The sequence below is a fragment of the Nocardia sp. NBC_01329 genome (assembly GCF_035956715.1).
Lineage (GTDB): Bacteria > Actinomycetota > Actinomycetes > Mycobacteriales > Mycobacteriaceae > Nocardia.
The window spans coordinates 2,067,148-2,297,833 of sequence record NZ_CP108381.1 but is presented as its reverse complement, the minus strand read 5'-3'; the positions used below and the strand labels follow the sequence as shown (position 1 = coordinate 2,297,833).

The 230,686-nt window shown below is 67.4% G+C and carries 212 protein-coding genes, 6 pseudogenes and 2 riboswitches (1 of these 220 cut by a window edge); of the genes and pseudogenes, 118 read left to right on the top strand and 100 right to left on the bottom strand.

What is annotated here, in order from left to right; all coding sequences use genetic code 11:
• A protein-coding gene (locus OG405_RS10785; RefSeq protein WP_327151480.1) for an AMP-dependent synthetase/ligase crosses the window boundary here: on the top strand, positions 1-1,150 show its 3' portion. Its footprint begins 683 nt before the window's first position; 1,150 of the gene's 1,833 nt are visible here — the last part of the coding sequence; the start codon falls outside the window, past its left edge; it ends in the stop codon at positions 1,148-1,150.
• Between the two features lie 47 nt (positions 1,151-1,197).
• On the opposite strand, the gene OG405_RS10780 is transcribed toward OG405_RS10785, so the two are convergent.
• The 3 genes from OG405_RS10780 to OG405_RS10770 all read right to left on the bottom strand — a co-directional run bounded on the left by OG405_RS10780 (position 1,198) and on the right by OG405_RS10770 (position 4,294).
• Entirely contained in the window at positions 1,198-1,725 is a 528-nt protein-coding gene (locus OG405_RS10780) for a YbhB/YbcL family Raf kinase inhibitor-like protein (protein WP_327151479.1), read from the bottom strand.
• A 21-nt stretch (positions 1,726-1,746) separates the two neighbouring features.
• A complete protein-coding gene (locus OG405_RS10775; protein ID WP_442790691.1) occupies positions 1,747-3,105 on the bottom strand; it encodes a M20/M25/M40 family metallo-hydrolase in 1,359 nt (452 codons plus the stop codon).
• A 295-nt stretch (positions 3,106-3,400) separates the two neighbouring features.
• On the bottom strand, positions 3,401-4,294 hold the full coding sequence (locus tag OG405_RS10770) for a helix-turn-helix domain-containing protein (RefSeq protein ID WP_327151478.1): 894 nt from the start codon (positions 4,292-4,294) through the stop codon (positions 3,401-3,403).
• Between the two features lie 767 nt (positions 4,295-5,061).
• Between OG405_RS10770 and OG405_RS10765 the strand changes: the two genes are divergently transcribed.
• The 3 genes from OG405_RS10765 to OG405_RS10755 all read left to right on the top strand — a co-directional run bounded on the left by OG405_RS10765 (position 5,062) and on the right by OG405_RS10755 (position 7,642).
• Complete coding sequence (locus OG405_RS10765) at positions 5,062-5,517, top strand: hypothetical protein (protein ID WP_327151477.1); 456 nt, start codon at positions 5,062-5,064, stop codon at positions 5,515-5,517.
• Between the two features lie 78 nt (positions 5,518-5,595).
• Complete coding sequence (locus OG405_RS10760) at positions 5,596-6,480, top strand: SAM-dependent methyltransferase (protein WP_327151476.1); 885 nt, start codon at positions 5,596-5,598, stop codon at positions 6,478-6,480.
• A gap of 292 nt (positions 6,481-6,772) precedes the next feature.
• Positions 6,773-7,642, top strand: a complete 870-nt coding sequence (locus OG405_RS10755; RefSeq protein WP_327151475.1) for an SAM-dependent methyltransferase — start codon at positions 6,773-6,775, stop codon at positions 7,640-7,642.
• Positions 7,643-7,669: 27 nt separating this feature from the next.
• Here the strand turns inward: OG405_RS10755 and OG405_RS10750 are convergent, their stop codons facing one another.
• On the bottom strand, positions 7,670-7,996 hold the full coding sequence (locus tag OG405_RS10750) for a histone-like nucleoid-structuring protein Lsr2 (RefSeq protein ID WP_327151474.1): 327 nt from the start codon (positions 7,994-7,996) through the stop codon (positions 7,670-7,672).
• A 203-nt stretch (positions 7,997-8,199) separates the two neighbouring features.
• On the opposite strand from OG405_RS10750, the gene OG405_RS10745 reads away from it, so the two are divergent.
• From OG405_RS10745 to OG405_RS10735, 3 genes are all read left to right on the top strand, one after another.
• The gene (locus OG405_RS10745) at positions 8,200-9,120 is read left to right on the top strand and encodes an alpha/beta fold hydrolase (RefSeq protein WP_327151473.1); all 921 of its coding nucleotides are present in this window, start codon (positions 8,200-8,202) and stop codon (positions 9,118-9,120) included.
• Positions 9,121-9,281: 161 nt separating this feature from the next.
• Positions 9,282-9,764, top strand: coding sequence for a MarR family winged helix-turn-helix transcriptional regulator (locus OG405_RS10740; protein ID WP_327151472.1), 483 nt, complete (start codon positions 9,282-9,284; stop codon positions 9,762-9,764).
• The gene (locus OG405_RS10735) at positions 9,761-11,335 is read left to right on the top strand and encodes a DHA2 family efflux MFS transporter permease subunit (RefSeq protein ID WP_327151471.1); all 1,575 of its coding nucleotides are present in this window, start codon (positions 9,761-9,763) and stop codon (positions 11,333-11,335) included. The genes OG405_RS10740 and OG405_RS10735 overlap by 4 nt, the downstream gene beginning before the upstream one ends.
• Positions 11,336-11,382: 47 nt before the next feature.
• Here the strand turns inward: OG405_RS10735 and OG405_RS10730 are convergent, their stop codons facing one another.
• Positions 11,383-12,558: a hypothetical protein gene (locus tag OG405_RS10730; protein WP_327151470.1), complete on the bottom strand. Its 1,176-nt coding sequence runs from the start codon at positions 12,556-12,558 to the stop codon at positions 11,383-11,385.
• A gap of 146 nt (positions 12,559-12,704) precedes the next feature.
• On the opposite strand from OG405_RS10730, the gene OG405_RS10725 reads away from it, so the two are divergent.
• Both OG405_RS10725 and OG405_RS10720 read left to right on the top strand, forming a co-directional pair.
• A complete protein-coding gene (locus OG405_RS10725) occupies positions 12,705-12,935 on the top strand; it encodes a hypothetical protein (protein ID WP_327151469.1) in 231 nt (76 codons plus the stop codon).
• 75 nt (positions 12,936-13,010) lie between these two features.
• Entirely contained in the window at positions 13,011-14,012 is a 1,002-nt protein-coding gene (locus OG405_RS10720; protein WP_327151468.1) for a hypothetical protein, read from the top strand.
• 19 nt (positions 14,013-14,031) lie between these two features.
• Here OG405_RS10720 and OG405_RS10715 read toward each other — a convergent pair whose 3' ends face one another.
• Entirely contained in the window at positions 14,032-14,454 is a 423-nt protein-coding gene (locus tag OG405_RS10715) for an organic hydroperoxide resistance protein (RefSeq protein WP_327151467.1), read from the bottom strand.
• A gap of 170 nt (positions 14,455-14,624) precedes the next feature.
• Here OG405_RS10715 and OG405_RS10710 point away from each other — a divergent pair, with 170 nt between their 5' ends.
• Positions 14,625-15,017: a hypothetical protein gene (locus OG405_RS10710; RefSeq protein ID WP_327151466.1), complete on the top strand. Its 393-nt coding sequence runs from the start codon at positions 14,625-14,627 to the stop codon at positions 15,015-15,017.
• Between the two features lie 54 nt (positions 15,018-15,071).
• Here the strand turns inward: OG405_RS10710 and OG405_RS10705 are convergent, their stop codons facing one another.
• Both OG405_RS10705 and OG405_RS10700 read right to left on the bottom strand, forming a co-directional pair.
• Positions 15,072-15,572: an SRPBCC family protein gene (locus OG405_RS10705; RefSeq protein ID WP_327152298.1), complete on the bottom strand. Its 501-nt coding sequence runs from the start codon at positions 15,570-15,572 to the stop codon at positions 15,072-15,074.
• A gap of 230 nt (positions 15,573-15,802) precedes the next feature.
• Positions 15,803-16,720, bottom strand: coding sequence for an alpha/beta hydrolase (locus tag OG405_RS10700; protein ID WP_442790745.1), 918 nt, complete (start codon positions 16,718-16,720; stop codon positions 15,803-15,805).
• 383 nt (positions 16,721-17,103) lie between these two features.
• On the opposite strand from OG405_RS10700, the gene gndA reads away from it, so the two are divergent.
• Both gndA and OG405_RS10690 read left to right on the top strand, forming a co-directional pair.
• On the top strand, positions 17,104-18,549 hold the full coding sequence (gene gndA / locus OG405_RS10695) for an NADP-dependent phosphogluconate dehydrogenase (protein ID WP_327151464.1): 1,446 nt from the start codon (positions 17,104-17,106) through the stop codon (positions 18,547-18,549).
• A gap of 84 nt (positions 18,550-18,633) precedes the next feature.
• Positions 18,634-20,377, top strand: a pseudogene (locus OG405_RS10690) (N-acyl-D-amino-acid deacylase family protein).
• A gap of 89 nt (positions 20,378-20,466) precedes the next feature.
• On the opposite strand, the gene OG405_RS10685 reads toward OG405_RS10690, so the two are convergent.
• Positions 20,467-22,671, bottom strand: a complete 2,205-nt coding sequence (locus OG405_RS10685) for a molybdopterin oxidoreductase family protein (RefSeq protein WP_327151463.1) — start codon at positions 22,669-22,671, stop codon at positions 20,467-20,469.
• A gap of 299 nt (positions 22,672-22,970) precedes the next feature.
• On the opposite strand from OG405_RS10685, the gene OG405_RS10680 reads away from it, so the two are divergent.
• A complete protein-coding gene (locus OG405_RS10680; protein ID WP_327151462.1) occupies positions 22,971-23,792 on the top strand; it encodes a thioesterase family protein in 822 nt (273 codons plus the stop codon).
• 85 nt (positions 23,793-23,877) lie between these two features.
• Here the strand turns inward: OG405_RS10680 and OG405_RS10675 are convergent, their stop codons facing one another.
• The 4 genes from OG405_RS10675 to OG405_RS10660 all read right to left on the bottom strand — a co-directional run bounded on the left by OG405_RS10675 (position 23,878) and on the right by OG405_RS10660 (position 26,610).
• Positions 23,878-24,954, bottom strand: coding sequence for a Gfo/Idh/MocA family protein (locus OG405_RS10675; protein ID WP_327151461.1), 1,077 nt, complete (start codon positions 24,952-24,954; stop codon positions 23,878-23,880).
• Between the two features lie 28 nt (positions 24,955-24,982).
• Positions 24,983-25,396, bottom strand: a complete 414-nt coding sequence (locus OG405_RS10670) for a YjbQ family protein (protein ID WP_327151460.1) — start codon at positions 25,394-25,396, stop codon at positions 24,983-24,985.
• An 11-nt stretch (positions 25,397-25,407) separates the two neighbouring features.
• Positions 25,408-26,220, bottom strand: a complete 813-nt coding sequence (locus tag OG405_RS10665; protein WP_327152297.1) for a Sir2 family NAD-dependent protein deacetylase — start codon at positions 26,218-26,220, stop codon at positions 25,408-25,410.
• A 156-nt stretch (positions 26,221-26,376) separates the two neighbouring features.
• Positions 26,377-26,610 (bottom strand): hypothetical protein, encoded by a 234-nt coding sequence (locus OG405_RS10660; RefSeq protein ID WP_327151459.1) that lies wholly within the window; start codon positions 26,608-26,610, stop codon positions 26,377-26,379.
• Between the two features lie 438 nt (positions 26,611-27,048).
• Between OG405_RS10660 and OG405_RS10655 the strand changes: the two genes are divergently transcribed.
• The 3 genes from OG405_RS10655 to OG405_RS10645 all read left to right on the top strand — a co-directional run bounded on the left by OG405_RS10655 (position 27,049) and on the right by OG405_RS10645 (position 29,930).
• Complete coding sequence (locus OG405_RS10655) at positions 27,049-27,816, top strand: MHYT domain-containing protein (RefSeq protein ID WP_327151458.1); 768 nt, start codon at positions 27,049-27,051, stop codon at positions 27,814-27,816.
• Between the two features lie 106 nt (positions 27,817-27,922).
• Positions 27,923-28,969, top strand: a complete 1,047-nt coding sequence (locus OG405_RS10650) for a nucleoside hydrolase (RefSeq protein WP_327151457.1) — start codon at positions 27,923-27,925, stop codon at positions 28,967-28,969.
• 58 nt (positions 28,970-29,027) lie between these two features.
• Positions 29,028-29,930, top strand: coding sequence for an amidohydrolase family protein (locus tag OG405_RS10645; protein WP_327151456.1), 903 nt, complete (start codon positions 29,028-29,030; stop codon positions 29,928-29,930).
• A gap of 55 nt (positions 29,931-29,985) precedes the next feature.
• On the opposite strand, the pseudogene OG405_RS10640 reads toward OG405_RS10645, so the two are convergent.
• The 4 genes and pseudogenes from OG405_RS10640 to OG405_RS10625 all read right to left on the bottom strand — a co-directional run.
• Positions 29,986-30,048 (bottom strand): annotated as a pseudogene (locus OG405_RS10640) (hypothetical protein); the annotation flags it as partial.
• A 183-nt stretch (positions 30,049-30,231) separates the two neighbouring features.
• The gene (gene meaB, locus OG405_RS10635; protein ID WP_327151455.1) at positions 30,232-31,224 is read right to left on the bottom strand and encodes a methylmalonyl Co-A mutase-associated GTPase MeaB; all 993 of its coding nucleotides are present in this window, start codon (positions 31,222-31,224) and stop codon (positions 30,232-30,234) included.
• Positions 31,221-33,506, bottom strand: a complete 2,286-nt coding sequence (scpA, locus tag OG405_RS10630; RefSeq protein ID WP_327151454.1) for a methylmalonyl-CoA mutase — start codon at positions 33,504-33,506, stop codon at positions 31,221-31,223. Before scpA ends, meaB begins: the two co-directional genes overlap by 4 nt.
• Positions 33,506-35,380, bottom strand: coding sequence for a methylmalonyl-CoA mutase family protein (locus OG405_RS10625; RefSeq protein WP_327151453.1), 1,875 nt, complete (start codon positions 35,378-35,380; stop codon positions 33,506-33,508). The genes scpA and OG405_RS10625 overlap by 1 nt, the downstream gene beginning before the upstream one ends.
• A gap of 276 nt (positions 35,381-35,656) precedes the next feature.
• On the opposite strand from OG405_RS10625, the gene OG405_RS10620 reads away from it, so the two are divergent.
• Entirely contained in the window at positions 35,657-36,358 is a 702-nt protein-coding gene (locus OG405_RS10620; protein ID WP_442790690.1) for a TVP38/TMEM64 family protein, read from the top strand.
• 122 nt (positions 36,359-36,480) lie between these two features.
• On the opposite strand, the gene OG405_RS10615 is transcribed toward OG405_RS10620, so the two are convergent.
• From OG405_RS10615 to OG405_RS10595, 5 genes are all read right to left on the bottom strand, one after another.
• Entirely contained in the window at positions 36,481-38,154 is a 1,674-nt protein-coding gene (locus OG405_RS10615) for a hypothetical protein (protein WP_327151452.1), read from the bottom strand.
• Entirely contained in the window at positions 38,151-39,956 is a 1,806-nt protein-coding gene (locus tag OG405_RS10610; protein ID WP_327151451.1) for a hypothetical protein, read from the bottom strand. The genes OG405_RS10615 and OG405_RS10610 overlap by 4 nt, the downstream gene beginning before the upstream one ends.
• Positions 39,953-41,236, bottom strand: a complete 1,284-nt coding sequence (locus tag OG405_RS10605) for an ABC transporter substrate-binding protein (RefSeq protein WP_327151450.1) — start codon at positions 41,234-41,236, stop codon at positions 39,953-39,955. Before OG405_RS10605 ends, OG405_RS10610 begins: the two co-directional genes overlap by 4 nt.
• Before the next feature lie 124 nt (positions 41,237-41,360).
• Positions 41,361-42,545: an SPFH domain-containing protein gene (locus OG405_RS10600; RefSeq protein WP_327151449.1), complete on the bottom strand. Its 1,185-nt coding sequence runs from the start codon at positions 42,543-42,545 to the stop codon at positions 41,361-41,363.
• Entirely contained in the window at positions 42,545-42,976 is a 432-nt protein-coding gene (locus tag OG405_RS10595; RefSeq protein WP_327151448.1) for an NfeD family protein, read from the bottom strand. Before OG405_RS10595 ends, OG405_RS10600 begins: the two co-directional genes overlap by 1 nt.
• Before the next feature lie 101 nt (positions 42,977-43,077).
• Between OG405_RS10595 and OG405_RS10590 the strand changes: the two genes are divergently transcribed.
• The gene (locus OG405_RS10590; RefSeq protein ID WP_327151447.1) at positions 43,078-43,905 is read left to right on the top strand and encodes a DUF3097 domain-containing protein; all 828 of its coding nucleotides are present in this window, start codon (positions 43,078-43,080) and stop codon (positions 43,903-43,905) included.
• A 64-nt stretch (positions 43,906-43,969) separates the two neighbouring features.
• On the top strand, positions 43,970-44,785 hold the full coding sequence (locus OG405_RS10585; RefSeq protein ID WP_327151446.1) for a hypothetical protein: 816 nt from the start codon (positions 43,970-43,972) through the stop codon (positions 44,783-44,785).
• Between the two features lie 157 nt (positions 44,786-44,942).
• Here the strand turns inward: OG405_RS10585 and OG405_RS10580 are convergent, their stop codons facing one another.
• Together OG405_RS10580 and OG405_RS10575 are read right to left on the bottom strand one after the other, a co-directional pair.
• Complete coding sequence (locus OG405_RS10580; RefSeq protein ID WP_327151445.1) at positions 44,943-46,145, bottom strand: lipid-transfer protein; 1,203 nt, start codon at positions 46,143-46,145, stop codon at positions 44,943-44,945.
• Positions 46,129-46,584: a Zn-ribbon domain-containing OB-fold protein gene (locus tag OG405_RS10575; RefSeq protein ID WP_327151444.1), complete on the bottom strand. Its 456-nt coding sequence runs from the start codon at positions 46,582-46,584 to the stop codon at positions 46,129-46,131. The genes OG405_RS10580 and OG405_RS10575 overlap by 17 nt, the downstream gene beginning before the upstream one ends.
• A 105-nt stretch (positions 46,585-46,689) precedes the next feature.
• Here OG405_RS10575 and OG405_RS10570 point away from each other — a divergent pair, with 105 nt between their 5' ends.
• Positions 46,690-47,472 (top strand): GTP-binding protein, encoded by a 783-nt coding sequence (locus tag OG405_RS10570; RefSeq protein WP_327151443.1) that lies wholly within the window; start codon positions 46,690-46,692, stop codon positions 47,470-47,472.
• 32 nt (positions 47,473-47,504) lie between these two features.
• On the opposite strand, the gene OG405_RS10565 is transcribed toward OG405_RS10570, so the two are convergent.
• The 7 genes from OG405_RS10565 to OG405_RS10535 all read right to left on the bottom strand — a co-directional run bounded on the left by OG405_RS10565 (position 47,505) and on the right by OG405_RS10535 (position 54,432).
• Positions 47,505-48,563, bottom strand: a complete 1,059-nt coding sequence (locus OG405_RS10565) for a ferrochelatase (RefSeq protein ID WP_327151442.1) — start codon at positions 48,561-48,563, stop codon at positions 47,505-47,507.
• 25 nt (positions 48,564-48,588) lie between these two features.
• The gene (gene inhA / locus OG405_RS10560) at positions 48,589-49,422 is read right to left on the bottom strand and encodes an NADH-dependent enoyl-ACP reductase InhA (protein WP_327151441.1); all 834 of its coding nucleotides are present in this window, start codon (positions 49,420-49,422) and stop codon (positions 48,589-48,591) included.
• Between the two features lie 113 nt (positions 49,423-49,535).
• The gene (gene fabG1, locus OG405_RS10555; RefSeq protein WP_327151440.1) at positions 49,536-50,252 is read right to left on the bottom strand and encodes a 3-oxoacyl-ACP reductase FabG1; all 717 of its coding nucleotides are present in this window, start codon (positions 50,250-50,252) and stop codon (positions 49,536-49,538) included.
• 217 nt (positions 50,253-50,469) lie between these two features.
• Positions 50,470-51,471 (bottom strand): VWA domain-containing protein, encoded by a 1,002-nt coding sequence (locus OG405_RS10550; protein WP_327151439.1) that lies wholly within the window; start codon positions 51,469-51,471, stop codon positions 50,470-50,472.
• The gene (locus OG405_RS10545) at positions 51,468-52,457 is read right to left on the bottom strand and encodes a DUF58 domain-containing protein (protein ID WP_327151438.1); all 990 of its coding nucleotides are present in this window, start codon (positions 52,455-52,457) and stop codon (positions 51,468-51,470) included. Before OG405_RS10545 ends, OG405_RS10550 begins: the two co-directional genes overlap by 4 nt.
• Entirely contained in the window at positions 52,454-53,614 is a 1,161-nt protein-coding gene (moxR1, locus tag OG405_RS10540) for a chaperone MoxR1 (RefSeq protein WP_327151437.1), read from the bottom strand. Before moxR1 ends, OG405_RS10545 begins: the two co-directional genes overlap by 4 nt.
• A 242-nt stretch (positions 53,615-53,856) precedes the next feature.
• Positions 53,857-54,432 (bottom strand): Rv1476 family membrane protein, encoded by a 576-nt coding sequence (locus tag OG405_RS10535; RefSeq protein WP_327151436.1) that lies wholly within the window; start codon positions 54,430-54,432, stop codon positions 53,857-53,859.
• A gap of 347 nt (positions 54,433-54,779) precedes the next feature.
• On the opposite strand from OG405_RS10535, the gene acnA reads away from it, so the two are divergent.
• From acnA to OG405_RS10510, 5 genes are all read left to right on the top strand, one after another.
• On the top strand, positions 54,780-57,584 hold the full coding sequence (gene acnA / locus OG405_RS10530) for an aconitate hydratase AcnA (RefSeq protein ID WP_327151435.1): 2,805 nt from the start codon (positions 54,780-54,782) through the stop codon (positions 57,582-57,584).
• Positions 57,585-57,730: 146 nt separating this feature from the next.
• Complete coding sequence (locus OG405_RS10525) at positions 57,731-58,297, top strand: TetR/AcrR family transcriptional regulator (RefSeq protein WP_327151434.1); 567 nt, start codon at positions 57,731-57,733, stop codon at positions 58,295-58,297.
• 236 nt (positions 58,298-58,533) lie between these two features.
• Positions 58,534-58,950, top strand: coding sequence for an acyl-CoA thioesterase (locus OG405_RS10520; RefSeq protein WP_327151433.1), 417 nt, complete (start codon positions 58,534-58,536; stop codon positions 58,948-58,950).
• A 211-nt stretch (positions 58,951-59,161) separates the two neighbouring features.
• On the top strand, positions 59,162-59,602 hold the full coding sequence (locus OG405_RS10515; protein ID WP_327151432.1) for a hypothetical protein: 441 nt from the start codon (positions 59,162-59,164) through the stop codon (positions 59,600-59,602).
• A 12-nt stretch (positions 59,603-59,614) separates the two neighbouring features.
• Positions 59,615-60,577: a hypothetical protein gene (locus OG405_RS10510; RefSeq protein WP_327151431.1), complete on the top strand. Its 963-nt coding sequence runs from the start codon at positions 59,615-59,617 to the stop codon at positions 60,575-60,577.
• A gap of 74 nt (positions 60,578-60,651) precedes the next feature.
• Here the strand turns inward: OG405_RS10510 and OG405_RS10505 are convergent, their stop codons facing one another.
• Both OG405_RS10505 and OG405_RS10500 read right to left on the bottom strand, forming a co-directional pair.
• Positions 60,652-60,885 (bottom strand): helix-turn-helix domain-containing protein, encoded by a 234-nt coding sequence (locus OG405_RS10505; protein WP_058856329.1) that lies wholly within the window; start codon positions 60,883-60,885, stop codon positions 60,652-60,654.
• Between the two features lie 82 nt (positions 60,886-60,967).
• Entirely contained in the window at positions 60,968-62,599 is a 1,632-nt protein-coding gene (locus OG405_RS10500) for an ABC-F family ATP-binding cassette domain-containing protein (RefSeq protein ID WP_327151430.1), read from the bottom strand.
• 195 nt (positions 62,600-62,794) lie between these two features.
• Between OG405_RS10500 and OG405_RS10495 the strand changes: the two genes are divergently transcribed.
• Complete coding sequence (locus OG405_RS10495; RefSeq protein WP_327151429.1) at positions 62,795-63,559, top strand: SDR family oxidoreductase; 765 nt, start codon at positions 62,795-62,797, stop codon at positions 63,557-63,559.
• 69 nt (positions 63,560-63,628) lie between these two features.
• Here OG405_RS10495 and OG405_RS10490 read toward each other — a convergent pair whose 3' ends face one another.
• Both OG405_RS10490 and OG405_RS10485 read right to left on the bottom strand, forming a co-directional pair.
• A complete protein-coding gene (locus OG405_RS10490) occupies positions 63,629-64,072 on the bottom strand; it encodes a PaaI family thioesterase (protein ID WP_327151428.1) in 444 nt (147 codons plus the stop codon).
• Between the two features lie 187 nt (positions 64,073-64,259).
• Entirely contained in the window at positions 64,260-64,970 is a 711-nt protein-coding gene (locus OG405_RS10485) for a hypothetical protein (protein ID WP_327151427.1), read from the bottom strand.
• A gap of 276 nt (positions 64,971-65,246) precedes the next feature.
• On the opposite strand from OG405_RS10485, the gene OG405_RS10480 reads away from it, so the two are divergent.
• From OG405_RS10480 to OG405_RS10430, 11 genes are all read left to right on the top strand, one after another.
• Entirely contained in the window at positions 65,247-65,624 is a 378-nt protein-coding gene (locus OG405_RS10480) for a BlaI/MecI/CopY family transcriptional regulator (RefSeq protein ID WP_327151426.1), read from the top strand.
• A 54-nt stretch (positions 65,625-65,678) separates the two neighbouring features.
• On the top strand, positions 65,679-66,617 hold the full coding sequence (locus OG405_RS10475; RefSeq protein WP_327151425.1) for a M56 family metallopeptidase: 939 nt from the start codon (positions 65,679-65,681) through the stop codon (positions 66,615-66,617).
• Positions 66,610-67,971 carry a DEAD/DEAH box helicase gene (locus OG405_RS10470; RefSeq protein ID WP_327151424.1) on the top strand — a complete coding sequence of 454 codons (1,362 nt, stop codon included), beginning with the start codon at positions 66,610-66,612 and terminating at the stop codon, positions 67,969-67,971. Before OG405_RS10475 ends, OG405_RS10470 begins: the two co-directional genes overlap by 8 nt.
• Before the next feature lie 49 nt (positions 67,972-68,020).
• On the top strand, positions 68,021-69,460 hold the full coding sequence (locus tag OG405_RS10465; protein WP_327151423.1) for a GuaB1 family IMP dehydrogenase-related protein: 1,440 nt from the start codon (positions 68,021-68,023) through the stop codon (positions 69,458-69,460).
• Positions 69,461-69,723: 263 nt separating this feature from the next.
• Positions 69,724-71,121, top strand: a complete 1,398-nt coding sequence (locus OG405_RS10460; RefSeq protein ID WP_327151422.1) for a hemolysin family protein — start codon at positions 69,724-69,726, stop codon at positions 71,119-71,121.
• Positions 71,114-72,178, top strand: a complete 1,065-nt coding sequence (locus OG405_RS10455; protein ID WP_327151421.1) for a hemolysin family protein — start codon at positions 71,114-71,116, stop codon at positions 72,176-72,178. Before OG405_RS10460 ends, OG405_RS10455 begins: the two co-directional genes overlap by 8 nt.
• Positions 72,175-73,074: a 3-methyladenine DNA glycosylase gene (locus tag OG405_RS10450; RefSeq protein ID WP_327151420.1), complete on the top strand. Its 900-nt coding sequence runs from the start codon at positions 72,175-72,177 to the stop codon at positions 73,072-73,074. Before OG405_RS10455 ends, OG405_RS10450 begins: the two co-directional genes overlap by 4 nt.
• 491 nt (positions 73,075-73,565) lie before the next feature.
• Positions 73,566-74,843: a dicarboxylate/amino acid:cation symporter gene (locus OG405_RS10445; RefSeq protein WP_327151419.1), complete on the top strand. Its 1,278-nt coding sequence runs from the start codon at positions 73,566-73,568 to the stop codon at positions 74,841-74,843.
• Between the two features lie 55 nt (positions 74,844-74,898).
• A complete protein-coding gene (locus OG405_RS10440) occupies positions 74,899-76,062 on the top strand; it encodes a threonine synthase (protein ID WP_327151418.1) in 1,164 nt (387 codons plus the stop codon).
• Positions 76,063-76,077: 15 nt separating this feature from the next.
• A complete protein-coding gene (locus OG405_RS10435) occupies positions 76,078-76,755 on the top strand; it encodes a helix-turn-helix transcriptional regulator (RefSeq protein ID WP_327151417.1) in 678 nt (225 codons plus the stop codon).
• A 43-nt stretch (positions 76,756-76,798) separates the two neighbouring features.
• A complete protein-coding gene (locus OG405_RS10430; protein WP_327151416.1) occupies positions 76,799-77,197 on the top strand; it encodes a RidA family protein in 399 nt (132 codons plus the stop codon).
• Positions 77,198-77,316: 119 nt separating this feature from the next.
• Here the strand turns inward: OG405_RS10430 and OG405_RS10425 are convergent, their stop codons facing one another.
• The gene (locus OG405_RS10425; RefSeq protein ID WP_327151415.1) at positions 77,317-77,940 is read right to left on the bottom strand and encodes a GNAT family N-acetyltransferase; all 624 of its coding nucleotides are present in this window, start codon (positions 77,938-77,940) and stop codon (positions 77,317-77,319) included.
• 447 nt (positions 77,941-78,387) lie between these two features.
• Here OG405_RS10425 and OG405_RS10420 point away from each other — a divergent pair, with 447 nt between their 5' ends.
• Both OG405_RS10420 and OG405_RS10415 read left to right on the top strand, forming a co-directional pair.
• The gene (locus tag OG405_RS10420; RefSeq protein ID WP_327151414.1) at positions 78,388-79,272 is read left to right on the top strand and encodes a helix-turn-helix domain-containing protein; all 885 of its coding nucleotides are present in this window, start codon (positions 78,388-78,390) and stop codon (positions 79,270-79,272) included.
• Positions 79,269-79,466, top strand: coding sequence for a DUF397 domain-containing protein (locus OG405_RS10415; protein WP_327151413.1), 198 nt, complete (start codon positions 79,269-79,271; stop codon positions 79,464-79,466). Before OG405_RS10420 ends, OG405_RS10415 begins: the two co-directional genes overlap by 4 nt.
• 190 nt (positions 79,467-79,656) lie before the next feature.
• Here the strand turns inward: OG405_RS10415 and OG405_RS10410 are convergent, their stop codons facing one another.
• The 5 genes from OG405_RS10410 to OG405_RS10390 all read right to left on the bottom strand — a co-directional run bounded on the left by OG405_RS10410 (position 79,657) and on the right by OG405_RS10390 (position 86,474).
• Entirely contained in the window at positions 79,657-80,223 is a 567-nt protein-coding gene (locus OG405_RS10410) for a hypothetical protein (RefSeq protein ID WP_327151412.1), read from the bottom strand.
• Between the two features lie 320 nt (positions 80,224-80,543).
• Positions 80,544-81,377, bottom strand: coding sequence for an MHYT domain-containing protein (locus tag OG405_RS10405; RefSeq protein ID WP_327151411.1), 834 nt, complete (start codon positions 81,375-81,377; stop codon positions 80,544-80,546).
• 156 nt (positions 81,378-81,533) lie between these two features.
• Entirely contained in the window at positions 81,534-83,228 is a 1,695-nt protein-coding gene (locus OG405_RS10400; RefSeq protein WP_327151410.1) for a hydrogenase maturation protein, read from the bottom strand.
• 162 nt (positions 83,229-83,390) lie between these two features.
• Entirely contained in the window at positions 83,391-84,149 is a 759-nt protein-coding gene (locus tag OG405_RS10395; protein ID WP_327151409.1) for an NAD(P)H-dependent oxidoreductase, read from the bottom strand.
• Positions 84,150-84,284: 135 nt separating this feature from the next.
• Complete coding sequence (locus OG405_RS10390; protein ID WP_327151408.1) at positions 84,285-86,474, bottom strand: malate synthase G; 2,190 nt, start codon at positions 86,472-86,474, stop codon at positions 84,285-84,287.
• A 336-nt stretch (positions 86,475-86,810) separates the two neighbouring features.
• Here OG405_RS10390 and OG405_RS10385 point away from each other — a divergent pair, with 336 nt between their 5' ends.
• From OG405_RS10385 to OG405_RS10365, 5 genes are all read left to right on the top strand, one after another.
• Entirely contained in the window at positions 86,811-86,975 is a 165-nt protein-coding gene (locus OG405_RS10385; protein ID WP_327151407.1) for a hypothetical protein, read from the top strand.
• A gap of 67 nt (positions 86,976-87,042) precedes the next feature.
• Complete coding sequence (locus OG405_RS10380; protein WP_327151406.1) at positions 87,043-87,633, top strand: HNH endonuclease; 591 nt, start codon at positions 87,043-87,045, stop codon at positions 87,631-87,633.
• A complete protein-coding gene (locus tag OG405_RS10375; RefSeq protein WP_327151405.1) occupies positions 87,630-87,878 on the top strand; it encodes a WhiB family transcriptional regulator in 249 nt (82 codons plus the stop codon). The genes OG405_RS10380 and OG405_RS10375 overlap by 4 nt, the downstream gene beginning before the upstream one ends.
• A gap of 159 nt (positions 87,879-88,037) precedes the next feature.
• Entirely contained in the window at positions 88,038-89,657 is a 1,620-nt protein-coding gene (locus OG405_RS10370) for a VWA domain-containing protein (RefSeq protein ID WP_327151404.1), read from the top strand.
• Between the two features lie 398 nt (positions 89,658-90,055).
• Positions 90,056-91,411: a cation:dicarboxylate symporter family transporter gene (locus OG405_RS10365; protein WP_327151403.1), complete on the top strand. Its 1,356-nt coding sequence runs from the start codon at positions 90,056-90,058 to the stop codon at positions 91,409-91,411.
• 89 nt (positions 91,412-91,500) lie between these two features.
• Here OG405_RS10365 and OG405_RS10360 read toward each other — a convergent pair whose 3' ends face one another.
• The 3 genes from OG405_RS10360 to OG405_RS10350 are packed head-to-tail and all read right to left on the bottom strand — an operon-like array spanning position 91,501 to position 94,117.
• A complete protein-coding gene (locus OG405_RS10360) occupies positions 91,501-92,184 on the bottom strand; it encodes an alpha/beta fold hydrolase (protein ID WP_327151402.1) in 684 nt (227 codons plus the stop codon).
• Positions 92,181-93,140 carry an LLM class flavin-dependent oxidoreductase gene (locus OG405_RS10355; RefSeq protein WP_327151401.1) on the bottom strand — a complete coding sequence of 320 codons (960 nt, stop codon included), beginning with the start codon at positions 93,138-93,140 and terminating at the stop codon, positions 92,181-92,183. Before OG405_RS10355 ends, OG405_RS10360 begins: the two co-directional genes overlap by 4 nt.
• Entirely contained in the window at positions 93,137-94,117 is a 981-nt protein-coding gene (locus OG405_RS10350; RefSeq protein WP_327151400.1) for an NADP-dependent oxidoreductase, read from the bottom strand. Before OG405_RS10350 ends, OG405_RS10355 begins: the two co-directional genes overlap by 4 nt.
• Positions 94,118-94,269: 152 nt before the next feature.
• Here OG405_RS10350 and OG405_RS10345 point away from each other — a divergent pair, with 152 nt between their 5' ends.
• Both OG405_RS10345 and OG405_RS10340 read left to right on the top strand, forming a co-directional pair.
• Entirely contained in the window at positions 94,270-94,737 is a 468-nt protein-coding gene (locus tag OG405_RS10345; protein WP_327151399.1) for an ester cyclase, read from the top strand.
• Between the two features lie 31 nt (positions 94,738-94,768).
• A complete protein-coding gene (locus OG405_RS10340) occupies positions 94,769-95,401 on the top strand; it encodes a TetR/AcrR family transcriptional regulator (RefSeq protein WP_327151398.1) in 633 nt (210 codons plus the stop codon).
• 156 nt (positions 95,402-95,557) lie between these two features.
• Here the strand turns inward: OG405_RS10340 and gcvP are convergent, their stop codons facing one another.
• From gcvP to OG405_RS10305, 7 genes are all read right to left on the bottom strand, one after another.
• Positions 95,558-98,353 (bottom strand): aminomethyl-transferring glycine dehydrogenase, encoded by a 2,796-nt coding sequence (gene gcvP / locus OG405_RS10335; RefSeq protein WP_327151397.1) that lies wholly within the window; start codon positions 98,351-98,353, stop codon positions 95,558-95,560.
• Positions 98,354-98,398: 45 nt separating this feature from the next.
• Positions 98,399-98,505: riboswitch (glycine riboswitch) on the bottom strand.
• Positions 98,506-98,603: riboswitch (glycine riboswitch) on the bottom strand. It lies immediately after the preceding riboswitch.
• A 111-nt stretch (positions 98,604-98,714) separates the two neighbouring features.
• Entirely contained in the window at positions 98,715-99,293 is a 579-nt protein-coding gene (locus tag OG405_RS10330) for a MerR family transcriptional regulator (protein WP_327152295.1), read from the bottom strand.
• Positions 99,294-99,468: 175 nt separating this feature from the next.
• Positions 99,469-99,942 carry a bifunctional nuclease family protein gene (locus tag OG405_RS10325; RefSeq protein ID WP_195054004.1) on the bottom strand — a complete coding sequence of 158 codons (474 nt, stop codon included), beginning with the start codon at positions 99,940-99,942 and terminating at the stop codon, positions 99,469-99,471.
• A 200-nt stretch (positions 99,943-100,142) separates the two neighbouring features.
• Positions 100,143-100,952: a transcriptional regulator FtsR gene (gene ftsR, locus OG405_RS10320; protein WP_327151396.1), complete on the bottom strand. Its 810-nt coding sequence runs from the start codon at positions 100,950-100,952 to the stop codon at positions 100,143-100,145.
• Positions 100,953-101,014: 62 nt separating this feature from the next.
• On the bottom strand, positions 101,015-101,500 hold the full coding sequence (odhI, locus tag OG405_RS10315; RefSeq protein WP_030520553.1) for an oxoglutarate dehydrogenase inhibitor Odhl: 486 nt from the start codon (positions 101,498-101,500) through the stop codon (positions 101,015-101,017).
• Between the two features lie 150 nt (positions 101,501-101,650).
• Entirely contained in the window at positions 101,651-102,049 is a 399-nt protein-coding gene (gene gcvH, locus OG405_RS10310) for a glycine cleavage system protein GcvH (RefSeq protein WP_327151395.1), read from the bottom strand.
• A gap of 43 nt (positions 102,050-102,092) precedes the next feature.
• Positions 102,093-102,734 (bottom strand): CDP-alcohol phosphatidyltransferase family protein, encoded by a 642-nt coding sequence (locus OG405_RS10305; protein ID WP_327152294.1) that lies wholly within the window; start codon positions 102,732-102,734, stop codon positions 102,093-102,095.
• Between the two features lie 243 nt (positions 102,735-102,977).
• Between OG405_RS10305 and OG405_RS10300 the strand changes: the two genes are divergently transcribed.
• The 3 genes from OG405_RS10300 to OG405_RS10290 all read left to right on the top strand — a co-directional run bounded on the left by OG405_RS10300 (position 102,978) and on the right by OG405_RS10290 (position 106,149).
• Positions 102,978-104,381 (top strand): DUF2252 domain-containing protein, encoded by a 1,404-nt coding sequence (locus OG405_RS10300; protein WP_327151394.1) that lies wholly within the window; start codon positions 102,978-102,980, stop codon positions 104,379-104,381.
• An 87-nt stretch (positions 104,382-104,468) separates the two neighbouring features.
• Positions 104,469-105,359: an NERD domain-containing protein gene (locus OG405_RS10295; protein ID WP_327151393.1), complete on the top strand. Its 891-nt coding sequence runs from the start codon at positions 104,469-104,471 to the stop codon at positions 105,357-105,359.
• A 7-nt stretch (positions 105,360-105,366) separates the two neighbouring features.
• Positions 105,367-106,149: a phosphatase PAP2 family protein gene (locus tag OG405_RS10290; RefSeq protein ID WP_327151392.1), complete on the top strand. Its 783-nt coding sequence runs from the start codon at positions 105,367-105,369 to the stop codon at positions 106,147-106,149.
• Positions 106,150-106,169: 20 nt separating this feature from the next.
• Here the strand turns inward: OG405_RS10290 and OG405_RS10285 are convergent, their stop codons facing one another.
• Complete coding sequence (locus OG405_RS10285; RefSeq protein ID WP_327151391.1) at positions 106,170-108,101, bottom strand: acyl-CoA dehydrogenase family protein; 1,932 nt, start codon at positions 108,099-108,101, stop codon at positions 106,170-106,172.
• Between the two features lie 345 nt (positions 108,102-108,446).
• On the opposite strand from OG405_RS10285, the pseudogene OG405_RS10280 reads away from it, so the two are divergent.
• The 3 genes and pseudogenes from OG405_RS10280 to OG405_RS10270 form a co-directional block, all read left to right on the top strand.
• Positions 108,447-109,850, top strand: a pseudogene (locus OG405_RS10280) (threonine/serine ThrE exporter family protein); the annotation flags it as partial.
• Positions 109,851-110,566: 716 nt separating this feature from the next.
• Positions 110,567-111,253, top strand: coding sequence for a biliverdin-producing heme oxygenase (locus tag OG405_RS10275; protein ID WP_327151389.1), 687 nt, complete (start codon positions 110,567-110,569; stop codon positions 111,251-111,253).
• A 68-nt stretch (positions 111,254-111,321) separates the two neighbouring features.
• The gene (locus tag OG405_RS10270; RefSeq protein WP_327151388.1) at positions 111,322-113,022 is read left to right on the top strand and encodes an FAD-binding dehydrogenase; all 1,701 of its coding nucleotides are present in this window, start codon (positions 111,322-111,324) and stop codon (positions 113,020-113,022) included.
• 43 nt (positions 113,023-113,065) lie between these two features.
• On the opposite strand, the gene OG405_RS10265 is transcribed toward OG405_RS10270, so the two are convergent.
• Positions 113,066-113,887 (bottom strand): IclR family transcriptional regulator, encoded by an 822-nt coding sequence (locus OG405_RS10265; RefSeq protein ID WP_327151387.1) that lies wholly within the window; start codon positions 113,885-113,887, stop codon positions 113,066-113,068.
• 109 nt (positions 113,888-113,996) lie between these two features.
• Between OG405_RS10265 and OG405_RS29160 the strand changes: the two genes are divergently transcribed.
• Positions 113,997-114,212, top strand: a complete 216-nt coding sequence (locus OG405_RS29160) for a hypothetical protein (protein ID WP_442790689.1) — start codon at positions 113,997-113,999, stop codon at positions 114,210-114,212.
• Here OG405_RS29160 and OG405_RS10255 read toward each other — a convergent pair.
• Positions 114,182-114,646: a thioredoxin family protein gene (locus OG405_RS10255; protein WP_327151386.1), complete on the bottom strand. Its 465-nt coding sequence runs from the start codon at positions 114,644-114,646 to the stop codon at positions 114,182-114,184. The genes OG405_RS29160 and OG405_RS10255 overlap by 31 nt on opposite strands.
• Before the next feature lie 220 nt (positions 114,647-114,866).
• On the opposite strand from OG405_RS10255, the gene OG405_RS10250 reads away from it, so the two are divergent.
• Positions 114,867-115,535 (top strand): PaaI family thioesterase, encoded by a 669-nt coding sequence (locus OG405_RS10250; RefSeq protein WP_327151385.1) that lies wholly within the window; start codon positions 114,867-114,869, stop codon positions 115,533-115,535.
• A gap of 106 nt (positions 115,536-115,641) precedes the next feature.
• Here OG405_RS10250 and OG405_RS10245 read toward each other — a convergent pair whose 3' ends face one another.
• Genes OG405_RS10245 through OG405_RS10235 form a run of 3 tightly spaced genes read right to left on the bottom strand, consistent with a single transcriptional unit; the run spans position 115,642 to position 118,767 of the window.
• Entirely contained in the window at positions 115,642-116,814 is a 1,173-nt protein-coding gene (locus OG405_RS10245) for a sulfotransferase family protein (protein WP_327151384.1), read from the bottom strand.
• Positions 116,815-116,827: 13 nt separating this feature from the next.
• Entirely contained in the window at positions 116,828-117,604 is a 777-nt protein-coding gene (locus tag OG405_RS10240) for an SDR family oxidoreductase (protein ID WP_327151383.1), read from the bottom strand.
• Entirely contained in the window at positions 117,604-118,767 is a 1,164-nt protein-coding gene (locus OG405_RS10235) for a hypothetical protein (protein WP_327151382.1), read from the bottom strand. Before OG405_RS10235 ends, OG405_RS10240 begins: the two co-directional genes overlap by 1 nt.
• An 81-nt stretch (positions 118,768-118,848) precedes the next feature.
• Here OG405_RS10235 and OG405_RS10230 point away from each other — a divergent pair, with 81 nt between their 5' ends.
• The 3 genes from OG405_RS10230 to cysC are packed head-to-tail and all read left to right on the top strand — an operon-like array spanning position 118,849 to position 122,562.
• Positions 118,849-119,769 carry a helix-turn-helix domain-containing protein gene (locus tag OG405_RS10230; RefSeq protein WP_327151381.1) on the top strand — a complete coding sequence of 307 codons (921 nt, stop codon included), beginning with the start codon at positions 118,849-118,851 and terminating at the stop codon, positions 119,767-119,769.
• Between the two features lie 22 nt (positions 119,770-119,791).
• On the top strand, positions 119,792-120,724 hold the full coding sequence (cysD, locus tag OG405_RS10225; RefSeq protein WP_327151380.1) for a sulfate adenylyltransferase subunit CysD: 933 nt from the start codon (positions 119,792-119,794) through the stop codon (positions 120,722-120,724).
• A complete protein-coding gene (gene cysC, locus OG405_RS10220) occupies positions 120,724-122,562 on the top strand; it encodes an adenylyl-sulfate kinase (protein WP_327151379.1) in 1,839 nt (612 codons plus the stop codon). Before cysD ends, cysC begins: the two co-directional genes overlap by 1 nt.
• 79 nt (positions 122,563-122,641) lie before the next feature.
• On the opposite strand, the gene OG405_RS10215 is transcribed toward cysC, so the two are convergent.
• Positions 122,642-123,346 (bottom strand): TetR family transcriptional regulator, encoded by a 705-nt coding sequence (locus OG405_RS10215; RefSeq protein WP_327151378.1) that lies wholly within the window; start codon positions 123,344-123,346, stop codon positions 122,642-122,644.
• Positions 123,347-123,423: 77 nt separating this feature from the next.
• Here OG405_RS10215 and OG405_RS10210 point away from each other — a divergent pair, with 77 nt between their 5' ends.
• The 3 genes and pseudogenes from OG405_RS10210 to OG405_RS10200 form a co-directional block, all read left to right on the top strand.
• Entirely contained in the window at positions 123,424-124,314 is an 891-nt protein-coding gene (locus OG405_RS10210) for an alpha/beta hydrolase (protein ID WP_327151377.1), read from the top strand.
• A gap of 179 nt (positions 124,315-124,493) precedes the next feature.
• Positions 124,494-126,290 carry an acyl-CoA dehydrogenase gene (locus OG405_RS10205; RefSeq protein ID WP_327151376.1) on the top strand — a complete coding sequence of 599 codons (1,797 nt, stop codon included), beginning with the start codon at positions 124,494-124,496 and terminating at the stop codon, positions 126,288-126,290.
• A 68-nt stretch (positions 126,291-126,358) separates the two neighbouring features.
• A pseudogene (locus OG405_RS10200) lies at positions 126,359-126,457 on the top strand (mycothiol transferase); the annotation flags it as partial.
• 12 nt (positions 126,458-126,469) lie between these two features.
• Here OG405_RS10200 and OG405_RS10195 read toward each other — a convergent pair.
• Complete coding sequence (locus OG405_RS10195) at positions 126,470-128,233, bottom strand: 2-isopropylmalate synthase (protein WP_327151375.1); 1,764 nt, start codon at positions 128,231-128,233, stop codon at positions 126,470-126,472.
• A gap of 176 nt (positions 128,234-128,409) precedes the next feature.
• Between OG405_RS10195 and OG405_RS10190 the strand changes: the two genes are divergently transcribed.
• From OG405_RS10190 to OG405_RS10165, 6 genes are all read left to right on the top strand, one after another.
• Positions 128,410-129,081, top strand: a complete 672-nt coding sequence (locus OG405_RS10190; protein WP_327151374.1) for a FadR/GntR family transcriptional regulator — start codon at positions 128,410-128,412, stop codon at positions 129,079-129,081.
• Positions 129,078-129,875: an ABC transporter ATP-binding protein gene (locus OG405_RS10185; RefSeq protein WP_327151373.1), complete on the top strand. Its 798-nt coding sequence runs from the start codon at positions 129,078-129,080 to the stop codon at positions 129,873-129,875. The genes OG405_RS10190 and OG405_RS10185 overlap by 4 nt, the downstream gene beginning before the upstream one ends.
• 78 nt (positions 129,876-129,953) lie before the next feature.
• Positions 129,954-130,559, top strand: coding sequence for a QsdR family transcriptional regulator (locus tag OG405_RS10180; protein ID WP_327151372.1), 606 nt, complete (start codon positions 129,954-129,956; stop codon positions 130,557-130,559).
• A 20-nt stretch (positions 130,560-130,579) separates the two neighbouring features.
• Complete coding sequence (locus OG405_RS10175; protein ID WP_327151371.1) at positions 130,580-131,140, top strand: nucleotidyltransferase family protein; 561 nt, start codon at positions 130,580-130,582, stop codon at positions 131,138-131,140.
• 287 nt (positions 131,141-131,427) lie between these two features.
• The gene (locus tag OG405_RS10170; protein WP_327152293.1) at positions 131,428-131,751 is read left to right on the top strand and encodes a DMT family transporter; all 324 of its coding nucleotides are present in this window, start codon (positions 131,428-131,430) and stop codon (positions 131,749-131,751) included.
• On the top strand, positions 131,748-132,299 hold the full coding sequence (locus OG405_RS10165) for a TetR/AcrR family transcriptional regulator (RefSeq protein ID WP_327151370.1): 552 nt from the start codon (positions 131,748-131,750) through the stop codon (positions 132,297-132,299). Before OG405_RS10170 ends, OG405_RS10165 begins: the two co-directional genes overlap by 4 nt.
• Here the strand turns inward: OG405_RS10165 and OG405_RS10160 are convergent.
• From OG405_RS10160 to OG405_RS10145, 4 genes are all read right to left on the bottom strand, one after another.
• Positions 132,277-134,445: a copper-translocating P-type ATPase gene (locus tag OG405_RS10160; RefSeq protein WP_442790688.1), complete on the bottom strand. Its 2,169-nt coding sequence runs from the start codon at positions 134,443-134,445 to the stop codon at positions 132,277-132,279. The genes OG405_RS10165 and OG405_RS10160 overlap by 23 nt on opposite strands.
• 128 nt (positions 134,446-134,573) lie before the next feature.
• On the bottom strand, positions 134,574-135,191 hold the full coding sequence (locus OG405_RS10155) for a DUF305 domain-containing protein (protein ID WP_327151369.1): 618 nt from the start codon (positions 135,189-135,191) through the stop codon (positions 134,574-134,576).
• Between the two features lie 80 nt (positions 135,192-135,271).
• The gene (locus OG405_RS10150) at positions 135,272-135,733 is read right to left on the bottom strand and encodes a hypothetical protein (protein WP_327151368.1); all 462 of its coding nucleotides are present in this window, start codon (positions 135,731-135,733) and stop codon (positions 135,272-135,274) included.
• A 123-nt stretch (positions 135,734-135,856) separates the two neighbouring features.
• Positions 135,857-136,168, bottom strand: coding sequence for a hypothetical protein (locus OG405_RS10145; protein WP_327151367.1), 312 nt, complete (start codon positions 136,166-136,168; stop codon positions 135,857-135,859).
• Between the two features lie 371 nt (positions 136,169-136,539).
• Between OG405_RS10145 and OG405_RS10140 the strand changes: the two genes are divergently transcribed.
• The gene (locus tag OG405_RS10140; RefSeq protein ID WP_327151366.1) at positions 136,540-136,929 is read left to right on the top strand and encodes a hypothetical protein; all 390 of its coding nucleotides are present in this window, start codon (positions 136,540-136,542) and stop codon (positions 136,927-136,929) included.
• Between the two features lie 79 nt (positions 136,930-137,008).
• On the opposite strand, the gene OG405_RS10135 is transcribed toward OG405_RS10140, so the two are convergent.
• Together OG405_RS10135 and OG405_RS10130 are read right to left on the bottom strand one after the other, a co-directional pair.
• On the bottom strand, positions 137,009-138,097 hold the full coding sequence (locus OG405_RS10135; protein ID WP_327151365.1) for an NAD(P)-dependent alcohol dehydrogenase: 1,089 nt from the start codon (positions 138,095-138,097) through the stop codon (positions 137,009-137,011).
• A gap of 2 nt (positions 138,098-138,099) precedes the next feature.
• Positions 138,100-138,567, bottom strand: coding sequence for a DUF4334 domain-containing protein (locus OG405_RS10130; protein WP_327151364.1), 468 nt, complete (start codon positions 138,565-138,567; stop codon positions 138,100-138,102).
• Positions 138,568-138,658: 91 nt separating this feature from the next.
• Between OG405_RS10130 and OG405_RS10125 the strand changes: the two genes are divergently transcribed.
• The gene (locus OG405_RS10125; RefSeq protein WP_327151363.1) at positions 138,659-139,288 is read left to right on the top strand and encodes a TetR/AcrR family transcriptional regulator; all 630 of its coding nucleotides are present in this window, start codon (positions 138,659-138,661) and stop codon (positions 139,286-139,288) included.
• Here the strand turns inward: OG405_RS10125 and OG405_RS10120 are convergent.
• Positions 139,243-139,908, bottom strand: a complete 666-nt coding sequence (locus tag OG405_RS10120) for a TetR/AcrR family transcriptional regulator (RefSeq protein ID WP_327151362.1) — start codon at positions 139,906-139,908, stop codon at positions 139,243-139,245. The two genes, OG405_RS10125 and OG405_RS10120, sit on opposite strands and share 46 nt — an antisense overlap.
• Positions 139,909-140,174: 266 nt before the next feature.
• On the opposite strand from OG405_RS10120, the gene OG405_RS10115 reads away from it, so the two are divergent.
• The 4 genes from OG405_RS10115 (at position 140,175) to OG405_RS10100 (ending at position 145,293) form a co-directional block, all read left to right on the top strand.
• Positions 140,175-141,560 (top strand): NAD(P)/FAD-dependent oxidoreductase, encoded by a 1,386-nt coding sequence (locus OG405_RS10115; protein WP_327151361.1) that lies wholly within the window; start codon positions 140,175-140,177, stop codon positions 141,558-141,560.
• Positions 141,561-141,573: 13 nt separating this feature from the next.
• A complete protein-coding gene (locus OG405_RS10110; RefSeq protein ID WP_327151360.1) occupies positions 141,574-143,376 on the top strand; it encodes a hydroxysqualene dehydroxylase in 1,803 nt (600 codons plus the stop codon).
• Between the two features lie 121 nt (positions 143,377-143,497).
• Positions 143,498-144,049, top strand: coding sequence for a hypothetical protein (locus OG405_RS10105; RefSeq protein WP_327151359.1), 552 nt, complete (start codon positions 143,498-143,500; stop codon positions 144,047-144,049).
• Between the two features lie 260 nt (positions 144,050-144,309).
• Positions 144,310-145,293, top strand: coding sequence for a hypothetical protein (locus tag OG405_RS10100; RefSeq protein WP_327151358.1), 984 nt, complete (start codon positions 144,310-144,312; stop codon positions 145,291-145,293).
• Between the two features lie 174 nt (positions 145,294-145,467).
• On the opposite strand, the gene OG405_RS10095 is transcribed toward OG405_RS10100, so the two are convergent.
• Positions 145,468-146,124, bottom strand: coding sequence for a MerR family transcriptional regulator (locus tag OG405_RS10095; RefSeq protein WP_327151357.1), 657 nt, complete (start codon positions 146,122-146,124; stop codon positions 145,468-145,470).
• A 183-nt stretch (positions 146,125-146,307) separates the two neighbouring features.
• On the opposite strand from OG405_RS10095, the gene OG405_RS10090 reads away from it, so the two are divergent.
• Together OG405_RS10090 and OG405_RS10085 are read left to right on the top strand one after the other, a co-directional pair.
• Entirely contained in the window at positions 146,308-147,267 is a 960-nt protein-coding gene (locus OG405_RS10090; protein WP_327151356.1) for a hypothetical protein, read from the top strand.
• Entirely contained in the window at positions 147,264-147,716 is a 453-nt protein-coding gene (locus OG405_RS10085; protein WP_327151355.1) for an ABA4-like family protein, read from the top strand. Before OG405_RS10090 ends, OG405_RS10085 begins: the two co-directional genes overlap by 4 nt.
• A gap of 54 nt (positions 147,717-147,770) precedes the next feature.
• On the opposite strand, the gene OG405_RS10080 is transcribed toward OG405_RS10085, so the two are convergent.
• A complete protein-coding gene (locus OG405_RS10080) occupies positions 147,771-149,174 on the bottom strand; it encodes an MFS transporter (RefSeq protein ID WP_327151354.1) in 1,404 nt (467 codons plus the stop codon).
• Positions 149,175-149,399: 225 nt separating this feature from the next.
• On the opposite strand from OG405_RS10080, the gene OG405_RS10075 reads away from it, so the two are divergent.
• Positions 149,400-149,798, top strand: a complete 399-nt coding sequence (locus OG405_RS10075; protein WP_327151353.1) for a GNAT family N-acetyltransferase — start codon at positions 149,400-149,402, stop codon at positions 149,796-149,798.
• Between the two features lie 459 nt (positions 149,799-150,257).
• Complete coding sequence (locus tag OG405_RS10070) at positions 150,258-151,475, top strand: PucR family transcriptional regulator (RefSeq protein WP_327151352.1); 1,218 nt, start codon at positions 150,258-150,260, stop codon at positions 151,473-151,475.
• A 3-nt stretch (positions 151,476-151,478) separates the two neighbouring features.
• On the opposite strand, the gene OG405_RS10065 is transcribed toward OG405_RS10070, so the two are convergent.
• Positions 151,479-151,943, bottom strand: a complete 465-nt coding sequence (locus OG405_RS10065; protein ID WP_327151351.1) for a hypothetical protein — start codon at positions 151,941-151,943, stop codon at positions 151,479-151,481.
• Between the two features lie 237 nt (positions 151,944-152,180).
• On the opposite strand from OG405_RS10065, the gene OG405_RS10060 reads away from it, so the two are divergent.
• On the top strand, positions 152,181-152,957 hold the full coding sequence (locus OG405_RS10060; protein ID WP_442790687.1) for a M50 family metallopeptidase: 777 nt from the start codon (positions 152,181-152,183) through the stop codon (positions 152,955-152,957).
• A 14-nt stretch (positions 152,958-152,971) separates the two neighbouring features.
• On the opposite strand, the gene OG405_RS10055 is transcribed toward OG405_RS10060, so the two are convergent.
• A complete protein-coding gene (locus OG405_RS10055; RefSeq protein WP_327151350.1) occupies positions 152,972-153,748 on the bottom strand; it encodes a siderophore-interacting protein in 777 nt (258 codons plus the stop codon).
• 148 nt (positions 153,749-153,896) lie between these two features.
• On the opposite strand from OG405_RS10055, the gene OG405_RS10050 reads away from it, so the two are divergent.
• Positions 153,897-155,150: a phthiocerol/phthiodiolone dimycocerosyl transferase family protein gene (locus OG405_RS10050; protein WP_327151349.1), complete on the top strand. Its 1,254-nt coding sequence runs from the start codon at positions 153,897-153,899 to the stop codon at positions 155,148-155,150.
• A gap of 4 nt (positions 155,151-155,154) precedes the next feature.
• Here the strand turns inward: OG405_RS10050 and OG405_RS10045 are convergent, their stop codons facing one another.
• Both OG405_RS10045 and OG405_RS10040 read right to left on the bottom strand, forming a co-directional pair.
• The gene (locus tag OG405_RS10045; protein WP_327151348.1) at positions 155,155-156,531 is read right to left on the bottom strand and encodes a metallophosphoesterase; all 1,377 of its coding nucleotides are present in this window, start codon (positions 156,529-156,531) and stop codon (positions 155,155-155,157) included.
• Between the two features lie 229 nt (positions 156,532-156,760).
• On the bottom strand, positions 156,761-158,866 hold the full coding sequence (locus tag OG405_RS10040) for an AMP-binding protein (protein ID WP_442790744.1): 2,106 nt from the start codon (positions 158,864-158,866) through the stop codon (positions 156,761-156,763).
• Positions 158,867-159,165: 299 nt separating this feature from the next.
• On the opposite strand from OG405_RS10040, the gene OG405_RS10035 reads away from it, so the two are divergent.
• Both OG405_RS10035 and OG405_RS10030 read left to right on the top strand, forming a co-directional pair.
• Positions 159,166-159,384, top strand: a complete 219-nt coding sequence (locus tag OG405_RS10035; RefSeq protein WP_327151346.1) for a hypothetical protein — start codon at positions 159,166-159,168, stop codon at positions 159,382-159,384.
• A gap of 56 nt (positions 159,385-159,440) precedes the next feature.
• Complete coding sequence (locus OG405_RS10030) at positions 159,441-160,361, top strand: LLM class F420-dependent oxidoreductase (protein WP_327151345.1); 921 nt, start codon at positions 159,441-159,443, stop codon at positions 160,359-160,361.
• Between the two features lie 49 nt (positions 160,362-160,410).
• Here the strand turns inward: OG405_RS10030 and OG405_RS10025 are convergent, their stop codons facing one another.
• The 3 genes from OG405_RS10025 to OG405_RS10015 form a co-directional block, all read right to left on the bottom strand.
• Positions 160,411-161,856: a three-helix bundle dimerization domain-containing protein gene (locus OG405_RS10025; protein ID WP_327151344.1), complete on the bottom strand. Its 1,446-nt coding sequence runs from the start codon at positions 161,854-161,856 to the stop codon at positions 160,411-160,413.
• Positions 161,857-161,986: 130 nt separating this feature from the next.
• On the bottom strand, positions 161,987-163,564 hold the full coding sequence (locus OG405_RS10020; RefSeq protein WP_327151343.1) for a phytoene desaturase family protein: 1,578 nt from the start codon (positions 163,562-163,564) through the stop codon (positions 161,987-161,989).
• A gap of 64 nt (positions 163,565-163,628) precedes the next feature.
• Positions 163,629-165,188 (bottom strand): AIM24 family protein, encoded by a 1,560-nt coding sequence (locus OG405_RS10015; RefSeq protein WP_327151342.1) that lies wholly within the window; start codon positions 165,186-165,188, stop codon positions 163,629-163,631.
• Positions 165,189-165,509: 321 nt separating this feature from the next.
• Here OG405_RS10015 and OG405_RS10010 point away from each other — a divergent pair, with 321 nt between their 5' ends.
• Positions 165,510-165,860: a hypothetical protein gene (locus OG405_RS10010; protein WP_327151341.1), complete on the top strand. Its 351-nt coding sequence runs from the start codon at positions 165,510-165,512 to the stop codon at positions 165,858-165,860.
• Between the two features lie 226 nt (positions 165,861-166,086).
• A protein-coding gene (locus tag OG405_RS10005) for an IS5 family transposase (protein WP_327147135.1) occupies positions 166,087-166,895 on the top strand; the annotation gives its coding sequence in 2 pieces (ribosomal slippage) (positions 166,087-166,434 and positions 166,437-166,895; 807 coding nt in all).
• Between the two features lie 9 nt (positions 166,896-166,904).
• On the opposite strand, the gene OG405_RS10000 is transcribed toward OG405_RS10005, so the two are convergent.
• The 3 genes from OG405_RS10000 to OG405_RS09990 form a co-directional block, all read right to left on the bottom strand.
• On the bottom strand, positions 166,905-168,095 hold the full coding sequence (locus tag OG405_RS10000; RefSeq protein WP_327151340.1) for a cation:proton antiporter: 1,191 nt from the start codon (positions 168,093-168,095) through the stop codon (positions 166,905-166,907).
• Between the two features lie 10 nt (positions 168,096-168,105).
• Positions 168,106-168,588: a cation:proton antiporter regulatory subunit gene (locus OG405_RS09995; RefSeq protein ID WP_327151339.1), complete on the bottom strand. Its 483-nt coding sequence runs from the start codon at positions 168,586-168,588 to the stop codon at positions 168,106-168,108.
• A gap of 129 nt (positions 168,589-168,717) precedes the next feature.
• Positions 168,718-169,569 carry a bifunctional 5,10-methylenetetrahydrofolate dehydrogenase/5,10-methenyltetrahydrofolate cyclohydrolase gene (locus OG405_RS09990; protein ID WP_327151338.1) on the bottom strand — a complete coding sequence of 284 codons (852 nt, stop codon included), beginning with the start codon at positions 169,567-169,569 and terminating at the stop codon, positions 168,718-168,720.
• Between the two features lie 254 nt (positions 169,570-169,823).
• On the opposite strand from OG405_RS09990, the gene OG405_RS09985 reads away from it, so the two are divergent.
• The gene (locus OG405_RS09985; RefSeq protein ID WP_327151337.1) at positions 169,824-170,702 is read left to right on the top strand and encodes a YdcF family protein; all 879 of its coding nucleotides are present in this window, start codon (positions 169,824-169,826) and stop codon (positions 170,700-170,702) included.
• 79 nt (positions 170,703-170,781) lie between these two features.
• Here OG405_RS09985 and galT read toward each other — a convergent pair whose 3' ends face one another.
• Positions 170,782-171,909 (bottom strand): galactose-1-phosphate uridylyltransferase, encoded by a 1,128-nt coding sequence (gene galT, locus OG405_RS09980; RefSeq protein WP_327151336.1) that lies wholly within the window; start codon positions 171,907-171,909, stop codon positions 170,782-170,784.
• Positions 171,910-172,520: 611 nt separating this feature from the next.
• Between galT and OG405_RS09975 the strand changes: the two genes are divergently transcribed.
• Both OG405_RS09975 and OG405_RS09970 read left to right on the top strand, forming a co-directional pair.
• On the top strand, positions 172,521-173,228 hold the full coding sequence (locus OG405_RS09975; RefSeq protein WP_327151335.1) for a hypothetical protein: 708 nt from the start codon (positions 172,521-172,523) through the stop codon (positions 173,226-173,228).
• Positions 173,225-173,638 carry a hypothetical protein gene (locus OG405_RS09970; protein WP_327151334.1) on the top strand — a complete coding sequence of 138 codons (414 nt, stop codon included), beginning with the start codon at positions 173,225-173,227 and terminating at the stop codon, positions 173,636-173,638. The genes OG405_RS09975 and OG405_RS09970 overlap by 4 nt, the downstream gene beginning before the upstream one ends.
• Positions 173,639-173,768: 130 nt before the next feature.
• Here the strand turns inward: OG405_RS09970 and OG405_RS09965 are convergent, their stop codons facing one another.
• Entirely contained in the window at positions 173,769-174,407 is a 639-nt protein-coding gene (locus OG405_RS09965; protein ID WP_327151333.1) for a response regulator transcription factor, read from the bottom strand.
• Positions 174,404-175,624, bottom strand: a complete 1,221-nt coding sequence (locus OG405_RS09960; RefSeq protein ID WP_327151332.1) for a sensor histidine kinase — start codon at positions 175,622-175,624, stop codon at positions 174,404-174,406. Before OG405_RS09960 ends, OG405_RS09965 begins: the two co-directional genes overlap by 4 nt.
• A gap of 201 nt (positions 175,625-175,825) precedes the next feature.
• Here OG405_RS09960 and OG405_RS09955 point away from each other — a divergent pair, with 201 nt between their 5' ends.
• From OG405_RS09955 to OG405_RS09945, 3 genes are all read left to right on the top strand, one after another.
• Positions 175,826-176,893 (top strand): ABC transporter permease, encoded by a 1,068-nt coding sequence (locus OG405_RS09955; protein WP_327151331.1) that lies wholly within the window; start codon positions 175,826-175,828, stop codon positions 176,891-176,893.
• On the top strand, positions 176,890-177,654 hold the full coding sequence (locus OG405_RS09950) for an ABC transporter ATP-binding protein (protein ID WP_327151330.1): 765 nt from the start codon (positions 176,890-176,892) through the stop codon (positions 177,652-177,654). Before OG405_RS09955 ends, OG405_RS09950 begins: the two co-directional genes overlap by 4 nt.
• A gap of 264 nt (positions 177,655-177,918) precedes the next feature.
• Positions 177,919-178,110 carry an ATP dependent DNA ligase gene (locus OG405_RS09945; protein ID WP_327151329.1) on the top strand — a complete coding sequence of 64 codons (192 nt, stop codon included), beginning with the start codon at positions 177,919-177,921 and terminating at the stop codon, positions 178,108-178,110.
• A gap of 523 nt (positions 178,111-178,633) precedes the next feature.
• On the opposite strand, the gene OG405_RS09940 is transcribed toward OG405_RS09945, so the two are convergent.
• The 3 genes from OG405_RS09940 to OG405_RS09930 form a co-directional block, all read right to left on the bottom strand.
• Complete coding sequence (locus tag OG405_RS09940; protein ID WP_327151328.1) at positions 178,634-179,011, bottom strand: hypothetical protein; 378 nt, start codon at positions 179,009-179,011, stop codon at positions 178,634-178,636.
• A gap of 289 nt (positions 179,012-179,300) precedes the next feature.
• Positions 179,301-179,564, bottom strand: coding sequence for a hypothetical protein (locus OG405_RS09935; RefSeq protein WP_327151327.1), 264 nt, complete (start codon positions 179,562-179,564; stop codon positions 179,301-179,303).
• A gap of 10 nt (positions 179,565-179,574) precedes the next feature.
• On the bottom strand, positions 179,575-180,069 hold the full coding sequence (locus OG405_RS09930; protein WP_327151326.1) for a hypothetical protein: 495 nt from the start codon (positions 180,067-180,069) through the stop codon (positions 179,575-179,577).
• A gap of 491 nt (positions 180,070-180,560) precedes the next feature.
• Between OG405_RS09930 and OG405_RS09925 the strand changes: the two genes are divergently transcribed.
• Genes OG405_RS09925 through OG405_RS09910 form a run of 4 tightly spaced genes read left to right on the top strand, consistent with a single transcriptional unit; the run spans position 180,561 to position 183,098 of the window.
• On the top strand, positions 180,561-180,884 hold the full coding sequence (locus OG405_RS09925; RefSeq protein WP_327151325.1) for a WXG100 family type VII secretion target: 324 nt from the start codon (positions 180,561-180,563) through the stop codon (positions 180,882-180,884).
• A 19-nt stretch (positions 180,885-180,903) separates the two neighbouring features.
• Complete coding sequence (locus tag OG405_RS09920) at positions 180,904-181,239, top strand: WXG100 family type VII secretion target (RefSeq protein WP_327151324.1); 336 nt, start codon at positions 180,904-180,906, stop codon at positions 181,237-181,239.
• Entirely contained in the window at positions 181,236-182,726 is a 1,491-nt protein-coding gene (locus tag OG405_RS09915; RefSeq protein ID WP_327151323.1) for a hypothetical protein, read from the top strand. Before OG405_RS09920 ends, OG405_RS09915 begins: the two co-directional genes overlap by 4 nt.
• Before the next feature lie 18 nt (positions 182,727-182,744).
• Positions 182,745-183,098, top strand: coding sequence for a hypothetical protein (locus OG405_RS09910; RefSeq protein ID WP_327151322.1), 354 nt, complete (start codon positions 182,745-182,747; stop codon positions 183,096-183,098).
• A 131-nt stretch (positions 183,099-183,229) separates the two neighbouring features.
• Here the strand turns inward: OG405_RS09910 and OG405_RS09905 are convergent.
• Positions 183,230-183,865: pseudogene (locus OG405_RS09905) on the bottom strand (recombinase family protein).
• 201 nt (positions 183,866-184,066) lie between these two features.
• Between OG405_RS09905 and OG405_RS09900 the strand changes: the two are divergent.
• From OG405_RS09900 to OG405_RS09885, 4 genes are all read left to right on the top strand, one after another.
• Complete coding sequence (locus OG405_RS09900; RefSeq protein ID WP_442790743.1) at positions 184,067-185,230, top strand: IS30 family transposase; 1,164 nt, start codon at positions 184,067-184,069, stop codon at positions 185,228-185,230.
• Positions 185,231-185,363: 133 nt separating this feature from the next.
• Complete coding sequence (locus tag OG405_RS09895) at positions 185,364-186,032, top strand: VOC family protein (protein WP_327151320.1); 669 nt, start codon at positions 185,364-185,366, stop codon at positions 186,030-186,032.
• Positions 186,033-186,283: 251 nt separating this feature from the next.
• A complete protein-coding gene (locus OG405_RS09890) occupies positions 186,284-186,739 on the top strand; it encodes a hypothetical protein (RefSeq protein ID WP_327151319.1) in 456 nt (151 codons plus the stop codon).
• Positions 186,736-187,038, top strand: coding sequence for a transcriptional regulator (locus OG405_RS09885; protein WP_327151318.1), 303 nt, complete (start codon positions 186,736-186,738; stop codon positions 187,036-187,038). Before OG405_RS09890 ends, OG405_RS09885 begins: the two co-directional genes overlap by 4 nt.
• 5 nt (positions 187,039-187,043) lie before the next feature.
• Here the strand turns inward: OG405_RS09885 and OG405_RS29155 are convergent, their stop codons facing one another.
• The gene (locus OG405_RS29155; protein ID WP_442790742.1) at positions 187,044-187,445 is read right to left on the bottom strand and encodes an SUKH-3 domain-containing protein; all 402 of its coding nucleotides are present in this window, start codon (positions 187,443-187,445) and stop codon (positions 187,044-187,046) included.
• On the opposite strand from OG405_RS29155, the pseudogene OG405_RS09875 reads away from it, so the two are divergent.
• Positions 187,404-188,545: pseudogene (locus tag OG405_RS09875) on the top strand (transposase); the annotation flags it as partial. The gene OG405_RS29155 and the pseudogene OG405_RS09875 sit on opposite strands and share 42 nt — an antisense overlap.
• 213 nt (positions 188,546-188,758) lie before the next feature.
• The gene (locus tag OG405_RS09870; protein WP_327151316.1) at positions 188,759-189,634 is read left to right on the top strand and encodes a hypothetical protein; all 876 of its coding nucleotides are present in this window, start codon (positions 188,759-188,761) and stop codon (positions 189,632-189,634) included.
• 212 nt (positions 189,635-189,846) lie between these two features.
• On the opposite strand, the gene OG405_RS09865 is transcribed toward OG405_RS09870, so the two are convergent.
• Complete coding sequence (locus OG405_RS09865; RefSeq protein ID WP_327151315.1) at positions 189,847-190,026, bottom strand: hypothetical protein; 180 nt, start codon at positions 190,024-190,026, stop codon at positions 189,847-189,849.
• A gap of 460 nt (positions 190,027-190,486) precedes the next feature.
• Between OG405_RS09865 and OG405_RS09860 the strand changes: the two genes are divergently transcribed.
• From OG405_RS09860 to OG405_RS09850, 3 genes are all read left to right on the top strand, one after another.
• Positions 190,487-190,750 (top strand): hypothetical protein, encoded by a 264-nt coding sequence (locus OG405_RS09860; protein ID WP_327151314.1) that lies wholly within the window; start codon positions 190,487-190,489, stop codon positions 190,748-190,750.
• A 315-nt stretch (positions 190,751-191,065) separates the two neighbouring features.
• Positions 191,066-191,692, top strand: coding sequence for an NUDIX domain-containing protein (locus tag OG405_RS09855; protein ID WP_327152289.1), 627 nt, complete (start codon positions 191,066-191,068; stop codon positions 191,690-191,692).
• Between the two features lie 71 nt (positions 191,693-191,763).
• On the top strand, positions 191,764-192,570 hold the full coding sequence (locus OG405_RS09850; protein ID WP_327151313.1) for a putative protein N(5)-glutamine methyltransferase: 807 nt from the start codon (positions 191,764-191,766) through the stop codon (positions 192,568-192,570).
• Here the strand turns inward: OG405_RS09850 and OG405_RS09845 are convergent.
• Positions 192,554-193,381, bottom strand: coding sequence for an SDR family NAD(P)-dependent oxidoreductase (locus OG405_RS09845; protein ID WP_327151312.1), 828 nt, complete (start codon positions 193,379-193,381; stop codon positions 192,554-192,556). The two genes, OG405_RS09850 and OG405_RS09845, sit on opposite strands and share 17 nt — an antisense overlap.
• Positions 193,382-193,422: 41 nt before the next feature.
• Positions 193,423-194,994, bottom strand: a complete 1,572-nt coding sequence (locus OG405_RS09840; protein ID WP_327151311.1) for a succinic semialdehyde dehydrogenase — start codon at positions 194,992-194,994, stop codon at positions 193,423-193,425.
• Between the two features lie 180 nt (positions 194,995-195,174).
• On the opposite strand from OG405_RS09840, the gene OG405_RS09835 reads away from it, so the two are divergent.
• Positions 195,175-195,876, top strand: coding sequence for a TetR/AcrR family transcriptional regulator (locus tag OG405_RS09835; protein WP_327151310.1), 702 nt, complete (start codon positions 195,175-195,177; stop codon positions 195,874-195,876).
• A 72-nt stretch (positions 195,877-195,948) separates the two neighbouring features.
• Here OG405_RS09835 and recD read toward each other — a convergent pair whose 3' ends face one another.
• The 3 genes from recD to recC are packed head-to-tail and all read right to left on the bottom strand — an operon-like array spanning position 195,949 to position 204,738.
• Complete coding sequence (recD, locus tag OG405_RS09830; RefSeq protein WP_327151309.1) at positions 195,949-197,895, bottom strand: exodeoxyribonuclease V subunit alpha; 1,947 nt, start codon at positions 197,893-197,895, stop codon at positions 195,949-195,951.
• A complete protein-coding gene (locus tag OG405_RS09825; RefSeq protein WP_327151308.1) occupies positions 197,892-201,254 on the bottom strand; it encodes a UvrD-helicase domain-containing protein in 3,363 nt (1,120 codons plus the stop codon). Before OG405_RS09825 ends, recD begins: the two co-directional genes overlap by 4 nt.
• A 37-nt stretch (positions 201,255-201,291) precedes the next feature.
• On the bottom strand, positions 201,292-204,738 hold the full coding sequence (recC, locus tag OG405_RS09820; RefSeq protein ID WP_327151307.1) for an exodeoxyribonuclease V subunit gamma: 3,447 nt from the start codon (positions 204,736-204,738) through the stop codon (positions 201,292-201,294).
• A gap of 325 nt (positions 204,739-205,063) precedes the next feature.
• On the opposite strand from recC, the gene OG405_RS09815 reads away from it, so the two are divergent.
• Both OG405_RS09815 and OG405_RS09810 read left to right on the top strand, forming a co-directional pair.
• A complete protein-coding gene (locus OG405_RS09815) occupies positions 205,064-205,276 on the top strand; it encodes a hypothetical protein (protein ID WP_327151306.1) in 213 nt (70 codons plus the stop codon).
• 51 nt (positions 205,277-205,327) lie between these two features.
• The gene (locus OG405_RS09810) at positions 205,328-206,206 is read left to right on the top strand and encodes a serine hydrolase (protein ID WP_327151305.1); all 879 of its coding nucleotides are present in this window, start codon (positions 205,328-205,330) and stop codon (positions 206,204-206,206) included.
• An 89-nt stretch (positions 206,207-206,295) separates the two neighbouring features.
• Here the strand turns inward: OG405_RS09810 and OG405_RS09805 are convergent, their stop codons facing one another.
• Positions 206,296-207,780, bottom strand: a complete 1,485-nt coding sequence (locus tag OG405_RS09805; protein ID WP_327151303.1) for a cytochrome P450 — start codon at positions 207,778-207,780, stop codon at positions 206,296-206,298.
• 248 nt (positions 207,781-208,028) lie between these two features.
• Here OG405_RS09805 and OG405_RS09800 point away from each other — a divergent pair, with 248 nt between their 5' ends.
• From OG405_RS09800 to OG405_RS09790, 3 genes are all read left to right on the top strand, one after another.
• Entirely contained in the window at positions 208,029-209,507 is a 1,479-nt protein-coding gene (locus OG405_RS09800) for an NAD(P)/FAD-dependent oxidoreductase (RefSeq protein WP_327151302.1), read from the top strand.
• Between the two features lie 77 nt (positions 209,508-209,584).
• Positions 209,585-210,475: a hypothetical protein gene (locus OG405_RS09795; RefSeq protein WP_327151301.1), complete on the top strand. Its 891-nt coding sequence runs from the start codon at positions 209,585-209,587 to the stop codon at positions 210,473-210,475.
• A 184-nt stretch (positions 210,476-210,659) separates the two neighbouring features.
• Positions 210,660-211,538 (top strand): hypothetical protein, encoded by an 879-nt coding sequence (locus OG405_RS09790; protein ID WP_327151300.1) that lies wholly within the window; start codon positions 210,660-210,662, stop codon positions 211,536-211,538.
• A 40-nt stretch (positions 211,539-211,578) separates the two neighbouring features.
• On the opposite strand, the gene OG405_RS09785 is transcribed toward OG405_RS09790, so the two are convergent.
• Positions 211,579-213,078: an MFS transporter gene (locus OG405_RS09785; protein ID WP_327151299.1), complete on the bottom strand. Its 1,500-nt coding sequence runs from the start codon at positions 213,076-213,078 to the stop codon at positions 211,579-211,581.
• 113 nt (positions 213,079-213,191) lie between these two features.
• Between OG405_RS09785 and OG405_RS09780 the strand changes: the two genes are divergently transcribed.
• Together OG405_RS09780 and ku are read left to right on the top strand one after the other, a co-directional pair.
• Entirely contained in the window at positions 213,192-214,322 is a 1,131-nt protein-coding gene (locus OG405_RS09780) for a lycopene cyclase family protein (protein ID WP_327151298.1), read from the top strand.
• Positions 214,322-215,227 (top strand): non-homologous end joining protein Ku, encoded by a 906-nt coding sequence (ku, locus tag OG405_RS09775; RefSeq protein WP_327151297.1) that lies wholly within the window; start codon positions 214,322-214,324, stop codon positions 215,225-215,227. Before OG405_RS09780 ends, ku begins: the two co-directional genes overlap by 1 nt.
• 3 nt (positions 215,228-215,230) lie before the next feature.
• On the opposite strand, the gene OG405_RS09770 is transcribed toward ku, so the two are convergent.
• Positions 215,231-215,722 carry a GNAT family N-acetyltransferase gene (locus tag OG405_RS09770; RefSeq protein WP_327151296.1) on the bottom strand — a complete coding sequence of 164 codons (492 nt, stop codon included), beginning with the start codon at positions 215,720-215,722 and terminating at the stop codon, positions 215,231-215,233.
• Positions 215,723-215,893: 171 nt separating this feature from the next.
• Between OG405_RS09770 and OG405_RS09765 the strand changes: the two genes are divergently transcribed.
• Positions 215,894-216,799 carry a universal stress protein gene (locus OG405_RS09765; protein WP_327151295.1) on the top strand — a complete coding sequence of 302 codons (906 nt, stop codon included), beginning with the start codon at positions 215,894-215,896 and terminating at the stop codon, positions 216,797-216,799.
• A 15-nt stretch (positions 216,800-216,814) separates the two neighbouring features.
• Here OG405_RS09765 and OG405_RS09760 read toward each other — a convergent pair whose 3' ends face one another.
• Positions 216,815-217,726, bottom strand: a complete 912-nt coding sequence (locus OG405_RS09760; RefSeq protein ID WP_327151294.1) for an LLM class F420-dependent oxidoreductase — start codon at positions 217,724-217,726, stop codon at positions 216,815-216,817.
• Between the two features lie 156 nt (positions 217,727-217,882).
• Here OG405_RS09760 and OG405_RS09755 point away from each other — a divergent pair, with 156 nt between their 5' ends.
• Positions 217,883-218,773 carry an alpha/beta fold hydrolase gene (locus OG405_RS09755; RefSeq protein ID WP_327151293.1) on the top strand — a complete coding sequence of 297 codons (891 nt, stop codon included), beginning with the start codon at positions 217,883-217,885 and terminating at the stop codon, positions 218,771-218,773.
• Positions 218,774-218,806: 33 nt separating this feature from the next.
• Here the strand turns inward: OG405_RS09755 and OG405_RS09750 are convergent, their stop codons facing one another.
• Positions 218,807-219,781 carry an LLM class flavin-dependent oxidoreductase gene (locus OG405_RS09750; RefSeq protein WP_327151292.1) on the bottom strand — a complete coding sequence of 325 codons (975 nt, stop codon included), beginning with the start codon at positions 219,779-219,781 and terminating at the stop codon, positions 218,807-218,809.
• Between the two features lie 131 nt (positions 219,782-219,912).
• Between OG405_RS09750 and OG405_RS09745 the strand changes: the two genes are divergently transcribed.
• From OG405_RS09745 to OG405_RS09730, 4 genes are all read left to right on the top strand, one after another.
• On the top strand, positions 219,913-220,245 hold the full coding sequence (locus tag OG405_RS09745) for a histone-like nucleoid-structuring protein Lsr2 (RefSeq protein ID WP_327151291.1): 333 nt from the start codon (positions 219,913-219,915) through the stop codon (positions 220,243-220,245).
• Positions 220,246-221,071: 826 nt separating this feature from the next.
• The gene (locus tag OG405_RS09740; protein WP_327151290.1) at positions 221,072-222,145 is read left to right on the top strand and encodes an alpha/beta hydrolase; all 1,074 of its coding nucleotides are present in this window, start codon (positions 221,072-221,074) and stop codon (positions 222,143-222,145) included.
• Positions 222,146-222,271: 126 nt separating this feature from the next.
• Complete coding sequence (locus OG405_RS09735; RefSeq protein WP_327151289.1) at positions 222,272-223,336, top strand: fused (3R)-hydroxyacyl-ACP dehydratase subunits HadA/HadB; 1,065 nt, start codon at positions 222,272-222,274, stop codon at positions 223,334-223,336.
• Positions 223,337-223,418: 82 nt separating this feature from the next.
• Positions 223,419-223,862 (top strand): SgcJ/EcaC family oxidoreductase, encoded by a 444-nt coding sequence (locus tag OG405_RS09730; protein ID WP_327151288.1) that lies wholly within the window; start codon positions 223,419-223,421, stop codon positions 223,860-223,862.
• 99 nt (positions 223,863-223,961) lie between these two features.
• Here OG405_RS09730 and OG405_RS09725 read toward each other — a convergent pair whose 3' ends face one another.
• On the bottom strand, positions 223,962-224,870 hold the full coding sequence (locus tag OG405_RS09725) for a hypothetical protein (protein ID WP_327151287.1): 909 nt from the start codon (positions 224,868-224,870) through the stop codon (positions 223,962-223,964).
• Between the two features lie 125 nt (positions 224,871-224,995).
• Positions 224,996-226,192: a PucR family transcriptional regulator gene (locus OG405_RS09720; RefSeq protein WP_327151286.1), complete on the bottom strand. Its 1,197-nt coding sequence runs from the start codon at positions 226,190-226,192 to the stop codon at positions 224,996-224,998.
• A gap of 168 nt (positions 226,193-226,360) precedes the next feature.
• Between OG405_RS09720 and OG405_RS09715 the strand changes: the two genes are divergently transcribed.
• The gene (locus tag OG405_RS09715; RefSeq protein ID WP_327151285.1) at positions 226,361-228,076 is read left to right on the top strand and encodes an aldehyde dehydrogenase family protein; all 1,716 of its coding nucleotides are present in this window, start codon (positions 226,361-226,363) and stop codon (positions 228,074-228,076) included.
• 94 nt (positions 228,077-228,170) lie between these two features.
• Here the strand turns inward: OG405_RS09715 and OG405_RS09710 are convergent, their stop codons facing one another.
• Positions 228,171-229,013, bottom strand: coding sequence for a helix-turn-helix domain-containing protein (locus tag OG405_RS09710; protein ID WP_327151284.1), 843 nt, complete (start codon positions 229,011-229,013; stop codon positions 228,171-228,173).
• A gap of 84 nt (positions 229,014-229,097) precedes the next feature.
• Between OG405_RS09710 and OG405_RS09705 the strand changes: the two genes are divergently transcribed.
• Positions 229,098-229,979, top strand: a complete 882-nt coding sequence (locus tag OG405_RS09705) for an NAD(P)H-binding protein (protein ID WP_327151283.1) — start codon at positions 229,098-229,100, stop codon at positions 229,977-229,979.
• 61 nt (positions 229,980-230,040) lie between these two features.
• A complete protein-coding gene (locus OG405_RS09700; protein ID WP_327151281.1) occupies positions 230,041-230,652 on the top strand; it encodes a hypothetical protein in 612 nt (203 codons plus the stop codon).
• Positions 230,653-230,686: the final 34 nt, after the last annotated feature.

Genomic DNA, 230,686 nt, shown 5'->3' with positions numbered 1-230,686 from the left:
CGTCGCCGACCGGATATCCGGGCACGCCATCAACCTCGTCACCGGTATCCAGATCACCACCGTCCCTGATCCCCGGGAGATCGCGTCCGCACTACCGGATGCGCGGCCGACCGTATTCTTCGGCGTCCCTCGTGTCTGGCAGAAAATCAAGGGCGGAGTCGAGGCGAAACTGGCCGCCGAAACCGGCGCCGAGAAAGCAATCGCCGACTGGGCGCTGGCCACCGGAATCGCCGCCGCCAGAGCCGACCTCGCCGGCACCGGGCGCGGACCGCTGCTGAACCTGCAACACCGCGTCGCCGAGAAGCTACTGCTCGGCAAGATACGCACCGCTCTCGGCCTCGGCGATCTGCGGGTCGCGTCCTCCGGCGCTGCCCCCATTCCACCGGAAACACTCGAATTCTTCCTCGGACTCGGATTCCGCGTCTCCGAGGTCTGGGGCATGTCGGAAACCAGCGGCGTCGCCACCTACACCGAACTCGACAAGCCGCGGCCCGGCTCGGTAGGCCGCCCGGTCGACGGGATCGAACTCCGGCTCGCCGAGGACGGTGAGGTGCTGGTACGCGGCGAGATCGTCACCCACGGCTACCGCGGCATGCCGGAGAAGACCACAGAGTCCCTGGACGCCGACGGATGGCTACACACGGGCGATATCGGCGTGCTGGCAGATGACGGCTACCTCCGGATCATCGATCGCAAGAAGGAGATGATCATCAACGCGAGCGGCAAGAACATCGCCCCGAGCAATATCGAAAACGCGGTGAAGGCAGCCTCATCGCTCATCGGGCAGGCCGTCGCCCTCGGCGACGCCCAGCCGTACATCACCGCGCTCATCGTGCTCGACGCCGATATGGCAGCGCTACGCGCCAAGGAGATCGACGCCGACGCGGCCGATATAGCGGGCCTCGCCCGCCGGCCCGAAATCATCGAAGACGTACGGGCAGCGGTCGCCGCCGGGAACGCGAAACTGTCCCGGGTCGAACAGATCAAGAAGTTCGTCATCATCGACACGATCTGGGAACCCGGAGGCGCTGAGCTCACTCCGAAGATGTCGCTAAAACGGGTGCCGATCGCCACCGAATACGCGGCGCAGATCACCAGCCTCTACACGGACCCACCACCCGAAGACGTGATCGAAGTGCCGGCCCAATGACGCCCGTGGCCCCGGCGGATACCGCCGGGGCCACGGAACGTCTCGATTCATTTCTGTTCGTAGGTACCCACCAGAACGGCACGCGCCAGGGTATGCGAGAAGAGGTTGAAGCCGAGGAACGCCGGGGAAGCCTCCGGCGGGACGCCCAGCGAATCCACATCCACCGCGTGCACGACGATGAAATACCGGTGCGGACCGTGCCCGGCCGGCGGAGCCGCGCCCACGAATCCCGCGAACCCGCCGTCGTTACGGAGAGTCACCGCGCCCGACGGCACCTCGCCGCCCTCGCTGCCGGCACCCGCGGGCAGATCCGTCACCGAGACCGGGATATCCGCCACGGCCCAATGCCAGAACCCGGACGCGGTAGGCGCGTCGGGATCGTAGACCGTCACCGCGAAGCTCTTCGTCTCCGCCGGAAATCCCGACCAGCTCAGCTGCGGCGACACATCCTTACCACCGGCACCGAAGACACCGCTCACCTGATCGTTGCCGAGGGGCGCACCATCGGACACATCGGCGGAGGTCAAAGCGAAGGACGGTACCGAAGGTAGTGCGTCGTAAGGGTTGTCGGCCATTTTCTCCTCTTTCGAATCGGATCAGCTGTGCAGCAGGAAGTGTTCCAGCACCTGGGTGCCGAATTCGAGTGCATCGACAGGAACACGCTCGTCGACACCGTGGAACAGGGCCGCGAAATCCAGCTCCGGCGGTAACCGCAGTGGCGCGAACCCGAAACACCGGATACCCAGCTGCGCGAACGCTTTCGCATCCGTACCGCCGGAGAGCATGTAGGGAACCGTCCGTCCTTGCGGGTCGTGCGCGAGGATCGCATCACTCATCGCATCCACGAGATGACCGTCGAAGGTCGTTTCGTAGGAGTCGAGTTCAGTGATCCACTCCCGCTCCACATCAGGTCCGATGAGTTCGTCGACCTCGCGTTCGAACGCCGCCTGGCGGCCCGGGATCACCCGGCAGTCCACCACCGCCTCCGCTGTCTGCGGAATGACATTCGCCTTGTATCCCGCGTTCAGCATGGTCGGGTTGGCGGTATCGCGCAGCGTGGCGCCGATGATCCGGGAGATGGACCCCAGCTTGGCCAGTGTGCCCTCGATATCGGGGCTCTCCGGATCGAAGACCAGCCCGGACTCCTCCGATACCGCGGCCAGGAACTCCGTGACCGATTCCGTGAGCACCAGCGGGAAGGTATGGGTGCCCAGACGTGCCACCGCGGCGGCCAGAATAGTGACCGCGTTGTCCTCGTGCAGGAATGACCCGTGGCCGGCACGCGCCTTCGCGCGCAACCGCATCCACCCCAGCCCTTTCTCGGCCGTCTCCACCAGGTAAAGGCGGCGTTCGCCGCCGTCCGGGCGCGGAACCGTGAGCGAGAACCCGCCGACCTCACCAACTGCCTCGGTAACCCCTTCGAACAGGTCGGGCCGGTTCTCCACCAGCCACTGCGAACCCCACTTTCCGCCGTTCTCCTCGTCGGCCAGGAACGCGAAGACCAGATCTCGCGGCGGCACCGTCCCCTCGATCTTGAACTGGCGCGCCACCGCCAGCATCATCCCCACCATGTCCTTCATATCGATCGCGCCTCGGCCCCAGACATAACCGTCTTGCACGGCACCGGAGAACGGGTGCACGCTCCAGTCCGCCGCCTGTGCCGGTACCACATCGAGATGCCCGTGCATCAGCAGCGCGCCGCGGCTCGGATCGGCGCCGGGCAGCCGCGCGAATACGTTTCCGCGCCCGGGCGCGCCGGACTCCACGTACTCGGTGATGTAGCCGGCATCTTCCAGCCGGCTCGCCACCCATTCGGCACACTCCTGTTCGCCCTTGGTGGTCGCGAGATCACCGGTGTTGGAGGTGTCGAACCGGATCAGCGTGCTGACCAGCTCCACCACCTCCGCCACGGCACCAGAACGAGAGGAACCCGAATTATCACCTGTAGCGGCCACGCCCCCTTCCTACCATCTTGGGCGTCTTTGTTTCCTTTTGGTTCGCTTTCCTTTTGGTTCGATCGAGATAGGTCGATACATAGTTAGATGCGCATATCTACGTATGGGCATCTTTTAATTCGGGCTCGATGTGGGCGGCTCTTCGATCCGGTGGGATGGTGCGGGAGAAAACGCCGGGCTCTCGATAGGTACCGCCGGTCGGTTTTTCCAGCGACTCGGCCCCCGCGCCGCTCCCCTGCCGATACCGCAACAAGCACCGGAATCAGACCCACTCCCCTGGTCCCGCACCGAAGGGCTATTCGACCGGCAACTCCGAGAGCACTTTACGAAGGTAGTCCCGGCTCTCCCCCGGGGTGAGCGCGATAACGCTCAGCTTGTTCATCACCGTCATGTAGACCTCGACATCCTGCTTCTTCTCCAGGTAATGCGAGGTGGTGAGTTGCTCCGTGTAGACCATATCGGGGAGTTCGGGCTCCGGGAAACGGAGGATGCTGAAAGAACCGCCGGCCGCAGGATGCCCGCCTACCGAGTACGGCAGCACCTGGATCTTCACATTGGGGCGATCGGAGACGGCGATGAGATGTTCGATCTGATCACGCAGCTCCGGGTAACCGTCGATCGGGCGGCGTAACGCGTTCTCGTCCACCACCGCCCAGAGGGTCGGTGCGGCGGCCCGACTCAAGATGTCCTGGCGGCGCATCCGCATACCCACCCGGCGTTCGGTCTCGTCGTCGTTGCCGAGCGTGATCACCGAACGGGCGTAGGACTCGGTCTGCAGCAGACCCGGCACGAACTGCGCTTCGTAGGTGCGGATGGTCGTGGCGGCCTGTTCGAGGCCGATATAGGTTTCGAACCAGTTCGGCAGCACATCGTTGAACGGCTGCCACCACCCCGGGTCGTTGGCCTTCTTCATCAGGTCCAGATAGACGGCCAGCTTCTCCGGATCGTCGACACCGTACAGCTTCAGCAGATCGAGCAGGTCGCGCTCACGGAAGCGGGTCCGGCCCAACTCCAGCCGGCTGATCTTGGCGTGCGAGCCACGGATATGGTCACCGGCGTCCTCCCGGCTGATTCCGCACGCCTCCCGCAACCGGCGCAATCTGCTACCGAGCGAAATACGCAGCACTGTCGGCCCACGATCGGCTTCCGCCTGATCCGGGATATCGGAATCGTCGTGCTCGTTTGTCATGGTCGCCTCTGGCCAGTTTGTGCTGTGCTGCATCGTACGGCGCCCGCCACCGCCCAACCGCACCGGTCGGCAGGCGATCCTACTCTCTGGTAGGTACATATTTCGGTAACGCGCCCGCCCCGGAGGGGCCGGCAGTCGTGCGGCAACCGGCCGCCGCGGATCTGTGGTTCGAATCCTACAGTGCCGCATACCCTTAGCATCTGTCTGTATGCACGCGGTATCAGGATTACTTCCGTAACTCCCCCACGACACGACGTCCGGTTTCACCTTCAGCGCGAAGACCTGGGGAGACGACACCCGATGACGGCATCGGCAGCAGGAGCGCATACCACTGGGGTAGCGCGTACCTCTCCACTCGACGAAGGTGAACCGGTCGGCTCACTCGGTCCCGGCAACATCTACGCGAATCCGATTCCGAGCGGCACCGAATTCCCTGCCTCTTGTAATGCGTTGGCCGCCAACAATTCACCTGCGCGAGGACGGCGACCCTCGAACGGCCGGATAGGCCGCGGCCCGATAGGATAGTCGCCAGTCACCCGGAACCGGCTGTTACTGCCGAGGCAGCCTGATTCCGCAGTACGTCCGAACGAACAGGATCCGGCCGCGAGTATGTTCCACCGTCCACCGCACGAAACGGTACCGCGCGAATCACACCGCGGTCTCACCGGAGCGGTCGGAATCCAGCCCCTTTCACGTATCCGAAATACCCGAGTGCCTACCGACGGGTACCCGGGGCCGCCCGATCCGCACACCGATGGAGGCCAGAAATGCCCGGCGAAGTCGCGCCCACCGAGGTCCGCACGAAACTCATCGAGGTACTCGGTCATCCGAGCATAGATCTGGCCACCTCCAAGAACGGCGTCAATTGGGCCACCAGCGCCTATTTCGCCACTCTCGACGAAGATCCGTTCCGGCTCACTCTCATCCTGGAGAACAGCGGCCGGACCCTGGATCAGCTCGAGGCCAACCCCAATGTAGGAGTGAAGGTCGTACCCGGCGGGATCGCGGAGCCCTTCGCCCAGGGACTGGGCACGATCACCGTGCGAGCGGAGGCCGACCGGGACGAGACCTTCCAGGCCCTCCTGCGCAAGGAGCCCCGGATCGAACCGTTCCTCGCCACCCCGGTCACCGCGATCGTCGTCGATATCGACTGGTGGCGGGTCACCCATCTGGGCGGCGGCTGGCTTCCGGGCAAGGTCCTCGAGCGCGGCACGGACACCTGAGCGGAAGTCCGAGGGGACCCCGCCGGACAGACGGCCTAACATCGTCCTGTTCGATTCGCAACGTAGAGAGAGGTATTCATGGCCGAACCGGCTCCTCGGACAGGGGTTCGCGTACCGGTCGGAGTGGACACCACCCGGCCGAGCATCGCCCGTGTCTACGACTACAGCCTCGGCGGCAAGGACAACTACGATGTCGACCGCGCCGCTTTCGAGCAGATCCAGCGGATAGCACCGCGACAGGGCGATGTCTCCCGGATGAACCGCCGCTGGCTGCACCGGGTGGTTCGCTACCTGGCCGGACCGGCCGGCATCGATCAGTTCCTCGATATCGGGGCCGGTCTGCCGACAGTGGGCAACACCCATCAAATCGCGCAGCAGGAGAATCCCGAGGCCAAGGTCGTCTATGTCGACAACGACCCGGTCTGCAACGCGCACGGGCGGGTGCTCCTCGAACAGAACGAGAACACCCATTTCGTCTCCGGCGATCTCCTCGAGGAGAACACATTGCTGGAGAACAAGAACGTACTGCAGTACCTGGATCCCGACCGGCCGATCGCGGTGATCCTGTGCGGGCTGCTGCACCACCTGGACGACGAACTGGAACCACCGCGGGTCATGCGGGAATACATCGAGCGGCTACCCGAAGGCTCCTATGTCGCGATCACCAATTTCTGGGATCCCGCCGACGAGAACCCCGAGCTGCACGAGCTGGCAAAACGGCTGGAGCAGGCATTCACCGAGATGGGGCTGGGTTCGGGCTGGTATCGCACCCGCGCACAGCAGCTCGACTACTTCGACGGGCTGGAACTCACCCCGCCCGGTCTGGTGGAACTCGAGGACTGGTGGCCGGCCGGACCGGCTACCCGGCCCCGGCTTCCCGAGGAGAAGGTGATCATCGGCGGAGTCGGTTACAAACGTCCCGTTGAAAAAGTCAGGTTGCACAGCGTGAACGGAAATGATTAGCGAAGAAATTGTTGTCCGCTGGTGCACGGCGCCGGGTTTCCACCCGGCGACCGCCACGACCGGACGACTCCTAATCCTTTTTCGTGCAATTGAATTCACAAACGGGACAGTTGGGCCCGATCGCCGTGCCGACTACACGCATCCGGGATAGGCTCGACCCACTCCGATGACGCGAACCATCTTCTCGCGCAGTTCGATCGGCGCCGATTGCTCACCCCGGCGCCGCGTTCTACGCTTTGGTGACCTGAATCACATTTTCCAGCCAGATTTCTTCGCGATAGAGAGGGTCGACATGGCCGAACCGGCGCACCGGACCGGCGTTCGAAAACCGGTCGGCGTGGACACCACCCGGGCCAGCATCGCCCGTGTCTACGACTACAGCCTCGGCGGCAAGGACAACTACGACATCGATCGCGCCGCCTACTCCTCGATCCTCGAGGTCGCGCCACGGCAGGGCGATGTATCCATCATGAACCGGCGCTGGCTGCACCGGGTCACCCGGCACCTGGCCGGGGCGGCGGGTATCGATCAGTTCCTCGATATCGGGGCCGGTCTGCCCACCGTCGCCAACACTCACGAGGTCGCCCAGCAGCAGAACTCGGACGCGCGGGTCGTCTATGTCGACAACGACCCGGTCTGCAACGCGCACGGGCGAGTACTCCTCGAACAGAACGAGAACACCCACTTCGTGCCCGCCGACCTCCTCGAAGACAAGACCCTGCTGCGCAATTCCGACGTGACCAGGTATCTGGACATGGACCGGCCGATCGGTCTGATCCTGTGCGGGCTACTGCATCATGTCGACGACGAACTCGACCCCGTCGGGATCATGCACAGATATGTGGAACTGCTACCGCCCGGGTCCTATCTGGCGATCAGCCATTTCTACGATCCAGGGCCGGACGATCCGCAGCATCACACACTCGCCAAGGAACTCGAACGTCGCTTCACCGAAAAGGGCCTGGGCTCGGGCTGGTATCGCACTGCCGAGCAGATCCTCGAATACTTCTGCGGCCTCGAACTCCTCGAACCGGGTTTGGTCCAGCTGGATGAGTGGTGGCCCGCCGGACCGCCGCTGCGGCCGCGCTATCCGGAAGAGAATGTCATGGTCGGTGGTGTTGCCTACAAACCGATAGCCGGCACCACAAACCACGCGAATTGACCCGCGTGTATCGGGCCGGGCCCGCCGCTATCCGTTGACGCGACGGAAAGCGGCGAGGATCCCGGCCGGTATCCGGCCGCGCGCCGATACCTCGTGCCCGTTGCGTAGCGCCCACTCCCGGATCAGCTTCGCCGATGCCGACCGGGTCGGCCGCTCTCGCTTCGTCCGCGCGGCCCGTCCGGCCTTACGCGCGAAGGGGGTCCATTTGCCGAAGACTGCGCGCAATTCCCCCGCATTGGCTTCGGTCAGGTCGATCTCGTACGTAACGCCCTCGAACGCGAACACCACAGTTTCGGCCGCGGGTGATTCGTCGTCGAGGTCATCGATCAAACTGATGACGACCTTGCGCGCCATGGGCTTGCTCCTCCGATCCCCAATTATCTTGCCGGATATGACATCAACTACCCCGTGGCCGTGTGAAAGATCCGGGCCTGCCCGCAGCGCCGGCACAGCGACCTCATCCGGGGGATGTGAGCATACCGCTCCCGATGACAGAGAAGTCGCCGGGGCACGATCGACCCGGGTTACCGTGGCGGGGCCGAACGAAAGGAACATCCATGGGCGAGTGCGAGTCCGAGCGGCCCGAGACGATCGAGTACCGGCTACCGCACCTGACGATGACGGCACTCGCCTGGGGAGATCCCGGCGGGCGGCTCGCCCTCTGCTTGCACGGATTCCCCGACAGCGCCTGGACCTGGCGTCATCTCGGTCCCGCACTCGCCGAGCACGGATACCGGGTGATCGCCCCGTTCACGCGGGGATACGCGCCGACCGCCGTACCCGATGACGGCGACTATCACCTGGGCGCCCTCGCCTACGACACGCTCGCGCTGTACCGCGCACTCGGCGCCCCGCCGGGCGCGGTGCTGATCGGCCACGATTGGGGTGCGCTGACCACCAATACGGTTGCCGCGCAGCCGGATTGCCCGTTTCGACGGGTCGCGTCACTCGCAATACCGCCGGTCCCGGCCCTGCGCCCGCGCCGCGGTGCGGGAATGGCGGCGTATCTGCGGCAGTTGCGGTTCAGTTGGTACATCCTGTTCAACCAACTGCCGGGAATATCCGAACGGTCGCTCGATCGACTGATCCCCCGGCTGTGGCACGACTGGTCCCCCGGGTATCGGGCCGACGCCGATATCGCACACACTCTGGCGGCTCTTCCCACCACCGCCCACCGAACCGCGGCGCTGTCCTACTACCGGACGTTCGTCCGGTTCGCCGGGAAGCCGGCCGCGCCCTATACGGAACTCCACCGGCACTGGGACGGCGCTCCCCAGGTCCCCATGCTGTACCTGCACGGCGATGCCGACACAACCCTGCATCCGGCGTTCGTCACCGGGGTGGGCGAGGTTTTGGCGCCCGCAGGCGGAACGAGCGAAACCCTGTCCGGATCCGGGCACTTCCTGCATCTGGAGCAGCCCGACCGCGTGGCGGAACTCCTGGTGGACTTCTTCGGCGACGCGCCGCCCGCGGACTGACACGGCCGCCCCGCACCGGCCCCGGAACCGAGGTTTCTTCGCCCGAGGCGAGCCCTTGCGCCATATCTCGATGCGATACGGCTACTCACCCGCTATGTTTCCGGTCACATCCGTAATAATCCCGCTTCCGCGATTATTACGAACACCCATATGATCGCGCGGTGGCAAGTGAGTCGGAGACGAGCACCCTGATCGAGCAATTCGTGCTCGCTGTCTGCGATCCCGGAAAGTGGCAGGGCGTCGACCGGATGGCCGAACTCGACCTGACCCTGTCACAGGCCCGGGTTCTGTTCAGCGTGGTCCGGCACACCGAGCCGCAACCGATCCACACCATCGCGGACGAACTCGGGCTGTCGATGACCGCGGCCGGCCGCAATGTCGATCGGCTGGTCCGCCTCGGTCTGCTCACCCGGCAGGAGAGCCCCACGGATCGGCGGGTCAAACTCGTCGGCCCCACCGAACACGGGCATCACCTCGCCTGGGATCAGATCGCGATCCACCTCGCGACGATCGACAAGGTCGTCGACCGCTTGCCCGACGCGTTACGCGAGGACCTCGGACGGGTCCTCGCCGCTGTGCTCGAGTCCGGGGCCGTGCACAACGTCGTGGCGTGCCCCCCAGCATCGTCAGGAGACAATTCGTGAACGCAAGCCCAGCCCCCGCGCCCGACGCGGGGGCTTCGGACAGAATCGACGCATCGGTACTGAAACTGGCCGGTGTGGTGGTTCTCGGCGCCATCATGTCCATTCTGGACATCACGGTGGTGAACGTCGCAATGCCGACGTTCCAGACCGAATTCGATGTCGCCAACTACTCCACGGTGGCCTGGACGGTCACCGCCTATACGCTGGCGCTGGCCACCGTCATCCCGCTGACCGGCTGGGCCGCGGACCGTTTCGGCACCAAACGGCTCTATATGATGGCCCTGGTGCTGTTCACCTTCGGTTCGGTGCTGTGCGCGCTGTCCTGGAACATCGGCGCACTCATCGGGTTCCGGGTGATCCAGGGCCTGGGTGGCGGCATGCTCATGCCGCTGGGTATGACGATCATGACCAAGGCCGCGGGACCGGAGCGGATGGGCCGGCTGATGGCCATCCTGGGTGTTCCCATGCTGCTGGGTCCGATCCTCGGCCCGATCCTCGGTGGCTGGCTCATCGAGGACGCGTCCTGGCATTGGATCTTCCTGATCAACCTGCCGCTCGGCATCATCGCGCTCGGCTACGCCTGGGTCGTGCTGCCCAAGGACACGCCGCGGGCCGGTGATTCGTTCGATTTCGTCGGCATGCTCATGCTGTCGCCGGGTCTGGCGCTGTTCCTGTACGGCATCTCCTCCATCCCGGAGGAGGGCACCGTCGCCACTCCGAAGGTGTGGGCGACCATGCTGGTCGGCGGCGCGTTGGTGGTCGCGTTCGTGTTCTACTCGTTCAAGCCCAAGAATCCGCTGCTGGACCTGCGGCTGTTCAAGAACCGCGATCTGACGGTCGCCACCGTCACGATGTTCCTGTTCTCCGCTTCGTTCTTCGGCGGGCTGCTGTTGATCCCCACCTATTTCCAGCAGGTGCGGGGTGAGAGCGCGCTGCTGGCCGGGCTGCTGGTGGCGCCGCAGGGTATCGGTTCGCTGCTCACCATGCCGATCGCCGGCATGCTGGTGGACAAGGTGCCGATCGGTCGGGTGGTACCGGTCGGTCTGGCGATTCTCACCGTGACCATGTTCGGACTCACCCAGATCGAAGCAGACAGCTCGTACTTCTATGTGCTGAGTGTCCTGTTCGTGATGGGTCTCGGTATGGGTCTCACGATGATGCCGCTGATGACGGCCGCGTTGCGGACCCTCAACGAGGCACAGGTCGCCCGCGGTTCCACCCTGCTGAACATCATTCAACAGATCGCCAGTTCGGTGGGCGTCGCCGTGATCTCGGTGGTGCTGACCAACCGGATGAAGAACTCCGAAGCCGTATCGGCCGGGCAGGCGATGATGGAGGCCCAGCGGACCGGCGAACAGCCCGACCCGTCGGTACTGCAGTACGTCGCGAGCCTGGGTGAGAAGTTCGAATCCGTGATGCTCGGGGAGATGTCGGACGCCTATGCCGGTACCTTCTGGGTGGCGTTCGCACTCTGCCTGGTCACCCTCGGCTTCTCCGTCCTGCTCCCGCGTAAGGCGAGTGAGGTCGCGAAGCCCGATTCCGAGACGCCTGCCCCGGTGCTCATGCACTGATCTCCCGGCGATCCGGACCGCGACCGCCCGCCCGAACCCGACCCGGTTCAGGCGGGCGGTTGCGTTTTCCGGAACCAGTCGAGGATTTGCGGAAGAGCGACACGGACGGTATCGCCGTGGTCGATATCGCCGAGATCGACCAGCTCGGCGGACGCACCGAGCTCGGCCTTCATACAGCGTTGCGAATTCTCGAATGGCACACTGCGATCACCTCGCGCCGCGAAGAGCCGGACCGATACCTCCGGAGTCCAGTCACAGACGGTATCGCTGTCGGACATGGCCCGCAGCGCGGCACCCGTGGGATTGCGGGCCAATTCCAGATATTGCGGGGTGAGCAACTCCTCCGGAGTACGGGGCAATCCCGAGGACACCGCCAGCAGATCGTGATGTCCGTCGAACAGCGCTTCGATCCGTTGTGCGTAGGGCTGCCGGAAGGCTTGGGCCGGATCGTCGTAGAGGTGATATATGCGGTTCATCGCGGTCATCCAATAACCCAGATACAGCACAGCAGACCGGCTCTCGACCCGCCCGTCCAGCGCGGCCGGCGCCTGCACCTCTTGCACGGCGTATGCCCCGCTCACCGCCGCGGTGGCGGCCAGGCCGAACCCCTCGACAGCGCCACTGCGCAGTTCACGGGCGAGTGCGAGGGCGGCCTGGGCGCCCTGGGAGAATCCGGTCACCAGCACACCGGGATCCAGTTCGCGGCGCTGATCGGCGAGCAGTGAACGGGCCGCCACCAGCAGATCCGCCGATGCGGACCCTTCCGTCGGGGCGTGCGCGTACGGATGGAATCCCGGCCCTTCACCGAGACCGAGATAATCGGGGGCGACCGCGGCGTAGCCGGCGGCGGCGAACTGGACGGTGCGGGCACGTTCGGCCTCACCGTCCGCCGAAGGCGCCTCCTCCCGGCGCACCGTGGTGCCGTGCGCATAGGAGACCGTACGCAACCGCACGGTGCCGGTGTCCGGGAACACGACCAGGCCGCTGGCGGTGATAGGCGAACCGTCGGCCGCGACGGTGTTGTAGACGACCCGCTGGGCACGAATACCGTTCGCCCCGGCGACCGGATACCTCCATTCGGCGAGGTAATCGGCGGTCTCCGCACCGGTCATCTCGAAAACCGGCGTCACCGCGACGACAGTGCCGCGATCGGGCCGGTCCGTATCGCCGTTCCGCTCGCCGCCGCATCCGGCGACGAGCGCGCACAACAACACACTCGCCATCGACAACACCCGGCGCATGGCCACCCTCGTCTCCCGGCTGTGGTTCCTACTGGATCGGGCTCACCGTAACCGATGGCCGCGGGCCGTAGACGACACCGCACAGGCGCCGGCGAAACAACAACGAGGCCATCGACGATGACAGAAAGGTGAACCCCGAGGTACTTCCGCCGGCCGAGCGGCGGGACATGGTGCGACGTCTTCTCGCGCTCTGTCATATCATCAACGATCTCGTCGAGATCGCCGAGACCGGTGTTGCTGACGGCGGCCCGATCCCGGAAACGCTGTGTGCGCAGGCCCTGCAGATCCAGACCGTGGTCCGTGATGTCGTCGTGGATCTGGTGGCCAATGGCCACGCGGAACGCTCGGACGCTGCTTGAGGAGGGCGGGATACCGCGCCCTTCCGGCGAATTCGCCGATGTTCCCAGTGGTGGGCGCAGAATTAAACTGAGGCGATGGTCAAACCGAGCCCGTGGGGAGCGAGCGAAGGTGACGACGCCGTATCGTCGAGCACGGTTCGCGCCGCGCGGCCGACGACGGCGGCGGCCACGCCCGCATCCCCGCCCCTGCCCGCCGGTGCACGAGCCGAGGCTTGGGAGCGCCACCGCACTCGCGCCCGGGCAGGCCTGCGCCTGGCGCAGGAACGCGCCGAGGACATCCGAACCGCGCCACAGATGAGCGGGAAATGGGGCTATGTCGTCGCCGCCCTCGGCGGAGTCATCGTCTTCATCCTGATGTTCAAACACTGGCTGGTCGCACACGGCCCCGACGGTATGGCCGCTGCCACCCCGTTCGGGCAGATCGACTCGACCACCCGCTACCTGAGCGTCTGGTCGTCGAAGGGCCCGCCGCCCGCCGCCGATCTGACCGGTTCGTGGGCGATCGCCGCGAGCAGCATGATCGCCCTCACGATCGCGGCGGTCGCGATCCATATCGCCACCAACTCCGAACGTTTCGCGCGTATCGCCACCGGCGGCGCGGTGATCAGCGCGCTGCTGGTGGTCGTGAACATGTTGTACCTGACCGCCCGGCAAAAAGAACTCAAGAGTATGACGAACCGACGCTGGGATCTGGGTGGTCAGCTCGGTTCTTGGATCAACTGGGCGGTGAACGACGGGTCGAAACCGGTCGCGGGTCTGAACCAGGTGGATTACGTCGCCAGCAGTACGATCACCAATTCAGCGATAGCTGCGGTGATCATCTCGGTGGGTGCCGCGGTGATCGCGGTGGCGACACTGCCCCGTAGCGCCACGGGGGGCCGAATGCCCTGGCGGGTGAGCATATCCCGGGAGGCCTCGGCGAACTACTCGGCCGCGGGCAGCGACCGGGCGAACGACGGGGGAACCGCCTTTGCGGTGGAGACCCCTGTGGTCACCCAGGCGGCGCCTCCCGCTGCTGATCCGGACAGCGGGACCGCCCCTACCTCCGCTGGTGACCCCGGGCCGCCGAAGAGCTAGCGCGGGGGCCGCACCGCGATCAGTCCTGCGCGACCCGGACTTCGACGTCGATATTGCCGCGTGTCGCATTGCTGTACGGGCACACCTGATGCGCTTTATCGGCCAAGTCCTGCGCATCCTCGGCGGACAGATGCGGGAGGGTGACCTCGAGGACCACGGTCAGCCCGAAACCACCACTGTCCGTACTGCCGATACCCACCTTGGCGCCCACCGCCGAATCGTTCACATTCGCCTTCGTCCGGGAACCGACCAGGCGCAGCGCGGAATGGAAGCAGGCCGCGTACCCGGCGGCGAAGAGCTGTTCGGGGTTGGCTCCGGCGCCACTACCGCCCATTTCCTTCGGGACGGCCAGTTCGAGGTCGATCCGGCCGTCGGTGGTACGGGTATGGCCGTTGCGGCCGTCTCCGGTGGCCAGCGCCTCAGCTGTGTACAGCACACGCATCGCCGTCTCCTCTGCTCGTCTCACGCACGGTTGTCGCTACTCCCCGCAGCGAATGCCGCGGGACTGTGCGCAGTGTAGTGTCGCGCGCGGTGCCGGATCAGTTGCGGCACAGGGGAAAGTTCTGAGTATCATCCGGCGGCCCCTAATCGGCTCGAGCGATCGCGAGGCATATGTTCCCTGACCAGACCTCCACCCATTATCCGGTCTCCCCCATCCCCGACAACGCCTACGGCCGCGGGGCGCCTGTCCCCGCGCCCCGCGAATCCGACCTGGTGATCACCGGGCTGCTGTGGTTCCTGCTCGCGGCACTGGCGATCGTCTCGGTCGCGATCTCCCCGTGGTTTCTGCTGGCAACCGGAGTGTGTGAAGGGCGCGCGGATTGCAGCGCCGATCCGAGTACAGGCAATTGGCTTATTGTCCTCGGCGGCTGTTTCGGATTCCTGGTGGGTGCCGCCACCACCGTCAATGCCGCGCGCAGCGGGCGCGCACTCTACCCCGGCGCGCTGCTCGGGCTGGTACTGGTGCTGGGCGCCTGGCTCGCGGGTTCCTTCCTGATGGGCTGATTCCAGACTGCTGAACACTCGAGCTGCGGCCCGCGCGGGCCGCAGCTCGAGTGTTCAGGACCCCGTGGTCGCGAAGCGGCGATCGGTGTAGCGGCGCAGGTTCGCCAGGAAACGCCGGAACGCCAGGTTCATCAGCGGAGCCGCTGCGAACGAAGTGAACCGGGCAGGACCCGCGAGTCGCTGCGCCAGCGTCCAGGTCAGCCGGCACCCTTCCGCGGTCTCGGCAACCCGGTAGTCCTCGGCGAAAGCCGCCAGCGCACTGGTGGAGCTGCTGTTGAACCGGAACGCCATCCGAGTGTTCGGCTCCCAGGCCAGGAACTCCTCGTCGCCGACGATACCGCCGCGCATATCGACGACCCGGGTGGTACCGACCCCGCGGGGTTCGGGGCTGGTCCAGGTGACCTTCGTGATCACGCTCGCCCAGTGCGGCCAGGATTCGGCGTCGGCCAGTACCTCGAAGAGCTGCGCGGGGGTGATCGCGAGATCGACGCTGTCACTGAACTTCAGCGGAGCGTTGTCGATGAACTCGAGGCCGACGCGCTCACACGGATGCAGCGTGCTCATCGCCGGTCACCGCCGTATCCGCCCACCTGTTTCCGGTCGTTCATACGCAGCGTCCTCTCGTCGGTCGATGCAGCCGCGCCCGCACAGCCGCCCACCGATGGTTACACCTGTCCAGTCATCTGTCCAGAGCCCCCGACCGGCGTCGAACGTTGGGATCCGGGGTAGGAAAAGGGGCACCGCGCCGACCGGTCGCACAGAATCCAGGGGTTCGGCAGTGGCGTTCAGGCGCCGATGGCCCGGGCGAGATGCGGCCAGGAATCGTGCAGGTCGTACTCGAACTGACCCCAGGTATGCGCACCCGCGGGCCGGTCGATATGCACCACTCCGATCCCGAGCTGCCCCAGGCGGCCGGCGAAAGCCGAGGTGCAGACACTGGCGATCGCCTCGACCGGCGGGAAACCCCAGCCGCGGTCGATATCGCCCGGCATCCCGGAGGCGGCGGAGAGGTACACGATCTTTCCGGCCAGCCTGGATGCGTTCGCGAACGCGTCGTGGGCCTGCCAGCCCGCGCCTCCCGGCGGACCCCACATATTGCCGGGGTTGGCGCCCCCGCGCACCACCTGTGCGCTGACCATCGCGATCCCCGCTGTATCAGCGGACCACGGACATCCGCTGAAGGAAGCGACCGCCTGATACCGGCCCGGTGCCTGGATCGCGAGATCCACGGCCGACCCACCGCTCATGGAGACCCCGGCGACCGCGTTGCGGCCGGTGGTGGCGAAACGAGCGTCCACGACCGACGGCAACTCCTGGGTGAGATAGGTCTGCCAGCGAGCTCGTCCCACCACCGGATCGTCTGTGTGCCAATCGGTGTACATCGAGTAGGCACCACCTATCGGCATCACCACGTTCACGTCCTTGTCCCCGAAGAACTGCCGGACATCGGTATCGTCCCACCAGGAGATGCCGTCGGCACCACCACCGATACCGGTCAGCAGATACACCGTGGGCGCCGGTCCCCCGCCCGCCGCCGGAATGACACGATTGGTCACCACCGTGTCCATAGCGGGTGAATACACATCGAGCACGATCGAGCGACCGTCGATCGGTTTCTCCGCGTCTACCCGCGGCCCCGGGGTGGCCGCGGCGGGTTGAACGTTGAACAAGGATGCCGCGACCACCACTGCCGCGGTCGACATCGTGAGCAAGAATTTGTTCCGCACCCCTCCGGTGTACCCAATTCGCGCGTCGGCTCGCCGCCGCGTCTCGTGCCGAATTACCGTTGTGCGCCAGCGTGGCTCGCTGCCGATCATGAAATACGCAGCTGAGACCACGGATCTCCGGGCGCGCGGCACGGGTGTGCGGGGCCGGGCGGCACAGGCTCTCCGGCGTGGCGCACCCCCGCCGCGCGTGTCGTTACGGGTACGCGGAAGCGGTTGTCGGCGGGTCTGCGCATGCCCGTACCGGGCCACCCGGTAGAAAGAAGACAGGGCAGTCACCGGCTCGCGGGCGGTCTCCACGATCATCGCGACCCGGCGGAACCCGCCGAAATGTAGAAACAGTCGAACGAAAGAGCTGGTTCATGGCGTCCTCCACAGCGCGTGCACAGATCGGGGTCACCGGCCTGGCGGTGATGGGCAGCAATATCGCCCGCAACTTCGCCAAACACGGCTACACCGTCGCACTGCACAATCGCAGCGTCGCCAAGACCGACGCGCTGCTCGCCGCGCACAGTGACGATGGTGATTTCGTCCGCACCGAAACCATCTCCGAGTTCGTCGGCGCGCTGGAGAAACCGCGCCGGGTACTCATCATGGTTAAGGCCGGCGACGCCACCGACGCGGTCATCTCCGAGCTCGCCGACGCGATGGAGACCGGCGATATCATCATCGACGGCGGTAACGCGCTCTACACCGACACCATCCGCCGCGAGGCCGCGCTGCGCGGCCGCGGCCTGAACTTCGTCGGTGCCGGTATCTCCGGTGGCGAAGAGGGCGCGCTCAACGGGCCCTCGATCATGCCGGGCGGCCCGGCGGAATCCTACGAATCGCTGGGACCGCTGCTGGAATCCATCGCCGCCCAGGTGGACGGTACCCCGTGCTGCACCCATATCGGCCCGGACGGATCCGGTCATTTCGTGAAGATGGTGCACAACGGTATCGAGTACGCCGATATGCAACTGATCGGCGAGGCCTACCACCTCTTCCGGGCGGCGCTGGACCTGGACCCGAAGCAGATCGCCGATATCTTCACCCAGTGGAATTCCGGTGACCTGGAGAGCTACCTGGTGGAGATCACCGCCGAGGTGCTGAACCAGGTCGATGCGAAAACCGGTAGGCCCTTGGTGGATGTGATCGTGGATGCGGCCGAGCAGAAGGGAACCGGGCGCTGGACCGTGAAATCCGCACTCGACCTGGGTGTTCCGGTCACCGGTATCGCCGAGGCAGTTTTCGCCCGGGCACTGTCGGGTTCGCGCGGGCAGCGCGCGGCGGCCGAGGGCCTCGCCGCCGGCCGACTGGCCGCCAAACCCACCGACATCGCGCAGTTCACCGAGGATATCCGGCAGGCCCTGTACGCGTCCAAGGTCGTCGCCTACGCCCAAGGTTTCGACCAGATCGCCGCCGGTAGTGCCGAATACGACTGGAATCTGCACCCGGGTGATCTGGCCACTATCTGGCGCGGCGGCTGCATCATCCGCGCTCGCTTCCTGAATCGGATCAAAGAAGCCTACGAGAACGATCCGGCGCTGCCGAGCCTGATCCTCGCGCCCTATTTCCGGGAGGCGATCGAAACGGCGATCGACAGTTGGCGGCGGGTGGTCGCGACCGCCACGCTGCTGGGCATTCCGGTACCGGCGTTCGCTTCCTCGCTGTCCTATTACGATGCACTGCGGGCCGAACGCCTCCCGGCCGCGCTCACTCAGGCGCAGCGCGACTTCTTCGGTGCGCACACCTACGAGCGGGTGGACGCCGAGGGCAAATTCCACACTCTGTGGAGCGAGGACCGGACCGAGGTCCGGACCAGCTGACATACGGCCGCCGGGCGGGATGCCGGGCCCGGCGGCGCCCATCCCCTCTTGACTCCGGGTCATCCGACCAGTTGCAATGACGATGTGAGCTACGACACGATCATCAAAGGCGGACGCTGGTTCGACGGTACCGGCGCAGCCTCGGCGATTCGCCATCTCGGATTGCGCGGCGATCGGGTCGTGGCCGTCTCCGAAACACCGCTGGACGAAACGCACTGCCCGGATGTCGTGGACGCGGCGGGTAAATGGGTGTTGCCGGGGATGATCGATATCCACACCCATTACGACATCGAGGTGCTGAAATCCCCGGCGGCCGGAATCGGTCCGGCACGGTATCACCACCGTCCTGCTGGGCTCGTGTTCCCTGTCGACGGTTCATATCGACCCGACCGGTGCGGGCGATATCTTCGGCCGCGTCGAGGCCATCCCGCGCCGTCACGTGATCGAGACACTCCACGACACCAAGACCTGGAATTCGGCGAGCGAATACGTAACCGCGCTCGAACAACTGTCACTGGGGCCGAATATCGCTGCCATGCTGGGTCACTCGGATATCCGCACCGCACGGCTCGGGCTCGACCGCGCCACCCGCAAGGAGGTTCGCCCCCATCGCGCGGAACTGGCGGATATGGAATCGGCGCTGAACGAGGCGCTCGACGCCGGGTTCGTCGGTCTGTCGGCCCAGCAGTTGCTCTTCGACAAGGTCGACGGCGAAACCTGCCGCTCCCGCACACTGCCGTCCACCTATGCGCGGGCGAAGGAGCGGCGGCGTCTCAACGCGATCCTGCGGCGGCGCGGCCGGATCCTGCAGGGCGGTCCGGATATCACCTCTCCGCGCAGTCTGGGTGCGATGATCTTCGGCAGCCTCGGTATCGGGCGTCGCAGGCTCAAGACCAGCCTGCTGTCTGCCGCCGATATCAAGGCCAACCCGTTCGCTGTCATCCTGATCGGCTCACTCGCCCGGCTGGTGAACGCGCTCGGCGCCGATTTCCGCTGGCAGCATCTGCCGGTGCCGTTCGAGGTGTACGCCGACGGGATCGACCTGGTGATCTTCGAGGAATTCGGTTCCGGCGCCGCGGCCCTGCACTTGGCCGACCGGGTGAAACGCGATGCGCTGCTCGCCGACGAGAAGTATCGCCGCCGCTTTCGCAAGGACTACGACGCGAAATTCGGGATGCGGGTCTGGCACCGCGATTTCTTCGACGCCGAGATCGTCAGCTGCCCGGACGATGCCGTCGTCGGTAAGACTTTCGGGCAGGTCGGTGTGGATCGGGGCGGTCTGCACCCGGTGGACGCCTTCCTCGACCTCGTGCTCAAGCATGGCACCGAACTACGCTGGCGCACCACCATTTCCAACCATCGGCCCGAAATCCTGGACCGGTTCGCCGCTCATCCGGGTATCCAGCTCGGCTTCTCCGACGCGGGCGCGCATCTGCGGAATATGGCCTTCTACAATTTCGGGCTCCGATTCCTGCGCCGGATGTACCGAGCCGAACAGGCCGGTACCCCGGTGATCCCGCTCGAGCGCGCAGTGCACCGGCTCACCGGTGAACTCGCCGACTGGTACGACATCGACGCGGGCCGCCTCCGGGAAGGTGACCGCGCCGATCTGGTAGTCATCGACCCGGCGGGACTCGACGACTCGCTCGACGCGTACGCCGAGAGCCCGGTGGCTCAGTACGGCGGCCTCGAACGCATGGTGAACCGCAACGACGCCGCAGTCACAGCGGTCTACATCGGCGGGCGCTACGTTTTCGGCGACGGCACGGCCGATCCGGCACTGGGCACTACCCGGACCGGGCGCTTCCTACGGCCCGGACAGCGCTGAACCTCACCAGGGGAAGATCGCGTACCGCCCCTCAGCGCCGGTCGACGGGTACCGCGAACGACTCGAGGCCGTAGCTGCGGCGAGACGAGTCAGGCGGGGGTCACCGAGACCGGGACGCCGTTGAACACGGCATTGCCGGACGGCACGTCCAGGATCGAATCATCGGTCAGCACATTGGCGTTGACACCTGCGTTCTGCCGAGCCACCTGCTGCGAGCCGGTGGTATGCCCCCAGCCGTGCGGCAGGCTCACCACCCCGGGCATGATCGAATCGGTGGGCTCGATCGGGACCGTGAGCGAACCGACGGCAGATTTCACCAGCGCCTGCTGGGACAGTCCGAGGCGGGCGATATCGTCGGGATGGATCTGCAGCGTACAGCGATTCGTCCCACCCACCAGCCGGGGCGCATTGTGCATCCAGCTGTTGTTGGAACGTAGATGACGGCGCCCGATCAGGACCATTTCCGCCGGTGCGGCCGCCGATCCGGCGCGCAATCGGTCGAGATCGGCCAATAGCCGCGCCGGTGCCAGATCCACCTTTCCGGACGCTGTACGCAGCACCTCGGACAGCCGTGGCCGCAGTGCGCCCAGATCGATACCGTGTGGATTGCCGAGGAGGGTATCCAGACTCAGGTCCCCGCCGTTCCACTCGCCGTAGGGCCCCAGCCGCAGCATCAGATCCAGACGCTGTTCGGTACTGGTACCGCTGGACAGTTCGGGCCGCCGTTGCTCGAGGCCGGCCGACCGCAACGTGGTGCCGATGACGAGTTCGTCGAAGGCAGTGAGTGGATCGTATTCCGCGGTCGGATTGTGCGGCTGCCCAGCTACCGCCGCCGCCAGCCGCACGTACACCGCGGCCTCCGACGGCCTGCCCCCCAACGGCACCAGCGGCGGCGAGTACCGGGCGTAATTGCGGACCGCGAACTGCAGCAGCGCGAAATCATAGTGCGGGGATTGCACCGGACGCGGCGGCGGCAGGATCACATCGGCGTGCCGGGTGGTCTCGTTCAGATAGCAGTCCACACTGACCATGAAATCCAGCCCGGCGAATGCGGCATCCAGCCGGGCGCCGCTGGGCGCCGACAGCACCGGATTACCGGCAGCCGTGATCAACGCCCGCACCTGACCTTCACCGGGGGTGGTGATCTCGTCGAACAGCGTCGCCACCGGCAGTTCGCCCATCGCCTCGGGCAGGTCACGGACCCGGCTGCGCCAGCGGTCCGGCCGGAAGGGCTTGGTGCGCACGATCCCGCGGACGGCGGCGGTCGCGAACATCGCGCCACCGGGGGTGTCGAGGTTTCCGGTGAGCGCGTTGATCACGTCCACCAGCCATTGAGTGACGGTGCCGAACTCGGCGGTACAGGTCCCGATCCGGGCATACACCACCGCGGTCGGGGCCGCGGCGAGTTCGCGGGCGAGCCGACGAACGGTATCGGCGGGCACTCCGGTGCGCGCGGCGACGGTTTCCGGATCGAATTCCGCGGCTGCCGACCGCAACTCGTCCAGGCCGGTGACCTCCACACCGATCTCGGCGAGATCCTCCGCGAACAGGGCGTGCACGATGCCGAACAGCAGATAAGCGTCGGTACCCGGCCGAACGAAGAGATGCTCATCGGCCCGGGCGGCCGTACGGGTACGTCGCGGGTCGACTACCACCAGGTGGCCGCCGCGCGCCTTCAGCGCCTGCAATCGGCCCGGGAAGTCCGGCGCGGTGCACAGCGAACCGTTCGATTCGAGCGGATTGGCGCCCAGCATCAGCACGTAGTCGGTGCGGTCGAGATCGGGGACCGGGACGGCGAGCGGATCGCCGAACATCAACCCGCAGGCGAGCTGTTTGGGCATTTGATCGGCGGTACTGGCGGAGAAGATATTCCTCGAACCGAGCGCGCGGATCAAAGCTGGTGCGTACAGGGTCCCTGCGACGGTGTGCGCATTGGGGTTGCCCAGGTACAACGCCACCGACTGATTACCGTGTTCGGCCTTGATCGCCGAAATCCGAGCGGCGATCAGGTCGAATGCCTCAGCCCACTCGACCGCCCGCCACGAACCGGTGGCGCGATCCCTGATCATGGGTTCGGTGATCCGGTCGGGGTCGCCGTCGAGCTGCCCGAAACTGGCACCCTTCGGGCACAGGAAACCCTTGCTGAACGGATCCAGCTTGTCGCCACGCGCGCCGGTCACTCGATCGAGCGAGTCTACGGTCAGCTCCAAGCCGCAGGCCGCCTCGCACAGCGGGCAGGTGCGCAGCAGGTTCCGAACGGCGGTATCGGGTGCGGCAGGATTCGGTGCGGCCATGCCACCATCATCACCCTTTGAGACACCAGCCGGAAGGTGTATCGGGAGATTCGCGGCGCAACATCACCGCATCGCGAGCCCTCGAGCGAAAGCCGAACCGGCGACCAACCCCGCGAGCACAGCCACCGGCACTGCGGCGACCTTCCAGGACCACCGGCGCTCTCCGCCGAACAGGTAGCACCGAGTCTCCCGCGCCGAGGCCGGAGCGGCGGATCCGCTCGGCCACCGCAATCGAGCGCGGGAGCGATGTGCGGACCCCTGGCCACGCCTGTAACGTGTTCCGCTCCGAGTGTCGAGCAGTGGGCCCGAAGGGGGACCAGCCGCAAATGGTGAGCTTCTTCCGTAGACAAGGCGATCGGTTCGTTGCCGAGAAACTCGCAATCAGCCCGTGGACGCCGAAGAATCTCAGTGGAACGGGAGTGTGCGGTCTGCTCGCCCGGGAGCTGGAGAACCACGGCCCCGACAGCTTCGTCCCGGCCCGCCTCACCGTGGATCTCTACCGGCCGGTGGCCGACGGACCGTTCGACATGCGCACCACGGTGATCCGCCGTGGCTCACGGATCGCCGTGATCGACGCCGCCCTCGTACAGGATGGTCAGGACCGGGCTCGGGCCTCGGCCCTCTTCCTGACTCCCGGTGCCGAGCCGCCGGGACGGGTATGGAGTCCGACCGAGGAATTACCGACACCTCCGGAGGGTCGGATGTCGCCGACGGGATCGCCGCCACTGTTCAAAAGCGGTGACCGCGACTGGACCCCCGATTTCGGGGCGAACCAGAACGCCGACCGCAAGATCTGCTGGCAGAGCCTGCCGCCCCTGGTCGCCGGTGAGCAGATCACCCCTTTCCAGCGCGCCGCGATCATGGGCGATGCCACCAACCACACATGCCATTGGGGATCCGAGGGCGCCGGGTACATCAATGCCGATGTGACCGTGACACTGGCCCGGCTCCCGATCGGCCACGAACTCGGCTTGCGTGCCGAGAACACCATCGCCTCGGCCGGGATCTCCATCGGCAGCGCCACCCTGTACGACCGGACCGGCCCCGTCGGCACCTGCGTGGTGACCACGCTGTCCAACGCCCGTCGACAGATCGACTTCTCGATCGGCCCACTCGCCTGACCCGAACCCCCGCGCATGGCGGATCAGAGGCGCTACAGCGCCCCGGCACCGGAGGTGCCGACAAGTACCACAGCACCGGAGGCGCCTACAGTCCCACAGCACCGGAGGCGCGACACTGCACCACAGCCCGGGACGCGGCGGATTCGCGGGCCGCTTCGAGTATTCGGAGCCCGGCGAGCGCGTCGGCGGGATCGACCGGTACAGGCCCGCCGTCCAGCACTGCGGCTGCGGTGGCCGCGTAGAAAGCGGGATAGTCTCCGGGCAGAGTGGGATACGGCGTCACCTCGGACCCCGCGCCGAGTACGCCGTAGTCCGCCTCGGCCGCGACACCCCAGCGGCTTGCGTCCCCCGGCCTGCGACCATCGCGCAGTGCTGCCTCCTGGGGATCAAGACCGTGCACTTCGTACCCGGCCCGGTCGCCGAGCACCCGGAACCGGGGGCCGAGCAGTGGGGCCACGGCACTCGCCCACAGATGGGAGAGCGCGCCGCCGGTGTGAGTGAGGGCGAGGAACATATCGTCGTCGGTGCTGACGCCGGGGCGGCGATCGGCCAGTTCGCAGTAGACGCTCTCGACCGGGCCGAACAGTGTCAGGGCCTGGTCGACGAGGTGACTGCCCAGGTCGTACAGGATCCCGGCGGCGTCGTCCGGTCCGCCGACCTCGCGCCAGCCGCCCTTGGGTACCGGCCGCCAGCGCTCGAATCGGGATTCGAAGCGGCGCACCGGGCCCAGCGCACCGTCGGCCATGAGCTTGTGGACCGTCCGGAAATCACCGTCCCACCGCCGATTCTGGAAAACGGTGAGCAGCCGCCCGGTACTCTGTGCGGAGCGCAGTAGATCCTCGGCTTCTGCGGCGGTCACCGCGAAGGGTTTGTCCACCACCACCGCGGCTCCGGCTCGGAGCGCCCGGCGCGCCAGTTCGGCGTGCACACGGTTGGGTGCGGCCACGACCACCAGATCGATACCGGACATATCGGCGAAGAGGCTGTCGGCGTCGGGCAGCACCCGGGCCCCGGGATGTTCACGGCGCGCCTGCGCCGCCCGTTCGGCCGAACCGGTCACCACGGCGGCGACCCGCATCCGGGGCTCGGCGGCGACGAGTGGTGCGTGGAACACCGATCCAGCCAGCCCGTATCCGATGACGGCGACTCCGAGGCTGCTCATACCCGCCGACGTTACCCGGCGGCCGCGCTCACCCGGCGGAGGTCAGGAATGACAACCGGACCTCGCGGTCCGGATTATCGACATTGAGGTCGACCAGCGCGATCGACTGCCAGGTTCCCAGCGCCGGTTCGCCGGCGAGCACCGGAACAGTCGCGTAAGGGGCGATGAGCGCGGGCATCACATGGGAGCGCCCGTGCCCGCGCGATCCATGCGCGTGCCGCCACCGATCGTCGGCCGGCAGCAGGTCGCGCAGAGCGGCCAGTAGATCCTCGTCACTGTGTGCGCCCAGCTCCAGAACCGCGACTCCGGCGGTGGCGTGCGGTACGAAGATGTGCAGGAGACCGTCGCCGCCCGCCTCGTTCACGAACGCCCGGCATTCCGGGGTGATATCACGGACCATTTCGTTGCGGCCGGTGTGCACCGCGATGACTGTGCTGCGCATATCCGGGCAGCCTACGCGGATCCGGTATCGGTGGCTGCCGGGTACGCACCGCGGGCCCGGCATCGTTGCGCCAATCCGGAGAGCACCGGCGAGCATCCGGCATCGAGGCGGCGGGTGGCGAGGTCGTCACTGCGCGTGGCACCACGGTTCACGATCACCACCGTGCCACCGTTGCGGGCGATCCGGTGTACGAAGCGGCGGCCCGACAGAACGGCCAGACTGGATCCGGCCACCAGGATCACCTCGGCCGAATCCACCAACTCGTAGGCGGCCGCAGCTCGTTCGGGTGGCACGCTCTCCCCGAAGTAGACGATATCGGGCTTCCACAGTCCGCCGCAGCGCGGACAATCCACCATGCGGAAATCGCTGGTGTCCTCGACCACGGCGTCGGCGTCGGGCGCCACTTCGAGCCCGGTCACCGAGGCGGCGGCGAAACCCGGATTGGCAAGCTCCAGTTGTTCGGCCAGCGCCATCCGGGAGATCCGTGCCTCGCACCCCAGACAGCGCACCTGGGCGTAGCTGCCGTGCAGATCGATCACCCGGCGGCTGCCCGCCTTGGTGTGCAGCAGATCGACGTTCTGGGTGATCACCCCGGTGACCGCGCCCCGCCGTTCCAGTTCGGCCAGGGCACGGTGGCCGGCGTTCGGGCAAGCGGCGTCCATATGCCGCCAACCCACGTGGTTACGCGCCCAGTAACGCTGACGGAATACCGGATCGCCCACGAACTGCTGGTAGGTCATCGGATTACGCGGCGGCGAATCCGGTCCGCGGTAATCGGGTATGCCACTGTCGGTGGATATTCCGGCGCCGGTGAGCACGACCATCGACCGGTCGCCGATCACCTCGACGAGATCGTCCAGAGCGTCGGTCCAGGAATCGGCGTGGTCGCGGCCGAGCAGTGCCGTGGCGGGCATACCCCGAGCCTACGTGCCGGGCGGCGGCCACTGTCCGGCCACCACCCGGGACCGGGAACTACTCGGTCACGTCTGGATCCCGGCGAGCTTGCCCGCTTCCGCGTCGAGACCCAGCATGGCCAGCAGGTTGCGGCAATCGGCGGCGTCGGTGGAATGGCCGGCGACGATCCGGGCGGCGACAGCACTGCGGCGCGCGGCCTCCGCGCGTTCGGCACTGCGGATCTCCGCGAACTCGGCCAGATCGGACTCGGGAACGGCGTGGTCGATAGGGGTGGTGCTGCGGCTGGATGTGCCAGGCATGGGTCTCCTTCGAGTTGTTCGAAGCCTACGCCGAGGACCGGTGACGCACAGCGCAACCGGAAACTCGAGTCCACCTCCGCACCCCTGTTCCGGCCCCAGGTTGCGCGGGCCACCGACCCAGCTACCAGCGTGTTCGCCGAATCCGCATAGCACGCCCCGGAACTCGGACGGATCCTCGCGTGGAGTTGCGAGTTCGACATGCCGATCGATTGCCGGGGTCGATAGCAAGACATCGGGTACTGTGGCCCGTGTCATAATCCGACCACCGGACCGGCGTCGCCCAATTTCCGTGTCGCAGGTGCGCCGATGTCCTTTTTGCGGCGCTTGTTTTTTATGACACAACTCCTCTAAATTCACCTCCTGCACGTTCACCAATTTGGAATGCTCGTGTTCCGCTGTTGCGGGGGCGGTATTCCACCCCAGCGAGGAGGTACACCGGTGGAGATCGACCACTTCAGCCATGGCTGGCTCACCCCCGTGGTCGCGTACGTGATGTCGTTCACCGGATCGTTGCTCGGGCTACGGTGCATGAGCCGTGTCCGCACCGGATCGCCGTTCGACGGCTGGCTCATCGCCGCATCGGTCGCCATCGGCGGCACCGGAATCTGGGTCATGCACTTCATCGCCATGCTGGGATTCCGGATCAACGGCGCGGCCATCAAGTACGACGTGCCGGTGACCCTTGTCAGCGCGATCATCGCCATGGTGGTGGTCTGGCTCGGACTGTGCCTGGCCCAGCAGCGCCGGATGGGCGCCCAGGGCCTGCTGGTCGGCGGCGTGGTCACCGGAATCGGTGTGGGCGCCATGCACTATGCCGGTATGTACGCCATGAAAACCGATGTCGAGATCGGCTACGAATGGTCGACTGTGGCGTTGTCCATGGTGATCGCGGTGATCGCCGCGACCGCCGCGCTCTGGTTCACCCTCAATGTCCGCGGCACCCTGGCCACGGTCGGCGCCGCACTGGTGATGGGCGTGGCCGTGGCCGGTATGCACTACACCGGCATGTACGCCATGCACGTGGGTGCGCAGCACCAGATGACGCCGTCGGGAGCGGGAGCAGCGCAGTTGCTGACGCCGCTGATCGTCGGTGTCAGCCTGCTGACCGTGGGCATGCTGTTCCACTTGGGCCTGACCGAGGTGAGCGGCGCGGCGTCGCTGGCGCGACGGACCGCGACCGACACCTACTGGCCCACCCGCGACTGACCCCAGGGCGTCCGCTTCGGGACATTTCGGGTCGCCTGGCCGAAATGCGTCACGTGCCATGACATGCGCCGATCAGGCCGGCGCGGCGCCCCGATAGGGTCGCGGGGTGCGGCAGCGGATCATCCTGGATGTGGACACCGGCGTGGACGATTCCCTCGCGCTGCTCTATCTGCTCGCCAGCCCCGACGCCGAGATAGCCGGTATCGCTTCCACCGCCGGAAATGTGCCTGCGGCACAGGTCGCGATCAACAATCTGGCGTGGCTCGAGCTGGCCCGGGCCCCGGAGATCGAGGTGACGGTCGGTGCGGCAGGCCCGCTCGAGATCCCGCTGCGCACCACCGAGGACACCCACGGGCCGCACGGGGTCGGCTATGCCGAACTCCCGGCTCCCACCCGGCGCGTCTCCACTCGCAGTGCCGCGCGGATGTGGGTGGATCTGGCCCGGCGGAACCCGGGCGAGCTGATGGGGTTGTGCACCGGGCCGCTCACCAATCTGGCTCTCGCCCTGCGCGAAGAACCCGAACTTCCCCGGCTCCTGCGGCGGCTGGTGATCATGGGCGGTGCTTTCAACCACCCCGGGAACACCACCCCGACCAGCGAGTGGAACATCCACGTCGACCCCGAAGCCGCGAAGATCGTCTTCGACGCGTTCTCCGCCGCCCCGCCCGACCGCCGGCCGATCGTATGCGGTCTCGACATCACCGAATCCATCGAGATGCGACCCGCGCACCTGATCCGGCTGGCCGAGCGCGCCGGCAGCCACCCGCTGGAGACGGTATCCCCCACCGACCCGCCCGAGGCTCGCTCGGTGGCCGGCAATCCGATCATCCGATACCTGACCGATGCGGTCCGCTTCTACTTCGATTTCCACCACGGCTACGACCTCGGCTACCTGGCCCATATGCACGATCCGTTCGCCGCAGCGGTAGCGCTGGATCCGGCGCTGGCGCGCACCCGGCCCGCGACCGTGGACGTCGAACTCGCCGGCACCCTCACCCGGGCCACCACTGTCGCCGACTGGGCCGGGATGTGGGGGCGCCCACCCAACGCCGATATCGTCGTCGGCACCGACCCTGTGCAATTCTTCGACCGGATGATCGCCCGGATCGGCGACCATGCCCGCGCCCGGTATCCGGGGGGAGCATGCCGATGAACCCCTCGCCCGGTGACCGGCCGCCGAACTCCGTCCGACCCGATCGAGAGGTACGAACGTGAACTCCTCCGGAGTAGCAGAGGTGCCGGCCGACGAGGCGTATCTGGCCGAGTTCCGGCAGCGACTGGAATTGCCCGGGATAATCGATGTGCACACCCATTTCATGCCGCACCGGGTGCTGCGTAAAGTCTGGGCCTACTTCGACGAGGCCGGGCCGCTCACCGGACGTCCCTGGCCGATCACCTATCGCGCCGATGAATCGGTGCGGTTGGACACCCTGCGCCGCTTCGGCATCCGCGCCTTCACGGCGCTGGTGTACCCGCACCGGCCGGATATGGCGGCCTGGCTGAACGAATGGACTGCCGAGTTCGCCGCCGAGGTCCCGGAATGCCTGCACACCGCCACCTACTATCCGGAGGCGAGCGCCGCCGGGTACGTGGCGGCCGCGGTGGATCAGGGCGCCCGAGTTTTCAAAGCGCATATCCAGGTCGGCGCCTACGACCCCCGCGACCCGCTGCTGGACCCGGTCTGGGGCCTGCTCGAGGACGCCGGCGTACCCACCGTGATCCACTGCGGTTCCGGTCCCGCGCCCGGCGCCTTCACCGGCCCCGGGCCGATCGCCGAGGTGCTGCGGCGGTTTCCGCGGCTGCCGCTGATCGTGGCGCATATGGGTATGCCCGAGTACCGGGACTTCCTGGATCTGGCAGATCGGTATTCGGAGGTGCGTTTGGACACCACGATGGCGTTCACCGATTTCGCCGAGGCCGATGTCCCGTTCCCGGTGGCGGACCGGCAGCGTTTGATCGACCACGGCGACCGGATCATGTTCGGTAGCGATTTCCCGAACATTCCTTACCCGTACCGGCATGCCGTTCAGGCCCTCGAGCGGCTGGAACTGGGCGACGAGTGGCTGCGCCGAGTCTGCTACCGCAATGCCGCGGACCAGTTCGGTAGGGTCTGACCGATACCGGCCCGGCGTTCCGTTCGACCACGAGCGGCCGGATACCGGCCCGGCCGAGTTCACAGGCCAGCAGCAGACCCACCGGGCCCGCCCCGGCGATGATCACGTCGTAGCGCATCTCGAGTCCTGCCGTTCGGTACGGGCAGCCCGGCGGCCAACTGGTTGAGGGCATCACGCAGTACGGCCGCGAGCGGTTCGGGTGGCCGGGTGCTGCGCGCGACGGTGACCGCGTCCCAGCTCTTTTCGATGGAGAGTCGAATGGTGGCGAGGCTCAGCGCGAAGCGGGTCTCGCGTTTCTTTTTCAGCTGTCGAAAGCGTCCAGCAGCTTCTCGGCGGCCAGGGCAGCGGTCAGTGTGCCGTCCCGGACCGCACGCTCCACCTCACCGCGCAGCGCCTTCACCTTCGGATTCTCGGCGAGACGGCGCAGCAGCTGATCGTGCACCATGGTCCAGGTCCAGTCGACCTGTTGCCGGCGCCGTTTCTCGGCGAACTCCCCGGCGTCGGTGAGAACCCGGCGGTGGTCCAGTACGGTCTGCCAGAACTGCTCGAGACCGATACCCTCCAATCCGCTCATGGTCAGCACCGGCGGACGCCACAGCGCATCGTGCGGATGGATCAAGCGCAGCGCCCCCGCCAATTCCCGCGCCGCCGACTTCGCCTCGATCTCGTGTCTACCGTCGGCCTTGTTCACCGCGACCAGATCGGCCAGTTCCAGGACACCCTTCTTGATGCCCTGCAACTGGTCACCGGTACGGGCCAGGGTGAGGAAGCAGAAGACGTCGACCATATTCGCGACCGTCACCTCCGACTGCCCCACACCGACGGTCTCCACCAGGATCACGTCATATCCGGCCGCCTCGAGCAGCACAATGGTCTCGCGGGTCGCCTTCGCCACCCCGCCGAGCGTGCCCGCCGTCGGCGACGGGCGGATGAAGGCGTTCGCCTCCACCGACAGCCGGGCCATCCGGGTCTTGTCCCCGAGGATCGACCCGCCCGTACGGGTGGACGACGGATCGACCGCCAAGACGGCGACCCGGTGCCCCCGGCCGATCAGCTGCATACCCAGGGCATCGATGAAGGTCGACTTCCCCACCCCGGGTACCCCGGTGATCCCCACCCGGTTCGACAGTGCCGCACCAGTTTCCGGGGCCAGCCGCAGCAGCAGCTGCTGAGCCTGGTCCCGGTGGTCGGAGCGGGTGGACTCCACCAGCGTGATCGCCCGCGCGAGGGCGGACCGCTCACCGGAGCGAACCGCCTGCGCGAGGGCCTCCACGTCGACTACACGTGTGCTCATCCCTGGGCTTCGACCCCGGATTCGGAATCACCGGAACCGAGTTCGTGCCCAAGCGCGGCACCGAGCTTGCGCAGCAGATCGATCGCCGCGTCCGCGATCACGGTGCCCGGCGGGAAGATCGCCGCCGCCCCCGCCTCGTACAGCTCGTCGAAGTCGCCGGGCGGAATGACCCCGCCGACGATGACCATGATGTCGGGCCGGCCGACATCGGCCAGAGCCTGCCGCAGCGCGGGCACCAGCGTGAGATGACCGGCGGCCAGCGAGGACACACCGACGACGTGCACGTCGTTGTCCGCCGCCTGGCGGGCCACCTCCTCGGGGGTCTGGAACAGCGGGCCCACATCCACATCGAATCCGAGATCGGCGAAGGCCGTCGCGATCACCTTCTGGCCGCGGTCGTGACCGTCCTGACCCATTTTCGCGACCAGGATACGGGGGCGCCGTCCTTCGGCCTCGGCGAACTCCTCCACCAGAGCCCCGGCGGTGGTGATGTTGGTGACCTTCCCGGCCTCGTCGCGATACACACCGGACAGGGTACGGATCTCGGCCTGGTGGCGGCCGTAGATCTTCTCCAGCGCGTCCGAGATCTCGCCGACGGTCGCCTTCGCCCGCGCCGCGTCGATCGCCAGGGCCAGCAGGTTGTTCTCCATCCCGCCCTCGGCCGAGGCGGCGGCACGGCTGAGCTCACCCAGCGCCCGGTCCACCGCGTCCTGGTCACGGTCGGCCCGCAGCCGCCGCAGCTTCTCGAGCTGCTCGGCCCGCACCCGGGAGTTCTCGACCTTGAGGACCTCGACCTCGTGATCCTCGGCGACCTGGTACTTGTTGACGCCGATCACCGGCTGCTGGCCGGTATCGATCCGCGCCTGGGTCCGGGCGGCGGCCTCCTCGATGCGCAGCTTCGGAATACCCTCACCGATCGCCTGCGCCATCCCGCCGTGCGCCTCGACCTCCGCGATATGCGCCCGGGCCCGTTCGGCGAGCTGATGGGTCAGCCATTCGACGTAATACGAACCGCCCCACGGGTCGATCGGCCGCGTGGTGTTGGATTCCTGCTGGATGAGCAGCTGGGTGTTGCGCGCGATGCGGGCCGAGAAATCGGTCGGTAGCGCGAGCGCCTCGTCCAGGGCGTTGGTATGCAGTGACTGGGTGTGCCCTTGGGTCGCCGCCATCGCCTCGATACAGGTGCGGGCCACATTGTTGTAGGCGTCCTGCGCGGTCAGCGACCAGCCCGAGGTCTGCGAATGGGTCCGCAGCGACAGTGATTTCGGATTCTTCGGATCGAACTTCGCGACCAGTTCGCTCCACAACAGCCGGCCCGCACGGAGTTTGGCGACCTCCATGAAGAAATTCATCCCGATGGCCCAGAAGAACGACAGCCGCGGCGCGAACTTGTCGATCTCCATGCCGGCGTCGATCCCGGCCCGCAGATACTCCACGCCGTCGGCGAGGGTGTAGGCGAGTTCGAGATCGGCGGTCGCCCCGGCTTCCTGGATGTGGTAGCCGGAGATGGAAATGGAGTTGAACTTCGGCATCTTCGCGCTGGTGTAGGCGAAGATATCGGAGATGATCCGCATCGAGGGCTTCGGCGGATAGATGTAGGTGTTGCGGACCATGAACTCTTTCAGAATATCGTTCTGAATGGTTCCGGCCAGCTGTTCGGGCGTGACGCCCTGCTCTTCGGCGGCCACCACGTACAGCGCCAGGATCGGCAGCACCGCGCCGTTCATGGTCATCGACACGCTGACCTGATCCAGCGGTATCTGATCGAAGAGCTGGCGCATATCCAGAATGGAATCGATGGCGACACCGGCCATACCGACATCGCCCTGCACCCGCGGATGGTCGGAGTCGTAGCCGCGGTGGGTCGCGAGGTCGAACGCCACCGACAACCCCTTCTGCCCGGCCTGCAGATTGCGCCGGTAGAAGGCATTGGAATCCGCCGCCGTGGAGAAACCCGCGTACTGGCGGACGGTCCACGGCTGGTTCACATACATCGTCGGGTACGGACCGCGCACGAACGGCGCGACACCGGGGACGCTGTCGAGCGGGAAACCCGCTTCGGCGACGCCGTCACGATCGGCCTTGGTGAACACCGGCACGACATCGATACCCTCCGGCGTCGACCACACCAACTGTTCGGGCGCGTAGCCGTTCGCGGCAGCCGCCTGCCGCACGAACGCGTCGCGGGCGCTCTCGTCGGCGTTGTCCGGTGTGAAACCCGGTTCAGTGAGGGGAATCTCGGCGAAACTGCCGATCTCCTGCGCTATTCGCTGTGTCGTCATCAGGCTCCCACCTTCTCCAGCAGGGCGGTCAGGGCGGCGACCGCGTCGATCCGAGCCGCCAGGAACCCGTCCGGACGCCGAGCCTCCTCGATACCGGCCAGCACCTTCTCCGGTCCGGCCAGCAGTACGGTTCCGACTCCGGCACCCCGCAGTTGTTCCACTGCCGCGGCCGCATCGGTGCCGTAGCGAGCGTCGGTACCGCAGAGCACCGCGATCGATGCTCCGCTTTCCTTTGCCGCCGCGGCGATATCGCCCTCGGCGAGCGGTCCCGGATTGATGGATTCGATCCCACCGGAGGCCAGCAGGTTGGCGATGAAGGTGACCCGCACATTGTGCTCGGCGACCGTGCCCAGCGGCACCAGCAGGGCCTGCGGACGAGTGCCGTGTGCCGCCAGGTAGGCATCCGAGCGGTCGCGCAGCGCTTCGAACGGGGCGCCGTACCGCTGCCCGGGCCCGGCCGTGCGGGCGGCCTCCGACAGCGGCGTCTCGGCGAGGTTCGGAAATTCGTTCACCCCGGTGACCGCGGTCCGGCGATGGGCGATATCGCCCTCCCGCCGGGTGTTCGTCTCACCGATCCGGGTGGCCAGCAGACCGGAGTCCAGCGCCGACCGGTAGCCACCGGCGGCTTCGATCTCCTGCATGAATTCCCATGCGGCGGTGGCCAGGTCGTCGGTGTACCGCTCGACATACCAGGAGCCCGCGCCCGGATCGTGCACATGCCCGAGATGGGATTCCTCGAGCAGCAGCAGCTGAGTGTTGCGGGCCATCCGCTCCGAGAACGACGCCGAGACACCGAGTTCACCGGCGGGCAGCGCGGAATCGAAGGGCAGTACGGTGACGGTATCGGCACCGCCCACCCCGGCGCCGAAAGCCGCCAGGGTGGTGCGCAGCAGGTTCACCCAGGGGTCCCGGCGGCTCATCATGGCCGCCGAGGTCACCGCATGCTGCGGGGCCGCGCCCTCCGACGGCGCGCCCAGCGCATGGGCGACCCGCGCCCACAGACGCCGGCCGGCCCGGAACTTGGCGAGGGTGGCGAACTGGTCGTCGGTGGCGGCGAACCGGAACTCCAGCTGGCGCAGCGCCTCGGGGACCGGCATCTCCCCGGACAGCACGCGCAGGTATTCCAGCCCGGCGGCGACGGCCGCACCCAGTTCCTGGGCGTCGGAGGCACCGGCGTCGTGGTGGACAGTGCCGTCCACGGTGATGGCTCGCACGGTCTCCGGACGCCGACCCGCCGCGACGGCCAAGGCCGCTGTCTCGGCGAGACCCAGATCGTCGGCGCCGGCGAATGCACTGGTGAGGGGGGCCGCGCCGAGGGAGACACGGATCGCGGCACGGTCGGGCGCCGAATACCGGTCGAGCATCTCGTACACGGCCGCGGCCGCGGCGGCGGTCCGTGTCCCGGCCCGCAGGGTCAGCGGCGCCAGTTCGAACAGCAGACCATCGAGCGCGGCGCCGATCTCACCCACCGGTACGCCGTGCGCGCCGATTCCGAGTTCTACGGCGCTCAGCCCGTTCTCCAGGCCGACGGTGATCTCCCGGTTGGCGGTGGCCGCGTCGCCGGCGGCGATCCGGGCGCTGACGAACCAGCCGCGATGGACATCGCGGGTGGCGTCGCCGCCCCGGACGAACGGGTAGGCACCGGGCAGCGGCTGCTCGGGCAGTTCATCCCGACGTGTGTACAGCGGTGCGATACTCAGTCCGTCGTAGGTGGACTGGTTCAGAAGCTTTTCGGGTTCCGCACCGAGTTCGGCCGCATCGGCCTTGCGGGTCTTGGCCAGCACTCCCGCCACACCCTTGCGCCAGGCGGGATATTCGGGCACCGCGGACGAGGACGGATCAGCTCCGGCCGCGGGCTCTGCAGCAATCGGCATACCCTGTTCCCTCATTGTCGTTCCAGTACAAGCGCACCACTGGTGTGCGCGGGTACCTTGGCATCCGCCCAGCTCAGCGAATACTTTGGTTAACGAGCATTCAGCCCGCCCCTCCGATGCTAGCGGGATGCCCGTACGGCATTGTCCGTGGCCACCACTACCAGCGAGTAACCTCGCATTCCCGATCGGCTCGCCCCCTGCCCGACCACCGGGTCCGGTCCCGCCGACCCGGGACCGTTCGGACAGCGCCCGGCGGCCGACCGGTAGCCTCGGCCGGTGCCCCGAATGCTCCGCGATCGGCGGGTGATCCTCTTTCTGTGCGGTGCCGCGCTCGTCTGCGCGGCCGCATTGCTGACCCCGCTGCCCAGCCCGGCACAGATCCAGGAGTGGGCCGGGGAGGCCGGGCCCTATTTTCCGATACTGTTCTTCGTCGCGCACACCGTCATCACCATCGCCCCTGTCCCACGCACCGTGTTCACGGTGGCCTCGGGCCTGCTGTTCGGCCCCGCGCTGGGGCTGGCGGTGGCACTCGGCGCTTCCGTACTCAGCGCTGCCGCCGCGTTTCTCCTGGTCCGTGCCTACGGACGGGACCGTGTCGGCGTGTACCTGGACCATCCCGCCGTGCAAATGGTGGACGAGCGCCTGCACCGGCGGGGCTGGCTCGCCGTCGGCGCGCTCCGGTTGATCGCCTTCGCACCGTTCTCGGTGGTGAACTACTCCTGTGCACTGTCCTCGATCCGGTTCTGGCCTTATGTGGCCGCTACGGCGATCGGCATCCTGCCCGGTACCGCCGCCACCGTGATCCTGGCCGATGCACTGACCGGAGGTACTCATCCGGCAATGGTGGCGGTCTCGATCGCCTGTATCGCCGCGGGCCTGCTGGGACTGCTGATCGATCAGCGGTGGAAGCCCGCGGTCGAAGCGCCGATCCCCGTCCTCGACGGATCCCGTATTCCGGAGCACAACGCCACGCCATGATCGTTGCTGACCGATAGCGCAGGCCGGCGCGGAGATCGCCGCACCGGAACCGGAGATCCCGACGACGGCGACGTACAGCCGACCTGCCGGGTGTACCGGGTGCTTTCCACACCGGCAGCAGCTCAGGGCTGATCGGTCTCGTCGCGCGCCTCCGCCGGCCAGCGATCGAAATCGGGTGATTCGGCCACCCCGCGGATCGTCGCGGCCTGCCCGGCGTAGAAACCTGCGTGGGCCGCCTGCCGGTTGCGCCGGCCGGCTTCGGCCAGCCAGCTGTGCGCACGGCGCAGTACTTCGCTGACATCGGATGCGGAATCGCCGTCCAGAACCAGGTCACCGTGCTCGGGTGCCACCAGCACAGCGGCCCCGACGTGTTGCAGGCAGCGCCCGATTCCCTTGGCATCGGCGAGGTCTCGGTAGGTGGTCAGTGCGCGCTGCCAGCAGCGCAGGGCGCCGCGCGGTTCGCCGCGGGCCCAGGCGACCGCGCCGGCGATCTCGTACACCCGCGCCCACCCGTCGGCGTCCTCGTCGGCGGCGGCACGCAGTGCCGCCAGTTCCAGCCGGTCCTGGGCAGCGTCCAGTCGGCCCTGATAAATATGTGCCACGGCGAGGTCGGTGAGCACTCGCACCTGGTTCGCCCGATCGTCGCGCGGTAGCCGCCACCAGGCCGACCGCAGCCGATCGACCGCGGCGGACAGGGTATCGGCGGTGGCGCCCGATTCGAGCAGGGCCAGGCCGGCGGCGTGTTCGGCGCGGGCGCCCACCCCGGTGGCCTGCCGCCACCACAGGCGCCGCCGCGGTGGCGGTGGCGGCCCCAGCCCACCCGAACGCAGCAGGACCGCCCGGTGGTGGCCACCGAGTACCGCCGGGCCGAGTGCCGCCAGGTCCGCTGCCACCGCACGAGTTTCGCTGCCACCGGCCGGATCGACGGCGTACCAGATATCGAGAGCATCACCGATTCGGACCAGTTGGGCGGCGGTGGCCGGGGGAACGGCAGCCGCGAAATCGCCGCGGCAGCACTCGTGCACCAGCATCCGCAGCCCGGGCTCCTCCACCGTGAACCAGCGCCGGGCCCGTGGCCCGAACGGCACGGTGTTCACCCCGACAGCCCAGCTCGTGGCACGGTCCGCACGGTGGCTCAACAGCGCGAACAGGGCCGCCTGCCACACCGCGCCGGCGATCACCGCGTCCCGATCCCGTGATTCGGGACGCAGCGCGAGCCGGTAACGCTGAGGCTCGTGGCAGACCAGCACTCCGGCCGAGATCAGTCGGGTCAGCAGGCCGCTCGCGGTCCACTGCTCCCCCGGCCCGATCGGCGGGCCGCCGCTCGGCGAGGAGCCCGATCGCGGTCCCAGCGCCGATTCCATACCCACGGCGGTGAGGATCGCATGCACGGTAGCGGCGTCGTACTCGGCGACCGGCAGTTCGGACAGCGCGGCGGCCACCGGATTTCCGTCGATCCGGGGATCGTCCTCGGGCGGTGGCGGCGATGGTCGTGCCAGGGGCGTCCCGGCGAGAGGCGGCCCGTCCAGGTCGGCGAGCAGGGTGCGACGTCGCAGCAGTCGGCGCCGATCGCGCTGTTCGGCGGTCAGCCGGTAGCCGGTGTAGAGCACAGCCGATGCGACGATGAGCACCGCCAGCCAGCGCAGGCCGGAGGCGAGCAATTGCACCTCGGCGCTGTCGCCGAACGAGTTCATCACCAGGTTCCGGCCCAGCTCCAACAGCAGAGCCGAGGCCAGTACCGACAGACCACTGAGCACCCCGGAGACCACCGAGGCGCGCGGCAGAGTTTCTCTCATCGCAGCACCCCACCGGTGAGACCCGGCACGATCCAGCGCCGCCAGGTCGCCAGTACCAGAGCGACCGGTAGCAGCGCCGCGATCAACGAACCGGCCGCCAGCTGAGCGGCGTTCTCGCCGAACTGCCGCGCCTCGCCCCACAGCAGCAGCGACCACGGTGAGGCACCCGCCCCACTGATCAGCAATCCGACGATGAAATCGTTCCACACCTGAACGAATTGGATTACCGCCACCGCGACCAGGGACGGACCCGCCGAATCGAGCAACCGGCGGCTGATCGTGCCCGGGGCCGCCAGCCCGCGTAACGCGTCGGCCGCCGGGCTACCCGGCGGTACGGCCACCGCGCCGCGCAGAATCAGCACCGCGATCGGTAGCCCCGCCGCCGCGTGCACCAGAACGAGCGGCACCCGGGTCCCGGAGAGACCGTGGTCGTCGATGAAGATGTCGAGCGGACCCAGATATGCCTGAACCGGTAGTACCGCGAGAACCACGAGCGCGGTCACGATCGCGCGCGTCACCCATCCGGCGGGCGCGACCGCGATCCGGTAGGCCAGGGGCGCGGCGGCGGCCACCACGATGACCGTCGCCAATACCGCCACCCAGAACGTCGCTTCGACGGAGTGCAACAGCCACCGGTCCCGCCAGACATCGGCGAATGCGGCCATCGACCAGCCGTCCGGTCCGCGCAGCGCCACGACCCCGAGCACCACCAGTGGGATCACCGCGGCCACCGATATCGCCCCGATCACCGCGCCCCGGGCCCACTCGGTCACCGCGCGGCCGCCCGACGCGGCGGGAGCACCGTCGCCGGGATGCTCGGCGGACGGATATCCGGTACCGCGGTCCCGGAGGTCGGTCTGCAGCGCCCAGGCCGCCGCACCGAGGAGGACGGCCAGCGGAAGCGCGTATGCGGCCGCATCCCCGGCGGTCGCGGAATCGGTCGCCAGCCGCCACCACGACACGGTGGCACTGTCCACCTGGTACTGAACCGAACCCGGCACTCCGATGAGCACCACGTCGAACACCCGGGCCGCCGCCACCCCCACCACGAGCCCGGCCACCAGCACTATCGGTCGCTGCAAGGTGAACAGTCGCCACACCAGCGTGATCCCGGACTTCTCCCGCAGCCGGGTCCATCGGACCGGATCGCGTTCGAGCGCTCGGATACCCGCGCGGAACACACCGATCAGGAAACCGAGCCAGGTCCACAGGAACGCCGAACCGAGCATCACCACGAACCAGGCCCGGTATCCGGGAAAACCGTTGAATCCCAGTCGGGTGCCGGTGTATTGGAAGATCAAGCGGAACGCGACACCCGAGACCAGTGCCGAGATGCCGAACGGCACGATCAGCGGCAACCACAACCCCCGGCTGCGCCGGGTCCACCAGGCCAGCAGCATCGCCACCACCAGCAACGCGGCCGCGAACGCCATCCAGCACAGGCTGCGCGCGTACGATTCGTCCGACCAGCACAGCGCCGCGACGGCAACCGTCCCGACCAGCACCGGAGCCGCCCACAACTGTCGCTGCGCGCCGCGGCGGGCGGTTTCCACGGCGGCCACGAACGCTACAGCCGCGACCGCACAGGCCACCACCGGCCACAACCGGGTACGCAGGGCCAGAACGACCGTCCCGGCGGTGGGTACGAGCAGCAGGGCCAGCAGCAGCAGAGCCGGCAGACACGCCATCAGGGTGACTCCGCGCTGCGGCGGCCGACCGGGCACCAGCGCCCCACGCAGCGGCCCGACCGGCAGCTCCACCCGCAGGCCGTGCGCTTCGAATCCTGTTGGTGTCGTACTCATCTCCATCCTCTTTCGAACCGGCTCAGGGTCGCGACAGCGGTATCGGCAGCGGCACTCACATCACCACCGGTATCGCCGACAGTGATCAGGAATTCGGTGAGCACCCGCCACAAACCGTCGCGTCCGCCGACCGCGCCGATCCGGTCGGACAGATCGAAATCCGGCCAGTCGGCCAGAGTGGCGGCCGTGGCCGCCGACCAGCGCGAATACCGGGCGCGGGTGTTCACATTGGGCCCGAGGAACCCACCGACCCGCTCGATCCAGGGCACCGGCGCCTGCTCGGCCGCCAGCGCGGCCACCACCGCTTCCGCCCGGGGCCCCGCCGAACGGGTCAGGACCATGACATCACCGCCCACGATCCGCGGATGCTCCCCGCCCGGCTCTGTCCTCGGGAAGGGCACCACCACCGCCGCCTCCTCGGTCCGGCCCGAACGCCGCAGCGCGTCGCGCACCACCGGCTCGGCGAAATCCGGTGCCGCGACGGCCAGCGCTCGCCGGTGTTCGAAGACATCGCGCACGGCATCGGCGAACTGTTCGGTCAGCGCGGTCCCCACCCCGCCCGGCAGCCCGTCGCGGATACCCCAGAAGCCGCCCAACCGGGTGAGGGTGTGGCGCACCGCCGGGACGTCCCAGTTGCGGCCCCCGTCACCCAGCGCGCGATACACCGCCGGAGATTCGGCGAGCAGCAGGTTCTCGAAGAGGTCGGTCAGCACCCAGCCGTCGGCGGCCCCGAGCGCGAGCAGCCGCCGCGACGAGCCCGCGGCTTCGCGGACACCGGCGAGCCAATCGCCGACCGTCCACGCGGCCGGATCGCCCAGCCCGGAATCGGTGAACCCGTCGCGGTCGTACCAGATCAGGGATTTACCGCTGGCTTTGAACGGCACTCCGTAGAGGTGACCGCCGTCCTGACACAGCCGCCGCCACTGGTCACCGTAGTGTGACCCGTCCGGGCCGGTCCACAGGTCCGCGGGCACCTCCCGCAATCGACCGGCAGCGGCCAGATCCCGGAGCTGCCCGGCCTGCGGCAGCATGACGATATCCGGGGCCGACCGGCCGCGGGCAGTGAGCGCGGTCCCGATCTCGTCGCCGAGCGGCACCACTTCGACCGGCTCCGGCAGTCCCGCGGTATCGAGGACCGACCGGAACGCCGACAGCTCCAGGCCACCCCAGGCGACCGCGATCCGCACCACGTCCCGATCGCCGAGCAGCACATCCGGTGAGCAGGCCGCCAGCAGCGGCGCCAGCGCGGCCGCCCCCAATACGGCACGACGTGTCCCCACGATCCCCCGATGCGCTTGTCCGGCAGTGGGTTCCGATTATGGCCCAGGCGGCGACCGGACGCGTGTGGTTCGGCGAACCCGCCGGTGACCGTCCCCTATAAGAGGCGGCGACCGGCGCGCGGAACTACTGTCCCGGCTGCTGCACAGGTTGCTGCGGCAGCGCCGCAGGTGTACCGGACCGATCCGGTTTGGTGGTGGTGACAGGCGCGGCGGTGTCCACCGGTGTGCGGGCCACCGACTCGGCCGCACGGACCGCCCGCTCCACCGCCGGGTCGGTACTCGTATCGAACCAGTCGGCCACTTCGTCGGAATCGTCGTCCGGTTTTCCGGGAACCTCCGCATCGGTGGGCGGCTCGTACCGGAAAACGCCGTCCTCGCCCTGGGTCGCGAAATTCTTCGCGAAACCCTCCAGCGCCTTGCCGAAATCGCTGGGCACCAGCCACACCTTGTTCGCGTCGCCGCGCGCCACCAGGGGCAGAGTCTGCATGTACTGGTAGGCCAGCAGTTCGGGGGTCGGTTTCCCGGATTTGATCGCGGCGAACACCTTCTCGATGGCCTTGGCCTGTCCCTGCGCCTGCAGATACGAGGCGGCCCGTTCGCCCTGGGCGCGCAGGATCCGGCTCTGCCGCTCACCCTCGGCTGACAGGATCGCAGACTGTTTGGCACCCTCCGCCGACAGGATCTGCGCCTGCTTCGCGCCTTCCGCGGTTTTGATCTGCGATTCCCGGGTGCCCTCGGCGGTGAGGATCATGGCCCGCTTCTCCCGGTCCGCCTTCATCTGCTTCTCCATCGATTCCTGGATCGACGGCGGCGGATCGATGGACTTGAGCTCGACCCGCGCCACCCGCAGACCCCAGCGGCCGGTGGCTTCGTCGAGCACCCCACGCAGCTGATTGTTGATCTGGTCGCGGGAGGTCAGTGTCTCCTCGAGGGTCATTCCACCGACCACATTGCGCAGGGTGGTGACGGTGAGCTGTTCGACCGCGGCGATGTAGTTGGAGATCTCGTAGACCGCCGCCTGCGGCTGCATCACCTGGAAGTACACCACCGAGTCGATCTGCAGGGTCAGATTGTCCTGGGTGATCACCGGCTGGGGCGGGAAGGAGACCACCCGTTCCCGGAGATCGACCTTGGCGCGGATCCGATCGACGAACGGGACAAGGAAGGTCAGCTGTCCCGAGGCCGTCCGGGAGTACCGGCCCAGCCGTTCGATCACCGCCGCCTCGGCCTGCGGTACCAACGCGATCGATTTGAACACCACTACCGCCACCAGCAGTACCAGTGCCAGGACGACTATCAGTGCAGCCATTACGGCCCTTTCCAGACAACGGCGGTCGCGCCGTCGATCTTCATCACGTACACGGTCGCGCCCTCCGGGTACTCCTCACCCGGGTCCAGGGCACGTGCGGTCCACACCTCGCCGCCCAGCTTCACCAGGCCGCCGTGCTCGCCCACCGGCTCCAGTACCCGAGCGGTCTTACCGGGGAGCGCGTCCGCGTTGGTCAAGGTGGGCGGTGGAGTCCCGAAGCGGCGCAACAGAACAGGACGCACACCCACCAGCAGTACCACCGCCGACACCGCGAACACCACCGCGTCCACAACGGGCGTCGTGTCGGCGAGGAAGCTCACCCCGGCGGTGAGGAGCGCGGCGGAACCGAGCATCAGCAGAGTCAGTTCACCGACGAACATCTCGGCTGCCGCCAACAGTATCCCGGCAACCAACCAGACAATTGCGGCCACACAGCCCACCTTAGTGCGATACCGCACATCCCGGGGCCGGACGGGCGACACCCCGTCACCGGAGGAGCGCCGGGGGTGGCGAGTGCGCTACGTTCGGCCCGGTGAGCGATCGATACGCTGATATCTTCTCCGGCCACCCGCGCACTGCCCGGCGCACCGTCGCCCAAGTGGACGCCGATCCGGGCCTTGTTGTCGAGGACGCCGCGAGCGGGTTCTGTGGGGCCGTGGTCGGATTCGACCGGAGCCACGACGGCGATTTCGTGAAACTCGAGGACGCGCGCGGCGCGGTACGCCTGTTCGCCCTGCGAGAGGCGGCGTTCCTGATCGACGGTGAGCCGGTCACTCTGGTGCGGCCGAGAACACCCGCCGCCACCCGATCCGTCCGCTCCGCGTCGGGGTCCACCCGGGTCGAGGGGCAGCGCGCGAAAGTCGCCGCGCCCAGCCGGATCTGGGTAGAGGGTGTGCACGACGCGGCACTGGTGGAGCGGGTCTGGGGTCACGACCTGAGGGTCGAGGGGGTGGTGGTCGAACATCTGGAGGGCCTCGACAACCTCGCCGCCCGGCTGACCGAATTCGGTCCCGGCCCCGGGAAGAAGGTCGGCGTATTGGTCGACCATCTGGTCACCGGATCCAAGGAGACCCAGCTCACCACCGGGCTCGGCGAATTCGTCCTGGTCACCGGGCACCCGTACATCGACGTCTGGGAGGCGGTCAAACCGGCGGTGCTCGGTATCCCGGAATGGCCGCGGGTGCCGCGCGGGGAGGACTGGAAGACGGGGGTGTGCCGGCGGCTCGGTTGGGGGACGCCGCAGGAGGGCTGGCGCCGGGTCTATTCGGCGGTGAACTCGTTCCGTGATCTGGAGGCACCGCTCCTCGGTGCGGTGGAACGTCTCATCGACTTCGTGACCGAACCGGGCGAACTATTCTAACCGCCGGAAACGGCGTGCGCAGAGGCTGCCCGCCGCTTGCCGACACCCTTTATGCTCGATGATTATGTGCTCTCCCAGTGCCACCCTCACACTGTGGGCCGGATCGTGGCTCGCGGGTAGCAGCGCGCCCGACGACGTGCTCGGGGCGCTGCATGCCTGGGCGCCGCGCCATACTCTCGCGGCCGGGGACCCGGTCACCGGCGGCCGCACCGATCTGCCGTGGTCGGCACACGCGAACCCGGGCAGCACCGGAGTCATGCCGCTGCTCAAGCTGATTCGCGAGGAACTGGCCGTCCCCGACGCGGAACTGCGCCTGGTGCTGCCGGTACCCGGCGATGTCCGCGGCCTGCCGATGGGCACCGCGTTCGCCGCGGACGCGGTGGAATCCGGGGAGGGAATCCTGCTGGGGGTCCCGGATGCCGAAGGTACCGGGCTCATCCCGTCCGAGGTGGACGAGAACACACTGCAGTGGACCGTCTACAGCGTGCCGATGCCACGCACCGCCGGGCCCGATATGTCACTCGGGGAAGCCGAATACGCGATGCGCGAAGCAGTCCGGGACGCGGCCGACGCGCTCATGCGCCTGCACACCACGGGCCTCGGCGGCGGGGACGCCGACCCCCGCGAACTCATCGAGGCCGAACTGGCCGACTACTCCCGGCACACCTACCCCGAATACGTCCCGTTGCGCGCCAAGCGGATCCTCGATTCGGCCGATCACGTGGCGGCGATCCTCACGGTGGCGCAGCGCGAACCCGCTTCCGCGCCGACCTCGGCCAGCGCCGCCACCGAACACGAGACCCTACTGCGTCCCCTGTGGGACGCTATTCGCGCGGCGCGCCTCGTCGCGGTGCACACCGCCGCACCACAATCCCGCTGATCCCGGCGCAGGTGCGGCGCCGCTGATCCGGCAGGGCGTCGCCGTATCACTCGGCCGGAGTACCGACTTCGCGTGACATCCACCGCGGGCCGGCCGAGCACTCGGCGCGCCTCGCCCGACCCCGGCCGCGCGGTCTCGCGACCGGGAGAGCCCGGATTCAGCGGGCGGCGATGATCGCCGAGCCGTGGCCGAAGAGACCCTGATTGACCGCGATACCGGCCCGGGCGTTTTCCACCTGGCGGTCGTCGGCTTGTCCGCGTAATTGCCAGGTGAGCTCGCAGACCTGAGCGATCGCCTGCGCGGGGATCGCCTCACCGAAGCAGGCCAGCCCGCCGCTGGGGTTCACCGGCACGCGTCCACCCAGCGTCGTGGCGCCGCTGCGCAACAGTTCCTCGGCACCGCCCGTCTCGCAGAGTCCGATGTCCTCGTACCAGTCCAACTCCAGCGCGGTGGAGAGATCGTAGACCTCCGCGAAGGACAGGTCCGAGGGCCCGAGTCCGGCTTCCTCGTACGCGGCATGCGCGATCGCGGACCGGAACGTATGCGGTGGGGGTTCGACGGCCACCGCCGAATCTGTCGCGAAGTCCGGCAGGTCGAGCACTGTTTTCGGGAATGTGGGCGTAACCGTCGACAGCGCCCGGATACGGACCGGGTCGCTGATGCCGCGGCGGCGGGCATACTCCACCGAGGTCAGGACCAGTGCCGCGCCGCCGTCACTGGTGGCGCAGATGTCGAGCAGTCGCAGCGGGTCCGCGACGATGGCCGAGGCCGCGACCTCCTCGGCCGCGACCTCCTTGCGGTACCGGGCGTACGGATTGTTGAGTCCGTGCTTGGCGTTCTTCACCTTCACCGCGGCGAAGTCCTCGAGCGTAGCGCCGTGCAGCGCCATCCGGCGCCGGGCGTACAACGCGAAATAGATGGGGTTGGTGGCGCCGAGCAGGTGGAAGCGCAACCAGTCCGGATCGTCGCGGCGTTCACCGCCGACCGGCTGGAAGAAGCCTTTGGGGGCGGCGTCCGCACCGATCACCAGCGCCACATCGGTCAACCCGGCCAGGATCTGGGCGCGGGCGTTGGCGATGGCCTGGGCACCGGACGCGCAGGCGGCGTAGCTGCTCGAGATCCGCGCGCCCGACCAGCCCAGCGCCTGGGCGAACGTCGCCCCGGATACGAAACCGGGGTATCCGTTGCGGATCGTGTCCGCGCCGGCGATGTAGCCGACGTCGCGGTGGTCCACACCGGCGTCCGCCAGGGCCGCGCGGGCTGCGACCAGTCCGTATTCGACGAAATTACGTCCCCATTTTCCCCACTGGTGCATGCCCGCACCGAGGACGGCGATATCGCGATCATTCCTGTCGGTCATCGACCGGCCTCCACATCCACACCGTGTGATCGGCTTCCTCGTCCGTGTACAGCACACCGAGGGTGAGTTCTACCGGCATCCCGACGGCCAGGTCGTCGACCGTGAGGCCGCGCACGACCTGGCCGAGAATCACCATCTGCTCGACGTCGAGCTCCACCGCCGCGACGACATACGGCTCGAACGGATCGGTTGAGACATAGGGCGGGGGCGGTTTGTACCGGGCGTCCGCGTAGGACCAGATGCGGCCCTGTGTGGAGAACAGGTATTCGGCGAGTTCCGAGCCGTCCTTCGGACTTGCGCACTGCGGGTTGCGGCAGGCCAGTGTGTTCCGCGGGAAATACGGTGTGCCGCACACCTCGCAGCGACTTCCCACGAGACGCGGCGTGCCGTCGTCCGCGGTGAACCAGTCCGATACCGCCGGGCGTTGTTCCTTCTGCACAATCCGACACTATAGGAACACGTTCTATTCTGGGATAGGAACACGTTCCATTTTCGAGCGGAATTCGCCTGCGCCGATGTATCGGCAGCGGTACCGTGAAGCGCGATGGGCATCAGAGGCGTCGACCCGCAGTCGATCCGAAACGTCACAATCGCCGGAGAACCCGCCGAGACGACGGGGGTAGTCCGGCGCCTGTTCCGCGGCTGCGCCGGGACCGGCGCAGCCGCCGCGCTCCACCGGGTTGGCCGTGTCGATCACACGATTCGCGTCGCCGAGCTGTCGAGCTACGCCCCTATCGCGGACCTGGAACGAGCCATCCGGGTCGCCGACGGAGTGATCGTGATCCTGAACGCCGCCGTCGCGAACGCCCCGCGACTCGAGACGATCCTACGGGTGGCCGACGACCATCAGGTCGCCAGGCTGTGTCTGGTCATCGGACTCGACCATCCCGGCGCCGACTTCGACCGCTGCCTCCGCGCGATCGCCGACGCGCGGGGGGCGCGACCGCTGACGCTGCACCTTCCCCTCGGTATCGGCCCCGGGTTCGAAGGCGTCCTCGATCTGGTTCCGATGTGGGCGCTCGAACCGATGGCCGCCGAATTCTACGGACCTCGGTGGAAAGTCGCCGAGCAGTGGTATCGCGATCTCACGGCTGCGGTAGCGGAGCTGGACAGCGAGGATTCCGACGCCGACCTCGGGACCCGAAAGATCCCGCCCGCACAGCTGCACGACTACATCCGCTCCGTCACCCGCCTCGGTGAGGCGGTGCCGGTGCTGTGCGACGCGGCCCGGGGCAGCGACGATACCGCTACGCTCCTGGACGCCATCGTCCGCTATCTGCCGTCGCCCATGCTCGTCTGCCAACCCGAGCACGCTCTCGACTACTGACCGGTATTGCCGGGAGGCACGACTTCGGCCGGTCACCGACCGGCGGGGCGCCGGGGCGGCGCACAACAGTCGACCGCGCAAGGAGCGCCGTCGGTCGTCCATCCGTAGCCCGGCACCGCACCGAGCCGACGCGGTGTCACGTCGCGGAGGTGCTCCCCGATCAACTCCACCACCATCTCGGCGAACCGTGGATCGGTGCCGGGCGTCGCCGCCCGTGCGAAGGAAAGCCCGAGTTCGGCAGCCTTCTCGGCGGCCTCGTTGTCCAGATCCCAGATCACCTCGAGGTGATCGGAGACGAATCCGACCGGGCAGATGATCACGGACTCGAATCCCTTGTCCGCCAGCACTTCCAGATGATCGACGATATCCGGTTCCAGCCACGGGATATGCGGCGGACCCGAGCGGGACTGCCAGACTACATCGTAATCGTCGAAACCGGTTGCGGCGGCGCACAACCGGGCGGTTTCGGCGACCTGGCGGCTGTAGAGCCGTCCACCATCGGCCGGCGGACCGGCCGCGACGTCGGCGCTCACCGGTACCGAATGCGCTGTGAAGACCAACCTGGCGATCTTCCGGTGCTCGGCGGGCAAGGTGGCCCGCGCCGCGCGTATCCCGTCGGCGAAGGCGGCGACGAGCAGCGGATGATCGAAGTACTGCCGCAGTTTCACCAGTTCCGGGGCGCCCGACCCGACGGCCGCGCGGGCCCGGACGATGTCCTCGTCGTACTGGCGGCAGCCGGAGTATCCACCCCAGGCCGAGGTCGGGAAAACGAGCGCCGAGCGCACCCCGTCCGCGGTCATCCGGGCCAGGGTGTCCTCCACCATCGGATGCCAGTTGCGGTTGCCGAAGTACACCGGCAATTCCGGCCCGGTCGCCGACAACTCCCGTTGCACCGCGGCGATGATGTCGCGGTTGAGGGCGTTGATCGGGGATACCCCACCGAAGTGCAGATAGTGTTGCGCGACCTCGGCGAGCCGCTCCGGCGGGACACCGCGCCCGCGGGTCACGTTCTCCAGGAACGGCAGCACATCGTCGGGTCCCTCCGGCCCGCCGAAGGACAGCAGCAGCAGTGCGTCGGCCACGCGGGCCACGATGTCTCCTCCTCGGTCGATTCCGTCAGTCCAGCGGCATGTTCTCGGGGAACCACGTGTTGTGGCTGGCACCGCCGTCGACGTAGATGATCGAACCGGTGGTCGCGGGCAGCCAGTCCGACAGCAGCGCGACGATCGATCTGCCGACCACCTCGGCGCCGCCGTCCCAGCCGATCGGCGAGGCGCCGTCCCAGTAGGTGTCCAGCTGCTTGAGCTGTTTCGCGTCATCGGTGGCGGTGCCGGCGATCGCCTTGGCGGCGAGCGTCTTGACCGGGCCCGCGGCGATCACATTGGACCGGATCTTCTTCGCGTAGCCCACCTCACGCGCCACATATCGGTTGACCGATTCCAGCGCGGCCTTGGCCACACCCATCCAGTTGTAGAACGGCATGGCCGTCCGGGGATCGAAATCCATTCCGACGATCGAACCGCGCTCGTTCATCACAGGCAGCACCGCGCGCGCCAGCGCGGCGTAGCTCCACGCCGAGATCTCGAACGATTTCGCCGCATCCGCGCTGGGAGCGTCCAGGAACGGCAGCGCATCGGGGCCCATGAGGGTTTTGGGGGCGAAAGCGATCGAATGCAGCACACCGTCGATGCCCTCGGGTGCGAGCCGCCGGATCTCATCGGGCAGTTTGCGCAGGTCCTCGTCATTGGTTACGTCGAGCCCGATGGCCGGCGGCACCTCCTCGGGCAGCCGCTTGGCGATCCGGTCGATCAGCCGCAACCGCTCGGTGAGGCCGGTGATGATCACCGTGGCCCCTTCCTTCTGCGCGATCGCCGCCGCGTGGAACGCGATGGAGGCATCGGTGATGATGCCGGTGACGAGGATCGTCTTGCCTTCGAGCAATCCGCCCATGAGTTCTCGGTTCTCCCTGAGTGTGGTGTCGTGTCTCGCCGCGCTCGGTCGCCGTGCCGACCTCGCGCACGTCGGCGCGGCTTTCGATCAAATACTGAAGAACTGCGGGCCGGTCAGTGCCCCATACCCATACCGCCGTCGACCGGGATCACCGCACCCGAGACATAGGCCGAATCCGGTGAAGCGAGGAAGCTGACCACCGCCGCCACGTCCTCGGCCCGGCCGAGTCGCTGCAGCGGGATGAACTTCTTCGCCATATCCCGCATATCCTCGGGGAGGTCCTTGGTCATATCGGTCTCGATGAAACCGGGGGCCACGACGTTGGCGGTGATCGAACGTGAACCGAGCTCGCGGGTGATGGAACGCGCCAGGCCGATGACACCGGCCTTCGAGGCAGCGTAGTTGATCTGCCCGGCCTGACCGGCCATACCCACGACCGAGCCGAGGAAGATCATCCGGCCCCACCGGGCTCGCAGCATCGCGCGGTTGGCCCGCTTGGCGCACCGGAAAGCGCCGGCCAGGTTGGCGTCGACCACCTTGGTGAACTGCTCTTCGCTCATCCGCATGAGCAGGGTGTCGTCAGTGATACCGGCGTTGGCGACCAGCACCTCCACCGGACCCTGCTGGGCTTCCACCTCGGCGAACGCCCGGTCCACCGAGTCGGTGTCGGTGACATCGCATTTCACCCCGAGCAGACCCTCGGGGGCACCCGAACCGCGATGGGTCACGGCCACCTTGTGGCCGTCGGCGTGCAGACGCTGCGCCACCGCGAGCCCGATCCCGCGGTTACCGCCGGTCACCAGAACCGAGCGTGCTGTGAAGTTCGACATGGGGACAAACCTACCTGGCGCCCTCACCACTCCCGCCATGGGACGTCCACCGATATTCACCCGCTTCGATTGTGGGTCACGGACAAGCCGCACAAAAGAATCCGGGGCCGGGTTCGGCAATCGAACCCGGCCCCGGATGAGCCTCTGACCGGTCTCGGCGGCAGTCACCGCGGCGGCTGTGCACCACCGCGCGACAGCCGGAGACCGGGCGTACGGATCAGGGCAGCCGCTGGCGCAGGAACAGCGCCAGCACCACTCCGGTCACCGTGGCCAGCAGGCCGAGCAGAAACCACGGACGGCTGGCGTCGCCCCTGGTCACCTCGTAGCCGATCTGTTCCTCCAGGGTGTCGTAGACGCTGGAGAGTTCCTGCAGGCTGGAGGCGGTATAGAACTCACCACCGGACAACTGCGCGATCTCCTGCATCGCATCGTCGTCCACCGGTACATCGACCTGGTCCGTACCGCCGTCCTCGCGCGGGATCTCGACCACACCGCCTTTGGTGCCGAACGAGATCGTGGAGACCGGGATCTTCTTGGTCTTCGCCAGCCGCGCGGCCACGAACTCGTGCCGCGGATTGTCCACGTCCTCGAAATCGGGCACGGTCTGTTTACCGTCGGACATCAGCACGATCCGCGCCGGCGGCGGGGTCTCCGAACCACCCAGTACCGAGGCGAGGGTCTCCACGGACTGCAGGGCGGTGAGAATTCCCTCGCCGGTGGCCGTCCGCTCGGCGAGCTTGATGTTGTCTATGGCGGCCTTCACCGAGCCCCGGTCTGTGGTCGGTGAGACCAATACCGATGCGGTGCCCGCGTAGGTCACCAGTCCCAGGTTGATCCCGGGGGTGAGCCCGTCGGCGAAGTTCTTGGCCGCCTCCTGGGCGACCTGCAGACGGTTCGGTGCCACATCGGTGGCCTCCATGGACAACGAGACGTCCATGACCAGTACCACGGTCGCCCGGTTGCGGGGCACCTTCTTCTCCGCGGTCGGTCCGGCCGCGCCGAGGGTGGAGAACACCAGCCCGACGATCACGAGCGCCATGGGCACATGGCGCCAGAAACTGGGCCGGTTGGGAGCGACCTTCTCGAGTTGCTCCATATTGCTGAACCGCAGCATGTGGCGATGCTTGCTGCGCTGCACCAGCAGGTACCCGAGTGCGAGCAAGAGTATGACAGCAAGAAATCCGAGCCAGATCGGTGCGGTGAAATTCGAAATACTCACTGGCGTGGCACCCGTGGGGTCGAGGCGCCGAGGCTGTGGCGCCGGGTGGAGACGAACCGGACCACGTCGGCGATCCAGTCCCGGTCGGTCTGCAGGGTGAGCACCGGGGCGCCGCAACCGCGCAGGGTCTGCTCGACTTCGTCCCGATGCCGCTGCGCGGCCGCCGCGTAATCGGCGCGCAATTGCGGGGTGACGGTGAACTCGCGCGTCCGTCCGGTCTCCGGATCGTGCAGGACCACGTCACCGATATCCGGTAATGCGCTGTCGCGCGGGTCGAGCACCTCGACGGCCAGTAGATCGTGGCGCGCGGAGATGGCCCGCAAGGACCGCTGCCAATCGATATCACCCAGGAAATCGCTGATGACGACCGCGAGGCCGCGTTTGCGCTGGGGGCGGCGCAACGATTCGATGGCGCCGCGCAGATCCCCGCGCACCCCGTCGCGCGGATGCGGCGTGGTGGCGATGCTGCGTAGCAGCGACTGCGCGTGCACCCGGCCGCTGCGGGCGGGAATCCGCTGCATCTGCTCACCGGTCGCGACCACGGCGCCTACCCGATTTCCGCCGCCCATCGTCAGATGGGTGATCGCGGCCGCCGCGGCCACCGCCAGATCACGTTTCTGGCAGGCGGCGGTACCGAAGTCCAGGCTGGCGGACAGGTCCACCACCATCCAGGTCTCCAGTTCGCGGTCGGCGATCATCTGCCGCACATGCGGATGGGTGGTCCGGGCGGTGACCGACCAGTCCATCTGCCGCACATCGTCGCCGGGCTGATAAGCGCGTGCCTCCCCCGGCTCCGAGCCGGGACCGGGGATGAGGCCGAGGTGATCGCCGTGCAGAACGCCGTCGAGACGGCGGCGCACGGTGATCTCGAGGGTTTTCAGGGCAGCCGTCAGATGCGGGTCGGTCAGCTCACCGGAACGAAACGACGGCGGTGCGTGAGGGTCGGGAACGGTCTCTCGGGCGCGGGGGTCCGGCGGCCGGGTCACTGGGGCTGGTTCGTGCCGGCGGTCTGCGGTACCTGGGGCGCCGGAGCCTGCTGCGGCGGCGCGGGCGGCCGGTTGCCGTTCTCCGCGGCGGGCGGGGCGCCGCCGGGCGCCACGGCCTGCGGCGCGACCTGCGGGAGACCGACGGTCTGCAGCACCCGCTGGACCACATCCTCCGGGCTGACCTCGTCGGCGAGCGCATCGTAGGACAGGACGAGCCGGTGCCGCAGCACATCGGGGATGACCTCGACGACGTCCTGCGGGACCACATAGTCGCGGCCGCGGATCAATGCCACGGCGCGGGCGGCGGCGATGATGCCGAGGCTGGCACGGGGCGAGGCGCCGTAGGACACCCAATTCGCCACATCGTGCATACCGAATTCGGCCGGAACGCGGGTCGCGGAGATGACCCGGACCACGTAGTCGACCAGCGCGTGGTGCACGAAGGTGTTCGCGGCCACTTTCTGGAGCCGGATCAGTTCCGTCGGTTCCAGAATCGAGCGCGGCTCCGGCGGGGTCACGCCCATCCGGTAGATGATCTCGCGCTCTTCCTCGACCGAGGGGTAGTCGACGACGACCTTGAACAGGAAGCGGTCGCGCTGCGCTTCCGGCAGCGGGTACACACCCTCGCTCTCGATCGGGTTCTGGGTGGCCATCACCAGGAACGGATCGGGCATCGGGTAGGTCTTACCGCCGATCGACACATGCCGTTCGGCCATCACCTCCAGCAGCGCCGACTGCACCTTGGCCGGCGCGCGGTTGATCTCGTCGGCGAGGACGAAGTTCGCGACCACGGGACCGAGTTCGGTATCGAACTCCTCGCGGCCCTGCCGGTAGATGCGGGTACCCACGAGATCGGTCGGGACCAGGTCGGGAGTGAACTGGACGCGGGAGAACGAACCGCCCACCACCTTGGCGAAGGTCTCCACCGCGAGCGTCTTGGCGATACCCGGGACGCCCTCGAGCAGAACATGCCCCTTGGCCAGTACGCCGACCAGCAGTCGCTCGACCAGCCTGTCCTGCCCGACGATGACCCGCTTGACCTCGTAGATCGCCTTTTCCAGGGTCTGGACGTCACGCTCGAGAGCGCTCGAAGCAGGCGTCGGCGGTTCCTTCGCCAAATCTGCCCCGCTGACACCGTCCGTCGAAGTCACCAACATCCCCGCTTTCGCCTTGGTCCTGTGCGTGCTGTCACAACTATTCCAGGTGATGGCCGTATATGCCGTAACCGGCTCCACCATAGGCGCAAAACCGACGCGCTCGCATGCCCACGGAGCCCTGGAGTGCCGCCGTCCCGGCACCGCGATGACCCGGCCACCGACCTGGCCCGACGAACGCCGATGCCCGATCACGACAGTGATCGGGCATCGTTTTCGCCGCTGCGCGACGCACCGGACCGGCCTTATCCGGCCACTCGCTCCGAGGCGCGCGAATCATCTTCGGGCAGTATCGCTTTCACGCCGCTGCGTGCCTTGAGCCAGGCGAGCCCCGCGATGGTGGCGATGAATCCGAGCAGGATCACGATCGTGACCGTGGTCGGATCGATCATGCCTTCGTGCTGAACCCGGTCGACGAACGTCTGGGTCTTCACATCGACCGAGTCGGCCGGGCGAACGCCGCGGACATGATCTTCGGCCAGTTCGAGACGGACCCGGCTGATGCTGTCGCTGTAGGTTCCCACCCAGTCCTGGCTCAGTACCAGAACCGTGCCGTGTTCGGTCTCGGCCACCTGGGTCGCCAGATCGCGCAGCTCCGAATCATGACCGGGATTACCTTCGATCACCACCACGCTCAATGCGATCCCCTGCTCCCGCGCCGTATCGACGATGGCGGCCAGATCGTCCTGGTCCGCCCCGTCGGGGGCGGCCACCGAATTATCGGCGAGATCGTCGCGGACCTCGGTCATGGCCTTCGAATCGAGTCCGTCCGGGAGCTTGGTGGCCCTCAGGGAGAAGGCCGAGGTGTGGGTGACGGTCATCTTCCATCCGGTCTGGTCGAGCCGCATCGTCTGGGGACGCGACGGGGAATCCGTACTGGGCACGAATCGCGGGGGTACCCGTCGGCACCACCCGGCTAACTCGGACCAGCTCGAGAGCAGGTTACGCGACGGATGAGAGGTGCCCTACTCCCGCCACGCCCGAGGAGCGGCGCGCCGTGGAACGGGTGTATCGCGGCGCCCCGAAATTTTCACAGGACAAGCGTACTGTTAGGGTTGGGAATCGCGGGGAACCGGTGCCTTCCCGGGCCGGCACCTCATGCCAGAGACGTACCGCCGCCGGCACAGCCCCGCCGACGGCGTCCGCACACCCGACAAGTGGAGCTGACGTGACGAAAAGTATCGATACTTTCGGCGCCCAGGGCAACCTCGAGGTCGGAAGCAACTCCTACGAGATCTTCCGGCTCTCGGCCGTACCCGGCACCGAGAAACTCCCGTACGCACTGAAAGTCCTCGCCGAGAATCTGCTGCGCACCGAGGACGGCGCGAACATCACCGCCGACCATATCCGTGCCCTGGCGGACTGGGACCCCAGCGCCCAGCCCAGTATCGAGATCCAGTTCACCCCGGCACGCGTGGTGATGCAGGACTTCACCGGCGTCCCATGTGTGGTCGACCTGGCCACCATGCGTGAGGCCGTCTCCGCCCTCGGCGGCGACCCGGAGAAGGTCAATCCGCTCTCCCCGGCCGAGATGGTCATCGACCACTCGCTCATCCTCGACGTTTTCGGCCGCGCCGACGCCTTCGAGCGCAATGTCGAACTCGAATACGAGCGCAACGGCGAGCGTTACCAGTTCCTGCGCTGGGGCCAGGGCGCGTTCGACGACTTCAAGGTCGTCCCCCCGGGCACCGGCATCGTGCACCAGGTCAATATCGAGTACCTGGCCCGCACCGTCATGGTCCGCAACGGGCAGGCCTACCCCGACACCTGTGTCGGCACCGACTCGCACACCACCATGGTCAACGGCCTGGGCGTACTGGGCTGGGGTGTCGGCGGTATCGAGGCCGAGGCCGCCATGCTGGGCCAGCCGGTCTCCATGCTGATCCCGCGTGTGGTCGGTTTCAAGCTCACCGGTGAGATCAAGCCGGGTGTCACCGCCACCGACGTGGTGCTCACCGTCACCGATATGCTGCGCAAGCACGGTGTGGTCGGCAAGTTCGTCGAGTTCTACGGTCAGGGCGTCGCCGAGGTGCCGCTGGCCAACCGCGCCACCCTGGGCAATATGAGCCCCGAGTTCGGTTCCACCGCGGCGATCTTCCCGATCGACGAGGAGACCGTCAACTACCTGCGCCTGACCGGCCGCACCGACGAACAGCTGGCGCTCGTCGAGGCCTACGCCAAGGAACAGGGTATGTGGCATGATCCGGCCGCCGAACCCACCTACTCGGAGTACCTCGAGCTGGACCTGAGCACCGTGGTGCCCTCCATCGCCGGCCCGAAGCGCCCGCAGGACCGTATCGCGCTGAGCGAGTCGAAGGTCGCCTTCCGCAAGGACATCCACAACTACGTGGAGGATCAGCACCCGACACCGCATTCCCAGCTGGACGAGGCGGTCGAGGAATCGTTCCCGGCCTCCGATCCGGCCACGCTGTCCTTCGCCGACGACGGCGCCGTCGATGTGCAGTCCGCGGCCCTCAACTCCCAGGGGCGGCCGTCCAAGCCGGTGCGGGTCGTCACCGAGGAGCGCGGTGAGTTCATCCTCGACCACGGCGCGGTCGCGGTCGCGGGTATCACCTCCTGCACCAACACCTCCAACCCGTCGGTCATGATCGGCGCGGCGCTGCTCGCCCGTAACGCGGTGGAGAAGGGCCTGTCCAGCAAGCCGTGGGTGAAGACCAATATGGCCCCGGGCTCGCAGGTCGTCACCGACTACTACGAGAAGGCCGGCCTGTGGCCGTACCTGGAGAAGCTCGGCTTCTACCTGGGTGGTTACGGCTGCACCACCTGCATCGGTAACACCGGTCCACTGCCGGAGGAGATCTCCAAGGCGGTCAACGACAACGACCTCACCGTCACCGCGGTGCTGTCCGGTAACCGCAACTTCGAGGGTCGCATCTCCCCCGATGTGAAGATGAACTACCTGGCCTCGCCGCCGCTGGTCATCGCCTACGCGCTCGCGGGCACCATGGACTTCGATTTCGAGAACGACGCGCTGGGCACCGATCCCCAGGGCAATCCGGTGTTCCTGAAGGACATCTGGCCCTCGGCCCAGGAGATCGACGACACCATCAAGTCGGCGATCAGCCAGGAGATGTTCACCAAGTCCTACGCCGATGTCTTCAAGGGCGACGAGCGGTGGCGCAGCCTGCCCACCCCGGAGGGCAACACCTTCGAGTGGAGCGACGATTCCACCTACGTCCGCAAGCCGCCCTATTTCGACGGTATGGGCATGGAGCCGGAGGCGGTCGCCGATATCAAGGGCGCGCGCGTACTGGCCCTGCTGGGCGATTCGGTCACCACCGACCACATCTCCCCCGCCGGTGCCATCAAACCGGGCACCCCGGCCGCCGACTACCTCGATTCGCACGGCGTGGCGCGCAAGGACTACAACTCCCTGGGCTCGCGGCGCGGTAACCACGAGGTCATGATCCGCGGCACCTTCGCCAACATCCGGCTGCGCAACCAACTCCTCGACGATGTCTCGGGTGGCTACACCCGCGACTTCACCCAGGAAGGCGCTCCGCAGGCGTTCATCTACGACGCCTCGCAGAACTACCAGAAGGCCGGTATCCCACTGGTCGTACTGGGTGGTAAGGAGTACGGTTCGGGCTCCTCGCGTGACTGGGCCGCCAAGGGCACCAGCCTGCTGGGTGTGCGGGCCGTGATCGTCGAATCGTTCGAACGCATCCACCGCTCGAACCTGATCGGTATGGGTGTGATCCCGCTGCAGTTCCCGGCGGGCGAATCGGCCGAATCGCTGGGCCTGACCGGTACCGAAGTCTTCGACATCGAGGGCATCGAGGAGCTCAACTCGGGCACCACACCGGCCACCGTGCACGTCACCGCGACCAAGGACGACGGCTCGAAGATCGAGTTCGACGCGGTGGTTCGCATCGACACCCCCGGTGAAGCCGATTACTACCGCAACGGCGGCATTCTGCAGTATGTCCTGCGGAATATGATCCGCAACTGATTGCGCCGCCGCCGGAGCGTGTTCGTGAGACTCGCTCGGGCGGGGTGGCGAGGGTGACGGCAAGTCACTGGATCGTTCGCTCGTAATCTGATGGCCCCGCGCGGTGATCCGCCGCGCGGGGTTCGTATATCCGTTGAAGGAGAACGATGCCCAAGGTCAGCGAAGATCATCTGGCCGCCCGGCGCACACAGATACTCGACGGCGCCCGTCGCTGCTTCGCCGAGTTCGGGTACGACGGCGCCACGGTCCGGCGCCTGGAGGAGGCCATCGGCCTGTCCCGCGGTGCCATCTTCCATCATTACCGCGATAAGGACGCGCTCTTCTTCGCGTTGGCCCAGGACGACGCCGAGCGGATGGCCGAGGTAGCGGCCAACCAGGGCCTGGTGCAGGTGATGCGGAATATGCTCGCCGACCCTCAGGAGTACAACTGGTTGGGTACCCGGCTCGAGATCGCCCGGCGGCTACGCACCGATCCGGAATTCCGGGCAGGCTGGACCCAGCGGTCGGCCGAACTCACCGCTGCCACCCTGGCGCGCCTCGAGCGCCGTAAAGCGGCCGGGGCGCTGCGCGACGATGTGCCCACCGATGTCCTGCTGGGCTATCTCGATCTGGTGCTGGACGGTCTCATCGCCCGTATCGCGTCGGGCCATACCAACGAAAACCTCACCGCCGTATTGGACCTCGTGGAAGCATCGGTACGCCGCCGGCACTGAGCGCGCACCACCCGGCCCGCGCCCCGGCGCGGTCAGCTCCCGGATTCCAGTACGTCGAATTCTCCCCGCCGTAGGCCGCGGGCGAGGAATACCGCCTCGATCTCCCGCTCGGCCACGACCGCCGGCCGGCCGAGGCGGCCGAAGACCACCATGGCCGCCGGATTCGGCCACTCGACCGCATCGCCCGGCGCCGCTGAACCGGGAACAACCGCGATCTCCGCCGGGTTCGCACCGCTATGACCTTCTCCGTCCCCGTAACCGTCCGCGGTTACGAACTCGATGTCCAAGGCCATGTCAATCAGGCGGTCTACCTGCAATACGCCGAACACGCCCGCTGGGAGTTCCTCGTCGCCGCAGGCCTGAAGGCAGACAAACTGGTCGCCGCCCGAGTGGGGCCGGTGGTCCTGGAGAGCACCATCAAATACCGGCGCGAACTGCGCGTCGGGGACGATTTCCGGGTCACCTGTGAATTCGAATGGGGCAGCGGGAAGACCTACCGGATCCGGCAGGAGATGATCCGTACCGACGGCACTCTGTCGGCCGAGGTGGCGGTGATCGGCGGATTGCTCGACCTGGACGCTCGGAAGTTGCTCGCCGATCCGGGTGGCCGTTTCCGCGAACTGGCCACGAATCCGGGGCTACTCGGACTCTGATCGTCGGCAGACCGATCGGGCAAACAATTCTTCGGCGCCCGGCCTCCGCCCAACTTCCGGAAATCTTCCGCCACAGGAAAATTTCCGAAAACAAGATCAGGTATCCGAACAGGGGAAATCCGGCGATATCGGCAGCCGGAGCCGCCGTACGGCGATATGATCCGGACGCGCTCGGGGCGTGGCACACTGCGAGCAAGATCGGAGAATCCAGATGACCGATGCCCTCCACTTCCTCGACACACCCGAATGCGGTGCGGTCGCCATCCTCACGGGAGTACTGGCCGGCGAATCCGACCGTGATATCCGCGTCCGGGTGGCCGACGGGACGTGGACCTTCCGCCGCGGTGATGTACTCGCCGTCCGCTCCCTCGACGAACGAACCACCGACCGCGAGGTCCGTGTCGAGATCCGCCTCGGAAGCACCGCCGATTTCACCCGGAGTCTGCGTATCGACGTGGTGGAACGGCCGATGACGCTCGCGGCACCGCCGTCGGAGGCGTGCGGGGACCCACAGCTCCACCGGCTCACCGAATCCTGGGCCCAGCGACTCGACCTGGCCGACACCCCCGAATTCCCGGCGACGTTCACCTGTGCTCAGACCATGTCGCACAACACCAGCGACGACGGTATCCACAGCGATAGTTTCGACTGAACGGCCGACGCGGTGAGCACCCGGGAGACCGCAGCGATCCTCATCGTCTCCGAATCCGACGATCTGCACGCCGCCGCCATGGAAGCGACGCTGCGAGAACAGCACGCGATAACACCGCTCCGGCTCGATCTCCGGGATTTCCCACGCGAGCCGGGCAGTTTCCGGCTCGACGAGGCCGGAGTCGAGCGATCGTTGGCCGGACTGGACGGACTGGACGAGGTCCGGTCGGTCTGGTGGCGACGCCCCCATCCGGCTTCGGTGCCGTCGGGCGTCCGCGCCGACGACGACGCCTACCGGCAAGCCGAATGCGACGGATTCGTCCAGGGGCTGCTGTGGTCGCTGGGCGCCCAGTGGATCAACGATCCCGGGAACGACCGGATCGCTCACCGCAAGATCGTCCAACTGGACACCGCGCGCCGGGCCGGCTGCGCGGTCCCGGAGACCCTGGTCACCAACGATCCGGACGCTGCTCGCGAGTTCATCGAAACCCGTGGCGACCGAGTCGTATTCAAACGCACCGGTACCTCCCGCGCCGAATTCTCCGAGACCCGGTTGGTAGCGGCCGCCGACCTCGACCGGCTCACCGGTATCCGCTGGGCGCCCACCATCTTCCAGCGCTACATCGACCCGGAATGTGATCTGCGGGTGGTGTGGGTGGACGGACAGGAGTGGGCTGTGCGCATCGATTCCCGGGCCGGCGCCGGGCGTGTGGATTCCCGGCTGGACACCTCCGTCGATTTCGCACCCGCGCTCCTACCGGCCGGTGTCAGCAAATCGCTGGCGACGCTGATGGGCACACTGGGCCTGAGTTTCGGCGTGCTCGATCTCCGGGTGGGCCTCGACGGCGAGTACTACTTCCTCGAGGTCAACCCGCAGGGGCAGTTCGCCTATCTCGAGATCAAGACCGGGCTGCCGATCTTCACCAGTCTCGCCAATCTCATGGCTTACGGAGACGGCTCCGTCTCCGGCTGGTGAGCGTGCCACGTCACATGCGAGCCCCGCCGCCCGGGCGGGTCAGCCCGGGCGGTGGAGCCTGCGAATACCGTGAACTAGCGAGCTTTACGGCGGTTGGCACCACCACGGCTGCGGAGTTGCACATGCGACTCCGTCAGCACGTTGTGGATGAACCCGTAGGAGCGTCCGGTCGCACGTGCCAGCGACCGGATACTCGCCCCCGCCTCGTATTGTTTCTTCAACTGGTTTTGCAGGCGATCCCGTGACTTACCCGTGACGCGGGTGCCCTTGCCCAATGTGCTCTTGCTCTGTACCGGCCTGTCGCCCATGGCTTCCTCCGAGTCGCCGAGCAGCGTCACTCTCAGGCTAAGCACTCCGCGACCATCCGGCAATAAGTTCTTGTGATGAAACTCACGCGAGCTGAATCAATTCCAGGTACTCGGCGGACCAATGGTCCTCGGTGCCGTCCGGGAGCAAGATCACCCGTTCCGGGTTCAGGGCCTCGGCGGCGCCCGGATCGTGCGTTACGAGTACCACCGCGCCCGCATAGGTGCGCAGCGCGTCGAGGACCTGTTCCCGCGAGATCGGGTCGAGGTTGTTCGTGGGTTCGTCGAGCAGCAGCACGTTGGCGGCCGAGGAGACGAGTCCGGCCAGCGCGAGCCGGGTCTTCTCACCACCGGACAACGTCCCGGCGGGCTGCTCGAGCTGCGGACCGGTGAACATGAAGGCACCCAGCAGGCCGCGCAGCTCCTGTTCACCCGCGTCCGGCGCCGCGTGCCGGATGTTCTCCCAGACAGAAGCCGAATCGTCGAGGGTGTCGTGCTCCTGGGCGAAATACCCCACCTTGAGCCCGTGACCGGGCACCAGGCCACCGGCGGTGGGCTCCTCGGTACCGGCCAGGAGCCGCAGCAATGTGGTCTTACCGGCGCCGTTGAGACCGAGCACCACCACCCGGCTGCCCCGATCGATGGCCAGGTCCACTCCGGTGAAGATCTCGAGCGACCCGTAGACCTTGGTGAGGTTCTCCGCCATCAGCGGGGTCTTCCCGCAGGGGGCCGGTTCGGGGAACTTGATCCGGGCGACCTTGTCGGCCACGCGTACCTCGTCCAGTTCCGACATCAGCCGGTCGGCACGTTTGGCCATGTTCTGCGCGGCAACGGCTTTGGTGGCCTTGGCACCGAGCTTGGCCGCCTGGACACGCAACGCCGACGCCTTCTTCTCCGCATTGGCCCGCTCCCGGCGGCGGCGCTGTTCGTCGGTCGCGCGGGCGTCGAGGTACTTCTGCCAGCTCATGTTGTAGACATCGGCTTCACCGCGCACCGCGTCGAGGAACCACACCTTGTTGACCACGTCGGCGAGCAGTTCGACATCGTGGCTGATCACGATCAGGCCACCGCTGTGGTTCTGCAGGAAGCCGCGCAACCAGGTGATGGAATCGGCGTCGAGGTGGTTGGTGGGCTCGTCCAGCAGCAGTGTGGTGTCGGACCGGCCGCCGCTGCCGTCGGAGGCGGCGAAAAGGATGCGCGCCAGTTCGATTCGCCGCCGCTGACCACCGGACAGGGTCCGCAGCGCCTGGTCCAGCACTCGATCCGGCAGCCCCAGGCTGTTGCAGATACGGGCCGCCTCGCTCTCGGCCACATACCCACCGAGGGCGGAGAACCGGTCCTCCAGGCGGCCGTACTTGCGGACAGCGCGTTCACGTTCGGTCTCGTCGGCCAGTTCGGCCATCAGTGCCTGTTGCTTCTCCATATCGCGGATCAGCGCGTCCAGACCGCGGGCCGAGAGCACCCGGTCCCGGGCCAGGACGTCGAGATTCCCCTCGCGGGGGTCCTGCGGGAGATAACCGATGTCGCTGGATCGCGTGAGCGTCCCGGCATAGGGCTCACCCTCACCCGCCAGGATGCGCAACGTGGTGGTCTTACCGGCACCGTTACGCCCGACCAGGCCGATCCGATCGCCGGCCTGTACCCGCAGCGCCGGGCCGGGCGCGGACAGCAGGGTGCGGACGCCGGCCCGGACCTCGAGGTCGGTCGCGGTGATCACAGATATCTCCTAGGAACACGGGTTGGGGGCAGCGGCCCGGCTCGCCCGACAGTGGGCCCATCCACCGATCATCGGATGTGTCCGGACATGGAACCACCGATTTTACCCGGCCCACGCCACCGCTCGGTCACGGCGGCCGCCGGGCGGTCCGTGCCCGCCGAGGGCGCGGACCCGGGCACGGTAACGTGCCCGGATATGAGCACCGATCTGTTGGGCAAGAGTGCGCTGGTCTCCGGGGCCAGCCGTGGTATCGGCTACGCGGTGGCCGCCGAGCTGCTGAGCCGCGGCGCGAATGTGCTGATCACCGCGCGCAAGCCCGAACCACTGGAGAAAGCGGCCGCCGAGCTGCGGGCGCTGGGGCATCAGGGGGAGGTCGTCGCCCTGGCCGGGAACTCCGGCGACGACGAGGCGCGCAGCGCCGCCGTACAGCGCGCGGTCGCCGAATTCGGTTCGCTGGACATCCTGATCAACAACACCGGGATCAACCCGGTGTACGGCGCGCTGATGGAAGCCGACCTCGATGCGGTGCGCAAGATCTTCGACGTCAACGTCGTGGCCGCGCTGGGCTATATCCAGGAGGCGTACAAGGCGTGGATGGGCGAGCACGGCGGCGCCGTGGTGAATGTGGCCAGTGTGGCCGGTATCCGCTCGACCGGGGTGATCGCGGCCTACGGCGCTTCCAAGGCGGCGTTGATCCGGCTCACCGACGAATTGGCCTGGCAGCTCGGCCCGAAGATCCGCGTCAACGCGGTGGCGCCCGGGGTGGTGAAGACCAGTTTCGCCGACGCCCTGTACTCGGCGGACGAAGAGGCGGCCGCGCAGCTCTACCCGATGAAGCGGCTGGGTTCGCCGGAGGATGTGGCGCGGCTGATCGCGTTCCTGGCCTCCGACCAGGCGGCCTGGATCACCGGTGAGACGGTGCGTGTCGACGGCGGCCTGCTGTCGACCGGCGGTCTCTGAATCCATCGATCAGGGCCGGGGCGGTGTGTGCACTGCCCCGGCCCTTGTCGTCCCACCGGCTCGTGGCGGTCAGGAGCGGTGCGGGAGGTTCTGCAACCGGACCTGGCCGCGTGCGATCAGCCGGCCGTCCTCGTCGGTGATCACCACCTGCCACAGCTGCTGCGTTCCGCCGCGATGCAGCGGGGTGGCCTCGGCGCTCAGCTGCCCGTCACGGACGCCGCGCAGGAAATCGGTGTTGTTGTTGACCCCGACCACCACGCCGCGTTCGCCGTACCAGGCGGCGCCGCCGGTGCTGGCGAGGGTCTCCACCACGGTGCACAGCACTCCGCCGTTCTGGATGCCGGCGGGCTGGTGCAGCTGCGGGGTGACGTTCCATACCCCGCATACGCGATCGGGCCCCAGCTCGGTCACGCGCAGACCGAGCAGATCCGCGAAGGTTCCCTTGCTGATCTCGTTGAGTTGCTCGGGGCTGAGATCGGCCACCGATGAGGGGCGGGTCTGCTGTTCGGTCATGGCTCCCACGATCGCATGCCGAGTCCGGGTCAGGAGCGCGGGCCCGGCGGTCACGGGTGGAAATCGAAGCGGCGGGCCCCACCTCAGGGTGGGGCCCGCCGCGGGCATTGGACCGGGGGTCACCGCAGCCCTCGGGACTCTCGCGCGATCCGTACGCCGGTTTCGAGTATAGGCCAGGCTTACCTAACTAAGCAACACGCTGGGCGCGCCGGATCGCCATCCCACGATCTTCCAGCGCCATCAGCAATCCTTGCCCCCGCCGCGCACCCGCCACCGGATCGGTGCGGGCCAGATCCGGGACGTACGTCGTGGCGCCGGAGACGGATTCGGCCACCAGCGCCCAGAAGCGGCGCGGACTCAGGCCCGCACACCGAGCCAGCGCGCCTTGCACGAGCAGCAGCGAGGGTTCGCAGCGATAGGCCAGCCACACCCACATCGCCCGCTCACACGGCAGCGACACCACCCCGGGCGCACCTTCGAATGGATCGCCGGCCACGACGCGGATCGTGGTGTCGGCCAGCCCGGCCCAGTCGATGCCCCCGTCGTTGTCGGTATGGATCCAGACATTCTCCAATCCGGGATCCCAGGCGCGGCCGTCGGCGATCCACAACGCCGCGACCCGACCGACCACAGCATGGATGAACGCAGTCGCCACCACCTCCGACGCGGCCGTCGCGCTGATCATCTCCGCCGCGTGCCGCCGGTACATCAGCTCGATCCGGCCCTCGCGCAGACCTGTCGACAGCGCCCACCAGCGTCGCTTGCCCTGTTCGGCCATGGCAGCGGCGGCGTAGACGCGCGGATGCTCCGGCTGCAGGGACCGCAACCGGGAACACGCCGACCCGAACGGCGCCTCGTACGGACGGGGGATGCGCACAGTGGTGGCCAGTTCGGACATTCGAACCTCCTCGAGATCGGCGTCGCAGCAACGACTTGATCGAAAGATAGGTTAGCCTTACCAGACCTAGCAAGTGTTTCTCGCGAACAAGGTTGTAACGAGCCCGTGACGACCCCGGGCTCCCTTGTGTCGGCCGCACCCGCCCGCAACCACCCCGGCACCGGACCCCGCACCACGCATCCGGCCTATCCGGTGTCTCACGACCTATGATCTATCCCACGCGGTTACGACACCCTGTAGTACGGCACAGCGTCGTTGTCGTCGTAAAATCAAGAGATGGCTGGACTTGGTGAGCTCGAGAAAGCGGTTATGGACCAACTGTGGTCGACCGATGAACCACAAACGGTCCGGCAGGTCCACGAGGCCCTGTCGGCGCGCCGCGAACTCGCGTACACCACGGTGATGACCGTGCTGCAGCGTCTCGCGAAGAAGAATCTGGTGGTACAGCGGCGCGACGACCGCGCCCACCGGTACGCTCCCGTACACACCCGCGACGAGCTGGTCGCCGGTCTCATGATGGACGCGCTGCAACAGGCGGACGAGGCCGGGAGCCGGGCCGCGGCCCTGGTGCACTTCGTGGAGCAGGTCGGCAAGGACGAGGCCGCGGCCCTACGGGACGCACTCGCTAAGCTCGAAGCAACCGAGGACAACTAGCCCCCGCAGCGACCGACCTCGGACCCTGGCCCCACAACGCAGTGAGCAGAGTCGATGAACGCAGCAGCACCGGCATTCGCCGTACTTGCCTTGCTTCTCGCCGGTCCCGTACCGGAATCGCTCAGCAGGGCGACCTGGACCTATCGCGTGCCCCGCGCCGCCCTCGTGCTCTGGCAAGCCATTGCGCTGGCCGCGGTGCTCAGCGCTTTCAGCTCCGGGCTCGCCATCGCGGCCGAACTCCTGGTCCCCGGCCACGACGGCCGGCCCACGACCAAACCCACCGATGAGATCGATGCGCTGGGTCTGCCGCTGTGGCTGGCCTACGTTTCGGTGTTCATGCTCACCCTGTTGGTCGGCGCCCGGCTCGTGTACGCGTCGATCCGGGTAGGGGTGCACACTCGCCGCCGCCGCGCCAAGCACCGCATGCTGGTGGATCTGCTCGACCAGAGCGGCCCGGTCCGGCGCGCCGCCGATATCCGGGTGCTCTCGTCCACCGAACCCATCGCCTACTGTCTGCCGGGGCTGCGGCGGCGGGTCGTGGTGAGCGCCGGCACCCTCGACAATCTGAACGAGCAGGAGCTCACCGCCATCCTCAGCCATGAACGGTCCCATCTTCGAGCCCGGCACGATCTGGTGCTGGAGGCGTTCACCGCCGCGCACGAGGCCTTCCCGCGGTTCGTCCGCAGCAAATCCGCGCTGGATTCCGTGAAACTGCTGATCGAACTTCTCGCCGACGATTCCGCGGTCAAGGTCACCGGTCCCAAACCACTGGCCAGGGCACTGGTGGCGTGCTCGAAATCCACCGCCCCGCAGGGCGCGCTGGCGGTGGGCGGACCCAGCACCCTGATCCGCATCCAGCGGCTGGCCGGTCCACTGGGCGATTTCCGCATCGCCGGCGCCGCCTATCTCGCCTCGATCGCCATTCTGGTGGTACCGACCCTGGCCGTCGCGATCCCCTGGCTGGTCGAGTTGAGCCGGTTGTTCCGTGCCTGAGCCCACGACATCGGACGCCGGGAGCTCGGCCGATCCGAACACGGGCGCACTCCGTACTCCCCCGCCCTTCGCCCGGCTCGGACTGCCGGTACTCACTGTGCAGGCACTGCGACGCGAGGGAATCACCGAACCGCTCCCCATCCAGGCCGCGGCCGTACCCGACGCGCTGGCCGGTCACGATGTGCTCGGCCGCGCGCCCACCGGCTCCGGGAAAACGCTGGCGTTCGGACTGCCGATCCTCGCCCGCCTGGCCGGTGCGCCGGCGATCGTCCGCGCCCCCCGGGGCCTGATCCTCGCCCCCACCCGGGAACTCGCCTTGCAGATCGAGCGAGCACTCGAACCCTTCGCCCTGGGATTACGCCTCGGCACAGCGGTGGGTGGTATGCCCCTGGCCCGGCAGAGCGAGAAGCTCCAGCGCGGTGTGGACCTGCTGATCGCGACTCCCGGGCGCCTCGCCGACCTGGTCGAACAGGGCGCCGCAGTACTCGACGCGGTCCGGATCACCGCGATCGACGAGGCCGACCATATGGCCGATTTCGGTTTCCTGCCGCAGGTCCGCCGGCTACTCGATCTCATCCCCCGCGACGGGCAGCGGTTGCTGTTCTCCGCGACTCTGGACGACGACTCCGTGCAGGATCTGGTCCGGCGGTATCTGCGCGAGCCGGTCACCCACTCCGTGGCCGCGGAACCGGAGACCACCACCGCGACCCATCACTTGCTGTTCGTCGAGGTCGCGGACAAACCCGCGGTGCTCGCCGAGATCGCCGCCCGCGAGGGCCGCACACTGCTGTTCGCCCGCACCCAGTACGGCGCCGAGAAACTCACCCGCCGGCTACGCGACCAAGGGATCCGTGTCGCGGCGCTGCACGGAGGCAAAGCACAGAACCGGCGGATCCGGACCCTGGAGGCCTTCGCCGACGGCAATATCTCCGCGCTGGTCGCCACCGATATCGCCGCCCGCGGTATCCACGTGGACGCGATCTCGCTGGTGGTGCACGCCGATCCGCCCGCCGATGCCAAGGACTACGTCCATCGGGCCGGGCGCACGGCCCGGGCGGGCGCGAGCGGGACGGTGATCACCGTGGTCACCCCGGACCAGCGCGCCGAGGTAGCCGCACTGACCGGCGCCGCCGGCGTCCAGGTGGTCGAGCACACAGTGCGACCGGGCGACCGGGAGATCCGCCGGCTCACCGGTGCGCGCACCCCACCCGGTCCCGCTGCGGTGGAAGCCCCCGCGAGCCCACCGACCGCCCAGCGCGGCCACCACCGAGGCCCGGTCGCCCGGGGCCGGGCCCGTGGCGGCGATGCGAAACCCTCGCCCGGCCGCCGGCCCCGCCGCCGCCCGGCCCGGTGAATCCGTCAGGCCCCCACGCGGGAGAGCCTTCCCGATTACCATGGGCGCAGTGCAGTTTCTCCCCGGACATCACCCGCCGTACGACCTGACCTACAACGACGTCTTCCTGGTTCCGAACCGCACCGATATCGCCTCCCGGTTCGACGTCGACCTGGCGACGGCCGACGGCTCCGGCACCACCATTCCCTTGGTCGTCGCCAATATGACCGCGGTCGCCGGTCGGCGGATGGCCGAAACCGTGGCCCGGCGCGGCGGGATCGTGGTGCTGCCGCAGGACCTGCCCAACAGCGCCGTCGCCGAGACCATCGCCTTCGTCAAGAGCCGTTCGCTGATCGCCGATACCCCCGTCACGCTGACCGGTGATCATTCGGTCTCCGATGCCCTGGCCCTGATCCACAAACGGGCCCACGGCGCGGTCGTGGTGGTCGACAACGGGCGGCCGGTCGGGCTGGTCACCGAGGCCGCTTGTGCGGACGTCGATCGGTTCGCCCGGCTGCACGAGATCGCCAGCACCGACTTCGTCACCGTCTCGGCGACCTCGGAAGCCGCCGAGATCTTCGACCGCCTCGAAGCCGCGCACAGCGACGGGCCCGCCGTACTGGTCGCCCCGGACGGCACCCTCGCCGGGGTGCTCACTCGCACCGGCGCCGTGCGCGACGGGATCTATCGCCCGGCGGTCGACGACGGCGGGAAGTTGCGGATCGCGGCCGCGGTCGGGATCAACGGGGACGTACCGGCCAAGGCCAAGGCGCTGGTGGACGCGGGCGCCGACGTGCTGGTGGTGGACACCGCGCACGGCCATCAGGTGAAGATGCTGGAAACCCTGCGCGGCATCCGGGATCTCGGGCTGGGCGTCCCACTGGTCGCCGGTAACACCGTATCGGCCGAGGGCACCCGGCATCTGATCGAGGCCGGCGCCGATATCGTCAAGGTCGGAGTCGGACCGGGCGCGATGTGCACTACCCGGATGATGACCGGGGTGGGCCGGCCGCAGTTCTCCGCGGTGGCCGAATGCGCGGCGGCGGCCGCTGATCTGGGTGCCCACATCTGGGCGGACGGTGGTGTCCGCCATCCGCGCGATGTCGCTCTGGCGCTCGCCGCGGGGGCCTCGAACGTGATGATCGGCTCCTGGTTCGCCGGTACCTACGAATCTCCCGGTGACCTGCGGATAGATCGGAACGGCGATGCGTACAAGGAGAGCTTCGGTATGGCCTCCAAACGCGCCGTCGCGGCCCGTACCGCCACCGATCACGGCTACGAGCGGGCCCGCAAAGCCCTGTTCGAGGAGGGTATCTCCAGTTCTCGGATGCAACTGGATCCGGAACGTCCCGGGGTGGAGGATCTCATCGACCACATCTGTTCCGGTGTCCGCAGCGCCTGCACCTACGCCGGTGCGCGCACCCTCGCGGAATTCCACGATCGCGCGGTGATCGGCGTGCAGTCGGCGGCCGGGTTCGCCGAGGGCCGTCCGCTGCCGGGCGGGTGGTGACCCCGGCCACATCACCGGACGACGCCGCCACCGCGACCGTGCGCCCGCGCGTACGGTCGCGGTAGCATGAGAGTCGCCGGCGACCGCCGACCATATTCGTCAGGACGAAAGGATCCAGTTGTCACCCGCGTCCGAGGGCGCCACTCAGGAGGGCTCATCTATCGAGCCGGGTGACAGACCCGGCGTCCTCCGCTGCACGACCCTCCCCCCTCATCCGGCCCCGTTCACATCGCTGATTCCGATGTCCGCCGGGTGGTGGTGATATGGCCGTCGCACTCACCGTCCTCAGCCTCATCGGGTTCGTGGCGCTCACCGCGGGCACGGCATTGTTCGTCGCCGCGGAATTCTCGCTCACAGCACTGGAACGCAGTACCGTCGAAGCGCATGCCCGGGACGGCGATGTCCGGGCCCGCGCTGTCCGGCAGGCACACCGCACGCTGTCCTTCCAACTGTCCGGCGCCCAGCTCGGTATCACCATCACCACGCTGATCACCGGTTATATCGCCGAGCCTGTGCTGGCCCGGCTACTCGAACCGCTGTTCGGCCTGTTCGGGGTCCCGGATTCCGCGGTCACCGGTATCTCCCTGGTCCTCGCGTTGATCCTGGCGACCTCGCTGTCGATGATCTACGGCGAACTGGTCCCCAAGAACATCGCCATCGCCTCCCCGATGGCCACCGCCCGCGCGACCGCCGGGCCGATGGTGGCGTTCTCGGCGGTGTTCAAACCGATGATCCAGTTCCTCAACGGCACTGCCAACTGGGCGGTGCGCCGATTCGGTGTGGAACCCGCCGAGGAACTGCGTTCGGCGCGGTCGCCGCAGGAGCTCGGATCGCTGGTCCGCACCTCGGCTCAGCACGGCGCCCTCGATCAGCGCACCGCGCAGTTGCTGGACCGCTCCCTGCAGTTCGGCGAACGCAGCGCCGAAGAACTGATGACACCGCGGGTCAAGATCGAAGCCCTCGAGCGCACCGACACCATCGGTGATCTGCTCGCTGCCGCGGCCCGCACCGGTTTCTCGCGGTTCCCGGTGATCGACGGCGACCTGGACAACACACTCGGCATCGTGCACGTCAAACAGGCCTTCACTCATCCCGCGCCGACCCGCGCGGGTGTGGGACTGGCGCAGATCGCGCAGCCGGTGGCGGTGGTTCCGGCCAGCCTGGACGGCGATGAGGTCCTGGAACGGGTTCGCGCCGACGGGATGCAGGCCGCGCTGGTCGTCGACGAGTACGGCGGCACGGCGGGCCTGGTCACCATGGAGGACATCATCGAGGAGATCCTCGGCGATGTCCGCGACGAGCACGACGAAGAGGAACGTGAGGTACGCCGGGTCTCCGACGGCTGGGACTGTTCCGGCCTGCTGCGGATCGACGAGGTGACCCGGGCGACCGGGTACATCGCCCCCGAGGGCGAATACGAAACCCTCGGCGGTCTGGTTCTCACCTGTCTGGGCCGGATCCCGGTGACCGGCGATACCGTGGTCCTGCCGCAGCGCCGCGGCCACGACCGGCGACACGGCGACGGCCAAGGCGGCTGGCTGGCCCGGGTGGAACGGATGGACGGGCGCCGGATCGACCGCGTCCGGCTGGTTCCGGCCGACGCCGAGGCCATCGCCGTGAGCGAACAGCAGACCGCCGGGCGGGAGGTCCACCATGGGTGACCTCTTCGGGGTGGCGTTGACCGTGGTCCTGCTGGCGGGTAACGCATTCTTCGTGGCGGCCGAATTCGCATTGATCTCCGCGCGCCGCGACCGGCTCGAGGCCCTGGCGGCCCAGGGTAAACGCAACGCCGACACCGTGATCCGGGCCGGGCAGAATCTGTCCATGATGCTGGCCGCCGCCCAGCTGGGCATCACCATCTGCTCGATCCTGCTCGGCCGGGTCGGCGAACCGGCGGTGGCTCATCTGCTGGAGCATCCGTTCGAGCTCGCCGGACTACCCGAGACACTGTTGCATCCGGTGTCGTTCGTGCTGGCGCTGACGATCGTGGTGATCCTGCACATCCTGCTGGGTGAGATGATCCCGAAGAACATCGCGTTGGCCGGACCCGAACGCAGTGCGCTGCTGCTGGTGCCGTTGCATCTGGCCTGGCTGCGGATCGCCCGGCCGCTCATCGCGATCTACAATTTCGCCGCCAATCTGAGTCTGCGGATGCTGCGCATCGAACCCAAGGACGAACTCGAGGCCGCGGTCTCGAGTGACGAACTGGCCGAGATGATCGGCGAATCCCGTTCCGAGGGCCTGCTCGACGAAGAGGAACACCGACGGCTCACTCAGGCGCTCGGTACCGGAGAGCGGTTCGTAGCCGAGGTCATGGTTCCGCTCGCGCAGGTACGGACGATTCCGCTGCGCGCGCACGGAACCACCCTCGGCGATATCGAGAACGCGGTCGCCGAAACCGGGTTCTCCCGGTATCCGGTCCGCGCCTTCGACGGCTCCCTCGTCGGTTATCTGCACGTGAAGGATGTGCTGGACAAGGTCTCCGACGAAACCGCCGGTCCGAACACCGAGATCCCGCGGACCGATATCCGGCCGCTGCCCACCGTGCTGATGGGCACCACGCTCTACGAGGCGCTGGCCCGGCTGCGCCGCACCAGCAGCCATCTCGGCCGGGTGGTGGACGCGCGCGGTAACACTGTCGGCATCGTCGCGCTCGAGGATCTCGTCGAGGAGTTCGTCGGTACCGTCCGCGATACCACACACCGGGTCGCCGAATGACAGCTGCGGCTGTCCGTTCGGTGCTCAGCGAAGCGGAGTGGCGGTCGCGGGCGGCCACCCATCGCGACCGCCTCGACGCCCTGGTCGGCCCGTACCTGCGGGCACGGGCCGCCGGGGCGAAACATCCCGTACTCGATTTCCTGTTCACGTATTACGGCCACAAGCCCGCACAGCTGCGTCGCTGGCATCCAGGTTTCGGGGTGGCGCTGGCCGGCGCCGCCGAGTACACCGGTTCGCGCGGATATCACCGGATCGAGGCGCCGGACGGGGTTTCCGAACCGGTGTCGACCGCCGATCCGGAGTTTCTGCGCGTCCGCGCCGATACCGTGTCCTTTATCGCGGGCCTGCTGCGCGCGACCGCCTCCCGCCCCGCCCAGTTGTCCTGTTTCGGCCTGCACGAATGGGCGATGGTGTACCGGACCGGGGAGATCCGGCACGACGCGGTACCGCTGCGCCTCGGGGACGCGGGCACGGATGCGGTGGTCGAGTCGATGCCGGTGCGCTGCACCCATTTCGACGCGTTCCGGTTCTTCACCCCGCCCGCGGTCCCCCGCAACAACAGGCAGCTGACCCGCGCCGGTCAGATCGACAGCGAACAGCCGGGCTGCCTGCACGCGAATATGGATCTGTACAAATGGGGTTTCAAACTGACGCCGCTGCTCTCCTCGGATCTGCTGCTGGACTGCTTCGCACTGGCCCGCGACGCCCGCGAACTCGATATGCGGGCGAGTCCTTACGATCTCCGTGAACACGGCTACGACCCCATCCGCATCGAAACACCCGCGGGGAGGGCCGAGTACGTTCGCGAACAGGCCGCGATCGCGAACCGCGGTGAGCCGCTGCGGAAGCGATTGCTCGCGAGCCTGATCTCACTGCTCGATCAGGTGCCGGAGTAGCGAGTTCGCACAACCACTCGATGAGTGTTTCGTCGTGGCGCACCCCCCGTGACGATCATGCCGGTCGGCGGCTATCGCGGCGATGACATGGAACAGGAACCGCCCGGCGGGGTGGTGGTGTCGACGCCCTGCTCGAGCACGATCAGGTCGATGCATTGCCGCTGAGCGGTGCGATGGGGCTCGGATTCATGTCTCATCCCTCGTGGCGCAGTAACCGCTGCTGCCTGGGTTCGGCTCGTTCATGCCTGCTCGGCAACCTTTCAGGGGCAGGCGATCCACCTGAGTTGCTTGTTCCCTACGAACTTCCCGGCGAATTTAGACTCATATTGCAAATTTAGACTATCCGTCTATAGTGATGGCTGGTTGGAGGTCCCTGGCCTCCTCCGGCTCACACAGAGTCCGGTCCATAGTCCGAAGGTCCGGGCCGAGTGTGGGTTCGCTTTCGCTCGCACCAGCGTGGGTGCGCGCGCTGCCGGAAGGAAGTTGGCTCAATGAAGAACAAGATGGGCCTGTTCATCGTCACCGCCCTGGTGCTCGGGGTCACCGTGGGTCTGGTGTTGCACTACCAGCTCCCCGGTAGCCGTGCGGACGTCGTTCATTACCTGGACACGGTCACCCACGTGTTCTTGAACTTGATCAAGATGGTGATCGCGCCGCTGATCTTCGCGACAATCGTCAGTGGCATCACCGGCATGGCCGGGACCAAGGGGCTGGGCTCGCTGTTCGCGCGCTCGATGACGTGGTTCCTCGCCGCGTCGCTGCTGGTCGGCGCCTACGGGCTCCTGATGGCCCACCTGATGCAGGTCGGCACCGGCCTGAACCTGAGCGCGACCGCCGGCGGGTCCGGAATCGACACCAAGCCGCTTTCCCCGTCGAAGTTCATCGAGGACCTGGTTCCGCAGAGCTTCATCCAGGCGCTGGCCACGAACAAGCCCATCCAGATCTTGGTGTTCGCGATGTTCTTCGGACTCGCGTTGCTCGCCGTGAAGTCCGCGCACGGAACCTCCCGCCTCTCCGATGCCATCGACGAGCTGACCACCGTGATGCTCAAGCTCACCGGATACGTGATGCTGCTGGCCCCGATCGGCGTGTTCTCCGCTGTCGCCGCCGCGTTCACCACGCAGGGCCTGGACGCGTTCGCCACCTACGGCTCGCTGATCGCCAACTTCTACGCCGCCTTGGCCGGCCTGTGGGTCGCGCTGATCGCGGTCGGGGCCTTGTTCCTCGGCCGAGGCGTCTTCCGGCTGATCCGAGCCGCCCGCGAGCCGATGTTCATCGCCTTTGCCACGTCGAGCACCGAAGCCGCGTTCCCGAAGATGATCAGCTCCCTGACCTCCTTCGGTGTCGACCGGCGTACGACCGGCTTGGTCCTGCCACTGGGATACGCGTTCAACATCGACGGCTCGATGATGTACATGACCTTCACTTCCGTGTTCCTGGTCAACGCCTACAACATCGACATGCACATCGGCCAGCAGATCCTGATGTGCCTGGTCCTGCTCATCAGCAGCAAAGGTATGGCCGGGGTGCCCCGCGGCGCACTGGTCATCATCGCCGCGATCGTTCCCGGTTTCGGCATCCCCGCTGCCGGTGTGGCCCTGCTGCTGGTGATCGACCAGTTGCTCGATATGGGGCGCACCGCCACCAACATCCTCGGCAACGCCATCGCGGTAGCCGTTCTCGGGCGCCGACCGGCGGCCGATAGCCCCTCGGCCAGCGTCACCAGCCATCCTCGAACGGAGGCCGACACGCGGGAACTCGTTTACTGACAGCCACTACGACACTCATTCCCCAGCACCGTTCAGAAGGGCAGAGACTGCAACCATGAGTAACGCGTCCACCACGACCGACCCATTCCTGTACGACCGGTCGGGTCGCCACTACGACCTCACCGATCCGCGCTGGCGCGGTGATGACGGCACCGCGCTGGCATTCAGCGCCCTTCCCGGCATCACTCCCGATCAGATCGTGACCTCGGAACGGTCGCTGTGGCGCTATCAGGCGGCGATCCCGGTCGATGCGCGGCACCGCGTCAGCCTCGGCGAGGGCTGCACCCCGATGGTGCCGCTGGGCTGGGACGGTCGGCGGGTGCACTTCAAACTCGAGTGGTTCAACCCGACCTCGAGCTTCAAGGACCGTGGGGTGGCGGTGATGGTCTCACACCTGGTCGGCCAGGGCACCGAGCACGTGCTCGAAGACAGCTCCGGCAACGGCGGCTCCTCCGTCGCCGCCTACAGTGCGGCCGCCGGGATCCGAGCCAAGATCATCGTGCCCGAGTCCACCTCAGCCGCGAAGATCCTCCAGGCTCGCGCGTACGGCGCACAGATCGAGCTGGTCGGGGGCACCCGCGATCAGGTCTCGAACGAAGCGATCCGCCAGTCCGAGCAGATAGCGTATGCGAGTCACAACTGGCACCCGTTCTTCTTGCAGGGCACCAAGACCGTGGCCTACGAGATGTGGGAGGACCTCGGGTTCAGCGCCCCTGACAACGTGGTCCTCGTCGCCGGCGCCGGAAGCAACATCCTGGGCTGTGACATCGCATTCAGCGAGCTGCTCGCCGCGGGCCAGATCGAGCACCGGCCGCGGCTGCTCGTCGGGCAGCCCGAGCACTGGGCCACCATCGCGGACACGGTCAACGGTCTCGACCCGGCCGCCCGCGGCGAGCGAGTGCCCACTATCGCCGAGGGCGCCTCGATCGCCCATCCGACCCGCCTGCCCGAGGCCGTCGAGGCGATCCGCCGGTCCGGCGGCGCAGCTGTCGCCGTCCCCGAAGAGGCGATCCGGGCAGCGGTGCGCAAGCTCGCATCCCGCGGCCTGTACGCCGAGCCCACCAGCTGCGTCGCCACCGCGGCGCTGGACCACTTCATCGCCGACGGCACCATCGGCGCCGGCGAGACCACTGTGGTAGTTCTCACCGGCGCCGGGGTCAAGTCCTCCGAGAAAATGATCAGCGTCTTCGAACAGGACATCAACAGCAACCAGGGATGAGGAGGGGTGCCCGGCATGAGCACCGAGGACGACAGCAGGGCCAGCAGCACGAACAGCGGTACCGACCCCGCCACAGATGACGAGCATCTTCTCGTCGAGGCGGAGAAGATCGCGAGCGCGATCGGGCGGATGTTCCCCGGGTTGTGCGAGGTGGTGCTACATGATCTGCGCAAGCCTCAGCACGCCATCCGCGCCATCGAGAACAACCTGTCCGGCCGGCAGGTCGGCGACTCGGCCACCGAGCTCGGGCTACGTCGGATCGCTGACCCGAACTACCCGAGCGTGATCCAGAACTACCCCAACCAGTTCCCCGACGGGCGGCCGGTCAAGAGCACCTCGATCGGGATCAAGAACAAGGAAGGACGCTACGTCGCGGCGCTGTGCCTCAATCTCGACGTCTCATCGTTGTCGCCGTTGACTCTCACCCTCGCGAACCTCGTCGCGACCGAGGTGGAGCACCGCGGCGAGGTCTTGGAGACGCTGCGCGACCGGACCGCCCGCGAGCTGCGCGAGGCCATCGAGGCATTCGCCGCGGACCGGTCCAACACTCCGCGAGGCCTGCCCCGGGACACCAAGCGCGAACTCGTCAAACAGCTGCGCCGGGACGGCTTCTTCGACTCCCCCAGCTCAGCGCAAGCCATCGCCGACCTGCTCGGCGTCTCCCGCGCCACCGTTTACAACTACTCCAAGTAACACCAGAATCCATTCACCACGTAACGCGAAGGGTCTCAGGAAAATGACTACGCCCACTGCCGATATCCAGCTGCGCAACAGTCCCGATCTGCGGCCACCATTCGGGCATTACTCTCACGTCGCAGTTCACGGTGGGCTCGCATACATCTCCGGTCAGCTGCCCGTCGACCAGGCCGGGAACAGCTCGGCCGGGCAGCCCTTCCACATCCAGGCCCGGCAAGTGCTGGACAACCTCGACAAGTGCCTGGCCACCGCCGGCACCGACCGGACCCGGCTGGTGTCGCTCTTCGCCTATGTCACCGACGTCGCGGCATGGCCCGCCTTCGACACGATCTATGCCGAGTGGATCGGTGCGCACCGTCCCGCCCGCGCAGTCGTGGGCGTCAACGAACTGCATTACGGCTCGGCCGTCGAGATCCACGCCATCGCCGCCATCGACTGAAGGGGTGCCGGTCTGCACATCCGTTCGAGTTCTCCGAGGCGTTCGCCGCTGGAAACCGTGCCGGAAGCGCCGAGTCGGCAGACGCTATCGGTGCGGCGGCGGCGCACCGAACGTTTCGGTCAGGCACGAGAGCGGGGTGTGCGCCACATGAGCCACAGATCGGGGCCGCCGCCCGGGACGGTGACCTTCGTGGTGACCTCGAAGCCGAACCGTTCGTAATAGGCGATGTTCGCCTGTTTGCTGGACTCGAGGTAGCTGGGTATTCCGTCGCGGTCGCACTGTTCGAGCCGCGACTGCAGCAGAGCCTGCCCGAGGCCGTGGCCGCGCCGGTCCGGATCGGTGCCGATTGTCGCGAGATACCAGTGCGGTTCGTCCGGATGGACGGCGGTCATGAGTTCCACCAGCTCTTTACCCGCGCGTAGCCGTCCGCCGAACGCGCGGGCGAGCTGCGGGAGCATACGCAGCTCGCGCCACACGGACGGTTTCCATCGCCCGGGGGCGTCCCACAGGGCGACCCCGCCGATAGCACCCGACGAGTCGAGCGCGATATCCACCCCGCCGTTTGCGAGATGCTGATGGCGGGTCTGGGTCGCGAACAGACGGGGTAGCCCCGAGGCTCGCCGACCCGGATCGGGCCACAGCCACTCCATCACCGGATCGTCCTGGAAAGCGGCGGCCAGGGTGCGTGCCAGGGAGCCGATCTCGGCGCGGCGGGCCGGACGTACGTCGGGAGGGGTCGACATGATTGCGATCCTAGCCCGGGCCGGACTGCTCCGGCGGGGCCGGTAAAGCGCCACGGTGAGGCCCCGTGAGCCCAGCGCCGACTGGACGAGTACGGCATCGGCCGGCATCGTTTCCGCTCGCGCCCCTGCGTCGTGAGCCCGGTCCGCGATGTACTGGCGCGCATGATGAATCCCCTGTTCCGGCTTGGTATCGGTGCGCGCCCGGCGTAGGGTCCGATTGGAGCGACAGTGACCAACCGACGATCGGACCACCGGCTCTCGGCCTTCCCGGCGTCGAACCGATGTCCCCAGCGGCAACTGGGGGTGACCTGCGCCGGGCGCTTCCCCAGTAGACGTGTGCCGCAACACGTTCGGAAGCGATACCGTGGCGATTCCACGGGGAAATTCACGCTCTTTCACCACGGTGCTTTCCATATCCCACTCATCCGGTTAGGAAAGGTAACGATCGTGACCACTGGATCCACGCTGCCGAGACGGGCATTGGGCCGTCAGCTGCGAAAGCTTCGGGAGCGCAACAGCATCACGCAATCGGCGGCGTCGCGCATCGCCGAGACCAGCCCGCAGTCCTACGGGCGTCTGGAGGACGGCAGGCAGACCAAAGTCACCGACCTCGCGCTCAACGCCCTCGCGAACGCCTACGGGGCCACCGATTCCGAGCGCCGGTTGCTCCTCGGGCTGGCCCAGGAGATCCGGTCCGCCGCGGCATCGGGATCGGGGTGGTGGCGAACCTATGCCGATGCAATCGCCGAGGGCTTCGACCACTATCTGGCCCTCGAGGAGGCCGCCAACTGGGTGACTTCCTGGCAAACCGCCGTCGTGCCGGGCTTGCTTCAGACCCGCGAATATCGACGTGCACTGACCTGGGCCGCCTTTCCGGACCGATCGCCGGACGAGGTGGAGAGGATCCTCGATGTGGTCCAGCGGCGCCAAGATCTACTGCATCGAGAGGGGTTTCGGTTCGAGGCACTGCTGTCGGAGGCGGTGGTTCGGTATCGCGTCGGCGGTCCCTCCGTGATGTCCGATCAAGCCCGAGCCCTGATCGCACAATCAGAGGACGATGGCGTGGAGATCCGCATCGTGCCATCGTCGGAGCAATACCCAGTAGGGCTGGTCGCTGGATCGTTCGTCCTGTTCAGCTTCCCTCTCCTGCCGACCTCCAAGCTTCAAGAGCCACCAGTCGTATACAAAGAGGGCCTGGCCGGAGACCTGTACATGGAACGCGATATCGAAGTCGAGCGGTTTTCCGACGAGGCCAGGCGAATCCGCCATGTAGCGTTGTCCCCAACGGCATCCAGAGATTTGATGCTGCGCGTATCGAAGGAGCACAGATGATGGATCTCATCGGCGCGAAGTGGTTCAAGAGCAGTCGAAGCGGCGGCAATCGGGACTGTGTCGAGGCTGCACATCTGGACCGGGGACGTGTCGGCGTTCGGGACAGCAAGAATCCCGGCGGCCCCGCACTGGTCTTCGCTCCCGACGAGTGGGACGCGTTCCTCGGAGCCACCAGGACCGGCGTGTTCGACTGATCGGTTCGTGAGAAAAGCCCCCGCCGGGGGCTTTTCTCGTTTTCGAGGCGAAGTACTCACCCGGCCCCGGGCACGACGGATCTCCACGTCATGGTGCTGCACGTCGACGAGTCGGTGTATTCGCCGCCTGCGGATCAGCAGTCGGTCGTGGGCTCCTGAACACGCGGACGAGGGACCGAGTGCGCGCTCGTCACATGCGGACGACCAGGCGATACCAGGAACCGTCGTATTGCCGATAGGTCGTCCCGCTCGACTGGTGCTCCGGTGGCGGGCCGTCGGGCAGGTAGGCGAATCCGACCCGATCGATCAAACCGCCATCGGTGTAGAACCGGCATTCCCGGCCGTCGCTCTCTATCAGCTCGACGGTATAGAGGCCGATCCGGTCGGGTCCGGAGCGCTCGGCGCATTCGACCGCCGCCGCTTCCAGCGAACCCTTCGACAGCTGCCAACCCGACCGTTCGGCGGCACCCGAGTACACCACGGCCACCGTTACCGCCACCAGGAGCGGAGCTACGGCGCTCAGCAGGTGGGCCCGGTAACGGACCAGGCCGAACAACGCGCAGATCGCCCACAATACGGCCGACACCAGCAACACACTGGTCAGGATCAGCGGGTATCCGGCCCAACCGTCGGAGGCCACGAACCAGACCAATGCCGCACAACAGAATTCGACCAGCGCGGCCACCGCCACTGTGGTGATGAGCCACCACTTCGTTGCCGGTCGCCGCAGCGCACCGGACTCACCCCCGTAGGCCATGGAGATACTCTAGGCCCGGCCCGCCGTCCCACGAGCACCCGGGACGGACACGACGGAGCCCGGACGCGTTCGGCGTCCGGGCTCCGTGCCGACAGTCGACTACCGGTTCACAGCGGGGGGAAACCCGCCGATCCGGTGGTCGCCCACTGGAAGAAATCCCCAACACGCATCACGATCAGCGCGGCGATATCGAGCACGGTACTACCCATTCGAACCAGTCCTCAGGTCATGTTGCAGATACGGCCGCCCAGATTAGGCGGCCCAGCCGGCGACGACAACCGGGCTTGCGCCCCATGTCACCACTACGACATCCGCGCAGACTAGCGATCCACCGGCATCCGCGGCCACTCGCGCCCACTGATCGCGAGGGTGGCGGGATCGGTGGTGAGGGTCGCGCCCTCGTCCGTTTCGTAATCGTGCTTCGCTGCCGCTGTGGAGCGGACCTCCAGCTCGGCCACCCCGACCAGCACGACCAGGCCCACGACCACCAGGGCGACGGTGGTGAGCAACGGAGTGAGCAATTCCACCGGCGCGACCCCTTCCGGCACGCTGGTGTGGTCGCCGTGGTGGGCGCTCATGGCGGCCATTCCGGTGTAGTGCATTCCGCATACCGCGACACCCATGATCAAGCTGGCGCCGATCGTGTTACCCCAGCCCTTCACGTGCAGCATGAACCACAGCGCGGCAGTCGCGGCGACCACCGCGATCAGGATGGACAGCAGAACCAGCCCGGTGCTGTACTCCATAGCCGCGCCGGTGTTCATCGCGGCCATGCCCAGATAGTGCATACCCACGACGCCGATACCCGTGATCGATCCGCCCAGCGGAAGAGCGACGGCCTCACGGTGACCGCGCACCACGATCGCGAGCCCGATCAGGACGACGACGACGGCGATACCCGCGCTGAGCAGTGTCATCGGCATGTCGTAGCGGATGGTCATACCGTCGATGGAGAAGCCCAGCATCGCGGTGAAGTGCATAACCCAGATCCCCGCGCCGCCGAGGGCGATGGCTGCCGCGACGAGCCAGCCACCGGCTTGCTCGGACGCCCGCGCACGGACCGCGCACCGTAGACCGAGCACCGACCCGATGAACGACATGAAATAGGCGAGGACAGGTGTGACCCACCCATTGTTGAAGTGCTCGAGCTGCACGTGTAACTCCGCTGTACTAGTCGATTTCCGAACTATGTCCGCATAGACAGTAGTTCGGCACATCCCGGGGGGGCTTGCAGAGTAAAAATTTCACCTCAGGTGCGTACAAATCCGCCACTTGATGTCACAACTGAGCTAAGGACGGAAATGTCCGGATCAGCCCTGCAGGTACGCCGGAGTGGCCGGGGGCACCACGCTGTACACGAAGTTCCGCCGCAACTCATGGTACGGCTCACACTCCTCGAAGAAGTTCCGGCGCATCTGCGCCAATTCCTCGGCGCGGTACTCTGCCAGCGGTTTGGCGGCCTCATCGGCCTCGCGCAACTGCTTCTTCGCGGTCAGCCGGTTTTCCAATTCGGGCGAATCGGCCAGTGACTCCGCTTCCCGGCGTACCCATTCGGCGAACTCGGCGCTGTCTCCCGGTGCCACCCTGTCCACGAGACCGAGATCCGCGGCCGCCTTCGCGCCCACCGGCAGGGTCTTCCGCGTCAGCCGGGCGGCCTCGACCGCACCGACCCGCCGCGGCAGCGAATAGGTCCAGTACTCCGAGCCGTACAGGCCCATCAGGCGGTAGTGCGGGTTGAGCACCGCCGATTCCCGGCACCACACCTCGTCCGCGGCCAGTGCCAGCATCACTCCGCCCGCGGCCGCATTACCGGGCAGGGTCGAGATCACCAGTTTGTCCGTCGTGGTCAGAATCGCCTCGACGAGATCGTTCATGGCGTTGATATTGCGCCACGACTCCTGAGCCGGATCCTCGGCGGCCTCGATGACATGCAGATGGATACCGTTGGAGAAGAAATCGCGAGTCGGGCCGAACACCAGGGCACGGATCGGCCGGGCACAGGCCTCCCGATAGGCCGCGAGCAACCGCCGGCACTGCGCGGTACTCATCGCGCCCCCCGTATAGGCGAATTCGAGGTGCCCCACCGAACCGGTCTCGCGGTACCGCACCTCCGACCAGGTGTCGCGGACCGCCGCCTCGGCCGGGGATACCGAAACCTCGGGTGTACCGGCGGGCAGATCGGCCCCCAGCGCGTCGACCGCGGTCCGTTTGAATTCCGCGGGTCCTCCTGGGATCCGGCGGCGGCGCAACTGCGGCAACCACACCGCGCCGTCGACGGTGGCCCGGCAGATCGCCCCGTCCCGGGTCGCGATCACCGTGCCCGCGGTGCCGCGCAACCGGTCCTCGTTGTGACCGCCGTGCACGAAATACTCACGGCCGTAGAGTTCGTCGAGCACACCCGGCTGCGAATCGGCGGCGCGCAGTTTGCGCAGCACATCGGCAGTGCGCTCGGTCGCCCAGTCGATCCGGCGGTACTGCTGCGCATGGTAGGGCCGCAACCGGCCACGCACGTCCGGGCGGTCGTAGTCCAGCGGTTCGGGCACGAAATCCCCTGCACCGAAACGTTCGACGGCCAGCAATACCGCCGCCACCGCGGCTTCCGACATCTCGTTGCGGTAGAGCTCGCTCTTCCCGCATGCGGGAACAGGGAAGGCCACCGACGCCCAGATCGGACCGGCGTCCATCTCCGCGACCGCCTGCAGGACGGTGACGCCCCATTCCGTGACCCCTTCGCTGATCGCCCAGTCCAGCGAAGAGGGTCCCCGATCGCCTTTGGGGCCGGGATGCACGATCAGCACGGTGTGCTCGGTCCAGATGTCCTCCGGGACAGCGGTGGTGAGCATCGGCGCCACGATGAGATCGGGACGGAAAGCGGTCACCCGGGCCCGCAGCGGGGCATCACCGAGCGCCAATTCGACCGCGACCTCGTGCCCGCGATAGCGCAGTTCGGTGTGCACACGCTGCGTGAGGCTGTTGAAAGCGCTCGCGACCAGCAGGACTCGCAAAATTTTCCTCCATCGAACAGGGACTGATCCGGTCGTACCCCAGGTACGGTCTCGACTCGACCAAGCTAGTCCTGCCCTGATCCGCGCGCAGCCCGAGCCCTCTCGTCGACGGCCAACTGCGCGAACGCATCCGCGCGAACGGCGTATACCGCGGTCACCATCTCACGACGTGATATGGAGCTCGAAACCGGTGGTCCCCGGCTCCTCACGACCTGATTCGAGCCGCAGTCCGCGATCATAGTCACCGCCGGCCTGACGCCGATACCGAATCGGCTCGGTGTGCTCGAGCTCTCCCAAGCGCTTTCGCAGATCATCGGCTATGAGACCGAAACGCTCGTCGTCCACTCGGATGGCCCCGTGTACGACGAACGGCGGCAGAACATCCATTCCCGGGTAGTACAGGATGCCGTGGTGGATGGGAAACAGCAGATCCGCTATCGGGCCGTTGATTCCGCGATCGGAATACGCGGGTTCCCGGCCGCCGACCGCGACGACCAGCATCGCCCGCCGCCCGGCCAGCACGCCGTCACCGTAGCGGGGGATGGCGGTGCCACCCGCACCGTAGGCGAACCCACAGGTGAACACCCGGTCCACCCAGCCCTTGAGGATCGCGGGCATGGCGAACCACCACAGCGGGAAATGCAGCAGTACGGTATCGGCCCACAACAGTTTCTCCTGCTCGGCGCGAATATCCGCGCTCAGCGAACCGTTCTCGTAGGCCTCCCCGGAGGCCAGCATGAAGTTCGTCTCGGCGACCGCACCGAAATCGCCGGCATCGGCGTGGGCCTTCCAGCCCATGGCGTACAGGTCGCTGATCCGGACCTCGTGCCCGTCGGACCGCAACTGGTCGACGGCCACATCTTTCAGGCTCGTGGTGAGCGAATCGGGCTCCGGGTGCGCGTGGATGATCAAAACCTTCATACTCCGGCAACGCCGCTCCCCACCGCCGGCATTCCTGCCACCTCCGGCTCCGGGCCGGAGGGACCGTACGAACACGCAGTCCCCGGCCGCTCGGGGGGCGGTCGGGGACTGCGTGGTCCGGCGGCTACGAGACGATCACGCCTCGTTCTTACCCGCCAGGGCCTTGGCTTCGCGGCGACGACGGTGCAGGATCGGCTCGGTGTATCCATTGGGCTGCGCGGTGCCCTCGAGGATCAGCTCCTTCGCGGCCTGGAACGCCACACTGCCCGCGAAATCGGGTGCCATCGGCCGGTAGGCGGCGTCACCGGCGTTCTGCCGGTCCACCACGGGCGCCATCCGCTCCAGGCTCGCGACCACCTCGTCGGTGGTGACCACGCCGTGCCGCAGCCAGTTGGCCATCAGCTGGCTCGAGATCCGCAGGGTCGCCCGATCCTCCATCAGCGCGATATCGGAGATATCGGGAACCTTGGAGCAGCCGACACCCTGGTCGATCCAGCGCACCACATAGCCGAGGATGGACTGTGAGTTGTTGTCCAGCTCCTGCTGTTTGTCGGCCTCCGACCAGTCGGTGTCCGCGGCCAGCGGGATCCGCAGGATATCGTCGACGCTCGCGCGGGGGCCGCCCTTGGCGATCTCGGCCTGCCGCTTGAACACGTCCACCAGGTGATAGTGCGTGGCATGCAGCGTGGCCGCCGTCGGCGACGGTACCCAGGCGGTGGTGGCGCCGGCCTTGGGATGACCGATCTTCTGCTCGAGCATTCCGGCCATCAGATCGGGCATCGCCCACATCCCCTTACCGATCTGCGCCTTGTGCGGCAGACCGGTCGCGATACCGGTATCGACGTTCCAGTCCTCGTAGGCCAGAATCCAGCGCTGGGTCTTCATCTCGGCCTTGCGGATCATCGGACCCGCTTCCATCGAGGTGTGGATCTCGTCGCCGGTGCGGTCCAGGAAACCGGTGTTGATGAACACCACACGGTCGGCGGCAGCATTGATGCACGCCTTCAGGTTCACCGTGGTGCGGCGCTCCTCGTCCATGATGCCGACCTTGAGGGTGTTGCGCGGCAGGCCCAGCACATCCTCGACGGCAGCGAACAGATCGTTGGTGAAGGCCACCTCGTCCGGTCCGTGCATCTTCGGCTTCACGATGTACACCGAACCGGTGCGGCTGTTGGTCAGCGCCACATCCGCGCGCAGCGAATGTTTGGCGACGAGCGAGGTGATGATGCCGTCCAGGATGCCCTCGGGCACCTCGTTGCCCTCGGCGTCGAGGATGGCGTCGCTGGTCATCAGATGGCCGACATTGCGCACGAACAGCAGTGACCTACCGTGCACCGACAGTTCGGAGCCGTCCAACGCGGTGTAGACCCGGTCCGGGTTCATCGTGCGGGTGAAGGTCTTGCCGCCCTTGCTGACCTCTTCGGCCAGATCGCCCTTCATCAGGCCCAGCCAGTTGCGATAGCAGAGGGTTTTGTCCTCGGCGTCCACCGCGGCCACGGAATCCTCGAAGTCCATGATCGTGGTGACCGCGGATTCGATGACCACATCCTTGACACCGGCGGTATCGGTGCTGCCGATCGGCGAGTCCGGGTCGATCTGGATCTCGATGTGCAGACCGTTGTTCTTCAGCAGGATCGACTTCGGCGCGGCCGGGTCGCCCAGGTAGCCGACCAACTGCCCGGCATCGGCCAGGCCGATGGTGGTGCCGTCCTCCAGACCGACCTCGAGCTCACCGTCGACAATGGCGTAGGACGTCGAGCCGATATGCGAACCGGTGATCAGGGTGACCGAATCATCGAGGAAGTTGCGGGCCCATTCGATGACCTTGTCACCGCGCACCCGGTTGTAGCCGCTCCCCTTCTCGGCACCGCCGGTCTCCGGGATGGCGTCGGTACCGTAGAGCGCGTCGTAGAGCGATCCCCAGCGGGCGTTGGCGGCGTTGATGGCGAACCGCGCGTTGCTCACCGGCACCACCAGCTGCGGACCGGCGGTGCTGCTGATCTCGTCGTCGACACCGGTGGTGGCGATACCGAAGTCGGCGGGCTCGGCCTGCAGGTAGCCGATCTCGACCAGGAACTGCTTATAGGCCGATTGGTCGTAGCCGGCACCCGGGTGTTCGCTGTGCCAGGCGTCGAGCTTGCCCTGGATCTCGTCGCGTTCGGCCAGCAGGGCGCGATTGCGCGGAGCGAACTCGGTGATGATCCGCTCGGCGCCGGCCCAGAACGCGGCGGAATCGACGCCGGTGCCGGGGAGCGCCTCGTTCTCTACGAAGTCGTGGAGAACGGTGGCAACCTCGAGCCCGCCGACCTTTTTCCGCTCTGTCATCTACGTGCCTCACTTCCGCGAAATACCGGGTGGAAAGTCGATGTTTATGTTACCGACCGGTAGCGGCGCTCCGATCGCCGGGTGATCACGTGGGCGGGGCGGACGGCCCGGTCCGGACTCTACTCCGGCACAGCAGCCGCGATCGGGCTCCGCGGTGGCGCCGCACGGCCGTTTCACCCGCACCGGGCCGTGCGCCGGGCACGTTCCCCCTGCGGCAGAGCCAGGATCCGGCGGCGAAAAAATGAGCCGACAATCGCTACTGCCCTGTGCCACCATGTATTCCATCCGGCCCGCCACCCTGGCAGGTCTACGACGACAGAGAAGGGAGGAGTGGTCTTGTATCCAGTCGCATCCGCCGGTAACACCCGGCCGAACGCCGATTCCGCACTACGCGTCAGCGCACCGGACCGGTCGATGAACCGCTGCGGCGAGCCGTCGCGGCAACCGAAAACCGTCGCCGGCGACCTCGTGATCGACCGGCTCCTCCCCCAGCGGCACTGACCGCCCGCGTTCTCCCGTCCCTGTTGTAGTCCCGGCTGTCCCGGGCCGTCGAAACCTGGTGATCCCCATGCCGATATCCGCTGTCGCCGAACCGGCGACACTCACTCCGGACAACTGGATACGCACCCGGGTACTGGTGCTCAATGCCAGCTACGAGGCGCTGGCCCGGATCCCCGCCGACCGTGCGGTAGTGCTGCTGACCAGCGGAATCGCTGAATCCGTCGTGATCCGGCAGCCGCACTTCCCGATTCGGTCCCAGCACTCCGAGATCATGCTGCCCGAGACCATCCGACTGCTCCGCTACCGCTACCTGGCCCACATCACGGTCCGCAGGCCCGACGGGCACGCCACCCACGCCGCCGTCCTACGACGCGACGGGAACAGGTGCGGATATTGCGGTGCCGGGGCGCACACCGTCGACCACATCCGGCCGCGCAGCCGGGGCGGGCCCAACACGTGGGAGAACCTCATCGCGTGCTGCGCGACCTGCAACACCGGTAAGGCCGACCGCACTCCGGAGGAGGCCGGTATGCGGTTGCTCTGGCAGCCCCGGCCACCGGACCCGCTGGCCCGGGCGCAACGGCGGGTCTGGAGACAGCTCGCGACGACAACAACCACCGCCACCGAGGCGATCCGCGAAGGGAGGGGATCGAGATGACCGTCGAGATTCTGGCAGATCTGCTGCCCGCCTCCGACAGCCGCGGCTGGCAGCGGGCCGCCTGCCGCGGCGACCCGAACCATGAGGCGTGGTTTCCCTATCCGTCCCAGGATTTCGCTTATGCGCGGGAAGTGTGCGGGCGCTGCCCGATCCGGCAGGACTGCCGGAGGTTCGCCGAGCGCACCGGACAATCCGGCGTGTGGGGTGGGCAGGAATTCGACCGGGGCACGATGATCCGGGAATAGCCGGAGAAAAGCTGGTCGGAGACACTGTGGGGCCGTGCCGCGAGCACGGCCCCACAGTCGTGACCGTGGTGCGTCACGACCGCGTTCAGGTACATAGACTGACTGCCCGTGGGTACCCATCGCAGCACCGGTTCTTCCCGGAGATCGAGCAAGGGACCGGTGATCGCGGCGGTAATCGTGGTGGTCCTGGTCGCAGTCGTTTTCGGATGTTCACGAATGGGCGCGGACCCGGCGGATCGAGCATCCACCGGCACGTGCATGGAAGGCGAGGCCGTCCTCGACGTCACGGTCGATCCGGATATCGCCGACCCGGTCCGCACCATCGCGGACCGCTACAACGAGACCGGTCCGGTGGTGCGGGACCACTGCGCGAAGGTCGCCGTCACCGAGCGGGCATCCGCGGATATGGTGGCCGCCTTCACCTCGAACGCCACCTGGAACCCGGTCCTCGGCCCACGGCCGGGTCTGTGGATCCCGGTCTCCAGTCGCGATATCGAGTCCATGCGCGTGCCCGGTCTCATCGAGGGCACACCGCAATCGATCGCGTCCAGCCCGATCGTGCTGGCCGTACCGGAGATCCTGCGCCACGCACTGGCCGCCACCCAGACCTCGTGGGCGGATCTGCCACGGCTGCAACAGGGTTCGCTCGACCAGATCGGGCTCCCGGGCTGGGCCGGCCTGAAGCTGGCGCTGCCGCCGGGTGACAGCACCGTCGCTGTCGCCGCCGCTGTCGCGGGCGCGATCTCGGGCACCGATCCGCTGACCGAGGAAGCCGCGAAATCCGGACAGGCGATCTCGGCCGTCTCGGGACTGGCCGCCGCCGCACCGGAGGCCGCCGATATCTCCGCCGCGATGACGACGTTGTCGGCCGCCGCACCGGCCGAGGCAGCGGTACACGCCGTACCCGTGACCCAGCGGCGACTGGCAGCCAACGGCAGCGCCACCGCCTACGTCCCCGCCGGGGCGGCGCCCGTGGCCGACTACCCGGCCGCGATCATGTCCGGCCCCTGGGTGGACGAGACACAGAACCTCATCGCCGGACTGTTCGCCGACTATCTGCGCAGACCCGAACAACAACGGGAACTGATCGCGGCCGGGTTCGCCGCGCCCCCGGCCCAGCACGTCGCCGCGCCACCGCGGGCTGCGCTCGACCGGCTCCGCAAAGCGCTCACCCACCCGGTGCTGGGCGTGCAGGCCACCGCCCTGCTGGACGTCTCGTCCTCGATGAGCACCACCGAGGGAGATCTGACCCGGCTGGCCAACACCGTCGGCGCGCTCGCCTCCACCATGAATGTGATGCCGCCCGATTTCGGTCTGGGAATCTGGACCTTCGGCAAGAACGTGGACGGTGACAACCCGTACCGGGTCATCGCCGATACCGCCCGCCTCGACGACGAGCACCGCGGCACACTGACGGGGTCGCTCGGTTCGATCGAAGCGACCTCGGACGGCGCCGACGACTGCTATCCGGCACTGCTGGCGGCATACCGGAACGCGATCGAGAGCTACGCCGCCGACCGCACCAACTCGGTCCTGCTCGTCACCGACGGGCCCGCGGACGAGTCCGCGCTGAGCGGCGATGAACTGCTGTCCGCGATCGGGGCCGTGGGCGACCCGGCCGAACCGATACGAGTGGACGTCATCATCGTCGGTGGCGGCCAGGGCACCGATACGCTGCGCACGCTCAGCCAGCGCACCGGCGGCGCCTACACGGTGCTACCTAGCAGCAACGACCTCGAGTTCGGCACCGCGATGGTCGCAGCGCTCACCACACCCTGAACTGGATTCGATCGGGCCGACGACGCTGAATTCATTCGGACCGACGGCCCGGGGGCATCGCGCCAGCGGTAGCGGGCGCGGGGCCGTCCGGTCCGGCCGTGATGGGAACGCCGGGCCACGACCCTGTCCTCCGCGAGGAGTTCCAGATAGCGCCGAGCGGAATCCGTGAGACGTCGATCGCCGCCGCGGCATCAGCGGCGGTGAGCCCGTCGGGTGCATCGCGGAGCACGCGGCTGATTTCGGCGAGGGTAGACAAGGGACCGGTTCGCGCGAACTCCTCCACTGAACGAAATGCACGAAACCACGACGGGCGTCACGTATCAGTCCATCATTCTGGACAGGACGTGGTGGCCGGGTTCACCTCGCCCGCGCACTACGACTCGGGAGGAGATCAGGTCATGGAGGACCGGACTCGAACACGGCGGGATCGCACCCACTGGCTCTATCTGGCGGTTATCGTCGCCGTCCTGGCGGGCATACTGGTCGGCTGGCTCGCACCGGGCACCGGCCGGGCACTGGCGCCGCTGGGCACCATGTTCGTCGACCTGATCAAGATGATGATCGCCCCGGTCATCTTCTGCACCATCGTCCTCGGCATCGGTTCTGTGCGCGCGGCCGCCACGGTGGGCAAGGTGGGTGGCCTGGCCATCGGATATTTCCTCCTCATGTCGACCGTGGCGCTGGGTATCGGCCTGCTGGTCGGCAATTTGCTGGACCCGGGCACCGGATTGAACATCGCGGGCACGGCCGGCCAAGGCGCGCAATACGCCGAGGAAGCGCACGGAGCCGGCGGCACCGTCGAATTCCTGCAGAGCATCGTCCCCACGACACTGGTCTCCGCGCTCACCGCGGGCAGTGTGCTGCAAGCGTTGTTCGTCGCGTTGCTGGTGGGTTTCGCGGTGCAGGCCATGGGCTCGGCCGGGGAGCCGATCCTGCGTGGTGTCGCGCTGATCCAGAAACTGGTTTTCCGGATCCTGGCGATGATCCTCTGGCTCGCTCCCATCGGGGCCTTCGGCGCCATGGCCAATGTGGTCGGCCGGACCGGACTCGATGCCGTGGTCCAGTTGGCCACCCTGATGATCGCCTTCTACCTGACCTGCCTGCTGTTCGTCTTCGGGGTCCTCGGCGTGCTGGTGAGACTCGTCGCCCGGGTGTCGATCTTCAAACTGTGCCGCTATCTCGCGCGTGAATACCTGCTCATCGTGGCCACTTCGTCGTCGGAATCCGCGCTGCCGCGGCTGATCGCGAAGATGGAACATATGGGGGTCGAGCGCACCACCGTGGGCGTTGTGGTGCCGACCGGCTATTCGTTCAACTTGGACGGCACCGCCATCTATCTGACCATGGCCTCGATATTCATCGCGGACGCGATGGGGCAGCCGTTGAACCTGGGCGAACAGTTCGGCCTGCTGGTATTCATGATCGTGGCTTCCAAGGGCGCGGCCGGAGTCACCGGCGCCGGCCTGGCGACGCTGGCGGGCGGGTTGCAGAGCCATCGGCCCGAGCTGCTCGACGGAGTCGGATTGATCGTCGGAATCGACCGGTTCATGTCCGAGGCCCGCGCGCTCACCAACTTCTCCGGCAACGCGGCAGCCACCCTGCTGATCGGAACGTGGACCAAGTCGGTCGACACCGAGCGGGTACGCGAGGTCCTGGACCGGAAACGGCCGTTCGACGAGCAGACGATGGTGGACGACCACGAATCTCACCCCATCGCAGACAGCGGCGGCGCGAAGGACCTCATCCCCGCCTGATGCCCGAGTTACCCGGACACCCGCCGACAACGCCGCCGCTCTCGGCCACGGCACGGCGAGGCGGCCGACGGTGGTCTTCGCACCGAAGATTACCGTGCGGTTCGCGTGGCCGAGACGGGGACCGCCAGAAGCAAGTGGGACAACTGTTCTGGGTCCGTGAGCATGATGTCGTGCGGGCCGTCGATCGCGGCGGTGCGATATCCGAGGGCCGCGCCGAACTGATCGAAGGCGTATGTCTGAGGGCGGCAGTAGACAGCGGTTCCGGGAATGCGGTCGACTGCGCCGGTCAAACGGGTCGGTTCGGTGAACGTCCGCAGGGGCTGCGGTCGTAGCCGCGCCGCGAGCTGGGCTGCGGCGTGAGCATCGGTGATACCGAAGGCGGCGGGCGGTGGGGCCGGAATCTGTTGTCCCACCGCTGCTGCACGGATCGCGTCGACGAATGCGGGGGGCGCCAGAGTGAACATGCTCGCACCGTCGTCGCCGGCCCACCCGTCGACCAACACGATATGGTCGACGCGGTCGGGCCGGAGGTCGGCGGCTTCCCGGACCACCAGGCCCGCATAGCTGTGGCCGACCAGTACCAGCGTGTCGGTGTGGGGCATCGAGTCGAGCATTGCAACGACTGCCGCGACCTGGTCGTGCAGTCCATGGGCGGGGTCGGCGCCGAGGTCGGGAATACCGGTGCGCGCACCCGAGGTACGAAGGATCGGCACTATAGTTTCCCAAGCCCAAGGACCGTGCCAGGCACCGTGCACGAGAACATAGGTGGTCATGGGCGGGTCTCCTTCGGAAGCAGGGGTAGCACCCGGTCGACGAATTCTGCGAGCCCTGCGGCGGGGTCGTCGGCGATGAGGCGGATCACCAGGTGTCGAGCGCCGGCGGCCAGGTAGTCGTCCAGCCACTCGGCGGCTGCGCCGGGTGTGCCGGAGAACAGTGCCTGGATTGATGCGATCGTCTCGAGGGGCGCACGGTAGTAACGTTCGATGCTCTGCCGCAGGCGTTGTCGCGCCTGCTCGGGATCATCGTCGATGCACAGGGTTGCGTAGAGCGCGGGCAGTACCGGCCTGGTGGCTACCTGTTCGATGAACCCGTATTCGTTCGCGTAGGCATCGGCTGTCACCGGGTACGGTAGCCAGCCGTCGGCGAAGTCGGCGATGCGGCGCAGCGCGGGTCCGCCAGCCCCGGCCAGCCAGATCGGCGGACCTCCAGGCTGCGTGGGCGGAGGTACGAGTCGCACGTCACGGAAGGCGAAATGGGTGCCGTGGTGGGTGGTCTCCGCCCCGGACCACAGCTGCCGCAGGCAGTGGATGGTTTCCACCAGGCGATCGGTGCGGGTTCGGAAATCGATTCCCATAGCGGTGTATTGGGCCCGGGTAGCGGGGTTCGGGAACCCGCTTCCCATACCCGCGATCAGCCGTCCGTCCGACAGTCGGTCGAGGGTGGCCAGCTGATGGGCCAGCAGGATCGGATGACGTAGCGCGGGGAGCAGCACGGCGGTGCCGAGCGTGAGGCGCTCGGTCGCCTGTGCGATCGCCGCCAGCACTATGAGCGGATCCGCACGTGGTCTGGTAACCGGACTGTCGCCCGCCCAGATCGAATCGAACCCACTTGCCTCGGCGCATCGAGCCAGCTCGACGAATGCCTGCATATCATGCCGGCCCAGCAGAGACTGGTCCCGCGTCGGTAGAAGATAGCCGATCTTCACCGGATTCCCCATGAGCGTGCTCACCGGATAGCGCCCGCTGCGGTGGCACCCAAGCGGACGGGGTCGGCCACGGTCAGTACGACTTTGCCGGTGGTATGTCCGCGGCCGACCAACTGATTGGCCTCCGCGGCACGCGCCAGTGGTAGTTCGCGCTCGATATGCACTGCCAGCCGTCCTTCGTCCACGAGCTGCGCCAGCGCCGCCAAACCCGCGTAGTCGGGTTCGACCAGGAATCCGGAGGCACGAACCCCCAACTCGGCGGCCCGGGCTGCCATTCCAGGGGTCCAGGCGCTCTGTGCATTGACCATGATTCCGCCGCGCCGCAGGCACCGCAGCGCACCTACGGCGCCGTCACCGCCGAACATCTGGATCACCACATCGACATCGCCGACCACGGCGGCGATATCAGTGGTGGTGTAGTCCACCACTTCGTCGGCACCCAGGGCGCGGACGAATGAATGTTTGGCGGCGCTAGCGGTGCCGATCACGTAGGCGCCCAGCGACTTGGCGATCTGCACCGCGAGATGGCCGACTCCGCCGGCGGCCGCTGTGATCAGCACCCGCTGACCGGGACCGACCCGGGCCACATCGACCAGCATCTGCCATGCGGTGAGCCCGGCCAGCGGTAACGCGGCCGCCTCCGAAAAGGTCGACCTCTCCGGCATCTGCGCGAAATGGCGGGCGGGCGCGGTGACACATTCGGCGTACGCGCCGGCCGCCCGCGGAAACCACGGCATTCCGAATACCCGGTCGCCAGGACGGAACCGGGTGGTGCCGTACCCGACTTCCGTGACCACACCCGCGACATCCCAGCCATGGATGAACGGCAGCTCGAGGATCCGGTTGTAGGCCGAGCCCTGGGCGGTATAGAAGTCGACCGGATTCACACCCGCCGCCACCACTTCCACGAGAACCTCACCGAAGGTGGGTTTCGGCCGGTCGACCTCGGTCAACCGCATGTTCTCCGGACTTCCCCACTCTTCCTGCAGCACTGCCAGCACGACGAACCTTCCTCGACAACTCCAAAGTATATGGACAACTGTACTATTAATTGATAGACCTTGTACAGGGCGCTTTCCTTCCTTGATGCACATCTCAGGGCATAGACGATGTCCGACTGTCCATTCAGCTTCCCGAGATCTGGAGTATTGCGATGACGAGAACACCGATCGAGACGGTGCAGATCTATGCGGAGGCCAAGTCACGAGCCGATATCGCGGCCGCACTGGCGGCCTGCCGTGACGACGCGATACTCGAGACCGTCCCGTTCCGGGTCGTCAGCCGCAACCGGACCGAGGCAGCCGGGCATCTGACCGGGTTCTTCCGCGCTTTTCCCGACTACTCGGTAGAACTCGAATACCTGCACGAAACCGACGATCTCGTCGTCGGAGCCGGGACTATCCGCGCCACGATGGCGGGGCCGTTGGCCGGTATCGAACCGACCGGCCACCGCTTCGCACTGCCGTTCGCATGTCACTGGCGTGTGCGCGACGGCTTGATCGCGCAGGAGCGATTCTTCTTCGACTTCCACCAGATGTGCGAACAACTCGGCCTGTCGACCGACGCGGCGGCGGCCCGATTCGGCGCCTGGCGCGATACCGCGCGGAAACGCCTACTCTGAACCCGGACAGCCGTCCTAGTAAACTAGAATTATGGACAAGAGGGTGCAACGCGGGCTCCGATCACGGCAGGTCATCCTGGACCGGGCGATGAACATAGCCTCGATGGAAGGGCTCGAAAGCCTGTCCGTACGGCGCCTGGCTACCGAACTCGAGGTCAGCAAGAGCGGTGTATTCGCACAGTTCGGGTCCAAGGAGGAGCTGCAGCTGGCGACGGTACGGGCGGCGATCGACGTGTTCTCCGCCCGGGTGATCCGCCCGGCCATGAAGGCGCCTGCCGGGATCCGACGGGTCGAGGCGCTGGCCGGCTCGTGGCTGGACTACGCGCGCCAGCCTGTATTCGAGGGCGGCTGCTTCTTCATCTCGACGGCGCCCGAATTCGACACCCGGCCAGGTCGGGTTCGCGATGCCCTCGCCTCGGCGCGCCGGGACTGGCACACCCTCTACACCACCATCGTCACCGAGGCTCAGCAACTGGGCCAGATACGCCCCGACATCGATCCGGCCGACCTGGCCTTCGTCCTCGACGCCCTCGCTCGCGTCGCCGCCGAGGACGCCGCTCTGCTCGACGACAACCTTCGATACGACCGGGCTCGGCAGATCATTACGAACCGTCTGCGCGCGGCGGCAACCGATACCGCCGCGCTCGACCACGATCCGCACTGACAATCGACAGAGGCGGGCCCGGAACGGGCGTCGAACGCCTACCGCGGTCTCGGACTGCGAGCGAGCGCAGGGACTCAGCAGCCGCACGCACAGCCTGCACAACGCGGCCGGTACTCGAACCGGTTCGCCGCCCCCGGCCGGCTTCTGTTTCCCGGCTCAGTAGGCGTAGGCCGCGAGGGGAGGGCAGGTGCAGACCAGGTTCCGGTCGCCGAAGGCACCGTCGATCCGTCGTACGGCCGGCCACACCTTCGGCCGGTCGTGGTCGAGGCCGAGCGGGTATACCGCGACCTCCCGACTGTAGGGGTGATCCCATTCGCGAACCAAGCTCGCTGCCGTGTGCGGGGCATTGCGCAGCGGATTGTCCTCGGCCGGCCACTCCCCCGCGCCCACCCGATCGATCTCGCGCCGGATGGCGATCATGGCCTCGGCGAACGCGTCGAGCTCTTCCAGATTCTCGCTCTCGGTCGGTTCCACCATCAGCGTGCCCGCCACCGGGAAGCTCATGGTCGGTGCGTGGAATCCGTAATCGGCGAGCCGTTTGGCCACATCGTCGACGGTCACGCCGGTGCGCTTGGTGATATCGCGCAGATCCAGAATGCATTCGTGGGCGACCATCTCGTTGTCGCCGGTGTAGAGCACGGGGAAATACTCGTTGAGGCGGCGCGCCAGATAGTTGGCCGACGCGATCGCGGTGAGGGTCGCCCGGCGCAGCCCCTCGGCTCCCATCATCCGGATATAAGCCCAGGTGATCGGCAGGATCGATGCCGATCCGTATTCGGCCGCCGAGACAGCGTGCGAACCGGGGACCAGTGGGTCGCCGGGGAGATACGGCGTGAGATGGGACCGCACCGCCACCGGCCCGACCCCGGGACCGCCGCCACCGTGCGGGATACAGAAGGTCTTGTGCAGGTTCAGATGGCTGACGTCACCGCCGAACCGCCCCGGCCGGGCCAGCCCGACCAGCGCGTTCAGATTCGCGCCGTCCACATAGACCTGGCCGCCGGCATCGTGCACCAGGGCGCACAGTTCGGCGACCTCCTGCTCGAACACACCGTGTGTGGACGGATAGGTGATCATGATGCAGGCCAGCCGCTCGGCGTGGTCGGCGATCTTGGCCCGCAGATCGTCGAGGTCGACGTCGCCGTTGGCCCGGCATTTCACCACTTCGACCCGCAGACCGACCATCGCCGCGGAGGCGGCATTGGTACCGTGCGCACTCGAGGGAATGAGGCAGGTATCGCGGCGGGTGTCACCGCGGTCCAGGTGATAGCGGCGAATGGCAAGCAGGCCCGCGTACTCGCCCTGACTGCCCGCGTTCGGTTGCAGACTCACCGAGTCGTATCCGGTGATCTCGGCCAGCCAGCGCTCGAGATCGTGGATCACCCGCCGCAGACCGGGGGTATCGGTTTCGGGAGCGTAGGGGTGCAGCCGGGCGAATCCGGGCCAGGTGATCGGCTCCATCTCCGCGGTGGCGTTGAGTTTCATGGTGCACGAACCGAGCGGGATCATGCTCCGGTCCAGTGCGATGTCCTTGTCCGACAGCGCACGCAGATACCGCAGCATCGCCGTTTCGGTGTGATACCGGGTGAACGCGGGATGGGTCAGGAATTCGGAGGTGCGATTCTCGAGCGCGGCCGCGGCGGGCTCGGTGGGGGCGATACCGAAGGCGTCCAGCACCAGGGCGATATGGTCGGCAGTGGTGGCCTCGTCACAAGCGACGGCGACATGATCGTCGTCCACTCGGCGCAGATTCACGCCGCGCGCGGCCGCCTTGGCAACCACCGCTTCCGCCTGGCCCGGAACCCTGGCCAGCACGGTGTCGAAATAGTTGTCGTGCACCAGCGCATCACCGAGTGCCGCAGCCAGTGCCGCCGCGTGCCTGTGGACCCGGCGAGCGATTGCCCGCAACCCGTTCGAACCGTGGTAGCAGGCGTACATACCGGCGACGATGGCCAGCAGCACCTGTGCCGTGCAGATATTCGAAGTGGCCTTCTCTCGGCGAATATGCTGTTCGCGCGTCTGCAGCGCGAGACGGTAGGCGGTGGCGCCGTCGGCATCCTTGGATACCCCGACCAGCCGGCCGGGGAGCTGGCGCGCGTAATCGGCGCGCACCGCCAGATATCCGGCGTGCGGGCCGCCGAATCCCATCGGCACCCCGAAACGCTGGGTCGTCCCGAAACAGACGTCCGCGCCCTGCTCCCCCGGCGGGGTGATCAGCGTGAGCGCCAGCAGATCCGCACCGGCGGCAACCAGCGCACCGCGTTCGTGTGCGGCGGCGATCGTCGCCGACCAATCCACGATCCGGCCGGACGCACCGGGAACCTGCACGATCACTCCGAAGAACTCACCGTCGGGCAGCCCGCCCCCGGACAGATCGGCCGCCACGATTTCGATGCCCAGAGGTTCGGCGCGGGTTTCCAGCACGGTCCGGGTCTGCGGGAACAGGTCACGGTCGACCACCAGGCGGGCAGGAGCACGGCGGTTGACCCGGCGCAGCAGCGTCATCGCCTCCGCGGCCGCGGTGGCCTCGTCGAGCATCGACGCGTTGGCCACATCCGTGCCGGTCAGGTCGGTCACCATGGTCTGGAAATTGAGCAGCGCCTCGAGCCTGCCCTGGCTGATCTCGGGCTGATAAGGCGTATAGGCGGTGTACCAGGCCGGATTCTCCAGCAGATTACGCACCAGCACCGGCGGGGTCAGAGTGTCGTAGTAACCGAGCCCGATCATCGACGTGGCGATACGGTTCGATTCGGCGAGCACGGCGAGTTCGGCCAACACCTCGTGTTCGGTGCCCGGTGCGGGCAGTCCGGCCAGGGGGTCGGCATCGCGGATCCCGGCAGGCAACGCGACGGCTGCCAATTCGTCGGCCGACGCGATACCGATCGCGGTGAGGATCCGCGCGAATTCGTCGTCGTCCGGTCCGATATGACGATCTGCGAAGTTCTGGGTCACCACGGCTCCCTGGGTGGGCGGCCGACCGGCACGGTCGGCTGATGGCCCTCCCCCTCTGTCGCGGCGCCTGAGAGCTTCGGCGACCGGATGATGGGTCCGGTCGCCTTTCACCTTGGGCGGGTGGCCCGCAGCCACCACTTTCCAGAGGCGCCGGTTCCCGCACGGTCCTGGTGCCTGAGAGATTGACGGGGAGGTGCTGCTCCTTCGGCGCCCGGATCTCGGGGATCCGGGACTCTCCCGCACGGCTACGACGCCCGCTCATCCTAGCCCGGTGGGCAGTGCCCGAGAGCACCCACCCGGACCGTGTGTGTCGATGCTCGCCCCTGCCCTGACCGGTGGGCGACGCCAGCAGGTTTACGGGTCAGCCGGTTTTACGGGTCAGCCGAGCCTTACGCCGGTAGGAGAGTTCGTCCTCGGGGCGTTCACTGGCCTCGGAGGCGCGTTCGGCGGGGAATGCGGCGATGGCTCCGGTGAGCTCCCGCATGGCACTGTTCACCGCTATCCCGAATACGCCTTGGCCGCCCTGCAGTAGATCGACGACTTCTTCCGGTGAGGTGCACTCGTATACCGAGGTCCCGTCGGAGAACAGGGTGATATTCGCCAGATCCTGTACCCCGCGACTGCGCAGATGATCGACGGCGATACGGATGTTCTGCAGCGAAATACCGGCGTCGAGGAGCCGTTTGACAATTTTCAGGACCAGGATGTCCTTGAAGGAGTACAGCCGCTGGCTGCCCGAGCCCGCTGCCCCGCGTATGGAGGGCACCACGAGGCCGGTCCGCGCCCAGTAGTCCAGCTGCCGGTAACTGATCCCCGCGACCTCACAGGCCGTCGGCACCCGGTATCCCACCATATCGTCGGGAACCGAATCGTCGGGGAACAATCCGGGTTGTATTTCGTAGCGCCGAGGCGGGCCCACATCCGATCGCATTTCCCGCATATTCTCTGCCACTGAACTACTCCCTTGCTCCGCCGATCAGTGCCCATAGCCGGCGGCCCGGCGTCGACTATGAGGCTACTCTTCCCATTCTCTCGGCCACAGCAGTGCCGAACCAAATGCGACGCGCGGTAACACTCTCGACCTGTAGTTGAGGTCTAGAAAAAAGGGCGATTTCTCAACTATCGGTCGCTTTGAAATCGTCGGGCGATACCGACTCCAAGAACTCCTTGAACTTTTCCACCTCGTCCTCGCGTTCGTCGGGCATCACCAGACCGGCTTCCTCGAGCACCGATTCCGCCGCGTAGATCGGGCAACCGACGCGCAGGGCGATCGCCACCGAATCCGACGGCCGTGCCGAGATCCGCACTTCGTTCTCGAAGACCAGATCGGCGTAGAACGTGCCTTCCTTCAGGTCCACGATATGAACCTCCTCGAGGGTGTGCCCGAGATCGGCGATCAGGATCTTGATCAGATCGTGGGTGAGCGGCCGGACCGGTGTGACGCCCTCCTGTTCGAGCACGATGGCCGTAGCCTCCGCCTGCCCTATCCAGATGGGCAGATACCGCTCGCCCTCCGCCTCCCGCAGCAGCAGGACGGGCTGATTCTGTGGCTGCTCGACCCGGATGCCGATCACGCGCATTTCGCTCATCGCACTGCCTCCCATACTCCCCGGCCGCCCGCCCTCGCCGTTGCAGGGCTCGCCGTACTACGAGTCTAGGCGAATTTCGCGCGGCGCCGCGATCGCTGGCGAACACCGGAATCGGTGTGTTGCCACCGGCGTAGCCGCCGGCGGCTCGTCTGCAGGTCAGGCCGGATCCGGCCGTTCACCGCGGAAATCGGACGGCTGGATCATCCGCCCAGAGAGTTGCGCACCGAAGCCTTAACCAGGCTCGCGTGCAACGTCAGCGACAGCGCGGCAAGTTCGCGCACCGTCTCCTCCGCCCGCGCCCGGGCACCGGCGTCCCGACTCTTGGCGATGGGCGCCGCGATCTGCGCCACCAGCGCCGCCTCCCGGTCCGCCGCGAGTTTGAACGCGCGCAGATGGCGCGCCTCCAAACCGAATTCGGCCATGGCCTTGGCGGTGGCCGCCAGGGTGACCGCGTCGGTGTCGAAGAACCCGGCCGGACCCGGGGTGATCAAATTCGCCCGGATCAGATCGTTGAGGAACTGCTCGTCGATCCCGGCCCGGTCGAGCAGGTCCGCGCGGGTCACCCGGATCTCGTGATCGAATTCGAAATCGTCCGGGGTGATGCGCCCCGGTTGCACACCGAGCCGCCGCGGCGGCCGCGGCGCCATCTCCTCGGTACTGTCGTCCGGCATCGGCTGCCCCGCGTCCGGCCGGGCGGTGCGCGCTCGGGCGCGGGCTTCCCGCACCCCGAGCGTCGCGGCACCGCTGTCGATCGCCTCGAGTTGTTCCTTGATCACCTTCAACGGCAGGTACTGGTCGCGTTGCGCTGTGAGTACGAAACGCAAGCGCTCGCAGTCCGCGACCGAGAACCGGCGGTAGCCGGACGGTGTCCGCTCCGGCCGGATCAGGCCCTCCGCCTCCAGGAAGCGGATCTTGGAGATGGTGATATCCGGAAAATCCGGTCGCAGCAGATCGAGCACGGAGCCGATCGACATCCCTCCGTGCGCCCACTGCTGCGCCGCGCCTGTCATGATCTCGAGTCTTTCATGCCGAAGCGCCGATCACCCGGACCGGCGCACCGATCGTCAGCTGTTCACAAACTTCCCGCACCGGCGGCCGAACCGGCCTCCTGAGTCCGCGGACCGGTGAGGAACACCAGCCGGAACTTGCCGATCTGTACTTCGTCACCGTTCTGCAGCTCCGAGGAATCCACCGGTTCGCGATTGACATAGGTGCCGTTCAGGCTGCCCACATCGACGACCTGGAAGGAATCCTCGTCTTGCCGGAATTCGGCATGGCGACGGCTGACGGTGACATCGTCGAGAAAGATATCGCTGTCGGGATGACGACCGGCGGACGTGGTGGGCTGGTCCAGCAGAAAGCGCGAGCCCGCGTTCGGGCCGCGCTTGACGACCAGCAGCGCCGCCCCGACCGGAAGACCTTCGACACCCTGCACCGGCTGTTCACCGGTCGGCTCGCCGGAGCGCGATGCGTCGACCTCGTTCAGGAAATCCGCGCGGAAGACCGACGTCGTCTCGGCCGCGGTCTCCCCGTAACCCGGGTCTTTGTTCTCGCTCACCGTTTCTCTCCTCCTCGAACCTCATAAACCATGCAGGCAGATGCCGCGATAAGACGTGGCTGGGCGGCCCCGACTCCAGGCGGCACATCCGTTGGCATTGACCGTACCCTGCCGGGCCGCACCCGTGCAGGTAGAACCGGGAAGGCTGGATCAGCCCCCGATAACTCCTTGATAACCCGTGGCATCGAGCAGTTCGGCGACACTCGAGTCCAGTGCGGACGCATCGTCCACCTCGAGTTCGAACAACCACCCGTCACCGTAGGGGTCGGTATTCAGCGTTTCCGGCTTCGCCTCCAGTTCCTGGTTCACCGCAACGACTTTCGCGTTCAGTGGAGCGTAGATATCGGAAACGCTCTTCGTCGATTCGACCTCGGCGATGCTGTCCCCGGCGGCGACATCGGCGCCGGATTCCGGCAACTGTACGAACACGACGTCACCGAGTTGCGACTGGGCGTAATCGGTGATCCCGACCCGGACCCGGGTGGGTTCGATCCGACGCACCCATTCATGTTCCGCGGTGTAACGCAGATCCTCCGGAGCCCGGTTCACGTGGTGTCCTTTCCTCGTGTCGTCGTGCACGATGTCCGCAACTCTATGCGAGCCCACCGTCATCTGCCGCGCCGGTATCCCCGCCGTGTGCGGCACGCCCTCCGGCCGGGGCCGGGGGAATCCGGCGCGCCACGACGAGGGCGCGGCCGAGGTAGAGCAGGCCGGTCCACACGTAGACGGCCGTACCCCAGATCAGTAGTGCCCCGCCGAACGCCGTGCTGAAACCATTTCCGGCCCAGTCCATCTCTCCGGCCAGCAGCCACGGCAGCGCGGACATGAGCGCGAATGTGGCCGCCTTGCCCAGGTAGATGACCTCGGGCGGGTCCAGGTCGCGACGGCGGTAGACGATGAGGGTCAGGGTCAGCACTACATCGCGTGCGATCAGCAGAACAGCCACCCACCAGGGGACGAGCCCGCGGACCGCGAAGGCGATCAAGGTGGTGACCAAGAAGACTCGGTCGACGAAGGGATCCAGCAGGGCACCCAGCCGCGACGACTGGTCCAGCAATCTGGCGAGTTTGCCGTCCAGGAAGTCGGTCAGCCCGCTCAGGATCAGCAGCGTGAACGCCCACCCGTCGGCATGTTCCACCAGCAGTAGCCAGAGGAACAGCGGTACGCCGATCAACCGCAGCACACTCAAAAGGTTGGGGACGGTGAGCAGGCGGTCCGACAGCACCGCGCCGATCGCACTACCGGGATCACGGTCCGCCGCCGACGTCTCGGATCCGCCGCTTCCCGAATCGCTCTTCACATGCCAGTGCTTACCGCATGGCGTGGGGTGACGCCAGCACACCCCGCCGCGTCATTCGATGAAAGAATGAGTATGAAACCATCTCATCATCGAGTCGGGTGAGCTGATCCGGCCCCGGCCACCGGCCCGCACGACCGGGTGAGCCCGGCCGATCCGCGGGGTCGGTACCGTTACCGGGTGTCCGAAGGTCGTATCCCGCTGCGCTCCCACACCCCCGCCGACGACGTGCTCGCCCGCGGTCGGGCCGTCCGCGACCGGGTGCCGCGCACGGCCCGCGACCGCACGGTCCGCACCGACGGGCGACCGTCGGTGGCGGAATTCATCGAGGCATCGAACAAGGGGCGCATCGATGAGCTGATCCCCCTGCGCATCGGCCGGATGATCGCCTCTCCGTTCGCGTTCTACCGGGGCGCCGCCGGATTGATGGCCACCGATCTGGCGGGTAGCCCGGATACCGGTTTCACCGCCCAACTCTGCGGCGACGCCCATGCCGGGAATTTCGGCCTGTACGGCACTTCTCGCGGTGAAATCGTCATGGATATCAACGATTTCGACGAAACGGTCCCGGGACCGTGGGAATGGGACCTGGAGCGGCTGGCAGCCAGCCTGGTCCTGGCCGGCCGGGTCGGCGGCGCCGACGAGGACGAATGCCGGACTGCCGCCGCGGACGCCGCCCGCAGCTACCGCCGCGTCGCCGCCGCACTGGCCGAAAGCCCCTTTCTCACGACCTGGTCGGCCCTCGCCGACGAATCCATCCTGGATCGTGTCGAGGCCGAGGACCTGCTGGACAACTTCAAGAAGGCCGCCAAGAAGGCCCGTAAGAACAACAGCGACAAGGTCGTGCAGAAATGGACCCATATCGACGACCACGAAACCGGGATAGAGAGCCATCACTTCGTCAGCGATCCACCGATCCTCACGACCGTTGCCCAGGATGTCGAGGACGCCGCCATCGATGCCCTGGAGCGCTACGGTACGACGCTGCGCGAATCCCGGCAGGGTCTGCTGGCCAGGTTCGCGGTGGCCGATATCGCCTTCCGGATCGTCGGTACCGGCAGCGTCGGGCTGCACAGCTATGTCGCACTGCTGCACGGAAATTCGGGCGAAGTCCTCGTCCTTCAGCTCAAACAGGCGACGCCGTCGACGCTGGCCCCGGTACTGGGCATCGCGGCGCCGAAACACGAGGGTAAGCGAATCGTACAGGGCGCCAGGATGGTTCAGACCGAAACCGATATCCTCCTCGGCTGGACCAGCATGTCCGTCCCGACCGGAAAGGGCACCCAGGAACTGCCGTTCATCGTCCGCCAGTTCCGCAACCTCAAGGGCGGAATCGCCCCCGAGGAACTCGAACCCGGCGATCTCGACGACTACGGCCGGCTGGCCGGAGCACTCCTCGCCCGCGCGCACGCCCGTTCCCTCGACCCGCGGCTGATCAGCGGCTATCTGGGTGAGGGCGAGGATTTCGACGAGGCGATCGCCGAATTCGCGGTGCGCTACGCCGACCGCACCGAGGCCGATCACGAGGAACTACTCGCGGCGGTTCGCGCCGGTAAACTTCCGGCGCAGGAGCCGGACCGGTAGTTTCGAGGGGTGCGCCGCACGGCCGGCGCCGCCACAGCCTCGGCTCGAACCACATGTGCCTCGGCTCGGACGCGAAGGGCGGTCACCATGCTCGTGCAGGTACAGAACAGCACCGACAGCGTTGCCGAACGGGCCCTGATCGATTGGCTCAGCGGCTGGGACGGCGCGGACAGCCCGCAAGGAATCGCGACGGTGAACTGCGGACTGGTCCATCAGAACGTCACCTATCGTTTCGATGCCGTCGTGTGGACCCCGACCAGTTGTGTGGTCATCGATGTCGCGGCCCTGCGGTCCACCCACGGCGGCACCCTGCAGGTCCCGTTGACCGGCGACTGGACGCTCAACGGCGTCCGCGCCGAACTGGAGACCAGCGACAACCGTTCGCCGCTGGAACGTTCCCGCGAACACACCTTCGCCCTGCAGACCTGGCTGGCCGCACGAGGACTGGGCCAGCGCGCGGTGCACGGAGTGGCCTTGGTGGTGCCTCCGCAGAACGCCCCGGTACAGATCGAGCAGAAGGTACAGGACCCGAGTTTCGATGTGATCCTCGGCGACGACGGAAGCCGGCTGCGTCACTATTTCGGTGTCCTCGCCGAGCGGGAATCGCACCGCTGGACCGCCAATGATATCGCGGTGTCCTTCCGAGGTATGGGAATGCTGCCGTATCTGCCCGCGCCGCAGCGCCTGCTCGAAGAAGGGTTCCTCGGTCCCATCGATGTCACCCTGTGGCACGGCGGGCCGGCCCAGGCCGAAGCCGAACAGTACGCGGAAGATCTCGCCGAGTACGAACGGTCACTCGGAACCCGGCGGTTCCGGTCTCCCTGGTACAGCCCGTGGCGGCTGTACCCGCGCGAGGTCGGCGATATCGATTTCGGCCGCGCGGTCATGCGTGCCGGCTTCGCGCTCGGGATGTTCGTCGCGATCGCGTGGATGCTGTGGTTCGTGATCACTGTCTTTCTCACCTACGGCCCGGGGTGAGCCGGGCATGAACGTCAGGGACCGGCCGACGGGGGCCGGCCGGCTGTACCTCCCTCTTCGGCCCGGCCGTAGTCGCCGCGCGAACACGGACCGTCCGGAATCACCGGTCACTTCCGGCACCCGACTGCCCGCTGCCGGAGCGGACAGCCCCGCGACCGGCCCGCGGAGCCGGGGCCCCGAGCACACTGCGGATCCCGTCACCACCGCACTCACTGCTGCCGCCGGAGCCACGGTAGCCGCCGCGATCCCGCTGTCCTTCCCACCGGGCGGCGGGCCGACGGCATTCGATCTCGCGGTGAACGAACAGGTGGATCCGCGGCTGGACCCCCGGCCCTGGATCGCCGAAGTGCTGGCGCTGGCGACCGATACCGGGGTGGTGCTGGCGATCCTGTGCGGCGCCGTCGCCTGGTTCGCCTGGCAGCGCAGATGGTGGGAGACCGCGACCGTGGTGCTGGTGCCCGAGGCAGCGGTCGCGATCAATGCTTGGGCGCTGAAACCGTTCTGGTCCCGGCCGCTGCACGATTATCTCGCGTATCCGAGCGGTCATACAGTGCATCTGGTGGTGGTGGCCGCCACGCTGGTGCTGCTCTTGCGTTCGGTCCGGGCCCAGGCGGTGATCATCGCGCTCGCGGCTGCCGCCTGGTGCGGGGCCGGTATCGGAATGATCGCGCTCGACTACCACCTGGCCACCGATATCGTCGGCGGCGCCGCCGCCGGTATCGCGCTGGCGGTCGCGCTGTACTGGGTGGCGGTGTATGCCGGGCGCCGCCCGAGGGCTCGGTCCGGCTGACCTCCGGGTCCCGTTACCGGCTACTGCCGCTCGTACACGCTCGCGTCGTCCAGCATCGCGGCATCGAGCATGGATTCCGGAACACCCAGTGCCTCGATGAGGGTGAGCGCGTCCGGGCGGAGCCGGTCGACGAGTTCGTTCACTCCACGCCGGATCGCTTTGGCCCGTTCCACCGAGATGAACCGGTGCATGATGTACCAGGCCGAGTTCTCTTCCAGGATCGAGTACACGTACAGATCGCAGACTGTCTCGGCGAGCCGGCGGGCCTCCTCGTCCTCGATATCGGCGATGCCCTCGATGAAGGCCTCGAGGATCAGCCGATCGATATGGGCGGCACCGGCGGCGAGTATGTGGTCCTGGGCGTTGTTGAACGCTTCGAACGGCTCGGTTTCCTCGGCACGGGCCCGCAACCTGTGGGCGGCCGTGCGAGTGAGGTAGTCCTCGCGGTCGGCGAAGAGCGCGAGCTGCGTATCGCGCCGACCGAGATCACCCTCGTCGACGCTCTCTCCGCTGCGATCGCGCAGCGTCTGGATGAGCTGACGCACCCCGGACCGTTTGCGCACCACGTCCCCGGCCATCGTCGCGGCGAACCGGACCCAACCCAGCGCGTCCAGATCCCGGACCTCATCGGCGTAGGAGGTCAGGATCTCCTTGGCGACGAGCTGGGTGAGCACCACATTGTCGCCTTCGAAGGTGGTGAACACATCGGTATCGGCCTTCAGTGTGACCAGGCGATTCTCAGTCAGATATCCGGCGCCACCACAGGCCTCCCGGCATTCCTGGATCGCGCGGGTGGCGTGCCGGGTCTGCGCCACCTTCAGGCCGGCCGCCCGTTTCTCCAGCGCCCGCTGCGCCCCGGCGGCCAGATCCTGGCCGGTCTGCACCAGATGCATGCGACGGACGAGATCGTTCTGTGCGAACGACAGCGCGAAGGAATGCGCGAGCAGCGGCAGCAGCCGACGCTGATGCATCCGGTAGTCCAGCAGCAGGGTTTCGGCGCCGTTGTCGGGATCGCCGAACTGGCGGCGTTTCAGCGAGTACCGCAGCGCGATACTCAGTCCGACCCGGGCACCGGCCGCCGCCGCGCCACCGACACTCACCCGGCCGCGCACGAGCGTGCCGAGGGTGGTGAAGAAACGGCGGCTGGGGTTCTCGATCTCGGAGCTGTAGGTCCCGTCCGGCGCGACATCGGCATAGCGGTTGAGCAAGTTCTCCCGCGGCACCCGCACCTGGTCGAACACGATCCGGCCGTTGTCCACACCGGGCAGGCCGCCCTTGCGACCGCAATCGGAGGTGGTGACCCCCGGGAGGTCGTTGCCCTGTTCGTCGCGGATCGGAACGAGCAGGCAGTGCACCCCGTGCTCACCCGAAGAGGTCCGCAGCTGTGCGAAGACGGCGGCCATCCGCGCGTGTTCGGCCGCGCCCCCGATGTAGTCCTTGCGCGCCGACGGCGTCGGCGTATGGATCACGAATTCCTCGGTGGCCGGGTCGTAGGTCGCGGTGGTCTCCAGATTCGCGACATCGCTGCCGTGCCCGGATTCGGTCATCGCGAAACAACCCAGCAGATCGAGCGAGATCAGCCGCCGGATGTGCTCGCGATGCCGCTCACTGCCCAGGTTCTCCACCGCACCACCGAACAACCCCCACTGCACTCCGGATTTCACCCAGAGCGAGAGATCGGCGTAGGCGAGCATCTCGAGCCCCACGACGGCCGCGCCGGGCTCACCGGTGCCGCCGTTCTCCCGCCGGAACCCCCGCTCGGCGTAACCCAGTTCGGCCAGTGAGCGCATCTGCTCCAGGACCCGGGCCCGCGCCCCGGGCAGATCGAGATCAGGGTCGGCGGTGTACTCCTTCCCCGCGAGCTGGGTGCGAGCCTTTTCCCGGACCTCGCCCCACGGCCCGTCCAGTGCCTGACGTAAACGTTGCGCTGTCGAAGTGCTGCCGGTGCTCATACTTCCGACCATAACCGGGGTCCGGGAGAGCAGGGGGCGATGGACACGCGGCGGTGTAACGCAGAACACGCGGTGTGTAACGCTCCCGGAACCGGGTATGGCGCCTTCGGAGACGGCCCAGGTCAGCGGTGCGATCGGGACGTTTTCTCCAATCGGCATGTCCAATAAACTTGTACGTAACAAACGTCACAATTTCGAAGTGCCTTTTGCGGTGGGCAAGAGCCCCCTCCGGCCACTACCTTCGCGGCTATGGCTGCGCAAGGAATTCTGGAAGGAGCGACCTCCGAACCACAGATCACCCCGGACCCGTCCGGCTACGCCGACTCTCGGCGTAACCCTCTGCGCCTGCCCGTCCTCACCGGTGCCATCGGCAAACTCGTCGCCGATCGCCCCGCCACCGCCGACACGATCGTGTCCGCGCCTACTCCGCTGCAGCCCATCGATCTCTCCGATGACGCCGCGGTCGCCGAGGTGCTGGATCTGGCCGTGCGGATGGGTGAGGTCGTGCTGGCATCGGGTTCGGCCGTCACCGATACCGAGACCACGGTGCGGTTCATCGCCGCCACCTACGGTCTGTCGGCCTGTGATGTCGAGGTCACCTATAACTCCATCCGTATCTACGCGCATCGTGGTGCGCGGCTGCCCTCGGCGAGTTCGATGCGGATCGTGCAGTACCGCTCCCTCGACTTCACCCGACTCGCCGCCGTGGACCGGCTCACCCGTCGTATCCGCCGCGACGTTCTGCCGCCCGCCGAGGGACGCCGGGCCCTCGACGCCATCACTTCGGCACCCCACCCCTACAAACGGTGGACGGCTACCTTCGGCTGGTCACTGATGGCGGCCGCGATCTCACTGCTGCTCGGCGGCGGATTCCTGGTCGCGGCGCTCAGCTTCGTCACCACAGCGTTGATCGACCGGACCAACCGGATGCTCAACCGGCACGGCCTGCCGTTCTTTTTCCAGCATCTGGTGGGCGGTGCGATAGCCGCTGTCCCGGCGGTGGTGCTGGCCGCCTTCGCCGGGCCACTGGGGATCTCGGTCAGTCCGACGCTGATCATCGCGGCCGGGATCACAGTGCTGCTCAGTGGGCTGAGCCTGGTCGGCTCGGTACAGGATGCGATCACCGGGGCGCCGATCACCGCGGCCGCACGCATGCTCGAACTGCTGATGATGACCGGCGGGATCATCGCCGGTATCGCCCTGACCTTGCGCATCGGCGAAATGTTCGACGCCACAGTGCCCCTGGACCTCAGCCCCGGGCACGGGCTGACGAACCTGCCGGTGCAGGTCGTAGCCGGTGCCGCGGCGGCCACAGCATTCGCACTCGCCTGCTACGCGGAACGGCGCGCGCTGGCCGCCGCGGCGGCCAGCGGCGCCATGGGCACCATCTGCTATCTGATGGTGATCACGGCCGACTTCGGGCCGGTCGTCGCCGCCGGCGCGGCCGCCATCGCGGTCGGTCTCGTCGGTGGTCTGTTCGCCCGCCGCGCCCTGACCCCACCGCTGGTCGTCGCGCTCGCCGGTATCACCCCGCTGCTGCCCGGTCTGAGCATCTACCGGGGTCTGTACGGCCTGCTCAACGATGAATTGGCGCGCGGCGCGAATCAGTTGTTGGCGGCCTTCGGTATCGGTTGCGCCCTGGCCGGCGGCGTCACGCTCGGTGAATGGTTCGACCGGACGGTGCGCCGCCCACCGATCCTGCGAAAGTTCGGCACGCTGCGTCGTCCGGTGGTCAAGCGCAACCGCAGGCCGACAGTGAACCTGGGCAAACGCCGGCCGACAGTAAATCTCGGCAAACGCCGGCCCACGGTGAATCTCGGCAAACGAATCGGCACGGTACCGGGGCGCCATCCGGTGCGGGTGCCCGTGCAGCATTCGACTCCCACCACGGAAGCCTCGGGCGACCTGTCCCTCAGCCTGCCGGCGGCCGGACAGTTGCCCCAGGTGCCCAAACCGGCCGAACGTGGTACGTCCCCGGTCCCCGAGTTCGATCGCGGGGTCTGGAGCCATGATCTGGAACCGGCGCCCCTGGTTCCACCGGGGACGCTGCCCCTGGTTCCGCCCGGGACGCTGCCCCCGGCGACGCCCGCGGCTCTGCCCGCCGACATGCTGGAAATGCCGGCCCTGTCAGCGAACCCGCTGGGACTACCCGCCGAGCCCCCGGGTGTCATCGAGGACACCTCGCCCACCATGGCGATGCCGATCCTCGTTCCGGGCGCCCCCGGAGGGGCCGGTGTGGGCGATCCGGTGGGAGTAGGCGCGGCGGAGGCACGGCTCGCGCCGACCGAACCGCTACCCACCGCGCCGCGCCCGTAGGGCCGCTGACGGAGAAACCCTGACCGGGCGCCGGACCCGGTATCGTCGGGTTGTCTACCGCCCGGTCGCGCGGTGTGTCCTACACCGCGCGACCGGTGCACTCGGTTCGGGTGAAGTACCCGGACCGCATCCGCAGGAAGGTTCACTCGATGCCGGACACTTTCGAAACCACCGAGCCGGCCGTGTCCTCGTTCTCCACTCGCATCCGGGAAGCCACCGCGCGCGAGCACGAGGAAGCGGAGAACTCGACCTTCATCACCGAGATGCTGGACGGATCGCTCGGTATCGACTCCTATCGCCGCTACACCGGTCAACTCTGGTTCATCTATCGGGCGCTGGAGGCATACACCGAAGCGCTCGCCGCCGACCCGGTGGCGGGCCCGTTCATCACACCGGAACTGGCGCGTACCGCGGAACTGGAGCGGGATCTGGCGCATCTGGCCGGCCCCGGCTGGCGCGACGAACTGGCGCCGCTGCCCGCGACGGCCGCCTATGCCGCGCGGATCGAGGAATGCGCCCGGACCTGGCCGGGCGGCTATATCGCTCACCACTACACCCGCTATCTCGGCGACCTCTCCGGTGGCCAGGTGATCCGCGGCAATGCCGAAAAACTCTGGGACCTGCCTCATCGCGGTGACGGTGTGCGGTTCTATGTATTCGAGGGCATCGGTAATCCCGCCGCGTTCAAACGCGAGTACCGGGCGCTGCTCGACCGGATCGGCGTGGACGAGCTCGAGCAGCGCCGCATCCTCGACGAGGGCAAACAGGCCTTCGTGCTCAACCGTGCGGTGTTCACCGAACTGGCCGCCGAGTTCCCGACCCGGCGCCCTTCCTGATCATCGATCGGGCGTCCTGGTCGTCTGATACATTCCGGCCCGTAGCCACCGTGAGCGAAGGGTGAACCGTGTCCGAAACCTCTCCCGCAGGCCCGGTACCGGCCGACGAGAACCCCGTGATCGTCGTCGGGGCCGGGCTGGCCGGCCTCGTCGCCACTTATGAGCTGACCAAGGCCGGACACCGGGTACTCGTACTCGATCAGGAGAACCGCAACAACCTCGGCGGGCAGGCGTTCTGGTCACTGGGCGGGCTGTTCTTCGTCGACAGCCCCGAGCAGCGGCGTCTCGGTATCAAGGATTCCTACGAACTGGCCCTGCAGGACTGGCTGGGTTCGGCCGGATTCGATCGCGACGACGAGGACCACTGGGCCAGGCAGTGGGCCGAAGCCTACGTCCGGTTCGCCGCCACCGAAAAGCGCGACTATCTCTACGACCTCGGTCTGCGAGTGACCCCGCTCGTCGGCTGGGCCGAACGCGGCGGTGCCCTCGCCGATGGTCACGGGAATTCGGTGCCGCGTTTCCATATCTCCTGGGGCACCGGCCCGGGTGTGCTCGAGGTGTTCCTGAACCCTGTTCTCGACGCCGAGCGCAAAGGCCTGGTGCGGTTCGCGTTCCGCCATCGGGTCGACGAACTGATCGTCCACGACGGCGCGGTCACCGGGGTGCGCGGGAGCGTGCTCGAGCCGACCGAACTCGCCCGCGGTGTGGCCACCTCGCGCACCGTGGTGGACGATTTCGAGTTCCACGCGCAGGCGGTACTGGTCACCTCCGGCGGTATCGGCCACAACCACGACCTCATCCGGCAGAACTGGCCGGTGGATCGGCTCGGCCCGGCACCGCGCACCATGATCTCCGGCGTGCCCGCCCACGTGGACGGGCGGATGCTCGGCATCTCCGAATCGGCGGGCGCCGCCCTGGTCAATCGCGATCGTATGTGGCACTACACCGAGGGCATCAACAATTGGGATCCGATCTGGCCCGACCACGCCATCCGGATCATCCCCGGTCCGTCCTCACTGTGGTTCGACGCGAACGGCACCCGGCTCCCGGCGCCGTGCTTCCCCGGTTTCGATACGAATTCGACCATGAAGGCGATCCTGGCGACCGGGTACGACTATTCGTGGTTCGTACTGACCCAGTCGATCATCGAGAAGGAGTTCGCGCTCTCCGGGTCGGAGCAGAACCCTGATATCACCAGCAAGGACCGTCTCACCACCGTGCGCAGCCGGTTCACCAAAGGCGCGCCGCAGCCGGTGGAGGCATTCAAGGAGCACGGCGTCGATTTCGTGGTGGCCGATACGCTGCGCGAACTGGTCGACGGGATGAACGCACTCGTCCGCGGGCCGCAACTGGACTATGCCGCGTTGGAGAAGCAGATCGTGGCCCGTGACCGCGAGATCGTCAACAAGTTCAGTAAGGACGCGCAGGTGACGGCGATCCACAACGCGCGCACCTTCTTCGGGGACCGGACCGCACGGGTCGCCAAACCGCATCGGATTCTCGATCCGGCCGCCGGGCCGCTCATCGCCGTCCGGCTCAATATCCTGACCCGCAAAACCCTCGGCGGGTTGCAGACCGATCTCCACTCGCGGGTGATGCGCCCCGACGGCACTCCGCTGCCCGGGCTCTACGCCGCCGGTGAGGTCGCTGGATTCGGTGGCGGCGGTGTCCACGGGTACAACGCCCTCGAGGGCACGTTCCTGGGCGGCTGTATATTCTCCGGCCGGGCCGCCGGGCGCACGCTGGCCAGATCGCTCGACCACGGCTGATCCACGGAGCCGGGAACCGGAGACCGGTTGTCCCCGGCCTCGATCAGTCCTGGGAGAGCAGGCGACCGGCCTCGGCGGCCAGCGCCGCCAGTTGCCGGGCCTGACGGCCGGTATCGATCGCCGGGCGACCGGACCCGATCCGGGTGGACAACGAAAGCGCCGCCACCGTGACACCCCGGCGACGCACCGGGACAGCCACACAGCCGATACCGGCGACCGCTTCCTCGTTGTCGACGGCGATACCCTGTCGGCTGCGGATACGCGCCAACTCCCGGTGCAGTTCCATCCGATCAGCGATGGTACGCGGAGTCAGCCGGGGAAGTTGTTCACGTAGTGATGTTTCCACCACGCCGGGGTCCAGGCTCGCGAGCAGTGCTTTGCCCAGCGCGGTACTGTGCGCCGGGAGCCTGCCACCGATCCGGGTCGGCACCGCCGCGCTCGCCCGGCCACCGGTCTTGTCCAGGTAGACCACATCGCGGCCGTCCAGCACTCCCAGATGACCGACCGATAGGGTGCGCTGGCACAGCTCGTGCAGCAATGGGCCGATCACGGCACGCAGTTCGTTATGGCCCGCGGCCAGTCCGCCCAGCTCCAAGGTGCGCAGACCCAGCCGATAGCCGCCCGGATAGTGGGCCAGCCAGCGCAACCTGATCATCTGGTCCAGAATGCGGTGGACGGTGGACCGCGGCAATCCGGTGCGTTCCACCAGATCCTGCAGCGTGAGAACCGGCGTCGCCGGCTCGAACGCGTCCAGGATCAATGTCATCCGCTCGATCATCGAAACCGGTGGCGCGGGCCGGGCCGGGGATTGCGTAACTCGCCACGACCCGCCCGGCTCCGGGTCGGCCAGCACCTCGACCGTCAAAACTTACCTCCATCGTGCAGCCCGGCCAGCATATGCGCAGCGCACCGATGGGTATCGACGATGCCCCTTTCGGTACCTGTGCAAACCGTCACAGGACCCTCAGCTCGGCATGAAGGATGCGTTGAAGACACTGCACAACCACTTTCCGTCGACCGATCGGAGTCAGCAACTTCAGCGCGACGGGCCGCGGCAGATCACGGTCGCGCGCGAGGTAGACCTCGCCCATTCCGCCGGCGCCCAGCAGACGGTCGATGTGGTAACCGGCGAAGATCTGTCCCGATTCGAGTCCGTTCTTCACGCGCTGCGCAGTCCGGGCCATCCGTAGGCCTGGAGTCCGGGGGCGGGCCCGGCCCGGCCGACCGTGGGCTGGTGCTGCTGCGCTCCGGGTACCGCGGCCGTGGGCTGTTGGAGTCCGTGTTCGCGCCGGAACTCCCCGATATCCATCCAGCGGACCTGCTGGACGAGTTCCTCGAGTTGATCACCGGGCAGGAACCCGGACTTCGAGTACACCAGTGTCCCCTCGCGGAAGGCCATGAGCCACGGGTACCGGTCCACCTGTCCGGCGGCCGCGAGCGCGGGTTCGGCCTCCGCCTCCACGGTGGCGTGCACGATATCGCGGTGGAGTTCTGCGGACTCCTCGAACACCGGCGCGAAACGGGTGCACCAACCGCACCAGGTCGCCCAGAAGTCCACCAGCACTATGTGATTGGTGGCCACCACCGTCTGGAAGTTCTGCTGGGTCAGTGGTGTCGTCGGCATGGTCGTCCTCCCGCGGCCCGACCAGGACCGCCCCGCGTGCGTATTCACCCCGTCCGGAATTCTCACACGAACGGGCATCGGCCGCCGGGGAAAAGCGCGCTCCCGACCGGCGATATCCGGCAGCCTACGCGCCGGGGGCCCTCGCGAGCAGCCCGGTCGCGTACCCCGGGCCACAGCCCCGGCCACCGCCCGCCCGCAGCTGGGACGATAACGTGTTCTCATGAGCGAAGACGAGGCCGGGAACATCCTCCCCGACGTCGAACATCACGAGGGCGGATTCCGGCCGATGTCGGAGTTGATGGACGCGGTCCGCACCGTCGACACCACCCGCGGCGGGCCGCACTACGGCGATTTCGTGGAACAGGTGCGCACGCTCATGGACCACGCCCGGCTGGCGGTGCCGCCGGACGACCTGGTGCAGGAGGCGGCCGGCATCCTGGAGAAGCTCAACGACCGGCTGGCGGCCCATATCGGCGAGGAATGGGACGCACCGGGCTGGACCCGTTTCGATCTGCCCTCACGTGGCAATGTCACACTGCCGCCGTACCGGGTGGATCGGGTGGATCGCGACGGCGTGGACGCCCGGATCACCTACCGGACCTTCCACCTCGGCGGAAACGCCGCCACCCACGGCGGCTACATCTCGCTCGGTTTCGACGATTTGATGGGGCTGGCGGGAGCGGCGCATTCCGGCTCGGTCACCCGGACGGCCTCGCTCACGGTGGACTACCGGTCGATCACACCGTTGAACAAGGAACTCCGGCTACGCGCCTGGGCCGAACGCCAGGAAGGGCGCAAGGTATGGATCGAGGCCACCCTGCACGACGGGGACCGGCTCTGCGCCGAGGCCCACGGTCTGTTCATCGTCTTGAAGCCCGGCCAGCCCTGAGGGCGGCAGCCGCATATTCGCGACCGCAGCGCATGTCGGGCGCGCACGCGCCGAGCACGGGTGGGGCCGGAGCAATCCTTCTCGGCCCCGCCCGGGCAGCCGACGATCAGTTCCGGCTACCGCCCGGGTAGTGCTCGTCGAGATAGGGCGCGAACGCGGCGTCCACCTCGTCCGGGTCCAGCCCGAAATCGGCCAGCGAATACTTGTGTGCGGGCCTTGCGGCACCCGAGGTGGACTCACCGTGCAGCGCGGTCAGCTGCGTCCGCGCCGCCTCGGTGAATTCGATCCCGAACTGCGTGTAGATCTTCTCGACGGTGCCGATCGGGTCGGTCACAAAATCCTCGTAGTACACATCGCAGAACTGCGCCGCCGGGTGCTTCTTCCGGTCTTTCAGGAACTTTTTCGCTCCCCGTGACCACAGTTCGAGTTGCGCGGCACCCACCACCGGCCCGCGGAACTTCGCCGACCAGCCGGCGGTCGCCTGCTCGTTCAGACTGCACACCGAGGCGACAATGGTGCGCGGTACCCGGTGCATCTGGATCACCAGTGCGTCCGGATAGACGGCGAGCAGCGCGTCCAGCGCGAACAGATGGCTCGGATTCTTCAGCACCCACCGGCGGCCCGGATCGTTGGAACCGATCAGTTGCAGGTTCCGCCGATGCCGTTCGTAGGCGGGCGTCCAGTCCTGATCCCGCAGCCATTCGGAGTAGCGGGGCAGATAACCCAGGCATTCGTAGGAGATCGACATCGCGGACTGCCGCAGCAGTTGCCAGCACTCCTCCACCTGGTCGGCGGAGATATGGTGCACGCCCATGAATTCGGGATGCTCCACATGATGCTTCTCGTACCCGGCCTGCAACTGCTGGAATACCGGGTTCTGCTCCCAGGTTCCGCGCGGCGGGCGGGGCTGCGGCATCTCGGTCAGCCACATCTCCAGACCTTGGTGCCCCGGGTCGGCGGTGAGCAGTCGGTGAACGGCCGTGGTTCCCGACCGCGGTAGCCCGGTTACGAAGATCGGGCGTTCGACACCGATCTCGGCGTGCTGCGGATACTGTTTCCAACCGGCCTCGCTCAGGGCCCGGGCGATCAGGGCTCCGCGCAGCAGCGCGCGTGTGACCTTGTTGCCGAACGGGGTGAGCTCGGCATCGTTCTCATAGGACGCCAGCAACACCGACAGTCCGGCGCGGTAGCCGTCGTCGCCGAAATCGTCGAGGCCGATCACCTTGGTGGCGGAAGCGTGCAGATCGTCGATGGTGCCGACGTCTTCCCTGCCGATCATTTCTCGTTACTCCTCAGTGGTGGAATTCGCCGCAGTTCACATCGAGACAGGTTCCGGTGATAGCCCGAGACATCTCGGAAGCGAAGAAGACAACGGCATCGGCGATCTCATCGGGTTCGGGCAGACGCCGCAGATCGATATCGGCGGCGGTTTCGGTGTAGATATCGTCGGCGCTCACCCCGCGCTCTTTCGCCAGATAGTCGAAATACCATTTCAAGGTGTCGGCCCAGATCCAGCCGGGCGCCACGGAATTGACCCGGATACCGCGCGGACCCAGTTCGGTGGCCAAGCTCTGCGCGAGCGCGAGCAGGGTGGTCTTGGCCATTTTGTAGGGACCGTAGGGTTGCCGGGAATGCCGCAGTACCGCCGAGTTGATCATCACCACCGATCCTTTGCTCTCGGCGAGGGCGGGGGCGAACAACCGGGTCAACCGCAGCGCGGCGAACACATTGGTTTCCAGGTTGGTTCGTAGATCGTCGAGGGCCACGTCGGCGAGGTCGACCATCGGGGGCATGGCGAAAGCGTTGTTCACCAGCGCATCGACCCGGCCGAATTCGGTGTGGGCGGCGGTGACGAGATTCTGCGCGGCGTCGTCGTCGGTGATATCGGTGGGTACCACCAGGGCACGCCGGCCGAGTTCCTCGACCTGGGCGGCGACCTTGCGCAATCGCTTCTCGGTACGGGAGGCCAGCACCACATCGGCGCCGGCCCGCGCACTCCGCACCGCGATCGCCTGCCCCAGGCCCGGGCCGATCCCCGAGACCACGACGACCTTGTCCTGCAACAGCATCAGCCGAGCATCCTCTCCGCCACCGCGGCCTGGCGACCGGCGATTCGCGCCTTCCAGTCCTGCGAACCGATCCGCGACTCCTTGTAGAACGGCAGCCGGTCCGGCAGTGCGTCGAAGGACACCAGTTCCACCACCGGTCCGTCCTCGGGTGTCATCTCGCGGGCCAGCCGCTGCCAGCGGAACTGCAGATAGGCGCGATCGTGGCCGGTGCGTTCGATCCAGTTGATCAGGCCGGGATCGCGTTCACTGACGACCAGCCGGATCATGCCGTCCGGATCGACGTTCGCCTGATCGGCATTGAGGCTGGTCTGGTGGTTGATGTAGTCCAGCGACAGGTACCACATGCTGCCGAGCTGAAAGCCCTGGTAGGGCGCGTCGGATTTCGGCACGGTCAGGATCATCACCTGGTCGTCGGTGAGGTCGTAGTGGCCGACCGAGGAGAACTGGGTGGACAGCCCACCGGGGGTACGCCGCGGTTCGGTCATCGTGTTGACCGGCAGGTTCAGATAGAACCATTCCGGGAAAGCGAGAAAGGTCTTCAGCCGCGACACCAGCATCTTGCCCGCGACCTCGTAGCGTTTGGCCATCAGAGCCGAGGTGATCGCGGGCGGGGCAGAACCCACGGTATCGACCCGGGAGATCCGGACGGTGCCGGCTTTCTCGTTCGCCCAGTCGCCGAAGACTTCGCGTACCGCGAGCATGGTCGAATCGGCGGCGAGCTGGATATGGTTGCGGCCGCCCCGGCCGGGGCCCAGGGTCAATTCGTAGCTGCCGTCGGCGGCGATATCGATGGAGCGGTCGTCGAAGGCGGTTTCCCCGCCGGGGACCTCGGTCGGCGAATAGTTGCCGTTGAGTACCTGGAAGCTCAGGTCCCGGGTGGTGCCGCGAGTTCCGGTGACCACGTATTCGGCGTCGGGCCGCAGATTGGCGTGCCAGTAGAGGGTGTCCGGGTTGTCGAGGCCCATTTTGGTGTAGGGCCCGGTGGACTGGACGAAGAACGGGAAGTCCCGTTCGAAGGCCCAGGACATCTGGATGGCGGCGCGGATACTGCCCGCGAGGTAGTCGTAGCCCTCGGCGAGATCCTGTTCGGTGCGGATATGCGGGGCACTCTCGATGATTTCCTCGGCGGCGGCGATCGATTCCGCGAACGGCTGGGTCAGCACGATACTCCCGGTGTTCCATATATGTACCGCCCTGGTACATTGCGATACCGAGAAGATTAGAACCTGTTCTAGGAGCGGTCAATGTCAGCAGGAATATCCGAGGTTCGGGAGGTCGGCCGGCGCTCCGCTCCCACGCAGCGTGTCGTCCAGGTGCTCGATTACGTCGTCGCCCGGCGGGGCAGCCATACCGGACTGTCCGAAATGGCCCGCGACCTGCGCCTCGCCAAACCCACCTGCCTGGGCATTCTCACCGAGCTCACCGCGGCCGGCTACCTGACCCGCGATCCGCGCACCCGCGAATACGGTCCCGGCCCGGCCCTCATCGCCGCCGGCCGCGTCGCCCAGGAGAGTTTCTCCATCGCGGCGCTCGCCCATCCCGAGCTGGAACGATTGAGCGCGGCCTACGGCACCACCTGCACCGCCTCGGCCGTCGTCGGCGAGCGGATCAGTGTCCTGGACAGCGCCGGACCGGCAATGGTGCAGGTCGGGGCGACTTATCGATTCGCGCCGCCGGTCGGTCTCATGTATGTGCTCTGGGATACCGAGGCCGCCTTCGACGCCTGGTTGAACACCACCCCCACCGTCCCGCTACGCCAGGACGAGACCCTGCTGCGCCGGATAGTGGCCGAATGCCGGGACCGCGGGTACCTGGTTGAGAGCATGACCGGCGCGGGCAGGCAGCTGTACTCGCTCCTGGCCGGGGTAGCCGGGCACGACCTGCCCGACCAGCTGCGCACCGCCGTCGCCGAACTGGTCACCACCCTCGGCGAACGCGTCTACCTGGGCTCCGACCTGCGGCCCCGTAAAGAGCATCCGGTGAGCCTGCTCGCGGCTCCGACTTACGACGCCGACGGTCGACAGCAACTGGTGCTCACCATGTACGTCGGCAAGCCGATCACCGGGGCCGAGATCGCCCGCCGGGGCACGGCGCTGATGGCCGCCGCCGACGCGATTACCGCCGCCGCGAGCGGCCGCCCGCCGAAGGCCGTTGACCTAGCATAGAAACGTGTTCTAGTTTTTAGGCGTGAGCCAGAACACGAAGTCGGCGGCGAGTACGTACGAGCTCTCGCATCAGGCCGCACTCGAGGCCGAATCCGTCCATATCCTCCGGGAGGTGGCCGCAACCTTCGAACGTCCGGTCCTGCTGTTCTCCGGCGGCAAGGACTCCGTGGTGATGCTGCATCTGGCCACCAAGGCGTTCTGGCCGGCCCCGGTCCCGTTCCCGATCCTGCACATCGACACCGGGCACAATTTCGACGAGGTGATCGACTATCGCGACGCGGCCGTCACGAAATACGGATTACGCCTGCTCGTCGGCCGAGTCCAGAAGGATATCGACGCCGGTCGCGTCACCGAGGACACCGGCCCACGGGCCAGCCGCAACCGGTTGCAGACCGCAACCCTGCTGCGCACGCTACGCGAGGGCCGGTTCGACGCGGTCTTCGGTGGCGCCCGGCGCGACGAAGAGAAGGCGCGCGCCAAGGAGCGGGTCTTCAGTTTCCGCGACGAGTTCGGCCAGTGGGACCCCCGTCGGCAGCGCCCGGAACTGTGGAACCTCTACAACGGCAAACATCGTCCCGGCGAACATATCCGAGTCTTCCCGCTGTCCAACTGGACCGAGCTCGATATCTGGACCTATATCGCGAGCGAAGGCATCGAACTGCCACCGCTGTACTACGCGCACCGCCGCCCGGTGGTGCAGCGCGACGGCATGCTGCTCGCGCACACCAGGTTCCTGACCCTGCTCGACGGCGAGGAACCGCACGAGGCCCTGGTGCGGTTCCGCACCGTGGGCGATGCCACCTGCACCGGCTGTGTGGAATCCACCGCCGCCACCCCCGCCGAGGTCGTCGAGGAGGTCGCGACCGCGCGGGTCACCGAGCGCGGCGCGACCCGCGCCGACGACCGGATCTCCGAGGCCGGGATGGAAGACCGTAAACGAGAGGGCTACTTCTGATGAGCACCCTGCTGCGCCTGGCCACCGCGGGCAGCGTCGACGACGGTAAGTCCACGCTGATCGGACGGCTCCTCTTCGATTCCAAAACCCTGTTCACCGATCAACTCGATGCGGTAGAACGCACCAGCCGCGACCGCGGTGACGACTATCCCGATCTCGCCCTGCTCACCGACGGCCTACGCGCCGAGCGCGAACAGGGCATCACGATCGATGTCGCGCACCGCTACTTCGCGACACCCCGGCGCAAATTCATCATCGCCGACACCCCGGGGCATGTGCAGTACACCCGCAATATGGTGACCGGCGCCTCGACCGCGGACCTCGCGCTCATCCTGGTCGACGCCCGGTACGGGGTGGTCGAGCAGACCCGGCGGCACGCGTTCCTGGCCTCGCTGCTGGGAATCCCGCACCTGGTGCTGTGCGTCAACAAAATGGATCTGGTGGACTACTCGGCGCAGCGATTCGCCGAGATCCGGGAGGAATTCGCCGGTTTCGCGTCCCGGCTGCAGATCGCGGACCTCACCTTCATCCCGATGTCGGCGCTGCACGGCGACAATATCGTGCACCGCAGCGCCGGCATGGACTGGTACGAGGGCACTCCGCTGCTGCACCACCTCGAAGAGGTGCATATCGCCTCGGACCGCAACCTCATCGACGCCCGGCTGCCCGTGCAGTACGTGATCCGCAGTCACACCCCGGATTTTCGCGGGTACGCGGGCACCGTCGCCAGCGGTGTCTGGTCTCCCGGCGACGAGATCACGATACTTCCCTCGGGCCTCACCACCACGGTCACCGGAATCTGGGGGCCGGGCGGAGTTCCGCTCGAACAGGCATTCCCGCCGCAGGCGGTCACGGTCGGACTGGCCGATCAGCTCGATATCGGCCGCGGCGATATGCTCTGCCGTCCCGCCAACCGTCCACACGTCAGCCGGGACCTCGACACCATGGTGTGCTGGTTCAGCGACGAGGCCGAGATGCGCCCCGGCGCGTCGTATACGGTCCGCCACACCACCCGCAGTGTTCCCGCCCAGATCCGCGCACTGGACTACCGGCTCGACGTGAACACACTGCACCGGGACGAGAACGCGACCGGGCTGTCGCTCAACGAGATCGGGCGGGTGCAGCTGCGGACCCGGCAGCCGTTGCAGTTCGACTCCTATCGACGCAACCGCACCACCGGCAGCTTCCTGCTGGTCGACGACATCACCGGCGATACCGTGGGCGCCGGGATGATCACCGGGCCCAGTCTGCCCTCGTCCCGCGTGGTCTGGCATGCCAGCGCGGTCGAACGCTCCGAGCGCGCGACCCGTGGGCTGACCGTCTGGCTCACCGGATTGTCGGGATCCGGGAAGTCTTCGGTGGCGGTGGAGCTCGAGCGGCGCCTGGTCGCGGCCGGACGGCCGGCGTTCCTGCTCGACGGCGACAATTTGCGCCACGGTCTCAATTCCGATCTGGGTTTCAGCGCGGCCGATCGCACCGAGAACATCCGCCGGGTGGGCGAGGTGGCCCGGTTGTTCGCCGAATCCGGGATGGTCGCCATTGTCTCTCTCATCAGCCCTTACCGGGCCGATCGCGAGCGGGCGCGGGTCACCCACGACAGTGCCGGAATATCCTTCCTAGAGGTCTTCGTGGACACGCCGCTCGAGGTGTGCGAAGCCCGGGATCCCAAGGGCCTCTATGCGAAAGCACGGGCCGGGGAGGTCCGGGGTTTCACCGGCATCGACGACCCCTACGAGGCGCCGGCCGCACCGGCGTTGGTGCTGCGCCCGGCGGACGGCGATCCGGCCGCGATGGCCGCCGCGATCCTGGCGCTTCTGGCGCGGGAGGAAAGCGCCTGATCTCCCGGGCTGCGGCCGACCCGGAAAGTACGGACGGCATGCGCGCGATTCCTCGTTATCTCATAATCAAATCTCATTACTATTTGTTTTTGAGATAGCGATACAGGGTCGCTCGGGACACTCCGAAGCGGGCAGCGATCTCGTCGGTATCGGCACCCGCGGCGTGCAGCGAACGCACGTGCTCGATCTGCGCGGCGGTGAGCTTCGCGGGTCGCCCTCCACCGCGCCCCCTGGCAGGCCCGCGTGGCCGCGATCCGGCCGGATCGCCCAGTAGCGCCCGCGCGCCGTCCAGGATCATCCGGCGGAGCCGATCGGCCGGTTCGTTGCGGAACAACACCACCGGATCGGCGAGGCCCGCCACCACCTGAGATGCGCGCACCCGCTGCTCGATCCCGGCCCCGGGGCCCGCAACGAGCTCGTTCGCCAACGCGATCGCCGCCCGGAAACGGTCGGCGACCGGCGCTTGCACCAACAGGGTCATATCCCTGACGAGCATCGTCAGGGTGTGCCGGTGCCGCAGGTGGACATCGACATAACCCTCGATCGCCCGCCAGCGCACATCCTCGGCCTCCGGCGCCGACTCGGCCGCGGCCAGCACAGCGTCGAGTTCGTCCAGCAGCGGCGACGTGAGCTGGTGCAGGATCGCGTCCTTGGAGTCGAAGTGGTAGTAGAGCGCGGCCTTGGTGATACCGACCTCGTCGGCGATCGCCTGCATCGAGGTGGCGCGGTAGCCGCGCGCGGCGAACAGGATCCGCGCCGCGTCCAGTATTCGCTCGAAAGTCATCTCACCACTTACCCTTGGTCAGTTTCTACGCTATATTGCCTACCACCAGTCAGTCTATTGCCGTAGGGATGATCCGCATGCGCACCAGAGTTTCGTTCGACGTCGGCGGTACCCGGTGCGTCGGGAATCTCTACCTGCCCAGCGGCACCGAGCCTCTACCGTGCGTCGTGCTCTGCCACGGATTCAGCGGAACGATGGATCGCCTGGTCGAATACGCCGAACGATTCGCCGAGGCGGGATTCGCCGCGCTGATTTTCGACTACCGCAGTTTCGGCGAAAGCGCGGGCGAGCCACGGCAGGTACCCGACCTCGCCGGTCAGCTCGGCGATATCCGCGCCGCCGTCGCGTTCACCCGGGCCCACGAGCGGATCGACGCGGACCGCACATTGCTGTGGGGTAACTCGCTGGGCGGGGCCCATATGATCGTCGCCGCGGCCGGTGACGCTCGTATCAGGGCCGTGGTGGCACAGATTCCGTTCAACGGGTTTCCGAAGCGAGTCGAGGACCGGAGTGCCCGCGACACCGTGAAGTTGCTGGGCGCTTGCTTGCGGGACCGGCTACGTGGTCTGGTGGGCCGGCCGCCCTATTACATACCGATGGTCGGGCAGCCGGGGGAACTCGCAGTAACCGCGACTTCCGAGGCCGACCGCCACATCCGGACACTCACCGGAGGCCGGGAAAGTCTATGGCGCAATGCCGTTGCCCCCCGGGCGCTACTGGCGATGATGCGTTATCGCCCGGCCGAGTCGGCCGCGCAACTGTCCTGCCCACTACTGGTCTGCGCCGCCGCCGACGATCGCGAGACGCCCGTGGCCACGACCCGCGAACTGGCCGACGCCGCACCGCACGGCGAGTTGCGGATCTATCCCGGTACACATTTCAGCTTCTACACCGACCCGGAACTCCGGGATGTCGTCGTAGCCGATCAGATCGAGTTCTACCGACAGGTGTCGGCCGGTAGCCGATAGCGGCACCGACCCACACCGAACTCGATACCCGGTCGCGCCGAACCGCGTGGGCATGTTCCCGGCGAACGGAGTTCACTACCCTCGAGCCCCTACGGCGGCGCCGGTGCGGCATGGATCCGTGGGTCGTCGCCTGCTCGGCATTTGATACTCTGACTATAACTTGTACCGAAAGGGTGGTTATGCGGTCTACACTGCTGTCCCGGCGCGACCTCGAGTTCCTGCTCTACGAATGGCTCGATGTCGAAGACCTCACCCGGCGGCCGCGTTTCTCCGACCACTCGCGCCAGACATTCGACGCGGTCCTCGAACTGAGCGAGCAGCTGGCCACCAAATACTTCGCCACCCACAACAAACTCAACGACGCCCACGAACCCACCTTCGACGGCGATACGGTCACCATCATCCCAGAGGTCCGCACGGCGCTTACCGCGTTCGCCGAGGCGGGCATGGTCGGGGCGACCATGGACACCGACCTCGGCGGCGCGCAGCTCCCGGCCGCGGTCGCCCAGGCTGCCTTCGCCTGGTTCCACGCCGCCAACCCCGGAACCAGCGCTTATCCGCTGCTCACCATCGGCAATGCCAATCTCCTCATCGCGCACGCCGCTGAAGAAGTGGTGCGGCGTTTCGTCCCGCCCATGCTGGAGGGCCGCTACTTCGGCACCATGTGCCTGTCCGAACCCCAGGCCGGTTCCTCGCTCGCCGATATCGTCACCCGCGCCGAACCGCGCGACGACGGCACCTACCGGGTCTTCGGCACCAAGATGTGGATCTCCGGTGGCGATCACGAACTCGGCGAGAACATCGTGCACCTGGTGCTCGCCAAGATCCCGGGCGGCCCGGCCGGCACCCGGGGTATCTCACTGTTCGTGGTACCCCGCTACCTGGTGGGCGAGGACGGGTCCCGCGGCGAACGCAACGATGTGGCGCTGGCCGGGCTCAATCACAAAATGGGTTTTCGCGGCACCGTCAACACGGTGCTCAATTTCGGCGAGGGCCGCTGGACACCGGAAGGCGAACCCGGCGCGATCGGCTACCTGGTCGGCGAACCACACCAGGGCCTGAAATATATGTTCCACATGATGAACGAGGCGCGCAGCGGAGTCGGGCTGGTCGCCGCCGCGCTCGGCTACACCGGCTACCTCGAATCGCTGGACTACGCCCGGGACCGTCCGCAGGGTCGCACCAAAGGCGCCGCCGACCCGACCTCTCCGCAGCGCCCGATCATCGAGCACGCCGACGTCAAAAGAATGCTGCTCGCGCAGAAGAGTTACGTCGAGGGCGGTCTCGCGCTGGTGCTGTACTGCGCCCGCCTGATCGACGAACAGCACACCGCCGAATCCGACGACGAACGCCGCGCGCTGACCCTGCTGCTGGACATCCTCACCCCGATCGCCAAGAGCTGGCCCTCTCAGTGGTGCCTGACCGCCAACGATCTCGCCATCCAGGTGCTCGGCGGCTACGGCTACACCCGCGAGTACAACGTCGAGCAGCACTACCGTGACAACCGGCTCAACCCGATCCACGAGGGCACCCACGGTATCCAGGGACTGGACCTGCTGGGCCGCAAGGTGACCCAGCAGTCGGGCGCGAGTCTGCGCGAACTCGATGCCCGGATCCGGGCGACACTGGCGGCCGCGCGAGAACTCGGCGATACGACCGCGGCTCTGGCCGATCGGCTGGACAAGTCCTGGACCCGGCTGGTCGCAGTCACCGGCGGCCTGTTCGCGGCCGGCGATATCGAGGTGGCTCTGGCGAACAGCTCGGTCTACCTGGAAGCCTTCGGCCACCATGTGGTGGCCTGGATCTGGCTGGCACAGGCGGTCGCCGCCGACGGCCACGATGGTGATTTCTACGAGGGCAAACGGCATGCCGCCCGCTACTTCTTCCGCCACGAACTCCCCCGGACGGGACCACAACTCGATCTCCTCGCCGACCTCGACACCACCACTCTCGATATGCGCGAGACCTGGTTCTGAGAGCGGCGGCCGTCCGCTCCCGGGCGGAAAAGAAAGTAGCGCCCGCCGATACGGTGACCGTATGAGTCCTGCGCTGGGTGTACCTGCACCTCATCGAGGAATACGCCCGCCACAACGGCCATGCCGATCTGCTGCGCGAACGGATCGACGGCCGCACCGGCGATTGAGCCGGACTCCGGTCACGCGGGACAGCTACCGGCCGCCGCCCGGACCGCCGCGGCCACTCCGGCCGACTCCACCGATTCGCCACGCGCACACGACCATCCGCTCTCACCGGCGCGCCGGTATTCGAGGTAGGCGATCGCATGGTCGGCCACACGGTGACCGGCCAGTCCCAGAACCTCGATATCGCGCCCGGCCGCCGCGAGGGCCGACACCACCGCGTCCACCGGATCGGCGCCGTCGTGCTCGCTGCGGCGGGCCCGGCCGTCGACCACCAGCGCCACGGCGACGGCCGGGGCCGCCGCCGAGCCGGTCACCCGGATATCCTTCAGCACGACGTCCGGTGGTTCGGCCGCATCGATGTAGGCGGCGTCGAACAGAACGCGCAATTCGGCGGCGCTCACCTCACCACCGGTGCCGTCGACGTGCCTCTGGACCCGGCCGGCGAAATCGATCTGGAGCCGACGCGGCAGGTCCAGCCCGTGTTCGGTGGCCAGCAGATAGGCGATACCGCCTTTACCGGACTGGGAGTTGACCCGGACCACCGCATCGTAGCTGCGGCCGATATCGGCGGGATCGATGGGCAGATACGGTATCCGCCATTCGATCTCGCGTTCAGCCCGGCCGGTGGCGGCGGCGCGGGACCGATGCTCGGCGAAACCCTTTTTGATCGCATCCTGATGGGTACCGGAGAACGCAGTGTGCACCAGATCGCCTACGTAGGGATGCCGGGGATGGACCGGCAGCCGGGTGCAATACTCGACCGTCCGGCGGATCTCGTCGATATCGGAGAAATCGATCATCGGATCCACGCCCTGGGCGTGCAGATTCAGTGCGAGAGTGGCGATATCGACGTTCCCGGTGCGTTCGCCGTTGCCGAACACACAGCCCTCCACCCGTTGCGCACCGGCCAGCACCGCCAGTTCGGCACACGCGACACCGGTACCGCGGTCGTTGTGCGGATGTACCGACAGGATCACGCCGTCGCGCCGGGCGAGATTGCGGTGCATGTACTCGATCTGATCGGCGTACACATTGGGTGTCGCGATCTCCACCGTGGCCGGCAGATTCAGCGTCACCGGCCGCTGCGGCGTGGCCTGCCACAACTCGGTGACGCTGTCGCAGATCTCGAGCACATACCCGGGCTCGGTCTGGTTGAACACCTCCGGGGAGAACTGGAATCGCACCCGGGGCAGGTCCGTGGCGAATTCGAGTACATCGCGGGCACCGGCCAGGATCAGCTCACGGACGGCCGCGGCGTCCTTGCCCAGCACGGTGTCGCGCCACATGGGCGCGGTCGCGGTGTACAGGTGGATCACCACCTCGTTGTCCATCCCGCGTACCGAATCGACCGTGCGAGCGATCAGATCGCGCCGGGCGGGGGTGAACACCACCGGGGTCACATCCGCTGGGACCGAACCGGTATCGGCCAGCATCCGGACGAAGTCGAAATCCGCCTTGGACGCCGAGGGATAGCCGACTTCGATCTCTTTGTAGCCCATGGCGACGAGCATGGTGAAGAACCGCATCTTGCGGTCCGGGTCCATCGGCTCGGCCAGGGCCTGGTTGCCGTCACGCAGATCCACCGGAACCCACAGCGGTGCCCGGTCGATCCGGGCCTGCGGCCAATGACGTTCGGTGACGGGCACGTCCACCCGGTCGTGGATATCGCGATACCGGTGTGAGGGCAGCTGGGAATGCCGCTGCCGGTACCACCGCGGCGCGTCACCGGGGACCGGCCCGATGGGAGTATCGATGGTGGGATGGATCTGTGTGGTCATGGGGTTTCCCGGACTTCCTGTGCGTTCGGCCGTCTCCGCGACGGTGACCGGCCGACGACAACCCCACGGCGGGGCGGCCGATCGTTCAGGCCCCGCCGTGGCGGTCGAGGAGAAGCTCCGGGTGCGGCATATGGCAAACTGTACACGACTCCTCAGACAAGTAGCGAGGTTTTGAATTGTTATCCCAGGTGAGACGATCGCCGCTGGCCGAACAGACGGCCGAAATACTGCTGGCACGCATCCGCGGCGGCGAATGGCAGCTGGGCCACCGACTGCCCGGCGAGACCACCCTCGCAGCCCAGCTCGGGGTGGGACGTTCGACCTTGCGGGAGGCCATTCGCGAACTCGCGGGACGCGGCGTACTGAGCAGCCGTCAGGGCGCCGGTGTTTTCGTCACGGCCCTGGACGGCACCGCGGACTGGGATATCGTCGTGCGGCGCGCGAGCATCGCCACTGTGGTCGAGGCCCGGATGGCCATCGAGACCGAGGCCGCCGCCCTGGCCGCACACCGCCGAACCCCCGCCGATCTGCGGACGATCCGACGCACCCTCGCCGGCCGGGCCGCGCCGGGACTGTCGGTGCCCGAGCACGTCGATGCCGATATGGCCTTCCATCGGGCCGTCATCGTGGCCGCGCACAACGACATACTCATCCAACTCTTCGATACCTTCCTGCCCCGCCTGCGGATCGCCATGATCGATATGTTGCATATCCGCCCGCTGCCGTCGGCACCCGCCGACCATGCGGCGCACGAACAGCTCGCCGCCGCCATCGCCGCCCGCGATCCCCACGCCGCGGCCGCACTCAGCCGCGATCATCTGCACGCCATCAAGGAGGCATTCTCGTGACCACCCCCGTTCTGGAACTGACCGACGTCACCTTCCGGCGCGACGGCAACCAGATCATCGACGGTATCTCGCTGACGGTGCGGGCCGGTGAGCACTGGGCACTGCTGGGCCCGAACGGCGCCGGCAAGAGCACCCTGCTGGGATTCTGCGGCGCCGTCACCCATCCGACCACCGGTATCGTCCGAGTATTGGGCGAACAGCTGGGCCGGGTCGAGTTGCAGAAACTGCGGCGGTCGATCGGGCATGTCGACCACCGGCATCCGCTGCGCTCGCCGCTACCGGTCCGCGACGTGGTGCTCACCGGACTCACCGGAACGGTGGACCTCCCGATGCGCTGGACGCCGCGCGCCGATCAGATCGACGCCGCGACAGCCGCGCTCGACGCCGTGGGAATGGCCGCGAAGTCCGAACGGAACTGGTTCGCCCTCTCCCAGGGTGAACGCGGGCGCACACTCATCGCTCGCGCACTGATCACCGCACCCCGCCTGCTACTGCTCGACGAACCGACCACCGGTCTGGATGTGGCCGCGCGCGAACAGTTGCTGCTTACGATCGATTCGCTGGACCGGACCTATCCCGACCTCGCGTCGGTGCTGGTGACCCACCATCTCGAGGAGTTGCCCACCACGACCGGTCACGCATTGCTCATCGCCGACGGCCGCGCGGTCGCCGCAGGGCCGGCCGCCGAAACCATTACCACCACATACATTTCCGCGGCGTTCGACCATCCGGTACACGTCACCAGGGAGGGCGGACGATGGTCGGCTCGGTCCCCGCTGGCCCAACCGGCCTGATCCGCCCTACACTCGATAGCCCACGACCGGGCTCTCGGCCATTTTAGATACATGAATCATTGTGTGTACCATAACGTGGTGACCACCGTCAGCCGAACGTCCAGACCACCCGGCCGCCCGGCCTCGGCCACCCGTGAAGAAGTAGTAGCGCTGGCCCGGCAGTCCTTCCTCGCCGGGGAACGAGTCGATGTCCAGGCGATCGCCGCCCAGCTCAAACTGAGCAGGGCTTCCATCTACCGCTGGTTCGGCTCCCGCGACGGCGTCCTGGGCGCCGTACTGGCCGGAGAGTTCGAATCCCTCATCGAACGCGCGGATGCCCGCCGGCGCGAATCCGGTGCCCGCCGGATCCTCAGCGTCCTCGACCGGGTCAACCGCTGGATGGCCGGGAACGAACCGTTCCGGCGGTACTTCGAGAACGAACCACTGGCGGGCCTGCGCATACTCACCTCGAGCGACGGCCCGGTCCAGCCGCGCATCCTCGTCGCGGTGGAGCGGCTCATCACCCGCGCCGAGGAACAGGACGGCTACGCACCCCAGTTGGAACGGTCACTGCTCGCCTATTCCATGGTGCGGCTGGGCGAAGCCTTCCTCTACCAGGACAACGTGACCGGCCTGCGCGGCGATGTGGACCGGCTGCACCAGGTCCAGGCGGCGCTGCTGGGTATCGATCTGCCCGAGGACTGAGAATCGACGACGATCTCGGCATGGACCTCGGCACCGCGCCGACGGCGGCCGCGGGGCTGGTGCTTGCCGCGGGCGCCGGTCGACGCTTCGGAAAACCCAAGGCAGACGTTCTCTTCGAGGGCGAGCGGCTGGTCGATCGCGCGGTGCGGCTGTTGCGCGACGGTGGCTGCGCCCGAGTGATCGTAGTGACCGGCGCGGTCGAACTGCGGGTACCCGGGGCGACGGTGGTGCACAACCCGCGATGGGCGACCGGGATGGGTTCCTCGCTGATCGCCGGACTGGCGGCGGTGCGCGAAAGCGCCGCCGTGGTCGTTCCGGTCGATATGCCGTGGCTCGGTGCCGAGTCGATACGCCGGCTCCGCGCCTGCGGCTCCCGCCTGGCGATCGCCACCTACGACGGTCGCCCCGGACATCCGGTACTGCTCGGCGCCGAACACTTTCCGGCGGTGGCCGCGAGCGCGGTCGGCGATATCGGCGCCCGGAAATTCCTGGCCGCCAATCCCGAACTGGTTCAGCGGGTCCCGTGCGACGGGACCGGTTCACCCGAGGATGTCGACACCCCACAGGACCTGATCCGATGATCCCCGGCCGGCACGGCATCGGCGGTACCGGACTCGCGCGACCCCACAGCCGCATGGACCGGCCGCCGAGTGGCCGCGAGCGAGCGCCCCGAACCCGCGTTTGCCTGACCCGACGCGCTCGCCTCCGGCGGTCGCGGCGGTGAGGGTCGGTTGAATCTCGCTCCGGGACGCCGGCTCGATACGCCGTGGCCGGCAACCCGGCCGCAGCGCACAGACCCGGCCACACCGAGATCCGACTTTGTGTACTGTTGTCCATGTACGAACGTACACATATGGAGGAAACCGTTATGTCGCTGGCACTGCTCGGGGCGGCCATCGTGGCCGAGATCGTGGGCACCAGCCTGCTCAAGGCAACCGAGGGATTCACCCGACTCTGGCCCACGGTCGCCTCACTGTCGGCGTACGCGCTGGCATTCGTACTCCTCGCCCAGGCCATCGCGCGCGGGATGAACGTGGGTTTCGCCTATGCGGTCTGGTCCGGACTCGGCACCACCCTCATCGTCATCATCGGGGCGCTGTTCCTCGGCGAATCGCTCACCGCCACCAAGATCGCGGGCGTGGCCCTGGTGGTCGCCGGGGTGGTCACCCTCAATCTCGCGGGGGCGCATTGACCCCGCGCGATCCGCATCGCCGCCAGCGCATCCTGGATGCCGCACGGGCCCTGATCCCGACACACGGGATCGCCGGCCTCACCCATCGCCTGGTCGCCGCCGAAGCCGGTGTGCCGGTCGGCTCGACGACGTACTACTTCGCCGATCTCGCCGACCTCACCGAGGCCGCGCTCACCGATACCGCGGCCGCCACCCGGGAGGCGCTGGCACATTGGTCCGCGACACTCGGCCGCAGCACCGACCTACCCGCCGCACTCGCCGCACTCGCCGCCGAATGTCTCGCACACCCCGACCAATTACTCACCGTCAACGAGCTCTATCTGGCCTCGACCCGGCTACCGGAACTGCGTCCGCTGGCGCGGGTCTGGTTCGACGGGCTCGTCGATATCCTCACCCCGCACACCGGGCCCGCCGCCGCCCGGGCGATCACGATATTCCTCGACGGCACCCTGCTGCACGCGCTGACGACCGGATCGGCTCTGGATACCGCCGAGCTCACCGCGCCGATCGCCGCGCTCACCCGTCTCACCCCCGGCGCCGACCGCTGACCCGAGAACGTCCTCCGCCGGTCAGCACCTTCTCGGGACGCAGGTCCAGGCGGCGGAGCAGCTGGGCGTTGAGCGCGACCACGACGGTCGATACCGACATCAGGATCGCGCCGACCTCCATGGGCAAGGTGATATGCCACGGCGCCAGGACACCGGCCGCCAATGGCACAGCCACGATGTTGTATCCGGCCGCCCATACCAGGTTCTGGATCATCTTCCGGTAGGTCGCGCGGGACAATTCGATCACCGAGAGCACCGCGCGCGGATCGTCACCGGCCAGGACCACACCAGCGGACGCGATGGCCACATCCGTACCGGCGCCGATCGCGATACCCACATCCGCCGCGGCCAGCGCCGGGGCGTCGTTCACGCCGTCGCCGACCATCGCGACGATATGGCCCGCCGCCTGTAGTTGCCGCACCTTCTCGCCCTTGTCCGCGGGCAGCACCCCGGCGAACACCTCGTCGATACCGAGTTCGGCGGCGACCGACCGGGCCACGACCTCGGCATCGCCCGTGATCATCGCGACGTGGATACCGCGGGTGTGCAGCGCCGCCACCGCCTGTGCCGACTCGGGCCGCACCGCATCGGCCGCGGCCAGCGCGCCGACCACCACGCCGTTCCGGACGATATGCAGCACGGTCGACCCCGCGGCGGACCATTCGGCGGCTCCGGACAGGGGTGCGAGCCCGTATTCGTCGAGCAGCCCCGGCCCGCCCACACCGACGGCCGCACCGGCCACCGACGCGGTGACGCCGATCCCGTTGCGGGCAGCGAAACCGGTAGCGGCCGGAACATCCAGGGATCGGTGCGCGGCGGCAGAGACGACGGCGCGGCCCAGCGGATGCTCACTGTCGCCTTCGACCGCGGCGGCCAGCGCCAGAACCGCGTTCTCGTCGAACGCCGGAGAACCGATCACCGCCACCACCGCGGGCGCGCCCTCGGTCAGCGTGCCGGTCTTGTCGAAGAGGACCGCGTCGACGGTGCGCATCGCCTCGAGCGCACGCCGATCGGTGATCAGCACTCCGGCCCGGGCAGCACGCTCGGTGGCGAGGGCGACCACGAGCGGGATCGCGAGACCCAGCGCGTGTGGGCAGGCGATGACGAGGACGGTGATCGTCCGGGTGACGGCCGATTCCGGCTGACCCAGCAGCGACCAGGCCAGCGCCGTCAGCACGGCCGCACCGGAAGCGAACCAGAACAGCAGGCCCGCGGCCCGGTCGGCGAGCACCTGGGCGCGTGAGGAGGAGTTCTGTGCCTCGGCGACCAGCCGCTGGATTCCGGCCAGCGCCGTATCGCCTCCCACCGCGGTGATCCGCACCCGCAGCGCGGAATCGGTACTGACCGTGCCCGCCACCACTCGGTCTCCCGGCTGCCGCCGGACCGCGCGCGATTCACCGGTGATCATGGACTCGTCCACATCGGCCGTACCGGATTCGACGGTGCCGTCCGCCGGAATCCGTCCGCCCGGCCGCACGACCACGAGATCGCCCGGGACCAGATCACCGGCGGAAACGACGGCGGTACCCGATTCGTCCACCCGTTCGGCCTCGTCGGGAAGCAGCGCCGCCAGTGATTCCAGTGCGCTCGACGCCTGTCCGAGCGACCGCATCTCCAGCCAGTGCCCGAGCAGCATGATGACGATGAGCAGCGCCAATTCCCACCAGAAGTCGAGTTCGTGCGATACCAGCCCGATCACCGCGCCCCATGAGGCCAGGAAGGCGACGGTGATGGCGAGGGCGATGAGCAGCATCATGCCGGGCCGCCGGGCCCGGATCTCCGATACGGCACCGGTGAGGAACGGCCGGCCGCCCCAGAGGTACATCACGGTGCCGAGTACCGGCGACACCCACGCCAGCACAGCGGGAACGGTGTATCCGACCAAATCGGCGAACATCGCATCGGCGGCCACGACAGGTACTGCCAGGAGCAACATCCATCGGAACAGCCGGCCGAACATGGCCGCGTGGTCGCCGTGCCCACCATGGTCGCCGTGCTCGCCGGGACTGCCGTGCGCGGCATGGTTCCCGGTGTGACCACTTCCGTGCGGGCCCACCGCGACCTCCGCCCCGGCGCGGTGGGCCCTCTCGGGTGACCCGGGATCGCCGCTGTGCCGGGTGTGTTCGGATCCGCGTTCGGTCGCCATACCCGAACTATACCCCTAGGGGGTATATCGAAAAGGGTGATCGGGCCCACAGCCGAGGCGAGACCGCGAAAACCGACCCGGGGCGGCCCGGCGCCCACCTCGAGGCGAGCACCGGACCACCCGATATATCAGCCGTTCAGCATTGCCTGCATCTGCTGGATCTCGGCCTGCTGGGAATCGATGATCTGCTGCGCCAGCGCCCGAGCATCAGGGGCGATCCCCTCGGCAAGCTCGGTCTCGGCCATCCGCACCGCGCCTTCGTGGTGGGCGATCATCATGCTGAGCCACATGCGGTCGAAATCCGGACCCCGGGCGGCCTCGAGCTGGCCCATCTGCTCGTCGGTCATCATGCCGGGCATGGTGCCGTGGCCCATTCCGGAGTGTCCGCCGCCCTCGGTCGTGGCGACGCCCCAGGATTGCAGCCATCCGGTCATGGTGGCGATCTCCGGGTCCTGCGCCTGCTGAATACGCGCGGCCAGATCGATAACCGCCGGGTCGCTCGAACGCGACGGAACGAGCGCGGCCATCTCCACTGCTTGGCGATGATGCGGGATCATCTCCTCGGCGAAGCGGATATCGGCCTGGTTGTGGTCACCGGCCACCGGTGCGGTCGCCGCACCACCGACGGCCACCGAAGTGGTCGCGGTATCGGCAATCGGGGGTGTATCGCTGTTATCGCTACAGCCGGTCGCTACGGCGGCGGTGACGATCGCGAGTGCGGCCCCGGTGACAAATCTACTGATCATGGCGTGCTCCTGAGAGTTCGGGTGAGTTGCGTACGACGAAGCAGCGCCGCGACCCGGGAGACGGGTCCGGCGGGCGTCGATCACAGCCGCAACACGCCCAGAACCGCCAGGCGCCGCGAGATCGGAACACACGGCGGAGGCCGAGCCAGAGCTTCGGGCGGGAGCACCGCCGCACGGGCGGGTTCATTCGCCGACGGGTACCGCCCGGGGGCCGCGAAGATCAATAGCGAGGCCAGCGCCGCGACCAGGACAGCCAGGCACAGGTGCAACAACTCGTGACCCGTACCGTGACCGGCCGGACCACCGTCACGCGGCACCGTGGAGACGGCGCCCGGCGGCCACTGACAGCACAGCACCGCCTCGTCGTGCTCCCGGCCGTGTTCCGGAACAGGAGGCACCGAAACGAGCGCCGGCGAGTCGGACACCGAATGGTGTGTGTCACCGCCGGCTCGGGCGGGCAGGTGGTGCATTCCCGAAACGGCCACCGCGAGCACGACCGGCAGTAACCAGCGCACCAGCGTGCTCGCGAGACCGGAGTACACAGCCCGAATCTAACACCGGGCCGCCGGGCGGACCTCCACCGCTCACCGTTGCCGCGCTGCGGCCTCGGCGATCGGGTGGACATGGGTCCTCGATCTCGCCCGGCGGCCGATCCGAAGAACTCGTCAGCCCATGATGGCGTTCATGATCGTCCCCGCGCTGGTCGCCACCGCGCCGCCGGCCATGGCACCCGCAATCTGCTTGGGAGCTGTCAGCGCTCCACCGTTCCACTTCTCCCAAGCGAACTTGCCCCCACCGAAGACGATCGAGGTGACACCGGACAACAGGACGAACCAGGTGAGATACCTGGTCATCTGTACGATCTTGTCCGACAGTGGCGGCGCTTCCGGACTGGGATTGCCCAGCTGGGCAAGAACGACGTAGTGATCGTGCAATGCCGGAAGACCGTCGTGCAGTGCAGTGAGAATCGTGCTCATCTGGTCGTGCCCCTCTCGGATGCCGGTGTATGCGGTGGCGAGGAATGCCGATTCCGTAAAGCCGAACCCGACCGGTTATTGAAGCGCAAATGGGCGCACAATGGGGAGAGACTCACCGATTCCCTCTGGTCGGGCCGGTGGGGAGCGGCGTGTCGCAAATGCGACACGCACTCGGCGGGACCTCCAGCACTCGATCAGCATCCGAAGCATCGCACCGACCGGCGGCTCGTCCCCGACGGTCACCGATCTGTCACAACACGGCCTCGACACACCCACCGCGCGGCGTGCTCCCGCGCCGCGCCCGCGCTAGCGTCGAGCTGCTCCACTGTTCAGCACCAACGAAAACCGATCACTCACCCTGGGAGGTTTACGTGGGAACACGCACAGCACGACGCATCTCGGTCGCGATCGCCTGTCTCGCCGGCCTCACGGCACCCGCCATCGCCTTGGCTCCCGCGACAGCAGTCGCCGTCCCGGGGATGCGATCACCACTCGGGCTCTACCTGCACTTCGGTCCGCATCGCAACGCCCCGGAGCCGGGCGGGACCGCGCAGGCGGACCAGGGGGGTGCCGACTCCGATACCCCGGGCGCCGAACGTGCGGAAACCCTGGAGGCCGATGCCACCGCGCCGGACGCGACCGGCAGCAGCGCCGGGCCGCGCACACGTGACTACCGAGCCGCACCCGGCAAATCCGCTACGGGCCCGGCCGCGGAAGCGGGAACAGCCGGCGAGCCGGGGCGGAACCACCCGGGCGGCTAGCGGCTTGCCGCACCCGGCCCATCCGCGCGGACGCGCACCCGGGCCGCGCGGCGGTGGTGTCGCCGGTTACGACGGGCCATTACCAGGTGAGCACCGGTTTGATCACCGATCCGGCGTGCTGTTCGGCGATCGCCTTCTCGATCTCGGTGTGAGGAAAGCGCGTCACGAGCCGATCCACCGGCAGCAGACCGCGGGTGTACAACTCGAGCAGATACGGGATGAACGTGGCCGGTTCGGCATCACCTTCGAGGCAACCGCGCACGGTTTTGCCACTCAGCACCAGATCGCGCACATCGATCTGCGGAACACCCGAACCGAGCCCGATCGCGACCACCGTGGCACCGGTGCCCAATGCCGCGAAGGCATCGGCGAGAACCTTTGCCGAACCGGTGGTGTCCAGTGCGTGCGTCGCACCGCCGCCGGTGATCTCGCCGATCGCGGCGATCGTATCGATGCCGCCGGGATCGAGGACCTCGTCGGCGCCCAGATCCCGGGCCAGTGCCCGGCGAGGAGCGGCCGTTTCCACCACGATCGTCCGAACCCCGGACACGGTGCGGGCCGCCAGCAACGCCGCCGATCCCACCGCACCGGCGCCGTAGATCGCCAGCCAGGCCCCGGGTTCCGGCCGCAACGCGTTCATTACCGCACCGGCACCGGTCTGGAACCCGCAGCCGAACGAAGCGGCGACGGCCAGATCGGCCGCCGGGTCGACGACGATCGTGTTGTCGGCGGTGGCCAGCGCGTAGCCGGCGAAACTGGATTGCCCGAAGAAGCCGTCCCGCACCGCCGTTCCTTCGACCGTGACGCGCGCGGACTTATCCGGCCGCCGGCCGAAATGGTTGAGAGCGGTCGAGTTCCGGCAGTAGGCCGGCCGTCCGGCCGCGCAGTTCGGGCAGGCACCGCAGTGCCGGAAAGTAAGCACCACATGGTCGCCGGGCGCGATCGAGGACACCGCCGCACCGACCGATTCGACGACCCCGGCGCCTTCGTGCCCCAGCAGGACCGGTCGGTCCGGTTTGCCCAGGGTCCGGTTGACCAGGTCGGTGTGGCAGATCCCGGCCGCGACGATACGCACCAGGATCTCGTCGTCGCGCGGCTCGTCGAGGTCCACCGTCTCCACCGAGAACGGCGCGGCCGGATCGCGGGACAGGACCGCCGTCGTCCGCATCGCTATGCCCGTTCCAGCAGAAAGTAGAAATATTGGCCGTCGGCGAGCACCAGCTCCGGGCGCCCGTTCATGATGCCCATCAGGGTGGTGTCGTCGAGCCATTTGAAGTGGTCGAACACAGCGCGGCCGTCATAGACCATGGTGGCGGTCACCTCGCCGCGGAACTCGATGTTCCACAAGGTCGCCTCACCCTGGCCCAGTTCGACATTCGAGAACAGGGTGCCGTCCTCCCCGCGGCAGATGAGCGGTTGAGCGTCACCGAGTGAATGGAAGGTCTTGCCGTACCAGCGGCTCTTGGGCAGCGCCCGGCACAGCGGATGACCGGTCTGGAACGCATCACCCCGCCACTGGCCCAGTATCTCCTCGGCGCGGGCGGGCCGTAGCCGTGCCCACAGATCGTCGAGTTCGGTCACCGACACCCCCTCGGCCTGCTCCCGCAACTGTTGCCACCGTGGTTTGTCCGCGCTCATAGCTGTCCCATCGACTGGATTCGGCGAACCATCCGGTTCGGCAACGACCATAGTTCCGAACCATCCGGTTCGGCAAGATAGGATTCGCGATATGCGAGCGGCAGGCCAGGCAACCCGGGACCGGATCCTCGCGGCCGCCAAAGCGGAATTCGCCGAGTACGGCGTCGCGGGCGCCCGGATCAACCGAATCGCCGCGGCCGCACAGGCCAGCAAGGACCGGCTCTACGCCTATTTCCCCGGGAAATACGAGCTGTACGCGGCGGTCACCGAGCAATGGACCCGGCAAACCACGGCCGAAACCGCACTGCGCGCCGACGATCTACCCGGCTATATCGGCCGCCTCTTCGACCACTTCCTGGCACATCCGGAGAACGCCCGGCTACAGGCCTGGGCCGATCTCGAGCCCGCCGACGACCGGATCGAACAGGTCCTGCGCCGCGCCGTCGACCCCAAACTCGCCGAGATCCGCCGGGGCCAGCACGCGGGCGTGATCACCGCCGATATCGCGGCGCCCATGCTGTTGCGCATGCTCACCGAACTGGCCCGCACCACCGCGGTACACGCGGGCCCGGGTCCGGCCGAACGGATCGCGGCACAGCGGTCCGCCGTGGTGCTCGCCGCCCACCGCCTGGCCGGAATACCGGCGAATCCACGAAACCGTGCCGGTGCGAACGCTCACACCGGCGCGGCCGGACCACCGCCGGCCGGGGCGTCACCGTAGACGACCAACCAGATCGAACGACCCAGCGCCGCCGCGAGCTCCGCATCACTGATCCCGGTGCGCACCGCGAACGCGGTCGTGATGGAACGTTCCACCATGGCCGCCAGGACCAGCGCTGTCGCCGCGGGCTCCAGCTCCGGCGCGACCCGGCCGGCCGCCCGGTCGGCTTCCAGGCGGATTCGCACCAGATCGACGAAAGTGGCCACCCGCGCCCGCCAGTAGGCGCCCACATCCCGGTCGTAGGCGGCGACCTCACTCAATGCCAGCAGCAGGTAGCGGTGCCGCCGGAACCCGGCGATCATCGCGCTCATCGCCCGCTGCACTCCGGCCTCCCGGTCCGCGTGCTCGGCGCCCCACCACCGCTCAGCGGCCGAGAACAGGTCGGCCGTGGCCAGATCCGCCGTCCGGATCAACAACTGGCTCTTGTCCGGGAAATACCGATAGAAGGTGGACCTGGCCATCTGCGCCGTGGCGGCGATCTTCTGTACCGCGATCTCGGTGAACGGCGTCCCATCGGCAAGCAGATCCTCGACCGCACGTAGGACCCGCTGTTCGAATTCGGCCCGACGATCCTCGTCCGGTTTCCGGGCGGACCGGGGAGTGCGGGTCAGCGACGGCATCCCGCACTCGCCGGATCGCTCGTGTGATGCAGTGGATATCGGCTCTCGAGGTACATGGAGCCATTGTGCCCGCCGGCGCGTGTCGCGCCGGTCGCCACGACACTTGGACCGGTTTCCCGCCGCGGATGCGGCGCCGATCGATCGCGCGGCCGCAGTTCACGGAAGACTGTGCGGGACAGTGCCGCTCAGCAGGTTGACAATCCGCGCCGGGGAACGCACCATCAATCGGACATAGTGTCCGAGACTCGATGACCGAGGCGGTATCCATGGCTGACTCCCCCCGCGTGGTCGAGCAAGCCGATGCCGTCGTCGTGGGCGCCCGGTGCGCCGGTTCGGCCACCGCCGCCACCCTCGCCCGGGCGGGCCGCCGAGTCATCGCACTGGACAGTGCCCGCTTCCCCTCCGACACCCTCTCCACTCATCTGCTGTGGCCGGCCGGTATCGCCGAACTGTCCCGGCTCGACGCGCTGGATGCCGTGGCGGAACTGGGCGCACCCCGGCTCACCAAGGCCTACGCCGCCGGGTCCGGGTATGCGATCGCCAGTGAATTCCCGCAGGTCGACGGTATCGATTACACCCTGTGCGTGCGTCGGTCCGGACTGGATCACGCACTGATTCGTACCGCCCGCGCGGCCGGGGCCGATATCCGCGAGAAATGCCGGGTCACCGACCTCGTCTGGGACGGCGCGCGCTGCGCCGGTGTCCGCTACACCGACTCCCACGGCCAACCGGCCGAGATCCGCGCCGCGCTCGTGATCGGCGCGGACGGTCGCCGCAGCACCGTCGCGAAGCTCACCGGCGCCCTGGACCCGTACGAATCCGAACCCAGCGGCCGCGACTGCTACTTCGCCTACTGGCGCGACGCGTCCACTGAATGGCGCGATACCGCCGCCCAGTGGCGGGTGGGTACCGATCTGGGCACCGCGTTCCCCTGCGACGACGGTCTACTGTTGAGTCTGGTCCAGCCGCCCGCCGAATCCGGCAGGCTACGCCCCGGCGACGCCGAACGCCGCTACGCCGCCGCACTCGACCGGATCCCGCCGTTGCGGGAACGACTCCGCGACTGTGAGCAGGTGGGCCGGGTGCGGTCGGCCACCGATATCGTCTCCTACTTCCGCAGGTCCAGCGGGCCGGGCTGGGCGCTGCCCGGTGACGCCGGGCATTTCAAGGATCCGGTCACCGCCCAGGGCATCCGCGACGCCCTGCACTACGGCCGGCTGCTGGCCGAGGCCGTCGCTCCGGTGCTCGATGATCCGGTCCGGCTGGACCGCGCCGGCGCCGCGTGGGAACGCCGCCGGGTACGCGAATGCCGCGAGATCTACCACTGGACCAATCGGCTCGCCCGCGGTACCGAGATGAGCCCACTGGAAGTGGAGCTGTACCGGGCCGCGACCGGGGATCGAGACCTCGCAGCGATCACCACCGGCATTTTCTCCCGCACCCGGCGGCCGGCCGAGCTCTACACCCCCGCCCGCATGGCCCGGCTCACCGTCGGTGCGCTGTGGCACCACCGCGGCGACCCGAGGCCGGTGCTGGCCGATCTGGCACACGAGATCGGTGCCACCGCACACGAATTCCACAGCTCGTGCACCACATTGCGCGGCACTCCGCCCCCTGTCCCCCCATCCTCCACCGGTACCGCCATCGCTTGACCAGGAGTACACAATGTCGGATCAGCTGCCGAAGAAGTCAGCCTCGATCGACCGGCGCACCGCCCTGCGCGGCGCTTTCGCCGGCGCCGCGATCCTCGCGGCCGGGTCGGCGGTAGGCGGTACCGCGACCGCGGCCGCGCCGCGCCGCCGAACCCCGGGCCTACGCACGGGAGGCAAGGAAGTCGCCGTCTTCGGCGGTGGTATGGCCGGTCTCTCCGCCGCCCACGAACTCGTCGAACGCGGTTTCCGGGTGACCGTCTACGAACCCGCTTTCCTCGGCGGGAAGGCCCGCAGTATGCCGGTCCCCCGCACGGGCGCAGGCGGCCGCGCCGATCTTCCCGGTGAGCACGGATTCCGTTTCTTCCCCGGCTGTTACCAGAACATTCCCGACACCATGCGCCGCATTCCCTTTCCCGGTAATCCCAACGGTGTGCTCGACAACCTGATCCGAGTCGAGGGGACGGTGGCGGGATTCCGCGACAAACCGCCGATCTTCGCCCCGGTGGAAGTGGGCGCGCTCGATCAGCTCACCCCGGAACGCCTGCAGAACAGCATTATCGGTGCGTTCAGTTTCATCCCGGAGCTGCCGCCGCACGAATTGGCCTTCTTCGCCAAACAGATGCTGATGTGGTTCACCTCCAGTCCCGAACGCCGCTTCGGGCAATGGGAATACCTGACCTGGGAACAGATCATGCGCGCGGACGGGAAATCCCCGGCCTACCGCGCGTATCTGGTCAACGCGCTGACCCGCATCACCGTCGCGGCGAAACCCCATCTCAGTTCGGCACGCACCATCGGCACCATCGGCGAGGCCCTCGTGCTCGCGGGTACCGGGCTCGTTCCCGAATTCTCCGGCGGGGTGGACCGGATCCTGAACCGCCCGACCAATACGGCCTGGATCGACCCGTGGGTAGCCTATCTCCGCTCGCGCGGTGTGCAGTTCATGATGGGCCGGCGCGCGAGCCGGCTGCATTACACCAACGGCCGAATCGAATCGGTGACCGTCACCGACACCGGCGGCACCGCGACATCGGTGGTCGCCGACCACTACGTCTGCGCCATGCCGGTCGACAAGACCGTGCCACTACTCGACGACGAGATACTCTCCGCCGATCCGCATCTGGCCGGAATGCGCGAACTGCTCACCGACTGGATGGTGGGTATCCAGTTCTATCTGCGCCGTACGACCGATATTCCGGAGGGTCATATCGCGGCGCTGGGATCACCGTGGGCGCTCACCGCATTGCGTCAGGCACCCATGTGGGTCGGTGACTTCCCCGCCCTGTACGGTGACGGTTCGGCCGCGGAATGTCTCTCGGTGGATATTTCCGATTGGGACACCCCGGGTATTCTGCATCGCCGCCCGGCCAAACAGTGCAGCGCCCAGGAAATCGCGAGCGAGGTCTGGGCGCAGTTGAAGATGTGGCTGAACAACGGCACCGGGTGGCTGCGCGACGAGGATATCCATTCCTGGCACCTCGATCCCGGGGTCAGCTGGTCCGGCGGCAGCACCCACAACGAGACCCCTTTGCTGGTCAACACCGTCGGTTCCTACGATCATCGGCCGACCGCGCACTGCGCCGTACCGAATCTCTTCTTCGGCGGTGATCATGTGCGCAGCAATATCGATCTCGCGACTATGGAGAGCGCCAACGAATCCGGTCGGTCGGCGGCCAATGCGATCATCGACGCCGCGGACGATCCCTCCCCCCACGCACCGGTGTTCCCGCTGGTCGCGCTGCCGGCCTTCGAACCCGCGAAACGGCTCGACGCGGATCGGTTCCGAGCCGGGCTCCCGCATCTCCTGGACGTGTAGCGGCAATTCCCGGAAACCATTGTCCCCCCGATCTTGTTCCGTGAGAATGGGTTCCGGGCCGAGATCCGGCTTCCTGGGGACCGTCGGCGCAGCCACGCCGGCAGAACAAGTGGGGAACACCATGAGAATCAAGCAACTCGCCGCAACCGCGCTGATCTCGATCGGCGCCCTCGGCGTCGCCGCGGGCACGGCGCAGGCGCAACCGGCCGCCACCGAGGTGGCCGTGCGGGGGGCCGAGCAGGGGGTCGGCTATGTCGTGGCACCGAACGAGGCGGGCACCGCGATCGTCACGACCCTCGACGCCGGCAGCTTCGCGCTCACCGCCGACGGTGCGGCCATCACCTTGTCGGACCTGTCGGGGCGCGTGGTCACCACCCTGCCGCTCGGGACCGCCGCTGCCGGGCAGACCGCACCACCGGCCTCCACCATCTCCGCCGACGGCCGTACGCTCACCCTGACACCGGGCGCGTCCACCCCGGCCGGCCGGCATGTGGCCCAGCTCGTAGCCGATCCGGACACCGAGTCCCGCAAACTGCACAATGCCGGAGTCGGCGCCCTGGTCGGTGCCGGGATCGGTGCAGTGCTCGGCTTCTTCTTGGGCGGTGTGGGCGCCCTGGTCACGATTCCGATCGGCGCCGGTGTCGGCGCGCTGATCGGCTACTCCACCCCGTGACCGACGAACTCGGCTGCGGCCCACCGCAACAGGTGGGCCGGGCCGGGTTTCGTTCGCCCCTTCCCGCCGCCGCACCGAACCTGTTGCCCCGGAACGGATCTTTCTCGTTCGGCCCCGGTCCGGACAGCTGTCGGCAGACCGTTTCTGTCGGACCCCCCACGTAGAATCATGCAGGTAGGACACAGTCGGAGGGTTATGAGCGGTCGGCGAACCGACCGCTCGACACACCCTTTCGGCGCTTCGGAACCGGGGGTTCTGTGATGAGTGAAATCGGACAGGAACGACTGCTGCCGCCGCGTCAGCACGGGACGTCGTGGCGCGAATCCGAATACCGGGTCATCGCCGGGGAACTGCGGGCGGGTAAGGGGTTACCCGAGATCGCCGCGGAACTCGGGCGTACCCCGTCCGCCGTTCAGGCGGCTTTGCGGAATTTCGTTCCGCCGGACGAGAAAGTACGGGTCGGCGATCGAGCCGGCTGGATCCGCGACCGGATGGCGGCCGAACCCGAATGGGACTGGTGGTCGGTGGTGGTGGACCACCACCGGCACGGTCCGTCTGCGCTCTGGCTGACCGAACACGAGCACATCGCCCGTGGCGCCTGGCGAGATCGCACGCCCATGCCGGTGCTGGCCCAGCGGCTGGACACCGCCGAGATCGAGGTGGCCGGGTTCCTGCGCGCACTCGGACTCGCGGAGAACATGGCCGAAGTCGCCGATCGGCTCGGTGCCACTCCCGGCCAGGCGCTCGCCAAACGGGTGCACGCGGGACGTGATCAGGAACAGTCGGCGAACTGGATCCTGGTGGTCGACGGCGCCGCGGGCACCGTGAAACCGCGTAGCGCGCCTGTCCGGCGCCATGTTTCGGTACACGAGAGCCGAGCCGCTGCCGAAGCGGACCGGGATCGGGTCCTGCGTTGGCACCGCCGTTCCGCGAGCGACAGCACCACACCCGTCTGGTGGACGATCGCTCAGCGCGGGGTCGGCGATATCGCCGGCCGGACCTACTGCGGCGTGTTCACGCCGCGCCTGATCGACGGCGGCGTCCGTGCCGACGCGCTGGAGGTCGGCGACCGCATCCTGATCGCCGGATCGGACGGTAACCCGCTGGAGGCACTGGTGGAATCGATTGCCCAGCGCGGCGAGGTGGTGGTCGCCGATCTGGGACCGGTGGGCGATTCCCGGGTGCATCAGGTGATCGAGTTCGATGCCGGGGAGCGGGTGGAGGTAATCACCGTCCGGGAGTGACGACCGGTTAGGAACCTCGGCCTCGCTGTTATCCGGCGCGGCGGAAATATCGCAGCTCGATTCGTTCGATCTGAGGTTGCTACCTGCGCTTCAGGTCGACGATCGGGCCGCGTTCCGCCGGATCGCCGACCTTCTCGATATCTCGGATAGAAATCCGCCGCACAGCACCCGTGGTCAGGACACCTGACCGGCGCCGGTCGGACCGTCCTCGGGTAGTAACCCGCTGGACAGGTGTTCTTGTGCGAGGCGCCGAAGGGCCGAGAGCAGGGTGTCTCCGAGCAGGTTTCCCACGATCGCGGTCTCGGTTATCCGGTCGAGAGCGGGTTCGGCCAGAATCAGGCCGATATCGATTGCCGCGATCGACTCGGAGATATCGGCGTAGTCGTCCATCGCGGCGACCAGATCCTCATGCCCGAGTAGCCGCAGCGCCGCACAAGCGTCGACCAGCGTACTCCGTGCCGGGCTGCGCTCATCGATCCGCCAACCACGACGGGCCAGCAACGCCTCCACATCCGCTGCGGCGGTTTCCTTCTCACTTTCTCCCACCGACGAACGGCGTTCACCCAGTGCGTACAGCACCATGCCGAGAGATTCTCGTGCGGTGAGTGTCCCGGTATCCAGGACGGCGAGCAGTGACCGGGCGGCTTCGACCGACAGGCCACCGATATCCAGTAGCGCGCGGATCAGGCGCAACCGGTTCACGTGGTCGTCGTTGTATTCCACCTGGTTCTGATGCGTGCGAGTGCCGGGCGGTAGGAGGCCCTCTCGTACGTAGTACTTGATCGACGCGGGGGAAACCCCGCCGGCCCGGCTGAGAGCGGCGATCCGCATGGTCCTCCTGGTTCTCGAAGTCGGCGCCTCCGAATATTGACATCTGGAAGCATAGCCACCACTATCTACCGATAGTAGAACTATCGATAGTTCCACTTACGCAATGTGGAGTCCGCGCCTCGGCGTCATTCGACGACCACCACAGCGCTATGCCTCCACGCCGCCAGATGATTCGGAGAACCCGTGCTCGCACTGAACTGGCACCGCCCGCTGATGCTGCTCGCCGTCGCCATGGCGATCCTCACTCTCGCCGCCATCGGAGGGATGACAATCGACGACCGGACGCTGACCGGTCTGCCGATCTGGACCAAAGCCGTGAAGTTCGCGCTCTCGGTCGTCATCTATTCCGTCACATGGGCATGGCTGATCGCTCAGTTCACCCGTTGGCACCGGATCGCCTGGTGGGCCGGCACCGTGGCCGCCGCCGGTCTCGGACTGGAACTGACCGTTATCGTGATCCAGATCGTGCGGGGCACCACCAGCCACTTCAACTTCACGACTCCCCTGAACTCGGCACTGTGGGAAACCATGGGGCTGTCGATCATCGTGGTCTGGCTGGCCACCCTCGTCGCGTCCCTTGTCCTGCTACGCAATCCGACGTCCGATCCCGCCCGCAACGCCGCGATCCGATATGGCGCAGGCCTGTCCCTGGTCGGCGCGGCACTCGGCCTACTGATGGTGCTCCCGACACAATCGCAACGCGACACCGGTAGCGCTGTCCGCGGTGCACACACCGTCGGTCTCCCCGACGGCGGACCGGGCCTGCCGATCCTCGGCTGGAGTACCTCCGGCGGCGACCTCCGGATCCCTCATTTCATCGGAATGCACGCGGCGCAACTGCTTCCGTTCGTCGTGATCGCCCTGGAGTTGTCCGCGCGCCGGATAGCCGCGACACGACCGGTGGCGGTCCGTACCGCACTGGTCAAAACGGCTGCAGCGGTATACACCGCAGTACTCATCGTGCTGACCTGGCAGGCACTGCGCGGTCAATCACTGATGCATCCGGACCGGCTGACACTGTCTGCGGCCGGTCTGGTCGCCGCGGCCGCCACGGGCGCGGTGATCATCATCGTCCGGCGCCGGCCACCGGTCGACCCCGCCACTATCCAGCCGACCCGCACAGCTCCGGGAGCGATACGATGACCCAGCACCTCTTCGATATAACGTTCGTCTCCGCCGCACCGTTCTGGGCGCTGATGATCTTCGCGCCACGCTGGCATCGAACTCGCGCCATCACCGCATCGCCGCTCATCTGCCTCCCACCACTGTTGGTGTACGCGGTCCTGGTATTGCCGGACTTCGGCGGCTTCTTCTCCACCCTGGCGAATCCGGAACTCCCCGCACTACAACAACTACTGGGCGGCAGCGCGGGCGCCGCCGTGGCCTGGGCCCACTTCATCGCGTTCGATCTGTTTCTCGGCCGCTGGATCTACTTCGACAGCCGGGAACGCCGGATCCATCCGGCGCTGATCAGTGTCCTGCTGGCGTTCACGATCGTCTTCGCGCCCCTCGGCATGCTCGCCTACCTGGCCATACGATTCCTCCGCGAACCCCGCCGGAGCCCGCGACCGGCACTGCTGACGAAAGCATGACGGGAGCTCCCGCTTTCGCGGATCGCCGAATATGCCACCGCGGACAGGTAACGCTCATTCCGCGCGTCCGGGCATCAGCGCGGAGGCCAGCACGATGGCCACCGCCATGACGGCTACCGCCACGAACACCAGATGCACCCCCTCGGCGAGCGCTGCGGGCGAGGGGGTGCCGGTATCTCCCACCCTGGAATTCACCAGGGCACCGAATACGGCCACGCCGACCGCGCTGCCGATGGACCGCGCGAACATGTTCACCGAGGTCACCACGCCGCGTTCACCCCAGGTGGCGCTGGTCTGCGCGGCGATCAGGGTCGGGCCGGCCACCAGACCCATTCCGAGTCCGATGACGAAACAGGTGGCCGCGACCTGCGCGATACTCGCCCCGGGGCCGATGAACAGTGTGCCGGTCGCGCCGAGTGCGGCCGTGACGCCGCCGATGAGGGCGGTACGCCGGAAGCCGATCCGCAGATACACCCGGCCGGACTGGGAGGCCGAGACCGGCCAGCCGAGAGTCAGCGCCCCGACGGTCAGACCGCCGATCACCGCCCCCGCACCCAGGACGCCCTGCGTGAAGGTCGGTACGTAGGAGGTGAGACCGAGCAGCAGCGCGCCCACCAGCGCGGAGATCGCCGAACTGGCGACCACCACACGCCGGGTGAACAACCACAGCGGCAGCACCGGATCCGCCGCCCGGCGTTCCACGAGGACGAACGCCACCAGCACGATCGCACCGCCGGCGAAGATCGCGATACTCGCCGGCGCGTCCCACGCCCAGGCCTGCCCGCCCTCGAGCAGTCCGAGGATGATCGCGCCCGCGCCGGTGGTCAGCAGGAACGCACCCGTGTAGTCCACGCGCCGCCGCTCGCGCGACGGAGTTTCGGTGAAGTGGCGCAGCAACATCCAGCCCGCCCACGCGGACAGCGGCAGATTGATCAGGAAGATCCAGCGCCAGCCGACGTATTCGGCGAACACTCCCCCCAGCAGGGGTCCCGACACCGAGGAAAAGGCCCAGACACCGGCGAGGTAGCCCTGGACCTTCGCGCGCTCGGCCAGGGTGTACAGATCACCGGCAATGGTCATGGTCATCGGCTGGATCGCGCCCGCGCCGATACCCTGCACGGCACGGAAGACGATCAGCCAGAACATGCTGCCCGCGAGTCCGCACAGCAACGAGCCGAGAGCGAAGACCGCGATACCGAACAGGATGACCGGTTTACGACCCACCGTATCGGCGATCTTGCCGTACACCGGCACGGTCACGGCCTGGGCGAGCAGATAGATGGAGAACAACCAGGGAAATTGGGCGAACCCGCCCAGACTCTCGGTGATGGTCAGAACCGCGGTCGCGATGATCGTGGAATCCAGCGCGATCAGCCCGGTGCCCAGCATGAGCGACCACAGGATCGCACCGCGTTCGGAGCGGAGCCCCACCCCGGTTCGCACCTTCTCCGCCACCACTACCGCACCTCATTCTCCTCAGGACCGGAAAAGATCAACACGATCGCCGGGCCACCGTATTCCCCATACATCGCACCCGCCGCACCTTTTCCACATGGTGGGACGTCCCGTCCGGTCCGCGCGCCGCCGCCGAAATACGCTGGTCCCGATCCGAACACCGTGTCACGATGGCGCGATCGCGCCGGTGCCGGTGCCGGTGCCGGTGCCGGTGCCGAGAGGAGCAGGATGTACGCGGATCTCCGCATCCGTTTCACCGTTGACGATGGGGAGCTTTCCCGGCTGCACGCCGAGGCATTCGGTGGTGATCCGGTGCTGATCCCCTGGACGACCCGGCTGGAACGACACAGCCGATCATGGGTCGGCGCGTTCGTCGGTGATCGGCTCGTCGGCTTCGTGCACGCGGTCTGGGACGGTGGGCGGCACGCGTTCCTTCTCGACACCGCAGTCGCTCCCGACCTCCGGCGCCGGCGCATTGCCACCGATATGGTCGAGGCCCTCGTCGCCGACCTGACCCGGCAGGGAATCGAGTGGCTCCACGTCGACTACGAGCCGCACCTCGCCGACTTCTATCGTGATATCTGCGGGTTCCGGGACACCGGGGCCGGTCTGCTCCGGCTCAACTGACAGCGATGGTGCCCGCCTGCACCCGCCGAGCTGCGAGTCCTGTTCGCCACCGCGGGGCACTCGCGGAGGTGGCCGATGCGGGTGATACCGGTACTGAGGTCACCGTCGCGAGCCGGACCGGTCGGCGACTGCACAGCGGCGCCCCCGATACCGCTACGACCTGCACGATCGCCGTGCCGACCGCGGACGGCGGCGTGATCCGGGTACGCGTCGACAGCGCCCCGGCGATACCGCGAGCGCCTGCGCCGGAGCCCAACGCGCGGCACACACCCTTGCACCCGCGCTTCCTGTCTGGGTAGGCGGTTCGACTGTAACCCGGACAACTGTGAACGGTCACAAGGCAGATGGTTCGATCTGCACGGTCGTCCAATCGAGTTCGTAAACCCACCCGCGATGCGGCACATGATCATTACTGTTGTGCCCCAGTCTCGCCACTCAGGGGTATAAGGAGTCAGCAGCATGACAGTCGATTCGACCAGAACGAAGCTGACGCTATCCGGCCGACCCATGTCGGCCCCGCTACAGGACGTGCGCAAACTGTCTCGGCGGATGGTGGGCCATTTCGTGGAGAACGTGGTTCCGTGCGGCACCCTGCCCGGCGACGCGATCCACGGTGATGTCACCACCATCACCCGCACCTGTCTCGAACTCGCGGTCAGCATGCTCGACGGTAAGGACATCCCGGAGAAGACGCGGCGGCTGGAGAACGCCGCGGCCGGCTGGGCGCGCGAGGGGGTTCCGATCGACACCATTCACCACGCCGTCCACGAGGGCTTCCGGCTCGGCCTGGACCTGGTGGTGTCCAACGCCACGGTCACCGACTATTCGGCACTGGTCGACGGCGCGAAACTGGTCGTCGAGATGCTGGACAAGATGACCGTCTGCATCTCCATGGCCTATGTCCGCGAACTACGCTCGGTGGTGAGCGAACACCACACTGCCGTCCATACGCTGACCTCCGCACTGCTGGGCGGGCACAGTACCTCGACGATGGCCCGTGAATGCGGTATCGAGATCGCCGCCGCCTACACCGTCCTCGCGATGGCCATTCCGGCGCACCCGGACGAAGCGGTGCCCGCGCTCGACGGCAAAGTGGTGGCGCGGCGCAAACTGCGCCGGGTCCAGGCCGAGCTGGCGACCCGATGCGATGATTCGGCACTGTCGCTGCTGAGCGTGGACGGTGGCACGGTGCTGCTGCCGTCCGAAATCCTGGCCGGGGAGGCACTCGTCGAGCTGGTCGCCCAGCTGTCTCGGGCGGCGCAGGTGCCGATATGCGCGGCGGCGGTGGAGGCACCCACCGCGGAAGTGCCCTCGGCGGCAGATCAGGCCCACGAACTGCTGGATATGGTGCAGCGACTCGACTGTGTGCCCGGACTGTACCGATTCGACGATATGGCACTGGAGTATCAGCTCACCCGACCCGGCCCCGGGCGGGAATACCTGGGCTCGCTGCTGGATCCGCTGGACGACCATCCGGAGTTGCTGGAAACCCTGCAGCGTCATATCAGCAACAATCTGAATCGGCAGCGCACCGCGCGTCTCATGCACATCCACACCAACACCATCGATTATCGGCTCAAGCGGGTTGCCCAGCTCACCGGTTTCGATCCCACCCAGCCGTCGGGGCTGTGGTACCTGCGCTCGGCGCTCGTCGCGCGCAGCTACCGCGCGAGCTGATCGTCACGGACGTTTCCGCCCACTGCGCACCTGCGCCACATAGGCACGCGATACCGCCGCGGTCAGGGTGTCCAGAACATCGACCGGGAAACAGCCGTCCACATTGTCGGCCACACCGGCCGATGTCCGCCGCCCGGCCGGATCACGGAGCCCCAGACCACTTTTCACGCCCTCGTGTAGCGCGTGCTGGATGATCTCCAGTGGTATCCCCTCCCGCGCCCAGCGAGCGGCAGCCACCTCCAGCCTGGCCAGCACCTGACGCCCGGAGGGGTCCGAATCGTCCAGCAGCGCCAGCGCCAGACCCAATCCCACACGGAAGGCAGTCTCGAAATCCGATCCGGGTCGTTCGGTCTTCTCCGAGTCCACATCCTTCACCGACCAGATGCGCATCAGCTCGGCCGGATCCGGCACTTCGAACAGCTCCCCGGAGTCCTCGGGTTCACGGCCGTATTGCTCACTCGTGCACATACGTGTTCCCTCCACCAGCGACCGGCAACCGATATGGACAAACGTATAGTTACCCGCCCGTTGCTGTACGACACATCGCCCGGACTTCGGTCCACCTAGGAACCCGACTCGACAAAGATAGTGAGACGTCCCATCAACAGATACTTCGACTTCGTACAGTCGCCTACCGGACGGCCCGGTCGTCGCACCCGCCCGTACGGTGAGCGCACCGCCGCTCCCCCCGGTTAAGGTGCGGCGGTGGATACCGGTGATCTGATAGACCGCAGCAGTTCCATCGCGGAGCGGCTCACGACGACCCAGGCGGCGCCGCCGCCCTGGTTGGTACTCGCCACCGCGGTGGCGGCCTTGATACTGGTCGGGTACGGGCCCTTGTGGCGGATCACCCGCAATGTGGTCACCATCGCGCACGAGGGCGGGCACGCGTTGGTCGCTCTGCTGAGCGGACGTCGGCTGAACGCCATTACGCTGCATTCGGATACTTCGGGTCTCACCGTCTCCAGTGGAAAACCGTTCGGACTCGGCATGATCCTGACGGCGCTGGCCGGCTATCCGGCGCCGCCCCTGGTCGGCCTCGGTTTCGCGGCGCTGCTGGGCGCCGGACGGATCACTCTTATGCTGTGGATCGCGATCGCCGCCCTCGCCGTGATGCTGGCGATGATCCGCAATGTGTACGGCGTGGTCTCCGTGGTGAGTACCGGCGCACTGGTTTTCGCGGTGTCCTGGTTCGGTTCCGACGCCCTGCAGGCCGGGTTCGCGTATCTCGCGACCTGGCTACTGTTGCTCGCCGGCAGCCGGCCGGTGCTGGAACTGCAGCGCACCCGCTCACGGGTGCGTAACGGCACCACCGATGCCGACCAACTGGCCCGGCTCACCCGGCTGCCCGGCCTGTTCTGGGTGGTCGTATTCCTGGCCGTCGCCCTGGGCGCGCTCGCACTCGGGGCCGGGCTGCTCCTGTCGGCGACCCAGGGCATCTGCCTACCGATCCCCAACGGGGCGGACTGCCCGGCGAACTGAGCGCGCCGGGCGGACTATCCTGCCGTCTCGGCCTCGGCGAGTTCCCTCTTCCAGACGCGGAAACTCTCCTCGGTGCGGCCCCGGCGCCAATACCCGGAGATGGAGGCGAACTCCGCGGAGACGCCGCGTTCCTTACGGATGTAGGAGCGCAGATTGTGCATCACCGCCTGCGCCTCACCGTGGATGAAAACCTGCGCCCGGCCGGGCAGCCACGCCGCCGCGCGGACCGCGCCGATCAGCGGCGCGTTGTCCCCGGCGCGATCGTCGCCGACCTCATGGGCGGCGCCTCCGCGATGCACCCAGGTGACGTCCACCAGCGCTTTGGAGGTGAGGGCGATCTCGTCGGCGGAGTCGGCGACCTCGATGAACACCTTGGCGGGCGCGCCATCGGGTAGCGCCTCCACCGCCGCGGAGATGGCCGGCAGCGCGGCCTCGTCACCGGCGAGCAGGTGCCAGTCCGCATCCGCACGTGGCGCGTACGCGCCGCTGGGGCCGAAGAAGGTGACCTGTTCGCCGGGCCGGACCACAGCGGCCCAGGGCCCCGCGATGCCCTCGTCGCCGTGCACCACGAAATCGATGGCGATCTCGCGGGCCGCACTGTCCACGGAACGGACTGTGTAGGTGCGCATGACCTCGCCGCCGGGCCGGTCGAACAGCAGTTTCACGTAGGCGTCGGTGAACGCGTTCCTATCGAAATCGTCGAATCCGGGGTCGCCGAGATACACCCTGACGATATGCGGGCCGAGCCACTCCGTCCGGGCGACGGTCATGGTCGTGCGCTTCCTGGCCATCCGGCCTCCTCACTAATTAGGCTTACCTAAGCAACGTACCAGCCGTTGCGAAGGCGCTGTGTAGCGTCCGTCTCCTACTGACCGAAATATGAGGCAAGGAACCATTTTTGGGTTAATCTCACACAAACTTCCGGACGAAGGCACAACCATGACCGCGGCAACTGTCATCCGCCCGCTCGCGCCCAGCGAACAGATCTTCGCATTCAGCGAAGTTTTCGTCGGATACTGCGCCCGAATGTCCGGAAAGCTCGACCTCAGCGCCCTGGCCGCCGCTTTCGAAGCCCTGGTCACGGCCCATCCCATTCTCGGCGCACAGCTCGCACCCACCGAGCCGGTCGGGCACACCCTGGTCACCTCCGGCCCTCCCGAAGTCGTGCTGACCGTCGCCGACGGCGATCCGGAACTGCTGCTCACCGGCGCCGAACCCGATCAGCGAAGAGCCCTGGGCACCCTGCACGTGGTGCGGTCCGGGGATACGTCGAGCGTCACGCTGCTGGTCCATCACAGCATCGCCGACGCCACCCACGCGCTGAATCTGCTCGAACGACTGTGGCACTGCTATGTGGCAGCCGCAGCCGGCCGGATGCCCGCGCTCCCGGCGGACGGGCAGCCGATGCCGGTGGAGGATCTGCTCGCCGCCCGAGGAATCGTGCGCCGCCCGGTCCCGGGTAGCGCCGCGCCGCCGCGTATCACACCACCGCTGCCCCCGGCCGATGCGTTGAATGCGAACGAGAACGAATACCCGCCGCTGCTCACCACCCGCTGCCGGCTCAGCCGGGACCAGACCGCCGCCCTCGTCTCCTACGGGCGCCGCGCCGGGGTGACCGTGCACAGCCTGGTGGCCGCGGCGCTGCTGCTCACCGAGTCCGAGGCCCGGCAACTTCCGGTCGACGAACTGCTGTGTTCGTATTCGGTCGATCTGCGCCGCCGGGTCCGGCCCCGGATCGGACCGACCGAGGGAACGAACGTGCTGGGCTTCGCCGGCTACCGGCCCGGCCCCGGCACCGCGGGCACGCTCACCGCGCTGGCGCACGGGGTTTTCCACGCGTTACGCGCCGGGCTGGCTTCCGGCCACATCCAGCAGACCCCGCTACAGCTCCCCGACACCCTGGCCGCGCCACCGGCCAATCCGTTCGACACGGTGATGACCACCAATTGGGGACGATTACCCCGGCTCTCGGTGCCGACCCTGCTGATCCACGATTTCCGCACCACCATGATCGCCAAGCCCGACCCGACCGGCCGCCGACCTCCACAAGCAGGCGGCGGAACCAGCATCATCAGCACCTACGACGACCGTCTCAGCGTCGAGATCCACCATCCCCCCGAGTTCACTCCGGTGCAGACACCCCGGATCGAACAGCTGGAGAATCTGCTCACTCGCCTCCGGCCCCCGCAGTAACGGATCAGACCCCCTGAAGTGCCGCCAGCTCGAGCACCGTGACGTCCGACGGCGCCGCGGCCCGCACCGGCGGTCCCCAAGCCCCGGCGCCGCGAGTCACGTACAGCGCGGTCCCCCCGTACAGTTCCAGCCCCGCGACGGTCGGATTGGCCAGCCGAGCGATCAGATTGCCCGGCCACAACTGGCCCCCATGGGTATGTCCCGACAATTGCAGGTCGACCCCGTAGGCCACCGATTTCTGGACCACCACCGGCTGATGCGCCAGCAGTACACAAGCCCGGCTTGTGTCCCGGCCCTGCAGGGCAGCCGCGAAATCGGGTCCGCGGCCGATAGCGGTTCCCCGCGGATCGTCGACGCCGGCCAGATCGAAATCGGGCAGGGACACCCGATCGTTGAGCAGGACCTTCATCCCGAGCTCGCTTACCCGGGTGAGCCATTCGTCGGCGTCGGAGATGTACTCGTGGTTTCCCGGTACGAAATAAACGCCCAGGGGCGCGTTGAGGCCGGCCAGCGGTTCGGTTTCGGCCCGCAGATCAGCCGCCGTGCCATCCGCGAGGTCGCCGGCGACCGCGATCAGGTCCGGACGGGTGTCGTTCACCGTACGTACCACCCGTTCGCAGAACGCGCGGCCCAGCGCGGGGCCCAGATGCAGATCGCTGAGCAGGGTGATCCGCAGACCATGTGCCGCGGCGGGCAGCTTCGCCAAGGGAACGGTCACCCGGCGTACCGCCGGGCCGTCGAGCACTCCGTAGGTTCCGGTACCGACGATCGCACCGGCCGCGACAACGGTTGCCCCGGCCGCCAGCCGGGAGACGAGCATCCGCCGCGAGAGCGGGCGCCGAGCCGGAGGCCCTGGTTCGGCAGTGGGTGCCACCGGTGGCAGTCCGGCCACCACAGGACCTGCGGGCCCGGGCGTCCAGTCCGGCGGGACACCCGAGCCGGAGGCTTCGCCGACGGACGCGCCGACCCGTTGCGGCGCGACCCCGGCCGTGGCCGGGGCAGGAGCGACCGCCGCGGCGGTGCTCGTACCGTCATCCGCCGGCGCGGCGGTACCCGCGTCCCGGCGCACCAGCCCCCGCAACAGCAGCGGTCGGACGAGCTCACCGGCCAGCACGCCGAGCAGCAGATAGAGGAAAAGCGCCGCCCACAGGAATCCGGGCCAGGTCAGCCAGCGCCAGGAAGCCCGGTCCACACCGGTGAACATCACCGCGAACGCGCCACACATCACACACGCGCCGATCGCCGATACCGCGGCGCCGGGTATCCGCCAGCGGGATCCGTCCCGAGTGGTGTCACGCACCAGCCGCCGCCACAGGTACCAATGCAGCACTGCGATCAACCACGCCACGGCCAGTCCGGTGAGCACGGAAACTACTACCACGGAGGATGCCTCTCCCGACCTATTGATTGTGCGGCTGCTGAATCTACCCCTCGCTGCCCGGCCCTCCGTGGCCCCCGCACCTGTTACCTCGTCTCGCGGCCGCACTCCTGTACACGGGCCCGGCCCGGCAACCATGGATAACTCCATGTCGCGGTGATCATCGGGTACCGCGGCATCGCAGCGGCATTCGGGTTTCCGAGCTCCGCACACCGCGTGCGGGCGGCCGGCGTCATACCGAACCGGTGGCGCCCAGTCCGACCGGACCCGGCGGCGGGAGTTCCCCGTCCGGCCGTCCGGCCAGCAGCCATTTCAGAATCTTCCCGGTCTCCCCGCGCGGTAACGCCGACATGAAGGTCACATCCCGGGGGACGGAGAACCGGCTCAGCCGATGCCGGATATAGGTGCGGACCATATCCGAATCCAGTCCGGACCCTTCATGTTTCACCACGAAGGCCGCCAGCCGCTGACCGAATTCGGGATCCGGTACCCCCACCACCGCGACTTCGCTCACCTGGGGCAGATGCGCGAGGGCTTCTTCCACCGGACGCGGGAAGACGTTCTCGCCACCGGAGATGATCATCTCGTCGTCACGTCCGGCGATGAACAACCGGCCGTTGACATCGAAGTATCCGAGATCACCGGTGTCGAGCATCCCGTGTGCCTCGTCGGGCGGCGCCGAGTTGACGTAGCCGTCGAACAGCATGTGATTGCCGACGAAGATATGTCCGGTCGCGCCGATCGGTACCGGTTTGTGGTCGGGGCCCAGCACCGAGACCCGCGTGCCGAGCGGCGGTCGGCCCGCGGTGGTGGGCGCGAAGCGCAGATCCTCGGGAGTGGCGATGGTCGCCCAGGAGACCTCGGTGGATCCGTAGACGTTGTAGAGGATATCGCCGTAGGCGTCCATGAACCGCAGAACCGTGGCCCCCGCCAGCGGCGCCCCGCAACTGATGACGTGACGCAGGCTGGAGGTGTCGTAGTGGGCGCGCACGGCCGGGGGCAGGTCGAGGATCCGGTTCACCATGGTGGGCACCACGATCATGGTGGTGACCCCGTGTTCGGCGACCGCGCGCAGGCAGTCCTCGGCGTCGAAACGTTCCGGCAGCACCACCGTGCACCGCAGCGCGGTGCTCAGCTGCAATCCGGCCAGCCCCCAGGTGTGGAACAGTGGGGCCGGGATGAGCATGGTCGATTCCATCTCCATCGGGATCCGCGACAGCAGCGCGGCGATGGTGCCGAATCCTTTGGGGTGTGGCCGGCGCGCACCTTTCGGGATTCCACTGGTACCCGAGGTGAGCACGATCAGCCGGCCCGGCTGGGTGGGCTGACGAAAGTCGTTCTCCCCCCACTCGATCAGATCCTCGAGGGTGTAGCGGTCGGGGAACGGCGGCCGCAGATCGGTGTTGTACCGGAGGATATCGTCGTGCAGGTAGTGCACCAACTGTTCGAGGTCACCGTCGACGAAGAGGGCCGAGAGCCGATGGCGCTGCACGATCTGCTCGATGGTCCGCGCGGACAGGCCGGCATTGAGCAGGGCGACGTCGACACCGAGCTTTCCGGCGGCGACCATTGTTTCGACCATGCCCGCGTGGTTACGCGAGAGAAGACCGATCGCCTCCCCCGCACCGAGCCCCACCGCCGCCATCGCCCCGGCCAGGGCATTGCTGCGCCGGTCCATATCGGCGAAGGTGCGAGCGCACCGATCGTCGATCACCGCGGCGCGGCGGGGAGAGTACGCGGCCCCGGCCGCATATCCGCCGGCCAGGTTGAAACCCCATTTGTTCAGCGACAGCAGCTGTTTCAGCACCGCGTTGGGCCGGGTCCGCACCACACCGCTGACGGTGACCTGTCGCAGCACCTCGAGCTGGAGCCGCACCAGCGACCCCTCACCGTTGACCACCGTCGAGGTGCGCGCCCCGCGCAGGATGTCGGCGATCCGGCGCAGCCCCTTGGCGGTCCAGTCCTGGATCGCCGCATTCGACAGTTCGGTGATGTCGCGATGCACCCGTCCCGGGGCGAAATAGGTGATCGATACCGTGCAGCGGTCGCCTTCGCCGTACATCCGCAGTGCCGCGAAACTCCCGATCTCCGGTGTGTGCAGTTCCAGACTCTCGTACCATCGGCCGGTCACCATCCGGACCCGCAGCACCCGGATACCGGCTTCCGTTGTACCGATACGGAATTCGAGCTCCGGCTGTTCCCCGGGGACGTCCAGTCGCGCGCACGCTCCGATACCGGTGAACACCCGCGGATAGGTCTGCGGGTCGAGGAGCAGATCCCAGACAGCGGCGCGCGCAGCGGGGATTTCCGCGACCATATCGATGACGTCGGTAACCAACTCCGCAACTTCTCGTCGGCCCGCAACGAACAACTGGGCCGGCGGGTAACCCATCTGTAACGTCCCTCACGGTAGCGCGGCGGGACATTTGTTACCAGCGAGTAGGAACGCTCTGTGACAGGTCACGAAGCCGTGCCCGGCGTTCACCGGACCGGCCGCACCCGCCGTTGGAAGTTTGTCCGATCCCCCGCCGACCGCGGTGTGAGAACTCCCAGCGACCGCTCGCTCCGCCCGCACCTCCGTTGTGCGCGAATTACATTCGGCCGCGTATCACTCGTTCCGAGCTCGGAGGACCCCCGATGCACCAGACCCGACGCCGGGTAGTCATCACCCATATCGACGAGATTCTGGACTATTTCGGTAAATGCGCATCCTGCGGGTATCCGGCCCGTGCCGAATCCATCAGACGTGTTTTCGACAACGGTGAGATCGAAACCCTCGTCATCGCCGGCTGCGCACTGCCCTGCGGATGGACCGACCGCGTTCTGCCCACCAAGATGACCGGCCCCGCCGCCTGAACTCTCCGGCATGCCACCCGGCGGGGGCACCCGGCCGGTGCGGCACGATGAGGAATATGGAACTGCGAATCTTCACCGAACCACAGCAGGGCGCCGACTACCCGACACTGCTGCACGTGGCCCGCGCCGCCGAGGACCTCGGCTTCGGGGCATTCTTCCGTTCCGACCACTATCTGCACATGGGCTCGGTGGACGGCCTGCCCGGACCTACCGACGCCTGGATCACCCTGGCCGGCCTGGCCCGCGAGACCAGCCGGATCCGCCTCGGCACGCTCGTCACGGCTGCTACCTTCCGGCTGCCGGGACCACTCGCGATCCAGGTGGCGCAGGTCGACCAGATGTCGGGCGGCCGGGTGGAGCTCGGGCTGGGCACCGGCTGGTTCGCCGACGAGCACACCGCGTACGGGATACCGTTCCCGGACGATAGGTTCGGCCGGTTCGAAGAGCAGCTGGCTGTGCTCACCGGACTCTGGGAAACCGGACTCGGAGAGACCTTCGACTTCACCGGGAAGTACTACGAACTGGTGAAATCTCCCGCCCTGCCGAAGCCGGTCCAGCAGCCGGTACCGGTGATCGTCGGCGGGCAGGGTCCGAAACGCACCCCGCGGATCGCGGCACGATACGCGACCGAGTTCAATATCCCGTTCGTCTCGGTAGCCGACAGCGCCGCCCAGTTCGACCGGGTCCGCGCGGCAGTAGCCGCGCAGGGCCGGGCCGCCGACAGCATGGTGTACTCCGCTGCGCTGGTGGCCTGCGTGGGATCGAACGAGGCCGAGATCGCGCGTCGAGCCGGCGCGATCGGCCGCGAGGTGGCGGAGCTGCGGGCCAACGGGCTGGCCGGTTCCCCTGCCGAGGTCGTCGACAAGATCGGCCGTTATCGTGAGATCGGCACCCAGCGGATCTACCTCCAGATCCTGGATCTGGCCGACCTGGACCACCTCGCCCTCATCGCCGACCAGGTCGCTACACAGTTGTGAGGTCCGCCGGCGGACGGCGAACACGGCGCCGCCCGCCCCGGTCACCGGATCACTCGTAAGCCGCGGCTACCCCGTCGATCAGGTGTTCGAGAGTTTCGTAGGCCGGAACATCGACGATATCGACCAGGTCCGGAGAGACCGCCACATCGTGTTCGGTGACCACTTCGTCGAAGCGGGCGACATCCCCGGTCCGGAAACCGTGCTCGGCGGCCAGCGACTGCAACTCCGTGTCATTGTGCAGCAGTGCGCCGATATCCTCACCTTCCGGAGTCAGCGGAACGACCGTGTGCCGGGACAGCACGGTGGGCGACGGGTACAGCAGGACCATATCCCTACGCAGCCGTTTCCCGACCGCCGCCGACACGTACTGCGCTTCGTAGATCCAGGTCATCGGGGTGGGCCCCATACCCGCGGTGAGGTACTCCTCGAACGGGCCCACGCTGGACCCCTCGGTGTAGCCCTGGGCAAGGAGCAGGCGCTGTAGCGTCGGCAATACATGCTGTTCGGCCGTCGCACCGCGCACCACGGCGTGATCGTTGACGACATAGCTCGCCACCGCCAGATACATCGCCGCCGAATTCGAGGTCCGGGCGTCGGTCGTGCTCACCAGGATGTTCTTACCCACCTGGTAGGAGGTGTTGCCGGGCAGCTCGTCCCACCGCACACCGCGCTGGACCAACTCGATATAGGCCGAGAAATCCAAAGTGGGCGCGGGACCGTCGAATTTCACCACTCCGGCCTTGTCCAGCAGTTGCACGATAGGGGTGAATGTGGCGATCGCCATCGGCGAATAGAACGGCACGAACTGGGTCCTCGCCCCGACCTCACGTTTCAGCCGCTCGGCTGCGGGCAGGCTGGACGGGAACGCGAACGCCTTGCCCTCCAGATCCATCGAGCTGGAGATCTCCCGCGATCCGGCCGCCTCGACTCGCACGTCGTATCCGTGCGCGGCGAAAACGTCGGCGACACGCTCGTCGCCGAAGAATGCCGCCTTCTCCGACCCGACCACCCCGGTGACCTTCTTCAGGGGCGCCCCGGCCGCCGGCGCGGCGGGGGCCGGATCCGAAGGCGATACCGCCCAGGCCGTCGCCCCCACCGCCACCACACCCGCGGCCCCCGCCAAAGCGAACAGCCCGCGCCGGTCGGTGGTCAGTTTGCGGGGGCTCTCCCCTCCGGGGAATTCGCCGGTGACAGCGGGCTCGGTGGCCTGTCCCACCGATACCGGCGCGCCCGCAACCGCGGTGACGGTCTCCGGTTGCTCCGGAGTTTCGAGTTTCCGACGCACCATCCGCTCGACGAGAATGGGAACGAAATCGCGCACCGTACTTTCGGCGAAGCGTGCATGTGCTGTTCTGATCGCTACGTTCACCTCGTCGGGGGAACGATTCTCGGAGTAGGCGGCAGCCAACCGGCCCGCGAGTTCGCGTATCGCTTTCTGCTCCCGGGCCGCCTTGTCCTCGGGAGCCCTCTGCTTCGGAACGGTATCGAGTGCCACGTATTTCTCCTCGGCGCCGGCATGAAATCGAAACGACCCGCCGGGCCGATCCACAGCCGACAACCCTACCGTCACAGAGTATTCGGATACTCCCATCGGTGAGCGGCGCAGCCGATTCTCCGACCAGAATTCACCCCGTATTTCCCGGGCGCTGGGCGGCGGTTTCCGCGAGGACGGCCATGGCCGCATTGTGCCCGCCGATTCCACTCACTCCGCCGCCGCGCACGGCGCCCGCACCGCAGCGCAGAACATTGGCGTGACCGGTATCGACCCCCCAGCGCTGGGCGGGTGTGTCGGCGGCACCGGCGAGATACGGAAAGGACAGATCGCCGTGGAAGATATGCCCGCCGGGGAGCCGGAGTGAGCGTTGCAGGTCCACCGGGGTGGCGGCGTCCAGGCAGAGGACGCCGTGGGCGTCGCGAGCCAGGCAGTCGTGGACGGGTTCGGCCAGCACGGAATCGAGTGCGGCGAGAGTCGCGGTCACCGCCGCCTCCTTGGCGCCTTCCGGATCCACCGCGAAAAGACTTGCCGGAGTGTGCAGTCCGAAAAGGGTGAGAGTATGCCGCGGCGAGCCTGTCGCAGCGGGCGCCGCTATCCCCGGATCGGTCAGCGTATGACAGTAGACCTCCGACGGTGGCGTCGTCGGTAGCCGACCCGCCGCCGCCTCACGGTAGGCGTGTTCGAGCTGTTCATAGGATTCGGCGATATGGAACGTACCGGCGAACGCGTCCTGAACCGCCACTCCGGTATCACGCAACCGCGGCAACCGGTCCAAGACCATATTGATCTTCAGCTGCGCGCCCTCGGGTTTCCGGTCCGCAGACTCCCCCAGGAGGCGGCTCGCCTCGGCAGGCGATGCGTTCACCAGCACATACCGTGCTGCCACCGTACCGGTGGCCGCACCGGCGAACTCGACCTCCGCGACGCGCCCGTCGGTCGCCACGGCGGTCACCCCGGTGCCGGTCACCAATTCCGCTCCCGCCGCACGGGCCGCATCGGCCAATGCGTCGGTCAGCGCGCCCATTCCACCCACCGGCACATCCCAGTCGCCGGTGCCGCCACCGATCACGTGATACAGGAAACACCGGTTCTGCAGCAGCGACGGATCGTGGGCGTGGGTGAAGGTGCCGATCAGCGCATCGGTGAACACCACCCCGCGTACCAGATCGTCGGCGAAATACTGTTCGACGGTCTCGCCGAGCGGCCGCTCGAACAGTTCCGCCCACGCCCGTTCTCCGACCCGCCGGCGCAACTGCGCGCGGGTGGGCAGCGGTTCGGTGAGTGTCGGGAAGACCGCCCGGGCCACTTCGCCGGTCATCGCGTAGAAGCGCTGCCAGGCCTCGAACTCGCGATCCGATCCGGTGGCCCGCGCGAAACTCGCCCGAGTGGCAGCCGGTGACCGGTTGTCGATCAGCAGCCCCGACGATCCGGCCGGTGTGTAGGAGGAGATCCGCCGCTTCCGGGTAGTAAAGCGCAGCCCGAGATCGCGCACAATCCGGTCCGGTAACAGGCTGACCAGGTACGAATACCGGGACAGGTTCACATCGACACCGTCGAACACTCGCGCCGAGACCGCTGCGCCCCCGGTCACCGCGGCCTGTTCCAGTACCAGCACCGCCCGGCCGGCACGGGCCAGATACGCCGCCGCGACGAGGCCGTTGTGCCCGCCACCCACGATCACCACGTCGTACCGGGCCCGCATCACCATATGACGTCGGTACCACACCGGTGCCCATGCGGCACCGGTGCCGCGCGTTCGAGAGCGCCGCGGCCTATCCGAGCAACCCGCCCAGCAGTCCGCCGCTCTGCCCTGCCTCTTGTCCACCGCCGGTGCCGCCGAGCAGGCCGCCGGGTGGCAGTTCCGAGGGCTGCACGATGACGAAGCCCCGACCGGAGAACGACAGCGTGATCCCTTCGCCGGTGCTGCGACCCATGAACCGTCCCAGCCCGAAGGAATCGTTACGTTTGACCCCGGTCTGCAGACTCGAGGACCACGCGATGGCCGCCTGCGGATCGGCGTAGGTGGGTTGATCGACATTGAGCACGACCGGGCTGCCGTGACTGGTGATGGCGATCCGGCCCCGGCCGCTGAACACACAGTTGAACAGGCCGGCGTTACTGGCGAAACCCGCGGCGCCCTGCACCATCCGGATGTCGTAGCCCAGCGTGGGATCGAAGGCGAGCACATTGGACCCGTTGATGGTGAGCCCGTCGGTGCCGTCCAGATCGATGATGTGCACATCGGCCGCGCCGTTGGCGACGAACAGATCACCGCGCCCGGTGACCTTCATCAAGGGCACGCCCTCGCCGGTGAGTCGCTGCTGGATCGCGCGGCCGATCCCGCCGGAACCGAGCGCTTGAAACTGCAGATCGCCCTGGTAGGCGACCATGGCCCCGGAGCGCACCAGCGTTTCACCGTTCACGCCGACCTTGATCATCTTGCCGCCCTGCTTCTGAATGCCCATCCCGGACACTTCGGCATGACGCGGGTCGAACAGCTCGCTGTGCATCGGCTGAGCTCCTTGCTGAGAAGAATGAGCGGGGGCGTGGTGGGCGGGGACCGGCGGCGGAGGCGGGGCGGCAGCCGGTGGGTACGGCTGCTGCGGAGGCAGGTGGCCCGGTGGCGGGTGCCCGGCGGCAGGAGACGGGGCGTGGTATCCGGGCGGCGGGACGGGTTGCGCCGGATACTGTGGCGCCTGGTACTGCGGCGCCGGATACTGCGGCGGCGGTGCCGGTGGAGCGTGATATTGCGTCGATGCAAATCGCTGTCCTGCAACAGGATTCGCTATGACGGTCGGATCGGTCCGCGACGACGGCGGCGAGGGCTGGACCGGCTCGTCGTCCACGTTCACGCCGAAATCGGTGGCTATACCCGCCAGCCCGTCGTCATACCCCTGCCCCACGGCCCGGACCTTCCACGCGCCCGCGCGGCGGTAGATCTCCACACAGACCACTGCCGTCTCGGTGCTCATTTTCGACATCGGGAAGGTGAGCGTGCCCTGCGGCCCGGTGATCGTCGCAGTCAGTGAACCCACCGAGCCGAACGTCGGCGGCCCACTACCGTCCAGGCTCGCGGTCACCACCACCTTGTCGATATCGGCGGGTAGAGCGGGAGTCCGTACATCGACCACATCCCCGCTCCCCCGCCCGTGCCGAAGGGTCACCCCAGGGCCGACCGGCTGATTGAAGAAGACGAAATCGCCGTCGGATCTGACTTTTCCGCCGGCGGCGAGCAGGAGCGCGGAAACATCCACCGGCGCGGAGCAGGTGACAGTCACCGTCAGCCGGTCCCCCGGGGCCGCCCGGTTCTCCCCCGGCGCGAGCGCGGTCATCGTATCCCACCCCACCCCGATACATATCGGACCGGGTATCCGCCGGCCCTCCGGGTGATCCGGCTCCCGGCCGCCCACCCGCATGACATCTGATCCACACCGACGAGTCTGACCGATACCGCCCACGCCGCGCCACCTCTGTATTCGCCACGTCTCCGACGAACGCACCACCAGCGACGAAACACTTGCCCGGTCGCCACCGATCACTACGGTAACCGCCGACGGAACCTGAGAACTTTCACAGCCGCAGCACAGCCAACGGCCAGACCGCAGCGGCATCCTGGAACCAGGCGAGCGGAACTCGGCATCAGGGAGGAACCCATGGTGGACTTCGAGATCACCGGCACCACCGTCACTGTTCACGTCCGCGGCGCACACCGAGTGCTGTCGCTGACCGACCACGTCACCTTCGACCTCGCGAACATCACGGCCGTCGAACCGGCCGAAATCGATCGCCGGCCTCCGTGGGTGCGCGCACCCGGCGCATTCTTCCCTGGTGCCATCGCGGCGGGAACATTCCGCGGCAAGGGCCGAAAAGAATTCTGGGACACCCTTTTCGGCGGCCACGCCGTACGCATCGACCTCCGTGGAACCGATTACACGCGTCTGGTCGTCGATGTCGACGATGTCGACACCGCGATCGGATCGCTACGCCACGCCGCCGCGGCCTGAGCGGCGGCACCCTCGATCCGCCGATCGACCTCCTCGCCGCGGGGCCGATCGGCGGATCTGTCTTCATGTGCCCCGCTCCGGTGGTCGGGCCCCGTGTGACCACGGCCACGGAGGTAAGCCCATCCGGAGAAGACCCGGTCGACGGGGGATACACCGCCCTGTGATCCGGACAGGTTTACAGGGCGTCTTACGTGGATGTAATTCGTTGTGCGGCATAGTGTGACCCGTGGTCGACAGACTTGCTCAGAGACTGGTCCCGGATACGTTGTGGGACATAGTGAAACCGTTGCTACCGGAGTTCAGCCCCAGACCGCAGGGCGGCGGGACTGCACCGGTGGACGAACGAGCTGTGTTCACCGCGGTCGTGTTCGTGTTGACCAGCGGTTGCGCGTGGCGGCACCTGCCGCCGTCGTTCGGGGTGAGCGTCCCGACCGCGCATCGACGGTTCATGGTGTGGGCTGATGCCGGAGTATTCGACGCGCTGCACCGAGAGATACTCGACCGGCTCGGAGCAGCCGGCGAGCTCGACTGGAGTGCGGCGATCCTGGACGCAGCGTCCATACGGGCAAAAAAGGGGGATCTCTGACCGGCCGCAGTCCGGTCGATCGCGGGAAGAAAGGCTCGAAACTTCACGTCATCTCCGATGCGAACGGAATACCGCTGGCCACCGGGGTTTCCGCCGGGAACACTCACGACTCGGTGATGCTGCAACCGATGGTCCAGAAGATCCCGAGGGTGCGGTCGCGGCGCGGCCCGCGCCGCGGGAAACCCGCCAAGTTGCGTGCCGATAAGGGGTACGACTTCGACGTTCACCGCCGCTGGCTCCTCGCTCGCGGGATCGTGCCCCGCATCGCCCGTCGTGGGATCGAGGATCCCACCAGGTTGGGCCGGCACCGGTGGAAGATCGAGCGCACCATCGCATGGTTGACCGGCTACCGGCGTCTCACCATCCGCTACGAACGCCACGGCCATCTCTTCGCAGCATTTCTCCAACTCGCTGCCGCTCTCACCTGCTACAAGAAACTCCCCACGTAAGACACCCTCTTATTCGTCGGCGGTGTCGGGTGCGGGCTTGGGCTGGCGGGTGACGATGCGCAACACCGGTTCCACCACACGCGCCGCGATCGGTCCGACCGAGGCCATCAGCAGGACATACGTCGTTGCCAGGGCGGCGAATTCGTCGGGTACCGCTCCCGCCGCTACTGCCAGACCCGCGATGACGATAGAGAATTCGCCGCGGGCCACCAGTGCCGCCCCGGCACGAGCGCGACCCAGCCGCGACGATCCGGCATGTGCGGCGGCCCACCAACCCGTGGCGATCTTGGTGACGGTGGTGACCACCGCGAGCAGGATCGCCCAACCCAGCACTGGCGGAATACTGGCCGGATCCGTAGTCAAGCCGAAGAGCACGAAGAACATGGCCGCGAACAGGTCCCGCAACGGCTCCAAGATCTTGGTCGCACTGTGCGCGGTGGTGTCGGAGATCGCGATGCCCAGCAGGAATGCCCCGACCGCCGCCGAAACCTGCAGCGCGGAGGCCACTCCCGCTATCAGCAACGCCGAGCCGAGCAGTTTGAGCAGGAAAATCTCGCGGTCTTCGCTGGCCACGATCGCGGATACGTATTTGCCGTAGCGGAAGGCGACCACGAGTACGACCGTCACCGCGAGCAACGCGATGCCCAGCGATTTCAGACCCGCCACGAATCCCAGACCTGCCAGCACCGCGGTCAGTACCGGCAGATAGGCGGCCATCGCGAGATCCTCGAAGACCAGGATCGACAGAATCACCGGGGTTTCCCGGTTTCCGAGCCGGCCCAGATCGTTGAGTACCTTGGCGATGATCCCGGAGGAGGAGATATAGGTGACCCCGGCCATCGCCAGGGCACCGGTGGGGCCGAGTCCCAGCAGTAATGCGACCACCACACCCGGTGTGGTGTTCAGGACCAGGTCCAGCAGGCCGGCCATCCAGGATCTTCGCATCCCGGTGAACAGTTCGGCCGCACTGTATTCCAGCCCGAGCAACAACAGCAGCAGGACCACACCGATCTCGCTGGCGAGGTGGATGAACTCATCGGCCTCGTGTAGCTCGAAGAAACCTCCTTCCCCGAATACCAAGCCGCCCACCAGATACAACGGGATAGGGGACATGCCGATCCGGGCCGCGATGCGTCCGAGCACTCCTAGCCCGAAAAACACCGCCCCCAGCTGGATCATTGCCAGCGTGGTCGCATTCATCGCTACAGGTTCAGCCGTCTTTCAGGATGTCCGCGGCATTGTCCAGACCATCCGAGGTCCCCACCACGATCAAAACGTCGCCGCCGGTGAACACGAAATCCGGGCCCGGTGCCGGCATCGCCTGACCGGCCCGCATCACGGCCACAATGGAGGCCTTGGTCCGGGTGCGCATCCGTGTCTCACCCAGGGTCCGCCCGTCGTAGGGCGAGTTCTCGCTGACCGGCAATTGCCGGGTGTTCACGCCGTCCATATCCCGGTGCTCATTACTCAGCTGACCCACCAGCTGCGGAGCGCCCAGGAGATTGGCCAGGGTGCCGGCCTCCGCCTCGGTCATCGGGATCTGAGTGGTGGCGTCGGGATCGCCGATCTTGGTGAAGATCAGGTCGATCGTTCCGTCCTTGTGGTCGACTACCCCGATTCGCCGGCGTACAGCGGTCAGCGGGAAATCCTTGCGTACACCTATTCCTGGCAACGGGGTCACTTCGACGTTCACGATGTCACCTTAACTCGACTTCGAGTGCGGACCGATAGCCGCACACACCCTAGCGCTACCCTGTGCGGCCCGGTCTCGAACCTCGGCAGCGCCCCGGATCGGCGCGGCGCCGCATTCGACCCGCGCGGATCACCGCGCCCGTTCGGCTGCGATCACGACGTGACGCATGAGCAACGCCGTGGTGACCGGTCCGACCCCGCCGGGTACCGGGCTCAGCCCGCCGGCGATACCCCGGACCGAGTCGGCGTCCACGTCACCGACGATCTTGCCATCGGCCGATTCGTTGGTGCCCACATCGATGACCACGGCTCCCTCGCGCACGTTCGCGCCGGTCACCAACCCGATCCGCCCCGCGGCGGCGACGACCACATCGGCGGCCGCGGTCACCGCGGGCAGGTCCACCGTGCGGGAATGGCAGACGGTGACCGTCGCGTTCTTCGCGAGCAGCAGATGCGCCAGCGGTTTGCCGACCACATTCGACCGTCCGACCACGGCTACCCGCCGCCCTTCCAGCGCGACTCCGTGATGCTCGAGCAACTCCACCACCGCCTCGGCGGTGGCCGGGGCGAAGCCGGCCGAGCCCGCGGCGAGCAGCCCGAGCGAAAGCGGGCTGACACCGTCGACGTCCTTGGTGGCGGCGATCGCCGGTGACACATCGTCGAGGGTCACGCCGACGGGCAGCGGTGTCTGCAGCATGATGGCGTCGGTTTCGGGGTCGGCGCTGCGCACCGACAGCTCGGTACGCAGTGTGTCGGCGGAGGCGTCCGCGCCGAGATCCACGGTATCGCAATCGATTCCGCGGTTGGCGGCCGATTTCTTCAGCGAGTTCACGTACCAGGCGCTGGCCGGATCGTCGTTGGCGACCACCAGCGCCAATCGCGGGGCTCGGCCCGCCCGCTCGGTGAGCGCCTTCACCCGCGCGGTGGTATCGGCGTTGATGGCGGCGGCGAGATCTTTCCCGGTCAGCGATGCGGTATCCACGGATGTTCACCTTAACGGTCACGCCCCGGAGGGACCCCACCCGCAACCCCGCGAACCACCGGGTACTAGTGTGTCGGTGGCGCCGATACGCCCCGCAGCGCCATAGCCAGCGGGTTCACGGGACATGCCCCCAATCGGACAGCCGCAAATACCGGGTTCCGGCCGAGACCGGACCTATGGTGGGTTGCCACAGACCGCACCGCAAGTTCACAAAAACGATCACCCGCCTCCACCCGTGGAAAGGTGTCGCCGTAGTGCACAATCGAAGAGGTTTGCAGTATCTGGTGGCGGTCACAGCCGTCGCTACGAGTATCACGCTCGCCGGTTTCACCGGCGCGCCGGCCCAGGCCAGTCCCGAAACGGACGCCCTCTACAACTCCGCTCAGCGCCATTTCACCGACGGTGACTCCACCGCCGGCCGAGCCGCGCTGCAAGATCTCATCGGTCGCGATCCCACCGATGCCGAGGCGCTGTCCCTGCAGGCGATCTGGTCCCATTACGCAGGCGATATCCCGGCCCTCAACGATGCGATGGGTCGCCTGCGTGCCGTCGACGGTGGACTGGCCGCAGGCACCGACAACGTGCTCCACGCGGTCAGCGCGGGTATCGCCACCCTCCCCAATCCGATTCCCGCGCTGGTCGGACCACAGACCGGCATCGTTGTCTTCGGCTTCGGGCTGCTCCCCGACGGCACACCCCGCCCCGAATTGGTCGAACGCCTGCAGGCTGCCTGGCTGCAGGCCATCGCCTCACCGTTCTCGCCGATCGTGGTCAGCGGCAACAATCCGAGCAACGGGATCACCGAGGCTCAGGCCATGGCCGGCTGGCTGATCGGCCGGGGTATCCCGGCCGAGCGGATCCATGTGGAGAACCGGGCCGGTTCGACGGTGCAGAATGCGCTGTTCAGCGCGGATATCCTGCACAGCGTCGGCGCCAACAGTGTGGTGGCGGTGACCTCACCGAACCATATCCGGCGCGCGGTGGCGGACCTGTACGTCGCCGGGATCCCCGTGGTGGGCGCCACCACCTCGCTCAACCAACTGGTCTCTCAGCTGCCCCCGCCGAGCAAACAGGCCCAGTACAGCATCTATCTCGACGCGACCCGGACGTTCCAGCTCAGCACCAGCCGCTGATCGACGTCCCGATCACCGTGCCGGGCTCGGCGCAACCGAGCCCGGCGCGGTGATCGGCATTTCTCGGAACTGTCGGGCATCACAGTCGGACCGACGCCACAGCCTCCCGGATCCGCGCCGCCGCCGCGTCCGGCGCGATATCGGCGATGAAGGCGCCCATCGCCGACTCCGACCCGGCCAGGTATTTGATCTTGTCCGTGCCGCGCCTGATCGAGGTCAGTTGTAAGTGCAGGCGTACTGCGTCACGACCGCTGTGGACCGGGGCCTGATGCCAGGCGGCGATATAGGGAGTCGGATCGTCGTAGAGGGCGTCGATCCCGCGCAGGAGCCGCAGATAGAGGGTCGACAGCTCATCCCGCTCCGCTTCATCGGTGGCCGCGAAGTCCGGGATCTGCCGATGCGGGAGCAGATGCACCTCGATCGGCCAGCGCGCCGCGAACGGTACGAACGCCGTCCACCGCTCCCCCACGAGCACGACCCGCCCGCCCGCACGCTCACTGTCCAGCACGTCCTGGAAGAGGTCCGGACCGAGCCTGCGCGCCGAATCGAGCAGCTGGACGGTCCGCGGTGTGACGTACGGGTAGGCGTAGATCTGGCCGTGTGGATGCGGCAGCGTGACGCCGATGGCCTTCCCCCGGTTCTCGAAGGGGAACACCTGCTGCACCCCGGGCAGGGCGGACAGTTCCGCGGTCCGATCGGCCCAGGCCTCGATCACCGTGCGGGCGCGGCTGGGTGTGAGGTCACCGAATGCCCCCTCGTGCGCCGGGCTGAAGCAGACCACCTCGCACCGCCCGACCGCCACCCGTTCCCGGCCGAATCCGATATCGGCGATATCGTCGGGCCCGGCCGGGGCCGGGGGCATGCCGGTCACCGCACCGGGCAGGGCGGGGCCGAAGGACGGGGACCGGTTCTCGAAGACCGCGACGTCGTACCGATCGGGTATCTCCGAAGGATTATCCGCCGTCTGCGGGGCGAGCGGGTCACGATCGGCCGGCGGTAGTACGACCCGGGTCTGCCGCGCGGCCGCGATGGATACCCACTCGCCGGTCAATACATCCTGGCGCATCACCGCGGTAGGTGGCCGGGGTTCCAGACGGCGGGTATCGATGCGGCGTTCGGGACCGAGCCGGGTATCGGCGTCGTCGAAGTAGATGAGATCCCGGCCGTCGGCCAGTTTCGCGGTGCGCTTCACGATGCGGGTGGCCACCTGATCACGATAGCCAGCCCGCGCGTACCCACCACCGATCCGCAGCCTCGGCGGGTCAGGGCGCGGCTCGATTCACCCTCTGTTGACTTCGGGTCGCGCCGAGGGACCGCCGATGGTCGATCGGCTGATCGATGCTGTTGGTGAGCACGGTGGACGCTGGGTTGTGCCGGTGCGCTGCGGGCGATGCGGCAAGCTGGCAAAGCGGTTGGGTACCTACAACGCGAAGGGTCTGCGGATCTGCGTGACCTGCGACAATCTCGCGCGCGGCAGCTTCGCGCCACGTGCGTGTGCGGTATGCGACCGCGTGCTGGTTCCGCGCTCATATGACTGCGAGGGTCGGCCACGCTGTGAGCTGCGCCCGCCCGATCCAGGCGTCGACCACGTGGAGGTGCTCTGTGATCTGATCATGGCGTTAGACCCAAGCGCTGACCGAGGCACGCTGGACATGCATCAAGACCGAACCCGCCTATTTCCGTGCCTGCACCGAATGTGCAAGGGTCACCCGGTTGCACCACTACGGTCTCTGTGCCGGATGTGCGGCACCGAGACGGCTCAACGTGTTGTTGGCAGGGCCTGACGGGTCGGTGCGCCCCGAGTTGAACCCGTTGTGTGTGGCGCTGAGCGCCAACAATCCGGTGACGCTGCTGAATTGGCTCCACCAGACCAGCACGGTGGCGATGCTCGGCAGGCTGGCCGTGGCAGAAGGAGCTATTACCCACGCACTTCTGGATCGACTCGTTCCCGCGGTGCCCGCTCGACATCTGCGCCAAGTCCTGATCGCGCACCGCCTGCTGCCCGAGCGCGATCGGCATCTGAGTCATTTGGAGCAGTGGTTCGAGACGAAGCTGACCGGATTAGGGGACGCCGACGAGGCGCGTGCGCTGCGCGGCTACTTGTCATGGACCCACCTGCGGCGGCTGCGCAACGCCGGAAAACCAACTACCCCCGGCGCCGTCGCTAGCATCCGAATGGAGATCAACAGCGCAATGATGTTGCTGGATTGGCTTCGGGCACGGGAACGGAAACGGAAACTTGCGAACTGTACCCAATCCGACATCGACGAATGGTGCATGAGCACCGGTCGAACATCCCATCGCGGTCGGCGATTCCTCGCATGGTGCGCCCAGCGCGGCCTGGTTGGCGATGTAGTGATCCCGGTAGCACCCGGTAGTGGTGCGCGCACCGTCTTCGAAAACGAGGACACGCGATGGCGGATCACGCGAGCGCTGCTCAACGATGCACCCTCGCGACCACCGATCGCGTGGCCGGTCTGCTGGCACTGCTCTATCGACAGGCGTTGTCGCGAATTGTGCGGTTGACCGTCGATGACGTCACCCACGACGATCACGCTGTCTTGCTTCGCCTCGGGCGGCTACCCGTGGCTCTTCCGGCTCCACTCGATGAACTCGTTCTCGAACTGGTCGACTCCCGCCGAGGCAAGGCGGCGTTGGGTCATACCGATGAGCATCGCTGGCTGTTCCCTGGCGGACTTCCCGCCCAACACCTGCACCCGACACCCTTGGGAAACCGCTTGCGGGCAATCGGTGTCCCCTCGCGCATCGGCCGAAACTCCGCGCTGATGGACAACGCCGCTGTGATGCCGACCAAGGTGCTCAGTGACCTGCTCGGGCTCTCGGTCACCGGCGCTGTGCGGTGGACCGCCCTCGCTGGCGTCCAAGGCGATGCCTACGCCGCAGAGATCATTTCGAGGACCCCGCCTACGGACTGATCGGCTGTCGGACAGACCTGCGCGCCTGCGCACCGGGCACAAGCCAGTTGGGCAGCCAATCATCCCGAGACGCTGGAAGGGCTCGATACCCGTCGCTTCGGCGGGCTTCGAGCGATCGCACGCCCTCGGATCAGCGGCGAATGAGCCCGAGTTCGGTGGCGGTGGCGACGGCGGCGGTGCGCGAGTCGACATCGAGCTTCGTGTAGATACGGGCCAAGTGGGACTTGACTGTGCCTTCGGTCAAGTGGAGCCGGTCGCCGATAGCATGGTTGGACAGGCCGTCGGCGACCAGGGTGAGGACTTCGGTCTCACGCCGGGTCAGGGCAGTTCCCGGCGTGCGTAGCCGGTTCATCAGCCGATCCGCGACGGCCGGGGCGAGAGTAGTGCGGCCGGTGGCCGCTGTGCGGACGGCGGCGGCCAGGTCCTCCGGTGGGGCGTCTTTGAGGAGGTAACCGGTCGCACCGGCCTCGATGGCCGGGAGGGTGTCGGCGTCGGTGTCATAGGTGGTGACGATCAGCACGCGAGGTGCGCCGGGGCGGGCGGAAATGACGGCGGTGGCCTCGGCGCCGTTCATGCCCGTGCCGAACTGAAGGTCCATGAGGACGACGTCGATGTCGCCTTGCGCGGCCCGAACGACGGCTTCCTCGGCCGTGGCGGCTTCGGCCACCACGGTGATGCCGTCTTCGGTTTCCAGTACGGCGCGCAACCCTGCCCGCACGACGGGATGGTCGTCGGCCAGGAGCAGGCGGATGGGGCTGCTGTCGGTCATGGGCGGGCCTCGGTCTTCGTCTCGGAAGAGGAGCTCAGGGGGAGCTGGGCGGCCAAAGCGGTGCCGTGGCCAGGGGTGGATTCGATGGTCAGTGTGCCGCCAAGGGCGTGCGCACGGGCACGCATGGCGGCCAGCCCGAACCCGCCTGCCTCCGGGTCGGGGGCGGGAAGCTGGTCGGGGTCGAAGCCACGTCCGTCGTCGACGATGTCCACGGCGACGCGGTCGTCGAGGTAGCTCAAGGTGACATCGGCGGTTGTGGCTTCCGCGTGGCGGACGGTATTGGCCAGCGCCGATTGGGCGACCCGCAGGAGCGCGACCTCGTGCGAGGTGGCAAGTGGAACGGGCTCGCCGGTGAGGTGGAAGCGCACGGTGATGCGGTGGCGGGCGCTGGTGGTGGCACACAAGCGCTCCAGGGCACCGGCGAGGGTTGTGCCCTCCAGCGCCGGCGGTGCGAGCGCGGCGACGAAACGGCGGGCCTCGGCGAGGTTGTCCACGGCGGCTTGCCGTGCCTGATCGACGTAGCGGGCGGCGTTCTCCGGTCGTCCCGGCAATGCGCGTTCGGCAGCACGCAACAGCAGTTGGATGCTGGACAGGCCCTGAGCGAGGGTGTCGTGGATCTCGCGAGCCAAGCGTTCACGTTCGGCCAGCACCCCGGCGGCGTGCTGTGCCGTGGCGAGATCGGCGCGCGTGGCGGTGAGCTCTTCGATAAGGTGCCTGCGCTGCTCGCTCTCCCGGTACAGCGCCTGATATCCCCACACCACCGCGACCGCCACGGCGGCGCCGAGGATCGGTCCGATCGCCATGGTGAGGCTGAACGCATTCTTGTGAACGGCGAAGCCAGCGACGGCCGCCGCCGCGGTGACCGTCACAGCGGCCAGTCCGGCGCGGCGGGACAGCAGGTGGAGCTGGAGAAAATACAGCGGGAACGCCACCCACACCCCCTCGGCAGACAGGGCAAGCAGCACCAACCAGCAGGCGCCCATCACGGTCAGCCACAGTGCGGCGACCCGCTGTGAGCGGCGCACGCAGGGGAGCGCAGGACCGGCCGCGTAGACCACGGCGCACACCACCGCAGTGATGGTGATCATCCCAGCCTGCGAGCGGTGATCGGCGAGGGCCCGGCCGACAGTCAGCGCAAGAAGAGCGACGATCAGTACATGCACGCACCAGGCCAGCACGCGGGTGGTTGGAGTCAGGGAGGGGGCAGGGATGTTCACAGTCCTTCCAGCTTATGGAGAAGTCCCCGCCCAAGCCTCTACCGAAAGTTACAACCGGCGCGCCGCCTTTCGGTGCGGCAAAAGCTGTCCTCGGCCAGATGCCAGGCAGGGGTCTGACAGCGAGAGTGGAGTCATACCGCCGCACCCGCGTCACATTCCATGAAAAGGCAGGCCAAAGCCGTGTTCGTTGCCTGGAGAGATTTGAAATTCGCCAAGGGGCGCTTCGCCCTGATGGGTACCGTCATCGTGTTGATCACCCTGCTGGTCGGGCTGCTGTCCGGGTTGACCGCCGGTCTGGAGCAGCAGAACATCTCCGCGATCACCGGTCTATCCGCGGATAAGATCGCCTTCGCCTCGCCCGGTGAGGGCGCGCAACTGTCGTACGCCAACTCCACCGTCACCGAAAAACAGTGGCAGCGGTGGGCCGACATGCCAGGCGTGAACAGCGCCGAACCACTGGGCATCACCACGACCAAGGCGAGCGCCGGCAACAAGAGCACCGGGGTCTCGGCTTTCGGCGTGCAGCCCGGCTCTGCACTCGCCCCCGAGACCAACAAGCTCGACGACCAAGCGGCAGTCTTGTCCAGCACCGCCGCCGACGACCTCGGTGTGACGACGGGCGACACCTTCACACTTGCCGGACAGAACATGACCGTCGCCGCGGTGAGCGGGGACGCCTTCTTCAGCCACACCCCGGTCATCTGGACCACTCTCGACACCTGGCGCAGCACCGCACCCCCCGCGGGCATGACCGACGGGCCGACCGCCACCGTCATCGCTCTGAACACCACCTCCGGCGCCGACCTCGGCGCCGCCGATGAGGCCGCCGGTACCGAAACGGTTTCCAGGGACGACTCCCTGTCCGCTATCGGATCCTATACCTCCGAAAACGGCTCCCTGCAGCTCATGCGGGGGTTCCTCTTCGCCATCTCCGCCCTTGTCATCGGCGCCTTCTTCACCGTCTGGACCATCCAGCGCAGTGGCGATGTCGCCGTCCTCAAAGCGCTGGGCGCCTCCACCTCCGATCTGCTCGAAGACGCCCTCGGCCAAGCCGTTGTCCTGCTGACCGGCGGCACCCTGATCGGCACCGGCATCGCCGCCGCCTTGGGCGCACTCGTGGCCGGCTCGACCGTGCCGTTCCTGCTCACCCCCGCCACCATCCTGATCCCGGCCGCCGTGATGATCGCGCTCGGCGCGCTCGGCGCCGCCCTTTCCATCCTCCGCATCACCTCCGTCGACCCACTGACCGCCCTGGGGAGCGCCCGATGAGCCTGAACCTGACCGACATCACCCTCACCTACCCTGACGGCGAAAACCGCCTCACCGCCCTGGACCAGGTCACCCTCGAGGTGCTCAACGGCACCTTGACCGCGGTCGCCGGCCCCTCCGGCTCCGGCAAGTCCAGTCTCCTCGCGGTCGCCGCCACCCTCATCACCCCCGATACTGGCACCGTGACCATCGATGGTCAGGCAACCACCGGCATGACCCGAGCAGAACTCACCGAACTGCGCCGCCATAAGATCGGCATCGTCTTCCAGCAGCCCAATCTGCTGCACTCCCTCACCGCCGCCGAACAGCTCCAGGTCATGGCCAAGATCGACGGCCGCAGACCTCGCACCGCCAAATGCCAGGCCATGGAGTTGCTCGACGCTGTCGGTCTGGCCGACTACGCGGATCGCCGGCCCCATCAGCTTTCCGGCGGCCAGCGCCAGCGTGTCAACATCGCCCGCGCCCTGATGAACAACCCCACTGTTCTCTTGGTCGACGAGCCCACCAGCGCCCTCGACCACGAACGCGGTGCCGCTGTGATCGAACTGATCACCCGCCTCACCCACCAGCAGGCCACCGCTACCGTCCTGGTCACCCACGACCGCTCGCACCTGACCGTCGTCGACCAGATCGCCGAAGTCCACGACGGCCGTCTTCATCTGCCCGCTACGCCCGCTCGGGGCAACCTTCACCAATACCCGGCCCGACCCGACCAGGCGGATCTCGTTAACCCGCTCCAGTACGCGAGCGAAGTCTGCTGATATCGCTGAGCGAGTTGCCCGTAGTGCCAGCCCCTTCGCTATGAGGTGGCGTCGATATCGCCGGACCCCATCCCCCGTGTTGTGATATCCCGCATTACCGGCAGCCGGGACCGGATCGGCGAACACCTCGTTCGGGTCGTTGATCCTGGCCGGCCACGACCCGGCGGGGCGTCTGGTGCATATCGGCAATATCGGCACCGGATTCACCCAGGCCGGGCGGCGGCGCTACGGGCTCGCCTCGACGAGATCGCGCGCACTGATCCGTTGTTCACGCTGACCCCGGGCCGGTTCGGGCGGGCCGGGGTGCCGCGGTGGGTGGATCCGGTGCTCGTCGGTGATATCGAGTACCGCGAGTACACCGGTGAGGGGTTGCGGCATCCGAGCTGGCGGGGTTTGCGTACCGACAAAGCTCCGGAGGAGGTCCGGATACCGGACGAGATCGGCCCCACGAGCTGACCAACGCTGCCGCCTCGCAGGAACTGACCCTGTTCGAGATGGCGACCAGCCCGTCGGCGGCCTGAACGCGAACCTCGGCCCTACAGCCGACCCCGCCTGCCGGTGAGCAGGACGATGAACAGCGGAACGGAGAGGTTGCGGGGCCAGTCGATCTCGGCCAGGTCCGGGTCGGCGGTCAACAGCAGCATCGTGTCGACCTCCCCCGGGTCTCGGCGTAGCGCACGAGCTGATCCTGCACGTCCTGAGAGGCCGCTGCCGGGCCATGCGCTCACCACCTGGTATGCGACCCTGATACGTGAGAACCGGCCAGCTACGCACTGGCCGGTTCTCGTTTCGTTCGGGGATCTCAGGCGTTCAGCTTCCAGAACCAGGGTGCTTCTTCGTGCCGGAGCGGGTCGCGCGGTCGCCCACTATCCACCAGGATGTCGTCGACCTGGCGGCTTATTTCGGGGTCGCCCGGTTCGGACCACATGGCGATGGGTTCGACCGCGAATCGTGTTCTTCGTTTCGGCGCGCCGAGTCGTCAGGCGAACTCCGGATCGGCCAGCCGCACTACGCGGTCGGCGACAGGGTCGAAACCGAGCACCGGGGGTGGGGAGCCGCCCTCTGCGCTCATGAACACCGGTTTTCCCAGCCGCCGGCCGATAGCGCACAGGAAGCCACACAGGGTGTCCACTCCCGCCTGCCCCTGCAACTGGCGGAGGTCGACGTCGAAGTCGATCTCCGTGGCAGACCACGGACGAAAGATCACCAGCACAGTCGGCACGGGCCAGACACACAGCTGAGCCATCTCCGCATCAGCAGGACGCGACAAGACCTCCGCGGCGGACGGCAGCCGCCGCGCGATGTCGCCCTCGGAGTACTCCCATGTCGGTCGAAGAAGTTCTTGACCTCGTGCCATAGTAAATCCGCCATCCTGGCATGCTGCCAGCCGACTTATCTGAGCGCAGCTCGATTTTTTGACTCCTGGGCCGACACAGCCGAAACCCGACGCGCAGTGACGTCGAGCTTCACGATCAAGACAGTGCCGCGCGAACCCGGTGCCACGACAGTAGTCGCCGATGAATGCATTCCAGCTCAGTAACGATCGGTCCGTGCTGACTACCGGCTCCTGCACACAGGTCGCCGCGTCGGTGACGTCTTCCTCCACGCAACACCGCTGATCACTACCCCCAAGCTGACCGAGGGCTCTAGATAACCGGGGTCATCTCCGGGAAGCCTTCGGCCAGGACCTCATCGGGAGTGATCTCGTCGAGACGTTCGCGACGGACCGTGAGCACCCGCACGTCCACGATGCGTACCAGCGGTTCCCCGCGGCGCCGGCCCATTACCTTGCGGCACAGGGTCAGCCGGTCACCGGGGCGTAGGACGTGCCAGCCCATGCGGCGGGTGACGGTCTTGCTGCGGGCCCTGACCTGCGGTTCGGTCAGGGCCACCGACATCGGTCTTGCCATGACGCACCCACTACCCGGCGGTGGGGTCGGGGTAGCGGCCGGCCAGGTCGGCGCGGGCTCGGGTGCAGATCGCGCCGTATTCCTCGTCGGTCAGATCGATGGCGAACTGCATTGCGCCGAGTACGTCTTCGAGGCTGTGCACCGTGGGCGCGTCCTCGCGGCGGCGTATCCCCTGCATGTACTGCTCCAGGTACTCCATGGCCTCGTCCTGGTCGCCACGCCACAAATACGCGAACACATGGCCGAAGGCATCGCCGATGTGCAGCATCTTCCCCTCGGAATCCCAGCTCTTGGGTTCGCTCTCGACCAGCCAGGTGAAGTACGTGTCGAGCAGGCCCTGGCGGACCCGTGGCGGCATCTCCGCCGATACCCCCATCAGCACCGCCTCCGGCTTGCGGTGCTGGCCCACGTACACGCGGCGCCCGGGTTTGGCGGCCACGTCTTTGATCAGCTTGGTCACCGCAGCGCGGAATTCGCTCACGGGCAACACGTTCGAGAAGGTCATATCCCCACAGCACCCGTTCTGTACAGAAATATGTACAAGTTGATGGACGTATTTCTGTACAGACGGAGGGGCCGTCGTACTCGGTGGTGACAGGCGTGCGACCCTGACATGCGAGAACCGGCCAGGTAGCTTCTACTGCGGCCGGTCGACGGTGGTGGAGACCACATCGAGGAGGTGGTCCGGAGCGCAATATGCGACTCGTTGACGTGGGATTACCTTCCGGCACCGCCGGTCTCGCCGGGGTGTCTCGAAACCTTCCTAGCTGCTTCACCTCGCCGAAAGGTCACCTGACGTTGATGGTCGGTCGCTTAGACCGGCACCAATACCATGCGAAAAGTACTGGTAGGACGGGATTTCTTGGATGCCGGCGGCGCGTGGAGGGTATGGGGCTGCGGGTGATCGGCTTCTGGGTGGAACCGAGGCGGTGTGCGTTGCGTCGAGGTATTTGCGAGGATCTGTATCCGTATGGCTCGACTCGAAGAGGACCGGTGATGGCACCCGAACCGATTACCGCGGATGCCACTGCCATGGCCGACGCCGCAACATTCCTCCGGCAGATCGCCTCCACGATCGGTGACGGTTTCCGGCGCATGGACGCTGAGATAGACGGCATGACCTACTGGGGCGGCCCTGCCGCGCAGGCGTTCACCACGGGATGGCAGGAGGCCAGCGCGGGCGCGGTGACCCTGCTGTCCTCGCTGGAGTCCATGGCCGACCTACTGGGCGTGCAGAGCAGTGAATTCGCCTCGGTGGATGAGAATCTGGCCACCGACTTGGCTGATACCGGGCCGCGCCCGAGCTCGCTCAACATCTGATCAACAGGGGGATCCCGAAATGTCGCGGCATCACGTCGACACAGAGGCGCTCGACGCGCTCAATGCACAGTTGCGTGGTCTGCTCGGTTTTACCGAGGACCAGATGGTGCAGATTCAGCAGCGCATGAACGTGCTGCACAACGGCGGTGGTGAGGCTTCGCCGTGGAGCGGGGAAACTGCGGGCGCCGCCCGCGCTGCCATGGACACGTGGACTACCGGCGCGCAGCAGATACGCGACGGTTTAGCGAAGATGGAGGCAGCCTCCAAGAACGCTCACGACTCCTACACCACCGCGTTCGCCGCGATCCTGGCCCGCCTCGACCGTGGCCCCGCTCCCGAAAGCGGTCCGCAGTGACGGTGGCCGACGTCGACACCGATGTCTACAACCAGGCTGCCACCGCGTTACTCGACGCCGCCGACAACTTCCTTGCCGCAGTGGATGCGCACTGGCCGAAACTCGCTGACGCCGGCACGAACATGTGCGGGTCCTACGAGGAGGCACGCACCTGGGCCGCCGGCTACGACACCAAGGCCAACGACTTGCTCGTCCAGGTGAAGATGCTGGCCAACAACGTCAACGGCTACGGCAACGTGGTGCGCGAACTGGGCTGGATGCATGCTCTGGCCGACCACAACGCCACCATGACTCCCAGCCCGGCACCGGATGCTCCGGCCGCTAAGCCGCTGAACCTAGCCGTTGGGTGCCGGCCCCCGCTGCCCACAGCCGGTGGGCCGGGAAACGGGCTGGTAGAGGGCGCGATCGGGCTACTGGAAGAAATCGGGATCGTGGTCCCCGACGGAGACGCCGACAAGTTATGGACCGTCGCCGCGATCTGGCGCGATATCGGCGCCGACCCGGTAGTCGCCGATTTCGCCGCCGAAATCGACCGCGTGGCGAACATGTTCGCTCCGATCACCGCTCCCGAACTCGACCACATCGACGACGATCTGAAAGCGCTGTCCGCTGCAGCCGCCGTCACGGTGAGCGGGTTCGGTCAGATGGTTACCACGACCACCGAACACCATGACGAACTCGAAGCGATGCGCAAGGAGATCGAAGGACTCCTCATCCAGTTCGTCATCGACACCGGTGTCGAGATGGCGATCACCGGTGCGGTGACCATCGCCGCGTCGTTCATCACCTTCGGTGCCGCGGGCCCGATCGGCGTCGCGATCGGCGCGTCGCGCGTGGCAGCTCTGTGCGCCAAGTACGGCCCCAAGATCCGGCCGTTCATCGCGATTTTCAAAGCCCGCGGGCTGGGCCGCGGGTTCAAAGACATCCCGGACTGGTCCACCCACAAGCAGCGCATGGACCAGATCTGGGAAATGATCAACAAGAAGGCCCCCGGCGGGACCCGGCCCACTTCGACGAACTGGTCACTGACCCCAGATGATGTGAAAGCCCTGCAAACCGGGCAGATGAAATACGACCAGAACGGGGTGACGATCAACCAGAAGCTCTATCGCGGTGAACCGTTGACCCCCGAAGAGCTACAGCAGAAAAACGCCCTGGACGAGGCGCTGGGCAAACTGCCTCCGCATCAGGGGCCGGTCGTGCGGCACATCAACTTGTCCGAGGACCAACTGGCCCGCTACCAGCCAGGGCAGCCGGTCACCGAGCACGGCTGGCCGTCCTCCTCCCTGAAACCTGACGGCACGGACCCCACGTTCGCCGGGAATCAGAACGTGGAATTTCAGATCGTGTCCAAGACCGGGGCCCCGGTCGGGGAGTACTCCGGCCTCGACGATGAGGTGCTGTTCAAGTCCGGGACCCAGTTCTTTGTGCACAACAAGGTCCCCGGACCGAACGGCACAACCATCATCCAGATGGCCGAAATCTAGGAGAAAGAGAAGATCCCAATGGTCGAACCACCCACCGGCCGCCCCCGCCAGGAAGGGGCCGGCGAGCGCCACCCGCAGATCCCCAGCTCCGCCGAACAGACCCGCGCGCAAGCCACGCTCGACCAGTTCAACGCCGAACTTCGCGCCGCAGAACAGGCTCGCGCTACCGACCCGCCACCGTTCGACCCCGTCCGAGCCGAACGGTGGCGTCAGCGTGGCGATGTCATGGGTACCGACCCTTATCCCGATCACCTGTACGACGGAGCCGGAAACATCGTCTACACCCGCCGACTGGACGGCTGGTACGACAACGATGACATCCGCCGATTCGATCTGGTGATGCGCCCGGTCGGTAGCCCCGGCGCGCAGTGACCCCATAACGCCAATGGTCCAGACGCGCAGGCCGACGTAGGCGGTCGCACGTGACGTGTGGTGACGGTCGGTCGCCGGTAGCCACCGACCGTGTCTACCTGGAGTACACCCCAGTCTGGTCGCTCGCGGGGTCACCCCTTCCTGGTCAGCTCGGGTACGTACTTGTACAGCGTGGTCCGAGATATCCCGAGTAACCGCGCGACCGAGGACACCGACTCATCCGGTCGGGTCAGCAGTGCGCGGGCCTGGCGGACCTGCTCCTCGCTCATGGCCGGTGGCCGCCCGAGGCGCTGCCCGCGGGCCCGGGCGGCAGCGAGGCCCTCGTGGGTGCCGTCGACGATGAGTTCGCGGATGAATTCGGCAAGGGCAGCGAAGACGTGGAACACCAACCGGCCGCCGGGGGTGGTGGTGTCCAGGGATTCGTGCAGAGACCGGAACCCGATACCGCGGCGCCGTAGATCGGCCACGATCGTGATCAGATCCTACAAGGAGCGGCCGAGCCGGTCCAGCGACGCCACGACGAGAGTGTCGCCGGCGCGCATGTAGCCCAGGCACTTCGCGAGTTCTTCGCGCTCGACGTCCTTGCCCGACTTCTTGTCCGCGTAGGTCTTGCGGCACCCGGCCGCCTTCAGCGCACGCAGTTGCCGGTCGAGGTTCTGATCGCGAGTGGACACGCGGGCGTACCCGATCAGTGCTCCTCCCCCGCCGATCGGATCCAGGGCATCGCCGTCGAGGGAAAGCGGTTCGAGCGTATCGGTATCCGTCACCCCGAATCGTACACAAAAGGGTGGTTGCGAGTTGTTGAACAAGCAGACTTTACGACATGTTTTTTGAACAGTTGCCGTTTTCGACCGACCTGGGCGTTCGGGTGCCGGAGCCCGTTTCGGCCTTAGTGTTCAAAAAACGATCTTGGGCTCAACTGGTCACTGCATCACCGCATGGATGATCATGTCGGCGTGGAGGGTTCGGTGCGGGACTACGGGTTGTCACCTGCTGGTCAGGACGAGTTATGGACACGATGGCGGGCAGGTGAGTCGCTCAGTTCGATGTCGCGGTCGCTCGGTATTCCGCTGCAGCACGTGCGCCGGTTCCTCGCCCAGACCGGAGGAGTCCGAAAACGACCCCGAGCTCGGCAAAGCCGACATCTGACACTCACCGAGCGCGAGGAGATCTCGCGAGGCCTGGCCATGGGCTGCTCAGCACGAACGATCGCGGTGTCGCTGGGGCGCTCACCTTCGACGATCTCGCGTGAGATCGCCCGCAACGGCGGCCAGAGCACTTACCGGGCTGCGGCTGCTGACCAGCTGGCCTTTCAGCGAGCGCGGCGCCCGAAGCCGGCCAAGCTCGCGGCCCGCCCACACTTGCGGGTGCTGGTGGAGGACAAGCTCAAGTCTCTGTGGTCGCCCGAGCAGATCGCCGGATGGCTGCGCCGGCACTTCCCCGACAACCCGTCGATGCGGATCTCGCACGAAGCGATCTATCTGGCATTGTTCGACCCGCGCCGCAAGGCGATCGATCGCACCCTGACGCAGCGGTTGCGCACCGGACGTCCGATGCGACACCCGAAACGGGCCCGCAAGCCTGACGGGCGCGGCGTGATCCGGGAACTCGTGCCCATCAGTGAACGACCTGCCGAGGTCGAAACCCGCCAAGTCGCCGGCCACTGGGAAGGTGATCTGGTGATGGGCTCGCGGCCGTCGGCGATCGCCACGCTGGTGGAGCGGACCAGCCGATTCACGGTCCTGGTGGCGCTGCCCGACGGCATCAAAGCCGAGCAGGTCACACCACATCTGACACGGTTCCTCCTCGGGCTGCCCGCATCGATACGCCGGACCCTGACCTGGGACCGCGGCCGCGAGATCGCCGGCCACCAAACCATCACGGCGGCGACGCAGACACCGATCTACCTCTGCAAGCCCCGCAGTCCCTGGCAGCGCGGCACCAACGAGAACACCAATCGGCTGCTGCGCCAATATCTACCCAAGAGCACTGACCTGCGTCGATTCGACCAGACCGATCTCGATGCCATCGCCTGCGAACTCAATCACCGGCCCCGCAGGATCCATGGATACCGCAGCCCTGCCGAGGTTTACGCTGAACATCTGAGCAGCGGTGATGCGCTGACCCTTTGAGATCGCCATCATTTGATGAACAGGTTGCGTCTCGCGACATCCGGTCGGCGATGAGCTTCTGCGATGCTTACAGGTTGTGAGTGCGCAGCCTTCTGTAGATCTGGTCCCCCGACCTGACGGGACATTCTGCTGGGTGGACCTGAAGACACAAGATCCGAATGCGGCGGCAGCTTTCTTCGAAGCCGCGCTGGGCTGGACTGTCGAGATCGACCAGGACTCGTGGCGGCGGGCCACCGTCATCCGGGTCGGCGAGCACCGCATCGGCGGTCTCAGTGACGTGACCGCAGCTATTTATCCGCCCGGGACACCGGCGCACATCGCCTGCTACCTGGCGGTCGACGAAGTGGACGCGCGGGTCGCGGCCGCGGTCGAGGCCGGCGCCCGACTATTGGTAGCGCCCTTCGATGCCGGAGACGACGGCCGGATCGCGACACTGATCGATCCGTTCGGCGCGCCAGTGTCGCTGTGGCGGCGGGCACCACAGAGGGGCTGGACGCATCCGCGGGCGACCAGGGCAGCACCGCGGCGATTACAACATCTGAGCGCAGACCCACTAGCCGCCGCCGAGTTCTACCAGCGCAGCCTCGGAATGACCGATCCCGACACCGATTTCACCGGGCTCACAGAGGCGAACACGGTGCCGGACTGGCGCCTGATCATCGCCGTTGACTCCGTCACCGAGGTTCAACGGCGAGCCGGCGAGCCGCCCGGCAGAACTGGGCGGGTGGATCCCGTAGACGACCAGGGCGTGGCTGCCGCTCTCACCGCACCCGATGGCCTCACCCTCTCCATCGAGAGCTGACTTCGGGAACCAGTCTCGCAGCGGACCGAGGATGGAGCATCCGAGATACTGCATCTTCCCGGTGTCCAAAAAGAGGGTGATTCTGGACGGAACCTCGGTCGGATACATCTATGACCAGCGATTATCTTGCCTATCAATGTTCAAGAACACATCATTTTTTGAACATTCGAGGCGCTTCAGTCAACCCGTGAGAGATTCGGCCATACGTCAACTGATTTCCAAATGGAAACCAGTTGACGTATGTTCATCCCATGCAGGACGCCCAAACACCGCAGCAGGCGCTGGACATCGCCCGCACCACCACTCGGCACGCACGCGAGGCCGCCGCGCCTTCCGGCTGGATACCTTTCGCGGCCGGTGCGTTCGGAGGGCTCACTGCGGTGCTGACCAGCACGGCATTCGGCGACGGCGCGAGCAACCCGGCCATTTGGGTCGGCGCGATCGTCTCCGGCTCGGTGTTCGTTGCGCTGGTGTGGTGGCTTTCGCGCACCGCGCGGGCGCGTGGGATAGTTCCACGCTCGTTGACGGAGCAGCCTGTTGTGCAATGGAAACAGAGTCTGCTGCTGGTGCTGCCGCCGCTGCTCATAGGTGCGGTGGCCGCACTGGGTGTGGACAGCGGCTGGTGGCGGCTAGTAACGGGAGTGGTCCTTGGCGGATGGCTGTGGTTCGGACTATCACGACGGTGGCCTGTGCAATGGAAGAAGTGAACGAGCTGTTCGCTTCCCTGCCGCGGCTGAAGCTAGTCGCTTTTCTCGACGGATGCGACGAAGCCGAGTTCCTGAGGGTCGCCGAACTCTGCGAGCTGAACAAGTCCACGCTGTCGAAGGCGATGACCGTGCTGGAGGCCGCCGGCTACCTCACCGTCACTAAGGGATACGCCGGTCGCAAACCGAAAACCTGGCTCGCCCTCACCCACCCGGGCCGTATCGCCTACCACGCCCACCTCGCCGCACTCACCGCGCTCACGCGCAAGGCCAGTGAGACCACACAGCAGGCCGACCGTTGACCAACTCATACCTCACCGGCACCCGCCACGGTCGTCCGCCGTCCAATCGGCGCAGTGTTCAGAATACGGGCAATGATGGACATCAGGTCTGCTGTGAATATCGCTGACCAGCGATATTCACAGCACAGCTCGCCATGTTCGTCCAAGCCGAGGAAGAAGCGGCCGTGGTCGAGTTCCCCCAGTGGAAAGCGGTGGCGGCCGATCTCCTCGCCCCATTCGCCGAAGCGGTCGTCTTCGCCTTCGCCCAGCGCAAGCAGTGGGTGGAGTTGAATGCTTCCCGCGTGCTGGTGATCCCGGGTCCGCCGCTGCCCACCGTCAGCCCGCCGAACTCGCGCAGGAAATCCTCGGCGGCGGAATGAATGTGAAAGCTGGACAAACGTACCGGCTACCTGGACTGTGTCACCCACGCCGGCGGCAAGCAGACCCGCACCCCGGAATTCGAACGCAACCTGATCGCGGTGCTCCTGGCGCACTCGACGAACCTGGGATTGACCTGGATGGCGCAGGCCTGCGGCATCACTTTCGACATCCTGTCCTGGACCGCGAATGGTATGTGCGCGGGGAGACCCTGCGCGCGGCCAACCTCGCACTGATCGACTATCACCAACGCCTACCGCTGACCGCGGTGTTCGGTGCGGGCACGTTGTCTTCGAGCGACGGGCAGCGCTCCCCCACGCGCGGCAAGTCGAGCACCGCGCGGGCGATGAGCCGCTGCTTCACCGAGCAGGGCCTGTCAACCTATACCCACGTCACCGATCAGCACGCCACCTACGGCACCAAGGTGATCGTCGCGACCAAACGCGAAGCCCACTACGTGCTCGACGAGATCCTGGGCAACGCAACGGATCTGCCGATCACCGAGCACGCCACCGACACTCACGGGGTGGCCTGGTGAACTTCGGCCTGTTCGATCTGCTGGGGATGCAGCTCTCCCCGCGGATCCGGGATCTGGGCCGGATCACCCTGTACCGGCCAGCCCCACGCACCGAGGCCGAGGCCCGGTTCCCGCACGCGGGGGCGTTGATGACGCGTAAGGCGAACCTGGAGTTGATCGCCGAGCACTGGGACGATCTGCTGCGGCTGGCAGGGTCGCTGAAGTTCGGGCACGCCACCGCTTCCCTGCTGGTCGGCAAGCTCTCGGCCTCGGGCCGCCAGAACACCCTGGCCGCGGCGCTCGAGGAGTACGGGGCGGTGCGGCGCACGATCTACGCCGCGAAATACCTCTCGGATCCGGACTATCGGCGCAAGATCTCCCGCCAGCTCAACAAGGGCGAATCGTTGCACGCGCGGCGCCGCGACCTGCTCTGCGCCCACGAGGGCATGATCCGGCGCCCGCCACCTCGAGGACCAAGCCGAGCAAGCCTGGTGCCTGACATTGGCGACCAACGCGGTAATCGCTTGGACCACAATGTATTACGGGATCGCGGTCGAGCAGATGCGTCGGGCCGGGCAGCGGATCGACGACGAGGTCTTGGCCCACATCAGCCCGGCGCACAGCGCCTACATCACCCCGGGTGCCGGCGCTGAGGGTGCGCGACACCCTCTTCTAGCCTCGCCACGGTGCCCAGAGTGACTCTCATCGACATCCTGTAAGCCGACGAGCGACTGCTCAAACCGTGCCGGAGGACTGGCTAGTGAGATCGCGCGTGCTTCCGATGAGCGACAGCGCTTTGACCTTTCGAAAAGCCTGCATCACCATCACCTTGGCAGAATCGCCGCTGTGAGCAGCATCCGTACCACCCCGCCGCGCCCGATAGACATCGCCGCGGTCGTTCCCGGACTCGTCCCGCTGGCACGCCCGGCGATGCGATTGCATCCCCGACCCGGTTCTCCGTCACCACACGACAGTTCGGTCGGAGGCCCACTGCTGTGGCCCGCCGACTACCCCTGGCCGTACTGCGACAAGTGGCACGAGGGCCCGGCCTGGCCGCTGGTGCCGGTAGCTCAGCTGTATGCACGCGATGTAGCGCTGCTACGCCCACCCGGACGAGCCGACCTGCTCCAGGTGCTGTGGTGTCCCTCCGAGCAGCATCCGCCGCACTACAGGCCTCCGACCGAGCTGTTCTGGCGAACCGCCGCCGAGGTCACCGACATCCTCACCGCGCCCCCCACGCCGCCCGTGTCCGACTACGGCTATGTGCCGGAGCCGTGCGTGCTCGCACCGGAGCAAATCACCGAATACCCCAACTTTTTGGATTTGAGCGAGCAGCTGCGAGCGCAGCTGGCGGACCGGAGCGCATTCGAGGCGGCCGGGGTCGTGGTGGACGATTACTATGCGAAGGCCTGGGAGGAGTTCTACATCAACGAGTTGTCCATCGCTCCCGGCTGGAAGGTCGGTGGCTGGCCCCGGTGGGGACTCACCGATCCCATCCCCCGGTTCTGTATCGACTGTGGCGCCGCGATGACCCCGCTGCTGACGATCGACTCGTGCGAATGGGACGGCAGCACCGGCAGTTGGATCCCGTACGAGGATCAAGCCCTCGGTGATGCCCGCGTGGCCAACCCTGCCAAGGTTACGATTTCCAGGGGCTACGGACTACAGCTCTACGTCTGCTCGAAGGTTCCGGCCCATTCACACACCGACCTGTTCCAGTGAGCCATTACTGAGTCCTCCGCGATGCGCGGTAGGTAACGGCGCGGGCTCTACCTTCGTCGTGCACGCTGCTTCGAACGCTCTCTCCTGCCGCATACCGCGCGCTCGTGAAGGTCCGTATCTGCTCGGTTGGTGGGTGAGATCGGTTGCGAATCAGGACATCCGCACATGCCAGCGGGCGCGAACACGGTGATCGACTCCGTGGGCAACGGTCTTCACCAGATCAGAGGGATTGCCGCCTGGCCCACGAGGTAGCCGATGACCACCGCGGCCGCGCCACCGAGCAGCACCACGAGCCAGGACTTGCCGCGCCACCGAAGTGTCACGACCACGAGGGTGGTGAGCACGAGAATTCCGATGAGCAAAGCTACGGCAGGTGCGTGATCAGCGTACATAGGGTAGCTATCTGCGTGATTGGAATCCATGATGCTCGAATCGGTTCATCGGGAGTCGATGTTTCACCGAGCAGGCTAGCTGGCCAGGAGATCATGGCCACATTGGCTACGCCCAGCCGAGGTGGGCGCTCGTATCGCGACCGGCGCGTTCGGACATCCGCATCTGCCGCTGCGCGCGATGCGGTGGGTCAGAAACGAACGTTCGAGTCCCACACCCGGCCCAGCGCACCGGGTGTATGAACCTCTAGGTCGACGAGGCCGGGCGGGCGCCACCATACCTTCGCCCAGTTCGGGTCCGGTTCCTTCTCTGGGGTGCCCACCCTGCTCTCCGAGCATGTGCTGGTGGAGCCCTTGGCCTTGGCCGAGGAGGCAGCGCGACTCGCCCGGCTGGGCGTCGCGGATCCGCTCTCGCTGCTGTCGGTCGACGAGCGCACACGACCACGAGCCTGTCGAGGCACTCGTGGATGCCTATCGCGAATTCGGCGCGGCGGTGCGGATCACTGGCCGGGACAAACTACGGCGGTTCGCGCGGCGCGGCCGAGTGGTGTTCGAGGGCGTGGACGGGTTGGTGGTCAACCATCTGGAAATATCCGCCGGTGCGCAGGCGGCCACGGCTTACGCCACCCGGGACGGCGTCCGGACCGCACTCGAACCGGGCATCTGGCAGGACCTGGCTCATCAGACGGCATTGACCGAATTCCTCACCACTGCCACGCCGCTGTAAACCGAACTCCCGGCCGACGCGGCCGGCTGGCTGGAACGCCACCTCGACGTCCCGGTGGTACTCCCCGCATCCGGCCCGGCCCGGAACGCCCGGCGGCAACCGCAGCACTCGATGCGCTCCTGCGCCAGGGGAGGCCCGCTGTTCCGGTCCCGACTGCTGCCGCGGCGCCGGACCGGACAACGTGATGGAATGCCGCGTCGTCTACCGCCGACACGCGCTCCGGGCGTTCAATCTTTTGAGAATGAAATTCTCTATTGCAAGAACGACAATTCCCTTTGTCTGGGCCCCAGCGCCGGATACGGCAGTATGGGGGTTGTGGACCAATCGGCGGTATCGGTGGATGTCGTGGCGTTGCGGTTCTGGGCCGACGACGCCGCGGCTACTTTCGGAATAGCGGCACGCCCGCACGAGCCCTTCACCGGGCGCGTGGCGTTACCCGGCGTGCTGCTCGGTCGCGGTGAACGCCTCGCCGAGGCGGCACGCCGGGCCGTGCGAACCAAACTCGGGGTACCGGCCGAGGCCATCGGCCCGGTCGGACAGCTGGCGACCTTCGACGAGCCGAATCGCGACCCGCGCGGACCGACCCTGTCGATCGTCATGTGGGCGGTGACCGGACCCCACGCCGGAACCGCGCACTGGGTGTCCTTCGACAGTCCACCCGCGCTGGCCTTCGATCACAACAGCATCGCGCGCGCTGCGCGCGGACTGCTGACGGGACTGCTCTGGAAAGATCTCCCGCTGACCAGGGCGCTGCTCGGCGACGAGTTCCCGGCGACCCGCGCGGTCGATCTCGCCACCTCCCTGCTGGGCGCCCGGCCCGACGCCGCGAACCTCAACCGGACCCTCTCGGGCATACCTGGGTTGTCCAAGACCGAGGAACGCCGCCGCACCAAGGCCACCGGCCGGCCGGCCGCCGTCTGGGCATTCGATACCGGACAATAGGCCGGCACGGACTTCGCCGACACCGCCGTATTTCCGGTGCACGCGGTGACCACAGTCGCCAGACTGTGCCCATGACCGCATTCGACACCGTCGAGATCACCCGGCAGCTGCGCGCCGCCGGATGTGTGTTCGCCGAGGACGAGGCCCGGTTACTGACCGACGCGGCAGCTTCAGACGCGGAACTGGCGAGGCTGCTGGCACGCCGGATCGCGGGCACCCCGCTGGAGCATCTCCTCGGATGGGCACAGTTCCGTGGAATCCGGGTCGGCGTCCGGGACGGCGTGTTCGTACCGCGCCGGCGCTCGGCCCTGATGGTGGACGAGGCGCTCGAGCTGGCCGCCGTCCATCCGGTGCGTACGGTAGTCGACCTGTGCTGCGGCTCGGGGGCACTCGGTCTGGCCCTACTCACCGCACTCGGTACGCGCGCGGCGGAATTGGTGGCCACCGATATCGACCCCGTCGCAGTGACCTGTGCTCGAGAGAACGTGGCGGCGGTCGGCGGGCACGTCCATCGAGGCGATCTGTTCGACGCGGTACCGGACACACTGCGCGGCCGGATCGATATCCTGCTCGCCAATACGCCCTACGTCCCGTCCGACCTGATCGCACGGCTCCCCCCGGAAGCGCGCGACCACGAACCCCCGGCCGCCCTCGACGGCGGACCCGACGGACTGGACCTGGCGCGGCGCACCGCAGCGGGCGCGGCCGGATGGCTTGCGCCGGGCGGCAGTCTCCTGGTCGAGATAGGCGTCGATCAGATCCCGGCCGCCACCGAACTGCTCATCGGCAGTGGGCTCATCGCCCGGATCGCCCGCGCACCGGACCTCGGCGCCACCGTGGCCGTCGGCCGCCGACCGGTGGCTACTTCCGACCGGTGAACTCGTCCATCGAGTGGTATACCCCAACCTTGTTCAGGAACAGATCGCGTAGTTTGATCGGCAATACCCCGGACAGCGCCTTGTTGAGCCGCGAGGTCCACGGCAGGATCACGAGCGGCGTGCCCTTCTTCATCTCGGTCCAGGACGTATCGACGACCTTGTGCTGGTCCAGGATCGGAGTGAGCCAGAAACCCTTGGCGCCTTCGAACATCCCGGTATCGATATAGGTCGGGCATACCGTGGTGACCTTCACGTGGCCGTGACCGGCCTGTTCGAGTTCGATTCGCACCGAATCCGACCAACCCAGCGCCGCCCATTTCGACGCCGCGTACACGCTCATCCGCGGGTTGTGCACCAACCCGGCCGAGGAGGAGATGGTGAGCACCCGGGCCTCGGTGGTCCCGGCGACCATCGCCGGCAGGAATTCCAGGGTCACATACATCGGCGCCATCGAATTGATCGCCATGGTCTTGTCGATATCGTCGCGGTCCTCGGTTTCCCAGAAGTAGGTGTTACCGCGGACGATGCCGGCATTGTTGACCAGGACATCGATAGCCCCGACATCGACGCGTACCGACGCGGCGACCGCGGCGACCGCGGCGCCGTCGGAAACGTCGACCGCGTAGGGGTGCACGGTGCCACCGGCGGCGGTCAGCTCGGCCGCGGTCTCCCGCAGCGCGGTGTCGTCGATATCCCACAGCACCACGGCGGCGGCGCCCTCGCGCACCGCGCGGGCGGCGAACAATTTGCCCAGGCCCATGGCGGCCCCGGTGATCAGCACCTTCTTACCGGCCACGGTTTCCAGTTTCATCGGTTTCGAATCCTTGTCGTCGCAGAGGAGCTGGAAGCGGCCTACTTCTGGCGCAGCGTCTTCATAACGCGGAAATAGAGTGTCATGGTTTTCGCCCACATCGCCTCCGACATCCCCGGCAGCGGTGCGATCGGAAGCATGCGCTGAACTGCGATTGTCTGGGTGTCGACGTATTTGAGCAGTCCCTCCGGACCGTGCCGGCGGCCGGTTCCCGAGATCCCGACTCCGCCGGACGGCGCGTCGGCACTGCCCCAGGCAGCGATGAAACCTTCGTTCACGTTCACCGACCCCGCATTGATCCGCGCGGCGAATTCCCGGCCGCGCGACGCGCTGCGTGTCCAGACACTGGCATTGAGACCGTACGGGGTGTCGTTGGCCTGTGTCACGGCCTCGTCGTCGGTGGCCACCTTGTAGATCGAGACGACCGGGCCGAAGGTCTCCTCGCGGTACACCGTCATCTCGGCGGTGACATCGGTGAGCACCGTCGGCTCGTAGAAATACGGGCCGAGATCGGGGCGGTGCACGCCGCCTGCCAGTACCGTCGCGCCCTTGGCGACCGCGTCCTCGACATGGGCGCGGACCGTATCGAGTTGCCGAGGGAAGGTCAGTGAACCCATATCGGTCGAGTAGTCCAGCGGCGATCCCAGCTTCAGCGCTCTCACCGCGGGGACGAACTCCGCTACGAACCGGTCGTAGACCTTCTCGTGTACATAGATGCGCTCCATGGATTCGCACAGCTGACCGGCCGAGGCGAAACTGGCCCGAACCGCGGTGCGAGCGGCAGCGCCGGGATCGGCGTCCGACAGCACCAGCAGCGGGTTCTTACCGCCCAGTTCGAGCGAGCAACCGATGAGACGTTCACCGGCCAGGCGGCCGATGGTGCGGCCGGTGGCGCTGGAGCCGGTGTAGTCGACATAGTCGGCGCGGGCGATCACCTCGCCGCCGATCACCGAACCACGGCCCAGCACGATCTGCCAGAGATCCGCCGGGAGCCCGGCTCGGACGGCCGCATCGACGGCCCACAGCGCGGTGAACGCCGTCTGATTGTCGGGCCTGCCCACGACCGCGTTACCGGCTACCAGCGCGGGCAGCGCGTCGGAGACGGCCAGCGCGAGGGGGTAGTTCCACGGCGAGATCACCGCGACCACGCCCTTGGGGCGTTGGCGTACCTGTACATCGGTGAGCACCGGCAGCACACCACGCGGATTGCGACGCGCCAGAAGTTTGGGTGCGGTGGCGGCGTAGTACCGGGAGTTGACCGCGACGTCGCCGACCTCGTCGAAGGCGTGTGCCCTGGATTTACCCGTTTCGGTCTGGACGATGTCGAGGATGGTGTCCTGTTCGGCGAGTACCAGATCGTGGAAGCGGCGCAGTATCGCGGCCCGCTCCCGGACCGGCACCTGCGCCCAGCGCCGCTGCGCGGCGCGGGCGCGCTCGAAGGCGGAGTCGATATCGGCGACCGAGGACTGCGGCAGTTCGGCGATCCGTTCGCCGGTGGCCGGTGCGGTCACCGTGACAGCCGGAGCACCTCCGGCCGCGGCCCGGGCGAGCAGTGGTTCCACCAGATCCGGGTTCAGCGCGGCGGTGGTGGCGGGACGCTGGGCGGTCGTCATCGTCGGCGTACTCCTGAGCGTTCTCGCGCCGCGGCCGCAGAACCACAGCGAAAAGGATTAATTGAACAGTGGTGTTAGGGTAATCCCCGTGCCGTACGCCGTGTCAAGGGCTCCGTTCCATGCAACAGTCCGGAACCGCCGGAAGCTGTGGGATTTCACAGACAGGCCGGAGGAACGAACGTGAGCGCGTCGAACCTCGAACAACCCGCCCGCCGCGGCCGGCCGCCGCAGACGCAGGAACAGGCCGAACAGGTACGCGCACGGATCGTGCGGGCGACCGCCGAGGTGTTCACCCGCAACGGCTCACGCGGATCGAGCGTCGCGCAGATCATCGACGAGGCGGGGCTGTCGCGTCCGACCTTCTACCGCTATTTCGCCAACGCCACCGAACCGCTCAACGCGGTACTCGATGTCTCCAATGCCGCACTCGTGGGCGGAATCGGGGCCGCGCTCGAAGCGTCCGGTGAAGGTGTGGATCTCGGTATCCGGCTCATCGACGCCTACCTGGGCTGGGCCCGCGGCCACGGTCCGATGCTGCGGCCGCTGTTCGCCGAACTCTACGATCCCGGGTCACCGGTCTCGGCGTACCGCAACACCGCCCTCGACGGGATCCGCGCGATTGTGCGCACCAAATTCGCCGAGCTGGGCCGTCCGGTACCGGCACTGCTGGACCTCGACGCAGCACTGCACGTGTGCGAGTACGTGGTCTACCGGATCTCGGGCGCGGTCGAACCCGGCCGCGAGCCCGATCCGGATACCGTTGCCGCGGCCCGGCTGACGATGATCCGCGTTGTACTGGCGACCCTGGGCAATACCGACGATGTGCACTACGCGATGAGCCTGCCCGGTATCTTCCCGGCGACGGACCCTGCCGGTGACTGACCACTGCGACGGCGACCGGCACCACCGCCGTGCTCGGTGGAGCCCGCTCCTCATCAGCTCACGGCGCCGGATCTAGCTCTCGGCACCGGCCGGCACCGGTACCGCATCGTCGGAGCTCAGGCCGCTGGCGCGGAGGACGTGCCGGTCGATCGCCGCGCGAATGGCCGCCTCGGTCCCGATGATGCGCACATGCCGGCGTGCACGGGTGATCGCGGTGTAGAGAAGTTCGCGGGTGAGCAGGCTCGATCCCGGCTCCGGTAGGACGATGGTCACCGCGTCGTACTGACTGCCCTGGCTGCGATGGATGGTCATCGCGAAAACTGTGACGACCGCGGGGAACTGAGTGGGGTGAACCAGATATGGCTCATCTCCGCGCTGCAGTGCCACCCGCAGCGACCCGTCCGGGCGGGAGACCACCACCCCGGTGTCACCGTTGTAGATCCGGGCCTCGTGATCGTTGGCGGTCACCAGCAGTGGCTGCCCGGGATACCAGGTGCCGTACCGGTTCTCCGGCCCCGAGCCCGCCATCGCGGCCCATTCGGCCGCCGCGCGGTCCCACTGCTCGACCCCGTACGGGCCCCTGCGGTGAGCACACAGCAGACGGTGCGATTCGAAGGCGGCGAGGGCGGCGGCGGCATCGCCGGCGCGTGCCGCCGTGGTGACCTCCTGCGCGGTGGCGACGACATCGGCCCGGACAGCGGCGATTTCATCCGGACCGAGCAACTCGAGCATATCGCCGCCCGCCCGCAGCAGTTCCAGAGCGGCGTCGGTTTCGCCCGCCCGAACGGCGACCGCGAGATCGGCGATCCGGCCACCGAACCGGCGGCCCCGCGTCAGCCGGACGATACCGCCACGCAACCGGGTCCGTTCCGATTCGGTGAGAGTTTCGCTATCTGCCCGGTCGGCGATTGCCGCCCCGGTTTCCCCGGCCGCCGTGAGTTCGGCACCGAGCACCTCCTCGAAGGAAGGGTCGGCGGTCCCGGGAAAGGGTGCCGCCACCAGGTCGGCGAGCACCGCGCCGGCGTCGACCGAGGCGAGCTGATCCGGATCACCGGCCAGGACGAGCCGGGTATCGGGCCGCAGCGCCGCCAGCAGCCTGCTCATCATGGTCAGCGAAACCATGGATGTCTCGTCGACGACCACCACGTCGTAGGGCAGCCGGTTGTGTTCGTGATAGCGGAACCGGGTGGTCCGGCCGCGCTGCCAGCCCAGCAGCCGGTGCAGCGTCGCGGCGGACAACTCCGGCAGGCCCAGGGCGGGCGCCTGATCCCGGACAGCCTCCTGCAGCCGGGCGGCTGCCTTACCCGTGGGAGCAGCCAGCGCGATCCGCGGCGGCACGCCACCGTTCCCGGGATCGGCAGCGTGCTGGGCCACGAGCAGCGCGAGGATCCGGGCGATGGTGTGTGTCTTACCGGTTCCGGGGCCGCCCGCGACAACCGTGGTCCAGTGGGTGGCGGCAAGCGCGGCGGCGATGCGCTGCCGGTCGACGGTGGTCTCCGGCGGGCCGAACAGACGGTCGAGTTCGCGACGCACCACGGCCGGATCGGTCTGCGGATGGTCGGCGGCGCGGGCGGTGAGTACCCGCCGGATGATCTGTTCCTGCTGGTAATAGCGATCCAAGTAGAGCAGCGGGCCGGTCCCCGGACGAGACGGGTCGGTGAGCCGGAGCGGACGCAACGGCCCGTTCGGGCCACCCAGCACCAGCGGACTCTCCCGCAGTTCCTCGATTACCCGTGCCTCCTCGGGCCACGGCAACTCCGCGGGATCCACCAATAGTTCCGGGCGTTCCGCGTCGGCGTCCACACCGATCTCACGCATACGGGTGAGATCCAGGCATACCGATCCCGACCGCACCGCGCGCACCGCCAGTGCGGCGGCGAACAGTACCAACTCGCGGTCCTCCCCGCCGAGCCTGCCCAGCCGTTCGGCCACATGCACATCGGCGGCCGAGAGCACTCCCGCCTCGTTGAATTCGCGCAGCATGCCGGTCCCGCGCTGCGCCACCCGGATGGGTATCACGAAGCACCTCCGGCGAGCAGGTCCGACAAAGCGATGATCAGGCCGGGAGGCGGGGTCCAGTCGAACACCCCGGCCCCCGCCGGGGTTCCGGGGCCGATCATCCCGCGGACGAAGAGGTAGCGGATCCCGCCGAGATGCACCGCGGGGTCGTAACCGGGCAGTCGCCAGCGCAGGTACCGGTGCAACGCGACCGAGTACAGCAGTGCCTGCAGCGGATAGTGCGACCGGATCATCTCCGCGATCATCCGGTCGCGGGTGTAGTGGGCGACCGTGAGATCGCCGGTGCCCAGACGGTTCGTCTTGTAGTCCACGACCACGCAGCGCTGGTCCGGGCTGCGCAGTACCGCGTCGATACTGCCGGTCAGGTACCCGCGTAACGGAATATCGTCGAGGGTGTCGAGTTCGTCGGCGTAGGCATAGAAATCGTCGCCGGGGTCCAGGTGCGCGCGCACGGCGCCGGCGATCGCGCGCAGGGTGGCGGCCGAACCGGCTGGAGTATCACCACCGGCCAGCGGAAGTTCGAATTCCAGTTCGCACAATCGGTCCCGGCTCGGAATATCGGCGAGGGCGCCGAATCCGATCGGGGTTCGCAGGACCTCCACCAGTGCCTTCGCCAGCAGATCCGGGTCGGCGGCGGAGAGCATCTCACCGATCGATTCGGCGCAACGGGCCCGCACTTCTACCGCCAGGTCGGAAGCATCGGTATCCACCCGCTCCAGCACCTCGTGCACGAGGGTCCCGAATTCCGCACCGTAGGGCAGGTCGTTCATCAGCGATGACGCCCCCGGTCCGGGTTCGGCGAGCGGTGCGGGGACTTCGGGTTCGTCGGCGGGGCCCGGCGCATCCTCCGGTTCGGACTCCGGTGCGATCAGGTGAGCAGTGGCCGTGAGCGCCGAATAGGAGGTGCGCCGCCAGTACTCGTCGATATCACGATCGAAGGTGGCCACGGCCAGGGCCCCCGATCCGGAATCGGTCCAGGGACGGAATACGGGGGGCTCGGCGGCAGGGTCGGCGGCGGTCACCGAGATCGACTCGCCCGCACCGGCCGCCCAGGCACGGAGCCGATCGACCACAACGCTGTCCTCGGCGACCGCGGCCCGGGCGCTCGGTTGCGCCGCGTCCGGTGTGCGGCCGAACAGCAGCCGGTGCAGCGGTGCGATCGCGGTCCCGAACGAAGGCGCCCACCAGGCGACAACCTGGCAGCACGCCCGGGTCAGTGCCACGTAGCACAGCCGCAGTTCCTCACCCGCGGATTCGCTGTCGGCACGTTCCTTGCGCGCGTTGTATCCCGGGGCATCCGGGCCGCCGATATCCAGCACCCGGACGTCGCCGTCGTGCATCAACAGGGTGGCGGGTCTGGGATCCGCGGAGCTGTCCCAGGCGAACGGCAGGTAGACGACGGGGAATTCGAGGCCCTTGCTGGCGTGTACGGTCGCGATCTGCACGGCCGTGATATCGCGGTCCAGGCGCCGGCCCCGGCCGGGGACCGATCCCGACGTGGGCTCGCGCACACGGTCGGCCAGCCACCGGGTCAGCGCGGTGAGACCCAGCCCCTCGGTGACCGAGACCTCGTCCAGCAGCTGGGCGATATGCCGTATATCGGTGAGCCGGCGTTCGCCGTGTTCCACGGCGAGCAGTCGCGGTGCCAGCCGAGTGCCGGTGGCGAGCTCGTCGAAGACGGCGGCGAACCCGGCACGGGCGAACAACCGCGCCGCATCGCGCAGTTCGGCACTGACCCGCCCCACCAGATCCGCTCCCCCGGTGTCGAGTTCGGCGCCGGTGTACCCGAACAGGGGGGTGAGCGCGGCCAGGCGTACCCGGTCCGCACGATGCGGCTGCTCCAGAGCCCGGAGCACCCACAGCCAATCGGTGGCGCTACGGGTCGCGAAGATACTGCTGCCGCTCGCCAGGACCACGGGAACACCGGCTCGTTCGAGCGCGGACCGCACCACTTCCAGCTGAGTATGGGTACGGACCAGCACGGCGATATCGCCGGGCCCTATCGGCCGTTCCGGCTCCTCGGCCGAAATGATCTCCGCGGTGTGCTCACCAGGTCGGGCGCGCGGCGAATCCGCCACGACGGTGCCGGATTCGAGAAGACCGACGATATCGGCTGCCAGATCGGCCGCGACGCGCGCCCGCTGCCGATGAATGTTCGGGAATCCGGAAACACCGCGGTGGCCGGCGCCGGTACGTGGGAGGCAACGCAACCGCAGCGGAGTGATCACTTCGGCCGGGCCGCGCAACCGGGACCGAGGCTGTGTCGGCGTCACCGCGGGCACCACGATCTCGTCATGACCCAGTGCCGCACCACCGAGCAGATGTTCGAGCGCAGCGAGCAGGCCGGCATCGCTGCGCCTGTTCGTGGTGAGTTCGCGGCGCGCGCCGGCATGCCCGACCGCGTCCAGATAGCTCAGCACCTCGGCGCCCCGGAACGCATAGATCGCCTGTTTGGGGTCGCCCACCAGTACCAGCGGACGGTAACCGTGGAAGGCCCTGCGCAGGATCTCCCACTGGAGTGGATCGGTGTCCTGGAACTCGTCGACCAGCACCACCCGGTAGCGGTCGCGGATACGCCGGCACGCGGCCGGGCCGCGCGCCGGATCGGCGAGGATATCGCGGAGCAACACCAGCAGATCGTCGAAATCGCGCAAGCCCGCGAGACGTTTACGACGTTCGGTCTCCGCCCGTACCGCAGCCGCGAAAGCGATGCGCTGTGCCGAGGCATCGTCGGTATCGGGGGCCAGCCGGGCCTGCCGATCGCGGACCGCCGCCGCGGCGAACCGCTGGGCCTGTTTCACCGAGAACGGCGCCGGCGTGCGCGCGTAGCGGCTCAGGTACAGATCGTCGACGACGGTCCGGATCAGTTCATCGGCCTCTTCCACCAAACGGGCCCCGGGGTCGTGATCACCGGCCAGACCCAGCTCGGCCAGCATGCGCTGGCAGAAACTGTGGGTGGTGGCGATGACCCCGGCGTCGAAATCCGAGAGGGCGGCGCGCAATCGGGTCCGGCGCGCGCGTACCTCCTCCGGATCGGCCGCGGCGAGATAACGGACGAGTTCGTCGGAGGAAGTGCGGGCGGTGCCCGGATCGGCGAGTGCGGCGGCAACGGCGACGAACCGGTCGCGGGTGCGTTCGCGCAGTTCCTGGGTCGCGGCGCGACTGAAGGTGACCAGCAGCAGGCGGGAGATATCCACTCCGGCCTCGGCGACATAGCGGACGGCGAGACCGACGATCGCGTAGGTCTTACCGGTACCCGCGCTCGCCTCCAGCACAGTGGTGCCCTCGGGCAACGGGCCGCACAGTTCGAAAGCGTTGCCCGGTACTTCCGGAGCGGCCACCGTGGTCGTGATCGTCACTGTTGCTCCGTCCCACGGTTGCGCGCGTGTCCTGCGGTCACGGGGCCCCCTGCTGTTCGGCGCGCAGCAGCGGCACCCACAGCCGGCGGGCGATCGACCCGAAACGGGTGTTCTCGACCGGCTCCCCGGCGGGCGCGGGCGTTGCCGTGAGATCACGGAGGTCCGGCGCCGGACCCCAGACGTAGCGCAGATTACGGTCGGTGTGCTCGGCGAAATCCTTGGTCTTGTCACCACCGCCGAACTCCCGTTCGGCGGCGACGATCGCCTCCTCCGGCGTGAGCCGCCGGTACCGCGCTTCGGCGTAGGCGGCGGTGGTCGCGGTGGGAATGGGCAGCGGTTCGGTGAGGCCGGTATCGCGCAGCGCGACCAGCGTGCGCAGCATCGTCATCGCATCGGCCGCACCGGGGGCGGTGAGTTCGGCGCGCCACGCCGGAGTGGGGAACCGTCCCCGGCCGGTGACCGCGGCCCGCCACGAGCGCTCCTCGGTGCCGGCCAGCGCCAGCAGCGAAACCCACGCCGCGATCCGGTGTTTCGGCGCGACCCGCGAATACGTGGTGCGCACCAGCAGCTCGCCGCGTACATCGGCGACAGTGCCGGTGAGGCGGCGACCCGCGCCCAGGTCGAGCGCGATATCGATATCGCGCGGCGATTGCGCGTAGTCGGGACCGGCCGCGCGGACCAGGGTTTCGACGGTGCGTTCGACCTGGTCGAGCACGCCCCGGCCGAGCTCGGCCGGGGGCAGGGTCCCGCGCCGCCATTCCGCGGCGCGCAGTTCGGCCGGATCGGCACCGGCCAACCGCGCTGCGAGCATTCGTTCACCGAGCGCCCAGGTGTCGAGTCCGCCGAACTCGATGGGGAGCCGGTCGGCGATATCGTCCTCCTGGTCGGGGACCCGCACACCCAGCCGCTGCCACAGGAAGCCGCGCACCGGATGTTCCAGGAAGGCGATGAGCTCCGCCAGCCCGACCTCGGTGGTCTCGGCGCCGGGCAGGTTCCCGGCGAACAGTCGCGGTGGGGCAACGAGTGCTCCGGTGATCGCCCGGGCCCCCGCGAAAGCGACGGTATCGAAACCGAACGGCCGGTCGGCGGCGAAGTTGCGGGGGTCGTGCGCCTGCAGGGGATGACGGGTGAGTACCTCCGCCATATCCGCGGCCCCGACGTGTGCGCGCAGCACATCCAGGAGTTCGGCGACCGGAACCGCGGGCGGCCGATAGGCGCCGGTGACGGGATCGGCGCCGGTGTGAACGATCACCAAAGTGTCACGGGCGGCGGTGATCGCGTCCAGTAGGATCTGGCGGTCCTCGGATCGCGGATCGCGCTCGCCCAGCAGGGGTTCGCGGGCCGGCACCTCGTCTCCGTCGATACCCGCACCGCGGGGGAAGACGTCATCGTCCACACCCAGCAGCACCACCACTCGATGCGGGACCGACCGCATCGGGGTCATCGTGCACACGGTGAGTTCCCCAGTGCGGAAATTGGCATGGGTCGGGGCGGCCGCGAGCCGGCCCTGCAGCAAGCCGGTGATATCGGCGAGCCGCAACTCCACCTCGCCGGCATGGGCGGTGGCGGAGGCCAGTTCGCGGCGTGCCTCGGTGCGGATCCAGGCCTGTGACTCGGGCACATCGGTCAGCAGATCGAGCGCCCGGTCGAGTACGGCCGACCACTGCGCGGCAGGCGCCGGCCCCTGCAGATCCCGCAGCACCGAGGCAAGCCGGTCGATGTACTCGGCGAACCGGCCCGCCAGATCGATATCGTTGCTGTCCACATCGTCGAGCGGCAGCACCCGATCCAGCCAGCCCCGCGAACTCTCGTCGGCTGTCACACCGAGCAGGATCCGGTCCACCGCCGCGTTCACAGTGTTCTGCTCGAAATCGCCGAGACCGAAGGCGTGGCGCTGCCGTCTGCCGATCCCCCACCGGGCGCCGGCCTCGACGGCCCACTCCCGCATTCGTTCGATATCGTCGTCGTCGAATCCACACGCACGCCGGACCGGCTCGTAGGCCGCGAGGTCCAGTACCTCGGTGACGGTGACCCGGCTACGAGCGAGTTCCAGCAGTGTCACGATCACAGCCAGCAGCGGATTGGTCACCGCCCGGCCGCGGTCGGCGAGGCGCACCCGCAGTCGATGGCCCGGATGCCCGGCCCCGGCGCGGGATTCGGCACCCACCACTGCGGGATGCCCGAACGCGGCGCGGAGCAACGGAGCGAAGGTCTCCACCTCCGGGCACATGACGAGCACATCGCGTGGCTCGAGGGAACGGTCGGCGGCGAAGAGCCCGAGCAGACACTCGCGCAGTACCTCCACCTGCCGGACCGGGCCGTGACAGGCGTGCACCTGCACACTGCCGTCCGCGCCGCACTCCTCCGGCGCGGGCGGCCAGTGGTCGTCGCGGATGCCGCGCTGCACATATTCCAGCAGTGTCGCCGGACCTTCGTCGCTGCCGGAAGCTTTGTCGGCGTGGACCGCCCGGCCGCCGATGGCACCCCGCGCGGGCGAGCCGTTCTCCGGGTACCGGATATCGGTGGCGGGCGCGGGCAGGCGCAGCTGGAGTTCCCGGATATCGCGGCTCAACCCCGCCAACAGCGGATGACGAACCCGAGTGGCCGAAACATCTTCCACCCGTCGCTCTTTCGGAGCGAAACCGACCAACGAGTCCCACATGACCGGACTCGGATGGGCCAGCCACAGATGCAGATCGCGGTGTTGGGCCAGCGCGGTGAACACCGCCAGATGGGCGGCGGGCAGCCGGGTCGCGCCGAAAAGGGACAGCCGAGCCGGGAGATCCACCGCCCCCGGTTCCGCCCGCAGCCGCGCGCAGGTGAGCGCGAGGCGCTCGGCCGGGTCGGGGGCACCGACCGCGTCGCGCAACCGCCGCCACAGCGCCGGCTGCCAGACCAGATCATCGGGCAGCGGGCGACCGGTGCCATCGGTATCGGCGCCCGCCGACCATTCGGCGATCAGGCCGGGGCGCTGGACCGCGTACCCCTCGAACAATGCCGCCAGCCGGGCAGCGGTCGCGTATCGGCGTCCGCGCCGATGATCGGCTATCGCAGCGGGCCCGCCCTCGTCCCGGACGGGTTCGGGATCATCGGCCGATCCGCCGGGATCCAGCCCGAGATGCCGGGCGAGGACGGCGCACCACGGTTCGTGTACCGATTCGTCTATCACCCGCAGCAGCCGCCAGACCGTACGGTCGGGCGACCACGGATCGTCGGGCGGGGCGAGTCCGCCGATCCGTGTGGATATCTCTTCGACCAGCGCGCCCGGCGCGGGGAACCGGATATTCGCCGCGATCCCGTCGCCGCCGGCATCGGAAGCTCCCAGCACTTCCGAGAGTTGCTGTGTCAGCCAGCGTTCCACCCCTTTGGCGGGAACCGCGACCACTTCGGCAGTGAACGGATCGGGCAGCGGGTCGGCGAGCATCCCGGCCAGCGCGGCCACCAGCGTTTCCGTGCGCTCGGCACGGTGGATGTGCAGCGGCATCTCCGCCCTTTCGCTCGGTTCCGATCACCGTCCTCGGTCGCATCCGCACAACTCGGGCGGGCGCATCGTCCACCCGTTTATACGCCCGCTGTCCGACACCGCTCGCCAAGGCCCCACGACAGACCGGACAGGTCGCGGACAGCGGATCATCACCCGAATGCCCCTAGCGCCAATGGCATTTACCGGATAGTCCATTGAAGCGCACAGTGATTTAGCGCACATGAGTCACCGACACGCGGTCGTATGGCCGGGATCTCGCGCACGCACTGTGTCACAGTGCAACTCCGGGAGGAACGGTTACCGCACGAAAGGCTGGTTCGCGCCGATGAAAGCGCTGGTTGTGCCCTTGATACCGAAAGACGGATTCACCGTCCGCCGGTCCGGTGACAGGTGGGAGCTCGTCAACTCCCGGCACTACGGACGCACCGTCGTTCTGCACTCGTGGCCACGCGATCAACACACCGAAGCATTCGAACACTGCTACCGCCTCAACGGCCGCGCCGCCGCCGCACTGAAGGCCACCGCGCCGGTCCGCTAGCAGTCCGGGAAAACGTGCGCGCAGAGCGCCGATATGACAAGGTGTTCCCTCGTGCGTTACCCCCAGCTCACCGGTGCGGCTCCCCGCGTGGCCGCACCCGCCACTGTCCTGGCCGCCGCCGCGATCCTGTTCGCCGGTGTGCCCTCCGGTATGCCCTCGGCCGATGCCGTCCCGCATGCCCACACCCAAGGTTGCGCGAACGGATTCGATTGCGATCTGGCCGCCCGTGTCGAGTCCGTGAACTCGTACCTCGACACCCGCCCGGGAGTGACCGGTTACGTCCTGAGAGACCGGCAGACCGGCGCGGTGTACGCGAGTCCGCATGCCGAGGATATGGTGTGGACCGCATCCACCATCAAACTCGCCATCGCCTCTGATCTGCTCAATCGCGCCCGCGTCGGCGCGATCACGTTGCCGCCGGAGGACCGTCGGCTCATGGAGCAGATGATGTCCACCTCCAACGACCAGGCCACCGACATCCTGTGGAACAAGCATTCCGGCTTCGACGGCCAAGCGTTCAACAACGCGTTCCGGGCGAACGGAATGACCAGTCTCCGGCCCGAGCCTTCGCCCAACGGCCGTCCCAACTGGGGTTTCCAGAAGACGACCGCCGCGGATCTGGATCGGCTCATGTCGAATGTACTGGACCGGATGCACCCCGACGATCGCGGCTACCTGCTCGATCTCATGCGCCGGGTCGATTCCAATCAGCACTGGGGCGTATGGGGGGCCGGCGCGGCCATGCGGCCGGGCCTGAAGAACGGCTGGTCCGAGGAGCAGGGCGGCTGGGTGGTGAACTCGGTCGGTTTCGCCGGACCGGGAGAGCGCTACACGCTGGCGATCATGACAGCGATGAACAACGAGGGCGGCTACCAGGACGGGGCCGAAACCGATACGACCGTCGCCGAGAAGCTGCTGTCCGGACGCTGATCACCGCGACCGTAGAATTCCGGGCCCCGTGTCGACACGGGGCCCGGATTCGTCTCCGGCCTCGACGTACCGGGTGAGTCGAGTCGCTCTCAGGCGAGCCGGCGCAACTGCATCGGAGCGTCGTCGCGCGGGAACGGGATCGTGGTGAACCCCCACGGCATCCGATAGGTCTCCGGGAAGCTCCACTCGTAGTCCCGCACCAGCGCCGAGATGATCGTCTTGACCTCGAAGGTGCCGAAGTGCATCCCGATGCATTTGTGCGAACCGGCCCCGAAGGGCATCCAGGCGAGCCGGTGCGAACGGTCCTCACGCCGTTCCTCGGAGAACCGCAGCGGATCGAAGACCTCGGGGTCGGTCCAGAGCTCTTCGAGTAGATGGTTGACCTGATATCCGAGATCCACAGGTGTTCCGGCGGGGATGTAGTGACCGAGGATCTCGGTATCGCGGACGGCGCGGCGCACCATTCCGGGCACCGGCGGCATGAGTCGCAGGCTCTCCTTCATGACGAGATCGAGGCTGCGCAGCGATTCCAGATCGGCGATGGCCGGAGACTGGTTGTCCAGATCCAGTGCCAGCACCTCCTCCCGCACCTTCTGCTGCCATTCCGGATGTTTGCCCAGGTAGTAGGCCACGGCGGTAGCGGTGGTCGTGGTGGTGTCATGGGCGGCCATGATCAGGAAGATCATATGGTTGACCACGTCGGCATCACTGAACACCGAGCCGTCTTCGGCCCGCGCGTGACACAGGCCGGAGAAGAAATCGGGTGCGTCGCTGCGCCGCTTCGCGGGCAGCATCGCGGTGAAGTAGTCCTCCAGCACCTTGCGACCGCGCAACCCCGCGCGCCACTTACCTCCGGGCACGTTGTGGCGCACGATCGCCAGCCCGGCATGGGTGCAGGCGACGAAAGCGTCGGTGAGCTCCTTGCGCTGGTCACCGACCTCGACGGCCATGAAGGTCTCACCGGCGATATCGAGGGCGAGTTCTTTGATCGCTGGGAACAACTGCACGGTACGGGCCGCGCCCTGCCCCTCGGGCACCCAGCGGCCGATGCTCGAGCGGACCACCGGGGTGAGTTCGGCGAGGTGGGCCTCCAGGCGTTCCCGGGTGAATGCCTGCTGCATGATCCGGCGGTGGAACATGTGCTCGTCGAATTCGAGCAGGAGCAGTCCGCGGCGGAAGAACGGCCCGATGAAGTAATCCCAGCCCTGTCCGAAATCGCGGCGGCGGCGGCCGAGCACCTCGTCCAGCGCCTCGGGCCCGGCGGCGAACACTCGGTCCAGACCCATGGAGCTGTTGATGTTGACCGGGCCGAAGCGGCGGTATTTGTCCAGCATCTCCGCCGGACCCCAGCGCATGTAGTGGAAGGTGCGTCCCATATACGGAAGGCCCGCATCACCGCGTACGGCTACGGTATCGCTACCGTCGGGTGGCGTGGCCAGTGTCCGCGGCCGGCTGGGCACTGTCAGCAGCAGACGGTCGACCATACTTCGGTGCGGAATCTCGATGAGCGCCGAATTCTCGGTATCGGTGCGCGCACGCGCTCGTGGCGTGGCAACACGGTCCACGGTGACCATGGCGAAACCTCCTGAGAGACAGCACCCATCGTATTGTCTTTGTTGCATCGGCTCTGCTGTTTCCACCGAATCGGTATCATCCCGCCTCCCGCCGTGACCACGACGCAATGGCTATCGTGGTGAGTTGCCACACCACCGCGGGTGAACAACGGACATCTAACTGTGTCGTCCACGGGTACTGCTACTACCGTGTGCGTTGTCAGGAAATGATCACCAGGGCACCGGCGAATCGCCGGCGAGGAGCGACCATGAGCACGCAACCTGTTGGGAACGGCCGGCACCGCGTCGTGGTGATCGGATCGGGTTTCGGCGGCCTGTTCGGCACCAAACACCTCAAACGTGCCGATGTCGACGTCACCCTCATCTCCAAGACCACCACCCACCTCTTCCAGCCACTGCTCTACCAGGTCGCCACCGGTATCCTTTCGGTCGGCGAGATCGCACCTGCTACCCGGCTGGTCCTGCGTAAACAGAAGAACGCCCGGGTACAGCTGGGCGAGGTCACCGAGATCGACCTGGAGAAACGCACCGTCACCTCGGTGCTGCTCGGCGAATCGACGGAGACCGCCTACGACAGCCTGATCGTGGCCACCGGCGCCCAGCAGTCGTATTTCGGCAACGACCAGTTCGCCACCTTCGCCCCGGGTATGAAGACCATCGACGACGCCCTGGAACTACGCGGCCGCATCCTCGGCTCCTTCGAACAGGCCGAAGTGGCGCAGACCCAGGAAGAACGCGACCGCCTGCTCTCCTTCGTGGTGGTCGGCGCCGGGCCGACCGGAGTCGAACTGGCCGGACAGATCGCCGAACTGTCCGACCGCACATTGGAGGGGACCTTCCACAACATCGATCCGCGCGATGCCCGGGTGATCCTGGTGGAGGGCGCGGGCGCGGTCCTCGGACCGATGGGTCCGAAACTGGGCGGAAAAGCCCAGCGGCGCCTGGAGTCCATGGGGGTGGAGATCCAGCTCAACGCCCTGGTCACCGATGTGGACGCACACGGAGTCACTGTGAAGGACGCCGACGGCACCAGCCGCCGGATCGAATCGGCGTGCAAGGTCTGGTCGGCCGGGGTCCAGGCCAGCCCACTGGGCAAGATGCTCGCCGACCAGTCCGACGGCACCGAGGTGGACCGGGCCGGTCGAGTCGTGGTGGAACCCGATCTCACTGTGAAGGGGCATCCGAACGTCTTCGTCGTCGGCGACCTGATGTCGGTGCCGGGGGTGCCGGGGCAGGCCCAGGGTGCCATCCAGGGCGCCACCTATGCCGCGAAGCAGATCAGGTCGGAGCTCGCCGGTAAGCAGACAGCGCAGGATCGCAAGCCGTTCAGCTATTTCAACAAGGGCAGTATGGCGACGATCTCGCGTTTCAGCGCCGTCTGCCAGGTCGGCAAGCTGGAATTCGGTGGATTCATCGCCTGGCTCGCCTGGCTGGGCCTGCACCTGTACTACCTGGTCGGCTACCGGAGCCGGATCACCACCATCTTCCAATGGTTCGTCACCTTCCTCGGCCGCACCCGCGGCCAGATGGCGGCGACCGAGCAGTGGATCTTCGCCCGGCTGGCACTGGAGGCGGTCTACAGCGACAGCGAAGAGGGCGAGGAGATCGTGCGCGGTGCGGCGGGTCGCCGACCGCCGGCTCCTTCTCCCGGCACTCCGGCCGTCACAGCCGAAACCGTCGACCCCGGCACGCCCGAGAAACCGGGTGGCGATCGCAAAGTCGGCTGAACCGGCCGACCTCCCCGATCCCGCACCTCTCCGAAGCTAATATCTGGCAAACAGATTATCTCCGAAGAGAGGCGACCATGGGTAAGCACAGGACAACCGTCCGGTCCCGGCGTGCTGCCGGATCGGTCGTCGCGGCGGGAGCCGTCCCGCTCATCGCGACTCTGATCGGCGCCGGTACCGCCCACGCCGATGCGATCCCCGTTCCACCCCCGCCACCTGCCGTTCCTTCCGTACTGTCGGCACTCCCCCCGCTACCTGCGCTACCGGCCGGACTGTTCCCGCCCACACCGGATCCCGCCGGGGATCCGGTGGGTGCGGTCGCCGGAGCGGTCGAGGAGACCACCCGCGCGGCCACCCAGGCGGTGACCGATGCCGTCGACGCGGCTACCGCACAGTTCACCCACCCGGTACCCGGGGCCCAACTGCCCGCGGCGCCGATACCGGCGGCAACGCCCGAAACGCGCTCCCCCGCCGAGGACACATACCCGGCGCCTGAGCACGCGCCAGGATCCACCCGCGCGGCCGCACCGATCGAGGCGCCACCCGGCACGCTGCGGGTCGGCGACCTCGAGGTGACCCTGCCGTTCGATACACGAGAACTCAATGCCGGTGCCGCCCGGACACAAGAACAGCTGACGGCCTTCCTGGACTCGGCCGGGATCGAGCGCAGCCGGGCCGACCGGGTCGCCGCCCAGGCGATGAGCTCGGGCCTGATCGGCGCCGGGATCGGTGCCGCGGTCGCGGCACCGGTGGCCATCCCGTTCGCGATGGTCGGTGCCGTCGCGGGTTTCGTGGTGGGGCTCCCTTTCCTCCCGACCGGACTCGTCGTCGGGCCCGTGCTCGGCGCGACCATCGCCTACGGGATCGTCACGGTTCCGGCGGCGATAGCCGGAGCGGCAATCGGTGCCGCGTACGGTGCGACCGATGGTTTCACCACCCAACCGTTCGGCCCACTACCCCCGCTGTAAACCACATGCCCCTGGCCCTGCCCCACACCAGGCATACCAGCGATCTGTCGGCCAACTGATACGCCGCTGCCCGGAACCGGCCGAAGATTCCACTGATGCAAGGCGGCTGAACAGGTTGAACCCATCCGTGACGCCCTCTGGAACGAATGTCTGGCAAACCGACAATTTCCGGAGAAAGGCGACCATGGGTAAGCACAGGGCAACCGGCACATCCCGGCGTGCTGCCGGATCGGTCGTCGCGGCGGGCGCGATCCCGCTCATCGCGACACTGATCGGCGCCGGCACCGCCAATGCCGAGGTACTCCCCGCTCCACCCGCGTCATCCCCGATTCCCGCCGCGTTACCGGCGCTGTTCCCGGTCCCGATCGCTGCGGTGGATCCGCTCGGCGCGGCCGCCGGCACGGTGCAGGAGGCGGCCCGCGGCGCCGTCCGGTCCGCCACCGACTCGATCACCGCGGCCACCGCACCGTTCACCCACGCCGCACCCGCGGCGCCCGCGGTTCCACGACCCGCCGTGATCGCCGATCCGGCACCCACCCCCGCGACACGACCGGTTCCGACCTACACCTATCTGGGGCCCCAGGGCGAATTGCACGCACCCGAGGCGGTGGCACCGGTGGCGCCGATCGAAGCGCCACCCGGCAAACTGCGGATCGGGAATGTCGAGATGGACGCACCCTTCGACGTGCGTGAGATCAACACGGGCGCCGCCCAGACCGAAGCGCAGTTGGCGACGTTCCTGGATTCGGTGGGTGTCGAGCGCAGCCGGTCCGACCGGATCGCCGCCCAGACCCTCGGCTCGGCCGCGATCGGCGCCTCGGTCGCCAATACGCTGGCCTCGCCGATCGCCGGCACCTCGGCCATGGTCGGCGCAGTCGCCGGATTCATCTCGGGTATTCCCTTCCTGCCGATCGGCCTGGTCATCGGCCCTGTGCTCGGCGCGGCCATCGGCTACGCGGTGATCGCAGCTCCGGCGGCCGCCGCCGGCGCGGCCATCGGCGGAGCGATCGGCGCGGCGGACGGTTTCGCCGCCGCGCCGTACGGCACCCCACCGGCGCAGTGATCCGCGGGTGGCCGCCCGGCTCTCGGCCGGCCGGCCACCCTCACCGGTCGGTCGCCGTCGAGCCCGCCGACGCTTCTCCTCTGCCGACCACGAAGGCGACGATCCCCATCAGCAGCAGCACCCCGGCTCCGGCGGCGATGGACGCGTGCGCGCCGTTGACGAAGGATTCCCGCGCCGCCACCAGCAGTCCGGAATCGGACGCGTAGTGGTGGACAGTCTCGCCCAGGGTCGGCGCGAAGTCGCCACCGGAGCGGAAGACGAGCGCCGCGAGCGAGCCGAGCAGGGCCAGCCCGAGAGCGTTCCCGAGTTCGAAACTGGTTTCGGAGATCCCGACGGCCGAACCGGCTCGTTCCGGTGGCACCGAAGCGACCGCGACCTCCGATACCAGCGTGAACACGATCCCATAGCCGATACCGGCGATCGCCGACCCGGCGACATACCAGCCCGTGCCCCCGTCGGCGCCGATCCCGAGCACCAGCAGGTTCCCGGCGGCGGCCAGCACCAGTGCCACCACGAACGCCCACCGCACACCGAGCACCCGGCCCACCGCTGCCCCGTTCACCGCGAAGATGAACACGGTAACGGCCATCGGTATCCCCAGGACGGCCGCCTGCAACGGGTCGCGCCCGGTCACCGACTGCAGCCAGATACTGCTCAGATAGCTGAGCCCGGCCAGCGACATCATCGCCGCGGTGCTCGACCCGATGGCCACCGAGAACCGGGCCCGGGCGAAAAGTGCCAGGTCGACCAAGGGATCGGCCAGCCGCCGCTGCCGGCGCACGAACAGGACGAGAACGGCCACGCCGACGAGGGCACCGCCGAGCGCCTCGATATCGGGCCCGGATTCAGCGATGCGTTTCACCGCGTACACCGCGGGCAGGATGCCGCCGATGGACAGGATCACGCTGGGCAGATCCAGCGGGCCCAGTGCGGTGGCTCGGTGCTCGGGCAGCAGCAGGGGCGCGAACACGAGCAGGACCAGCAGCACCGGCACATTGATCAGGAACACCGAACCCCACCAGAAATGGTGCAGCAGGACCCCTCCGATGATCGGCCCGACGGCCGATCCGCCGGCGAAGAACGCCGTCCACACTCCGATGGCCGTCGAGCGCTGCCGCCGGTCCGGAAAGAGATTGGAGATCAGAGCAAGACTCGACGGCAGCAGGGTGGCCCCGCCGAGACCCATGAGCGCGCGTGCCGCGATCAGCACCTCGGCGCTGGGCGCGAACGCCGCGAGAGCCGAGGCGATGCCGAACACGGTCGCACCCGCCACGAGTATGGTGCGCCGGCCGATCCGGTCACCCAGGTTCCCCATGGTGATCAGCAGGCCCGCGATCAGGAATCCGTATATGTCGAGGATCCACAACTGCTGGGCGGCGGTCGGATCGAGGTCGTCGGTGAGGGTGGGCAGCGCGAGGAACAGCACCGACATATCCATGGACACCAGCAACACGGGCAGCAGGAGCACGGCCAGACCGAACCAGGCGCGCCGCCCGGCCCTCGTATCCGGTGCGGTCCGCGCCGCCTCCACGTTCGTCATCGATGGTCCTTCCAAGTCGTCGGTTCACCCAGTCGTAACACGTTCGCCCCTGGCGACTGTTCCGGACCGCCGCACAAACCGGCGATGATCACAGCCACCCCGGCGTACGCCTCATGACGCTGCCGTGTTTCGATCCGTCGGTGAGCGCCGATATCGCCATCTGCGGGCTCGGGCCGGCCGGGCGCGCGCTCGCCCATCGCTGCCTGGTTCGCGGGATGACCGTCCTCGCCGTGGATCCGAATCCGCGGCGTCGCTGGCGCGCGACCTACGCCGTCTGGTCCGATGAGCTGCCCGCCTGGCTGGACCGTTCCGTCATCGCGGCCACTGTCACCGCACCGCGCGCCCACGGCCTGCGCGAACACATCATCGCTCGCGCGTACTCGGTGCTGGACACCGCCCTGCTCCAGCAAACGCTCGATCTCACCGGCGCCACGGTGGTACCCGGCCGGGTGGTTTCACTGGACCGGCACACGGTCATGCTCGACAGCGGCCGCGCCCTGCGGGCAGGACGGGTCGTCGATGCGCGCGGACTGCGGCGCCGTCCGCGCCGCGCCGAACAGACCGCCTACGGCCTCATGCTGTCGGGCGACCCGATGCCGGACGCACTGTTCATGGACTGGCGGCCGGACAACGGAGCGGATCCCGGCACGCCACCGTCGTTCCTGTACGCGGTCCCACTCGGGGGTGACACCGTCCTGTACGAGGAGACCTGCCTGGTGGGTGCCCCCGCCCTCACACCGGAAGAACTCGCCCGCCGTCTTTACCACCGGTTGCGGGCGCGCGGTATCGCGCTGCGGGGCGACGAACCGATCGAGCGGGTCCGTTTCCCGGTCACCGGTGGTAGACCCGGAGCCGGGCGCTTCGGCGCGGCGGGCGGATATCTGCATCCGGCCACCGGCTACAGCGTCGCGGCCGCACTGTCGGCCGCCGATACCGTCGCCGCCGGCGGCTCGGGCTGGACCCTCGCGGCCCACACGGTCTACCGGCTTCGCCGGGCCGGATTGCGTGCGCTACTGGCGCTGCCGCCGGCCGATATCCCCCGCTTCTTCGACGCCTTCTTCGACCTCGATACCGAACTGCAACGCGCCTATCTCTCCCGCCGCGACGACCCGGCGGGCACGCTCACCGCCATGTCCGGGCTGTTTTTCGCACTCCCGACGGGCGTCCGGGCCCGGCTCACGGCGGCGACACTCGGTCTGCGACCGCTCTCGCCCCGGCCGTCCAGTTCGGTCATCATGGAGTGATGCGGTCAATCTGGAAAGGCTCGATCGCGTTCGGGCTGGTGAACGTCCCGGTGAAGGTCTACACGGCCACAGAGGACCACGACATCAAATTTCACCAGGTCCACGCCAAAGACGGCGGCCGGATCAAATACGACCGTGTGTGCACCATCTGCGGGCAATCGGTCGCATTCGCCGATATCGATAAACAATACGAATCGCCGGACGGGGAGAAAGTCGTCCTCAACGACGACGATTTCGCCAAACTCCCGGTGGCCGAGAAACACGAGATCCCGGTTCTGCAATTCGTACCGTCGGATCAGATCGACCCCATCCTGTACGACAAGACGTACTACCTGGAGCCGGATTCCAACACGCCGAAGGCGTACGTGCTGCTGGCCGCCACGCTCGAACGTATCGACCGCACCGCGCTCGTGCATTTCACGCTCCGCCAGAAGACCAGGCTGGCGGCCATGCGGGTACGGGACGGGATGCTGGTGCTACAGACCCTGTTGTGGCCCGACGAGGTGCGCTCGGTTTCCTTCGAATCCCTGGAGGACGCCACCGCGCCGCGTCCCCAGGAGATCAAGATGGCCGAAACGCTCGTCGAATCGATGTCGGAGGATTTCGAACCCGACCAGTACACCGACGAATACCAGGTCGAACTCCAGCGCCTGCTGGACGAGGCCGTCGCCAGCGGGGACGGGAAAGCACCGGAACGCCCCGAGGCGGCCGCGGCGGAGACCGACGCCGAAGTCGTCGATCTCGTGGCCGCGCTACAGCGCAGCCTGGAAGCCAGCGGAGCCGGGGGCGAGTCCGAACCGGCGAAGAAAACGCGGAAATCCTCACCCCGGAAAGCGACGGCGCGAAAAGCAGCCGAGCCGAAAGCACGCAAAACAGCGCAGAAGCGAACCCGGAAAGGCGCCTGAATATCAGATCGCTTGGATGAACCAGTCGAGCCGGCCCTCGGCATCGGCAACGGTGTGGTGGTAATGGAAACCGAGCCGGTGTGCCAGTGCGATCGCCGCCGTATTGTCCGGATCGATACGCAGTACCGCCTCGTCGGCAAGATCGTGGCGAGCCAGATATCGGCACGCCAGGACCACACTTCGGCCGGCGAGCCCGCGCCACGGTGCGTAGATTCCGTAGGCGATATCGGCCTGGCGTTTCGCCAGGAATTCCTGTTCGACCGCGAGGTCCAGGGTCCCGGCCAGCGTATGGGATACGACGTCCACGACGCCGAACGTCTTACACGGACCGTCCTGCGCCCATTCCTCGGCGCAGCGCTCGAAATCGGCGACCACATTCGGAGTTCCGGGTCCCGCGGTACGCCGTACCGATTCCCGATTCCGGGCAGCCCGATGCGCGGTGGCGTCGGCCACCTCGATCGGCCGTAGCCCGATCACCCCATCCGATATCAGCACGCGATTATGATCGGCATATTCCGCCGTATTCGACAAGCGTCGACTACGGCGCGCCGCATACGAATCGCAGGTGGCACATTGTGGCGGCGAGCAACAATTCCGCGATATTCCGTCAGTGGGACACGCCCAGAGGGTACCGCCGCGGCCGCTTGCCGGAGGGATACTCGGCTCATGACCGAACACGAAGACGATCCGCACCGGCTCGTATCCGCTGCCGTCGTAGTGGGCACCGACGGTTCTCCCGCCGCGCATTCGGCCATCCGCTGGGGAGCCACGGTAGCTGCCCGGCGGAGTCGGCGCCTGGTCATCGCCTACGGCATGAACGCGACTCCGGCCAAGACTTGGCTGGTCGCCTACCAACCGATGGTCGACGAAGCCGTCCAGACGCTGAAGACCCATGGTGAGCAGGCACTCGCGACCGGATCACAGATCGCCCGCGAGGCCGCACGGAACGTCGACGTCGATACTCTGCTCTCGGAGCAGAGCTCCGCGAAAATGCTGATCGAACTGTCGAAATCGGCCCATATGGTGGTCCTCGGATCGCGGCGTAGCGGTGCGGTCGCACATCTCGGATCGACCATTCTGGCGGTCGCGTCACACGGCCGCGGCACGATCGTCGCCGTCCGCGAGAACGGTGAGGACATCACCGAGGGTCCTGTGGTCGTCGGTGTCGACGGCAGCCCGGTCAGCGACACCGCGGTGGCCGCGGCGTTCGCCGAAGCCGCCGAACGCGAAACGGATCTGGTCGCGGTGCACACCTGGAGTGATCTGACCTTCACCGAGTTCGCGAGTACCGGATTGATCGAGATCCCGGCCGAGGATCTACAGACCGCCGAACAGGCGGTGCTGGCCGAGCGGCTGGCCGGCTGGCAGCAACGCTACCCAGAGGTCACCGTGCGGCGCGAGGTGTATCCGTCGACCCCGGCGCAGCATCTGCGCGAATGGTCCGAACGCGCACAACTGATCGTGGTCGGCAGCCGGGGGCGCGGCGGGTTCAAGGGGTTGCTGCTGGGGTCGACCAGTCAGTCGCTGGTTCAGCACTCCGCCTGCCCGGTCATGATCACCCGGCCGGGCTGACGAGGCTCGGGCCGCTCAGCCGGCCAATCCGGCCAGCAGCTCCCGGGTGCGCTGCGCCTCGGCGCCGCCGGCGAAGACCGAGGCGACGAATTCGGTGGCTCCGGCGTCGAAGACATCGCGAATGCGCGCCGCGACCTGATCCTCGGATCCGATGATGGCCAGATCCGCGGGTCCGTCGGCCCCTTCCCGATCCATCATCGCCCGATACGACGGCAGCATGCCGTAGGTCGCGAAGGTTTCGGCGGCCCGGGCCCGGGCACCGTCCACATCATCGGTCACCAGAACGGGCAGCGAGCACACGATGCGCGCGGGCGGCCGTCCTGCTTCCGTGGCGGCGGCACCGATGGTCGGGGCGATATGGTCACGAATCGTGGCCGGTCCGGTCATCCAGAGAACGGTGCCGTCGGCGCGCCGCCCCGCCAGCCGCAGCATCTGGGTACCGAGAGCCGCCAGCAGCACCGGGATACGGCCCTCGTCCGGGATCCCGAGTTCCAGATTGCCGCTCAGGGTCTCGCCGGTGAACGACGCCGGACGCCGTTCCAGTAGCGGATCCAGCACCATGAGGTACTCGCGCATATGGCGGGCGGGCCGTTCGAATCCGTACCCGTACATGTTCTCGATGACCACCTGGTGGGACAGCCCGATACCGAGAGTGAGGCGATCCGGGCCCACTGCGAGCGCGGTGGTGCGCGCCTGCTGGGCCAGCGCACCTGGATGCCGCGGGTAGGTGGGCACCACCGCGGTACCGAGTTCGATATCGGGGACCTGGCTACCAGCGACCGCCAGCGCGGTGAGCGCGTCGACGCCGAAGATATGCGAGAGCCACGCGGAGGTGAACCCTTCGTCGGCGGTCCGGCGGAGATCGTCGGCGAGCAGCCGCAACGCGTCGGGTCCGGACCGTTCACTGAGCAGAATGCCGATTCGCACGGTGCGCCTCCTCGTGCAGTGGGCGGGTGGGTCATTTCCGGTTCGTTCGGGCGTCGAGCCTACCCCGGGCCGGAAGAATTCCGGCCGCCCGCGACGTCGTGCCGACGCGCCCACGACATCCTCGACCCGCGCCCCGCAGCGGGGCATGCTGGGCATATGGACGAGTTTGCGAGCTGGCGGTCGAGCGGAGCGCGTTTCACCCATCGCGGACACCAGATCTTCTGGCGCGCGGGCGGTACCGGATCGTCCGGAACCCTACTGTGCCTACACGGGTTCCCCACCGCGTCCTGGGATTGGCACATGCTGTGGCCTGAGCTGTGCGAGCAGTTCGAGCGGGTACTGGCCCCGGATCTGATCGGTTTCGGCTGGTCGGCCAAACCGCAGCACTACGACTACACCATCGTCGATCAGGCCGATCTGGCCGAACAGTTGCTGCGCGAACAGGGCGTGGAGAATTTCCACATCCTGGCCCACGACTACGGCGATACGGTGGCCCAGGAGCTGCTCGCCCGAGATGCCGAACGCCGGGCATCCGGCGACCGATCGCTGATGATCGAGTCGGTCTGCCTGCTCAACGGCGGCCTGTTCCCGGAAGCCCACCGGCCGCGGCCGATCCAGCGACTGCTGGCGAGCCCCCTGGGTCCGCTGGTCGGCCGGTTCGGCAGCGAGAAGACCTTCGCGCACAGCCTGAACGCGGTATTCGCCGCCGATTCCCGGCTCGACGAGGAGCAGATGCACCAGTTCTGGATGCTGTGGTGCAGTAAGCACGGGAAACGCAACGGCCACAAACTGATGGGTTATATGGCCGAGCGACGTACCCACCGGCAGCGCTGGGTCGGGGCGTTGACCCGCCCGCAGGTCCCGGTCCGGCTGATCGACGGGTTACGCGATCCGGTATCGGGTGCACCGATGGTGCGCCGCTACCGCCGGCTGATCGCCGAGCCCGACGTGGTCGAACTGCCCGAGGTGGGTCACTATCCGCAGCTCGAGGCGCCGACCGAAACTCTGCGCGCTTTCCACGAGTTCCATACGACCCGGGTGGGATAGCGTCGTCACCGGGCCGAAGCGCCGGTGCACAGCTCAGCCCGCGATGATCCGCGCCAGCGCGCTATCGGAGGCGGCCAGTGCGTCCCGGTCGTAGGTAGAGGTGGTGACCAGCAGTTCGTCGGCCCCGGTTCGGTCGGTGAGTTCTTCGATCCTGCGGCGCACGGTCTGTGGCGTACCCGCGACCGCGTGGCGCACGGTCGCTTCGACGCGGCGGCGGGTCTGGTCGGTCCACGGCTGATTCGCGATCGCGGCTACCGGCTCCAACGGCGGGAATTCACCGGTCGTACGGGAGCGTGCCATCGCCCAGGCTTCGGGTAGGACCAGTGAGCGGGCCTCCTCGTCGGTTTCGGCGACGGTGACGTCCAGCGCGATCGTCACGCCCGGGCGCTGCGCGCGCGGGCTGGGCCGGAAGTCACGGCGGTAACCGGCGAGTGCGGCAGCGATATCCGGGCTGTCCACCAGCGGTCCGCCGAGCACTGCCGGCAGACCCAGTCGCGCGGCGACCGCGAGTCCCTGCCCAGTAGCCAGGACGAACATGGGCACCGTCCGGTCGGTCACCGGGTGCGCGGTGACGGGTCCGGCTCCGTCGAGGTAGTCACGCAATTCGGCCAGTTCCTCCGCGAACCGGTCCGGCGGGTCTTCCTCCTGCCGCATGGCCCGGCGAACCGGAGCGGTGAATGCCGGTGAGCGACCGAGCCCCAGATCGACGCGGGCGGGGAACAGGGCCTCCAGCATGAGGAACTGCTCGGCCACCACAAGTGGCTGATGGTGGGGCAGCATCACCCCGCCGGACCCGATCCGGATCGTCGAGGTCCGCGCGCCCAGTGCCGCGAGCAGAACGGGTGGCGAGCCGGACGCGATCCCGGGCACCGCATGATGTTCGGCCACCCAGAAGCGCCGATACCCGGATTTCTCGGCCGCCACGGCCCGTTCGACGGTATGGGTCAAGGCGGCCGCTTCGGGTTCCCCGACCCGGGTCCGCGACCGGTCCAGCAATGACAGTTCCACGCTCGTAGAACACCGTGCGCGGTCCGACTCTTCCGCCCTCCTCCGAGACGGACCGCGACGCCGGGTTCCGGGTGGGCGCCGATCTTTGGCTACCATTGTCCGGATAGTTTGCCCACCGTTCGGAGGACTGCATGGCGCGTAAGGTCATCGTCGAGCTGGTCGACGACTACGACGGAACTTCGATCGCCGAGGAAACTGTCACGCTCGCTCTGGACGGTGTCACCTACGAGATCGATCTCTCCGCCGATAACGCCGAAACCCTGCGCAGCACAGTCGGATTCTGGACCGAGCATGCCCGCCGGGTCGGTGGCAGGGTGAAGGGCAAGCAACGCCCGCAGGCGGCGAACAACAATGCCCGCACCCAGACCATTCGCGAATGGGCGCGCAAGAACGGCCTGGAAGTGTCCAATCGGGGCCGGATCTCGGCGGAGATCGCCGAGGCATATCAGAAGGCCCACCCCTAGGCTGTATTTCGAAAACGAGGTAGCGGGCGAGGGTAGCAGCCCGCCTTCGCCCGGCGGTGAGCCATCGCTCGAGGGTTGCAATCCCGAGGGCCGCCATGAGGAATGTGACTACTTCTCCCCGAGGAACTCGATCGTCGCATGCATGACCCCCCATATCCGAAAGTTCGGCTGAAGTCGTCGAACACCGTGCGGGAAGCCGCCGGGACCGGGTCGGAGTAGTCCGCATAGGCATGCTGCGAGAACCGGAAGGCGAGTGCGGCACTCACCTTCCGCGCGCAGTGTCGCACTGCCGCGATCACCGCCGATTGCACAGCTTCGTCCGCTGCTCCCGGCGTCGGCGCTGAGAAGCCGCAGTTCTTCCAGACCGTGCTGGTCACTCGCCACGAGCTCGGACCACCGGCGCACCACGTCCGGGGCGTCGGTACCGGTGTGCCGCCAGTCCATGCGGAACCGGTCACCCGGGCCGGTGACTCCATAGACGGCCTCCCTGCGCGCGCAGCGATCTCTCGGGCGCGAAGCTCGAGCTCCTCGCACTACCACGTCGTTCGGCTGGTCTCCGGGTGGTGGCCCAGCCCGGCAACGAGGCGCACCGATCACCCGGGCACGGTGGCATCTCCGGCCCGGTGCCGGTCATACCGGGAACCGTGCCGGGGCGAATCAGATCACAGATAGGTAACGCCGACGGGTTCACCTACGACAAACCGATCGGTATGCCGAGACCGCGGCGGGGGTCGCGCGCTGATCGGCACCGGTCGGGCACCGCGGCACCGGCGCAGACCGGCCGCCCCGACCCTGTGCTCACCCGGACGAAAGGCCCTGCTCCGCGATGCGAACCCGATTGTCTCCGGCGCCGGTGGACGCCCTGAACCGCCGAACCCTCTGGCTGGCCACCGCCGCGCTGGCGGTGCTCATCCAAGCGATTTCCCTGATCAGCGGAAGTACCGCCCCCGCGCGCGCCGCATTCGACCCCGCCGGAGCGGATTTCTGGGTCGAATCGAGTATGGGTCCGATCAAATCGCGCGTATTCCGCGCCGCGGACGGAAACACATCGCGTGTGGTCTACGCCCTGGACGGAATGCGGGCGCGGGAGGACCTCAGCGGTTGGGAGATCGATACCGATATCGCCCGGGAATTCACCAAATGGAATATCAATGTCGTGATGCCGGTCGGTGGGCAGTCCAGTTTCTATACCGACTGGAACGCACCCAGTTCCTTCCTCGGGGTACCACCCGGATCCGGCTCGGCCGCAGGCTCGGCCTCAGGGTCCGCATCGGGCTCCGGCGGACTCCAGGCCCTGTCGGCGGGACCCGGTAAGTCCTATACCTACAAATGGGAAACCTTCCTGACCCGGGAACTACCCGCCGCCCTGCGCGACCGGTTCGGGTTCGCCACCCAGCGCAACGGTGTGTTCGGGCTGTCGATGGGTGGCAGCGCCGCCCTGACCCTGGCAGGCGATCATCCCGGCCAGTTCAGTTTCGCCGGGTCCTACTCGGGTTATCTGAACATCTCGGCGCCCGGCATGCGGGAGGCGATCCGCGTGGCCATGATCGACGCCGGCGGCTACAACGTGGACGCGATGGCCGCGCCCTGGGATCCGAAATGGCTGCGGATCGACCCGTTCGTCGCCGCACCCCGGCTGGTCGCGAACAACACCCGACTCTGGGTCTCGGCGGCGAGTGGGCTGCCCACCGCGACCGACAGCGCGAGCATCAATACCGTCAACGGAATGGGGCTCGAGGCGCTGGCCCTGGTGAACACTCGCGCCTTCCAGATCAGAATGGCGACCCTGGGCGGACAGAATGTGCACTACGATTTCCCCGCCGCCGGGATCCACGCATGGAACAACTGGGCGGATCAGGCATTACGGATGATCCCCGATCTCTCCGCGAATATCGGCTGACGGCGATGGCACCCACCCCTACCCCCGAATTCGCCTCACCTGCTGCCGAACCCGTGCGGCGGCGGGTTCGCTCGCACCCACTCTCCCACCCGGCAGAACACGGAAATATCGGTAAAGTGGGCCGACGTGAGTTCTGAAGAGATGGCCGTTTCCGAAACTCGAGAAGCGATTTCCGCGCAGGGGCCGGGTCTGCCGGTGGGATATCGGTACCGTGCCCGCGACCACTATGTCGTCGGGCGGGAGAAGATCCGCGAATTCGCCCGCGCGGTGCAGGATCATCATCCCGTCCACTGGTCGGAGGACGCCGGCGCGGACCACGGGTACGGTGGGCTCATCGCACCGCTGACCTTTTTCTCGGTGCCTGGCTTCCTCGCGCAATCGGAGATGTTCGCGTCCGTCATGACCGGTTACGACCTGAGCCAGATCATGCAGACCGATCAGGTGATCCGCTATTACCGCCCGATCCGCCACACCGACGCGCTGTTCTTCGAAGTCCGCCTCGAATCGTTCCGCCAGGCGTTCGGTGGCGACCTCATGGGTTTCCGGACATCGGTCACCGACCGTGACGGCCGGCCGGTCCTCGTCTCGCACACCAGCATCGTGGGCCGGACCGGCGTCGAATCCGGCCTCACCGAGATCGGGTCCGGTATTCTCATGCACGGCTTCCGCCCGGGAACCGAGCAAGAACCGAGTCCGGCCCGGCCACCGGCGGACAATGCCCTGTGGGAGGAACTGGTCGTCGATTCGATACCCTCCACGCCGGTGAGCCGTCACGCCCGCGCCTTCGAGACGGTCACCGCCGGCGATGATCTTCAGCCCCGGACCGTTCGACTGACCGCGGGCGACCTGGTGAACTACGCCGGTGTATCCGGTGACCCCAATCCGATCCACTGGAGCGGCGCGGTAGCCGGGTTGGCCGAACTGGACTCCCCCGTCGCACACGGCATGCTCACCATCGGTATCGGCGCCGGATACGTCACCTCCTGGCTCGGCGATCCGGGCGCGGTCCGCGAATACGCGGTACGCCTGACCAGCCCTGTCCATGTCACCGCCGAGGGTGCCGATATCGAGTACTCCGGCAAGGTGAAGACGGTGGACCCGGTGAACCGGACCGCGACGATCGCTCTCACCGCCCGCCACGGCGGCCGCCGGATCTTCGGCCGCGCGACGGCCGTGGTCCAACTGCGCTGACCGACTCCGGATCCGACATACGGTCACCGCCGCAAAACGGAGCAGTTGACCTCGAGTTAGCTCGAGGTCAGAAGATGGCCTCATGAACACGAACGAAGCACCGGTCCTCGGGGATACGAGCACCGACCACACCGCCGATATCGCCGCGATCGAGGGCCTGATCAAGGATGTCGAAACCGGCTACAACACCAACGACGCCGAACTGATGGTCAGCGGCTTCACCGCGAACGCGGCCGCCGGTAACGCGGTCGGCACGGTGATCACCGGCCGCGACGCGCTGCTCGAGGCCGCACGCCGCGGACTGACCGGGTTCCTGAAGGACGAGTACGCCACCTACGAGATGACCGATATAGTCTTCCTCCGCCCGGATATCGCGATCGCCCACAAGTCGGCCCGGGCAACCACCGCGGACGGCGTCCTCATCGACCGGGATCCGGCCATGGTCGCGCTGTACGTTCTGGTCGCCGAGAACGGACGCTGGTGGGTGGCGGCCCGGCACAACACGCTCGTTCCCGCGGCAGAGTGACGATCGGTTCGGTGTGCTGGATCCGCCGTCGCCGCACGGGAAGCGACCACAGCGGCCCAGCCGCCGGACCCGCAGGGATCCCTGCCCCGGTGACGCCGATCAGCTACCGGCCGGATCGTCCGCGACGGTCGTGTCCGGACCGGCCGGAGCGAGCGCCTCAGGAGCGGATCCGACCGCCCGGGGCGGAGCACTCAGGGCAGCCGCCGCACCGATACCGGCACCGATACCCGCACCGATACCGGCGAGCGGGGCCGCCATCAGGGCAAAACCGTAGGCAGCGCCCAGGGGCGCCGCGGCCAGGCCGATCGGCGCGAACGGTATCCCGATCGCCAGCCCCATCGCACCGCCCACACCTGCTCCGATAACAGCGAACGGGCTGGCGACCGCGGCGCCCGCGGCCGCGCCGAGCGCTGCGGCACCCATTGTCTGACCGGCGACCCGGTCGGAGCGGGTGCGCTCCATACCGACGGAATCGAGGAAAGTCGCGAGATTCGCCTCGGCCGTCGCGGAACCGTCGTTGAGCTGGATGGCCTGTTCACGGGGCAGCCAATCCGGCGACTCGACCTGGACATCGCCGAAACGCAAAGCGCCGGGCGGCGGTGCGATCGGCGGAACGGGTGCGACCGGGACCGGCGCGTGCAAGGAATCCACCGGCGCCAGGTATTCGTTCCTCGGAGCGGTCCGCGCCCACTGCAGCGAGGACAGAATGTCATCCGGAATCCGGATACCTTGGTAAGGGCGCACATTCGGTGCTTCGGCCGCGGGCCACTGCGGAGAGCTGCCGTCCACCCCCGTGGCCTCCCCGGCGACAGCAGGGCCGGCCGGTGCCGGCTCGTCCGCTACGGGAGCGACCCGCTCGGTGCCGTTCACCGGGATCCACCGGTCCGGCCCCGCATTCGCGCTGCCGGTCCCCACCAGTGTGAGAACGACGGGAACGGCACCCGCCACGACCATGGACCCCATCTTGGTTCGACGCGGGCTGACTGCTCTGTGCTTGGCGGTGCCCATCTATCACCTTTCATTTGAAAGAGATGTTGTCGTCTCACATTCGGATCCGCGCATCGATCCGGATGGGTCCGAATTCGGCGATCGGCCGGAAAGATCCCTGCTCCACAGGGTGCCGACGGCCGCCGCTACCGCTCGATCGGATCGCTCGACCCGAGCAGCGCGAGCGCCTCCAGAGCGAGGAACAACTCGGCGGACTGGCGTGGGTCGGTGGTATCGCGGCCGGTGAGATCACGAATCTTGCGCAGCCGATAACGCACCGTATTGCGGTGGCAGTGGATGGTTTCGGCGACCGCCGCCGCCGAACCACCGCACCGGAACCATGCGTCGAGCGCTTCGATCAGGTCAGCGCGCTCGGTAGCGGCGAGATCGAGTAACGGCCCCAAGATCTGGGTGGCAGCCCGCCGGCCCGCCTCGGGGACGGCGATGAGCAAATGGGCAGCCGGCTCGTCGCCGAACCGGATCATGGCGGCCGAACCCGGCCGGGCCGACCGCGATGCCAGTCGCGCTTCGGTCACTGCCGTGGTGATGGACAGGGGTGTGGTGACGATGGTACTGAGACCCACCCGATCATCGACGAACATCGAGATCGTCGCCGCCGCACGGTCGATCCCCGCCGCCGACCCCGCCGACAAGAGGCCGAGATACGCGTCGATCTGAGCGTCCCAGACCGATCGGACCCCGGCATCCCGCAGCGCTGTGGCGAGCTGTGCGGGGAGGGGCGCGCTGGGTTCGGTATCGATGGCGGCCACGGCGAACGCGCCGCGTTCCGGAAACCCGAGCATGCGCAGGACCTCGAGCACCCGAGCCGGATTACCCGAATGGTCGTCGAAGAGGGTGCGCACGAGCCGGGTCTGCACTTGGGCGTCGGAATGCGCCAGCAGGATCTCGGTCTCCCGGTAGGCCTCGACAGCGGCATCGGAGTACAGATCGACGAATTCCCACAGTCGCGTCGCCAGATCGTGCAGCCGGGCGTCGCCCGGCCCGGCCGACCATTTCGTCAACTCCTCCCAGATGAGCCGGCCGCCCAACCGGTAGGCGTGCAGCAGGCTGGCGACCGGGATGCCCTGTTCGGCCTTGAGGCGCCCGGCGTCGCGGGCCGGTTGCAGCGGCAGCGGACCGGTTCCGGCGAGTGCCCCGATCACCGACGCGAGATTCTCCAGGCAGGTTCGGTGCAACTGATCGTGGGTCAGCAGCCCGGATTCCGAATAGGAGGAATCGGCTGCGACGATCCGGTCGACCAGGACGTCGGTCATCGCCTCGGCGGAATCGGCCAGCGCGGCGGCCAGGGGGGCGATGGAAGGCGCGGACGCGGGCGTGCTCATACCGGCCAGTCTAGTCGGCCGATAGTGAGCCACACCACGGTGAAATTGTGCCCGCGCACAAATGAGACCCGAATTTGCGCGACAGCGACACATTTCCTTCGGTCATGAGCACAGTCACACTCATGAATGTCCGGCTCACCGCGCGATTCCCAGCTACGGAGTTCTCACGTGCAGACAGACCAGGCCGCCGCGGCCGACAGCGTCATCGATACCGCCCTCGCCGACCTCACCGAGGGTGAGCGGCGATGGTCCCGGTTACCGCTGTCGGGCAGGCGTGCTCTCCTCGAGCGGATGCGCGCACTCACCGGCCGGTACGCGCAGGAATGGGTCGATGCCGCAGTGCGCGTCAAGGGCCTGGATCCCGCGTCCCCGCTCGTCGGGGAGGAATGGCTGTCCGGGCCTTACGTCTTCGCCACGAACCTCACCGCGGTATCCCGCACCCTCGAATCGCTCGAACGCGGTGTCGGCCCGCTCGCGAACGCGAGGTTCGGCACGGCCGGCGGACGGGTCACCGTACAGGCCCTGCCGGCCGATCTACACGACCGACTCCTGCTCAGCGGGTTCCGCGCCGAGGTGTGGCTGCAGCGAGGCGTCAGCACAGCCACCGCGCAGGCGAGCGCCGGACTCGCCCAGCGCGATCCGACCCGTACACACGGAATCGGCGCGGTACTCGGCGCGGGCAACATCACCTCGATCGCGCCACTGGACACGATCTACGAACTCTTCGCGCACAACCGGGTGGTGGCGCTCAAACTGAACCCGGTCACCGACCCGATGCTCCCGGTGTTCGAGAAGATCTTCGCGCCGCTCATCGAGCTGGGAGCGGTACGGATACTCACCGGCGGTGCCGACATCGGCGGTCGCCTCGTCACGCACGAACGAGTCGCGCACGTCCATATGACCGGCAGCGCCGTCACCCACGATGCCATCGTCTGGGGCACCGGACCCGCGGCGGCCGAACGCAAAACCGCCGGGACGCCGCTGCTGGACAAGCCGATCAGCAGCGAACTCGGCGGAGTATCACCGACGATCGTGCTACCCGGTGAGTGGAGTGCGGCCGATCTGGAATTCCAGGCCGAGCACATCGCGACCCAACGGCTACACAACGGCGGCTACAACTGTGTGGCCACCCAGGCGGTGATCGTCTCCGCGGACTGGGCGCAGAAGGACGAGTTCCTGGCCGCGCTCGCCGCCGCCGTCGAACGCGCGCCCGCCCGTCCCGCCTACTACCCGGGCAGCGACGACCGGGTGGACAGCGCCCACTCCGCCTACCCGGACGCCCGGCGGCTGGGTCCCGGCGGCGGACGACTGCTGGTGACAGGTCTCGACCCGGAATCGGACGAAGCGCTGCTCTGCGCGGAATACTTCGCGCCCGTGCTGGGTGTCGTCGAACTCCCGGGAAGCGGCCCGGAGTTCGCCCGCACCGCAGTCGACACGGCCAACGAGAAGTTCACCGGCACCCTCGGCGTGAACATCGTCGCGCACCCTGGCACAGTCGCCACTCTCGGCGACCACTTCGACACGATGATCGAGCAGTTACGCTACGGCACCGTCGCGGTGAACGCGTGGACCGCGGTCGGCTATCTGACTCCCACCGCGAGCTGGGGCGCCTATCCCGGGCACACTCTCGACGATGTGAGCAGCGGTATCGGCGTCGTGCACAACGCCTGGCTGATCGACCGGATCGAACGCACCGTCGTGCGCGGTCCCTTCCGCCCCGCGCCTCGGTCGGTGCTGAATCGCGAATGGGCGCTCACCCCCAAACCGCCCTGGTTCGTCACCAACCGGACCGCGGCGCAAACGGGCCGGCTGCTCACGGCCTTCGCCACCGACCCGCGCTGGTCCCGCCTGCCCGCGATCTTCGCCTCCGCGCTGCGCGGCTGACTGCGAGTTCCGACCCCGCAGCGCGGTCTCGCACTGGCGGACACCGCACGAGCCCTGGGCCGGGCGGCCGAGGGACGAGCCGTCGGCAAGACACTCATCGACCCGACGAGCTGATGGTTCGAACGTATATCGCGGGGCGGCAGGGTTGAATCGGCAGCCGGGTACCGCCGAGGAAAGAGCCGGGGGCGACACCCATGAAAGAACGGAACTCGGCGGTCAGATGGGATTGGTCGTAATAGCCGGCGCCGACTGCCAGATGCGACCACGGTGATGTTCCGAGACGGGTCAGCACTCGCCGGATCCGGTCTATCCGGTTGTAGTGCTTGGGAGATACGCCGATACCGGAACTGAAGAGATTGCGGAGCTGGCGTTCGCTCACCGCCAGGGTGCCGGCCAGCGCCGGGACAGTGGCCGGCACGGCACGGCCCGATACGTATTCGACGGCGGTGCGCAGCAGTTTTCGATGCGATATCTGGGCCGAGCTCTCCCGGATCCGTTGCGGTAGCCGCTGTTCCAGATAGGGGAAGAGCTCGTCGCGCCGCAATTCGACGAGTTCGCCGGCGAATTGCGCCGCCGGACCGGGCAGGTCGGCAAGGCGGACGATCCGGTCGGTCAGCTCACCGGCGGACACCCCCAGCAGTGGTCCGACGGCGCCCGGAGCGAGCCGCAACCGGAGACAGCCCATGGGTTTGTCCGCTTCGGCATAGGACGCCCTCGTTCTCGGCCCGAGTACGAGAGCATCACGTGGGCCGCAGTCCTCGGTACGCAGGACGATCATGGCGGCGGCCTGGGGGATATGGGCGAACGGTATGGATGTATCGCGCACCGTTGGTATGTGCCCGAGCTCGGTGAACCAGGGGCGCAGGGATTCCGGTGCGGGCGTCGCGCTCTCGGTGAGGTCGGTTATCACGGGCGCCTGGCCCTGCGCAATGGTCACCCTTCGACTGTATGCAGATCAGGACGGTTGCGCCGTGCCGAAATTTCCTATCGGTCCGGCACGCGGAACGGCACGGTTGTGCCCATGATCATCATCACCGGTGCCACGGGCACCATCGGCGGCGAGATCGTCCGTCTCCTGTCGGATCGCGGCGAGCGCGTTCGCGCAATAAACCGGAGACCGGACGCGGCCCGGTTCCCCACCGCGGTGGAAGTCGTGCGCGGAGACTACGCTGATCTCCCCGGAATGCAACGCGCGCTGGTCGGTGCGGTGGCGGTATTCATCGTCGGCGTACTCGGCCCGGAGTACGCCGAAGCCGACCGCGCACTCGTCCGAGCCGCGCGCGACGCCGGCGCCCGCCGGATCGTGAAACTGTCGGCTATCGGCACCGGCGACCCCGCCCTCGGCCGGGTCGGTACCTGGCATCTGCCCGGAGAGGAAGCGGTTCGTGCCGCCGGCGTCGACTGGACCATATTGCGTCCCAGCTCCTTCGCGTCGAACACGCTCAGCTGGGCGCCGGCCCTCCACAGCGGTCTACCCGTCTCGAACCTGACCGGCTCGGGTGCGCAGGGTGTGGTCGACCCGCGTGATGTCTCCGCGGTCGCGGCGGAGGCATTGTCGTCTTCCGCGCATTCCGGTCGCGTCTATACGCTCACCGGCCCCGAACTGCTCACCACTCACGACCAGGCTGCTGCCTTGGCGGCCGTGCTCGGGCGTCCCGTCGAAGTGGTCGATATCGCCGAGGCCGCCGCCCGCGACCATATGCTCGCCGCGGGAGCCACGCAGGAATTCGTGGACGGTGCGCTGGCGGGTCAGGCCTTCGCGCGCGCGGGCGGCAATGCTGTGCTGACCGACGATGTCGCGGCGGTTCTCGGTCGTGACCCGCGTGCCTATGCGGATTGGGTCGGCGATCATGTTTCGGCGTTCGACCGGCCGCCGGTATCGAGCAACTGGCGGGCGTACTGACACTTCTTTCGGATCGGCGTAATCTTGTAATCAAGTAATTGCCGGATGAAGAAGGTGCACCATGAAGCACGGACATCGCGGGCGCGGATTCGGTCGGCCCGGCGGCTGGCAGCAGGCCGACCTACCGGATGCGGCGGATGCGGCGGACTGGTTCGCGGGACGTCTGCCCGGCGAATGGTTCACCGGCAGTCCCACCATCGAAATCGACCGGGACGAGATAGTGGTGGTCGGCGAACTGCCGCTCCCCCAGCCAGACCCCGCCGAGGGGAAGAAATCGACTGCGGCGAGCGGGGAGGCCGCCACCCGCACGGTTCCGGACGCGACGAAACAGGGAGCGGTGGCGCGGTTCCGCGAAACCACCCGTGGCGCACGGATGCAGATCGCCGACGAAGCCCAGCAGCGCTACGCCCGCAGTGTGGCGTGGGGTGTTTCGGTCGACGGTCAGCGCATTCTGTTCACCCACCTGGCGGTGCCTGTCATGACCCGGCTACGCCAGCCGGAACGCAAGGTACTCGACACCCTGGTCGACGCAGGCGTCGCGCGCTCCCGGGCCGATGCGCTGGCCTGGACGGTGAAGCTGGCGGGCCAGCACGCGGAAGCATGGCTCGAGGAACTGCGTGCGGCGATGAGCAAAGTGGAGGACCTGCGCTCGGAGGGCCCGCAAGGGCTCTGACGCCCCGGCTCCGCGCGGCTACACGAAACCGGAG

Bases quoted from the DNA above. Each gene is read 5' to 3' on its own strand.
- OG405_RS10780 (WP_327151479.1), bottom strand. From the start codon at position 1,725: ATGGCCGACAACCCTTACGACGCACTACCTTCGGTACCGTCCTTCGCT.
- OG405_RS10770 (WP_327151478.1), bottom strand. From the start codon at position 4,294: ATGACAAACGAGCACGACGATTCCGATATCCCGGATCAGGCGGAAGCC.
- OG405_RS10765 (WP_327151477.1), top strand. From the start codon at position 5,062: ATGCCCGGCGAAGTCGCGCCCACCGAGGTCCGCACGAAACTCATCGAG.
- OG405_RS10760 (WP_327151476.1), top strand. From the start codon at position 5,596: ATGGCCGAACCGGCTCCTCGGACAGGGGTTCGCGTACCGGTCGGAGTG.
- OG405_RS10755 (WP_327151475.1), top strand. From the start codon at position 6,773: ATGGCCGAACCGGCGCACCGGACCGGCGTTCGAAAACCGGTCGGCGTG.
- OG405_RS10750 (WP_327151474.1), bottom strand. From the start codon at position 7,996: ATGGCGCGCAAGGTCGTCATCAGTTTGATCGATGACCTCGACGACGAA.
- OG405_RS10745 (WP_327151473.1), top strand. From the start codon at position 8,200: ATGGGCGAGTGCGAGTCCGAGCGGCCCGAGACGATCGAGTACCGGCTA.
- OG405_RS10730 (WP_327151470.1), bottom strand. From the start codon at position 12,558: ATGGCGAGTGTGTTGTTGTGCGCGCTCGTCGCCGGATGCGGCGGCGAG.
- OG405_RS10720 (WP_327151468.1), top strand. From the start codon at position 13,011: ATGGTCAAACCGAGCCCGTGGGGAGCGAGCGAAGGTGACGACGCCGTA.
- OG405_RS10715 (WP_327151467.1), bottom strand. From the start codon at position 14,454: ATGCGTGTGCTGTACACAGCTGAGGCGCTGGCCACCGGAGACGGCCGC.
- OG405_RS10710 (WP_327151466.1), top strand. From the start codon at position 14,625: ATGTTCCCTGACCAGACCTCCACCCATTATCCGGTCTCCCCCATCCCC.
- OG405_RS10700 (WP_442790745.1), bottom strand. From the start codon at position 16,720: ATGTCGACCGCGGCAGTGGTGGTCGCGGCATCCTTGTTCAACGTTCAA.
- gndA (WP_327151464.1), top strand. From the start codon at position 17,104: ATGGCGTCCTCCACAGCGCGTGCACAGATCGGGGTCACCGGCCTGGCG.
- OG405_RS10685 (WP_327151463.1), bottom strand. From the start codon at position 22,671: ATGGCCGCACCGAATCCTGCCGCACCCGATACCGCCGTTCGGAACCTG.
- OG405_RS10675 (WP_327151461.1), bottom strand. From the start codon at position 24,954: ATGAGCAGCCTCGGAGTCGCCGTCATCGGATACGGGCTGGCTGGATCG.
- OG405_RS10670 (WP_327151460.1), bottom strand. From the start codon at position 25,396: ATGCGCAGCACAGTCATCGCGGTGCACACCGGCCGCAACGAAATGGTC.
- OG405_RS10665 (WP_327152297.1), bottom strand. From the start codon at position 26,220: ATGGTCGTGCTCACCGGCGCCGGAATATCCACCGACAGTGGCATACCC.
- OG405_RS10660 (WP_327151459.1), bottom strand. From the start codon at position 26,610: ATGCCTGGCACATCCAGCCGCAGCACCACCCCTATCGACCACGCCGTT.
- meaB (WP_327151455.1), bottom strand. From the start codon at position 31,224: ATGAGCACACGTGTAGTCGACGTGGAGGCCCTCGCGCAGGCGGTTCGC.
- scpA (WP_327151454.1), bottom strand. From the start codon at position 33,506: ATGACGACACAGCGAATAGCGCAGGAGATCGGCAGTTTCGCCGAGATT.
- OG405_RS10625 (WP_327151453.1), bottom strand. From the start codon at position 35,380: ATGCCGATTGCTGCAGAGCCCGCGGCCGGAGCTGATCCGTCCTCGTCC.
- OG405_RS10615 (WP_327151452.1), bottom strand. From the start codon at position 38,154: ATGAGAGAAACTCTGCCGCGCGCCTCGGTGGTCTCCGGGGTGCTCAGT.
- OG405_RS10610 (WP_327151451.1), bottom strand. From the start codon at position 39,956: ATGAGTACGACACCAACAGGATTCGAAGCGCACGGCCTGCGGGTGGAG.
- OG405_RS10600 (WP_327151449.1), bottom strand. From the start codon at position 42,545: ATGGCTGCACTGATAGTCGTCCTGGCACTGGTACTGCTGGTGGCGGTA.
- OG405_RS10585 (WP_327151446.1), top strand. From the start codon at position 43,970: ATGTGCTCTCCCAGTGCCACCCTCACACTGTGGGCCGGATCGTGGCTC.
- OG405_RS10580 (WP_327151445.1), bottom strand. From the start codon at position 46,145: ATGACCGACAGGAATGATCGCGATATCGCCGTCCTCGGTGCGGGCATG.
- OG405_RS10570 (WP_327151443.1), top strand. From the start codon at position 46,690: ATGGGCATCAGAGGCGTCGACCCGCAGTCGATCCGAAACGTCACAATC.
- inhA (WP_327151441.1), bottom strand. From the start codon at position 49,422: ATGGGCGGATTGCTCGAAGGCAAGACGATCCTCGTCACCGGCATCATC.
- fabG1 (WP_327151440.1), bottom strand. From the start codon at position 50,252: ATGTCGAACTTCACAGCACGCTCGGTTCTGGTGACCGGCGGTAACCGC.
- moxR1 (WP_327151437.1), bottom strand. From the start codon at position 53,614: ATGTTGGTGACTTCGACGGACGGTGTCAGCGGGGCAGATTTGGCGAAG.
- OG405_RS10535 (WP_327151436.1), bottom strand. From the start codon at position 54,432: ATGACCGTCACCCACACCTCGGCCTTCTCCCTGAGGGCCACCAAGCTC.
- OG405_RS10525 (WP_327151434.1), top strand. From the start codon at position 57,731: ATGCCCAAGGTCAGCGAAGATCATCTGGCCGCCCGGCGCACACAGATA.
- OG405_RS10520 (WP_327151433.1), top strand. From the start codon at position 58,534: ATGACCTTCTCCGTCCCCGTAACCGTCCGCGGTTACGAACTCGATGTC.
- OG405_RS10515 (WP_327151432.1), top strand. From the start codon at position 59,162: ATGACCGATGCCCTCCACTTCCTCGACACACCCGAATGCGGTGCGGTC.
- OG405_RS10505 (WP_058856329.1), bottom strand. From the start codon at position 60,885: ATGGGCGACAGGCCGGTACAGAGCAAGAGCACATTGGGCAAGGGCACC.
- OG405_RS10495 (WP_327151429.1), top strand. From the start codon at position 62,795: ATGAGCACCGATCTGTTGGGCAAGAGTGCGCTGGTCTCCGGGGCCAGC.
- OG405_RS10490 (WP_327151428.1), bottom strand. From the start codon at position 64,072: ATGACCGAACAGCAGACCCGCCCCTCATCGGTGGCCGATCTCAGCCCC.
- OG405_RS10485 (WP_327151427.1), bottom strand. From the start codon at position 64,970: ATGTCCGAACTGGCCACCACTGTGCGCATCCCCCGTCCGTACGAGGCG.
- OG405_RS10480 (WP_327151426.1), top strand. From the start codon at position 65,247: ATGGCTGGACTTGGTGAGCTCGAGAAAGCGGTTATGGACCAACTGTGG.
- OG405_RS10475 (WP_327151425.1), top strand. From the start codon at position 65,679: ATGAACGCAGCAGCACCGGCATTCGCCGTACTTGCCTTGCTTCTCGCC.
- OG405_RS10460 (WP_327151422.1), top strand. From the start codon at position 69,724: ATGGCCGTCGCACTCACCGTCCTCAGCCTCATCGGGTTCGTGGCGCTC.
- OG405_RS10455 (WP_327151421.1), top strand. From the start codon at position 71,114: ATGGGTGACCTCTTCGGGGTGGCGTTGACCGTGGTCCTGCTGGCGGGT.
- OG405_RS10450 (WP_327151420.1), top strand. From the start codon at position 72,175: ATGACAGCTGCGGCTGTCCGTTCGGTGCTCAGCGAAGCGGAGTGGCGG.
- OG405_RS10445 (WP_327151419.1), top strand. From the start codon at position 73,566: ATGAAGAACAAGATGGGCCTGTTCATCGTCACCGCCCTGGTGCTCGGG.
- OG405_RS10440 (WP_327151418.1), top strand. From the start codon at position 74,899: ATGAGTAACGCGTCCACCACGACCGACCCATTCCTGTACGACCGGTCG.
- OG405_RS10435 (WP_327151417.1), top strand. From the start codon at position 76,078: ATGAGCACCGAGGACGACAGCAGGGCCAGCAGCACGAACAGCGGTACC.
- OG405_RS10430 (WP_327151416.1), top strand. From the start codon at position 76,799: ATGACTACGCCCACTGCCGATATCCAGCTGCGCAACAGTCCCGATCTG.
- OG405_RS10425 (WP_327151415.1), bottom strand. From the start codon at position 77,940: ATGTCGACCCCTCCCGACGTACGTCCGGCCCGCCGCGCCGAGATCGGC.
- OG405_RS10415 (WP_327151413.1), top strand. From the start codon at position 79,269: ATGATGGATCTCATCGGCGCGAAGTGGTTCAAGAGCAGTCGAAGCGGC.
- OG405_RS10410 (WP_327151412.1), bottom strand. From the start codon at position 80,223: ATGGCCTACGGGGGTGAGTCCGGTGCGCTGCGGCGACCGGCAACGAAG.
- OG405_RS10395 (WP_327151409.1), bottom strand. From the start codon at position 84,149: ATGAAGGTTTTGATCATCCACGCGCACCCGGAGCCCGATTCGCTCACC.
- OG405_RS10390 (WP_327151408.1), bottom strand. From the start codon at position 86,474: ATGACAGAGCGGAAAAAGGTCGGCGGGCTCGAGGTTGCCACCGTTCTC.
- OG405_RS10380 (WP_327151406.1), top strand. From the start codon at position 87,043: ATGCCGATATCCGCTGTCGCCGAACCGGCGACACTCACTCCGGACAAC.
- OG405_RS10375 (WP_327151405.1), top strand. From the start codon at position 87,630: ATGACCGTCGAGATTCTGGCAGATCTGCTGCCCGCCTCCGACAGCCGC.
- OG405_RS10365 (WP_327151403.1), top strand. From the start codon at position 90,056: ATGGAGGACCGGACTCGAACACGGCGGGATCGCACCCACTGGCTCTAT.
- OG405_RS10360 (WP_327151402.1), bottom strand. From the start codon at position 92,184: ATGACCACCTATGTTCTCGTGCACGGTGCCTGGCACGGTCCTTGGGCT.
- OG405_RS10345 (WP_327151399.1), top strand. From the start codon at position 94,270: ATGACGAGAACACCGATCGAGACGGTGCAGATCTATGCGGAGGCCAAG.
- OG405_RS10340 (WP_327151398.1), top strand. From the start codon at position 94,769: ATGGACAAGAGGGTGCAACGCGGGCTCCGATCACGGCAGGTCATCCTG.
- OG405_RS10330 (WP_327152295.1), bottom strand. From the start codon at position 99,293: ATGCGGGAAATGCGATCGGATGTGGGCCCGCCTCGGCGCTACGAAATA.
- OG405_RS10325 (WP_195054004.1), bottom strand. From the start codon at position 99,942: ATGAGCGAAATGCGCGTGATCGGCATCCGGGTCGAGCAGCCACAGAAT.
- ftsR (WP_327151396.1), bottom strand. From the start codon at position 100,952: ATGACAGGCGCGGCGCAGCAGTGGGCGCACGGAGGGATGTCGATCGGC.
- OG405_RS10295 (WP_327151393.1), top strand. From the start codon at position 104,469: ATGCTCGTGCAGGTACAGAACAGCACCGACAGCGTTGCCGAACGGGCC.
- OG405_RS10290 (WP_327151392.1), top strand. From the start codon at position 105,367: ATGAACGTCAGGGACCGGCCGACGGGGGCCGGCCGGCTGTACCTCCCT.
- OG405_RS10285 (WP_327151391.1), bottom strand. From the start codon at position 108,101: ATGAGCACCGGCAGCACTTCGACAGCGCAACGTTTACGTCAGGCACTG.
- OG405_RS10275 (WP_327151389.1), top strand. From the start codon at position 110,567: ATGCCGGACACTTTCGAAACCACCGAGCCGGCCGTGTCCTCGTTCTCC.
- OG405_RS29160 (WP_442790689.1), top strand. From the start codon at position 113,997: ATGAAGGATGCGTTGAAGACACTGCACAACCACTTTCCGTCGACCGAT.
- OG405_RS10255 (WP_327151386.1), bottom strand. From the start codon at position 114,646: ATGCCGACGACACCACTGACCCAGCAGAACTTCCAGACGGTGGTGGCC.
- OG405_RS10250 (WP_327151385.1), top strand. From the start codon at position 114,867: ATGAGCGAAGACGAGGCCGGGAACATCCTCCCCGACGTCGAACATCAC.
- OG405_RS10245 (WP_327151384.1), bottom strand. From the start codon at position 116,814: ATGATCGGCAGGGAAGACGTCGGCACCATCGACGATCTGCACGCTTCC.
- OG405_RS10240 (WP_327151383.1), bottom strand. From the start codon at position 117,604: ATGCTGTTGCAGGACAAGGTCGTCGTGGTCTCGGGGATCGGCCCGGGC.
- OG405_RS10230 (WP_327151381.1), top strand. From the start codon at position 118,849: ATGTCAGCAGGAATATCCGAGGTTCGGGAGGTCGGCCGGCGCTCCGCT.
- cysC (WP_327151379.1), top strand. From the start codon at position 120,724: ATGAGCACCCTGCTGCGCCTGGCCACCGCGGGCAGCGTCGACGACGGT.
- OG405_RS10215 (WP_327151378.1), bottom strand. From the start codon at position 123,346: ATGACTTTCGAGCGAATACTGGACGCGGCGCGGATCCTGTTCGCCGCG.
- OG405_RS10210 (WP_327151377.1), top strand. From the start codon at position 123,424: ATGCGCACCAGAGTTTCGTTCGACGTCGGCGGTACCCGGTGCGTCGGG.
- OG405_RS10205 (WP_327151376.1), top strand. From the start codon at position 124,494: ATGCGGTCTACACTGCTGTCCCGGCGCGACCTCGAGTTCCTGCTCTAC.
- OG405_RS10195 (WP_327151375.1), bottom strand. From the start codon at position 128,233: ATGACCACACAGATCCATCCCACCATCGATACTCCCATCGGGCCGGTC.
- OG405_RS10175 (WP_327151371.1), top strand. From the start codon at position 130,580: ATGGACCTCGGCACCGCGCCGACGGCGGCCGCGGGGCTGGTGCTTGCC.
- OG405_RS10170 (WP_327152293.1), top strand. From the start codon at position 131,428: ATGTCGCTGGCACTGCTCGGGGCGGCCATCGTGGCCGAGATCGTGGGC.
- OG405_RS10160 (WP_442790688.1), bottom strand. From the start codon at position 134,445: ATGGCGACCGAACGCGGATCCGAACACACCCGGCACAGCGGCGATCCC.
- OG405_RS10155 (WP_327151369.1), bottom strand. From the start codon at position 135,191: ATGATCAGTAGATTTGTCACCGGGGCCGCACTCGCGATCGTCACCGCC.
- OG405_RS10145 (WP_327151367.1), bottom strand. From the start codon at position 136,168: ATGAGCACGATTCTCACTGCACTGCACGACGGTCTTCCGGCATTGCAC.
- OG405_RS10135 (WP_327151365.1), bottom strand. From the start codon at position 138,097: ATGCGGACGACGGCGGTCCTGTCCCGCGATCCGGCCGCGCCGTTCTCG.
- OG405_RS10130 (WP_327151364.1), bottom strand. From the start codon at position 138,567: ATGAGCGCGGACAAACCACGGTGGCAACAGTTGCGGGAGCAGGCCGAG.
- OG405_RS10125 (WP_327151363.1), top strand. From the start codon at position 138,659: ATGCGAGCGGCAGGCCAGGCAACCCGGGACCGGATCCTCGCGGCCGCC.
- OG405_RS10120 (WP_327151362.1), bottom strand. From the start codon at position 139,908: ATGCCGTCGCTGACCCGCACTCCCCGGTCCGCCCGGAAACCGGACGAG.
- OG405_RS10115 (WP_327151361.1), top strand. From the start codon at position 140,175: ATGGCTGACTCCCCCCGCGTGGTCGAGCAAGCCGATGCCGTCGTCGTG.
- OG405_RS10110 (WP_327151360.1), top strand. From the start codon at position 141,574: ATGTCGGATCAGCTGCCGAAGAAGTCAGCCTCGATCGACCGGCGCACC.
- OG405_RS10105 (WP_327151359.1), top strand. From the start codon at position 143,498: ATGAGAATCAAGCAACTCGCCGCAACCGCGCTGATCTCGATCGGCGCC.
- OG405_RS10100 (WP_327151358.1), top strand. From the start codon at position 144,310: ATGAGTGAAATCGGACAGGAACGACTGCTGCCGCCGCGTCAGCACGGG.
- OG405_RS10095 (WP_327151357.1), bottom strand. From the start codon at position 146,124: ATGCGGATCGCCGCTCTCAGCCGGGCCGGCGGGGTTTCCCCCGCGTCG.
- OG405_RS10085 (WP_327151355.1), top strand. From the start codon at position 147,264: ATGACCCAGCACCTCTTCGATATAACGTTCGTCTCCGCCGCACCGTTC.
- OG405_RS10075 (WP_327151353.1), top strand. From the start codon at position 149,400: ATGTACGCGGATCTCCGCATCCGTTTCACCGTTGACGATGGGGAGCTT.
- OG405_RS10070 (WP_327151352.1), top strand. From the start codon at position 150,258: ATGACAGTCGATTCGACCAGAACGAAGCTGACGCTATCCGGCCGACCC.
- OG405_RS10065 (WP_327151351.1), bottom strand. From the start codon at position 151,943: ATGTGCACGAGTGAGCAATACGGCCGTGAACCCGAGGACTCCGGGGAG.
- OG405_RS10055 (WP_327151350.1), bottom strand. From the start codon at position 153,748: ATGGCCAGGAAGCGCACGACCATGACCGTCGCCCGGACGGAGTGGCTC.
- OG405_RS10050 (WP_327151349.1), top strand. From the start codon at position 153,897: ATGACCGCGGCAACTGTCATCCGCCCGCTCGCGCCCAGCGAACAGATC.
- OG405_RS10035 (WP_327151346.1), top strand. From the start codon at position 159,166: ATGCACCAGACCCGACGCCGGGTAGTCATCACCCATATCGACGAGATT.
- OG405_RS10030 (WP_327151345.1), top strand. From the start codon at position 159,441: ATGGAACTGCGAATCTTCACCGAACCACAGCAGGGCGCCGACTACCCG.
- OG405_RS10020 (WP_327151343.1), bottom strand. From the start codon at position 163,564: ATGGTGATGCGGGCCCGGTACGACGTGGTGATCGTGGGTGGCGGGCAC.
- OG405_RS10015 (WP_327151342.1), bottom strand. From the start codon at position 165,188: ATGACCGCGCTCGCGCCGGGGGAGAACCGGGCGGCCCCGGGGGACCGG.
- OG405_RS10010 (WP_327151341.1), top strand. From the start codon at position 165,510: ATGGTGGACTTCGAGATCACCGGCACCACCGTCACTGTTCACGTCCGC.
- OG405_RS10000 (WP_327151340.1), bottom strand. From the start codon at position 168,095: ATGAATGCGACCACGCTGGCAATGATCCAGCTGGGGGCGGTGTTTTTC.
- OG405_RS09965 (WP_327151333.1), bottom strand. From the start codon at position 174,407: ATGACCGACAGCAGCCCCATCCGCCTGCTCCTGGCCGACGACCATCCC.
- OG405_RS09950 (WP_327151330.1), top strand. From the start codon at position 176,890: ATGAGCCTGAACCTGACCGACATCACCCTCACCTACCCTGACGGCGAA.
- OG405_RS09940 (WP_327151328.1), bottom strand. From the start codon at position 179,011: ATGGCACGAGGTCAAGAACTTCTTCGACCGACATGGGAGTACTCCGAG.
- OG405_RS09935 (WP_327151327.1), bottom strand. From the start codon at position 179,564: ATGGCAAGACCGATGTCGGTGGCCCTGACCGAACCGCAGGTCAGGGCC.
- OG405_RS09930 (WP_327151326.1), bottom strand. From the start codon at position 180,069: ATGACCTTCTCGAACGTGTTGCCCGTGAGCGAATTCCGCGCTGCGGTG.
- OG405_RS09925 (WP_327151325.1), top strand. From the start codon at position 180,561: ATGGCACCCGAACCGATTACCGCGGATGCCACTGCCATGGCCGACGCC.
- OG405_RS09920 (WP_327151324.1), top strand. From the start codon at position 180,904: ATGTCGCGGCATCACGTCGACACAGAGGCGCTCGACGCGCTCAATGCA.
- OG405_RS09910 (WP_327151322.1), top strand. From the start codon at position 182,745: ATGGTCGAACCACCCACCGGCCGCCCCCGCCAGGAAGGGGCCGGCGAG.
- OG405_RS09890 (WP_327151319.1), top strand. From the start codon at position 186,284: ATGCAGGACGCCCAAACACCGCAGCAGGCGCTGGACATCGCCCGCACC.
- OG405_RS09865 (WP_327151315.1), bottom strand. From the start codon at position 190,026: ATGTACGCTGATCACGCACCTGCCGTAGCTTTGCTCATCGGAATTCTC.
- OG405_RS09850 (WP_327151313.1), top strand. From the start codon at position 191,764: ATGACCGCATTCGACACCGTCGAGATCACCCGGCAGCTGCGCGCCGCC.
- OG405_RS09845 (WP_327151312.1), bottom strand. From the start codon at position 193,381: ATGAAACTGGAAACCGTGGCCGGTAAGAAGGTGCTGATCACCGGGGCC.
- OG405_RS09840 (WP_327151311.1), bottom strand. From the start codon at position 194,994: ATGACGACCGCCCAGCGTCCCGCCACCACCGCCGCGCTGAACCCGGAT.
- recC (WP_327151307.1), bottom strand. From the start codon at position 204,738: ATGCCGCTGCACATCCACCGTGCCGAGCGCACGGAAACGCTGGTGGCC.
- OG405_RS09815 (WP_327151306.1), top strand. From the start codon at position 205,064: ATGAAAGCGCTGGTTGTGCCCTTGATACCGAAAGACGGATTCACCGTC.
- OG405_RS09805 (WP_327151303.1), bottom strand. From the start codon at position 207,780: ATGGTCACCGTGGACCGTGTTGCCACGCCACGAGCGCGTGCGCGCACC.
- OG405_RS09800 (WP_327151302.1), top strand. From the start codon at position 208,029: ATGAGCACGCAACCTGTTGGGAACGGCCGGCACCGCGTCGTGGTGATC.
- OG405_RS09795 (WP_327151301.1), top strand. From the start codon at position 209,585: ATGGGTAAGCACAGGACAACCGTCCGGTCCCGGCGTGCTGCCGGATCG.
- OG405_RS09790 (WP_327151300.1), top strand. From the start codon at position 210,660: ATGGGTAAGCACAGGGCAACCGGCACATCCCGGCGTGCTGCCGGATCG.
- OG405_RS09785 (WP_327151299.1), bottom strand. From the start codon at position 213,078: ATGACGAACGTGGAGGCGGCGCGGACCGCACCGGATACGAGGGCCGGG.
- OG405_RS09780 (WP_327151298.1), top strand. From the start codon at position 213,192: ATGACGCTGCCGTGTTTCGATCCGTCGGTGAGCGCCGATATCGCCATC.
- ku (WP_327151297.1), top strand. From the start codon at position 214,322: ATGCGGTCAATCTGGAAAGGCTCGATCGCGTTCGGGCTGGTGAACGTC.
- OG405_RS09765 (WP_327151295.1), top strand. From the start codon at position 215,894: ATGACCGAACACGAAGACGATCCGCACCGGCTCGTATCCGCTGCCGTC.
- OG405_RS09755 (WP_327151293.1), top strand. From the start codon at position 217,883: ATGGACGAGTTTGCGAGCTGGCGGTCGAGCGGAGCGCGTTTCACCCAT.
- OG405_RS09745 (WP_327151291.1), top strand. From the start codon at position 219,913: ATGGCGCGTAAGGTCATCGTCGAGCTGGTCGACGACTACGACGGAACT.
- OG405_RS09740 (WP_327151290.1), top strand. From the start codon at position 221,072: ATGCGAACCCGATTGTCTCCGGCGCCGGTGGACGCCCTGAACCGCCGA.
- OG405_RS09730 (WP_327151288.1), top strand. From the start codon at position 223,419: ATGAACACGAACGAAGCACCGGTCCTCGGGGATACGAGCACCGACCAC.
- OG405_RS09725 (WP_327151287.1), bottom strand. From the start codon at position 224,870: ATGGGCACCGCCAAGCACAGAGCAGTCAGCCCGCGTCGAACCAAGATG.
- OG405_RS09720 (WP_327151286.1), bottom strand. From the start codon at position 226,192: ATGAGCACGCCCGCGTCCGCGCCTTCCATCGCCCCCCTGGCCGCCGCG.
- OG405_RS09705 (WP_327151283.1), top strand. From the start codon at position 229,098: ATGATCATCATCACCGGTGCCACGGGCACCATCGGCGGCGAGATCGTC.
- OG405_RS09700 (WP_327151281.1), top strand. From the start codon at position 230,041: ATGAAGCACGGACATCGCGGGCGCGGATTCGGTCGGCCCGGCGGCTGG.